Genomic DNA, 230,686 nt, shown 5'->3' on the forward strand with positions numbered 1-230,686 from the left:
CCTTCACTGGGTGCTTCGAAAACTGGGAGAAATTTGCGGTTTCCGCGTACAAGGCGAATTCATGGACGACCCAGCCGCCCAGCGCCTCCTACTCTACAATACATTTTCCCTGGATGGCGCGCCAGGAGTGCCAGCCACGGTGATGGATTACAGAAATCACATGCCGTCAGATCTTTCTGTCCGGATGTTGTTTCTTGCTTTAAAACTTCCTCCTTTTGGGGTGACCAGCTTTTTCGATGTGCAGCGCCGGGTGATCACCATGCATTACACTGAAAGCCGTCTGGCCATTCCGACCGCTATGGACGTCACAGAAAGGACAATCCCGCTAATCCTGCCAGGCAACATTTTAGACCGCCGTCTGGAATTGGACTGGGAGCTGGACACGGACGACGGATTAATGAAAACAGTACCGTCCGAATTTGAAAAGTATACCTCTGAGCTTTACAATGACGAAACCCTTTTCACGCTTAAAGGGAAGTTCTCAACCCTGAAAATGGATACAGCAACCGGTTTACCGATTACCGAACAAAACGGGATTACCAGCCTTACCGGACAGATGGAAAAGAAATTCAAGCCCCGTCTTTTGTACTGGCACGGCCTGATTGCGGGTGTCCCAACAGCCAAAAGCGAGTATGGCAGCACGCGTCTTTCTTTCCATGGATCCAACAATTTGCGAAACAAGTTCTGGAAGCGTTATGAAAATTTCAGGGGTAGCACTTTTCCAGCATCACCCAGTGTTCAGCTCAATTCTTCTGAGCTGGCCAGGTTAGATTTTCACCGGCAAGGCGCCAGCGAAATGGCGGTTCATATCCGCGGGGTGGACTACTTCGTACAGTCCATAAAGGCTAGTTTGCCCCTGTCCAATGTTTCAATACTGGAAGTATTTAAACGCTAAATACCGTCCTACTCTAAAACCCGCATAGCTAACAGATTTGATTTTCAAAACTGTAAATTAAATCTGTTAGTCATGAAAAAACATGTTTCTATCTGGCTGTTGGTCATGCTTACAAGCATGGCCAGCTTTGCCCAGAAAATCAATGTTGACGTCACACTCCCCGATAGTATCGCCGGGAAACAATGGGTGATCGATCAAATCCGGAAAGCGGTAGCAGGTGAGCAGCCGCCAGCGGTTAACCCTTGCAAAGCCGGTCCGGAATTAAAGGGCGTTTCCAACGTTTCAGCTACCGGTCTGAACGGCGAATTTCACGGTATCGACGTGGCCCGGATCAAGTGGGCTATCCTGGACGCGTCAGGAAAAGAGGTTCGTTACGGTGACGCAAAACCTGATGACAACAAACCACGGATCCTGTTTAACCCGTTGCCGCCTGGCAGCTACACCCTGACATTCCGCGGATCCTCTTGCAGCTCTGAAATTTTTACGTATCCCTTCACCATCCCGGGTGAAACCGGATCGGTTTTAAAAGACTGCGAAAAAAAACCGACCATTACCAGCATTGTGCCTGACCTTGAAGGCGCAACCGTCGTTTTTGATGCCAAAAATTTAACGGCCCTTACTTTAACATTGCTTTCTGATCCGTCTAATTCCATTAAATCGGCAAGCTATAATCCGCAAAGCAACACCCTTTATTTCAAATATGGTACCCAAAAACCTGGTGAATACCTGATCCGTCTTACGCCGGTCAGTTGTAAATGGGATCCGTTTGTCAAATCTTTTACGATCAAAGACAAGGGTACCGGTGTTATTGTCCCGCCCGTTGTGGTGGATCCACCGGCAACTGATCCGGGAAACTATAATTATAGTATTGTTACAAAAGGGCATGACGATCACTTAAAGCTGACCGTCACCAAATCGGGGAATGTCAATCTTTTGAATGACTTAGCCAGTCCGCCGCTTGCGGATGGGTATGAATATCGCTACATGATCAACGCGGATCTGATCAAACAATCCACGCCCCTGAAAGACTACGTTTTTGCTGGGCACAATCCCCTTCGAGTGATTAAATTCCAGACAAAGAAAGGCCTGGAAACATTGAATAAATGGTCTGATAAGCCAGAAGGAGGCGGATATTATGATCACCTGGCCGGACAATCCTTTTACCCAAACGTTACGGCCGGACTTCAAACCGGAGTGTTCCAGGGACCGCAGGAAAAGGCCGGTTTCTTAAACCATATTCCGCAAAATTACGACCCGAGTTTGCAGGCTCCCCAATGGGCGGACATCATGCCCGACCTGAAACTGAGTAAAGGGCGTGTTTTCTTTTTGAACCGCGGAGAATGGAGCATGGACCAGGTGATGAAAAAAGGAATCACCCACATAAGCCACCACCAGATCCCGCGGCCAGGCGGTGACGAATCCCTGGCCATGCAGTTGAAAGACCAGGGCATTACCTACAATGACGTGCCGACCATGGTTTCTATTTTTGAACTTGGTGACAATGGTGTTGACAAATGGGTAGACGGCTACAATACCCGCTACTGGCAAAAGGGAGTTCCTACCAAGGAATGGGCCATCCAACAGGCAAAACGCTATACTTGGATAGATAACCTTTGGATCGGTGAGACGATGGAAGGCAACGTCTTCATGCCGGCCGATAAACCTTTCTGGTTTGATTTCTATAAAACGATTGGCGAACTGCAATTTGCCAAGTTTGACAGCAAGGGTATAAAGTCCTACCGATGCCATAATTACTTTATGTTCTGGCCGTCTGCCTACCATTTAGGGCAAAGCGACCGGAAGGATCTTAAAGCACTTTTGCGCAAGACACCGGCAGAAATGCCGCGTACCAATTTCAGCCCTGGCGGGACGCTTTCGAGCACCAACCTGATTGTAGAAGCGGTTTATCTTAGCGCGCCCGACATCCAGAACGGATCTGTTTACGACGCCATTTTTAAGCTACATGTCTTTAAAGCATTAGGCTATGACGGCGGAATTTTTCCGGCCGGCGTTCACGAGTGGAAGCCGAACAATTATGTTGAATACCATTATCCGGACGGCAAATGGTACAACAACGAGAAAATCCCTATTGACCCGAATTCTCTGATTTCCTATGCCTTTTTAAGCCAGGTCTACGGAAAAGTATTTGTTGAGTGGGGCGGTGGTGCAAAGATTACGACAAGAGATTTTAGTCAGGAATGGGCGACAGGTGCCTGGTATCCCAACGGCTCAAATTCGCCGACAGACATACACGGTTTCCCGCACAAAACCGGAACCAACAATTATTATTTTGGCTACAATGCAAGTACCGACCTTTCACGTTTTGGCTTGCAGCTTTGGGCGGATAGTTGGGGCAAATGTGAAGATGGCGAAACCCAATATCTTGAATTCAGGATTGATGGTGGCGACTGGGTAAAACCTCAAAATGCCTACGCTGACGACATTGTAGACGCCTATTTTGAGCAGCGCGGTTTTGTGTATTCCATACGCAAAGACGGCAAAATAGCATGGTTTTATCTGAACACCTTTGCTGACAATCGCCTGCATACAATCGATGTCATTTTCCCGAACTGCAAAGCTGTCAGTCAGCAGGTAGCAGGCAATGGTATCCACGCCAAAATCCAGGATTTATGAAAAAGAACGTCGGCGCCGGCATCCTGATTCTGGCCTGCCTTGTTTTGGGGTACTTCATCACAAAAGGTTTGTCTCACCGTAAACTGAATGGCGACCAGGCCACCCTGATTCAGATAGAAATTGACCGCGAAATTATCAGGGATAGCATCTTTCAATACTCCGAACTGGAACAAAAACACCGCGATTCAGCCCAATTCTATCATGAGAAAGTCGGTATGTCTTTTCAAAAATATGCTGCCGCTATGGCTGATTCTGCTTTGTGGGACAGCCTACGCGCAAAGTACAGCCGAGATCTTACGGAAAAGATACGATCAGGCAATACTGGACAGCGCTATCCGCTACGAATACCTTAAACCACTGGCCTACAACCTCCAACTGGAAAACAAACATTTGATCCAGGAAAACCTTGCGCTCAGGATCCAAAACGATTTGAAAGACAAATACGCAGCACTGGCCGCGAGAGCTTTCAAAATTCAGATGGAAGCAATCAGGCAGAAAGGCAACCGCAAGTTTTGGACGGGCGCGGGCATGGGGGCGTTGGGCACTTTAATCATTCTTAAATTATGAAAACACTTAATTCGATGTTTGCAAACATCTCAGACAAGCACTTTTTAGCCGTATCGGCCGCCTTCGCAGGCATCAAAACAGTTTTCGACACCTACATTTTTTCAGACTGGCAGTTTGTCCTTTTTTTGATCGTCATCATTCTTGTCGATACAGTTTTGGGCACTTACAATGCGTGGAAAAAGAAAACTTTGGAATCCCGAGCCTATGCCAGGCTATTCGAAAAGATCCTGATTTACGGTGGGATCCTGATCACCTCACACGTTCTAATCAGCTTCACAATTTCCGGGACGGCAACCGGACTTTTTAATTGGGTAGATGACCTGATTTTCTGTACCATCATGGTCCGGGAAGCGATTTCGATCTGTGAAAATATCGGGGAAATTCGTCCGGACTTACTCAACAAAAAGCTCCTGGCCAGATTAAAAAAGTTTGACGAATCGGGCGAATTTAAAGACTTAATATAATGGAAATCATTGTAACAAGGCGCTGGCGTGGCGTGAATAGCACCCTTTCGTCTGTCGTTGTAGACGGCAAAGCGCATCATTTTATTTTAGAGGACCGCGACAGAGGCCTAAGATCTGATATGCATCCGGACCAAATTAAAAATGAAAAGATTTATGGCAGAACGGCCATCCCCACCGGCCGCTACCAGGTTGAGATCACCTATTCCAACAGATTTAAAAGGTTATTACCCATACTGGTAAACGTACCTGGCTTTGCAGGGATCCGGATACATCCAGGTAACAGGCATGTTGATACGGAAGGCTGTTTATTGCCTGGTAAAACGTACTGGAAAGAGGAGCAGGATTTTATGGTAGGTACCAGCCGCACAGCTTGCCAGTATCTGCAAACTAAAATTGCGGATGCGATTAAAAAAGGGGAAACGGTTTGGTGTGAGATTGTAAGGGCCTATTAAGACAAATATTTTATTTAACGAAACCCCTTTGAACCTTTGTTCGAAGGGGTTTTAATTTATACTTATATATTACATAGTGAGATTTCCTATTTATTAAAGGGCGGGCGAGAAGTGCAGACTTTTAGAGTGTAAAAATGATAGACTTTTGATTAAAATATTTAAAATCAGTTTGTTATGGTATCTCATTTTGAAATATAAGTGCAACTTTTTAAATTATCGGAAAATCAACCTCTAAACGACAAATTATGGATCCGTCATGGCCAGTTATTGCCGAGAAAGCATTAGATAAAATTCCGATAGATAAAGTTTATGAAGATTTATTGCAACCGAGTTTTCGAAAGGCCGGAGAAGCACTTGCAACAGTAATCGATTTTTCAAACACCATGCTATTTCCATTCTCTTGGATTAATGGTCGCAGGGCCCTATATCTCAAGGACAATCTTATTCGATACCAAAACAAATTAAATGCAGTACAAGACGCTGTTATTGAAGTTCCAGATATGGTAAGCATACCTATCATAGAAAAATTGGCCATTATTACACATAAGGAATTGTCGGAAGGATTTATAAACCTGCTTACAAAAGCATCTTTTGCAAAAACTTTGCCATTGGTGCACCCATCATTTTCTTATATATTAGAGAATCTATCTCCCGATGAGGCCAAAATTTTGTCTGAAATAAAGATATCATCCGCATATCCTGCCTTTTCTATAATGATGCCCTATACCAGAGATGGAAACTCTTTTACTGCCGTGAAGACATTAAGATGTGGACTTGAATTTTCAATAGAATTAGAAATTCCTGAAAACATTGATTTGTACATGGAAAACTTACTCAGGCTTAAAATATTTGAGTTTACAACGGACAAAACCATGGATGATGCAAATTTCGATGGATTACAACGTCAATATGATGTCGAAATTCCTAAGGCATATGAAGGCTGTATTTTAGAAGCGATAAGTTATGAGAGAGGAGTCATGTATCTTTCAGAATTTGGTGCCACCTTCGCACGAGCTTGTATGCGGGATATTGAATCTTAAATTTAGATAGCATTTGACTGACATCACTTATTCGTAATTCTATTAATATTTCACTAAAAACAACAAAGTGATTTTTAGTGAAATATTAATAGAATTAAACATCTTGTTTCTATATTCCATATACAGAATCCACCAAATCGTCATTTTCTGCTCTGCTTGCCGCACTGAAATAATCTTCTGTAACCGAAACAGAACTATGATCAAGCGCATCAGAAACGGCAAAAACATTTCCCGTTTTTCTCTTTGCAATATCTGCAAAGCTGTGCCTAGCAACATGCATACTAATATTACTGACACCTATTTTTTCAGCGATCGTTTTTAAATGGCCATTTATTAAAGCATTCGCAGAAGTTATAACACCAAGCCAACCATCTTCTGTAAATTGTTTTCTACTCTTTCCTTTTAGGAAAGGAAAAACATAGTCGGAAGGTCGCAATCCGTTGTATTGGTAATGAGCAACGATTTCCTTTGCCTTTGAAATCATTTTCTTTGACCTGTATTTTCCAGTTTTTCCGGCAATGTATTCTACCCTGTCTACTTTAATCTGCAACCATTGAAGTTGCAAGATATCGGCCGTTCTCATGCCTTGCAGGTAAAATGACAAGAGAAATATATTCCTACTATGCCATTCGTTGATCCCCGGCCTAATTTCGAGCTTTTCAATTAGCACAATTTGCGCCTCTGATAGCTTATGTCGTTTAGATTTTTCCTTTTTAGGCTTATAGACTTTCCAGGGAGAGCCATTTTCAGGAGTGAAGTAACCTGAATTTAAGGCCTCGTTATAGATGGCTTTGATATTCTTCATATTCGCATGAATCGTATTTACGCCATTTTTAAGCCTTCTCAGGTGTCGTTCGTAATTGATCAGGTATTCATAATTTATTTCCAAAAAGGTGAGGTCACGCGCGCCCTGGTATTCTCTCAATTTCTTTATCACGGATGTTTGAGCCTTTCGCGTCGAAGGTGAAACCATTTTTTTAATCCTTTCGTCAGCAAAATCCAGAAAGCTATCCCCTGTTATTTCCCTTTTCAATTTGGCCGTCAACGTATCAACCGTCACGGTTTTGTTCATGATTTCAGAATCAAGGTATGACCGCTCCAACTCCAATATTTTGGATCTGATTATTGAGTTGATCTGCCGGTATTTGGGATTGGATTTGCGAACTTCTCCTTTTTCAGGATTCCAATGTTCGGGGAGAATTGATACGCCAATTGTTATGCGTTTTGCTTTCCTATGCTGGGTAACTCGAATCTGGATGTTAGAAGTACCATCTTTTTTTTTATAGTTATCCAGCTCTGTGTGAAATGTTATGTTACTCATGTGTGTCCCTGAAACAATCCCTGAAACTTTTGCCGATACTGCACGATTTCGTACGACGGCAAGAAACAAAAAAAGCGCCTTAATATAAAATTAAGGCGCTTTTTTCAATTTCACAAAGGTGCCGGGGCACGCATTTGTGACCCATAGGGGAATCGAACCCCTGTTTCAACCGTGAAAGGGTCGTGTCCTAACCGCTAGACGAATGGGCCGACTGGTCTCCTACTTCGCTTAAATTAAAGCACTTTTCTTTCTTTTTCCGACTCCGTTTCCGTTATCGTGGTGCAAATATGCACGGTTGATTTTTCAATTCCAAATCTCAGATAAAAATAATTTTAAAATAATTTTTAGTTCCTTTATTATCAGTGATTTAAAATGAAAACTTTTTTTTCATTATTATTACCTGATGTTAAATTCACTTAACTTTTTAAATTTGGACAGGCAAAATTCCATTCTCCTATTCAGCACATTTATGATCCGATATATATACGGCCTGGTACTCACATTTGTCATTCTTAACGTCAATGCCCAAAACAAAACGCCCGAGCAATTTCTGGGTTATCCGCTGGGCAATAAATTTACTTTCCACCACCAGATTCTGGATTATTATAAAACAATTGCCGCCCAGAATCCGGATCGCGTAAAACTTATTCAGTACGGGAGCACCTATGAAGGCAGGCCGTTGATGGTCGCGATTGTGGCATCCCCTGAAAATCTTGCCCGTCTGGATGACATACGCAGCAATCATTTAAAAAGCATAAAGTTGGCTAGCGGCAATGCTTATGGAATAACGCCCGCGATCGCCTGGCTTGGTTATAACATTCACGGCAACGAGGCAGTTTCTTCGGAGACGGCTATGAAAGTGATTTATGAATTATTGAACAAAAACAATAGCGCAACACAGGACGTTTTAAAAAATACAATTGTCATGCTCGATCCTTGCAGCAACCCCGATGGCCGTGAGCGCTACGTTTCCTGGTATAATCGCGTTCAGAATGCTGTGCCCGACGTGACGCCTTTTGCCTTGGAACATGACGAACCCTGGCCGGGAGGACGTTTTAATCATTATCTATTCGATCTGAACAGGGACTGGGCGTGGCAAACGCAGAAAGAAACACAGGAACGTGTTGCTTTTTACAACCAATGGATGCCGCATTTACACGCAGATTTTCACGAAATGGGCTCTGCGCGAAGTTATTACTTCCCGCCGGCTGCAAAGCCTTATCACCAGGATATCACCAAATGGCAAAGAGAATTTAATGAAATTCTGGGTGCTAATTGCAGAAAATACTTTGACCAGAGAAACTGGACGTACTTCTCCAAAAAAGACTACGACCTTTTTTATCCAAGTTATGGCGATACCTGGCCAACTTATAACGGTGCAATCGGGATTACCTATGAGCAAGGCGGAGGCAGTCGCGCAGGTCTGGCACTTTCTCGTCCTGACCAAAACGATACCTTGACGCTAAAAAGCCGGATCGAACATCATTACATCACCAGCCTTGCTACGTTGGAAACCATTTCTTCACAGAAAGAAAAAATCGTCAGCGAGTTCATCAGCTTTTATGACAATGCGACACAAAAACCAATTGGCAGTTATAAAACATACCTGATCAAATCCCAGGGGAATGAGGAACGCGTGAGGGCGTTCAGTGCATGGCTGACCAAACAGGGTTTTGAATTTGGAATTGCAGGAAAAAATATGACGCTGAAAGGCACCGAACTGACAAACCAGTCCGAACAAAATATCAAAGCGGAAACAAATGATCTAATGATCAGTGCTTATCAGCCAAAATCGAATTTACTTAAAATACTTTTTGAAGCGCAACCGGTTCTGGAAGACTCGATTACTTATGATATCACCAGCTGGGGACTCTCCTATTTGTACGGTTTGAAAGCGTATGGTTTAAAGGAAAAACTGACGCTTTCTGCCTATCAGCCTGAAAAAATTGAAAACAATCTCTCTGCTGTAAAACCTTACGCCTATCTGGCACGATGGAACAGCGTGGCTGACGCTGTTTTTCTTTCTGAATTATTGAAAAATAAAATTCTGGTCCGTACTTCCAATGTTGCGTTTGAAGCAAACAAAAATTCCTTTGAAGCTGGCACTCTGATCATTACGCAAAAAGGAAATAATCTGTCCAATTTTGACAGTCTCGTTACGGCGCTTGCTACCAAAAATCACGTGAAATTATTTCCAACATCGACAGGTTCAGTAACCTCCGGCGTCGACTATGGCTCTGATGAAGTGGTTTCCATAACACCGCCGAAAATCGTGACGCTTTATGGCGAAGGAATTTCGACAACTTCCATGGGAGCCGTCTGGCATTTTTTCGAACAGCAGATTAAGTATCCGCTGACTTTGGTTTCTCCCGGAAAACTCGCACAACTCCCCTGGGATCAGGTTGATGTGCTGATTTTACCCGATGGAAATTATTCCGGAATTCTGAACGACAAATTGCTTACCAATTTGCAGGACTGGATTAAAAAAGGCGGAAGACTGATTGTTATGGAAAATGCAAACGAGGCGTTTTTGAACAAACCGGGTTTTGATATTTCCAGAAAAATTTCCGGCACGAAGAAGAATACAGATTTATTCAGAAAGTTCGGGAATAAGGAACGTGATGAAAGCAGTTATGCGTCGCCGGGAAGCATGTATCAGGTTACGATGGATACCTCCCACCCGCTCGCTTTTGGTTGCGGCAAGGAATATTTCAGTATAGTCAGAAATGCTTACGGTATAGATTATCTGACAGAAGGATGGAACGTCGGTTACCTTTCAGAAACCGGTTATAGGGCTGGGTTTGTCGGAAACAAGGCGACTGAAAAGCTAAAAAACACGCTGATTATGGGCGTCCAGCAAATGGGCCAGGGCGAGGTCACCTACCTGATGGACGACCCGCTTTTCCGCGGAATGTTGTACAATGGCAAAATACTTTTCAGCAATGCCGTTTTCCGATAATTTTACAGGAAATACCTAACTGCCATTTCATACCCTTTTAATCCCAAACCGCAGATCATTCCTTTGCAGCGGTCTGTCAGAAAACTGTGGTGACGGAATTTTTCCCGGGCATGAATGTTGGAAATATGCACCTCCACAGCCGGGGTAGTCACAGCGGATAATGCGTCGGCCAGGGCAACCGATGTATGAGAATATCCACCTGCATTCACAATAATTCCATCGAAAGAAAAACCTACTTCATGGATCTTGTCAATTAAATCGCCTTCGTGGTTGGACTGGTAATAATGCAGCTGCACTTTGGGGAAATCGTTTTTTAACGTCTTAAAATAGTCTTCAAAAGTCTGTTTTCCATAAACAGTTGGTTCCCGCGTACCCAAAAGATTAAGATTCGGACCGTTAAGAATTAATATTTTTTTCATACAACAGGATTCGGGCCTTACATTTACAGATTAAACAATTTGTGAACTAAAACATTCACTCACCAGGGAATTATTCACGACAATTATGTGGCAAAGCTACATCAAACATTTTAAAAATTACCTGCGGCTGGAAAGGTCATTTTCAGACAATTCAGTGCAGGCCTACATTCGCGACACAGAAAAACTTGCTGAATATCTTGAATTAGCGGCAATAAACCTATCGCCGGTTGATATCAAAGAAGAACATTTACTGGCGTTTTTGAAATATTTATCTGAACTGGGGCTGTCGGCGCATACCCAGGCCAGGATGCTTTCGGGTATCAAAGCGTTTTATAAATATCTGATACTGGAAAATGAAATCACAGAAGATCCGACAGAATTAATCGAAGCGCCACGCCTTCCGCGGAAACTCCCAGATGTACTTTCGTATGAAGAAATAGAGCTAATTTTACAATCTATCGACCATTCTACGCCGGAAGGCACCCGAAACCGAGCCATTATTGAGGTATTATACAGTTCCGGTTTGCGGGTTTCTGAGCTCGTTGGCTTGCAATTAACCTTATGTCATTTCGACATCGGCTTCATTCAAATTTTAGGAAAAGGAGACAAAGTCAGGCTGGTTCCGATCGGGAAAGAAGCGATCAAATATACACAGCTCTATATGGAACATGTACGTAGCGAAGTTGTAATAAAAAAAGAAAGTGAAGACATCGTTTTTCTAAATCGTCGCGGCGGACAGCTTTCCCGGGTTATGGTTTTTCTGATTATAAAAGATGCAGCAGAAAAAGCCGGAATCGCCAAAAACGTTAGTCCGCACACCTTCCGGCATTCATTCGCGACCCACCTCATTGAGGGAGGCGCTAGTTTGCGTGCTGTTCAGGAAATGCTCGGACATGAGTCGATTACTACCACTGAAATATATACGCACCTTGACCGTGACTATCTGAGACAAATAATCACAGAATTCCACCCAAGAAAATAATAAACTTTCGGTTACTTAACTTCCCTCAGCAACGAATCCAGGCCAAGTGTATCAGTCTCGGGCGCATTGATAGGCAAAGCCCGTTCCAATTGTTTTGGTTTATTCCAGGGTGCCGTTGTCCTGCTCGCCATATCGTAACTGATATAAACGAAGATCGAAACAAAAAGTATGAATACAATGATAAAAATCCGGCGGTTCCTGTTTGGTTTTTCTTCCATCACTAATTTAAATCCCGTAATTCTTTCGGTGTTTGATATAAAATAAATTTGCCGGTTTTGGCAGAAACCTCAGCCCATTCCTGGTTTTCAAATTCGACGATTACAAGGCTGCATTTTGACATAGAATCCAGATCTTTTCCTGACAGATATTCGCTGAAATAGGTAATATCCGGATTGTGACCAAAAAGCGCAACCACATTACTTGATTCTGGCAATGCGTTCACGGCTCCAAGATATCCCCGCGGCCCGCCGTCATACAAAACGTCAACTTTAACAATATCTGCTGCCTGAAAATGTAACTGATCGCCTATGATTACCGCAGTCTGATACGCGCGCGCAGCCGGGCTGGACACAAAATAATCAGGACTGATACCTTTTCCTGCTAACCATCTGCCCATCGCCGACGCATCCGTTTTACCTTTTCCCAACAACTCTCTTTCAAAATCCCGAACCATTAATTTCTGGTCTTCGGCTGCGGCATGGCGCACGAGTATCAATGTTTTTTTCATTGTAATATTTTCTCCAAAATTAAAAAATCTGATAAAGGGAATGTAGGGATAGCCAGTAAATAAATAGAAAAAATAGTTGACATAGAAATTTCACCACTCATTTAACTAAAATTACCTTCGAACATTATTTCATACCATATCTGGCACAATAAATACTTAATTTTGTTGGAATAATATCTGTGAACAAAAATAATTGCTATATATCGGTATGTTACAGTTTTTTAAATATGTCCTCGCTACGCTTGTTGGCATTTTTGCCTTCTTCGTTTTATCAATATTCATACTGGTCGGCATCGGATCGAAGCTTTCCTCGGAAGAGAAAGTAGTAGTTGAAGATAAATCGGTTCTCAAACTCGATCTCAATAAACCGATACAGGAGATTGGCGTTGAAAATCCATTGGCAGATATCGGCGGTCCATTTGCCGGAAATGAAAACGTAACCGGTTTGAAAGATATTATTGACGCTTTGAAAAGCGCTCAGAAGGATAGCAAAATAAAAGGAATTTATCTCAAAGCAGAAGGACCAGCAGCTGGCTGGGCTACGCTGGAAGAAATCAGAAACCAGCTTTTAGAATTCAAAAAATCTAAAAAGTTTGTTGTTGCTTACGGCGAATCCTACTCTGAAAAAGGATACTATCTGGCTTCTGTTGCGGATAAAATTTACCTGAATCCAGCTGGCGGAATGGAATGGAACGGCATGTCAGCTGAGTATAGTTTTTACAAAGGAACATTTGATAAACTGGAAATCAAGCCGGAAGTTTTCCGTGTAGGTTCGTTCAAAAGCGCTATTGAAATGTTCTCCCGGGAAAACATGAGCGATTCCAGCAAAAAACAGTCTGCCGAGTTGATTGGAGCGATTTATGGTAATTTTTTGAAAAACGTTTCAGCATCCCGCGGTGTGTCAGTTGACAGATTGAAAAATTTTGCGGATTCACTTACCATCGAAAATCCGGAAGCTGCTCTGAAAAATAAACTGGTTACAAATCTTGGATACTGGGATGAATTTGAAACAGTTATCAAAAAAGATCTGAGTATCGATGCCGATAAAAATATCTCTTATGTAGGGGTTGAGAAATATATAAAATCTGATGCGGCGCCGGAAGAAGGTGATTTTAATAACCGTGTGGCTGTTTTGGTTGCAGAAGGGGAAATTAATTCAGGCGAAGGAAGCAGCGAATCGATCGGTTCGGACGATTTTGTGAAAGAACTGAAAAAAATACGTGATAATGATAAGATCAAGGCGATTGTAATCCGTATCAATTCTCCCGGCGGAAGCGCACTGGCATCTGACGTGATGTGGAGAGAAATTCAACTTACGGCTAAGAAAAAACCTGTTATTGCTTCCATGTCGGACGTTGCTGCTTCGGGCGGATATTACATGGCGATGGGTTGTGATAAAATTATCGCACAGCCAAATACCATCACAGGTTCAATCGGAATTTTCGGACTGATCTTCAATGTAAAAGATTTTATGAATAATAAGCTGGGCGTAACTTTCGATGCAGTGAAAACGAGCGAACATGCAGATTGGCCGACCGCAACACGTGACATGACTGAATTTGAGAAATCGATGATTCAGAAAAGTGTTAATGAAGGTTACGAAAAATTCACAGCGAAAGCTGCTGCCGGCAGAAAAATGCCTGTGGAAAAACTGAGAAGTCTTGCGCAGGGCCGTGTCTGGTCAGGCGTTGAGGCGAAAGCAAACGGATTGGTTGACGAACTTGGAGGCGTTGATGATGCCATTAAAATAGCGGCAAAAGCTGCGAAATTAAAAGACGGCGATTACCGTGTTCGTTATTATCCTGAAAAGAAAAAGCCTTTCGAAGAATTACTTGCAAAAATGATGGATGATTCGGAGGAAAAAGTGATGGATAAAAATCTTGGCGATCTCTCTTCTTACGTTAAAATGTACAAAAAACTAATGAACATGGGCGGTACGCAAACAAGAATGCCTTTTGAATTGGTTATCAGATAGTATGGAAATATTTAAGTAAAAAATCCCTGATTGCTATTGCGGTCAGGGATTTTTTGTTGCAAATTGATTTCCAGCACTTGTCAGTTGAGGTTCTCTACTTATTGTATAGCAATACCCAGCAACTCATATAGTTCCTGACGTCCTTTGGAAGTAATAATCAACGCACGCGAAAAATCAACTTTCTTAAACCAATTTCTCTGAATTGCTTTATCAAAAAAAACTGCCCCTAGCTGTCCAGCCAGATGCGGTCTTCGTTCCGACCAGTCAAGACACTGACGGGTCAGCGGGCGACGATTATTTTTAAACTCGTTTTCTACAATTCCAATCTGGCTAAACAGCCTCCACCCCTTTTCTGTGATCAGATATTCCTTTTCAAACTTTATCAAGCAGCCTTTCGCCTCCATTGCTTCTACAATAGATACGCCTACATATCCAGCCAAATGGTCGTAGCAGCTTCTACAATAGCTAACTTTATTCGTTACAGTCTGCTTGCTTCGCTTTTTGGACATCGTATCACTTGCCAAATTAGCCAATGCCTCAATGACATATGCGACGTCTGGACTCGAGAATGAAAAATACCTGTGCCTTCCCTGGACTTCAACCTTGACGAGGTTCGCTTCAAGTAATTTTGACAAATGATTACTTGCCGAAGTTGCAGATACGCCAGCAGCTATTGCTAGCTCGCTTGGAGTATATGCCCTTCCATCAAGTAAATTCCACAACATTTTTGCTCTAACTGGCTCACATATCAAAGCAGAAATTCCCACAAATGTTTCTTCAACCTCCATAGTTCATTTTAAAATGAAATATAAAATTAAGCATTGTATTAAATTTGACCAATCATAAAAAACAAGAAATACACATGAATTCAATTGAAATAATTTTACTGAACTTCTCCGAAATTAGGAGGCGCAGCATTAAGTTATGGAACGGCATTCCTGATAAATACCTAGACTGGAAACCGGATCAACCAGCATTCACGGTAATTGAAATGATAAGACACGTTTTGGAAGGGGAACATCTTTATCATCGAATTATCGAACAACAAGGGGATTTAGGGGATTATCAATCACCCTGGAACGGACTAAAATACTCAAATCTAGAATACGAATTACAATTTTCAGAAAAATACAGGATGGAATTTCTGGCTATGATTAATGGATTAAATGAATCAGATTTAGAATATATACGTATTGAGAGGAAAGAAGTAGGACAAAGCAAAACACTTGGAGACTACCTCAACCGAATCGCTTATCACGAATCTGTTCACACGGGACAAATGTTAAGTTATCTTCGAACAATTGGAATTAAGCCACCTAAATTATGGGATTAAAAGAAAAATGGGATTATTTAAGAATTTAGTACAACTGATAAATTGGCACATTTCTCAACCGATGTAAGAGTTTCTAGAATCAAAAAAATGTTTTCCGGTGAACAAACGTAATATAAAACCTAAACAACTTTGCCGGTTTCCTGATCAATTTCTTTTCTCACGATCAGTACAGCATGTTGATTTGGAGCAATTTCCACGCCATCCAATTTGGCATAAACCTTCGTGAATTCAGCGCCAAAATAGAGTATGATTGAAGAGTAATAAACCCAGGTCAACAATATCACAATGGACGCCGAAGTCCCATACGTCGCACCAAGGTCCGCTTTTCCGATGTAAAATGTGATCACAAATTTACCAATCAGAAATAAAGTTGCTGTGAAACCGGCACCCACCAGACATTCCTTCCAGCGTAAATATCCATCAGGAAGTACTTTGAAAATGACGGTAAAAAGCGCTGTTATGATGGCCAGAACAATCGCCAGGTTGACGATATAAAAAAGGATCACAGAAGCTTCGGAGAAATATTGTGCAAGCTGTGCACTCAATAAATCCACCATTGCATTGACACCCAGAGAAACAAGTAACAGAAAACCCAGCGTCAGGATAATGGAAAAAGACAGCAATCTGTTTTTCAAATATTGAAGCCAGCCCTTTTTAGGCTTTGCTTTTATGGACCAGATATAATTTATCGAATCCTGAATTTCAGCAAAAACCCCGGTTGCACCAATAAGTAACGTTGCAATACCGATGCCTGCCGCAACGCCGGATTTATTAGAAACTTCTGCATTTTTTAGGATTTCCTGTAATTGTGTGGCGGCATTATCGCCCACCAAGCCGCGTATCTGTCCGAACAATTCACCCTGAATTGCATCCCTTCCAAAAAATAAACTAAAAATTGAAATGATTACCAGCAACATCGGCGCCAGTGAGAAAACCGTATAATAAGACAACGCTGCACTTAATTTCATCCCATTGTCATTCATGAATTCGCTAAAACTCTCTGACAATAAATGGAAGGCAAATTTGATTTGTTTCATCACATGTGTGTTAAAGGAGAATTTAATTTGGCTCTAAGAAACCAAAAAGATTCATGCCAGCCAACCCTGAAGGCAAAGAAGTCAACTTTTTGAGAGTTGACTTCCTTTAAATATAAGGCAGGATTCTCAAATTTATCAAAGTAACAATCCAGCCAAAGTAGCCGACATATAACTCGCCAAAGTTCCGCAAATCAAAGCTTTAAAACCCAGACGCGCCAAATCAGCCCGTCGTGTTGGAGCCAACTCCCCTATGCCACCTACCTGAATTGCGATCGAACTGAAATTGGCAAAACCACAAAGGGCAAAACTTGTGATTACAATGGTTTTCTGATCCAGAGTATCTTTCATTTTTACCAAATCAAGGTATGCAACGAATTCATTGATTACCATTTTGGTACCCATTAATGAGCCCGCAGCCTCAATATCTTTCCCTGGAACACCCATGGCCCAGGCGAAAACAGAAAATATTTTCCCCAAAACAAAGTTGAAACTCAGTTGAGGAAAGGCAAAAATACCTCCGATTAAGCCCAGTAAATAATCCAGCAGTGCAACGAGCGCAATAAACCCGATCAACATCGCGATAACATTGAACCCAACTTTCAACCCTTCGCCAGCTCCGGCAGCAATGGCATCCAATAAATTCGCGTGTGATTTTTGAATTTCAAGTTTTACAGCACCTTTGGTATTGGAAGTTTCCGTTTCCGGGAAAACAATTTTTGAGATAACAAGCGCGCCAGGAGCCGCCATCAAACTTGCCGCAATTAAGTATGGCGCAGGAACACCAAGCGAAATATATACCGCCATAACGCCCCCTGCAATACAGGCAAAACTTCCTGTCATCGAAGCAAGAAGTTCTGAGTTAGTCATATTTTTCAAATAAGGCTTAATCATAATCTGCGCCTCAACCTGGCCTACGAACGTACTCGCAACATTAGAAACAGCTTCCGCGCCGCTCACACCCATCAACCAATATACGCCTCTGGCCATAATGGAAACGACACGTTGCATAATACCTAAATGGTAAAGCATGTTCACCAGAACGGCCACGAAAATTATGGTTGGAATAACCTTAAAAAAGAAAACAAAATCATTCCCGGGCCCAAAGGCTTTTGCCATCAGTTCCGGACGAACAAGCGTACCGAACACAAAATCAGCACCCTTATCGGAAAAAGAAAGTAACTTTTGAACTTTTGCACCCAGCCATTGAAAAATAGCCTGCCCTGTGTCTGTCCGAAGAATGAATACTGCCAGCCCAAACTGAATTCCCAACCCGACTCCAACCGTACGATAATTAATTGCTTTACGATTGTTTGACATTGCGTAGGCAATACCCAAAATCAATACAATTCCAAACAGACCAGTAAATCTTTCCATGAAAATAATTTGTTACCATCAAACCAAGGTGCAAAATAACAAACAAATCTATTGGAAGTTACCGGAATCACAAAATAAGATATTGATCCATTGCCGGATCATTGTTAAACAATAAATTTTTCGCCTAATATCTAATAGTTAAAAGGGCGGTTGTTGATGAAGTGTAAAATTGATCAGGGTTATAGTTGTGAACTGGCTTGATTAATAATGGCTGTCTGACGTGCAGTCAATTTCCAGCCATTTGCACCTCTCAGCCACATATCGGTAAATCTGCTATTGGAAGTACCCTTCGTTTCCTGTGTAATTTCCCTGATTTCATGCCCCATGACCACAGCGACATTTTCATTGATGGATATTCTCTCAATAACCCGTTCTCCCTGGATTTCCTTAACCTGGGAATTACTTATTTTAGTTTTTAAATCAGCTAACGTCTGAATTTTGTTTTCACAAGTATTTACAACCAGATCAGGAGACCACAAGGCATATAACGTTGTCGTGTCAAGATTCTTTAAAGCCTCATTTTCCTTCATTTCCAGACTTCTGATTTGCTCTTCCAGATTTTCTACCGGAATTTTGTTATCCGTTTGGTTATCAGATACATTTTCAATAAAAACCCGCGAATCAGGATTGAGAATTCCTGATGGCGTTTTAGATCTTAACTTGAATGACGTTGCAATTAAGATTAAGAAAATAAAAATAATTATATTCCTTTTCATGGCTGTGTGCTGGTTAAGCTGCTGGTTCTTTATATTTTGCAAAAATCTTGTGCCAGTACCCCGGCATTTCGATTTAGGTTACAAATATTTAAATAAAATATTCTTTATAATAGAGTATAATTACCTGATTTATATATACGTACGAATATCTACGAAGTAACGATTAATTAAATAAAAAAAGAGAGCCGGTTTCCCGACTCTCCCCAATGATGAACCTTATACTTATTTAATACCCAAGAACGGGTGCCAGCCATTTCTCAATTTCTTCAAGCGGCATATCTTTTCTTCTCGCATAATCCTCGACCTGATCTTTGAATATTTTCCCGACTGGGAAATATCGGCTTTCCGGATGCGAAAAGTACCAGCCACTCACACTGCTCGCAGGGTACATTGCGTAACTTTCGGTCAGTGTAATCCCAAGTTGCTCTGCATTCAACAGATCAAATAATTTACGCTTTTCTGTATGATCCGGACAAGCAGGATAACCCGGTGCCGGACGAATTCCGCTATATGATTCTTTGATTAACTCTTCATTGGTAAAATTCTCGTCAGGTGTTTGTCCCCAGATTTCTTTGCGGACGCGCTCGTGCATCAGTTCAGTAAGTGCTTCAACCAGGCGGTCACCCAATGCCTTCACCATGATGCTGTTATAATCGTCATGATCCGCTTCAAATTTTTCGATTAATGGCTCAATCCCGATACCGGCAGTCACGGCAAAACCTCCAATATAGTCCAGATGCCCGCTTTCCAAAGGTGCTACAAAATCTGACAAACAATAATTAGCCAAACCTTTCGCTTTTTCACTTTGCTGACGCAGGTGATGCAAAACAGTCATGGTATCATTTACCAGTTCTCCACCATTAATTTGCGCCGCTGTTTGCTGGCTAATTTTGTACTCGATATGCTCATGTGAACCATGACGCTCACCTGAATTTTCTGTCACTACTTCTTCAAAGTGATGCAAAACAATATCATCTTCAATCGAATTAGCCGGCCAGAAACCTATAACTGCCTTTGCCTTTAAACTTTTATCACGGATGATCTGACCCAGAAGAACAGCGGCATCTTCATACAACCGCATCGCCTCTGCGCCGACCACCTTATCTTCAAATATTTTAGGGTATTTTCCATGCAGCTGCCAGGTCTGGAAAAAGGGCGTCCAGTCAATGTATTTGGCTATATCCGCCAGGTCATAGTCGTCATATACCCGTGTTCCTAAAAACTGAGGCTTCTTCGCCTTGAAGTTCGTCCAGTCTATTTTTGCTTTGTTCTCACGCGCTTTATTAATTTCAACGTGCGCCTTTTCACCGCTCCGCTTCGCATGGTCTTCCCGCAATTTTGCATACTCACCTTTGATGTCAGCCAAAACCTGCGCCTGGCTCAACTCACTCTGGATTAATTTCCCGGCAACAGGAACCGATCTCGATGCATCGAGCACGTGAATCACAGCACCTGAATAATTCGGATCGATTTTGACGGCTGTGTGAATACGAGACGTGGTAGCTCCGCCTATTAACAAAGGCATTTTAAAATGACGGCGCTCCATTTCTTTTGCAACACCAACCATTTCATCCAGTGAAGGCGTGATCAATCCTGAAAGACCGATGATATCAACATTATGCTCAATCGCAGCTGCAAGAATTTTATCCGTTGGCACCATTACGCCAAGATCTATGATCTCGTAATTGTTACAACCCAAAACGACACCCACGATATTTTTCCCAATATCATGAACGTCACCCTTCACCGTGGCAAGCAAAATCTTACCTGCAAACGAAGAACCTTCCTGTTTTTCTGCTTCTATATAAGGTTGTAAAAATGCCACTGCTTTTTTCATCACTCGTGCAGATTTTACCACCTGTGGAAGGAACATTTTGCCTTCCCCAAACAAATCGCCGACAATGCTCATCCCATCCATCAACGGTCCTTCGATAATTTCGAGCGGCCGGGCGAACATTGGCAGACATTCTTCAACATCCTCTTCAATGAAATCTGCGTTTCCTTTTACCAAAGCATGACTGATTCTTTCACGAACCGGCAGCGTGCGCCAGGTAAGGTCCGGGCCACTTGCTACTTTCCCTTTATCTTTTACAGTTTCAGCGAACGCCACCAGTTTTTCCGTCGCCTCTTCATTACGGTTCAGAAGTACGTCTTCCACCATAATCAAAAGATCCTTAGGAATTTCGTCATAAATGCCGATCTGTCCGGCGTTTACAATACCCATATCCATACCGGCTTTGATCGCATGGTACAAAAATGCGGTATGGATTGCTTCACGTACCAACTCATTTCCGCGGAAACTGAACGAAACATTTGAAACTCCCCCTGAAACTTTCGCCAGCGGCAGATTCGCTTTGATCCATTTTATTGATTCAATAAAATCTACAGCATAGTTATTATGCTCTTCCATACCCGTTGCGACGGTCAGGATGTTCGGATCAAAAATGATATCCTGAGCCGGGAAACCAACTTCGTCAACCAGAATTCGATAGGCGCGGCTACAAATTTCTTTTCTTCTTTCAAGATTATCAGCCTGACCGGTTTCGTCAAATGCCATTACGACAGCAGCAGCCCCATAACGCAAAACTGCTCTTGCAGATTCTTTAAATTTCTCTTCCCCTTCTTTCAGAGAAATCGAGTTTACAATGGCTTTTCCTTGTACACATTTCAACCCGGCTTCGATCACTTCCCATTTAGAGGAGTCAATCATCAAAGGCACACGCGAAATATCAGGTTCAGCGGCGATCAGGTTTACGAAAGTTTTCATAGCTTCCGCCCCATCAATCATCCCTTCGTCCATATTGATATCGATCACCTGCGCACCGTTTTCAACCTGGTCGCGGGCAACAGATAATGCTTCATCGAATTTCCCAGTACGGATCAGACGCGCAAACATTTTTGAGCCAGATACGTTGCAACGCTCACCAATATTGACAAAATTGGTAAGCTTTGTAATATCCATCGGCTCCAGACCTGAAAGTTTTAATATCTTTTCAGATTCAGGAATGACGCGTGGTTTATACTTTCCGGCAAGGTCAGCGATTACGCGGATGTGCCCCGGCGTTGTTCCGCAGCAGCCACCGATGATATTGATCAGACTGTCCCGTAAAAATCCATCAATGACTTCGCCCATTTGTTCCGGCGATTCATCATATTCTCCCATCTCGTTTGGCAAACCCGCGTTCGGGTGCGCAGAAGTGTAAAAAGGCGAATTATTTGCCAGAATCTGCACGTAAGGACGCATCAGATCTGCTCCCAAAGCACAGTTCAAACCAACTGACAACAGTGGCAAATGTGAAATAGAAGTTAAAAATGCTTCGGTTGTTTGACCAGAAAGGGTACGACCGGATGCGTCAGTGATCGTTCCGGATACCATAATCGGCAGGAATCCGTCTGCTCCGGTTTTCCAGCTTGACAAAACTTCTACCAAACCATTTTTCGCATCCGTAAAAAATTTATCTATGGCGAAAAGCGCTGCTTTCGCATTCAATGTATCAAAAACAGTTTCAACCAAAAGCAGATCACAACCTCCGTCCGTCAAGCCTTTTATTTGTTCATAATAAGCTTCGACAAGCTGGTCAAAAGTGATTGCGCGGTATCCGGGATTATTTACGTCAGGAGACAACGAAGCAGTACGGTTTGTCGGCCCCATTGAACCTGCGACAAAACGAGGCTTTTCAGGCTCGCGTTCTGTAAATTCATCGGCAACTTCACGTGCCAGTCTTGCAGATTCAAAGTTTAATTCATAAACCAACTCCTCCATACCGTAATCTGCCATGGCGATTGTGGTTCCGGAAAATGTATTTGTTTCAGCAATATCAGCACCCGCTTCGAAGTAGGCGGCGTGGATTTCTTTAATTACATCAGGACGGGTTAGCGAAAGGAGATCGTTATTGCCTTTTACATCATGAGGCCAATCCTTGAATCTTTCTCCGCTGTAATCATAATCTTCTAATTTATAGCGCTGTATCATCGTACCCATCGCTCCGTCCAGAACCAGAATACGTTCTTTTAATATCTCCCGAATGTCAAACTTTTGTGCTGTAATCATTATGTGTCTTTTCTGTTACGAAAATATATCCCGCCATTTTAAATTTACAATAATCCTATGCAGATTAAAACCGCACACTTATTGACAATACAAATTTACATTACCAGATGTTTTATTCAATAATTTGAAAAAAAATAGACGCTTAGTCTGGTTTTTGATCAATCTGTAAATTATTTATCTACTTTTGAACATTATAAGTTAATTGTAAAGATAATCTATCTATGTATAATCTGGACGACACAGACTGCAAAATACTGCACTACCTGCAACAGGATGCCACGTTGAAAACACGGGAATTGTCGGAAAAACTAAATCTGTCGTATACGCCCGTCTATGAACGTATCCGTAGATTGGAAAAAGAAGGGATAATAAAAAAATACGTTGCGCTGGTTGACAGGGAGAAAGTTGGAAAAAAACTGATGGTTTTCTGCAACATCGCCTTAAAAGAACATTCCCTGACGATGGGAGAAAAGTTTGTGAAGGCGGTCCTGGCAATGCCTGAGGTTATGGAGTGTTTTAACATATCCGGCGACTACGATTTTCTGCTAAAAATTGTGGTGAATGATATGTCGCAGTACCAGCATTTTCTCATGCAAAAACTTGGAGCGCTTGAAAATATTGGGAGTTCTCACAGTCTGTTTGTCATGGGCGAAATCAAAAATACCTCGGAGATAGAAATGCTGGATTCGAAAACCAAGTGAGCCCCCCATTTTGTTCAGTATCAAAAATAAATACGGAGCCGGAAAATCCTGCCCCGTATTCCAACTCACCCCTAACAAAAATTTTTAATTTCTTTTCCTGCCTTTTCCATTTGCCGGTTTTTCCAATTCCTTATTAAAGGTCCCGTCGGCGTTGAACAGGAGTATTTTGATTTTGCTATCAACCACTATGCCCACAAAATATTGCCCCTCTGCATTGGTGCCAGCTTTCTTAATTTCAGCACCCGCATAATTGGTTGTAACATAACTTGTTACCGCCGCAGGAAGATTAGCAACTTCCACCTCCGTCAGTTTAGCTTTTTTCGCATGACCTTTTAATTCAGCACTGAAACTTCCGTCGGCATTAAATATTAATCCTTTTGGCGTCCCGTCTGAAAGCAGGATCGAAACCACCATTTTACCACTTTCATCTTTGGCTGCAAATTTTAATGTTGAAGATGGGTACGTTGTCGAAATATAACTCGTGATCACTGCCGATAAATCGGCAAGTGCTACTTCTGTCAGCTTGCCTTTGCAAGTACGCGTAGTAACAGAATCTCCCTCCAAAGAAAAACGTGCGGCAGTAGTCGCAACAGTTTCCAAACTTACGTTATCAGTATCAGTCACGGGACTCACATCTGAACTTTCCTTTTCACAGGAAACAAAGCAAAAACCTACCAAGGCGACCAGCAATAAAAGCATCTTTTTCATAATACAATTCTTTTTAAAGTGTGTAGCGGGTAAAAAGCACCGTTGCTTTAAACGCCATTACGTACCTGTAAAGAAGGTTGTTGCAAATCGATAGATTTTATTTTCAAATTTTTTAAAAAAAGTTTATCCAAATGATCAGTTCAATAGCTCTTTGATTTATTATATTCCCATTACGATTAAAAATAACACCTGCGACCACTTATTCACCCTGACTATCAGCTTGATAAATAAAAAAATATCCAATTCACATCAATGAATTAAATCACAAAAGAATTAACTTTAAAAAAAGATTTCTGTGGGAATAAATTCTTTTGCAACAAATAAACAGACTTAGGCGTAAGTCTTAATACAAGATTCATATCCTAACAATTTGACACCCTAACTTTGCTATTTGGTAAGAAATCTTCCTTTAATGAAAACGATTTCGGAACAGTCGTTTCTGCATGCATAGCTGGTAACCACCAGGCTCAAAGGTATCTGTATAAGCATTTTTTTGGATATTCGAAGAGCATTTGCCTGCGTTATACCTCAACCACGGAAGAGGCAGAGGAAGTATTGAATGAAGGTTTCCTAAAAGTGTTTAACAACATGGAAAAATACGATTCGGCGCACCCTTTCAAGGCCTGGCTTCGTACGATCATGGTGAATACGGCGATCAGTTATTACCGTAAACATAAAAAACATCACGAGGATATGATCTCGCTCGAAGATGCACCTTGTCCGCATTTTGATGAAGATGTAGTGAGCCAGATAACAGCGGATGAAATTTTACAGCTAGTGCAGGGGATAAAGCCGATCTACAAAAATGTATTTCTTTTATACGTCGTGGACGGCTACAATCACCGTGAAATAGCGGATCTATTGCAAATAAATGAGGCTACTGTGCGCTCACATTATGTGCGGGCAAGAGCCCGGTTGCAGCATTTGATAAAACAGCATTACCCACATCTCTTTCCCAGTGATTGGGGCATAAAGTCATTCAAGAGCAATGAAAACTGACAAATTTGAAAAAACTATACGCCGAAAGCTAGAAAGCATTACGCCCGAATTTCATGAAGATGACTGGACGAAAATGCAGAACTACATGCATGCCCATACGCCTCCAACGTTCTGGCAGCAATATAGTTCGTGGCTCGGTTATGCCGCGGCGGCAGCTGTGACTTCCGTCATGGCCTTTTTGTATGTCAACCAGCTTTCGCAAAATAATGTTTTGCTGACTGACGTAAAAACATTGAAAAAACAGATCGAAGTAATTAAAAATACGCCGACGGTTATTCAGAAAACGGATACGGTGTATCTCGTTCAGCAGCAGGCGGCCGATCAAAAGGAAAATGGTCTGCCTTATCGCGATGCGCAGAGATTTGTTCCAATTCAGGAAACTGGTCAGGAATCACTTGCGGATGTCGAATCGTCAGAAAACAGCATGGGCGAAAATGTAACAACATTAGTTCCAAAACCTGATAACAATTCAACGGTCGTAGAAAATGGATCTGATCAGCCTTTGATAAGAAACCGTGATATTATTGCGAGCAACAACAAACCGGTCAATGATCGGTCTGCCGTAGAAGCCATTAAATCATCCGACATAAAATCTAGCGACGATATCAAAAAAGATTTTACTGATAAGAATAACGAACGTGGTTCTCTGGCTGTAAATAGTAAAAATAACGGTAGAACCAACCAGGATAATTCTGGCATTGGAAATATCGGTAACACAGGAGCTGGAAATGTAACTTCGGGAACTGGCAGCGGTTCTAAATATAATGGTACTGGTAATAACGTTGCATTGTTTAAAACGCTTGATGAAAAATTTGATGCTATTGATGTTCAATCACCAGTACAGGAAAATAATGTCCAGGCCCTGTCACGCAGGATGAATTATTCCCTGGCCCGACGAATTTCTCCAAGCCGTGTGAAAAGTGTCTTGCTCGCTTCAAATGAAAACAGCGCGAAACTGCCTGTCTCTGGAAAAAGTGCAGCTTCTACGAAAAAAGCAGAAAGAACAATTCCAAGGCTGAATCTTAAAGTGCCTTACCGCTTCGGTTTTGCCCAGCAATGGGAAGGAAAAAATCAAGTAAGAACAGCCGTTGCGGAAGTAATCGTTGCCAAACATTTTTCCATTTCCACGGGTTTCAGTTGGCTGAAAATTAGATCAAAAGATTTTCACTCAGAAAAGTCATATCGCGAAAACACAAAAAAGGATTTCAGAAACGATTACAAACCTCAGTTGATGCCTTTTGAAGAAATAGCGAACATTAATATCAAGCCTTCTGTCGCACAAATTCCGCTTACAGTTGCCTATCGGAACGACTTAAAAAAGGACTTTGCATTCTTTGTTGGTGCCGGAACAAACTTTACAGTTAGCCAGAAACAGGATATTACTTTCGATTGTTACAGAGATTTCAAAAATCCATGGAATCCGAAACCAATTGTGATCAGAGAAATTCGCCGTGATCAGGTGACAGAGAAAATGAACCTGAATCTGGTGAATTCGTTGAACTTTTCTGCCGGGATTGAGAAAAGCTGGCATCCCGTTGTATTGCAGGCTGAGGCTTATCTGTATACTTATTTCTCACCACTTTCTCCTCAGGCGTCAAAGAGTGGTCCGGGACTGAAAATTAAAGTTTTATACCAGATTGGGAAAAAGATGTAATCACCATTTAGTACGATTCTGAGCATAATAATTGAAAGATGTTCGTGAAAAGCTCTAATTTTGGTTTTTATTAAATCATTATGACACTTCGCTTTTGAAATTTGCTGCAATAGATATTGGATCCAACGGCGCCCGTATGCAAATCTCCTCGGTTTTGCATGACGAAGGGATAACCCGTCTAAAAAAAGTTGAGTATGTGCGTTTTCCTCTTCGTCTTGGACATGACGTTTTTACAGAGGGCAGGATTTCTCCGATGAGTGAAGACCGGATGATCAAACTCATGCTTTCTTATCAGCTGCTAATGGAACTTCATGAAGTTGAAGATTACATGGCCTGCGCCACTTCCGCAATGCGTGAAGCGGAAAACGGTTACGAAGTTCGCGCTCATATTGAACAAAGAACCGGAATTCATATACAAATTATCGATGGTCAGCGTGAGGCTGAACTTGTTAATAATGTGGTTGTAAAATCACTGAGTGACGGACAATATCTGCATATAGACGTAGGTGGCGGCAGCACGGAATTGAATCTTTATCAAGACCGTACGAAGATCGTCGCAAAATCCTTCAAACTTGGTTCCGTAAGGTTGTTGGAAGGCAAAGAATCCAAAACAGCATTTCAGAAAATGCAGGAATGGATACTGAAATATGTAGATCATTCTCAGCCGGTAGAAGCAGTTGGTACGGGAGGTAACATCAACAAATTGTTTGATCTTTCTTCAAAACTAACCGAAAGCTCAACAAGTCTGGATGAAATATTAAGGATGCGAGATTACATTTCGCAGTTCACGCTGGCTGAAAGGATTAATAAACTGCAATTGAATCCTGACCGTGCTGATGTAATCGTGCCGGCGGGAGATATTTATACTTCTGCTATGAAATGGGCAGGAGCCACGGTTATTCACGTACCCGATGTGGGTTTGAAAGACGGTATGCTGCAACTTCTTTATGACAGAGCATGCAGAAAAAAAAGAGCTTAAATTAAGCTCTTTTTTTTCAAAAATATTTTCATAAAAATTACCAGACTTGTTCAAGGTCCTTCGGAGTGTATTTGTGATTTCGGTCAACAAATACACTTTTTTTGCTTTCACGTTTCAGCGACAATGGATTCTTTTTGCCAATTTTCGACATAATCGCTACGGGTACAAGGACGATAAAAAACACAATCGATAACAATATCCTTCCGTTAATCGCACCCATTATCTCTGCCAGTTTATACCAGCCTTTCACAATCAGATCACCTGCAACAGGAATGGCAATACTGATTACACCAACCGCAGCTGCCGCAATCAATAAATAAGGGTAACGGGATTTAAAAATAAAGTATAATACGAGCAGACCGGTTACGATAACCAGCTGTGCTTTGGCTTTTTCTGACTCACTCATTTCTTTTAGATATAGGATATACAAACCCAGACTTCCAGGGTAAAGGCAACCGGAAGCCTGATTAGCAATTGTTACAAAAAACCGTCAGCAGGCAAGCGGCTGACGGTTTTTATTTAGAATAAAGTATAAATGAACGGTGCAACTGCTGAACCACCGCCGATCACGATCAATACACCGATTAATAACAATACGATAATGACAGGAGCAAGCCACCATTTCTTGCGTTCCTTCATAAAGGCGAATAAGTCTGTAAGAAAATCCATTTGTTGATATGTTTTAAATTCAAAGGTATCAATTTTTTTTCATCGCCTCAAAGAGCCGGTCAGCGATAAGTCCGTTAAGCACAGCACTTCCATGCCCGTCGTTCTTTCCAACAACGCGGTCTTTTTCAGGAATTTTAGCGATTCCGTCGTTTAAAGTAACAACAGTTACACCATGTGCGCGAAGGTAATCTTCAACAGGTTTGGTATAACCTGCGCTTTTATCCAGCTGAAACAAAAACGGAATGAACACGGCATACATTTTCGCCCCTGTGCTATCCTTGTAAGCAACCATTTTAGAAAGGTCGCGAAGGTGAGCATTCAGTATGGTTGTATCGGTATAGGCAGTTTGTACAAATTTTTCAAATGTGCTGAAACCTGTATGAGGAAGCTGCCAATAGATAAAATTCGGCAGGTAAAAACGTTTCACCAACGTTGCCATCGGACCTTTCAGATCTCCGTAAGGTGCCGCTCCTGAAAGCGAAAGGCCTTTTTCTCTCCCTACTTTTTCAATGTCATTTGGGAAATATTGAAGAACAATTACATCAGGTTTAACAGGGAATTCTTCCAGACGTTTTGCTTCGTCTCTTGTATCTGCTCCGGAAACTCCAAGATTATAAACCGAATATTGTGACTTACCAAGTTTCTCTTCAAGCTGATCAGAAAAACGTTCGGTCACACTTTTCAGACCATGACCTGCCGCAAATGAATCGCCTATTACAAGTACCTGCTTTTTGCCCACCTGCGCCGTCACTTCTTTATCATGATAACCAAGCTGATTCACTGGATTCCAGTATTTTTCCCACCAGATCTGCGAAGCTTTTGACAAAACACCTTCGTGACTTTGCGGAATATACATGAAAATAATTTCGAGGAATATCAGTGTGATAATCAACGGCGTCGCGATCGTAACAATATTTGCAATAACCCCTTTTGCCTTACTTTTTACAACACCGTAATAAAAAATCCGTAGTATTTCAATGACCAATAAAAGCCAGAAAAATGATTTTGTAACACGAAGATGCCAGTTATCGCTTTGTGGCGCGCCTGGGTAAGCAAAAGTGATATTAAAGCGATCCGGATAAAAAAGGAAGATAAACAACACTCCCAAAAAGAGGATCCTGATGATACTGGTAACAATTTTTGACGTCATGTGAATGCAGCGTGCGGTAATTTAAAAGATAAAATAATTGGTCTAATCTAAAACGAATTCTTCCTGCCAGTTATCCTTCTCCATCCATTCCGGCTGTTTCTTCTTGTCAAAAATATAATTGCCTACGACAAGATAATCCATTTCAGTTCTCATGAAACAACGATAAGCGTCGTTCGGCGTGTTGACGATAGGTTCCCCGCGAACGTTGAAACTCGTATTCACAACCACCGCATATCCAGTCAGATCCTTAAAGGAATTGATCAGTTCATAATACCTCGGATTGGTTTCCTTATGAACAGTCTGGATCCTTGCCGAATAGTCAATATGTGTTATTGAAGGCAAATCCGAACGTTCAAAATATAATTTTTCACGAAGGTCCATCGCGCTGTAATTCGCAGGAACAGGCTTTCTTCTGCTTTCCGCAACCGGATGAACCAGCAGCATGTAGGGAGAAGTACCATCGTAGTCGAAATAATCCGCACAATCCTCTGCCAAAACAGAAGGCGCAAAAGGGCGGAAAGATTCGCGGTATTTAATTTTCAAATTCAGTTTTTTCTGCATTTCGGCATTTCTCGGATCACCAAGAATACTTCTTCCGCCCAATGCGCGCGGACCGAATTCCATACGTCCCTGAACCCAACCTACAACATTACCTTCTGAAAGTAATTTTGCGGCGTCATCGGCCAGCTCTTTAAAGTTTTCGTAATAGGTAGAAACCGCTTTATATTTTTTCGCAGCAAGCTCCACTTCAAGATCAGAGAAAGTTGGACCAAGATAAGAACCGCGCATCGCATCTGCTTTCCAGGTAACCTTGCGTTCCTGACCAAAGAAAATGTGATAAGCAGCCTGCGCAGCACCCAAAGCTCCGCCTGCATCACCCGCAGCCGGCTGGATAAATATTTCTTTAAATATATTGGCCTTCTGTAATTTCCCGTTGGAAACACAGTTCAAAGCCACACCACCTGCCATACATAAATAATCTGCACCTGTAAGGCGTTTGGCTTCTTTGGCCATGCGGATCACAGCTTCCTCAGTAATATTCTGAATGGCCAATCCTAAATTACAGTGAACCGATTCAAGTGCATCCTCAGGTTTTCTGGTTTTAAAACCAAAAAGGGCTTCCCACTTATGCTCGTTCACCATTTTTAATCCGGTTGCATAATCAAAGAATTCCTGATCAAGCCATACCGAACCGTCTTCCTTTAGTTCAATTAATTCTTCAAGAATAATTTTCTCATATTTGGCAATATCAGGAGAAGTCGGATCGCCATAAGGTGCCAATCCCATCAGCTTATATTCACCCGAATTAACCCTGAAACCAAGGAAATAGGTAAATGCAGAATATAATAACCCCAGCGAGTGCGGGAACCTTAGTTCTTTCAGGTTGGTAATATCTTTCCCTTCTCCAAGACAGATGGAAGCAGTTGCCCACTCACCTACGCCATCGATCGTCAGAATAGCGGATTTTTCAAAAGGTGATGGATAATACGCACTTGCCGCGTGTGATAAATGATGTTCAGGAAAGAGCATCTTCACAGGCTTCTTTTTATCGTAACCCAGCTTTTCAAGCTCCTCATTGATAAGCCTTTTAAGAAACATTTTTTCTTTTATCCAAACAGGCATAGCCGTAAGGAACGACTTAATACCTTTTGGGGCAAAAGCGTAATATGTTTCTAATAATCTTTCGAATTTTAAAAGAGGCTTGTCGTAAAACACGATGGCGTCCAGATCGTTCAATGAAACTCCTCCGTATTCCATGCAAAAACTTACTGCATTTGAAGGGAAACCTGGATCGTGCTTTTTGCGCGTAAAACGTTCTTCCTGAGCTGCTGCAACTATTTCACCATTATCAATAAGCGCTGCGGCTGAATCATGGTAAAAAGCTGAAATTCCTAAAATTTTCATTTAGAATTAATTAATGAACTAAATTCCTTAGTGTGAACGTGATTGTCAATAAAATGCCAAATATAGGTAAATCTGCCTTATGCACATAAATTAATTCCTTTGTGTACGATGACAGCTATCTAACGGTCACAAGAAGTTGGCGATATTTTTTTAATCCTAAATCTGTTTAAATCTGGAACAGGCATATTAAGGCATGTTTCCGCCATGAAATAGACCAGTGAACTATACCTACGCCACTTGATATTTTTTGGATTAAAGGAAAAATTAAATTTTTGTTAAACGCTTTCTTTGCTTAGAACTTTGGTCGGCTTGTTGTTTTCGTCCAGGGCGACAAACGTGAACAAGCCGGAAACCGCCTTTTCTCTTCCTTGTTCGTACATCTGCTCCACAAAAATATCTACCCGTACTTTCATACTCGTATTTCCAATCTCAGCCACAGTCCCAACAAGCTCAATAATAGTCCCGGCCGGAATCGGGTGGGTAAAATCGATCCTGTCGGAAGAAACCGTTACACACCGCAAACGCGTAAAACGGGTCGCTGCGATAAAGGCAACCTCGTCCATCATCGACAAAGCTGTACCACCGAAAAGCGTGTCGTAATGATTTGTGTTATTTGGAAAAACAGTTTTAAAAACACGAGTTTCTGATAGCCTGATTCTTTCTTGTAAATCCATAATTTTTGAAAAAACAAATCTCCCGGAATCGAAGATAACCGGGAGATTCTATATAATATTGATATAGTTTTATTACTGCATTATTGTTACCGATTCGCGCAGCAAGTTAGCCGCAGTAATCATATTTCGCAAGGCAGCTTCCGTTTCCGGCCATTTTCTGGTCTTTAAACCGCAGTCCGGATTTACCCAGAGATTACGTGCAGGAATTACATTTAATGCCTTTTCAAGCAATACCGTAATTTCCTCAACAGTCGGTACCCGCGGCGAGTGAATATCATAAACGCCAGGTCCGATTTCATTTGGATAATTAAAGTCAGCAAAAGCATCCAGCAATTCCATTTGCGAGCGGGACGTTTCAATCGTGATCACATCGGCGTCCATCGCAGCAATCGAATCGATGATATCGTTAAATTCCGAGTAACACATATGCGTATGAATCTGCGTTTGATCCGCTACGCCAGCAGCACTTAAACGAAATGCATCCACCGCCCATTTTAAATAGGCTTTCCAATCGGATTTCCTCAGCGGCAAACCTTCACGGATCGCAGGTTCATCGATCTGAATTACTTTAATTCCTGCTTTTTCAAGATCAATGACTTCGTCACGGATCGCCAGTCCGATCTGAAAAGTGGTATCTTTTCTTGGCTGATCGTCGCGTACAAATGACCATTGTAAAATCGTTACCGGACCGGTCAACATTCCCTTGACCAGTTTTTCAGAATTCGCCTGAGCAAAAGCGGACCAGCGTATTGTCATCGGTGCCGGACGTTCTACATCGCCGAAAATAATCGGCGGTTTCACGCAGCGGCTACCATAACTCTGAACCCAACCATTTTCAGTAAATACTAATCCGGAAAGCCTTTCTCCGAAATATTCCACCATATCATTGCGCTCGAATTCTCCGTGCACGAGTACATCAATTCCTAATGCTTCCTGCCAGCGGATCGAGCTGATTACCTCTTCTTCAATCCTGCTCTCATATTCTTCAAAAGACAAAGTTCCTTTTTTCATTCGCGCACGTAATTGACGGACTTCATCTGTCTGCGGAAAAGAACCGATGGTTGTCGATGGAAAAAGCGGGAGTTCCAGTTTTTCCAGCTGAATGTTTTGACGCAAAGAAAATGGACTTAAACGTTCAAAATCAATTTCTTTAATCTCCGCAACCCGCTTTTTAACGTCACTTTTATGAATCAATGTTGAAGTACGGCGACTTTCAATTGCGATTTGATTTTTAACAAAAACTTCGCTGGATTTGTAATCGGTATCGGCCAGTTTAGCCAAAACAGAAACTTCATGTAATTTCTGTTTTGCAAAAGCCATCCAGTTTTTAATTTCCGGAGTCAGAACGGTTTCGTTATGTTCAAGTTCCAGATCATGCGGACTATGAAATAAGGAAGACGACGGTGCTACTAAAATCCGGTCAGCGCCTAAAAAATTTGTTGCCTGCTGAATAAGATCAAGCGACTTCTGGTAATCATTTTTCCAGATATTTCTTCCATCGACTATACCAATGGAAAGTAGTTTGCACGATTTAACAAATTCATGGTTTTGCAGAACTTGGTCCAAACTTGATGCACCACGTGTTACATCAATATGCAATGCAGCAACGGGAAGATTTACCGTGAGTGAAAGATTCTCATCCAATGCGCCGAAATAAGTTGCCAGTAAAATTTTTAAATTCGGAACAGCTTGTTGAATCTTTTCATAAGCAAATCTCAGAGCTTCCTGCTCTTTTTTTCCAAGATTCAAAACCAGGCAAGGCTCATCCAATTGAACCCATTCGGCACCACGCGAGGCAAGTTCCTGCAAAATTTCTATATAAACCGGAAGTAGTTTTTCCAACAAAGAAATCCTGTTAAAACCATCTTCCTTTTCTTTTCCCAATACTAAAAAAGTAACCGGGCCGACTAGTACCGGTTTTGTTAAAATTCCTTTTTGCTTCGCATCTTCAAATTCAAGAATGACCTTATCGGAATAGCGGTTAAATTCCTGATTTTTCACAAATTCAGGTACGATGTAATGATAGTTGGTATCGAACCATTTTGTCATTTCCATTGCCTTTATATCCAGTCCGTCGCGCTGAACGCCACGTGCCATGGCAAAATAAAGATCTAGTTCGCGGTTTGATTTTCCGTCAATCAGTTGCAGATAACGTTCCGGAATCGCTCCCACCATCAGGGAAGTATCCAAAACCTGATCATATAACGAAAAATCGTTTGAAGGGATCAGATCAATCCCGGCTTCTTTTTGAAGCTGCCAGTTTCGGTGACGGATTTCCCGTCCCGTTTTCTGCAATTCATCTTTGGTGATTTTTCCAGCCCAGAATTGTTCGCTGGCTTTTTTGAGTTCTCTTTGGCTTCCGACGCGTGGATAGCCCAAATTGTGTGACAACATAAAACATGTGTTAAAGAGTTAATAAAAACCCTTTGGAATGCCCTACCCGTCCTGTAAATCATAAGTGATGGTTCGGTTCAAAATTATTTCCGGTCGTTTTTCACTTACCTCACAACCGAAAACACGAACATTCTTCTTACTAAAACAGTACGTTTCGCAGTCAGATCGAATCAAAATTGTCAAATACAATATTGACCAAACATATCTCCGAAAATAAATTTTGAAGATAATAACCTGACAGCAATACATTTGTAAAATCAATGCGTGACAAAACCCCAGACGTGAGGGAGTGGCCATTGAGGGTGAAGGCAAGTCTCCTGGCTTGTACCATTTTTACCGCCCTTCTCATCATAAAATATGACAATGGGTCGCGAGGGTAAAAACTTTCCTGATCTGTTCAGGATGATACTTACAGTAGCACGACTGCCCGTGAATTTCACACGGTTCCTTTTTAATTTCTGCTTCATTGGCTGAGGGCACCAAAAGCGAAAACCATTACCCCGATTGACGGGCGTTCACAAAGAACCGTGCAAAGTTATAGAAAAAAGAAGCCTTAGAAATTTAGGCAAGGAATTTAAGTGAAGCGGTTACTTATTGAAAATGTGTGGTAGATAAAATATCTTTTTAGTTATATGAAATGACGTTTGGAAAGTGAATTTTTGACTATAATTTATGAACATCAATAACAGACAAACCTGGAATGTTCTCAAAATCCTTAGTATTTCGGGTAATTAAAACAAGATTGTGTACAAGGGCGGTCGCGGCAATTATAGCGTCTCCTAATTTAATCCTTTTGTAATTGCGACGAAGATTAATTGTCTCATCAATTACAAGATTGTCTAGAGGTAAAAGAGTGGACAGACTAACAAAGTCCCGCATCTTCGTCATTATTTCCGGAAAATTTCCATTGAATCCTAATACTTCAATTTTAACAACCGTGGGTATAAGAAACTCATTATCAATTATATTTAGCACATACAAAAAACCTTTTTCAGGAATAGTTTGCGCTACAAAATCTATCAACACATTACTATCCATCAAATATCTCTGTCCCATTCTCCTCTGGTTTTTTTTAGATAGTTATGCATCTCTTGCGCTTGTTCTTTTGTAATTATTCCAGCAAAATCAGATGGTTTCTTTTTAGGAGGATTTTCTCTATCAGGTTTAGTTTCCTTCGAGAGCTCCTTTAAATCTTCATGCCGGGCGGTCAGATTATTCCATTCCTGAATTGGAATAATAACGGCAGTTGTTTCGCCATGTTCGTTTGAGATATATTGTAAATCCATTTTTTAATTGCCGATGAAAATTTAGTCCTTAAACAAATGACTATATATGTTTGTCTCTAGTAAATACGCTATTATAATTGCACGTCACGGGAGGAATCATTCCTTGCGTTATGAATTCGGGCAGCTAATTCATCCCCGGTTTCATCCCCAACCCAACTTCCTACCAAATTTTTAAAGGCAGCTTTTTGTTTTTCCAATAGGTCTTGTTCATGCTCTTCCTTCACGGAAAGGCCAAGTCTGTCTGCCAAGCCCTTAATTAGCTCAAAATCCTTTTCATCTTTCGTTTTTATAATGATCGTACGTGTCATAGCTACTTGCTCTGGTATTTCGAAAATTTGAAATCTAGTGTACTAATTTAAACTGTTTTCACTGATAAAGCAACTTAATCAATTCTATATCATCGAGTCTGTATTATTTCCTGACCAAAACATTTATCCACAAAAAAATACTAAAAACTCCCCGTCCAACCCTAACTTTACCGTTCAAATCTGATTCATTCATTTTACATAATTATTACCGTCATAAAATGGAATACCGTATAGAAAAAGATACCATGGGCGAAGTGCAGGTACCTGCTCATGTATATTGGGGCGCGCAAACGCAACGCTCTATCCAGAATTTCCCGATTGCGCAGGATATCAATAAGATGCCGAAGGAAATTATCCGGGCATTTGCCTATTTGAAAAAAGCTGCGGCGATTACAAATTCCGAAGCTGGTGTTCTTCCAAAGGAAAAAAGTGATCTGATCGGAAAAGTTTGCGACGAAATTCTGACAGGCGGATTGGAAGATCAATTTCCTTTGGTTGTATGGCAAACAGGTTCTGGTACGCAATCCAACATGAATTGCAATGAAGTGATCGCTTACCGCGGACACGTTTTGCAAGGTGGTGACCTGGCTGACAAAACTAAATTTTTGCATCCAAACGATGATGTGAACAAATCACAATCGTCAAACGATACATTCCCGACTGCAATGCACATTGCGGCTTACAAAATTCTGATTGACGTCACGATCCCGGGTATTACCAAATTACGTGATACTTTGAAAGCAAAAGCAGAAGCTTTCAAGCATGTGGTAAAAATCGGCCGTACCCACTTTATGGATGCTACGCCGTTGACACTTGGACAGGAATTTGGTGGATATGCGTCTCAACTGGATCACGGCTTACGAGCGATCTATCATACACTTGCCCACCTTTCTGAGCTTGCTTTGGGTGGAACTGCGGTTGGAACTGGTATCAATACGCCGGAAGGTTATTCAGAAAATGTGGCAAAACATATTGCACTTTTGACTGGTCTACCTTTCATTACTGCTGAAAATAAGTTTGAAGCTTTGGCCGCCCACGATGCGATTGTTGAAGCGCACGGCGCTTTGAAAACGGTGGCGGTTAGTCTGATGAAAATCGGGAATGACATCCGAATGTTGTCTTCCGGGCCACGTTCGGGTATTGGAGAAATTCATATTCCGGACAATGAGCCGGGAAGTTCGATCATGCCTGGAAAAGTGAATCCAACGCAATGTGAAGCCATGACGATGGTGGCAGCACAGGTGATGGGAAATGATGTTGCGATCAGTATCGGAGGCTCAAACGGACATTTCGAACTGAATGTTTTCAAACCTTTGATGGCTTACAATTTCCTTCATTCGGCACGTTTGATCGGTGACGTTTGCGTTTCCTTTAATGATAATTGTGCCGTTGGAATTGAACCATTGCATGAAAACATCAAAAAACATGTGAATAATTCATTGATGCTGGTAACTTCTTTGAATACAAAAATAGGTTATTATAAAGCCGCTGAAATCGCACAGACAGCTCATAAAAATGGCACAACGTTGAAAGAAACGGCTGTTGCTTTGGGTTACGTTACGCCCGAGGAATTTGACGCCTGGGTTAAACCGGAAGAAATGGTTGGCGAGATCAAATAGTCCGAATTATCCTGAATAATATCGTGGCCCTGCGCATTTGCGTGGGGCTTTTTATTTACTTTGTGCTACAAATTCCTAAAATCCTTACTTATGTTGTCCCGCAATTCAAGATTTCTATTCCTCTGCATTTTTGTTTTCAAAATTTCGCTTGATGCTTATTCTCAAAAAATTGATCAAAATAAAACCGATTTAAAACTTTGGTATGAAAAACCTGCAACCGACTGGATGACACAGGCTTTGCCCATTGGAAACGGATATCTCGGCGTTATGTTTTTCGGTGATCCGGAAGAAGAGCGTTTACAATTTTCAGAAGGAAGTTTGTGGGCAGGCGGAAAAGGCGCGAATGAAGAATATAATTTTGGATTGAGAAAAGATGCTTACAAAACATTGCCAAAAGTAAGGGCATTGCTTGCGCAAGGAAAGCTGGCAGAAGCCGATAAACTGGCTAGTGCCGAAATGACCGGTATTGTGCATGAGAAAAAAGAAAATATTCCTTCCAGTGACTTTGGAGCCCAGCAAACCATGGGCGATTTATATGTAAGCGTTTCGCATACCGGCGCAGTCCAAAATTACCGCCGTCAACTGGATATTTCAACGGCAACAGGCAAGGTTACGTACGAGGTTGGTAAAGAAAAATTTGAGAGAACCTATTTCGGAAATTATCCTTCCCGGGTAATGGTTTACAATTTTAAATCGACTTCTGATGAGACTTACTCCATCCGTTTTTCAACGCCACATAAAAAGGAATACGAGAAATTTGAAAAGAATCAATACGTTTTTGGTGGTAGTCTGAAAGATAACAAACAGGAATTTGAAACTACTTACCGGATTGATACGGATGGAAAAGTAAGTTATAACAGCGGCATTGTCACTGTAAAAAACGCCAGAAAAATTACATTAATTCATACCGCATCGACAGACTATACCTATCAGTTTCCGACCTACAAAGGAAACGACTATAAGAGAATAAATCAGCAGGTAATGGCTTCGGTTGCCAGTAAAAATGAAACAGCACTCCAAGCTGAGCAGCAAAAAGACTATAAAAATCTTTTCGACCGGGTTTCTTTAAAACTTGGTGCTGATCATATCAGTTCTGTCCCGACAGACAAAAGACAAGTTGCATATTTTAAAGGGACACCTGATCCGGGTTTTGAAGTCTTGTATTTCCAATACGGACGTTACCTGATGATTTCATCCACGCGTCCCGGAACTATGCCCATGAGTTTGCAGGGAAAATGGAATGACAGTACAAATCCGCCCTGGGCCAATGATTATCATACCAATATAAACATCCAAATGTTATACTGGCCGGCGGAGGTTACCAACCTTTCAGAGTGTTATCTACCGCTTTCTGATTTCACCAAATCTATCGTCGAACCGGGCAAGCTGGCTTCGAAAGAATTTTTCGGGACCCGCGGCTGGACAGTTAATACGATGCTGAATGCTTATGGTTATACTTCTCCGGGATGGAGTTTTCCCTGGGGATTTTTCCCAGGCGGCGCGGGTTGGCTAAGTCAGCATTTGTGGGAACATTATGCTTTCACAAACGATACAGAATATTTAAAAAATACCGCATATCCAGTTATGAAGGAAGCTTCATTATTCTGGATTGATTATCTGACCAAAGGAAAAAGTGGATTTCTGGTTTCCTCACCCTCCTATTCGCCGGAACACGGCGGGATTTCCACCGGCGCCTCGATGGATCATCAGATCGCATGGGACGTACTTTCCAATACGATTCTTGCCAGCAAAGTTTTAAAAACCGATACTGATTTTGCTAATGAAGCACAAAAAGTGAAAGATCAGATCCAGCCACCGCAAATTGGCCGCTGGGGACAATTGCAGGAATGGAATGAAGATGTGGATGATTCTACAAATAAACATCGGCACGTTTCTCATCTTTTTGCCTTACATCCGGGACGCCAGATTTCTCCGACTGCCACACCAGAATTTGCCAAAGCGGCCAAAGTAACTTTGGATGCACGGGGTGATGAAGGAACGGGTTGGTCGCTGGCATGGAAAGTTAATTTCTGGGCCAGGTTGCAGGACGGAAACAGGGCTTATTCTCTATTTAAAAGAATCCTTCGTCCGGTTGGTGATAAAACAGAAAACATGGTAAATGGTGGCGGTTCCTATTCCAATTTGCTTTGCGCACATCCGCCATTTCAACTGGATGGAAACATGGGCTCAACAGCAGGAATTGCAGAAATGCTTTTGCAGTCGCAGGCTGGTGTGATTGAATTGTTGCCTGCCTTACCGGATTCATGGCCGACCGGCGAAATAAAAGGTTTGAAAGCGCGTGGGAATGTTACGGTCGATGAGTTATGGAAAGATGGGAAATTGGTATCAGCAACATTGGTTTCTGGAAATTCAGTAAAGCAAAAGGTGAAGTTAGGTTTGAAAACGTTAGAAGTTGATTTGGTTAAGGATCAAAAGAAAGTTGTTTTGGCGGGTTTGTTTCAATAGGCGTTTGTAGCGTTGGTTATGTTTTTTTTGGTTTAAATTTAAAGGTATGATTATGATAAAAAATCAATTTTTCACCTAGGTTATGTCACCCTTTCAGGGTTATGCCCTAAACGTCAAGCGGCTTTGCTATAATAATGTCATCCCTTCGGGATTGTGAATAACCGTAACCCCGACCTGAAGGATCAAATTATTATAGAATGAAATTGGAATATTGGGTCCCATACCACGCGATGGGCTGACATAAAACATTCAAAAATATATCCTTCTCTTTGGGATTTCGAGTAACCACAATACCGAAGGAATGTCGTTGGTGTAGAAAACGATTGGAACACAGGTTTCTTAACCCTGACGAGGTGACATAACACGAATCATAAATATAATGTCCCTTCGGGATTTCGACCGACCACAATCCCGAAGGGATGACATAATTATAGAATGAGATTAGAATATTGGTTTCCTAACCCCACGATGGGCTGACATAACACATTCCATAGTATATCCTTCTCTACGGGATTTTTTCATTCTGCAACAATCCCGAAGGGATGACATTATTGTAGAGAGAGATTGAAATACTGGTTCCCAAACCCCGACGGGGTGACATAACCTTATCGACCAATTGTTTTATATCATCATTGAACCGAATAATCAAATTCTGGTTAACAAAAATAAAACCCCATGAACATCCGGGAAGAACTTTTAAGACAACAAATCCACTTCAAAAAACACTCAATTGCAATCACAGAATTTGCGGCTTCTTCTGATAAAAACTTCAAAGATCTTATTGACTGCTTTTTATCAAAGGACATACGTATGGCTCAAAGGGCTGCCTGGAGCGTCAGTTGGGCAGCTGAGAAATATCCCGAAATGGTTCAGCCTTATATTGGTGTTTTAGTGGATCAGTTAAAACGGAAGGATGTTCACAATGCAGTAATCCGAAACAGCTTGCGTATTTTGGAAGATGTAATCATCCCGGAAAAATTTCATGGAGAAGTCATGGATGCCTGTTTTCAGTTTCTTCAAAATCGTGAGACAGCCATTGCGATCAAAGCTTTTGCGCTGACTGTACTTTTTAATCTTTCAAAAATTTATCCTGATATAAAAAATGAGCTTCGTATAATTATTGAGGAGAATATGGAATATGAAACAGCAGCTTATCGATCAAGAGGAAAGAAAATTCTTACACAGTTGTGAAATTTCCTGTCAATGACACAGTGTGCTGTTTGAGGCTTGTATTTCTTAGTGTAGCTTTAAAGGATAATATAGAAACCATTCGATGCTATTATAATAATTGGAATGATTATTTGAAAAGCACAGGTAAAAAACGCAAATTTTGGCTCTTAAAATAAAAACAATGAATATATACTGTCACGCAAAATTCGATCAGACACTTCGGAATCGGTTAACCGAAGTTCTTTCGCCAAAATATACGATTCATTTTCAATCTGATACACAGTCCAAAACAGAAGCGCAAAATTTGTTTTATGAAGCTGATTACGTGTTAGGAAATCCTCCTTTGGATTGGTTTTCAAAGCCTTTAAATAATTTAAAATTCTGGCAACTGGATTCTGCCGGTTTTGATCAATATGCCTCAGTAAGATTAAATGGCGAAACAAAAGTGGCCAATATGGGCGACTGGTTTGCACGTCCGTGTGCTGAGTCAATTGTTGGCGGTATCCTTGCACTTTATCGCGGCATTGATAAACTAACATTATTAAAAGAAAAATCAGAATGGGTTGGAGCGCCGTTAAGAGCTGAATTGCGTCTACTCTCCGGGCAGGAAGTTGTAATTCTGGGTGCTGGAACAATCGGCAGCACCGTAAAACTTCTTTTGCAGGGATTTGGCTGCACCATACACTTAATGGCCAGAACTTCTCCCGATGCTGATATTCATTCAAAGGAAGAATTAATGGACATTTTACCAAATACTGATCTTATCATCAATACACTCCCTGGATCAGCGGCTAAATTTGCAGATCAGGTAATGTTCGAGGCGATGAAAAAAGGCAGCGTTTATGCAAGTGTGGGCCGTGGAAGTACAACCGACGAGAAAGCACTTATTGAGGCACTTAATTCGAAACATCTGGATGGAGCCGTCTTGGATGTGACCGAAGTAGAACCAATTCCAGATGACAACCCGTTGTGGAATATGAAAAACGTTATTCTCAGTCAGCATACCGGTGGCGGACATGCGGATGAACATATAGGTAAAGTAGATTTATTTCTAAATAATTTGATGACCATTGAAGGCGGCGATCCTCCCATCAATGAAATAAATCTTGCGAAAGGATATTAATAAAGCATTGAAAAAGGCCAACATTTTAGATTAAAATCCACAACCTGAATTATAAATGACAAGTACGAAATTGAGCACGGCAGATCGGATTCGTGAGAAATATATAGCCCATTTTGGAGATAACACCAACTTTAATGATCTCAGACTTTTCCGCTCGCCGGGAAGAATAAATCTGATTGGAGAACATACCGACTATAACAATGGATTTGTTTTACCAGCGAGCGTAGACAAGGCTGTCTATTTTGCAATTTCTCCCCGTACAGACAATCAGGTTATATTGTATGCGGTGGATTTAAATGAAACATATACTTTCCAGGTTGATGATATTTCAAAACCCGATCAGAAATGGGCTTATTTTCAATTGGGCATTATTGAGCAGATTTATAAAAATGGATTGAACATTGGTGGATTTCAGGCCGCTTTTGGCGGTGATGTTCCTCAGGGAGCGGGTATGTCGTCTTCTGCTGCTTTGGAATGTTGCTTGCTGTTTGCTTTAAATGAGGTTTTCAACCTGGGACTTGATCGATTTTCTATTGTAAAAATGTCTCAGAAAGCCGAAAACGAATACGTTGGTGTGCAATGTGGCATTATGGATCAGTTCGCTTCCGCCTTTGGAAAAAAAGAAGCAGTGATCCGGCTTGATTGCCGCTCTCTGGAATATGAGTATTTTCCATTCCCAATGGATGAGTATATACTCGTGCTGTGTAATACGCTTGTTGAACATTCGCTTGCAAGTTCGGAATACAATACCCGGCGGTTGGAATGTGAAAAGGGTGTATCGATTCTTCAAAAGAATCACCCTGAGATTAAAAGTTTACGCGATGCTACACCTGCCCTGATTGAAACCTACAAAGATGAAATGGGTGATGTCGTTTACAGGCGTTGTAAATATATGACGGAGGAAATTGAGCGTGTTCAAGTTGCCTGTGACTTTCTGACGGCTGGTGACCTGATCAGTTTTGGAAAAAAAATGTACGAAACGCACCAGGGATTGCAGCATGAATATGAAGTAAGCTGCGATGAACTTGATTTTCTGGTAGATCAGACATTTGACGATCTTTCAGTAATTGGCGCAAGGATGATGGGCGGAGGTTTTGGCGGCTGCACAATCAACCTTATAAAAAAGGAGGGTGTGGAGGATTTTGAAGAGAAAATGAAAAAAGCTTATTACGATAAATTTCAAATAGAACTGCCCTGCTATCGCGTGCAGATAACGGATGGGACAGAGGAAATTGTACAAAATGCTTAAACCTTAATATTTCCGGAAATACCTTTATGAAAAAACGTTCATTAATATTCGCTGCACTGATTGGCATTGGCCTGATGAGTTGCTCAAAAACAAAAAACGAAAACGAAAGTAAAACAATGACCAGTACGATTTCGAAAGAAGTATTCGGAGACCTGCCGGATGGCACAAAAGCGGATCTTTACACCCTTAAAAATGCAAACGGAATGACGGTAAAAATCACCAATTATGGTGGTATTGTTACTGAATTAACAGCAGAAGACAAAAGTGGAAAATGGGAGGATGTAGTATTGGGTTTTGACTCTCTTGCTCCTTACATCGCCGAGAATCCATTTTTTGGAGCGCTCGTTGGCCGCTTTGGAAACCGCATCGCCAATGGAAAATTCACGCTTGACGGCAAAACTTATTCCTTACCCATTAACAACGGACCAAATTCTTTGCACGGTGGTATCAATGGCTTTAACAAAAAGCTCTGGAACGCGACTGAAATCAAAAAGGATTCTGTCGTGGGTCTCGAATTGACTTATGTTAGTAAGGATGGCGAAGAAGGTTATCCGGGAACTTTAAATGTTAAGGTGACTTATACGCTGTCAAACGAAAACGGTCTTCGTATTGATTATGAAGCGACTACCGATAAAAACACCGTTATTAATTTGACAAATCACTCGTATTTCAATTTGACTGGATTCAAACGTGATATTTTGAATCATGAAGTTTATATCAAATCGGATAGTATGGTTCCTGTAAATGCAACTTTGATTCCAACCGGAAAATTAAGAGCTGTAAAAGGAACTCCGTTTGATTTTAACGAGCCTACACTTGTCGGAAAAAGAATCAATGATGTTGCTGATGAACAGATCAAAAATGGCGGTGGTTATGATCATTGCTGGGTAATAAGCGGCGCGGATAAAAGCTTATCACTTTTTGCTACGGTTAAAGATCCTGAAAGTGGTCGTTTTATGGAAGTTTATACGACAGAACCTGCGGTTCAGTTTTACTCCGGAAATTTCCTGGATGGAACGCTGACTGGAAAGGGGGCCACATATGGCAAGCGTTTTGGACTTTGCCTGGAAACGGAACATTATCCGGATTCACCGAATCAGCCGCAATTTCCTTCCACAGAGCTAAAACCCGGAGAAACTTACAAGACTTCTACGGAGTATAAGTTTTCAGTGAAGTAGTTGTTGAAAATAATTGGGGAGCTGCCGGAGATAAAAATTTCCTGGCAGCTTTCTTGTTTTACACCTTTGAGATATGTGGCTATGGCTGAAGCCGAAAAGATTTTGGCTCGCTCCTACCCAAGGCTGAAGCCTTGGGTTAATTTCTTACGCCAAAATAATTCCGGCAATATCACTAACCCAAGGTTTCAACCTTGGGTGCCCAGGACTAAGCGTGAGCCAGGCTTTAGCCGTCGATATTTTCACCCAAACTTCAAAAAGTAATTTATTAACAAGATAATCGTGCTGAAGAATTATCTTTGCAGGAAAGTTTCTTTTGAATAAATATCATCAACATGCTTACCAGAACCGTAAAAATCAGCAATGTTACCAACCTGTCCGACGCCCGTTATTGCGCTGGTATGGGTGTTGAAATGCTGGGATTTTCTATAGACCAAGATTCCCCGAATTATATATCACCGAAAAAGTTTGAAGAAATTTGCTCATGGCTTGCCGGCGTTCAGCTCGTCGCCGAGTCGAGCCAGAGCGACCCTGAACAACTTTTAAAATCACTTGCCGAATATCCTGTTCATTACATACAGGTAGAAACTCCAGGCCTGCTTACTTATCTGCAAAGCGAATTAAGTTTGCCGCTGATACTGCGCGTAAGCGTCGACACCTATGACGCAAATGATATCTATTCCATTCTGAGCCGTTATGGAGACGAGGTCGCCTATTTCCTTCTCGAAAGTGATGCAAATTTGAAACTAACCGAAGACTGGCTGGATGTTTTAACAAAACTTGCCAAAGAATATCCTATCCTGATCGGTTTTGGACTGGATGACGAAGTTGCCGTAAATAAATTGACCGACACATTTCCGGAGATCGGCATAGCATTACGGGGAAGTGAAGAGATTCGCCCTGGTTACAAAGATTTTGGAAGTATGATGGATATTCTGGAAGCGTTGGAAGAAGAATAAATTTATCAACGCTTGACCTTGAAGTATTTGCTTTGTAGAATCCATTTCAGCTAAAATTCCTGCCAAATTCGCTATTATTAGTTAGTTAAAATAAGTTTAAAAATCGGAAATCATTCCAGATGACCTTTTAACACGTTTACTAACCGATAATAAACTTCCAGCTTGCAGTATCTTGTATCACCCACTACCTTTGATTACAACATAAACGTAAACAACGAAATGGAAAAGAAATTGCACCGCATACCCGATCAGGCCGTATTTGGAGGAGTTGCTTCCGGTATTGCCCAATATTTACAGATAGATGTCGTAATCGTTCGTGTTTTATTCGTCGTCATGTTATTCCTTCCAATACCGCCAAGTTTTGGCTGGACAGGAATTCTGTACATCATTTTATGGGCAGTACTGCCAACCGGATCGGCAGACGTCCATAATTTCGATACTGTCGCTTCCAAACCACACGATCCGGAAGCAGAGAAAAAACGTAACGATCAGACTATAAAAATCCTGGGTGGTGCGTTGGTATTGTTTGGTATTTTTATGCTGATTGATGACTTTCCACTCTGGTATGAGATCAAACCATACTTCTGGCCAATTGCACTAATCACGATTGGCGCATTTTTAATTCTTCGCCAGCGGGATAAGGAGCAGGAAGGAAATACAACAGTGTATCCAACAACGCCTCCGCCAACAGACCCGGTGGAACCATATACACCAACGCCGGATCCACAGCCTTATACACCTTTCGGAACGACGGAATCCACACCGCCAAATACTTTTCCGGAAGATCCGAATGGAAAAAAAGCCGATGATGACGATGAAATTATCAAAGTGAATTAACAAAAACAGCCATGAATTTTAAAAGTATTTTCTGGGGACTTCTGCTCATCATCGCAGGTTCCCTCTTCCTGATCGAGGAATTTACAGGTTTTGATTTCAGAGGCTTTTTCTGGCCTGTCATGCTGATCATCGCCGGTGCGTTACTTCTGCTCAAAAACTACATCAACTCCGATTCTTCCAACCACTCTAATATTTAATCGTTATGAAAAATTCAAAAGGCGTTTTCTGGGGTGGAATTCTTATTGTGATTGGTATTGTTGCACTTCTTCGCAAACTGGATTTATTTTATTTTAACTGGGATTCGATTCTGCCTTTCTGGCCAGTGCTGCTTATCCTCGCGGGATTACTGATTCTGGTTACCGACAGACATGCGCCGGCAAGAGCATTTGTTGGGATACTTATCGCATTTGCTGTTTTTGGCGGATTAGCGCACCGGACGGATCGCGCTTTCGATCGTCATAACGATAAATGGAATTTTAACTGGAATGATGGTGATAATGACGATCAGGATGAAGATCAGGATAATGAAGAGGAAGATGAGGATAAAGACGAAGATTATGAACGCGAACACAGCGAGAGACAGGACGATGGCAGGCTGAAAAATAATTCCTATGAATATGCGATGGAAGATTTTATCCAGAAAGCTAATTTCAACCTGGAAGGCGGAGCGGGTTCATTTACCCTTAAAGGAAGTACAGAAAAGCTTTTTCAGGCAGATACGCATTCATCCATTCTTGGTTTTCTATCAAATACGACGATCAATAAATTGGCCAATACAGCAACGGTCAACTTAAAAATGGAGGACGGTAATGTAAAACTGAATAAGGGCGAACTGAGTAATAAGGCGGAGATCGAGCTAAACGAAAAACCAATCTGGAACATTGATCTTGGATTAGGAGCCGGAAAAGGTGATTTTGATCTAAGTAATTATAAGGTTGAATCTTTGAAAGTTAGTACCGGCGTAGCAGATATGAATATCCGTCTGGGTGATAAACTCGAACGCGCTGATGTGAAAATTGAGGCCGGCGTGGCTTCAATTGATCTCGAAATACCAAAGTCAGCAGGGTGCGAAATTGTTCTCGAAGGGGCACTCAACTTAACCTCATTTGACGATCTGGAAAAAATCAATGACAATCTTTATCGTTCGCCGGGATTTGAAAAAGCTACCAGAAAAATTAATATTAATTTCGAAGGTGGCCTGTCAAAAGTGAAGATCAAAAGATACTAATAGCTTATTCTCCTCCTTTTCGGCGTTCGGGAAGGAGGTTTTTTTTATTTTTAAAGTATGCGTTTTATAAAATTGTTTTGCCTGCTGATCTTCTGTTTATTTATTTCACAACAGATAAGCGCACAAGGCAAAAAGAATGTTTCAGCTACCGAAAAGAAAATATTGGATCAGGGACTAGTTGATATACAAAGCGTTAATCCTGAAATTCTGGTAGAATTAAAGTATGCAACGCCTGATAATTTTATGAAAAAAAATGTCTACGGAGATCTGACACACGCATATCTTCAGCCTGAAATTGCCAGAAGACTTTCCAAAGCCAGCAACCTGCTTAAAAAAGAAAAACCTGGCTACAAACTTTTGGTTTATGACGCCGCCCGTCCTAATACTGCGCAGTATAAATTGTGGGATGCGCTTGACGATTTGAAGATTCCGGCTCGCCAGAAAACCCAGTATGTCGCTGATCCTAAAATTGGATCAAACCATAATTTTGGCTGCGCGATCGACTTGACGGTGGTGGATGAAAAAGGTAATCCATTAGATATGGGGACCAAATATGACTTCTTCGGTCCCCTCGCCTATCCCCGTTCCGAGCAGGAAATGCTTCGGCAGGGTAAACTCACTACGAAACAAATTGCTAACCGGAATATTTTGCGCACGGCCATGGTTCGATCTGGTTTTACCGTAAACACAACTGAATGGTGGCATTTTGACGGCATGTCAAAAAAGCTGGCAAGGGCAAAATATGGTATGATCAAATAGTTACGCTTTTTTTACTGAACTTCCGCCAGATACCTTTTTGTTAACATCCGGATTACCTTTATACCGCAAACTGCTGGCACCGCTTACGTCAACTTTCAGATAACGTGTTACTGAAAGTTTCCCTTGACTTGCTCCCGATAACTTAATATCCGACTCTTCCGACTGATAATCAAATCCATTAATTTCCGACGCTCCGGACAATTCTCCATCGATAAACTGACCGCTGCCAATAAGGTGCAAATGAGAAGCACCGGACAAATCCAGCTCAATTGTTTTTACAGACCCGGCAAAATCACATTTTGAAGCTCCGGAAAGTTCGAAATCAATTTCTCTTGCATTTTCAAAACCGGAAATGTTTGCCTGAACGGCTCCCGAAAAGTCAACGCCTGATAACGAGGGCATTGTGATGTCAATCGTCATTTTGCGACGACGATTTCTCCAGGGCTCTTTATACCGCACGATCAACTCCTTGTCCTCTACAAAAATTTCAAGATCATCCAGATCATTTAGTTCGCCCGTAGCAGAGATTAAGAAAAAATTACCGGCTTTGACATTTACCTGAAAAGCATTTCCCATTTCGAGATGATCGAAATTGTCCATGTCAAAAACGTGTGTGCCGATTCCTCGTGGCTCCAAATCTTCATCGATCGAATCGCAGGATTGCAGGCTGAATAATGTGAATGCGTAGACAAACAAAGGAAGAAATAATTTTTTCATGGCTAATATTATTTTGGCTAACATCGGGAACGTCCCGTCTTCCTTTTCAGGACAATTCAATTTTATTTTCCCCCTATCAACAATAAATTTTTTTTGCGTAGGGGGAAAGTCCATTCCGCTTGTCATAATAAAAATGAACTTGAACTGTGGCAGCAACCGCTCTTAGTAATCGGAATTTTATAATCGGCGGAGATTATATACTTTTGGCGGAAAACCAAAAACGAAAATCCGTGCAGGCCACCGATCCGGAAATTGTACAAGCGATAAGACGAGGAGACGAAGCTGCTTACGAGCGGACTTTTCGTTTTTATTATCAGCGGCTGTGCAACTACGCCAGTTCGTTGTTGAAGGATGAGGAGGATGCAGAAGAAATTGTCCAGACGGTATTTATTACAATTTGGGAAAAGAGAGAAGATCTGGAAATTACACTTTCTTTAAAATCATATCTTTACAGGGCCGTTCATAACCATTGTCTGAACCGCTTCAAACACGCTTCCGTGAAAGAAGCTTACCGTGAATATGCTGTAAATTATATACCGCAGTCTTATGAGTCTGTTACAGAAAGTATTCATGCGGACGAGCTTGCCGAAAGAATAGAGAAGGCAGTTCGCCTTCTGCCTGAACAATGTCAGAAAGCGTTTCGGATGAGCCGTTTTGAGGAACTGAAATACCAGGAAATAGCCGATCGACTTAACATTTCAATCAAAACGGTTGAGAATCAAATCGGTAAGGCGCTTAAAATTTTACGCAATGAACTGGCGGATTACCTGCCATCACTGCTAATACTTTTTTATTTTTTACACCAACAGTTTTTCCAGTCGTAACCATGAACAATTCTCATGAAAACATATCGGATGAGCTGTTAGCGAGATATCTGGCCGACACTGCCACTGCGGAAGAAATATCCGAAGTGCAAAACTGGCTTAATTTTTCGCTCGAAAATGAGCAGGAGTTAGCGGCTTTTGAAGTGCTTTGGGAAAAATCCGCGCTTCTGAAAAACAAGAGCTCAGAAGTAGACACGGATGCAGCCTGGGAAAAAGTGAGGCTAAAAATGAGCATTCAGAAGCCTGGCGAAAAAACTCCGTTATTTGCAAATGACAACGCAGAAAATGAAGTTGGCATTAAGAAATTACCCTTAGAAAAACGAAAACCGTATACCTTATGGATTGCAGCGGCTGTATCGTTGACCCTGATGGCATTTGGTTTCTATATTTTCAGGACGCAATTTAGTGAAGTTGAATTACTGGAAGTTGCCACCACGAACAATACGACCGAAGCCATACTGCCTGACGGAACGAAAGTTTTTCTGAATTATAATTCAAAAATAAGTTATCCTGAAAATTTCCATGGAGATCTTCGCACTGTTTCCTTAAATGGTGAAGGATTTTTTGATGTAAAACCTGACGCTGCACATCCCTTTGTGATTGACGCAAACGGAACGGACGTGCGGGTTTTAGGTACTTCATTTAACGTTAAGGCATATAAAAAAGAACTTGTCCGGGTTGATGTAAAAACCGGAAAAGTACGGGTGAGCAAAGCCGATCAAAAAATTGAGCTGGTAAAAGGAGAAAGTGCAGAAGTTGCGGACGATACGTTGAGAAGTTTGCGTGCTGACATAAATGTTATGGGATATCGCACGCATGTGTTTGATTTCAATGGAGCGAAACTGGGTGAAATTATTAATTCCCTGAACGAAGGTTATCACGCGGATATCCGGCTGGCCAATACGGATCTTTCGAAATGCCGCCTGACCATAGGTTTCCAGAAAGAACCTTTGGACACAACGCTTGCTGTAATCGCGGAAACGCTGGATTTAAAACTGAGAAAAGAAGGCAAAACCTATTGGCTCGACGGCAACAGTTGTCAATAATCAAAAATTTGCCCTTCCCAAGAATTAATCAACCCGATTCTCTTGAAAAAACTTTATCCGCTCTCCCTTTCGTTTCTATTTATTTTTCTCATTTCTGTACCTTCCTTCGCACAGGAATTGTTGGAAAGAAAAATCTCCATACGGGTTACCAATCAGCCTGTCGACGAAGTTTTGCAGCAAATCGAGAATCTTGCTGGGTTTAGTTTCTCTTACAGTCCGGATGTAATCGAGATCAAAGCCCGTGTTTCTCTTAATATTTCTAACAAAACTGTACGGGAAATATTAAATGAGCTGTTTAAGGGAAAAGTAGTTTTTAAACAACGGCACCGGTACATCATCCTTCAAAAAAACCAAAAAGTCGAAAATGATGTACCTTCGGAATTTAATCTGAATGGTTATATTATTGATAAAAACACAGGAGACAAATTGGCAAATGCCAGTATTTATGAACCCGTTACCCTTGCCTCAACAATCAGCAATCAGTTTGGTTATTACAAAATACGGCTGCCGACTGCGCCAACTTCCGTACGGCTTGAAATAAGAAAAGAGCAATATGTTGGTAAAACGATTATTATCGCTAATCGAAAAAACACCTATTTGCCGATAACGCTGAACCCCGATACACTCAAAGTTTTGTCGACAAGAAAACCAAATATTCCCAGCCGTACAGAATCGGCTTTCAATCCAAAAATAGAAATTCCTCAGATTGAGTATACCACCACGACGTATGTCTTGCCAGATACTATTATTGAAAAAGATACACTGCTGATTGTGAGCAAATTAAGAGGAACTTATCAGCGTGTAAGAAAAGATTTTAGTCTGGCCTTTGCCTCTGCAAAACAGGCAATCAATACGCGCAATATCACCGATACTTTGTACCGCCCGGTGCAAACGTCGATTCTGCCTTTCATGAGTACCAACCGTGAACTAAGCGGTAACGTTGTGAACGATTATTCTTTCAATGTGTTTGCCGGATATTCTTTGGGAACAAACATATTGGAAATTGGGGGATTCTTTAATGCTGATCGCGGGCATGTAAAAGGCGTGCAACTTGCGGGAATTGCTAATGTTGTGGGTCATAATGTCACTGGTTTTCAGTATGCTACGGCACTTAATGTCGTTATGGGCAATGTCAAAGGATTCCAGTATTCTACTTTACTAAATTTCACTGCCGGAAATTTTAAAGGCGTACAGCTTGCCGGTGTTGGAAATGTTTTATTGGGAGACCTGAATGGCTGGCAAATTTCAGGTGCCTATAACTTTGCTAAAACAGTAAAAAAAGGACATCAGTTAAGCGTCTTTAATTACGCAGATTCCTCCTCCACCGCGCCCATCGGCTTTTTAAGTTATGTCAGGAAAAACGGATATCGCCGCTATGAAATTTCGACTGATGAGTTTAATTATTTTAACACATCTTTTAAAACGGGTGTAAATGCATTTTACAATATTTTCACGGTAGGCTTTAATGGCATGGTTAATAACAAACCGCTTGGGAGCATTGGCTATGGATTTGGAACAGCAGCCAGACTTGGCCGTGGATGGATGTGGAATGCCGATATCACTCTAAACGTGGTTGCCATGAATAAGGATTTCAACAGCAATTCTGCGGCCGGATTATTCAAACTGAATACTTCCATTGAAAGGAATCTTGGTAACAGATTATCAATCGCTTTTGGCCCTTCAATGAACCTTCTGGCTGGGAATAATGAAGGAACAGCCAAAGACAACCGGACTTTTCTGTCAACAATCTGGCTTTGCGGGGAGCCGGATAAAACTCAGAAAGATTATGCCTGGGTAGGTTTTCAGGTAGCGATAAGACTTCGAGATAAGTTATAAATTTCGATTTCACGGAGAGCAGAAAAGCGGACGCCGGTTAAAAACGCAGAGATCGCAAAGATTATACTTAGCGATCTCTGCGTCTATCTTCCCTTCTTCGCGTGGAAAAACAAACTAAAAACCAATTCTCCCCCTGCTATTTCTTCCTATTCGTCCTCCGGCGTAGTCTCTCAATTCTTCCAGCTCCTTCTCAAATCCACCGGAGAGAATCGGGAAACGGCACCATGAACGTGGGTCAAGATTTAGGTCATCCAGATGGAAAGATGGCGCGTAACGCTCTCTTTTCCACTGATTACGGCTCCAAAGTTTGAAAAACCTTTCTGTCCAGCCAAGAATCTGCTCGTCTGAATAAACTTCTTTATAACGCACGATCATATTTTTGAAACATTCAACAGGCGATTTCTTATCACGGATCGCTACCTTTTCCAATGCATCGAGGAAATCATAAGGCATCAGATCAGCTTCGTCTGTCTGGTTTAATGCCAGTGGACGAAGTTCAGCGGTGGGCTGCAACGAGTTTACTTTTTTCAACCCTTCTATACGAATATGTTTTCCTTTAACCTCACACCCAATCGTTTCCAGCCAGCGAAGCCATTGACGCAGATAATGTTTGTCGATTCCCGCCAACGGGCTGATACTGCCGGAAGTATCACCATCCATAGTCGCATAACCAACCGCAACCTCCGAACGGTTAGAAGTTGCAAGAAGCAAATGATTGGAAAGATTTGTCAAAAGCCAGACACCCGGGGCACGAACCCTCGCCTGAATATTCTGTAGAGCAATATCATCCGTATCCCAGGATAATTTTCTGCCAATCTGATCTTCAATCAGGCCTTTGTAAGTTTCAACAAGACCGTTAATGTTGATGTTATAAAATGTAGAACCGATTGATAACGCCAGTGAACGAGCGGATTCCAGCGTATCCTCAGAGCTGTTATCGGTTCCCTGATAAATATTATGGATCAGGGCCAAAGCAATATCTTCCTCTGTTTCAGCCGATTGAATACCTTTAATAAAAGAAAGTTTTTCTTTAAAACGTGGCATACCAATACTCTCATCAGCCAACCGTATCATTAATCCGCAAAGTGCAGTGCAGGCACAGGAATCTGCTCCGCCCGACAAAGAAATGGTAAATCCATTGGAACGGCTTTTCCTCAAATAATCAAAAAGTCCAAGTGAAACAGCCCTGGCAAATTCCTCTTCTTTCAGCGCTCCGCCTTTTTCAAAAGCTTCCAGTTCTGCAATTTGCTGCGGCACAGGACTGATATCCGGAAAATCAAAACGAGCCGCGATCCGCCAGGTTTTGTCTTTGTTACCAGAAGAAATTTTATTTTGTAATTGATTCAAACGGGTATTATCTGTATCAATAACCGCGGTGATAATCAGATAATCTTCATAACTGAAACGATCGCTGGTCACCAGCATTTCGCCGTTGGAAGCAATCATCGCATCACCGTCATAAATGGCTCTCCCAGCCTCATTTCCTAATAAGTTGGTATAAATATAGCTGCATCCAAACGATCTTGAACCATCCAGAACCAGCCTTTCCCTGGTCAGGAATTTATGAAAAGCAAAGTGACTTGCACTTGGATTCAAAATGACATCCACTCCACGCTCATAATGTCTCCGGCCTGGGCGGTTAGAAACCCAGGCATCTTCGCAGATCTCAAAACCGATTCTTATACCTGATAAATCAAAAATAATATCCCCGATCGGATACAACATCTGATCGATTTCTATGCTCTCGACCAAACCAATGGGCCAGGGACGAAACCACCTGGCTTCGTAATGAATTCCGTTGTTTGCAAGATTTTGTTTACAGTAAAATCCAATAATCTGTTTGTTTGCGATCAGGCAGGCAGCGTTGTACAAACTGTTATTATGACGAACCGGCAAGCCAACGGCGACAACAATTCCGGCAGTGGCCTGAACAATTTCATGAAGACATTTCAGAGCCTGATCAACGAGATCATGCGCAAAAAAATAATCCTCACAGCCATATCCGGAAACACAGAGTTCCGGCAGACAAAGCACACTGACATCCTGCTTTTTTGACTCCTCAATCGCCAGCAAAATATGATTGGTATTAGAATCCCACGCCATAGGCGTTTGATTAACTACCCCAGAAGCTACTTTTATAAATGACATAATTTAAAAATCCGGTTTTTAGTAGACATAGATAGTCAACTCTTAATCACAAACTACCTGGCAACTTAACAAAAAAATGAGGAGAAGAATTGAATTTTATAATTTTTCATTTCAATGATATAGGTTTAAAATCATCCGACTTGGAAAGTCGCTTTCATCACGGATAAGTTTTTCGCTACTTTTGTCAAATTAATAGTAAAATCTAACCAGTCAATTTCTTTGCGTTTTCCCTCATTTGTCGCCAAACGTATCCGGAATAACGAAGCCGGCTCTTTTTCAGCAACGGTTTCACGTATTGGCGTAGCCAGTATTGCTATTGGCGTGGCGGTTGGAATCGTGTCATTTGCCGTGCTGATCGGATTTAAAGAAACGATCCAGAAAAAAGTTTTTCTCTTCGGGGCGCATATCAACATTACAGCATTTGCGCTGGGAAATACCTACGAAGAAGGTGCAATGAACGTCAAAAATCCTGTTGCCGACGAATTAAAGAACATGCCTGAAATAAGTCACTGGCAGGCTGTGGCTCATAAATCCGGAATTTTAAAGACACCTGATGAAATAAAAGGTGTTTTGCTGAAAGGCGTTGGCAAAGATTACGACTGGAATTTGTTTAAAAACACACTTGTTGAAGGCCGGTTAATAGGCAAGACGGATTCGTCTTCATTGAAATATGGTTACTCTTCCGAAATTCTGATCAGCCGCAAAATTGCATCGCAGCTAAAATTAAAGACTGGTGATGACGTAATTATGTACTCTTTGCAGGATCCGCCAAGGCCAAGAAAACTGACAATTTCCGGAATTTATGATACCCAAATGGAGGAGTTTGATGACCGTCTTATCATCGGAGATCTTGCTCTTGTACAGCGGCTCAATGGCTGGGGACCGGATTCGATCGGAACTTATGAAGTTTATCTGAAAGATTTTCAGCAGCTTGATAATGTTTCTTTACATTTGAAAAAATTATTACCTCCCGCTGTTTACCTTCAAAAAGTTACGGATGTCTTCCGTCAGCTATTCGACTGGCTGATTCTTCTGGACAGAAATACGGCTGTTTTCTTGACGCTGATTCTCTTCGTCGCATGCTTCAATATGATCTCCATTTTGTTGGTCATGATCATGGAGAGGACTCCGCTGATCGGCTTGTTGAAGACATTGGGAAGTCCAAATAAACAGATCCGAATGGTATTTTTCCGGGTTGGCCTGCACATGGTTCGCAAGGGTTTATTGATTGGAAATATTACAGGCCTGGCATTCTGCTGGATACAGCATGAGTTCAAAGTGATTCCATTAGATCCCGTCAACTACAATATGGATACGGTGCCGATCATGTTCGACTGGGCGACATTTTTGCTGATAAACATCATCACGGTCATTGTTTCTGCCTTGATCCTGATGATCCCAACCCTGATCATCACCCGAATCCAGCCGATAAAGGCACTGTTATTTAAGAAGTAATTTTTATAATAGTTGCACAGACCATTGATAGTAAAAAAACAGGTACACAGAGAATAATTAAACGCTGCGCAAGACCGCTGTGTAACCTACCAAATCACCAGATAACCTTATTCAAAAGCTCCCCAGCCCTCAATAACGTATCATTATTTTTTGCAAAGCAAAAACGCAAAACCCTGAAATCCGTTGGTTGGTCGTAGAAAGAAGAAATAGGAATTGACGCCACACCTGCTTCTATGGTAAGCCTTTCAGCCAATGCCAGATCATGTTCATCAGATAAATTTTCATACGAAACGTTCTGAAAAAAACTTCCTTCCGAAGGTTTTAGTTTTAATCCGGTATCCTTAATTGCGTTATTAAAAATATTCCTCTTTGTTTCGTAAAAAGACGAAAGACTGAGATAATGCTCAGGCTCTTTCAGAAATTCTGCGATGGCGAACTGGAATGGCGTGATCACACTGAAAACCATATACTGATGAATTTTCCGGAACTCAGCTGTAAACTCTTTCGGGGCCAGACAATAACCTACTTTCCAGCCCGTGGTGTGAAAAGTTTTACCAAAAGAACCGCAAAGAAACGTCCTGGCAGCCAATGACGGAATTGATACTGCTGAGATATGCTGCAATCCGTCGAAAATAATGTGTTCATAAACTTCATCACTGATCACAAAAAGATCGTGTTGCTCCGCCAGTAGATCCAGTTTTTCCAGGTCAGTTGAAGTCCATACTTTTCCGGTAGGATTATGCGGCGTATTGATAATAATCGCCTTCGTTTTTTCTGTAATTTTCGAACTTACAACTTCCCAATCAATGTATTCATACTGCGGATCCAGCGTCACAAAAACCGGAACTCCGCCATTCATTTCGATCGCAGGAACATAACTGTCATAAGCAGGCTCAAAAACGATAACCTCGTCACCCGGATTTACAACCGTTGAAATGGCTACATAAAGTGCTTCTGTGGCCCCGCTGGTGATGGTAATTTCATTAACCGGATGATATTCTGTGGAAGTTGCTTCGAATATTTTTCTAGAGATCGCCTCCCTTAATGACAATATACCCGCCATCGGCGCGTACTGATTTTTACCTTGTCTTATATATTTATCAACCAGCTTCTGCAAGTCTGGCGAACAGTCAAATTCCGGAAATCCCTGTGCCAGATTTATTGCTTTGTAATCCTCGGCAAGTTTAGACATGTGGGTAAAAATGGTGGTACCAACTTTGGGTAATTTCGACTGAATCGCAGATGTTGCGGAAGGCATATTATAGCGGAAAGGAGTGATAATTAAATATAAAAATGAACCGGCAGCATGGCTTGTTCAAATATAATTGAAACAGCCATACTGCCGGTGTGGCATGCTATAAATTTTGTTTAATTTCACTTTTTAACTTTCCAGTCAAAAATAGATTTCAGTAATTCTTTACGATCCGGCGTTCCATCGAAGTTCTCATCAACGAAAGTGTAAGCAATTTTCCGGTCGTTACCAATCACAAAAAGTGAGGGTGTAAAAACTTCCTCAGAGATTCCGGCGATACGGTCCCAGATCGGTGAAGTTTCTGAATACACGCCGTAAGAACGCGCGACATTGAAATCCTTGTCATGAATAATCGTGAAATCTAGTTCCAGTTTCTTAGTTATACGCTCGATCTGCTTTGAAGATTCATTTGTCAATACCAAAAGTTGCCCACCAAAAGCTTCGATTTTCGGCGCTAATTCCTGCAACGCAGCCAAATGTTTTGATGCGTAACTTCCCCAGCATGGACAGTAGAAACTCAAAACGAGGGGTTTGTAAGACAATAAGTCAATTAATGACCTGGAATCGCTGGCGACAGAAAAGCCTGATACAGAGGTTGTCTGCACGCCATCTTCTGAGCGCAGGTAAAACATAGGTGCCAAATTGCCAACAGATAGTTCTTCCGCAAGCTCATCTTGTTCCCGCTCTTTTAGCTGAATGGTTGAAATATTTCCTAATTCATCTTCGAATTCGTAATACATAATCTCCAGGGTTGTGTTGTTTATTCGAGTTTCCGGAACAAAGATATGATTAATCTATTTAATCTACAAATTTTATAGAGTAATAATTTTGCAGTAAAAAATCGTAGTGAAAATCCAGTTTGGTTTTATGAATTATGTTATCAAAAGTTTTTTGCTTCGAAATATTTCTTACTCGGTAACAGGAAACTCCTACGGAGTTAAAATTAATATCCAATCGTTTTTTCTATAAACAGGATGCTCCGATGGAGCTGGTTGGTCAGGTCAAACAATTCATAAGAATTTCAAAGAAGGTCGTGTTCCAGAAAATTGCTGTATCAAATAAAGTTCGTTAGAGCTCCCTGTTTATAGAAATCGAATGAGCCAATAAATAAGAGACTCCTTACCAGCGCCTTGGATATGTATTGCAAATTAATTAGCACCAACAGGAAACTCCTACGGAGATAAAATTAATATCCAATCGTTTTTTCTATAAACAGGATGCTCCGAAGGAGCCGGTTGGTCAGGTCAAACAATTCATAAGAATTTCAAAGAAGGTCGTGTTCCAGAAAAATTGCTATATCAAATAAAGCTCGATAGAGCTCCCTGTTTATAGAAATAGAATGAGCTAATAAATAAGAGCCTCCTTAGGAGCGCCTTGGATATGTATTGCAAATTAATTAGCGCCAACAGGAAACTCCTACGGAGTTAAAATTAATATCCAATTGTTTTTTCTATAAACAGGATACTCCGATGGAGCTGGTTGGTCAGGTCAAACAATTCATAAGAATTTCAAAGAAGGTCGTGTTCCAGAAAATTGCTATATCAAATAAAGTTCGTTAGAGCTCCCTGTTTATATAAATCGAATGAGCCAATAAATAAGAGACTCCTTACCAGCGCCTTGGATATGTATTGCAAATTAATTAGCACCAACAGGAAACTCCCACGGAGATAAAATTAATATCCAATCGTTTTTATACCAAATAAAGCTCGATAGAGCTCCCTGTTTATAGAAATCGAATGAGCCAATAAACATGAGGCTCCTTAGGAGCCGCCTATATTGGTCATTTTTACCTGACTATCATTCAGGTTTTTGAAATCAAGCGTGATATGTTGTATTGAAGAAGAATTTAGAAGTAAATCCGTGGTAATAAATTCAGGGTAAATACTTCCTGAATCCATTTTTTCAATATTTTCCCAATGAAATAATAATTCATTATCATCTTCCTGCACCACAAAATCGCGCTGGTTTTCCGTATCCGGAATTTCCATTTGGTAGTAAAAACCGATCTCGTGATGTTTAATTTCGTTGTATTCGAAGAAATTTTCAACAACCCAAAGCAGTTTTCCGACAATCACTTTCTGCCCTATTTCTTCCAGCATTTCTCTGAGAAGCGTCTCTTTCGAAAACTCGAACATATCGACCCGACCGCCAGGCAAGCTCCAGAAATTATCGGTCGGTGTCCGGTGAAGTAATAATTTTCCATTTTGGACAGCAACACCTGCAACACGGAAATTGAACAATGCGCCTTCGACCGGAAGACAAATAGAAGAAACGCTGTTCATAATTTAAATAATGCTGACATCAGGCATTGACAATTTTTTCAACAGTAGAATCTCTGATAATCAGAGAGGTTTGTAAAGATCTCGTTTCAAAAATCGTCGGTTTCTTAGGGTGTTCAATGAGACGGATCAATAATTCAGTCGCCTGGTGCCCCATATCAATAGCAGGCTGGACAACCGTCGTCAATGGCGGGTTGAATAATTCAGCAACGCTGGTATTTGTAAAACCAACTAACGCCATTTCCTCCGGAATTTTCATATTTTTCTGAATCAAAACAGACATGCAGCTGGTGGTCAGCCGGTCGCTTGCCGTAAAAATAGCATCCGGAGGCTCAGGTAAATTCAACAGTTCCTGAACAGCAGTTTCATTTTCCGCCAGCATCATACCACCGTGATGGCAATATTTCACATAAGATTCATCAAATAATATCCCATTATCTTCAAGCGCCTGGCGGTATCCGGCAAGTCTTTCTGTAGTGATGGACAGATACAACGGACTCGTTAAATGTGCAATTCTTCTTCGACCGGTTTTGATCAGATGTTCCGTCGCCTGGTAGCTTCCAAAAAAGTTATCAACGACAATTTTATGCGTATCTATATTTTTAGGAACACGGTCAATAAAAACAATTGGCATCCCTTTATCAAGCAGTTCTTCAAAATGCGTCAAATCCCTTGTTAGGCTTGACAAAGAAACCAAAAGCCCATCCACTTTTCGGGATACAAGGTAATTGGTATTTGCAACCTCCCTTTCATAAGACTCGTGACTTTGAAAAATCACCACATGATAGCCCATGTTATAGGCGATCGATTCAATTCCGTTGATGAGCTGGGAGAAAAAGTTATTGGCAATTTCGGGAATAATTACACCAATAGATTTGCTTTTACTATCTCGTAAACTTAAAGCAATCGGATTGGGCCGGTAATTCATCCTCTCGGCATATTCCAATACGAGCTTCTTTGTTTCATTGTTAATTTCGTAGCTGTTTCTCAACGCACGGGAAACCGTGGATGTCGACAAATTCAGTGCGCGGGCAATATCTTTTATTGTAATTGTTTCCAAAGAATATATTCGTTTATTACAACTTATTCCTAGATAAAAAATACTTATCTAAACACTCAGTGAATATACTAAATTACCTTTCAATTCTACAATTTTAACGGTTCAAGTTCGCTATGGAAGTTTCTGGTAACGTTCCCGATAACGATTGCACAAAAAAAGACAATCTAATATTTGATAATTCTAATTAATACATCTAAACTCGTTCATTCTTATCCATCTTTTGCAAAATCTGGCTAAATTCATACCATTCGCGAAAGAAATCAACAGAAATATTTAAATGAATAGTACAAATTTATTCAACCTTACCGGCAAAACTGCGTTGGTAACAGGTTGTAACCGCGGAATTGGCAAAGCAATGGCCGAAGCATTAGCCGAAGCAGGTGCTGACATCATCGGAATTTCTTCTTCCCTGCCGACAACCGAGAGCGAAATTGAAAAATCGATCACAACGATTGGCCGGAAATTTTACCCATATCAGGTTGATCTGGGTAATCGTGAGAGCCTTTATGCTTTTATTAAATTGGTCAAAGAAGAGCATAAGGTCATTGACATTTTGGTGAATAATGCAGGGATAATTCTGCGTCAGCCCGCGGCTGAACATTCAGATGCATATTGGGATCAGGTGTTGAACATCAATCTGGACGCGCCGTTTATACTTTCCCGTGAAATCGGAAAAGAAATGGTAACCAGAGGATATGGCAAAATTATTTTCACTGCTTCACTTTTAACCTTTCAGGGCGGCATCAATGTTCCGGGTTATACGGCATCAAAAAGTGCCATCGGCGGCTTGGTAAAAGCTTTGGCAAATGAGTGGGCTGGTAAAGGTGTGAATGTCAACGCCATTGCGCCGGGTTATATCAACACGGACAACACAGAAGCTTTGCGGAATGATCCTGTCCGCAGCAAATCAATTCTGGATCGCATTCCTGCCGGGCGCTGGGGTTTGCCGGAAGATTTTAAAGGACCGACATTATTCCTGGCTTCCGACGCCTCCAATTATGTCAACGGAACGACGCTTACAGTTGACGGCGGCTGGATGGGGAGATAGTGTTGAATGATGGAATGAGTGAATGATAGAATGAGTGAATGGGATTACTCCCAGTCTGTTACTGATATTAGAATTACAAAAAGTGCTGTATGGGCGAATGCTAATTGCTTACAGCCAAAAGCTACTAAACTATGGAAATCAGATTTGCAAGCAGTCGTAAAGAGGTTTCTCAGATGAATACTGAGACTTTGCGTGAGAATTTTTTAATTGAAAATATATTTGAATCCGGTAAAATCAACTGGGTTTATTCGCATTACGACCGCGTCATGATCGGCGGTGCCATTCCTGTTTCCACGCCTTTGGTATTAGATACTTTTGATTCTTTGAAAGCCAATTATTTCCTGGAAAGACGTGAGATTGGTATCATCAATATTGGCGGTGACGGTATAGTAAATGTTGACGGAGAAGAAATTGCGATCAGTAAACTGGGCTGCATTTATGTTGGTAAAGGGACACAGAAAGTGATTTTCACCAGCATCGACGCAGAAAATCCGGCTGCATTTTACCTGCTTTCTTCACCAGCACATCAAACCTGCCCGACACGTTTGTTTACAAAGGAAGATGCTACGCCGGTGACCATAGGAAGTATGGAAACTTCAAATCACCGGACGATCTATAAATACATTCACATGGATGGAATTCAAAGCTGCCAGCTTGTGATGGGCCTTACGGTTTTGAAAACGGGCAGTGTCTGGAATACGATGCCGTCGCACGTGCATGATCGCCGGATGGAGGCATATTGCTATTTTGACGTACCGCAAAATCAGCGAGTTCTGCATTTGATGGGTGAACCATCAGAAACGCGCCACTTATGGGTGGCCGACCGTCAGGCGATTATTTCTCCGCCATGGTCAATTCATTCCGGCTGCGGGACTTCCAATTACTCATTTATCTGGGGAATGGCAGGCGAAAATAAAGATTATACTGATATGGACGCCGTTGCGATCGGTGATTTAAGATAATCATTCATTCAATTTATTGGGAGTTTGGCAAAGCGGAATACTTTACCAAGCTCCTTTTTTTATTGATATAATACCAAATTTATTCTGTGAATAGATCTATATATCTATTCCCGAAATTGACCAAAAACAAACATTCTTACACCGTTTCAAACTTGTGGTAATAAAATTCTATCATTGGCAACGTTCCCGATAACGATTGCACAACAAAAGACAATTTATTATTTGATAATTATAATTATAAGCTCTAAACTCGTCTTATTCCTATAAGAGGCTTATCAGTAACATACCGTTTGAATTATTGAAAAAAGTCAATTCTATATCTGGATTTTCAGAAAATCAGCACGTTAATAAATTAGAATGAAAAAACTCTTATTCCTCTCTTTTCTGATCATCACAGGTTTTAAACCTGATCAGGATAAAATTCAGGTTTTCCTGATCGGCGACTCAACACTTGCGAATAAAGCACCCGGACAAGCACCGGAAACTGGTTGGGGAATGGTTTTTCAGGATTTTTTTACTGATAAAATTAAAGTTGAAAATCACGCGCAGAACGGGAGAAGTACAAAAAGTTTTATCAACGAAGGCCGCTGGGCTACTGTTACTAAAAATCTGAAAGCTGGTGACTGGGTTTTTATTCAGTTTGGACACAATGATTCAAAAGATAAGGATACTAGCCGGTACGCTGCTGCAAATACGGATTACAAAAAAAATCTGGTACGCTTCATCAACGAAACGAAGGCAAAAGGTGGAAATCCGGTTTTGATCACGCCGGTGATGCGCCGCCGTTTTGATGAAAAAGGTATATTTTTCGATACACACGGAGATTACCCGGCCGCGGTAAAAGCTGTTGCAAAAGAGCAAAAAGTTCCGATGATTGATCTGCATACATTAAGCCAGGAGGTCATTGTACAACATGGCGTGGAAGGTTCAAAAGCACTTTTTATGCATGTCGAAGCAGGGCATTACCCCAAATTCCCGAAGGGACTGGTCGACGATACGCATTTTACAGTTTATGGAGCACAAATCATGGCGGGCCTTGTTGCAAAATCGGTGCATAAGCTGGACCTGGATTTAAAAAAATATCTTAAACATTTTGGCGATACAGACAAGTTTGTCTATGACTTGCCGGTTGTTCAGCAGCCGTCTTTCCGAAAAGATACCTTTAATATTATTTCTTACGGTGCGAAGAATGATGTGCTGGTGTTAAATTCAGCTGCCATCAATAAAGCCATTGAAGCATGTGCTGAAAAAGGTGGCGGCACAGTGCTTATACCTGAGGGTTTCTGGCTTTCAGGGCCAATTACTTTGAAAAGCAATATTAATCTTCATTTGGCAAAAGGTGCGTTGTTGCAGTTCAGCGACAATTACAAAGATTATCCGCTTGTTAAAACAACCTGGGAAGGACTGGACGCGATCCGTTGTCAATCGCCTGTGAGCGCGACGGATGCGGTAAATATTGCAATCACCGGCGGCGGAATTATAGACGGAGCCGGACAAGCCTGGCGCTCTGTCAAGAAAGAAAAACTGACAGATTCTCAATGGCAAAAACTGGTTGCTTCAGGTGGCGTTTTGGATCAGGCGCAAAAAATCTGGTATCCAAGTGAAGGTTCAAAGTTAGGAAATACCACGCCTGGCGCAGGGAATATTGCCGCAGGTTATACCATGGAAACCGTCACGAAATTTCAGGAATATCTTCGTCCGAATATGATCCGTTTTACCAATTGTAAAAGAATTCTTCTTGAAGGCGTTACTTTCCAAAACTCCCCTGCCTGGAACCTGCATCCGATGCTTTGCGACCATATCACGTTAAAAAACCTGACGGTTAGAAATCCTTGGTACGCGCAGAACGGTGATGGTGTGGATCTTGAATCCTGCCGTTTTGCCATGATAGACAATTGTACTTTTGACGTCGGTGATGATGGAATCTGTATTAAATCCGGTCGCGATGAAGAAGGCCGCAAACGTGGCGTCCCAACTGAAAATGTAATTGTTCAGAATTCGACTGTCTTTCATGGTCACGGAGGTTTCGTGATTGGAAGTGAGATGTCGGGAGGTGTTAAAAACCTCTTCATTAATAATTGTAATTTCCTGGGAACTGATGTGGGCCTTCGTTTCAAAACAGCACGCGGACGCGGTGGCGTTGTAGAGAATATTTTTATTTCCAACATTAATATGACGAACATTCCTGGTGAAGCGATTCTTTTTGACATGTACTATATGTCAAAAGATCCGGTCCCGAAAGCAGGTGAGAAAAATGAATTACCTGTGATGAAAGCGGAACCTGTAAACGCAGGAACGCCACAATTTCAGAATTTCAATATCCGGAATATCGTATGCAAGGGCGCGGAAACAGCGATAATGGTTCGCGGGTTGCCGGAAATGAGTATCAAAAATATTACAATCGAAAATGCCATCCTGCAAAGTAATAAGGGTTTTGTCTGTATCGAAGGCGAGAATATCAACTTGAAAAATGTTTCCTTTTTCACGAAAGATAAAACCGTTATGCAAGTTCAAAACAGCACGAATGTAACGATGGACAAAATCACCTATGCCGATGGCAGAGACTTGCTTCTGAAAGTGACAGGCGACCGCTCAAAAGGAATACGTTTACTGAACACCGACGATAAAAAGGCAAAGAAGAATATTGAATTCAGCGGCAATGCTTCATCCAAAGCATTAACCAGAAACTAAAAATCCAAAAACAAAATCGTACAAAATAGCATGAGTGATATAAGAGCGAATGAATTTATTGTTGATTCAGAAATTTCATGGGAAGACCTCGGAGGTGGACTGAGGAGAAAAGTGCTATCATACGACGACAACCTGATGATGGTAAAAGTAGCATTCGAAAAAGGCGGGATTGGTGTTTTACACAGCCATTTTCATACTCAAATGAGTTATATCGCCAGCGGCGTTTTTGAAATTGTTATCGGCGACCAGACCCAGATTTTGAGAAAAGGCGACGGTTACTATATTCCACCAGATGTGATCCACGGTGCGACTTGTCTGGAAGAAGGAGTGCTGATTGATATTTTCACCCCCTTGCGTGAAGATTTTATTTAACTTAAAACAAACTCAAACAGCTCGTTTTAGAGGCATTTATCCGTATGAATTTCAATTTGATCAAACCAGTTTTAGTCGCGGTTTTTCTTTTCGCGATAACGCCATTGTTCGCACAAAATGAACAGGCAAAGGCTGCAAATGGAAAACAGTTTATTGTAGACTCCGAAATTCCCTGGCAGGATCTTGGCGGAGGTCTCAAAAGAAAGATCATGTCCTACGACCCTACCATGATGATGGTTAAAATTGATTTTCAGAAAGGCGGGATCGGCGCGCCGCACAAACATGTACCCACGCAAATGAGCTATGTCGAAAGCGGTGTTTTTGAGGTAACGATTGGGGATAAAAAACAGACGTTGAAAAAAGGCGACGGTTATTATATTCCGTCGAATGTCATGCACGGCGCGGTTTGCCTGGAGGCAGGTGTACTGATTGATATGTTCACGCCGATGCGCGAGGATTTTGTAAAATAATTTACCAAAAATAATGCTCACCAAGATTATTGAAACGCATGAGATATTTAGCTAACCGTACTATAAAACTTACCTTTTTTTCACTTTTCAGTCTGATGGCGACAGTCGGATCTGCCCAGCAAAAACCATGGTCGACACAAATGGCAGATTCTTTTATTTCCTGGAATAAAGACTCCATTCTCGTTGGAGAAGCCAAACGTTCTAATTGGAATTATGAGCAGGGACTGATGCTCAAAGCATTGGAAAGAGTGTTTTACCGTACGGGTGAAGGAAAATATTTTGAGTATATCAGAAAAGATGCAGACCGTTTTGTAAAGGCAGACGGCACGATTCTCACCTACGATTACAGTTCTTTCAACCTGGATAATATTCCTTCGGGACGACCATTACTGACACTTTATCAGCAATCTCTGCCTGATAAGGAAAAATATAAAAAGGCAGCAGATCTGTTGTGGAAACAACTTGCAGAGCAGCCGCGTATCAAAGAGGGAGGATATTGGCATAAAAAACGGTATCCTGAACAAATGTGGCTGGACGGCGTTTTCATGGCCGAACCATTCTCTGCTGAATACAGTCTGCTTTTTAATCATCCTGAACATTTTGACGATATCGCAAAACAATTCGAGCTCATCGAAAAGTACGCGACAGATGAAAAAACAGGCCTGATTTACCATGCCTATGACGATGCAAAAGCACAGAAATGGGCAGATAAAAAAACAGGCAGATCTCCACATTTTTGGGGACGGGCAATTGGCTGGTATGCTATGGCGCTGGTGGACGTGCTGGATTATTTCCCGAAAGATCACCCAAAGACACCTGAGCTGATCAAATATCTGCAAAGACTTGCCCCGGTTCTGGCGAAATATCAGGATAAAAATTCAGGAGTTTGGTACCAGATCATGGACCAGGGAACGCGTGAAGGAAATTATCTGGAAGCGTCCGCGTCATGCATGTTTGTGTATGCTTTGGCAAAAGGGTCGCGTTTAGGTTACATTCCTTCAAATTATTCGGCAGTTGCGAAAAAAGGTTATGAAGGAATTTTGAAAACGTTCATCGAAAAAGAGAAGGACGGAACGATCAGCCTCAACAAAACGGTCAGTGTCGGCGGACTTGGCGGGACGCCATACCGAGACGGAAGTTATGAATATTACCTCAGCGAGCCGATCCGGAAAAACGATTATAAAGGCGTAGGCCCGTTCATTATGGCTAGCGTCGAGATGGAAATTGCTTCTGAAAATACGGTTGGAAAAGGAAAAAAAGTAGCGCTGGATTGTTATTTCAACAAAGAAGTTCGGAAAAACGCAGCGGGGCAGCAAGAGCCGTTCCATTATACCTGGGAAGACCGCCAGCATTCTGGATTCTGGTTATGGGGTAATATGTATCGTGAACTCGGCGCACAAACAGTTTCTATTCCCTCAGCACCAACGGCTGAAAATCTAAAAGGAATTGATGTGTACATCATCGTAGATCCTGATACCAAAAAGGAATCACCTAATCCCAATTTTGTGCAATCAAAAGACATCGCAGAAATTGAAAAATGGGTTAAGGCCGGTGGAGTGCTTGTACTGATGGCAAATGATACCGCAAATTGCGAAATCCCTCATTTCAATGAACTTGCAAAAGTTTTCGGTATCCGGTTTACCAATAAAAACAGGAATATGGTACAAGGTCTGCAATTTGAACAAGGCCGTATCGATGTTCCTGCAAACGACAAAACTATTTTCAAAAACGCCAGTAAATTATACATCAAAGAACTATCCCCTATCGCTGTTACCGCTCCCGCTAAGTCGATATTGACTGATCATGGTGACATTATTATGGCGGTTTCGAAATATGGCAAGGGAACGGTTTATGCGCTGGGTGATCCCTGGATTTACAACGAATATCTGGATGGAAGACGAATTGATAACTCCTTCGAAAACTTCGCGGCTGCCAAAGATCTTTCCATTTGGTTATTGCAGCAGACGGCAAAAAAATAGATTCTGACTTTTAAATTTTTAGACTTAAAGCGTATGAATCACCTATATCGCGAGCATTTGCGCCGTCTGCGGAATAATCCGAACGTTACTGTACCACATGATGCTGTGTTTGAATTGCCTGAAAAAGTGATCCAGTTTGGTACCGGAGCATTCCTTCGCGGCCTTGCAGATTATTTTGTAGACAAGGCAAACCGGGAAGGGGTCTTTAACGGCCGCATCGTGGTGGTAAAATCGACGGATGAAGGTGACTTAAAAGCATTTGATCGTCAGGACAATTTATATACGCTCGCCATGAAAGGCGTGCATAACGGCCAGCTGGTTGAAGAAACCATTATTTCTTCGTCCATCAGCCGGGTATTATCTGCTAAAACACAATGGTCGCTGGTATTGGATTGTGCGAGAAATCCTGCCATTAAAGTTGTGTTTTCAAATACCACGGAGCTTGGCATTCAGCTTGTCCAGGATGATATTTATCAATGGCCGCCCGTTTCGTTTCCTGGAAAGCTGCTGGCGTTTTTATATGCCCGGTTCAGAGCTTTCGCAGGTGACCCACGTTTTGGGCTGGTGGTCGTTCCAACAGAATTAATTGCAGATAATGGGAAAAAGCTGGAATCTATCGTACTGGAACTGGCACATCGGAACGGGCTTGAACCTGGCTTCATCGATTGGCTTGAACAATGCAATTCGTTCTGTAATTCTCTCGTAGATCGTATTGTGCCCGGAAGGCCTGATATTGAAATTAAAAAGCAGATTGAAAGCGAGCTGGGGTATATTGATGATTTGATGATCATGTCGGAATATTACCGGCTCTGGGCTATTGAAGGTGATGAAAAGGTGAAAGAAGTTTTGTCATTTTCACAGGTCGATTCAGGGGTTATTATTGAGCCCGACATTCAGTTATACCGAGAGTTGAAACTTCGATTATTGAATGGCGCGCATACACTGGGATGCGGACTGGCCTTTTTAGCCGGCTTCCCAACAGTAAGAGAGTCGATGCAAAATCCATTTTTTGAAGCCTATTTATCAAATCTGATACAAAATGAAATTGCCGTTTCAATCCCATATCCGGTGAGTGAAGCGCGTGCCTTGCAATTTAGTCAGACGGTTTTGGATCGTTTCAGAAATCCTTATATCGAGCATAAATGGATCAATATCGCCCATAATTATTCCGCAAAAATAAATTCAAGGGTCATCCCCGTTCTCGTGCAATTTTATAAAGTATTTAATACTGCGCCCGAATACATAACTTTTGGGTTCGCTGTATATATCTATTTCATGAAGGCCGTCCGAAAAGACGGGGAAAATTATTATGGCTTTTCCAATAATACCAATTACCTCATACAGGACCAAAAAGCAGCCTACTTTTATCAAAAATGGCAAAATTATGATCTTCGTGAAATGGTTCGCCTGATCCTGAAAGACTCATTTATTTGGGGATCTGACCTTACAAAAATGGGGGTATCTGAGGATAATGTCGTCCAATATCTTGAATCGTTTGCGAGTTCCGGTGTTGCTCAAACGCTGAACAATTTTCTTGCAAAAGTCGAATACGTCAAAATTTAATTTCCTATTCCAGAACAATAATCTGTTGTTATTATGCTAACTACCGAAGCCCCAAAATTGGAAAGTCACATGACCAAATACCGCTGGCGCGTTGTGGCTCTGCTCTTTTTTGCGACCACAATCAATTATCTAGACAGACAAGTTCTGGGGTTATTAAAACCAGCTTTGGAGTCAGATTTTGCCTGGACAGAAAAAGATTTCAGTCATATTGTTATGGCATTTCAGGCGGCTTATGCGATTTCCCTGATCGGCTTTGGTGCTATAATTGATAAAATCGGAACAAAATTAGGGTATATCATTTCAGTTGTCGTTTGGAGTATCGCAGCTATTTTACACGCCGCAGCCACAGGAACTTTAAGTTTTGGTTTAATGCGCGCCTTGCTGGGACTAGGAGAAGCAGGAAATTTTCCGGTCGCAATTAAAGCAACGGCAGAATGGTTCCCGAAAAAAGAACGTGCGCTGGCAACCGGTATTTTTAACTCCGGCGCTAATATTGGCGCAGTCGTTGCTCCCATCATGGTGCCCTGGCTTTTAGGTGCATACGGATGGCAGGAAGCATTTTTGATCACGGGCGCACTAGGTTTTGTGTGGTTATTTTTCTGGTGGAGATATTATGAAGTACCAGCCAAACAAGAACGGATCAACCAGGCTGAATTTGATTATATCCACAGCGACAACGAGCCTGATACCAGCAAAGAAGCGCCGGTAAAATGGCTTGATCTTTTCAAAGTGCGCCAAACCTGGGCATTCGTTTTCGGGAAAATGCTGACAGATCCGATCTGGTGGTTTTTCCTGTACTGGCTCCCATCCTACTTCGCAGAAGCTTTCAAATTAGATCTTTCCAAACCAAGTCTTGAACTGGTTATTGTTTATACTGCGACTACGATCGGCAGTATCGGAGGCGGTTATCTTTCAGGTTATTTTATTAACAAAGGCTGGCCGATTTTCCGTGCACGAAAAACTTCCATGTTTATTTTCGCAGTATTGGTAACGCCAATTATGCTGGCGCAATATACCACCAACATCTGGCAGGCTGTTTGCTTAATAAGTTTGGCGGCGGCGGCTCACCAGGCATGGAGTGCGAATATCTTCACAACAGCATCGGATATGTTCCCTAAAAAAGCGGTCAGCTCTGTTGTAGGTATCGGTGGAATGGCAGGATCAGTAGGAGGAATACTTTTTCCACTTATGGTAGGTATTATTCTTGATAATTATAAAACAGCCGGCAATATCGGAGGCGGCTACAATGTAATTTTCATCATTTGCGGATTTGCTTATTTGCTCGCATGGACAGTTATGCACTTCTTTGCACCTAAAATGGAACAAGTGAAAATTTAAAGCGGCTTTCAGCATTCGGCTGTCGGCTATCGAATTCAAAAAAAATCCTTAATTGTTATGAAAAAAACATTTTTAGTTGCTGCGTTATTTATGTTTGTCAGCCTTTCTTCATTTGCGCAAACGGCTGATGAAAAAGCAGTCGGTGAAGCGGTTGAAAAATTGAAAAATGCTATCGTTTCCGCTGATGCGGCAGTTCTGGGAAAATTAACATCCCCATTATTATCCTACGGTCATTCGAGTGGTTTGCTGGAAGATCAAAAAGAATTTATCCGCGCCTTGACAAGCGGTGAATCGCATTTCACACGTATTGATATTGCAGATCAAAAGATCACAGTTTCCGGTGACGTTGCCATGGTTCGTCACACTTTGTCGGGCGATACACATAACAAAGGAAAAGATCCTGCTCCGGTGAAATTAGGCGTGTTCTATGTTTGGCAAAAAATAAAAGGAAGCTGGATATTAGTTGGTCGTCAGGCATTCAAAATGCCGATGTAATTTAAAACCGGATTATTGAAAAATCAGAAAGACAGTCAGACCGTACATCCGGAATGACTGTCTTTTTATTTTGCGTCATAGAACTTCAACGCCCCGTGGTAAAATCCGGATATCTTCTTCCCGTCAGAACCTTCAACACAGTCAAAAGAGATATCATAAATATCTCCTGCTTTTTTAACCGTAACCTTACCTGCGATGATTTCGTGGACTTCGCCGCCGGAAGTAATGTAGTCAGCATTTAGAACGACATAAGAAAAGCCGCCAAATGTTTTAGAGAGAAAAGTGGAGGAATTGTCAAAAGCATACGCACCATCGCCCAATACATTTGAAACGGGACTATAAATATCGAAGTAAACGACATGCCCTTTCCCTGAGGTTGAGTCGATCTCACCTTCGGCTCCATGAATGGTGATACCGGAGGAATATAGAAACAGCACCTGCTGGTTACCCTCTGATTTGGAATATTGACCATAATCAATCAACAGGCCATTCGCCAGCTCATACGTGGCACCATCGAAGGTAATTTCACTTTGAGGAACAATTTCTTCGTTATCATTTTTACAACCTGAAAAAATAAAAAGTGTGAATAAAGCGAAAAACAGAGATTTGGAAAAGTTGGACATAAGCATATTTTTAGAAGTGAAATTGTTATTCAAAACAGAAAACCTATGAATTTTCGAAATGGAGAATCAGCTTCTAAATCCTGCCCGGATATGCATTATACTCAACCTAATAAAAAAATAGCATTCCGGTTGTACACTGATTACTGACAACTGGAATGCTATTAACTATAAGTTGCTAAATGAAACGGGAATAAATCTAATGGGTGGGACGATCTGGAGCCGGAGCAGAAGCGTGATAATCTTCCTGGATAATCTCAGCATATTTGTCTAACAACTCCATCACTCTGTCCCTCGATTTTGACCGCACGACAAGCCCGATATGATATTCCTCATCCATTCTCCAAACGATTTCAGGATCATTAAAAACTGAATTATCCGGCCATTGCTGCCTGGTCAGCGAAATAATTATACCGGCATATTCCTTACGGCTCGGCGGTAATTTAAAAATTTCACCCTTGGCTTCCGCAGTCTCCATTTTCGCCCATTCTTTCCAAAGATTGATACCGGAAGAGGCCTCTACCAATTCAGAAAGGTGAGCACCGCCAACCCGCGACGATGTTTCCAAAAAGTAATACTTTCCGTCGTCTTTCGAGCGGATCACTTCTGTATGCGAAGCGCTGTGACGCAGGCCAAAGGCTTTCAAGACATCAATCGAAAGAGTTTCCAGCGCATGTGCTTCGGAGGAATCAAACGGGACCGTTACTGATCTGAAAATGCCACCACCATGTGCGACATCAAACGGAGGAGCAAGATATTTACTGTTCCAGGTAAAAATCACCCGGCCGTTCATCGACAAAGAATCTACGTGATAAACGTCCCCCGGTTTGAACTGCTCAACCAGATAGGCGTGTCGTTTATCCCCCAGCTCATGAATGGTCTCCCATAATTCTTCCCTGGTATGCAGCTTTTTTATACCCGTTGCCGACGCTTCTGAACGCGGTTTGATCATCCACGGGCCTGCGTGATCATCTATAAATTCATTAATTACTTCATCATTGAACAATCCACAAAACCCGGGCACCAGAATTCCTGATTCAGAAGCTTTGGTGCGCATGGCGAGTTTGTCACGAAAATATTTCCCGGTTGTCTGCCCCATACCCGGAATACGGAAATATTCCCTGATCAGTGCTGCTTTTTCAACATCAAAATCATCCAGCGCGACAACCCGATCGATCATCCGGCTGCGCATGATGTAGGCAAGGCCGGTCACAACCTCGTCCATGTTGTATGTTTTGTCTTCTCCTTCTTCTATGTAAAAAAACTCGTCTACGGATTCTCTTGCCCAAGGTTTCTGATCCAGCTTTTTGGCTGTTAGTAAATAGACAATATTGCCGGCATTTTTGCAGGCTCTCAGGAAATCATTTCCCTTGAAATAGGTTGAAATACATAAAAAAGTTAAAGGACGCGCCATAAAATGTAGTTTGAGTGATACTATGCTGATCGAATCCTGATTATCCGACAAGAAAATTTCAGAAAACTTCCTTTTCCAAATCTAACAAAAACAAGCTATTTATCAAGTAATGCCACAGTTAAATTTCTGTGATGTGGAAATTTAAATCTCGTGTACCTTTTAATTTAAAATTAAACATAGAATTTCATTAAACGAAAAAAAACTCGGCTACAAATCTGATAAATAATCTCTTAGCAATCGAATACCATATCCGGTTCCAGCCCGGCCTGGAGCAAATTCATTGTCTCCAAACGCCATTCCGGCAATATCCAGATGCGCCCATTCCGGATGTTCATCTGTAAACACTTCCAGGAATTTTGCAGCAACAATAGCACCGGCAAGCGGTTTGCCGTGAAAGTTTTTCAAGTCAGCGATATCCGAAGAAATCTCTTCTTTATATTCATCCCAAACCGGCAAACGCCATAAACGTTCACCCGTTTTTTCCCCTGCTTTTGTCAGATCCGCTGCAAGGTTATCACTTACAGAAAACAATCCGGCAGCCTCATAACCAAGTGTTTGAATAACACTTCCCGTTAAAGTCGCCAGGTCAATCACAACATCAGGTTTAAATTCTCTGACGGCATAACTCAATCCGTCAGCCAGGATCAGTCTGCCCTCTGCGTCTGTGTCGATGACTTCGATCGTTTTTCCTGCATAAGATTGGATGACATCACCCGGTTTCATGGATAAGCCGTCGATGGAATTTTCTGTTGAAGGTACTACCCCAATAATCCTGACCGGTAGTTTGAGCTGTGCGGCCAGTTCAACGGTTCCAAGCACTGCCGCTGCGCCGCCCATATCACTTTTCATCAGGTGCATACTCGCTGAAGGTTTGATCGAAATTCCGCCGGTATCAAACGTTACGCCTTTACCAACAAGCGCAATCGTTTTCTCATATTTTTCGGGAACGTATTCGGTCACGATCATAACAGGTGGCGCATCACTTCCTTTGCTGACAGCCAGCAATGCATACATGTGAAGTTCGTCGAGCTTGTTTTTACCCAGGATCGTGACTTTATAATTGTTCTTTTGGCCGGATTCCACCGCCCACTCAGCTAACTTTTCAGGAGATTTATAATTGGAAGGCGCGTTCATCAAATCCATAACACGCATCTGAACTGCCGCAGTTTTGGAAGCAGTATTGATTGCTTCCTCGCTTTCACCCGAAATTTTATCGATCAGGATAAACAACTTACCGTTCTCTCCGAAAAATGAACTGAACAACTTCGGCTCGGTCTTGTACAGCTGTAAATTATAACCGCCTAAAATGATGCCATTCACCGCATTTTCAATCCATTCCGAAGATTTGCCAATCGCGTCCAGTGTGATATTTTCAGGCCAGCGATCTTTGCGTTTAAAAAAAGCCGAACGGAAAGTTTTTAGTACAACAGGAAGTTTAGGTGTTTTTCCTAATCCCATCCAAATTTCGTTTTCCGTAGGCCACCAGATCTCACCTTTGTCCGCCTTAAATAATTCCTGATTTTCAGGTTCCGTACCTGCCTCAAACGTACGAAGTAGAAGTGTCTTTTCCGGTGCTTCTATGGTCTGGATGAAATGCATAATCTTTAATTACGAGTTGATATCATTCAAAGCTAAGCATTGTAAGCACTTATTTTTAAATTTTTACAAACAATATTCTTTGATTAAGCAGGTGAGTTCGGGAATGTCACACTACTTAAAATTATCATATTTGTCTACCATCTTAATACAATTTATAACCAGCAATTTCAGGCGACACATGAAGGTAAAATATCTATCTAAGCAATTCATATTCCAGGGCGTAATACTTTCCGGATTTATTTTGGGCCAGTCGCAGCACGTTTCTGCGCAGCGTAATGAGACAAAAGCGAACGATTCCAACACGCCTTTGCACTTGTTACAGCCTGACTATCCGGTGCCGTACGGTCTGGTAAAAAAGGAAAATATTGTCAAAGATCTGAACCGCATTTATACTTATCTGAACAATGTTACGCCTACTGCGTTTATAGATAGTAAAACCGGGAAACCAATAACAGATCTTACCAAAATTGATCAAAATACAGCATTGCAGAAAGGTGACTACCGGATTGTCAGTTATGAATGGGGCGTTACTTATTCATCCATGCTTCTGGCAAGTCAGGTTACAGGCGATCCGAAGTTTAAAGAATATGCAGATAAACGGCTCCAATTTATCGCTGAATCTGTTCCGTATTTCAAAAAGACTAACGCAGAACATGCCGACTGGGGAACAGCTGGCCCCTTGCGCGGACTTGTGGATCCGCACGCGCTGGACGATTGTGGAGCCATGTGCGCCGCGATGATCAAAGCAACCAGAGCTGGCACCGCAGGTAATTTCAGGCCGCTGATCGACAGCCACATCGACTATATTTTAAACAAAGAACATAAGTTAAAAGACGGATCACTGGCCAGAAACAGGCCTCAGCCAAATACGATCTGGCTCGACGATTTATTTATGGCTGTTCCCGCTTTGGCACAAATGGGAAAACTTACCGGTGAAAAAAAATACTACGATGAAGCTGTAAAACAGGTATTGCAGATTTCCGGGCGCATGTTCAATAAAGACAAGGGCGTATATATGCATGGCTGGGTAGAAGGCATGACCGAACATCCGGAATTCCACTGGGCACGCGCGAACGGCTGGGCTATTTTAACAAAAGTTGAGTTACTGGATGTACTGCCGGCCAATCATCCGGGAAGGACTAAAATTTTGGAATTATTAAAAGCGCATGTCCGCGGTTTGGCTTCTTATCAGTCCGGCTCAGGATTCTGGCATCAGATTTTAGATCGTAATGATTCTTACCTGGAAACTTCCGCGACCGCGATTTATGCTTATTCGATTGCAAAAGCGATTAATAATGGCTGGGTCGACGGATTGACTTACGCACCCATGACGCTGCTTGCCTGGAATGCAGTTTCAACAAAAATCAATAAGGAAGGGCAAGTTGAAGGGACTTGCGTTGGTACCGGAATGGGTTTTGATCCGGCGTTTTACTACCACAGACCGATCAGTCCGTTTGCTGCACATGGTTATGGGCCGGTTATCATGGCTGGATCTGAGGTTATTAATTTATTGGCAAACAAGTCTTTCGAAATCAATGACAGTTCCGTCCAGCTTCTCCAAAAAAAGTAAATACTGTTAATTATTTAAAAAATCACTAAAAAGGGCGCCAGGAAAATCCCTGACGCCCTTTTTTTGATATTAAAATAAAAATTTAAATTTTACCCAACCAATTTCATTAACCCTTAATCATTAACAAATAAAAATTAACCATTAAATCAATCCATCCCACCCTTGCGCGTAGGACTTCTCAGAGCTGGCCAGACGCCAGGTTCTCCTTTGGCATTTGCTGGAAGAACGCTTTTTTCGCGTGATGTTTTAACTGGATCTTCACTGGCCTGATAAGCCATGATCGCAGCTAAAATCGCGTTGTTTCGAACATCGTCAAAAACAATTTTATCGTACGTATCACGGTTGGTATGCCAGGTATAAGTTCCATAAGACCAGTTAAGCGAGCTTAAAGAAAATGCAGGAGCACCTGCCGCAACGAATGAAGCAAAGTCAGAACCGCCTGCTCCCGGCGCACCCGGAAATCTGGTTTCGATCTGATCCTTGATATTTGAAGGAACTTTTGACAACCAACGTCCCAGATATTCATAAGAATTCAAGAAGCCCTGCCCGGCAAGATTTACAACACGGCCGGTACCATTATCCTGATTAAAAACGGCCTGAATATTTTTTACAATTTCAGGATGATCCTCAACAAAGGCACGGGAGCCATTCAACCCCTGCTCCTCACTTCCCCAGTGACCGACCAGAATCGTTCTTTTTGGATTTGGATAAATTTTCTTCAAAATCCGCATCGCCTCCATCATCGTCAGCGTTCCCGTTCCATTGTCTGTCGCTCCTGTACCGCCATCCCATGAATCAAAATGTGCTGAAAGAATTACATATTCTTCTGGTTTTTCTGTTCCTTTTATTTCCGCAATCGTGTTAAAAGTTGGTACCACACCATTTTCTTTTGAATCAGCTCTTACGCTGATTTTCGGCGCATGTCCCGATTCTGCCAAACGGTATAAAAGACCATAATCTTCCAAAGCAATATCAACTGTTGGTACTTTTTTAGTTGTTGCACCAAAAATCTTATTCGCGCCAAATCCTTTTGACCAATAAGAAGCGACAACGCCAACTGCACCTGCTTTTTCCAGCGCGGCGGGAAGTGTACGCAAGGAATATCCTGTTTTTGAAATACGTTTAGCCCAGGCTTCGGTCTGGATATCACGCTCCTTTTTCATTTTTTCAAATGATTCTTTAGTTGCAAATTCCTGCCAGTTATAGTCCGGGCGACCGGTTGGCTGCAACATGCTGATCATAACAAATTTGCCTTTAACCGTTGGAAGCCATTTTGCAAAAGCCAGTGAATCCGCAAGGTCCGGAATAATGATAACATCAGCCGTGACCGTTTTGCCGCCCGTCGAGGGGCTCCATGCGAGCTGCATACCTTCCAGAGATTTTACACGCGGCGAGACCATATCAATATGCGACGCACCTCGTTCCCAACCGCGCCATTCGCCCCACTTTTCATTTTTTGCCGTGATATTCCAATCCTTATATTTTGCAACCGCCCATTCGTTTGCCTGTTGCATTTGAGGGGAGCCCACAAGACGCGGCCCAATCACATCCATTAATTCATGTCCAAGCTTTTCGAGCTGGGAATTTTCATTGGCTTCCTTTACGATGCCTTCAATAATCGGATCTTTTGTTTGTGCCTGGGTTAAAATTGAAGTTGCCAGAAGCAACCCAAGCGAGAGCCCGGATAGTTTTTTCATAGGTTGTCTAACTGTATTTTGGTTTCGGATTTCCTAATTTAGGAATATTGATTTAACCATTTGTCTAATCATGAAATATTACTGATTAGTCCTTGAATTACCTTATTAACACTGTTTCAAAGAGTTAATCTAGAATATCGCTCCTAAAAACGGAGGACACTTTGAGGGAAGATTATCTTCGTCCAACATATCTTTAAGATCGATCTCAATATTTCGGACAATGGCTCTTACCGGAACATCATTCAGCAAGCCTTCAAATGGATTTTCGCTGACATCCCCGGTGTATTCCATTAACATAAAAACCCAGGAGACGATCATATTGAATGGAATGAGCAGCCACATATACTTATCGCCGAGTTTCAAAAATTCCGTCAGCAAGCCGAAAGGCAAAAGCGTCATAAAAATAAAAATGAAGACAATTGAAGTCGTCGCATACTGCCGTGGGAAAGGCGTGTTTTTGATTCTTTCACTTTTTCCCTGTTCATCATATAACGAAGCAATCAGTCTTTGCAACTCGATATGCTGATAGGTATCGATCAGCTCTCTCTTTCTTAATTGACTGATATGTTGAGATTGCCTGTCGAGCAATTGCGTCGCCATATTTTTCTTTGTTTTCATCCAGGCAACTTCCTCTGACGACAGATAACGTACGATTTCTTTATCAAAAGTTTCAAGTTCCGTACCCAATGCTTTTCGTTGGCGCTCACTTGCTCTGTCTTTGTGTTCCCAGCTTGTTCGTTGCGCCATGGCATTTTTCAGTGCATATAACCAACCGATATGCCGGTAGATGATTATACGGATTTCTTCGTCAACGGCCGGGCCTTTATCATTACCAACAAAAGCCCGCAGCGCCGCACTTAACGAACGACTATTGTTGGTGATGGCGCCCCAGACCGTTCTCGCCTCCCAGCTTCTGTCGTAGGATTGGTTGTTTTTAAAACCAACAAAAAAAGCCGTTGCCGTACCAATTAGTGATACCGGCAGCCATGGAATTGCCACCCATTCCCAACCCAGATATTCATATGATAAGATGGCGACGGATCCCGTAAAAAGCGAAAGCAGAATCATCCGCCAGGAATAATAGTAAAGAACCAGAGGATGCAGGTAGCGATTGATGTACATAATAAAGAGTTTGAGTATTAAGTATTTATCTTGATTATAATGGAAATTTGCCAATCCATTTTATTTTGTTTCCAAAAATCATAATCGATTTCAGGAGGCTCCGAAGGAGCCAAGGTCGAAGCTAATTTACAAATACTATAAACAGGAAGCTCATAAAGAGCTGTTCGTTGTAATATTTGTAAGCCTGAAACTGTGTAAAAATTTTACAATTCCTTTTTGATTCTTTATTTCAAATACCGCCTCTTAAATTCCGACGGATTTTCACCTTCTATTTTCCTGAACAATTTGTTAAAATAAGACAAACTTTCAAAACCAACAGCGAAGCAGGTTTCAGAAATAGTCTTGTCCTGTAATAAGTAATTTTTCGCCTGGTTGATACGGTACTGATTCACAAAATCTGTGAATGTCATCTTCGTATTTTTCTTGAAAAACCTGCAAAAAGCGGCGGTTGTAAGATTGACTTGTTCCGCTATAAAATTGACATCAGGCCGCTGATCAAAATGCGTTTCTACATATTTATAAATTGAATCCATGCGTATTTGCTCCTTTTGCAGCGATTTGTTACCGGCTGGTAAACTATTTAAAACGGTTATATCGTCTGAGGAAGCAAGTAATTTTAAAATTTGAAGCAACGACATAAGCTGATCGAAATGGTCAAGTTTTGGCAATGCTTTCAATTTTTCTCCTGCTATTTGTTTTGTTAATCCGGAAAAAGAAAGCCCGTAATGTGATTTTTGAAACAGCGACTTTATTGATTTCAACTCCGGAATATCCAGGAAGTCTTTCCCGAGAAAATTTTCTTTCATTTGAATAATCACCTGCTCGCATTCCGTTCTAACGCCATAATCAAAGTTTAGATGTGGAATGTTAGGGCCAATAAAAACCAGATCGCTGCCCTCATAAACAGAAGTGTGGTCTCCCACATGTCGTGTCCCGCTCGTTCCTTCGACAAAAACAATTTCATACTCCGGGTGAAAATGCCAGAGAAAGGTATCATTCAATCCCGGCGTAAGCAGGACCTTGAAAGAACTTCCCTCGTCTGGTGCGATATCCTCACGGATTATTTTCATGTTTAGCGGTTAGCAATTAGCGCTGGCTTGAATTATCTGATAAAGTTATTGTATTCGATTTGGCAGTGTTATACTGCCTTTTGCTCATTCGTGAATTTAATTTACCAAAAATATCAATACAGAGCAAATATCAGATATTGGAGCGGTGGAAATGACAATCGAGTATATGGTAACTTTATCCTATTAAATCAAGATAAAATATCATATCAAATGGAACATCAAACTATGGCTCCAACGATGGCGCCTTCCAACGCACATAAAGATATTCCCGGAAATCCTTCCACTGCCAAGTCCAGCAGCGTGAAATTGAATGACAGAAGTAACGGCAAACCTTTGCGGCTGCTGAGCGAGGAAGACTGGCAATTCTGGATTACCAACGGATACATCGTTGTCAAAGATGCAGTCCCAAAAGATCAGGTGAAAAAACTGGCAGATTTTCTCTGGGAATTTGAAGAAAAAGACCCGAATAATTCTGAAACCTGGTATACGCCGCCACGCGCCGAAATGAAAATGAAAGAGCTTACCAATACCGGCATGGTGGAAGTGTATAATCATCAATACATGTGGGATAACCGTCAGTTCCCGAAAGTTCATGATGCGTTCACTGATATCTGGGGAACGGAAAAATTATGGGTCACCATCGACCGCGCCAATCTGAATTTGCCATTGCGACCCGGTTTTGATTATAAAGGTTTTATTCACTGGGATTATGATCCTGAAACAAAACCACAGAATGTGCAGGGCGTTTTGGCTTTGGCAGATCAGGACGACGAAAATATGGGTGGATTCCAGTGTATCCCTGAATTATTCAGAACGTATGATACCTGGAAATTAACCCAACCCGAAGATCGTAACCATTTCCAACCGGATATTACAGGTTTTGAACTCGTAAAGGTAAAAATGAATACAGGTGATCTGTTGATTTTCAATAGCTCTCAGCCACACGGTATCAGACCAAACAGAAGTGGAAACAAGGTCCGTTTAGCGCAATATATCGCTATGATGCCGGCTCAGGAGGATAACGAAGAACTGCGCCAGTGGAGAATAAATTCATGGAAAGAAAGACAAGCACCGGAAGGCTATGCTTTCCCGGGCGATCCAAGGAATTGGGAAAAAACAAAATATGAAACGGCTGAATTGTCGGATTTGGGGAGGAAATTGTTGGGGTTGGATAAGTGGTAATCCGAATTCAGTAATTAAAATTCCTCTGTCGATAGGACGGAGGAATTTTTTACATTGTTAAAACTTACTTTACCAGTCGCTTTATTACCGCTTTAATTATCTTCATTACAAACTACCTAACTTGATTAAAATCGTTTATCGAACTACTATATTTTCAAAATACGAATGAAAGTTAAATACGATAAAGAAACTGATATTCTTTATATCAGACTTAGCGATCTGGCAATCGCAGAATCTGACGAGGAAAAAAGGGCGTTATACTGGATTAAACTTCCATTCAACCCTCGAAAGTGGAATATGAATCTGTATGAGCCGTCATTTCTCATAGCCGTAATTTCAAATATTTATAATGTAAAAAGAACCGCCGCCTGCTAACTTTTAAGTGTCTCATTAACACAAATTTTCTTCTCCCCTGCGATCTTTTCGCCATACTCAGCGTTCTTTTTATATAGATCAATAAAAATATTAAAATGTCAGATATTAAGCTGGTGGCAACCGACATGGACGGTACGCTTCTCAATTCAAAACATGAGTTAAACGATTCATTTTTGCCTGTTTTCAGAAAGTTGAAAGAGCAGGGTATTATTTTTGTTGCAGCCAGCGGAAGGCAGTATTACAATCTTTTAAAAACGCTGGATGAGGTTAAGGACGAGGTAATTTTCGCTGCGGAAAACGGGAGTTACGTCGTTTACCAGGATGAAGAAATTCATGTTCAGGATATGGATCAGCAAATTGTGCGGGACCTGATTGTTAAAGCCAGAGAAATCGGCGGCACTTATGCGGTTATCTGTGGAAAGAAAAGGGCTTATGTCGAAAGTTCAGAACCTGAATTTCTTGACCACCTGAAATTATATTTCGAGCGTTATGAGATTGTTGAAGATCTGCTTAAAGTGGAAGACGACCAGTTTTTAAAGTTCACGCTTTGCGATCTGGCTGGTTCAGAAGCTAACAGTTATCCGCATTTCAAACACCTTCAGGAAACTTTGCAGGTGAAGGTATCGGGCCCGATCTGGCTGGACATTTCTCACAAGCAGGCAAATAAAGGAAAAGCAATGGAGGTATTGCAGGAAAAATTCGGGGTGACTTTTGAAGAAACCATGGTTTTTGGCGATTATTTCAATGATGTTGAAATGTTGCAAAAGGCATATCATTCTTATGCAATGGCTAACGCGCATGAAGATGTAAAAAGTATAGCAAGATTTATGGCAAAAAGTAATGATGACAATGGCGTCGTAGAAATTTTATCGACATTGGTTGAACAAACAATCACGACGGACAATTAATATAAATGAGACAAAAAAGGCCTGATCCATTCGGATCAGGCCATCTATTTTATTCCTCAAAGCTAATTTCTTATTTCGCGCTTACACGCCATATCGTTTTTCCTTCGTCGTCGTTTACCAACATTGAACCATCGTTCAACACCGTAACACCAACCGGACGTCCGAAGACTTTTTCTTCACTTTCAACAAAACCAGTTAAAAAATCTTCTGGTTTTCCTGATGGTTTGCCATTTTTAAACGGAACAAAAACTACTTTGTAACCAGATATTTTCGAGCGGTTCCATGATCCGTGTTGTCCAATAAAAGCGCCTTTTTGATATTTGGCAGGAAACTTGTCTTTGTCATAAAACGCCAAGCCCAAAGAAGCCGTGTGCGATCCAAGCGCGACATCAGGAACAATTGCCTTGGCAACCAGCTCTTTTCCTTCACCTTTCATACGTGGATCAGGATGGCCACCAAAGTAGGAATACGGCCAGCCATAAAATCCTCGTTCTTTCACGCTTGTTAAATAATCCGGCACCAGCTCATCACCCAATTCATCTCTTTCGTTTACCGCAGTATACAAAGTATTCGTACCCGGCGCCCAATCCATTCCAACCGGATTTCTCAGGCCGCTTGCAAATACCTTCTCTCCTGTTCCGTCAGGATTAATCTGCAGGATATTCGCACGTCTTACCTCCTCGTCCATACCGTGTTCTGCAACATTACTTGCAGATCCAACAGAAACATAAATCTTAGATCCGTCGGCATTCGGAAGCAGATTCCTTGTCCAGTGGTTGTTATATCCGCCGGCAGGAAGTTCGAGAATCTTCTCACCTTTGCCCGTAATTTTCGTATCACCCGCTTTGTACGGGTAACGCGTAATCCCATCAGTATTAGCTACATAAAAATAATTTTTTAGTACCAGCATTCCAAATGGCTGCTTCAATTTTTCAATGAATATTTCCCGCATCTCCGGAATTCCATCTTTATTTGCATCGCGTAGCAGTGTAATCCTGTCCGCACTTTTTTTGGTTGCAGATTCCGCTACGAAAACATCTCCGTTTGGAGCCTGATAAGTCCAGCGTGGATTGTCAAGCTTGTCCGCATATTTTGTAACGACAAAACCCTCTGGAGCTTTCGGCATCTCGCTATCCTTCCAGCCCTCAACATCGGGTCTTTTCTCTGTTGATTTAGTGGCGAATGGTGCCGGCAGGGTTACACTGTCAACAGCCGTTTGTTCTTCGGTCTGTACGGTATCTGCCCCACTTTCTGCCGTTTGTTTTTCTTCCTTGTTTCCACAACTAAATAAGGTTGCGCCGGCAAGCGTGCAAGCAATAATCAGGTTTATTTTTTTCATAGTCAGGTATATTATCATCAAAAAAAAGCATCAGTCACATTGACTGATGCTCTCGTCTTTAAATAATAATGCCAGATTAATTTCAGAGTAACTTTTTATTTAGTTAGCTGCAAATTCCCCCTTCAAAACCGGGCGGGCGTCTTTTGTATTTCCCAAAATAGCTAGACTTCTTAAAAACTCTGTTTCCAGATTACCCTTATCAAACCTGCACTTGACTATTTCATAATGCGCTGTTTCAATAAACCGCCACGTCATTTCGAAAGTATTTTCATCAGTCCATGCACCGCTTGCCGCGATCTTCGTTTTCGTCTCGCCAGGAATAATCGTCTGGGTAAGTTTTAATGGCAAAGTGCTGATATCCGTGACGCCATGTTTCCACTTGCCAATTCCACAGCTTACCAAATGCTCGCCTTTATCATCTTTCATTTTAAAATCACATCCACCTTCTTTGAACGTGAGCGAGATACTGCTGACCGACAATTTATTTTCAGCAATCGCATAATTTTTCCCACTTACCGCCCCAACAACTTCCGAGACATGTTTCCCCTGCGCCACAGGAAGAGCCAGCTTGGCTAGTTTTTGTTTCAACTGCACTTGTCCGGATTTATCAGTAGCGAGTGGCTTTGTTTTTAGTGCTGGTAAAATATGGTCCCAAACCTGATCAAGAATAGCCTGCATATCGGCTGTTTCACTGGTAATGGCCACGACCAGATCTTCCTTGGGCAGCACAATGCAATATTGACCATAGGCGCCGTCCCCTCTGAAGGCATCATGGCGACAACGCCAGAATTGATATCCATATCCTTGCAGCCAATCATTTTCCTCTTTTTCCCGCGACCCGCCTTTGGACTGCACCTGAAAACTCGTGGCATCTTCTATCCAGTTTTCAGCCATCAATCTTTTGCCATTCCACATGCCTTTCCGGATCAGCAGCTGGCCAAATTTGGCTATGTCTTCGGTTTTTATACGCAATCCCCACCCGCCGGTATTGATTCCGTTCGGATCAACTTCCCAATCTGCGCCTACAATATTTAATGGTTTAAAAAGTCGTGGCGTGAGATAAGTCAGCACATTTTCTCCTGTCAATTTTTGAATAATGGCAGAAAGCATATACGTTGCGCCGCTGTTATAGACAAAAAACGTCCCCGGTTCGTGCTCCACCGGGAACGCCAGAAAACTTTTTACCCAGTTGGTTTCAGAAGAATTTCGCAGCGCAGGCGTACTGTCCGTATCATGCCCGGTTGACATCGTCAGCAGATCTTTTACCCGCATCGCAGCCAGGTTAGGACTCACCGATGCAGGAAGATCCTTCGGAAAAAAGGACACGACTTTATCTTCCACCGTCAACTTACCTTCTGCGACGGCCATTCCGATTGCTGTAGATGTGAAACTTTTGCTCAGCGAATAAAGTGTATGTTTAAGATCAGGGGCATAAGGTCCCCACCAGCCTTCGGCGACGATATTTCCATGACGGACAACCATCAGGCTATGCAGGTTGAGATTTTTTGTTTCAACCGCATTTACAAATTCCAGAATACCTTTCGAACTCACGCCTTGTGCTTCCGGCAGACTTCTTGGCAAACCTGAATTCGCAGCAGACGAAGCCCAGGATGATGAAGGGAGCTGACTGATCAATCCAATTTGAAGGGCACTTACCCCTACTTTCCCTAAAAATTCTCGTCGATTTAGTGTCATTTTAAAAAGGAATAATAGCTGTCTGACTTTAAAATTACTGTATTTGAAATCGTTATTTTGTTATAAATTCTTCACTGACTTTTTGTTTGGAAAGCTGATTTTCCCGTTACTGAAAAAGGATAGCCGGCTTATTGGTATATTTGCAGAGAGCAAGTGAAAATTGTTCGACTTATCATTTTCCACAACAGTCCAGAAATTTATGTCTTTTCAAAAACTCGGCTTATCCGAACCCTTATTAAAAACCATAGCAGAACAGAATTATACTCAACCATATCCGATTCAGCAGGAAGCAATTCCGGCAATTTTGGAAGGGAAAGATATTTTGGGAATTGCTAAAACCGGTTCGGGAAAAACAGCCAGTTTTGTATTGCCGATTCTGGAAATGTTTCAAACGAAAAGTGCTCCTAAAAACAGATACATCACTGCCCTCGTTTTGGTACCAACCCGGGAACTTGCCGTTCAGATCGGTGTTGTTTTTCAAACTTTTGGAGAAAAACTCCCAAGAAAGGTAAAAACGCTGGCGGTGTATGGCGGTGTTTCCATCAATCCGCAGATGATATCGATGCAAGGCGTAGAAATCCTTATTGCTACGCCCGGGCGATTAATTGATTTATTATCACATAAAGCGCTTAATATTTCTGAAACCGAGATACTTGTTTTGGATGAAGCAGATAAAATGCTGAATCTAGGTTTTGCGGAGGAAATGAAGGATATTTTTTTCCTGCTTCCTAAAAAGCGTCAAAGCATATTATTTTCCGCAACACTGGGTGACGAAGTTGATAAAATAAATAAAAGCATTCTTAAAAATCCGCTGACCATAGAGATTGCCGAGGAAGAGCAAAACCTGGATCTGATCAAACAGAGCGGATATTTTGTTGATCCGGAAAGAAAAGGGCCATTACTTCGCTACCTGATCAAACAGGGAGAAATGAAGCAAGTACTGGTTTTTGTTTCTTCGACCCGAACGGCGGATAATCTGGTTGTAAAACTTGAAAAGAACGGAATTCAGGCAGCAGCTATGCATAGCAAAAAAAGCCAGGGAGCGAGGACAGAAGTTTTGAACAAATTCAAATCCGGGAAACTGACCGTCATGGTAGCGACCGATCTTGTTTCCAGAGGTATTGATATCCAATTTTTACCGCATGTGATCAATTTTGAATTGCCACGCTCACCCAAAGATTATATTCACCGTATCGGCCGGACAGGTCGCGCCGAAGCCACAGGTGAAGCCATTTCTCTGATCACACCGGAAGAAGCTCATCACTGGAAAATTATCCAGAAAAAGATGGGAAAACGCGTTGAAATGACAGAAACTTTTGATCTGGATTTGATGGGGTATTGACCTACTCACAATACACACACTTGATTCATACCTAATTCCGGCCCCACTTGCCGGACAAATAATTTCCGGGCCAAAAAAATTTCATCTAGCTACGAGAAATCCCTTCAACAGCTCTGATTACGAAATGGTGATATACAAGATAAAATAATAATATACAGGTGACAACAGGAAGGCCACTTGGCGCAGGTTATTAATTTTACATTCCATTAAGGAATAATATAGATTTAAAAATAAAAAACTGTTCAGCGTTTCCGTTACTATCCTGACCATTGCGCACTGCATATTATCTTTTCTGACACATGATAAAAGTTAAATTCCTAATCATTATTGCTTTGGTAGCCTCACTTGCTGCCATCAAACCAGATGCTAGACCAACATTATACCTTATCGGAGATTCAACGGTAAAAAACGGATCGGGAAAGGGCGAAGACAGTCTTTGGGGCTGGGGGACTGTTTTACCTCAGTTTTTTGATACAACTAAAATAACGATTGAAAATCATGCGATCGGAGGCAGAAGCAGCAGGACTTTTATAACAGAGGGTCGTTGGGACAAAGTGTTATCGAAATTGAAAAAAGGTGACTATGTCATCATGCAGTTTGGGCATAATGATAGCGGTGCAGTCAATGACACTTTACGCGCCAGAGGTAGTTTAAAAGGTGTTGGAACTGAGACAGAAGCAATTGATAATCTGATCACTAAAAAACACGAAATCGTTTATACTTACGGCTGGTATATGCGCAAATACATCAACGAAGCCAAAGCAAAGGGTGCGATTCCAATTGTTTGTTCACCAGTGCCACGTAATATTTTTAAAGATGGAAAAATAGAAATTCCGGAAACCGGCTATAATGTCTGGGCGGAGCAGGTTGCGCTTTCTAATGGTGCCTATTTTATTGATCTGTACAAAATTGTCGCACGTAACTACGATGCCATTGGGCAGGAAAGAGTGAAAAATGATTTTTTCACGCAGAAAGATCATACGCATACCACCAAGGCGGGTGCAGAAGTCAATGCAAAGTCGGTAACGGATGGCATTCGCCTTTTGAAAAAATCCGATCTTAAAAATTATCTGCTTCAATAAAACCTCCTCATTTTTTATCTAGAAATCATGCAAAGACGAGAAGTTTTAGGCATTATCCTGGCAGGAAGCGCATTGACGAAAGTGTGGGCTTTTAATAGCAATACGGATTCAGACAAAAAAGAACTACTTAGAGACCTGCGTCTTGCAAACGAGTATTTCGTAAAAAAATGGCCTGATACGGGAAAGTCAATTATCACCAATCGCGAACGGCCAAGTAATATCTGGACACGTGGTGTGTACTATGAAGGACTTATGGCGCTTCATAAAATTGATGATCAGAAAAGTTACTACGAGTATGCCGTATCCTGGGGCGAAAATCATAAGTGGGGCTTGCGTAATGGAATTCAGACCAGAAATGCGGATGACCAATGCTGTGGACAGACATACATTGATCTGTATTTAATTGATAAAAAAGAAGAGCGTATTAAAGATATCAAGGCATCAATTGACTTGATGGTTGAATCCGACAAAGTTAGCGACTGGACCTGGATTGATGCTTTACAAATGGCGATGCCGGTGTTTGCAAAATTGGGTGTGATCTATCAAGACAACCGCTATTTTGAAAAAATGCATGCGTTATACACACATTCAAAAACAAGGGAAGGCGGTTCGGGATTATATAATCCGGAGGAAAAACTATGGTGGCGTGATAAAGATTTTCTTCCGCCCTACAAAACACCAGCAGGAAAAAATTGCTACTGGTCGCGTGGGAATGGATGGATTGTGGCCGCCTTGGTCAGAGTTTTGGATATTATGCCAATGAACGCGCCGTATCGGGGTGAGTATGAAAAAATGCTGCTGGATATGTTATCTGCGCTGCTTCCATTGCAACGTGAAGACGGTTTCTGGAATGTCAGCCTTACTGACGAAACCGATTTTGGCGGAAAAGAATTGACTGGGACAGCTCTTTTTATTTATGGTATGGCCTGGGCAATCAATACCGGTCTGGTTAAAAACAAGACCTACCATACTTCCATTTTCAAAGCCTGGAAGGCAATGAAAAATGAGTGTCTGCATAAGGACGGTTTTTTAGGATTTGTTCAGGGAACAGGCAAAGAGCCGAAAGACGGACAGCCTGTGACCTATACAAGTAGACCGGATTTTGAAGATTATGGCCTGGGCTGTTTTCTTCTGGCAGGAACCGAGATTTATAAAATGAAGTAAAAAGGATTCGCCGGAGGGTTATAAAGATCCCCTGCGAATCATATAAAATGGATTTTTGACCTTAATTTGCTGTTTATTTAAAATCAAAGATGCAGCGGAACGGCCCATCGTTTCAAAATCCGTCGTAATGACCGTGATGTCCAAAAGCTCCTTCAAGGTGGTTTCATTAAAAGAAATAACCCCAATTTCTCTTCCCATCGTATAGGCCGACTGACGCGTTTTTTTTACAAGTTCTGCAAGATCATTTTCTTCAACAACAACGTATGCAGTACCAGGACGAATGATTTCATCGTTGATACTTTCCTTTACGTCAAATTGTTTATTGTAATTGATGCAATAATTTTTGAACCCTCTTATGATTTCTCTTGGGTAATTTCCGTCAAATGGAAAAATCAGAACGAGCCTTTTGTAGTTATCAAGCAGGTCATTCGCACTTTCCAGAGAACCAAAAATATCCTTATCAAAACTTTGGTGAATACTCAAAGTCGGCTGAATTAATTCAGGAATATCTCTGTCGAGCAAAACCAGTTGTGAAGAGGGAATACTACGAATCGTAGTCATATAATCCTCTTCCTCAGCCGGATTGAAGTGCGGCATAATGACATAGTGATTATAATTGCCCAAGTTTTTCTCTATAATTTCTTTAAACCGTTTGGCACTGTAATGATGGATTTCCAGATCTACAACAGCCTGATCGCCAAGCGCCTTGATGAAGGAATAATAAATGATCTTTTTATAAGAACTTAACTTATTGAAAACCAATAAAATCTTATCCTTTTTATCACCGCCCGACTGCACATAATAACCTTTTCCCTGTACCGAAGTGATATAACCCAGATTACGCAACTCCCGGTATGCCTTTTCAACAGTATCGCGAGCCAGCAAATAATCAACGCTCAGTTCACTTATAGAAGGTAATTGTGTTCCTTTTTTCAAAACCCCTCTGTCAATATCGGTTCTGATCGACTGCACGATTTGCTTGTACTTTGGCATTTTATCTTCCGGATCAAACTGCATCTTGAAAGCAGCATCAGTATCCTGAAAATACACATCCTTAAAGACAAAATTTTTAGTGCCAAGATTAGCTCGGGCAGTGGAATATCCGGTCATACTTCCAATAATTTAATTGAACATTTCTAATACAATCCGATTCTGTCATGGGTGCCCAAATGCAAATCGGTAATGTATAATAGCCAATAAATAATCTGGAAAGTCCAATTGGTCAGACTATTTTAATGCAATCGTTATCGGGAACGTTGCCAAAATATATAACATTGAAGATAATATTGTATAAAACATCGGCAATATCTGATAATACCGAGAATTATACGACAGGCAGATAGAATTGATCTTAGACTATTATCATTTATTAGTGACGGCGGGAAGCATTGAACGTAAACCTTACCCCTAAATTCAGGTTAATAATTTCCCGGGGGATATCACTTTCAAAGATGCTGATAGAAGGGGTATAACTCACAAAACCCTTGACTGTTTCCGATCCTGCACTAAACCGGAAAGATGGTTCCCAATAAACGACAAGGGAGCGATCAATGATCCGTTTCACACGTTCGAAATCATACGTAGCAAGTAATGTGGTACTTTTCAAATTATAATCTACCCCGGAAAATCTGGAACCGATGCCAAATTCCAAGTTTTTTCTGGGATGTGTGTAACTTAACGAGGGTTGAATAAAAAATTTGTTCATATTTAGCTGAACACGTTCTTCCCGATCATAGCGTACTTTATAATCACCTTTACCTCCGCCGCCAAATATTTCCAAAGCCCAGTTCTGATTTTCTTCCAGTTTTGTGAAATATCCGAGGCCGGCTTCTAGGTACCGGCTTGTTGTATATTCCCGTTCGCTGTAATTCGTGGATGATTCACGACTGCCAGTCAATGCACCATTCGCCATGATACCAACATGAGATGTGATAGCATAAGCCGCCTGTAAGTCAGCACCTTTCATAATCCATCCGCCGCCAAAACCTGCATCAACGCGCATATCATTCCGCTCCCTGAGATTCGGGATATTTACTTTATTAGGTGAATAATAATAAGGTGAACAGCCACAAAGTAAGGCCGCTGTGCAGAGGATTAATGTTGAAGATATTTTCATGGCTGTCTATATTTGGTCACGAATACACGTTATAGTAACCGAATATAAACAAAATTTCAGACTAAAATTATATTGATTAATGAGATCCTAATCAGTTTTTCTTAATCAAATGTTTTATATCATCTTTTGTGCCAAGCCAGAAGGCAATTTTCTGGCGATTCCAGGTATAGGTAACTGCAACGGAATCCCCCCAGCTGATGATAGCCGGATAAGAAAATTCGTCCGTCTTTTTCCCGGTTTCAATATCAATTTTATCTTTCCAGGTTTTTCCGTTATCAAACGATAAACCAATGGATAACGGCGACCGGGAGCCCCAGTTTTTTGCATCAGGATTGTAGGCGAGCGCGAGCGTGCCGTCGGGGAATTGAGTAAGATCTATCCCGCTGTTTGGATTTGGGAGTTTGGTATCATAAATCGGAGTCCAGGTTTTCCCAAAATCCTCAGAGTCACTTCTTCCGATTATTCCGCTTGTCGTTCTCACCAGCATATGCACTTTTCCGGGTTCAGTTTCCCATAAAGTTGGTTGAATTGCCCCTTTGCCTTTGATCTCGCTCGTGTCTATTTTGAAATAAGAAGATGCTTTCCAAGTCTTGCCCTTATCCTCACTCCTATCCACAAACACCTCCCAGCGTTTGATCTCATTGGATGCACCGGCAAGCCAGGTACCGTCAGAAAGTACGAGCAGTTTATTTTTCACAGGTCCTCGCCCGCCCTTGTCGCCTTTGACAAGCTCATAGGCATCTGACCAGGTTTCTCCGTTATCACTCGACTTTTTCACCCATGTTTCCCAAGATGGAATTTCTTTTCCCACTTTAAAATAAAGATAAATGGTACCATCTTCTGCAAGCTGTAATACAGGATTCCAGTGCGCGTCTTCCCTGATTTTTGCGACTTCTTTCGGCTCGCTCCAATTTCCAGGTCTGCCTTTTGAAAGCCAAATTCCTACGTCAGGATCTTTTTCTTCGGTACCTCCAAACCACGCAACCAGAAACTGACCATCCTTCAAACGGACTAGCGTCGAGGCGTGACATTGTGCAAAGGCACGTTTATCACCAAAAACAAAGTCCTTCGAGATTGCAGCATTTGTTGAATCCCCTGTTCCGGACGATTCAGATTGTTTGGAGTTACACGCAGCAAGCAGCGATAAAATGGAGAATGACGCAAAAACAAGGCGGCTATACAAGTTCATATTGTTGTTTCATAAAGCAAGATCTGGATATTACTAGTACGCCGGATAACGGAAAAAGGCTATTTATCTTAGCACCTTTTTTAACTCCTCGATCACCATGGAGGGGGATTCTTCCTGATACAAAATCCTGTATACAGCGGTCGTTATCGGCAAGTTCACGTGTAATGTTTTGTTTAATTCGAAGATACTTTTCGTCGCATAATATCCCTCGGCAATCATTTTCATTTCCAACTGCGCGGCTTTTACGCTATATCCGCGGCCGATCATATTACCAAATAATCGGTTTCTACTGAACTGAGAATAGGCAGTAACCAGCAAATCGCCAAGGTAAGCAGAAGTACTTAACTCACGTTCCCGAGGATCCAGACCGGTTACAAAATGACGAATTTCCTGCATGGCGTTGGAAACCATCACGGCCTGAAAATTATCGCCATTGCCCAAACCATGGGTAATACCACAAGCCAGAGCAATAATATTTTTCATAACCGCTGCATATTCCACACCATATAAATCGGCGAGCGGATGCGCGGTAACAAACCGGCAAGTCATTAATTTAGAGAAATCCTCCGCACAAACGGCATCGGTTGAAGCAATGGTCAGGTATGACTGTTTTTCCAGTGCAACTTCTTCGGCATGGCACGGACCGGCAATGACGGCTATATCTTTCAGCGGGACTTTGTATTTTTCAGAAACCCAATCCGTCACGAGAATATTTTCCTCAGGAATCATTCCCTTAATGGCAGAAACGACTCGTTTCCCCTTCAAATGAGATTCATTCAAATCCTGTAAAGATTCCTGAACAAAGGCGGCGGGAATAGCCAAGATTACGTAGTCAGCTCCTTTTACCGCTTCACGTGTTTTTTCAAATACTTTAACCTTTTTAGGTGAAAGATAAACATCGCTGAGATAACTCGGATTGTGGTGAAATTTTCGGATATGCTCAATATCCTTTCCATTCCTAAGCCACCAGCGGACCTGAATATGCTGCTGTTCACATAAAATCTTGATGATCGCGGTGGCCCAGCTGCCTCCGCCTATTACTGCTACTTTTGTATTACTCAAAAAACTCATGCTGTCACCGAATACAATGAATCAGAGTTAAAATCTGATATCCTGTTAAAGAAAATAACGCCAAAAGTAAGGTTTTCTTCCCACTCGTAGCCCATTCTACTGTACTGCCAGCTTCACTATCTTTCCTGCGCGGTAATTCGCGAAGTAAACTTCACCCTTTGAATCCTGACCAAAAGTTGATATCGACCCTCCGTATTTCATCAGTAGTGCATTGCTTTTTACCTGATTTCCATCCACCTCCAGCGCCCATATCCGGCCACTGACGTAATCTCCATAAATATACTTCCCAACCAAACCTTTGATCGTTTCACCTCTGTAAACATATCCGCCTGTGATCGATACGTCGCCATTTGAGCGGCCATAATCAAGAACTGGCTCAATAAGTCCTGTTGCGTCGCAGTTGGAAGAAGGGCTGTAACAATCTTTTCCTTCTTTAATTTTCCAACCGAAATTTCCACCTTTGGTAATCAGATTGATCTCTTCTTTTACATTCTGACCAACGTCAGCGACGAAGAATCGGTCAGAACCCGTATCGAAACTCATTTTCCAGGGATTTCTTAATCCATAAGCATAAATTTCTTCAAGGGACCCATTGGCATTTCCAGCAAAAGGGTTGTCGGCTGGAATCCCATAATTTCCTTTTGTTGTAGTGTTAACGTCAATTTTTAAAATCTTTCCCAGATAGGATTTCATATTCTGAGAATTGTTCTGCGGATCACCACTTCCTCCTCCATCACCGGAAGCAATGTATAAATAACCATCTTTTCCAAATTCCATAGAACCTCCGTTGTGGTTTGGAAATGGTTGATTATAAGTCAATAAGATAGTTTCGCTGGAAATATCTGTTGTGTTTGCCGTAGGCGTTGTTGCTTTATATCTTGCGATAACTGTTTGCAGTGGGTTCGCACGGGTATAGTTAACGTAGAAAAATCCGTTCGTCGCGAAATCCGGATGGAAGGCAAAACCTAACAAACCTAATTCGCCGCTGGAAGTAACCTTACTTCTGATATCCAGAAAGTTAGAACTCGCAGATGTTCCGGCTGCATTATCGAATACTTTAATAACGCCCTGTTGTTCCGCAACAAAAAATCTGTTTGATGCGTCAGGGGATTGCCTGATATCTACGGGTGATGTGAAAGTAAGCGAAGGAAAGGCTTCAACTGCCTGGATTGTTTCAACTGTGCCTGCCTCACCTTCATCGTTGTCCTCATCTGAGGATGAGCACGCCGATGTTAATCCAATCAGGATCAGGGAAAACAGAAATGGTATGTGTATATTTTTCATATCGCTGGTTTTTTATTAATGAACGTTGCGGTATTTGATTTGTTTTCCTGGCGAAGTATAAAATACTATGCCAACTGGATACATCAGTCGGGCAATAGAGAAGCCTTTGCTGTGCGTGTTTGTCTGGAGGCTTGAATTTTTCTTTTGAGGCGGGAGACAAAAATTTAGGCCTTTGTAAACAAAGGCACGCCGGTCATGGTTACGCGTTGCAAACGCTTAACCATGACCGCACCGATTACAAATCGGTGCGAGCGGCATACTAAAGCAGGTGCTGCCAGATTACATCGTACACATCAACCGCTTGTATTTCCTTATTTACTGCCTGGTCCGTAACTAGGATTGGAAAATATTCTCTCGGGACATTTACGCTTCCGTGAGAACCTTTTACCAAAGTCGCATCTAACGGAATAACATCCATCAAGTATCTAAACCCTAAAAGTTTTCTGCCGAGCTTGTAACCTGCACGAAGTTTGATAAATGGATTTTTGGGATCCATGAACATTTCGACAGGGTCATATCCAGGTTTCTTGAAAATCTCAACCAGATGTGCAAAATCCGGTGCTTTGGCATCGTCCAGCCAATAGTAATAAGTAAACCAGCTATCGGGTTTTGCAACCAGGACCAGATCGCCTGATCGATCGTGATTTAAGTGATATTCCTTTTGCTGCTCTTTATCTAAAACCAGATCAATTCCGGGTGTTGCCTTTAAAACTCTGACAACCTGCTCTTTAACTGAGGGATCATTCAGATATACATGAGCGATCTGATGATCGGAGGCGGCGAAGGCCTTGGATGCGCCAGCGTCCAGCAGTTCATACCAACGTTCAGTTCTTACAGAAATAAGGCCTTCTTTTCGAAGAATCCGGTTTATATCAATATGATTATTAACCGGATTGATACCATATTCCGAAAGCAAAATAACCTTCGCGTTTTTCGCTTCGTAAAAAGTAACCAAGTCTTCAACAACCTTATCAATTTCACCAAGTTCCTTACTGATTTTGGAAAAATCCGGGCCGAACTTTTGAAGACAATAATCCAGATGAGGAAGATAGATCAGTGTTAATGTCGGGTTATGTTTTTCGTCGACATACATGGAAGCGTCTGCAATCCAGCGTGTTGATTTTATATTAGCATTTGGCCCCCAAAAACTAAAAAGAGGAAACTGACCTAATTTTTCCTGTAATTCATCTCTGAGTTTCGGCGGATAAGCATAACAGTCGGGCGCTTTCACACCGTCGGCATGATATTGCGGGCGCGGTGTTACTGAGAAATCAGCGGTTGAATACATGTTATACCACCAAAACATTTTTGAACATGTAAAGGTTGGATCCACTTTTTTAGCTGCATCCCAGATTTTATCCGCCTGAACCAGTTTGTTAGATTGTTTCCAGAATTTTATTTCCGAGTCGTCCTTATCATACCAGCCATTGCCTACAATTCCATGATCTACAGGCCATTTTCCTGTAATATAGGTACTTTGCGAAGTAGTAGTAACAGCAGGAAGAACCGGTTTTATGGAAGTTAAATGGCGTTTTTCAATATATTTTTTTAAAAACGGAGTATGCTCACCAATTAAATTAGCACTTAATCCTACGATATCAATGACAACAGTTTTTTTCATTTTGGTCTTAATTTTGAAGCTAATTCAGTAGTGAATTATTCAAGATAATTATCCAATAAGAGGAGGCTCCTACGGAGCCGTGGATTACTGAATGATGGACTGTTCTATAAACAGGTGGCTCCAAAGGAGCCGAAAATTTCTAAACATCAAATCTTTTCCATAAACACATGGCCCAAAATAATTCATGAGATTTAATGGCCATCAATTAATTCTTTAAACACAACGCCTAAAATAATTCATGAGATTTATTGGCCATCAAGAAGGGCTAAAATAATGTATCAATTCATTGGCAACCAGTCCATACTTAACAAACGGAGGCCTTAAAAAGCAATCCTGAGATCTCCGCAGCCAATAAATTTTATAAATAGAAAGCCTAAAAGGAATCTTGAAATTTCTTGGTAACCAATCCATTCTAAAAATAAGAGCACCCAAAGGAGCCAGAAAATAGCTAAAAAATATAGAGGCCCTAAATAGTGATTCAGAAGTTTAAAATATTAACGACATTTCAACTCTCCACCATTAACAATTAACCCTTAACAATTACCCATTAAAAAAGCACTTCTTTCACCCATTCCATTTCCCGGACAATTGATTCACCAATCGGTTTTTGTATATCTTCCGGAAGCACACCCCAGGTATAGGTTTCTACTTCTAAACAGGGGGCAAATGGTTTCTCTTTATGAATTGCCAGCGTTTTAATAATCGCATTTTGCGTGGAATCGAGCGCGCCGTAGGATTCTATGAACAACGGAACATGGAAATGAACCCGCCATTCTTTCTGTTCGCTTTCCTTATAATCTGCTATTGCTTCGGGGAGATCAGGATAATATTTTTTCCCATTGTCATAAGTTTGCGCTACCACCTGATGCAAATAAACGGGCTCATCGAAGGCTTTGATCGCGTTGAATTTTGTTTGAGCATCTGAAGAAAAATCAACTTTTAACGCTGAACTTACCTGTATCCGCCCAACCTTTATTCCAACTTCGTCCAGTCTTGCCAAGATATCTTCAGGCTCTTCATAAGCCACTGCGGCGTGGCAGATATCGTAACAAAGACGGATATAATGTAAAATAGTCTCCTTGCTTTTTCCTTCCGAAAAACTGTATTTCTCTTTTAGGTAAGTAATGCCGATCGGTAAAAGATCATGCCTATACCAATTTACAAAATCCACCGTATTATCTAAAATCCCGTCAGGTTCAGGCTCTATATGCAGGTGTAATATTTTCCCTGATTCTTTTTCAATCATTATTAAATGATCAACAACTGTCAGGATATTTCTAGTGGCAATCTCAATGGTGTTTTTTTTCTCTTCTTCTGTTTTCCACCACAAGCGATAGGATAAAGGAGGCGTTGAAACGCCACCCTCAGTATTTTCCGGAATGATTTGTGAAAGAATTGTAAAAAGACGTTTGGTATATTCCACCCGGTCAGAAGTTGTCCAATCGGGCGTATGCACATCATCTTTGACGCGTGTCGCATGAAAACCGCCGTAGGGAAAGCCATTGATTACAGTAACGTAAACGTTCTGCGCTGTCAGCCATTTTTTAAATTCTGAAAGGCGGTCAGGTTTGCTCAGCTCGATTGATGCTTCATTTGCGATTCGCAATCCCAGCGCAAATGGTTTGCCGGGAGCTAGCTGCTGTCTTATGTATGGAATATTTTCTTGTAATGCCTTAAAATGATCGTCCCATTGTTCGCCGGGATGAATATTGCTGCAATAGGTTAGGTGTCCGTATGGGGTAATCATGATAGCAGGTTTAGGGAAAATTATTTTAACGCGAACGAAAGTTTTTGACAGGCAGATCAACCTTCTGCCATTACCTTTTTTTCAGCATGAAATTTTTCCAGAACATCAACAGATTCTGCAATGATATCGGCGTCCATTTCATGCACTTCCACACCCTTCCCTATTTTTTCCAGAAGCATAATCGTGAGCCTTCCGCCCAGGTGTTCACGGAATTCATGTAAGCCGTTACGCAGATTTATCTTATCATTTTCAGCAAGTTTGACATGATACAGATCAAAACCCAGCTTTACCAGCACATTGTAAATCCTGTCTAGATCGGCATCCGAAAGCATACCGATCTTGTTGGCATATACACAATCGAGGGCAATGCCAATCGCCACAGCTTCACCGTGACGCACTTCAAAATCGGTCAGATATTCAAGTTTGTGAGCTGCCCAGTGGCCAAAATCCAATGGACGGGAAGAACCAAATTCAAATGGATCGCCGCTTCCAATATGCTCGGTATGCATTTCTGCACAACGATGGATCAGATAAGACATCGTAGCTTCATCACGCTGGGCGAGCGAAACGACATGTTCTTCAATCCACTCAAAAAATGATTTGTCTTTAATCAAAGCCACTTTTATAGCTTCTGAAATGCCGGAACGCCAGTCACGATCGTCCAGTGTTTTTAAATACGTAAGATCATTGAAGACAGCTACGGGAGGGGCAAAGGTTCCCAGGAAATTTTTCTTGCCGTGAAAATTGATACTGTTCTTCACGCCAACACCTGAATCGTTTTGGGATAAAACAGTAGTCGGAATCCGGATCAGTTTAATTCCTCTGTGTGAAACCGCAGCCGCGTAACCAACAAGATCAAGCACCGCGCCTCCGCCGATACCCACTACGAAAGAGTGGCGGTCAATACCATATATATCAATAGCTTGCGCCAGCTTTTCGAATAAATCCGGGTCATTTTTTGATGCTTCACCACCAGGAACCACAATAACATCTTTGGCAAGCTGGATATGTTTCACCTGTGTTGCAAAATAATTTTTGATAGCATCCGACAATTCAGGGTGGTGCGAAAGAAACCCACCATCGATCACAACCAAAACTTTACGCTGAAATCCCTGTTCTTCATAAGTGCTAAAAAAGTCACTTAATTGATTATTAACGGTGTCAAAAAGATTATTGGTAAAAAAAATAGAATAATTGTATTCTACTTTAAAGCTCTGTTTTATGGTTTGCATTTTAAAAAACAATAATGAATGACCGAATGTCGGGTTGACTTATTTCAAGCCTTTTTCCCTGTATTCTATTTTATGTTACCGCGAAAACGCGGGCTAAAAGAATCGATAATGGCAACAAAACAAGAACCGCCAATGCAACAGGCCAAAGCCCAAAAGCCATACACCAGGATGCATTCATGACGATCAGAGAAAGCACACCAGCCTTCACAGCTTTCCCAATCAAAGGCCCGACAGGATTCTGGATCGCATTATATAACGGACGACCGATAAGCCAGGCATGAAGAATAACGAAAGGAAGTGCAAAAAGAATATTCCCTTGCGTTTGAGCAATATATAATTGTGCCAACAAAACGACAAGATATAGAAAGACAGCAATGTAAAGCGTTCTCCTCTTGCCGCCATGCACCTCATCCTGACTGATCAAGGTAATTGCCGCAATGTATGCAATAGGTAAAATGGCTATCAAACCCCACTGCTGAAACGATTCAGGCAAAACGCTCATCCCCAGAAGCAGGTTTCCACCGCGACACATGCCCATTGTCAAGGGCCCAAAAAAGACGTGATGTTTTGCAAAACGATTATATAAAACCGTCAAAGCCGCAACGACTACCGCAATCATTCCGCTTTGAAAACTAAATAAAGCAGCCGCCAAAACGCCTCCGAAAAGCAGGGTCATTCCGAGCATCGTCGCAGCCGGAAGCGATACTTTCCCGCTTGGGATCGGACGTTCAGGCCTTTCAATGGCGTCAAGTTTTGCGTCAAAAACATCGTTCATCACCACACCTCCGCCATACAGACCGAGCGTTGATATAACCAGTAAAACCGGATTAAAACTTGAAAAAGTAAATTGTGCTATCGCCATTCCAGCCAGAATATCAGCTACGGCGGTTACCAGATTGGCTGGTCGTGTTAATTGCAAATAAGGTTTTAAATCAGCCACTTTTATTGGATTACGAGGGAATCTTTGGAAACGTCAGGTTGCTGACCTCCGCGTAAAATTGAATTACCATGAAACTTTTCCGTTTTTTCAACTGACAGTCCGCTTTCAAAATCAGAAACATCGATCTGGCCGCTTTTTCCAAATGCATCGATCGCATTCTGGTAAGTTACCAAACGAATGGTTTCGTCTGATATTCCCCTCATTTTCATAAGTGCAGCTGTTTTTGGAAGCGCCAGCGGATCAGAAATCCCCCAGTCGGCGGCAGAATTTACCATAATACGCTCAGGTCCATACTGTTCAACTACTTTTACCATCCTTTCATTACCCATTTTTGTAAAAGGATAAATCGTAAAGGCAGCATAAAAACCCTGATCCAGCACACTTTTTACTGTTTCTTCATTATTATGGTCAATTGTTACCCAGGAAGGATCCAGTCCATGTTCCAGCGCAATTGCCATACTTCGCTCCGTTCCACGTTTTTTGTCGCGGTGCGGCGTATGGACCTGAACTGGTAGTTTTGCCTCTTTTGCCAGTTCAAGCTGCAAACGATAATATTTTTCTTCGGCTGCTGTCTGATCGTCGAAACCAATTTCTCCAATACCTACAACGCCTTCTTTGTAAATATACAAAGGCAGGATTTCCATCACCTGTTCAGCCAGTGCCTCATTATTTGCCTCACGGGAATTCAGTCCCATGGTGCAGTAATGTTTGATACCAAACTGGGAAGAACGGAAACGCTCCCATCCAACCAGGCTGCTGTAATAATCTTTAAAACTTGAAAGTCCTGTACGCGGCTGTCCGACCCAAAATGAAGGTTCGATCAAAGCGACGATACCCGCTTTTCGCATCGCCTGATAATCGTCAGTCGTACGCGAAACCATGTGGATATGCGGGTCAAAAAAACGCATCCCCTGGATCAGTTCATTATATTCGCTCCAAGCCATTTCTTTATGAGCAGGAGCATTTGCCAGTCCGTCGCCTTCCTCAAAATGTGACGGATTGGGCGCGCTACTATCTTTGCAATGTTGGCACATAAGTATTTAAATCTATAAATTCGAGATTGGACCAGGTCAGAGCACATTCGTCAATTGATTTTTCAAATTCCGGATACGTTGACAATAAAGCTTTCGCAGGGGCATATTCGGAATTAGCACAAGCCAATGCTGCCGCTTCCCGGTTTACCAGCTGATCTGAAGCAAATAAATACTTCATGTCAGATAAAAGTGTCTCGTCCATAAATTTACTTACCAGACGCCACACATTAGGTGCCACGGAACGACCGGCAGCCCACCGCTCATGGGCGAAATCAGAAAGAATCAGTGCAAGATTTTTATTTTCTCTTTCCTCCAATCCAGTGATATAGTGTATCGGTTTGTCATTAAAAATAGTTTTCATAACCAATTGGTTCCAGGCCAGTTCGCTGAAATAATTAGAGGGATAAGGATTGTGCAAAGCAATTGCATCAAAGACAAAACCCATATTGGAACGAACTGCATCGGTGGCGCGGAAAAGCCATTGCTCGGGATAAGACAAAACCGGCAACGCAGAATAAAGCGCAACCAGCTCATTCATTTCCGCCGTATCAAAAAGCGTATCTATATTTTTAATAAAAACGTCCTTATCAGTATCATCAAGTTGTGCCAAAAGCCAGACCCTCGCGGTGCGAACAAGGCTCCATCCGGTTATTGAGAATCCAGGAATTGCATCTTTCAACTTCACTTCCAGCTCCTTATCAACATTTACGATTTTTTTTGTTAAAAATCGGGGTGAGGCAACAAAGGCAGTCATCAGCTCAATGGCAGGTGCCTTACCCTTTTCTATCAGCCAACCGGATTCTGTCTCCGAAGTATTCTGGCTGATAACTTCCCAGAGCGTTGTCTTAATAATGTGAGACATATAAAATAAATTTCATTCAGGACATCACTGCCCTAAATTTTTAAGAAAATGGGTTACGGTTCAGTCGTTACTAAAACACTAAATTACGAACACTGGTTTACTGTTAACATTATTTATTTCCTGATTTGTGTCAGTTTAAGCACTGACGCGAGAAATAAAAGGAAAATATAATTTACAATTTGTATCCAAAAGTTACTAGAAATCGAACTCGATAATTTCCTTATCATCCAAAAGATATGCTGTCAGCTCTTCGTGGGTTTGAAGTGAGCCCTGCAAAAGCCAGCTCCCGGTTATATAATTACCCGACCGGTTTTGCTCCGCCCCAAGGATAGTCATCCCAAAACGTTTAAAAACAGCTTCATAATCTTTCAGCGTCTTTTTCTGGTAAACACACATCAACCGATAACTTTTGATCTGATTTTTGTTCCTGATCCACTTTTGAAAAGGTGTTAAAATTACCAAAGACATCCCCGCAACCAAAAAAGCATACAGCGCGATAACATAATAACCGGCACCGATCGCCATACCCAACGCAGCGGTTACCCAAACGATGGCTGCGGTCGTGATACCGACCACACGATTATTTTCCCGAAAAATAATTCCTGCACCGATAAAACCGATACCCGTTACAATATTCGCAGCAATCCGTCCTGCATCCCCACTAATCCTGATGGATATTAGTGTAAAAACGGTGGAGCCAACGGCAATTAAAATCATGGTCCTCAACCCGGCCGACTTACTTCTATATTCTCTTTCAGCACCAATAACGGCGCCTAGCAGAAATGAAAAAAGTAATTTGTAAAGGTCCTCGGTAAAAAAATCCATTTGATTTAAGTCATCCATTTATATGATCGAAAGCCGGAAGCTTTTTAGATCTTCCGGCTTTCGGGGTACCAAATATAACTATTCTTATGAATTCATTAATTCTTCAATTTCCGACGCCTCGATCGGAATATGAGCCATCAGGTCTACATTACCGTCCGCGGTGATGAGAATATTATTTTCCAATCGTATCCCCAGACCTTCTTCTTTAATGTAAATACCTGGTTCACAGGTAAATACCATTCCAGGTTCAAACCGACGGTATTTATTTCCTACATCATGAATATCAAGTCCCAGAAAGTGGGAATTGCCATGTGGAAAATATTTTTTATAAGCCGGCCATTCCGGATCTTGTTTTTCAATATCGTGTTTTGTGATCAATCCTAAACCAAGCAGCTCACTTTCCATGATTTTCCCAACTTCCACATGGTATTCATCCCAAAGTCCGCCTGTTACGAGCATGGCTTTTGACGCTTTGAAAACTCGTAAAACAGCATCATAAACATCACGCTGACGTTTTGTAAACCGACCATTCACAGGAATACTTCTCGACAGGTCGGAACCATAATTGGCATATTCGGCAGCGACGTCTAAAAGTATCACATCGCCGTCTTTGCAAGGTTTGTCATTTTGGACATAATGCAAAACACAGGCATTTGCACCGGATGCAATAATCGGCTGATAGGCAAAACCTTTTGAACGGTTCCTTATAAATTCGTGCAGCAATTCCGCCTCAATCTCAAATTCTTCTACGCCTGGTTTCACAAATTTCAAAAGTCTTTCAAAACCCAATTTTGTGATATCACAAGCCTTCTGCATCAAAGCGATTTCCTGCGGCTGTTTGATCGCACGCAAGTGATGCATTAAAGGCGCAAGCCGAACCAGCTGATGCAGCGGATATTTTTCTCTAAACTCATGTACAAAACGTCCGTCACGGGTTACTACCGGTGAGTCGTTGCGGGTGTGCTCGTTAGCGTTCAGGTATACATTTTCAGCTTCGTAAACGATGTTCCTGAAAACGGTTTCATATTGATGTGTCCAGAAAATCGTTTTAATCCCCGATACGTCACGGGCTTGCTCTTTGGTTAATTTTTCGCCTTCCCAAACCGCAATCAGTTCATTGGTTTCGCGGACAAACAAAACTTCCCTGAATTTTTCATCGGGATGTTCCGGAAAAACAAGCAGGATTGTCTCTTCCTGATCGACTCCCGTAAGATAAAAAAGATCCGTATTCTGACGAAAACCCATCGAACCATCCGCATTTGTTGGCATGATATCATTTGAATTCAAAATGGCCAGCGATTTTGGTTTCAGCAAACCGGACAGCCTGCGACGGTTTTCTATGAAAAGGTTTTTATCTATGGACGAATAACGCATAAACTCTATTTTTTTGTAACTGGTAATTTAATTTGTAAAATTACGTTTTACTTCTTAATTTAAATAGAAGAAAAGTAAAGTGACGCTGCTCTGGTCGGGATTAACACGTTTGACAAAATCCAGAAGGGATGGCATTATTTTAGAAAAGATAAATTATTGCAAGATTTAAACCTGAAAGGGTGGTATATCCAGATCTTTACTGAATGTGGCTTCAATATTCGGTTTGCATATATTGTCAAAGAACAACAACCTAACAACTTAAATAGTAGATGAAGAGATTATTTTTACTGGCGTTATTATGTATTCCCGGACTGCTTTCTGCACAGCCAAAATACTGGATCTATTTAAAAGACAAAGACTTATCTAACAAACCAGCAGTTTCTCAGACAACGCTCGAAAACCGTCAGAAATTTGGCAATCCCTTATCTGATGAGACTGACCTTCCTGTGCGTGACACCTATCAAAAAATATTGAAGGAAAATGCTGTCCATATTGCCAACCGTTCAAAATGGCTAAATGCAGTTTCGGCGGTTTTGACTTACGATCAGGCCGAAAAGGTTCGCCAACTGGGATTTGTAAAAGAAGTTATTCCGATGACTTCCGGTTTCTACATTGCACAAACGCAGCCCGTTGAAAAAGCGCAAATGGCTCAGGTAATGTCGCAGGTGCAGGCCACTGCTTTCCAAAAAGCAGGAATAAACGGAAAAGATGTTACGATTGGCGTGATCGATGCCGGTTTTTACGGCGCCGATTCCTCCCTTGCCTTGCAGCATATTTTTAAGAACAAAAGAATCTTGGGCATCCACGATTATGTTAAACCGGGAAGATCCGGGGAATTGCTTTTTAGTACCGCTGAGTCATTTTCCGATATGCACGGCACGGAGGTGTTAGCTGCCATTTCCGGAATTGACAATCAGGAACAGATGCAATACGGACTTGCGCTAAATGCTAAATTCTATCTGGCGCGTACCGATTATTCGCTGCGTGAGTGGCGCGGCGAGGAAGATAACTGGATTGCTGCGATAGAATGGATGGACAGCCTTGGCGTTCGGCTAATCAATACTTCTTTGGGTTATGCCAAAGGATTTTCTGATCCGAAAGAAAACTATAAACCATCCCAGATGGATGGAAAAACGAGCGCGATCACACGTGCCGCGCAGATCGCTTCTGACAAAAAAGGAATGATGATCGTGGTTTCAGCCGGAAACGAAGGCGAGGACAAAAGCTGGGAAATTATCTCAGCGCCTGCGGATGCGAGAGGCGTATTATCAATTGGCGCAACCAATGCAAAACTTTGGAACCGGATTGGTTACAGTAGCGTAGGCCCCGAATTTTTAGAATACGTAAAACCAAATGTTTCCTGTTACTCGCTATACGGAACTTCGCTTTCCGCACCCGTTATCACCGGTTTTGCAGCCTGTCTGATGCAGGCAAACCCGAAATTAACCAACAGGGAACTGATTGATCTTATCGAAAAATCAGCTCACTTATATCCTTATGGAAATAATTTCGTGGGTTATGGCGTACCACTGGCTTCCCGCGCGCTGGCGCTCGCAAAAGCCCCTTATTTGCCTAATCATTCAAAAATTGTTGCAGCAAAAGGACGGACTTGTGAAGTGGACGTGACTACAGACGAAAACCTTGTTGCTATTTACCGCAAGAAAAATAATAAGGACGTTATGTCGCAGCAGACAGCGAAAGTTCAAAATGGCAAAATTTCACTGAAACGCCAGAATGGTGAGCATTTCACGACGATTGACCTGAAAGATTACGCGGTGGAAGTGCAGTGGAATTAGCTGTTAGCTTTTAGGTGTTAGGCATTAGTCCGCTGAGACATTCGACAAAATTAAGAACTCGTTCGACTGTTCGAACGAGTTCTTTTATTTCTCAGGGTGAATCACGCAGTCGGGCTTCCTCAAAATCCAGCTCTCGCTCTCGGGCTTTTAAAATTTCGTCGGAATAAATTCTTTCTCTTCTCAACTTCTGAAGCTCTTCTCTTTTAATCGCTACAATTTCAACCAGCATTGTTCTGTATTTTGGCAAAAAATCTGCTGTTGCGCTTTTGTTCTCCTTTTCCACCAAACGATTATTGGCATTTTCAATCATACGTTCATACCGTTCTTTCAGACGGCTGAATGCCTCAATCATCTGAACGTCCTCCCCATAAGACGACTGCATATGGCTCAAACTGGCTGTCGCAAGGCGCAAACGCACCGCAATTTCCTGTTCTTCTTCGTTGCCCCGGTCATCCGAAATATTCAGCCATTTGATCAGATATGGAAGACTTAATCCCTGCAAAACCAACGTAACAAGAATAACAATAAATGTGATGAACAGAATTAAATTACGCTGAGGGAACGCCTCGTTACCATTGGCCAGCGTCAACGGGACAGCCAATCCGGAAGCTAGCGAAACTACCCCACGCATACCGCTCCACGCAACAATAAATACAGGCTGCCAGGACGGCCTGTCCTCTTTTTCACGGATGCTTGCACTTAACATCCTTGGCAGATAAGTACTTGGGAAAACCCATATAATTCGGATCAATATGGTTACGATACTGATGACCACAGCATAAAATACAGCTTCCCCAATTGAATTATTCCCCAGCCCGTCCATAATATCAGGAAGCTGCAACCCGATCATAATAAAAACAATACCATTCAACAAAAACACGACTGTTTCCCATACATATTGCGATTGCATCCGGGAGTTATATGAGAATATTTCATTCGATCTGTAACTAAGAAATAACCCGCCGCTAACAGTCGCAAGGACGCCCGAAAAGTGAAAATGTTCCGCGCTGATATACATCAGGTAAGGAGCAATTAATGTCAATGCGGTGTCGATACTGGATGTTGTCGGAAAAGATTTATGTACCAGATAAAGTATATAACCGATCGATACGCCAATGACAACGCCCATGATGGCAACTACAAAAAAATCCACACCTGCCTTCCAGAAAACAAACTGGCCAGTCATTACGGTGGCTAACGCTACACGAAAAACAATCAAAGACGATGCGTCATTGACAAGACTTTCCCCTTCCAGAATCGTAACTACACGTTTTGGAATTTTCAATCCCTGAAGAACAGAGGTTGCAGCCACGGCATCCGGAGGCGAAATAATTCCACCCAGAACAAAACCCATCGCCAGCGTAAAATCCGGGATCATGGCATTGGACAGATATGCTACGGCAGTCGCAGTAAATACAACCAGGCCGATCGCCAAAAGCCCGATTGGTCTTTTAAAATACCAAAAATCCTTCCAGGAGGTATTCCAGGCAGCAAAATATAGGAGCGGCGGTAAAAACAACAGAAAAACCCAGTCGGGTTCGAGCGATATATGGGGTATTCCCGGAATGAAACTGATTAATAAACCAGCAATTACCAGAAATATCGGGTAGGAAATCCGTAGTTTTTCACTCAACATGGTGAGCATTGAAACCCCGAACAAAAGTGAAATAACGATTAAAAGATTATCTTGTACCGTATCCTGAGCCATAAGCCAAAGGGACATTTTAACTAAATTTTTGGAATGAAATATAATAAGGAGTCTGTAATATTACGGAATTTAGATCGTTTTCAAGTGATTTTAAATCATGTAAAATTTTGACGTCAACCACAACTTAGAATGATTTTTCAAATTAATTAGCAAAACAATTGATAGATTTATTTAACTTTAAAACTTTGCATAGAATATAAAAAGCAGCGCGGCTGCTCAAAAATTTTATGTAATGAAATTATCAAACCTAATCCCTTATAGAATATGAATGCTTCTCGTAGAGATGTTTTAAAAATGGCTGGCGTTGCCTTAGCAGGTAGTGCTTTGCCTACAATTACAATCCTAAATCCAAACAAAGCTTTCGCTGGCGATATCAATGCAGATACGTTAAAAATAGGCTTGATCGGTTGTGGAGGACGCGGATCCGGAGCTGCTAACCAGGCTTTAAAAGCGGACCCAAATGTTGTTTTGCATGCAATGGGAGATATTTTTCCTGATAAATTGCAGTCTTCACTGGAAAACCTGACGAAAGTACATGGTGCAAAAGTGAAAGTGGACGATGGTCATAAATTTGTAGGATTTGACGCTTACAAAAAAGTTTTGGAATCGGGTGTTGATGTAGTAATTCTTGCTACGCCTCCACATTTCCGTCCTGAACATTTAACAGCTGCGATCACGGCCGGGAAACATGTTTTCTGTGAAAAACCCGTTGCTGTTGATGCGCCGGGCGTGCGTAAAGTTTTAGACGCAGCGAAATTGGCAAAACAGAAAAATCTGTCATTGATGTCCGGTTTCTGCTGGAGATACCATGAACCAAAACGCGCTAGTTTTGGAAAAATCCTTGATGGAGCCGTTGGTGATATTTCTGCAATTTATAATACTTATGATACCGGCACTTTGTGGTCTTTCCCGCGCGTACAGGGCTGGACGGATGCGCAGTATGTATTACGTAACTGGACTTATTACACCTGGCTTGCTGGTGACCATATCGTGGAACAGGCTGTGCATAGTATTGACATGATGTCTTGGGCGATGGGTGGAAAATTACCGGTTTCAGCAACAGGAACAGGTGGACGCCAGGTCAGAACGGAAGAACTTTTTGGTAATATCTTCGACCACTTCGCGGTGACTTATGAATATGAAAACGGCGTAAAGGGCTTCCATCATTCAAGACAGCAGGCAAATTGTGAAAACAGTTATCTTGTTGAAACGATCGGAACAAAAGGAAGAGCAATGGTAAACTGCGCACGTAACGTTCACGAAATTTACGGCCAGAATCCATGGAAATATGAAGGAAAACAGAATGACATGTACCAAACGGAACATGACGAATTATTTGCTTCAATCCGCAAAGGAACTCCCTTGAATGACGGCGAGTTTATGGCGCAAAGTACGCTTTTGGCCATCATGGGAAGAATGGCTGCATATACCGGAAAGCGCGTAACCTGGGAAGAAGCGATGAATTCTACGGAAAAACTGGGACCTCAGAGCTCAGCAGATTTCAGCTTTGATATGAAGCCTCCGATTGTTGAAGTTGCCAGACCTGGTATCACGTCATTCTCGTAATTTGACTATGCAGAGAAGAGAATTTCTTAAAAATACTGCATTTGCGACGGTTGCAACTACTGGTGCCGTTATGGGAATGGACTCTTTAACTGAGGCCATTGCCACACCGGCTGCAAACCTGGCCAAACCTATGATCAAGAAAAGCTTGAAGTGGGGAATGGTGAAAGAAAATTTGTCTGTTATGGACAAATTTAAAATGTTGAAAGATATAGGTTATGACGGCGTTGAACTGGATTCGCCGGATAGTCTTGATATGAAAGAAGTGCTCGCAGCAAGGGACAAGACAGGACTGGAACTTCCGGGAACTGTCAATTCTATGCATTGGAAACTTCCATTGTCAGACCCGGATCCAAAGAAACGGGAAGAATGTGTAAAATCCATCGAAAAAGCACTTTGGGATACGAAACAGTATGGTGGAACTACGGTTTTAGTAGTCCCGGGTGTTGTCAACGCGACCGTCACTTATGCCGAAGCTTATGAAAGGTCTCGTGCTGAACTCGCGAAACTGTTGCCGATTGCCGAAAAGACCGGTGTAAAAATCGCTCTGGAAAATGTCTGGAACCAGTTTTTGATCAGTCCTATCGAAGCGGCTAAATATGTTGACGATTTTAAAAATCCAATGATAGGTTGGTATTTTGATGTGGGCAATGTACTTCGTTATGGCTGGCCGGTATCGTGGATTGAAGTGCTGGACAAGCGGATCCTGAAATTAGACCTTAAAGAATTCAGTTTTAAAAAACAGAATGACCTTGGACTTTGGAAAGGATTTGACGTAGAATTTTTTGAAGGCGATTGTAATTGGCCGGAGGTAAATAAAGCACTGCAGAAAATCGGTTATTCAGGCTGGGCATCTGCCGAAGTTTCCGGCGGTGACCGTAAAAGATTACAAACCATTAAAGATTTTATGGATAAGATTTTCGCCGCATAATTTTTTATTAAGAATATTAAAACGAAACCCCCGGAATTAGTTTCCGGGGGTTTCGTTTTTCAATTTTACAGAAAAATTTTACTTATGATTGTCACTTAATGGATGGTTTTTGTAGATATATTTCGATCGATTTGGTGTTCATAAATAATTAGATTTGTAAATAATAAGCACACACTCTTTCATGAATATACTGATTATTGAGGACCATCCCTTAATAAGGCTGGGACTTAGACAACTGATTGCCGAGTCTGACCCAAAAGCAACTATTTCACAAGCGGATAACTTTCCGACAGGGCTTTCCTTATTGGATAGCGAAAAATTTGAGCTGTTAATTCTTGACATTGATGTTCCGGGTGGAGAAAATATCCGGATGATGGAAATTGTCAGGAAACGACAACCTGAAATATTAATTCTCATTCATTCCGGATACGATGAAGATGTTTACGCGCTACCGTATATGCAGGCAGGTGCCGATGGTTTTCTATCCAAATCGTCGTCTCACGAAGAGTTTCAATCCGCTTATAAAGCACTGATCAACCGCGGAAAATATGTGAGTTACCACATACAGCAAACCCTTCTTAACAATCTCGGTGATGCTACTTCGAAAAAACTGCAAAATCCTATAATGACTTTGTCACCTCGGGAAATGCTCGTGATGCAGCTTTTGACAGAAGGAAAGTGGACCAAAGAAATTGCCTTGATTTTAAAAGTGAAGGAGAATACCATCAGTACCTACAAACGTAGAATTTTTGACAAACTTGACGTCGCTGATGAGATTGAATTATCAAAAAAGGTCTCTCTTTTGAAAAATTTCTAGCAGTCGGCAATTAAGATTTTTAAGTTTTGACGTTGATATATCTCGATAGGCAGGCGCCATAGCTAATAGAGATATATCTACATAAACGTCTCGGAATCTCGACAAATGCTTCCAAAAATGTCCGTTAAATTTGATAGAAAATTTAATATTACAAACACTAACAGGACACACTTATGGATGAAACCCCACTAAAATCACCTCGGTGTGATTAAGCCGAATTAGATTTAATTTCTCAGCGCTCCATTTAACTCTCCTTCCCTGCTATACCAAAAATTCGAAAAGAAACTCAGATTTTGGGCCGGATATTTTGATTACTCAATGAATTTCGTAAACCGGGAAACTTTCCGGCATTACCGAAAAACTTCGCTTAAAAAAGGCTTTTATTTTTAACGTCATTGGGTTTGTCTCGTAAGATTTAAGCCCTGTGCTATAATGTATTTACCAGCAACTTTAAATCGAAAATCATGACAAGGATATTGCTTTTCATCAAAAACGACATTTTCCGTCTTGGCATCACTGCCTCAATTCAGGAAAATGTCAGCGACGCATCCATTGAACAAACCGATAATTGGGAAAACGCTCAGGCTGCGCTCAAAAAATCTTATTTCGACATTCTGATCATGGACATTCGTTTATCTAACTTGTCCAATCTGCATAGTTTTGACAGTATCAGACGTATACAGCCCAACATTAAAATCGTGGTGATGGGCGAAGAGAATGAGAAGGTCTGGGCAATTCCGTATTTGAAGAAAGGTGTTGATGGAATTTGCCTCAAAACAATGAGCAAATTTGAATTCCAATCTGCTCTCAACACGGTTATCAGAGGAAAAAAATACATTTTTGACGGCATTGCAGATTTTTTACTGGAAGGATTGATGGATCGAAATCTAATGACGTTGCTTTCAACAAGAGAATCTGAAATCCTTCAGTTTCTTTTAAAGGGATCTCGTACTGCTGAAATCGCAAAAGAGCTCAAACTGGCCCCATCAACCATCAGTACGATGAAATTTAAGATCTATCGGAAAATGCAGGTTAAAAATGTTGTCGATTTGGTTAACAAAGTAGAATCTTATCAATCCGGAGTGTAAGTCTATTTTGTTTCTTCGCTACCTTCCAAGTTCAACGGCTAATATGAAGTTGCCTCAAAAAGTTGAGACAACTTCATATTACAATAAAGACTTCTCGCTAGTGAATAAAAAACGTGACGATGCCGACCAGGATTAATATTATACCTGTGATACGTTTTTCATTATGTTCAATAAAATCTGTATCCACCAGATGTATCCCCTTAAAAGCCAACATAACCAAACTGACAATTCCGACGATACTTGTCATCGCATAAACCAGGGCCAGAAGTAATACATTTTTCACGCCAAATGCTCCGGCAGAAAGAAATAAACTTTCTACTTCCAGACAGGGCGATAAAAACATCATCATGACGAAAATAAAGATCCACCGCGATTTTGATTTTTTATAATTGTTTACGTCTTCCTGAGCTCCATGATGATGGTGTGGGAGGTTGACGGAAAAATAAATTAATCCAAAAATAATCAGAAGTACCGGGGCAATGATATCAACAAAACCGCTGTACTGGCTGGCAATTCTGGTTCCGATTATTCCCAGGATTATGCCAAGAGCCACCGTCCCCGCAACGTGCGCCATTGCGATAATAAATCCAACACTCAACAAATCAGTCTTTTCCCATTTTTCAGCTTTCGCCACAGCCACCAGAGGCAGCCAGTGGTTAGGAATCAACGCGTGCACCAATCCCAACAATATCGTAGCAGTGATTATACTATACATTTTTTTCTATCTCAAATAAGTACTCTTGTAATTTTCTTAATGTTCATGCCCGCCTCCGCCTTCACTTTTTAGTAAATGGCTTTGAATATAATATGAGCCATCCAGAACAATTTTAGCATTTTTATCTAACGTTTGAAGCGGCGTCACCTGAATATATCCTAATTGTGAGGTACCCGATTTCACTTCGATGCGCTGAAAATGATACAACTTTTTCGTGTCTTTCGACTCTTCATTTTCAGCATTTTCGTTACTCACGTTGTGAATTTCTTCCAAAACAAATATAAATTCTCTGCCGTCTGCTCTCACAACAGCATCGACAGGTAAAGCGTTTACTTCATTTTTCCCAATGTCGATCAGCGCGTTCACATACATCCCCGGAATCAGGATTTGTTTGTCATTCAGAATGTCTGCATGGACGGCAACCGATTTTGTTTCATTTTCAAAAGCTTTTCCAACGCTGAAAATTTTTCCCTGAATCTCGGAATTATCCTGATTGGTTAATACAAACCGAACAGTCTGGTTAGGTTTCACTTTTTGCAGATCCTTTTCATAAACCAACAGGTCGACGTGCATTTTACTGTTATCTACAATACTGAACAGCGGATTGCCAGGCTGAACGTTGCTACCGATTTTTATATTCACTTCCGTGATATAACCGGAAATTGGGGCTGTAACGGCCACTGTTGATGAAATATTTCCAACGCCACCGCTTGCCAGATGCAGCATATTCAACTGTTTTTTCAGAGAATTGTATCTCACTTTTTCAGTCTCATAATCCGCTTTCGTTTTTTGAAAAGCTTTTTTGGCATTCACGTTTTCTTCCGACAATGTTTTTTGTCGCTCAAACTCAGCTGCTAAATATTCAAGATTACTTTCTGAGGTCAGATAAGCTTCCTGAAGTTTTGGAAATTCCGGACTTTCAAGCGTCGCAATCGTTTCGCCAATCCTAACGTGCTGCCCTTCAATCACTTTAATCGATTTGATTATTCCAGGCATAAAAACGGAAACGTCTGCCTGATTCTGTGGCGGAAGTTTGGTATAACCATTCGCATTAATCACCTCACTCAGATTTTTCTTTTCAAAAGTTCCAAGAACAATAGCTGATGCATTGTACTGCGCTTCGTTCAGCTCCACTTCCTTATTTTCCGGCTCCTGATGCGTGTCCTTATTTTCGGCATGCGCCTGTGGATCGTTATGGTCTTTGCCTTCATCAGAAGTTTTTTTGCAGGAATAAATACTGATTAAAAATAGCAGCATTAGCGATCCATATATCTTTGATCTTATTTTCATTTCTTCCCATTAAAGGTTTAATAAGTACTGTAACCCGACGTAAATCTGATTGAAATCAGCAATTGCCCGCAGATAATTCATTTCAATATCCAAAGCCGTTTGGTTTGCCTGAAGATATTCAACATAGGAGATTTCTCCACTTTGATATCCCTTTTCCGCATTGACTGAAATTGTTCGTGCGTTCGGAAATGCTGATGTTTTGTAATAATCAATCAAAGACTGATAGGTATATAGCTGGGTCAATTGCTGCTGATATTGACTTTGCAGCTGAGTGTGCATATAGTCAACATTTTTCTGCTGCAACTGAATATTCGTTTCCGCAGCCTGAATTCTGGATTTATGACTTTTAGCAAAAACAGGAATAGAAATCCCTGCCTTGAATCCCTGAAAACGAGGCATTCCATTATAGCTGATATTCTGCCCGCTAATATCCTGATTTCCCGTCAGCGACTGAATAAAATATCCGGCGGTAAAATCAGGCAGCAGCATCGCTTTTTCCAGATTTTTGCTTGATATCGCAATTTTAACTTGTTGCGCAGCATACAAAAAAGCAGGATTTTGCCTCATTGAGGTGTTATCCAGCAGCTGGTTTATTGACTGAGAAATGAAAGTGGTATCACTTACAGAAAAGTCTGAATTCAAATTTAGCAGTACCCGGATTTTAGATTTTTCAACGTTGATCAAACTTGCGTTTTGCTTGATCCGCTGTTGAATTTCCTGTTCTCTGGTTATGGCTGTTGTTTTCTCTAAAAGATTTGTCTCACCTGTCTGGAATCTCAAAGAAGCTGCTTTAACAAATTGTGTAAGGAGTTGGCCTTGCTTTTCAAGTGATTGATTTAATTTATTGAGATAAATAACCGTATTCCAGTTTTGACGGATCATATAAATAATCTCTCGTTTGGTCTGTTCCAATTTCAGCTGGCTTCCTTTCAGATTATTCTGTAAAACATCCTTCCTGGCTCCATATACGAACGGACTGAATGTTTGCGAAATGTCATAATTCTGATCAAAAGCCTTGGTATTATACTGGCCAAACATTCCCTCAACATTGGTTTTAGGAATATCGAAAGCAGTTCCGGTTAGCTGAGACTGCATTTTTATTTCCAGCTCACCAGCCGATAATTGCTGATTGTTTTTAATTGCCAAATCAATTGCTTCCTGTAAATTCAATTTAGTATCAGGTTGCGCGTTAGCAAAAAACGTAATCAGTAAAAAAATGGCAGTCGCGATACCTGGCTTGTTCAATTTTGCGCTTTTTTCAAAATACCAATATAAAATCGGCAGGACGATAAGCGTCAGAAGCGTTGCACTGACAAGGCCGCCGATCACAACCGTTGCAAGTGGTTTTTGAACTTCCGCGCCTGCACTTGTGCTCAAAGCCATGGGTAAAAAACCAAGCGATGCCACTGCCGCAGTCATAATTACCGGGCGAAGACGAACACGGGTACCGAGCAAGATTCGGCCCATTAAATCAGTTTCACCTTCGGTTTTTAATTGATTGAAATAACCGATAAGAACAATTCCATTCAGAACTGCGACACCAAATAAGGCAATGAAGCCAACGCCAGCCGAAATACTGAATGGCATATCCCGTATCCAAAGCGCAAAAACACCCCCAATTGCTGAAAACGGAATCGCCGAAAAAATAAGCAGCGATTGTTTGACTGACCGGAATGTAAAATATAACAGAACAAAAATCAGCAGCAGAGCCACTGGCACAGCAACGGCCAATCTTTGATTTGACTTGACAAGATTTTCAAACTGGCCTCCATACGTCACGTAATAACCAGGCGGAAGTTTCAGTTTTGCGTCCAGCTTCTTTTCAATATCATCAATGACCGTTTTTACATCTCTGTTCCTTACATTAAAGCCAACCACAATCCTGCGCTTTCCATCTTCCCGACTGATCTGCATCGGACCGGGTTCATAGTTGATATCCGCAACCTGTTCCAGCGGAATCTGACTTCCGGATGGCAAGGAAACAAAAAGTGTTTTAAGATTGGAAATATCCTGGCGACGGTCGAGCGCGAGGCGAACAACCATATCAAAACGTTTTTCACCTTCGTACACAACACCTGCCTTTTCACCAGCAAAACCTGTTCTGATCACTTTATTCAGGTCACCAACGTTTAACCCATATAACGCCAGCTTGTCTTTGTTATACCGGACTGTGATCTGCGGTAATCCTGAAACACGTTCGGCCTTGGCAGCCGTAACTCCGTCGATTCCTTGAATTAATTGCAGGACATCGTCACCCGCGCTGACAAGCCTGTCGATATCTTCACCAAAAATCTTGATCGCTACATCACTCCGAACGCCGGTCATCAATTCATTAAAACGCATCTGGATTGGCTGGGAAAATTCTGTTGTAGCTCCGGGAATAGTTTCCAGCGCTTCCTCCATTTTCTCCATCAATTCTTCCTTGGTTTTGGCGGAAGTCCATTCACTTTTTTCTTTTAGAATGATAATCATATCGCTCGCTTCCATTGGCATCGGATCTGTCGGAATCTCCGCGCTGCCGATTTTTGTTACGATCATTTTAACCTCCGGAAACTTGGCTTTAAGAATTTGCTCCGCTTTCGTAGTTGCCTCAATTTCCTGTGAAAGTGAGCTTCCCGAAGCGATAATTAAATGCGTTGCGATATCACCTTCGTCCAGGGTTGGAATAAATTCGCCGCCTAAAGAATTGAAAATAAACACAGCGACAATCAATAAAACGACAGCGATTGAAACTATAATTCCTTTCATTTTCAAGGAGCGTATCAAAACCGGCTGATATAAATTTTGCAACGCATTCATGATTTTATCGCTGATATTGATTTTGTGACCGGTCTGTTTTTTTAAAACCAGCGCGCTCATCATCGGAATATAGGTAAGTGATAAAATGAAAGCACCCAGAATGGCAAAAGAAACTGTTTGTGCCATGGGGCCGAACATTTTTCCTTCAATACCAACCAGCGCAAGGATAGGCAGATAAACAATCAGTATTATAATTTCTCCGAAAGCGGCACTGCTTCGGATTTTTGAAGATGCTTCGTATACTTCTTCATTCATCTGTGCAGTCGTGAGTTTGCCTCGGGTACTTGTCTGCAAACGGTGAATAATCGATTCAACAATGATCACAGCGCCGTCGACAATTAACCCGAAATCGATTGCTCCCAGTGACATCAGGTTACCTGAGACACCAAATAAATGCATCATACTCACAGCGAATAATAAGGACAATAGAATGACGGACGCGACGACCAATCCGGCACGAAGATTTCCGATAAGCAAAATCAGCACAAAAATTACGATCAGTGCACCTTCCAGTAGGTTGCGTTCAACGGTTCCAATTGCCCGGTTTACCAATTTCGTACGATCAACAAAAGCCTCTATGGATACACCCCTGGGCAAAGATTTTTTAATTTGCTCCATTTTGGCTTTCACCCTTGAAACAACTTCGGCACTATTTTCACCTTTCAGCATCATCACCATTCCGCTGACCTCCTCCCCTTTTCCATCTTTGGTCACGGCACCGTAGCGAATACTACTGCCAATCTGAACAGTCGCGACGTCGCGGATCAGAATGGGAATTTCATTTTTTGTTTTGACAACAATCTTGTTAATCGCATCGATACCGTTGACCATACCAATTCCACGAATGAAATAGGCATAAGGTTTTTTGTCAATGTAAGCACCGCCCGTATTTTCATTGTTAAGTTCCAAAGCATCCAGAATCTCGGCAATGGTGGTATTCATCGCTTTCAGCTTGTCAGGTTCGATCGCGATTTCATACTGTTTGAGGCTACCACCAAGCGTATTTACTTCTGCAATGCCCGGCGTACCGATCAACTGCGGACGAATAATCCAGTCCTGAATTGTTCTTAAATCCGTGGCGGAAAACTCTTTTTCGTAACCTTTTTGAGGAAAAACAACATACTGGTAGATTTCGCCAAGCCCGGTACTGATGGGTGCCAGCTCAGGATTTCCCAGACCTTTTGGAATCGCATTTTCAGCTTCTTTCAGTCTTTCTGAAATTTGGGCGCGTGCCCAATAAATATCTGCATTTTCTTCAAAAACGACGGTAACAACGCTTAAACCAAACCGGCTTATGGAGCGTAATTCAACGATTTTCGGAATCGATTTTACTGCCAGTTCAATGGGATAAGTAATAAATTGCTCGACTTCCTGCGTCGCCAATGTGGGCGATGTGGTAATAATCTGCACCTGATTATTGGTAATATCAGGCAGCGCATCAATAGGCAGCTGGCTGAGCGAATAACTGCCAACGCCTATCAGTGCCAACATAAACAAGCCAATGATGAACTTGTTATGTATACTGAAATGAATAATTTTATCTAACATGGAAATTTAATTGCCAAATAACAAATAGGGCAAAGTTTAGATAATGAGCCACAAATGGCTTAATACCTCAAAACTTCAACCAAAAAATAAGATGTTATTAAGCAATTTTTGGCGGCTGCCAAATCGAGAAAGAGATTTCTGAAAGATCCAAAGTTTTGTAACCCGGAAACTTTAAGGAAGCAAAAATTATTTTAGGCGTATCAATCGCGGTGGCCGTATATTGAAAAACGGTCGACGCCGAGCAGCAGTTGCATGTGCAAAAAGGTGTGCAGGCTTCGGTGGTATGCGTGTGATCCTTGTGCTCCGAAGTTGTGGAAATTTCAGGCTCCGTTCCATCATTACATTCCCGAACGTCGCCACACGGAAAGCATGACAATGTCAGTATGTAAAAACATAATATGAGCTTGAATATTTTCATTGGGGGCAAAGATAAAGAATGAAGCCAGAAATTGGTTCTTGCATAGCACAAATTATCTTTTTGGTTTCAATCAATAACCATAGTCGTCACAGACCTTGCCGGCAGCATAATCGTGTCCGTTATTCTTTGTTCAGGATAAGGTTTTAAATTGTCGTTTTCAGCGGCACTGGTGATATATCTTTTGATTTTATTCACTTTTCCTGAGTTTTTCAAATCAAGCTTCACGGGCTTTTCAGCACCCGTATAATTTATTGCGACTACAACTACTTTACCTTTATCATCCGTATAAGCAGAAAACATTACATCCTGAGCAGCTTGTAAATCTGTCAGTTTATCGCTTCGTTCGGTATGGATACGTTGCATTCCGGGACGGATAAAACGGCTGAAATTCCCGAAAGACCACAAACCTTTTGTTTGAAAATATTCACCATCGGTATGTTTTTCATTTGGTTTTAAAGCAACCAAAAAATAACGTGTGTCGAAATCCGGACTGCCAGGTTCATAGGAATTCCATAATTGCCACGCCGAAGCATTACCAACTACCAGATCATTGTGAATCACTTTGGCTAAAAATAATGCACAATCTATTGCCGAACGTTTCCCTTTCGTACCTTCCCGAAAACCATCTGCCAGCATTGAGTACTCCGTTTGCCAGAATTTGATTTTATATTTCTGTGCCGTATCAGCAACACTTTTCCGAATCTGCACCAGACTGCTATCACCATTTTCTGTAAAATAACTGTGTCCTCCGATGAAGTCAGACATATTTTTTAACTTCCTGACTTCAAGTTTACTGTCTGCCCCAAAAAAGTTTTGAATCTGACGATTTGCCATTCCTGAGCCTCCATAAAGATAATTGAGCATACCAGCCTCAACCAGCATAATCTTTGATGTCAGTTTCTGGGAAGTCAACGCACTGTCCAGCGCAGTGGTGACCTTATAAATTTCCTCATTTCTCCAGGGAGTTCCTTCCTGGCTTGCCTGACCAGGTTTATTAGACCAGTCCCACTGCGGCTCATTCACGGGACTTATATAATTTAAATGTAAATTTTCGGCATCGAAATGTTTGATCACATCTGCAAGGAATCCGGCATACGCGCCGTATTTATCTGCTTTCAGATTTGATTTATAATCTTTCTCCGTTTTAAAACCGTAACCGTTCTGCGTGAAATGAACAGGCGGAGTATTTGAGAATGCAATCAGATTTTCAACGCCATACGATTTGGCTTTTTTGACAAACCAGACATAACCGGCCTGTTTGTTCCAGTCGTATGTTCCATCCGGATTTTGAAAACTTTCAACCCGTTTTCGGAAGTCTTTGATACCACTGCTGTCGCCTTGTTCAGCAGTTCCGCCACCAATATTAAAACGCCAGGCCGACAAACCAATCCCTTTCGGATTTCCATTTTTGTCAAAAGATTTACTAAAAAGCCATTCTGCGATTTGTTCCTTTTTATGTTCCGGCCAATATTTCCCAATGCCCTCTGAAAACCAGCATCCAGCCGCTCCAAAATTTTCAATTATCTGTGCTTTATTTTGACTATCGATGATGAAAACAACTGGTTTTTCCTGCTTCTGCTGGGCAACAGATTTTTGAAATATTCCGAAAGAACAAAAAATGAGCGCAATAGCTTTTATAGAAATCTGCATAAACGTTAAGTCAAAATCAAATTATTCAACAATATGCCCAACGAACTGGGCGGTGTTGTCCAGGATCTTTCCGCCTCGGCGAAAACCTAATCCACATGGTTCTCCCGCAAAAAAAACACCAGCCTGATATGAAAACCCTTCCGCATCCGTAGGGAATTCTACATATTCCTGATATATCTTTTTCTGTTCTTCATACTCTCCATCTACTTTTTCCAGTACTTCGCCGCCCTTTTCCAAAATAGAAACATTGGCGCCTTCTCTTCCAAACAATACTTTACTTACCGACTTTTTATGCGTGATCGGATGGCGTTCTGTTTGAAGCAGTAGCGGATGGTATGGATACAAATCCCACAAAACTTTCAGGATATATTTTGATTGAAAAAGTAAAGTATAAGCCGGATTTAAAACCACAGCTTTCCGATTCTTTACGATATCCGTCAAAGTCGCCGCAAGCTCCGGTTCTTCGCCACCGATATATTCCCATGGAACCAGTTTAAACCAAAAATCAAATCGCGTAAACTCGCCGTTACCGGATGGATCTTGTTTAAAAACCCCTTCATGAGAAAATTCTACTTCATCAACATAAGCAAAATCTGCATCGAAACCTGCTTCCTTCGCTGCTTCCGAAAGTATGTTCACATTGGTATCATCTTCCGGAAAACCACGCATCGTCGAAAACAGAATTGAAGCAGTCAGATCGTTATTGACGAGCTTGATATACTGGAATTGTTTTACAAGTGTTTCGTAAAGTGTATTAAATTGCTGCGAATCGTCTTCGTTATTTGTTTTCAAGTGTGCCCACTGCACCACAGCAGTTTCCGGCAGACATGTAGCAGTATCCGCATTGAATTCAATCAATTTAACAGGCTGACCATCGAACCCGCCCGCCAGATCGAAACGTCCGTAAAGGTGAACATTCTTGTCCTCCTCCCAGGATAATTTTACAAGTTCAATCAGGTTTTCAGAAATCCCCATTTCCGAAAACAACTGATTATCAATCGCATACTGACCCGCTTCAACAAACATATCATACAGGGTCGCAGCCGCTTCGTAAAAAGCCGTGGCAGTTTCGTCATCTACGACAACAATATCTTTGACCAGATAAGGCGTGGTATCCGTTCCCAACATCCAGTTCCAGCCAAGTTTTTGCAGACCGCTTTCCGGGGTTTGCGGCAGGGATTTTAATTTTATCATAAGTATTTAAAAATTGAGATTAATCAGAAATTCAGCAGATTTCTGAAATCAACCTCCACTTCTACCCGATGACCTACCGAAAAACCCGCTTCTTCCGCCTGCGGGCCGGGATGATACTGTCCGTGTCGTACGGGAGGAATTTACATCCTGAACTGCACTTTGCGACTTACTGAAGGTGCTCGGACTGCTGTAAACATTTCCTCTGTTAGGATTCTGATCGCGGTAATTATTGATATACCCGAAACCTGAATTCCGGCCAAGCATATAACCCATTCCACCATACAAAAGCATACTCGAAAGTCCGCTGTGATGACCAACATACGACTGATTGTTCTGGATATCCTTGTCGATCAGTGCTTTGGCGGCCGTTGTGCTTAATGAATCCGTGTGCCCGTCCAGATACGTAACAATTGCCAGAGACTTATCGGCGGCAACACTTTCTTCATCTGTAATTTTAAACTCACCAGGTTTGACTTCCTTAATATGCGACCGGATTCCTTTGGAATAAGTTGTTTCCTCATAGCTGTAATCCGACTCGTCCTCATTCGAAGAACATCCGGTCATCATCGAAGTTCCGGACAATATCGCCAGGGTCAATGCGCTGCTTAATGTAATATCTTTGGCTCGTTTTATAAATGAACCCTTCCGTTGTTGTGTCATAATGTATCTCAATTGTTCCTATTAAAGAATATACCAAATGTAACAGTTTGCCTTGCAGTACTAAAACCAATTTTGTCAAACGGTTGTGAAGGTTTATTTTTAAATCGTTTAAAGCTGAATATAATGGATAAGTGGTTAGTCCTGATTCTTTATAACAAAAAAATACAGCAAAAGCACCAAAGTACCATGCTGTATTTCGCTTTTACTTTAATATTAAATTCAGGCCTTCTTCGATATTTTCTGCAAAGCGTCCACTAACTTATCTAAATCGCTGATTTTGGTATAAACGTGGGGCGTAACCCGCACACAATGCACACCTTCATAACTTATTGGTGTGGTATGGATTTTAAATTCAATAAACAATCTACTCTCAAGTTCCCCCGGCTTTACCCCCTCGACACTGACGCCTGCGATCGCACAGGAATACTCGGGTTTCAGCGAAGTATGGATTTTCACTCCCGGAATTTGCTGCGCTTTTTCTGCCCAGTATTTTTTTAGAAAATGAATCCGTTCCTGCTTACGTTTTGTACCAATTCCTTCCTGAAAATTAATTGCTTCACCGATCGCCTGTTCAATACAGAAACTTCGCGTTCCCAGGGTTTCAAACTTACGAATGTCAGCACTGGTAGGCTCATGATTACAAACCAGCGGCCAGATTTTCGCAATTTTATCTTTCTTGATCCACATCATACCACTTCCAACCGGAGCGCTCAGAAACTTATGTAGACTTGTGCCAAAATAATCACATTCAAGATCAGATATTTTAAAATCAAGTAATCCAAAAGAATGCGCGCCGTCCACAATAACTTCAACGCCTTTCTTATGGGCCATCTGGCTGATTTTTTTAACCGGCATAATTTGCCCAACCCAATTGACAACATGCGTTACATGGATAATTTTCGTCTGAGGTGTTATCGCATCCGCATAAGCCTTAACGATCTGGTCGTCGTTTTCTATGGGAAAATCAAAAGACAACTGCTTATAAACAATCCCATCCCGAAGTTGACGCTGTCGCCAGGCGTTCATCATATTCGGATAGTCAAATTTCATTCCGATCACCTCATCGCCTTTCTGCAATGGAAGTCCAAAAATGACTGTATTTAAAGCTTCGGTAGCATTTCGATTAATGGCTATTTCCTCAGGATCGCAGCCGCCCAAAGTTGCAAGACGTTTCCGCAAAGGCTCGCGCCCTTTATCCATAATCCGCCACATATAGTAAGACGGTCCCTGTGCTGCCTGACGGTTATATTTTTCCAATGCTTCCTGAACAACGAGCGGAGAAGGAGAAACGCCGCCATTATTTAAAATAATGACATCGCTTTTGCTGGCAGTATATGCCTCCTGGATTGTCGCCCAATAATCGTCATTGGTTTCACTGGCAGGATCCCAGAATTTTTCAGCATTCTGAAAATCAGCTGCATGCAGTTCGTTAAAAAGACTGTTGATGCCAAATGCGCCCATACCAAGGGCGGCACTTTTTTTCATGAAAGACCGGCGGTTGTTCATAATTTCAGAGATTAGGAAGTAGTAAAAATGGAGTGAAAATGAATATTATTAAATCGTATTCATGCTAATTCTTTGTTTAGCCATCTTTTCCCCAATCTCTGCGCCCGGCTATTGTTTTACTATGGAATTCATCAACCAGTCGTACGTATCGCCTGGCTCTGGCAAAGCATCCTGGTTCAATTTCAAAAACATTAAATGCAGATGAGTCGGCGAACGCTTTTTGAATGCATTATATCCACTGCGACCCATCTCGGAAATTTTGTCTCCTGCATTCACCCATTGGCCCGGTTCAACTAATACCACATTATTGTGGGCATAATAAAACAGCCCGTCGAGACAAGGATCATAAATCCATATCCAGTTCCCGCCTCTTAAATCACTGTCATATTTCCAATCCTTTTCCGCCGCCACGACAATACCCGAGGTAAAAGCCAGCACCTCAATGGGTTTCCAGGTTCTGTCGTCAATGGCATCCTGATTTCTATCATAAACAAAAAGATCCTGCGCCGGGTGACTACCTCTGACGTCCATGTCGAAAAGATCGAAACCCTCGGCTCTGTAACCCATCCCACGTCCTCCGATCGAGTTCCTGGGCGTATAACCTTTTATCGGGAAAACGAAATAAGTTGAATCTGCCATCCGGCAAGTATCACCACTGTGAAAAGTTGCCCTTATATTTCTCATATTCTCTTGCCAGGCCCTTGCCGCCGAATCAGGGGTGATCACACAATCCCGGATATCCTCCTGAATTTGCCGGAATGTACCGGAATAATTCAGCATACTATTTTCCGGAATGGTCTGCGTATTCCATCCTGCCATCCCCACAATCAGCAATAAGCCAATTACTCTTTTCATTGTACCCACAAACAATTTTCTACTGCTAAACGACATTTTATTACTAACAAGCCCTGGCATCTTCATAAATATAATAAATTGCGGCAAATGTATTTCAATAGCATTAAAAATGTGCTATAAATTCCTTTAAAGTAAAACAACTAAACATAAATAAGATGCAATATCGCCGTTTTGGACGTAGTGGCTGGCAGATCAGCGAGATAGGTTACGGCATGTGGGGACTGGCCGGCTGGACAGGTTCTGACCGAAAAGAAATTGAGGATTCCCTTGACCTTGCCGTAGCATCCGGATGTAATTTTTTTGACACCGCATGGGCTTATGCCGATGGTGTCAGTGAAACCATTCTGGGAGATCTCATTCGCCGGAATCCGGATAAGAAGTTATATGCCGCGACGAAAATCCCGCCAAAAAATCGTCAATGGCCTTCCAAACCAACGTCGTCACTGAAAGAAGTTTTCCCTGCTGATTATATTATTGAATACGCAGAGAAAAGTTTGAAAAACCTGGGTGTTGAACAGATTGATCTGCTTCAATTCCATGTTTGGGAAGATGCCTGGGCGCATGAAGACGAGTGGAAAGAAGCGATTCAGAAGTTGACAAAAGACGGGAAAGTAGAGCGCTGGGGATTAAGTATCAATCGTTGGGAGCCGAACAATGCATTGAAAACATTGGAAACCGGCTTGATTGACGCAGTTCAGGTGATCTACAATATTTTCGATCAGGCTCCGGAAGACCAGTTATTTCCTTTGTGTCAGAAAATGGATATAGGCGTAATTTCCCGCGTGCCTTTGGACGAAGGAACATTATCAGGAAATCTTACCAAAGAAACCACTTTCCCGGCAGACGACTGGCGCTCGACTTATTTCGTTCCTGAAAACCTCAACGCAAGTGTTGACCATGCAGAAGCACTTCGCCCGTTTGTTCCTGAAAACATGACCATGCCAGAACTGGCTTTGCGTTTTATTCTGGAAAATCCGGATGTCCATACCACCATTCCCGGTATGCGCAAACTTGCTCACGTAAAATCCAACATTGCTACAAGCGACGGTGTGAGACTTGCCGATTCTCTAAGAGAAACGCTAAAACAACACCGCTGGGATCGCGAACCGACGGAATGGTCGCAGTAGGTTTTTTAGAATGATATGATTTGTTTAAATCCCTTGCAGCTTTGTGGTTGTGAGGGATTTTCATGGTATTCCTACAAAGAAGGAGTTTTCGACGATTATTATTTTTGAGCTGACACCTTCATTTTGTCAATATGGTGTCTATCAACAATTTTATATTTCTAATCACTGCACGTGGATCATCACGATGCACAAAATGGCCACTCTGAGAGAGATAAATTAAAGAGCCTCCTTTATTTGATGTGTAAATAAACTTCCTCCATCTTTCCATATTCACACGGGTTCTTTCCATAAAAAATGCTTCCTGATCGAAATCTTTGCTTCTTCTATCCAGGGGCACTTCAAACTTACCGCCCATAAAAAAGCACATAGGTACTTGTGGTATAGGAAGTGAATTTATCTCCAAAAAATCAGTACGTCTCAGCTCACCAAGTATCTGACTTTCACTCCAACTGCCGTAATACAGAGAATCAATTTTTGAAGTGCTGTAAAGCCGATTATATAACATTTCTTCAATCCTCTTTTCCGAAACTCCGATCTTTTGAAAGATCTGATTCCAATTTCTTTTTGTTTCTGTGAAATCAGCAGGATCAATAAATACTAGTCCAGCAATATCGTCGGGATAAAATCCTGAATATGCTCTGATGTACAACCCACCCATTGAATGACCAATAAGTATATAAGGAGGTTGAATGTTTAATGTCGTAAGAATACTTTTCAAGTTTTCGGAGACCTTTCTTATTGTTGGCAACTTAAAATCCTTACCTGACTTTTCAACGTTGGCTCTGTCATAAGCTAAAACAGGAGCGTCTTTTGATAATTCATCGATCACGGTATCCCAGGTGCCAAGCCCAACTCCCATACCATTCTCAAAGATTAGTACAGGAACATCAGCTTTCCTATTCTCAAAACCTTTTATGTAAACATTAAAATTTGTGCCATTTACTTTGACAAGTTTTTCTTGTGAAAATGTTTTTATGGAAAGGAACGAGCATAAAAAGAAAACTAACGGCTTCATTTGATTTTCAATAGCTTAGGTTATTAAAGATTATACTGCGTCACCTAAATATACATTTGGCGCAACACCTTTCTTGTCTTTGCGTCTCCAAATACTTTTTGGCAATATTGAAAATTAAAACGCATGAAACGTCTTTCTATACCCTAAGTTATCAAGAGACATTCTTTTAATAAGTACAAAAAAACCCAATTATATTCCAAACCCATTCCAACCAATATAGGACTTTTCTCATCTATACAATTAGCAGCAGATCGTACATTTTTTTGTTTTGACTTTTTATAAAATGCTTCAAAAAATTGCACCAGAAGCCATTTTTTGAATATATTCATATAACTATTCAAAGACAAACGAAATTTATTCTGCTGATATTCATCAATTTGTACAATTATTGATTGTATATTTGTCCCATCAACTAAAAAAACACTACATAATATGGCAATCACAAAACAGTATTTGAAAAGCAAGCCCGTTGTAAAAGTGACGTTTACCTTGCCTGCTGAAGCCGTTGAAAAAACAGAAAAAGTTTCACTTGTCGGTGAATTTAACGGATGGAACCCGGAAGAAGCAGTTGCTTTGAAAAAACAAAAAGACGGTTCATTTAAAGGAAGTCTTGACCTGATTCCTGGTAAAGAATATCAATTCCGTTACCTTTTGGATAACGAGAAATGGGAAAATGACTGGGAAGCTGATAAGTATGTATCTGCTGGTGTAGATGCAGAAGAAAATTCAGTAGTTGTTCTTTAATGGCGGTTAGCTGTTAGTAAAAAAATGGCCAGTGGAGTTTTCTACTGGCCATTTTTTGTTTTTTCAGCTAAAAGCTAATTTCCTAACTGCTAACAGATTCCTAGAAATTATCGCTGTCTACGTATGCTTTGATCAGAGCATCTTCACCTTCTTTTCCTTTTTGGGAATTTCCGTGTTCCATGCCCATAATGAAACTTTTGTTTTCCTTTTTGCTACGATCGTGGATGTATTTGAATACATTTTTATAATTGATCTCACCAGTCGTCGGCTCATTTCTTCCCGGCTCGTCTCCTATCTGGAAATAATCGATTTCACTCCAAGTTGCGTCAATATTATAAATAATGCGTCCTTCATTTTTCTGCATGTGGTAAATGTCGTACAGAATTTTGCAGGATTTGCTGTTCACGCCGCGACAAATTTCATAAGTCTGATCGGAAGTGCGCAGGAATAAATTAGGCGTGTCACTTAAAGGCTCTAAAACCATCACAAGCCCGTGTGGTTCCAATATTTCTGCACCTCTGCGAAGTGCATCGATCACGTGACCTGTCTGGACGCCGATTGGCAATTTACGTTCAAAATCACCCGGCACAACGGTCATCCATTTCGCATTAACCCGCTTCGCAGTTTCCACGGCTTTTTTACATCCATTCAGGAAAATGTCGATATATTCTTTTTTTCCGGCTGCCAGCGTATTAGCTCCGTTACCTCCTTTATCTACAACGAAAACACCCATTTCCATACCCAGGCGGGTCATTTCTTTGGCGATTTTCTCTTGCTCTTCCACAGGACGGCCCATCATTCCATTATCTTCCAATGCCATAAAGCCCTGGTCGGCCATAAATTTCAGCTGATCAATCACATCTTTTCCGGCACTGTTCTGAAACATTCCGAAATGGGAAGCGTATTGAAGTTTGAATTTATTCTTTGCCATAGATGAAGTTGAAGAAGCACAGGCCTCTCCTGCCACAAGTGCGGCGCCAGCTAATCCAAGTGACGATTTAACAAAGTTTCTGCGGAGCATGATTTAATTTTAGTGTTATGGTTTCAGGGAATAAAGAAAACTGTGTCTGTTTTATACCGATTGAAATTTCAATTATAAGAAGGTTGCACGCAAAGAAGTAAAGAAAAAGGCAAAGAACGCAAAGTTTAATTCTCTGCGACCTTTGCCCTTTCTTATTTGCTTTGCGTGAAATTTTCAATCCCTTCTCCGTCTTTTTTTCTCTTTCTTACCTTTTCCTTTCGGAAGAACTTCATCTGCAACGGTCACTGTTTCGACAGGTTTAGGGAAATATGGGGCTAAATCGGCTTTGACATTTTCCCGGAAAGCATTTTTCACTCCTTGCAAAGCAGCTTCTTTAATAGCTCCGTCAATCTGGTTTTGCTTTAATAATTTCACTACTGCATCTTCACCCGGCCAGCTTCCACCCAGATATTTCGCCGCATCCGCGCGCACTGATTCTTTCTCATTTACATCTAAAACCGTGTTCCGCAAGATATAAACTGATTCAGAACTTCCAGCCGTTTGTAATGAAGCAAGTAAAGCCGATTTTTTAGTATCGTTCAAACTATTCAGCTTTTCTGATATAAACGAAACGCCGGCAATATCCAGCAATAAGGCACCAGCATCACGTCCAAGTACATCACCCGACTTGTTGATCGCCATCTGGAAAAGTCTGTTATTCTCTGACTCTGGCGCATATCGGGTTACTAACTCAATGTAGTCTTCCGTTCCGTAGGTTTCGTCGAGCAGTTTGTTCAGCGCCGATAGTCCCTGCTGTGAATTGGCTACAAACGATTTATCCAAATGCAGCAGAGCCAGTTTGCTCACCTCAATCCGATCCGAAGATCTTACATCCATCACATGCATCAAGGCCTGTGTTTTTTCATAACCGGCATGAAAAAAATCGAAAGCGCGGAAATAACGTAACCTGCTTTTAAAGGAGACACTTGTATCAGCTGCGAGATCAGTCAGGTATGGGATTGCCTGCCTGGTTCTGGCAAGCCAGATAATGTCCTTTCCTGCATCCGTAGCACCGGGATTTTTGCCTGCTTTGGCAAGCCAGGCCGGAAAAATGCGCTCCCACTGACCTATCGCGCCAATGCTCAAAGCCTCAACCGACCATCTGTCATTACCGGGATATTGCTGAGCCAATTGTAGCCAAACATCCAATGCTTCATAGGTATGGTTATGATTAATGGCCAGAGCGCACTCGCGACGAACCTGAGGATTTGGATCTGATGTTAATCTTTTGATATACTCTGTCGGATCACTGTTACGCTGACGAACTGCTCTCAAAGTTGTGATACGCAAATTTGGATTCAGTTCACGAAAACCTACGTCCAGACTTCTGTGGTTAAACCCTTCGATGCGGTTTAGTACCCAAAGAGCCCTAGCTCTTAATTTGGGATTTGCGTTGTATTGTCTGAACAAATTTTCGAGCTCCGGCTCCGCTGCCCAGCCCAGTTTTACGCAGGCATTCCAGGCAAGGTAACGCTGGGATAAATTCGGACTTTGTAATGCCTTTACAGCCTCAACCGGATTGGTAAGATCATAAACGGGAATTTTATAGGGCGTTTCAGGAGGTGCAATACGGAAAATTCTTCCGCGGCTTCTATCTTTCATTTTATGAGAACCCGCAACCGGGTCATACCAGTCAGAAACGATCAGCGATCCGTCAGGCGCAACACAAACGTCTGTTGGACGAAACCATTTGTCTCTTTTTCCTTCAACAACAGGATTAATTCCAACAGATTTAAAACCAGCTCCGTCAGGCACAACAGAATAAGAAGTCACCGAATTCTGTCCGGCATCGGCAACAATAACCTGATCCCAGAACTTTCTCGGCAGTAATTCCCCTTCATAAACCACCATACCCATAGGAAGTCCGGATCCGGTTTCCAATAGATTCGGGACAACGCCTGGATCATTCTGATGCCAGTGGCGACGCGGAATTTCATCTTCCAGGTTTGTATGGTTAATCCGCCAGCTCGCTCCGTTCATCTCGTCGATATAACCGAAATTCCCGTTTTCCATAACATAACTCACACGGTCAGCTCCGTTGCCCGGCTCTTCCTGATCCGACTGCCACATCGTGCCGTAACTATCGACAGCAACCTCGAAACCATTATGGAAATTTTCTGCCAGAATTTCAACGTTTCTAAATTCCTGATCCACTCTGAAAACTACGCCCTGACGGTATTGACGAAAATCTATCGGTCGTTCATATTTATCCAGCAAAGGCCTATCCTGACCATCAACAAGCTGTTTCCCGGCATTTCCATAATTAAAATAAAACTTTCCATCGGGCCCGAACACAAAGGAGTGAACACCCGCATCTTGCTGCGTTCCGCCAATGCCTTTGAAAAGAATTTCCTTTTTGTCAGCTTTGTCGTCGCCATCCGTATCCGTGAAAAGCCAGACGTAAGGACTTTGCGAAACGATTGCTTTATTTCCCATCACCCAGATTCCAAGCGGAGAGTTCAGCTCAGAGCCCTGATAAAAAACTTTGGTAACATCCGCTTTCCCATCGCCTGTGGTATCCTCCAATATCACGATTCTGTCACCGATACTAAGCTCCGATTTTCCGTTAACAGCTGGCCGGTAATTATAAGATTCATTGACCCAGACCCGGCCACGATGGTCAACGTCAATATTGATTGGATTAGTAATTAATGGCTCAGAAGCAAAAAGTGTTGTTTCCAGACCGTCATCGGTATGCAGCCCGGCCACGGCATTTCTGGAAAATCTTTTTTCAGATTCAGAAAGCTTGGCATACACACTGTCGGGATGCAATACAATCAGGGAATCAACTACTTGGCAGGTACCACTCAGAACAAAAAAACAAAGATTGGCGGCTACCAGAAATGCGGACTTAAAATAATTTATTCGTTTCAAAACAGAATTCAATGGAGCAAATACTACTGGACAACCTCAAAATTACCAGTTCTTTTTTAGATAAACGAAACAAAAACTGAGAATTAGATTACAGGTGACAATAAAAAAAACAGCCTGCCAAAACAAAAGTGTTTTAACAGGCTGTAATTGGATATAAGACCGGGAGCTGGCTCCGGGAAATAAATAAATTATTTTTTCTTTAAGCTGCTCATATATTCAACAAGATTAACAAGTTCGTCTGTGGTCATGGCATCCTGAAGACCTGCCGGCATCATGGAGTCAGCCATTTGTTTTATAGATTTTACCTTAGTCATTTTAAATTCCTGTGTAGTACCACCGGGAAGTTTCATGATCAGGTCAGTTTCTGTTTTACTCGAAATGATTCCTGAAACAGAGGAACCATCTTTCAGAGTCACTTCAAAACCTTCATAACCAAATCCGATTCCGGCACTTGGTTCAAAAATAGCTGCATATAAAGCTTCTTTTGGAAGTTTGGTACCAATCTCAGAAAGCTTGGGGCCAAAATCGATTCCTTGTCCGTTCACCTGGTGGCATACCGTGCAATACATGGCGAAAATCTCCTTTCCCTTTGCTGTATTTCCATTCATACCAACCAATGTTTTCAAATCAGGGTGTTTTTTTACTTCGACACCTGGACCGTCAAGGTATTTCGCTGCTTCTGTTTTTACGGATTTCCTCCATGCTCCGCTCAGACCCTGCACCGCCGTCGTTTTCAAGTCCCCGGTTATTTTTCCTTCTTTTAATAAAACCAAAACAAGATCCTCGCCACTCATCGTACCGCCCAAAGAACGGGTCGCCTCTGTGCGCAAATCAGCTGGTTGTTTGGCGTCCAGGGCAACCGATTTTAAGATATCCAGCGATTGTTTACTACCAACACCCTTAATCGACGCTAATGCCGATGATGCTTTTTCAATATCCTTTCCCTTGATAACAGTCCAAAGCAAAGGCGAGCCGTTTTGCTTCAAAAGCTGCTGCCCTGCAGTTCTGCCAAGGTTAGTCTTCGCCTGGCTTGTGGCTAGTTTTAATAAACGGTTATTTTCAGAAGGCAGCTCATAACGCGAAACCAAATCCATATAGGTGGTTGTGCCATAAGTTGCATCCAATAGTTTTTTCAAAGCAGCCATCGCTTCCGGCGACTGTTTTACAAAAGCAGGATCAAGGTGCCGCAGGGCAAGTTCATTGATCTCATTCTGATTTTGTGCGGTTCCCTTCATTATTTTCAGAAGCGCTGTCGACTTTTCTTTTGCTCCCGGATTGAAATCAAAAGCCCTGAAATACCGGAGACGACTTTTTAGATCCACGCCGGGGTCCCCAGCAAGCGAAGCCAACAAATTAACAGATTCTTTACTTCTTGAACGCCAGACAATATCTTTTCCGGCATCCGTTGCAATCGGGTTCGCTCCGGCTTTATTTACCCACGCTTTAAAAAATGAATCCCATTGACCTGCCGCCCCGATACCAAGAGCTTCCAGATACCAGCGATCCTTTCCGTCATATTGCTGCGCAAGCTGTGCCCAGATTTCGGGAGCTTCGGGTGAAATTATTCCATGAAGTGCCAAAGCACATTCACGACGAACCTGCACATCAGAATCGTTTGCAAGTAACTTTACATATTTTACGAGATCCGCTGGCCTTTTTTCACGAACCACGCGCAATGCCGTGATTCGAATGTCAGGATTTGCGTCGCGAAATGCAGATTCAAGATCTTCCGTCCCTTTTTTATCAATTGTTGCGATAGCCCATAACGCGCGTGCACGCATTCTTGGATTTTCTTTGTTTTCAAATAACTTCTTCAATTCCGGAAGCGCCTTGGATTCCATTTTCATCAACGCTTCCCAGGCCTGATAACGTACTGAAAGATTCGGATTTTGCAAAGCCTTCACAGCTCCTGCCGAGGTCGAATAATCTTCTTTCTGGATTCGGTATGGCGTATTTTCAGGAGCCAGACGATATAATCTTCCTTTATTCTGGTCGCCCGCCTGATGCCCGCCAACGCCTGGATCATACCAGTCAGCAACGATCAGAGAACCATCCGGTGCGACACAAACATCGGAAGGACGAAACCACTGATCGCGTTTTCCTTCCAGTACATTTACGATCCTGGCAGAATATCCAGCACCAGACTTTTGAACCGGATAAGAACGCACCACATTAGGACCCGCATCACAATGGATCATCTGGTCCCAGTACACTTTTGGCAATAAACGCCCTTCGTACACGACCATACCCGTTGGAGATCCTGCACCTGTTTGTAAAAGATTAGGAACCACGCCGGGATCGTTCAAATGCCAGTGACGGAATGGGATAGAATCCTCAATATTCGTACGGTTTGCACGCCAGCCTGCTCCTGTCATTTCATCCGTATATCCGTAATTTCCATAAGGCATAACGTAATTAATCCGTACGCCCTTATTTCCGTCGTCGTCATTATCCGATTGCCACATAGTACCGTAGCTATCTACGGCAACTTCATAATTATTCCTGAAATTATTCCCCAACACTTCGATATTATTAAAATCAAGGTCGCAGCGGAAAACCATTCCCTGCTTATTTGTTTTAAAATCAATAGCCTTTCCATCCTGACCAACCACCGGATTTCCTTTTCCATCCAGCAAGTGTCCGCCTTCATTACCAAAATTGAAATACAATTTCCCGTCCGGTCCAAACACAAAAGCGTGCATACCATGATCGTGCTGATCACCTCCCACGCCTTCAAAAATAACCTCCTTTTTATCAGCCTTTCCATCGCCGTCCGCATCTGTAAATAACCAAACATACGGACTTTGGGATACAATAACTTTATTCCCCATCACCCATATCCCAAGCGGAGAATTCAGCTCCGGCCCCTGGTAAAAAACGGTTGATTTATCAGACTTCCCATCTCCGTTGGTATCTTCCAGAATTAAAATCCTGTCGCCTTCATTTTTCGTCGGGTTGCCATTTATTGCCGGCCGGTAGTTGTAAGCCTCACAAACCCACACCCGACCAAGATGGTCGACATCGATATTGGTTGGGTTGGTAAGAGTCGGTTCTGAGGCGAATAGTGTCGCCTCTAAGCCATCCGCGACTTTTAAACCAGCGACAGCATATTTTGGTGAACGTTTCTGTTCGGTGCTCAGATTTTCATAGAGGCTGTCTAGACCGGAACTTTTAATCGTACTCGGATTGGTTCGCATATACGACGCCGCCAGAACGCCGAGCGCAAGCATACCCGTGGCAGAAATAATCAGCGGATTTTTAAAATTCATTGGTGATATAATTTTAATCAGTTGTTTGCTTTGCTTAAATGAAAATCAGCCAAAACTGTATTTTGTGACATTATTTTAGTAAAGATTACTAAATTTAGATAATAAGAAACTAGCCACATATCATTTACTATTATGAACAAGATTTTTTTTAGTGCGGCTGTTGCCTGTATCGCCATTCACGCAAATGCACAGACTGTAATTCCAGCCGCCGATATCCAAATCAAAACGGCTTCACTTGCAGCACCAATGGATAAACAGGCCGGTGCAAAAGTTTACGGATATACTTCTGATGGTACTTTCAAAATATTAAGAAACGGAACCAACGACTTTGTCTGCATCGCCGACGACCCGAAAAAAGAAGGAATAAATGTCTCCTGCTACCACGCAGATTTAGAGCCTTTCATGGAAAGAGGACGTGTATTGACCAAAGAAGGAAAAAATCAAAAAGAGATATTTGATATTCGTGAAAAGGAAGTGAAAGGCGGACAACTCGCTATGCCGAAACAGCCTTCTACCTTATTTGCTCTTTCTGGTTCCGCAGAGAATTATGACAGCAAAACAGGAGATGTTAAAGATGGTTATTTAAGATATGTTGTTTATATCCCATTTGCGACCGCAGAAACTACCGGATTGCCCTTGAAGCCGGATGTTCCCGGAATGCCATGGATTATGGACCCAGGAACGCATAAAGCTCATATTATGATCAATCCTGCAAAAAAATAGAATATATAAAATTTACTGTCAGGAAATTTTTTCAACTGAAAAAGCCAAAGGTTTGTCTGCAAAAAGCGCCTTTGTCTTTTTCCATATTATTCCGAAAAAGGCTGTTTTTCGATAGGTGTTCAAATATTCTTCGCTTTCCCAATGGCTGCATGTGACAAAAATATCCGGATTGTCTGTATCACGCCAAAGTTCCAGATGCAGACAGCCTGGCATTTGTCTGATATCATTTCGGCATTTTTCAAAAATGCTTTCGAATTCATTTATCTTTTCCGGCAAAAAAGTCATTCGTACAATCCGTATAATCACCATAATGTAATTAATGTTTTCAACTCAGAATAATCCAAAATAGAATGACGAGGCTGTTTACGAATTATTTAAAACAAATCATTTCATTTTTATTTTGTGGAGAACTGATTCTGAAAGACTTATTAATTTATAAAACACTTAAACATTAAAAATATAAGTTATTATTTTCAATGTTTAAGTGTAAGTGTTTCTCCGAAATAAAGAATATTTATGTTATAGAAAAAACAGAATTCTATTTTTACTAAAAATAAACGATAGTACTATTTCGAATTTGTTGTTAAACAAAATAGGACGCATCTGCAAACAGGATTAAACAAATCGAGGGTAAAGATGCGGCGCGCTCGTCTTTTCGTTGAAATATCCATCACTTATGAAAAAAACAACTTTAATAACGGCCGTAGGCCTCACCATTTTATCACAACTTTCCATGGCTCAAAATGAAGTAATATCGTTATGGCCGGAAGGAAAAGTGCCGAACAATAAAACAAATACAATCGAAGAAAAATCCGTCACCACCGACGGGATTTTACGAATAAGCGGCGTTACAATTCCTACAATTGCAGCCTATATAGCTCCAAAAGAAAAAGCAACAGGTGCCGCAGTCATGATCTGTCCTGGTGGCGGATATGGAATTCTTGCTGCCTCGCATGAAGGAAGTGATCTGGCAAAATGGTTTAATGACCGAGGAATTTCTGCCTTCGTTTTGAAATATCGGCTGCCTGACGCGAAAGCAATGGACCATCAACATGAAGCGCCACTTCAGGATGCGATGCAGGCCATGAAAATGATCAGACAAGGTTCGAAAAAATGGAATATTAATGTAGACAAAATCGGAGTGATGGGATTTTCAGCTGGCGGACATTTGGCTGCTACGCTTGCTACGCATTACAATCTGGGAGAAAGGGCATCCGAAGAATCGAAACCTAATTTTTCGATATTGATGTATCCGGTTATTTCTCTGTTGCCAGAACTTGCACACGGAGGTTCGCGGGATAATCTTTTGGGACCTGATAAATCGGAAGAACTTATTAAATATTATTCCAATGAATTGCAGGTAACCGACAAAACACCACCTGCCTTTTTGGTACATTCGATGGACGATTCTGCTGTTCCTGTTGAAAATAGTATAACTTATTATCTGGCATTGAAAAAAGTTAAAGTGCCGGCGGAAATGCACTTATATCCAAAAGGTGGTCATGGTTATGGTATGCGCACGGAAGGAAAAGGATCTCTCGTCAACTGGCCGGACGCTTTGGCGGGATGGCTTAAAGCAAACAGTTATATGAAATAATTAAAAACCGGTACAGATTTTGAAAGAATCTGTACCGGCAATAATTTAATTGAATGCAATAAGCCGTCGCCCACTAACCTCAGCTATCTCAGTTGTGGACATACTTATATTTTTCACAATTCGCTCGTCCCCATTAACAATTTCAATTCTGTAATCTCCATCATTTACGTCTGAGAAATCAAATTTCTGCCCCACTTTTTTCAATCCTTTCGCGATGTATTCCTGATGTAAGATCTTCCCATTCGCATCAATTAATCTGATATTAAGCGAAACCCCTTTCTCTTTTTCAAGAAGAAGATTCATTACCAAAGAGTTTTTTACCCGGTACATACCGACTCGAAAGGATTCGTAATAGTGTCCTTTTTCTGAAAGTTCTAATTGTTCGGCTGAGACAAGATTCGTCAATAAAAGGCCGCAGAGCGTAGCAGCAAAGATTTTCCGGAAGTTTTTCATGGCTTTGAAGATTTATATTGGCTATTTTTTTCACCAATGATGTCTTCACCTCAGGGCATGTTGCAATGAAATTATGAGCGGTTCAAAAAGCGGGTTGAGTGGTTTAGCAATTTTTATTACCCTCCAATCGAAATCATTCTCCGATTTTGTTCATAATCTTCTTTTGCATTCTTTTCAGAAAAATCGATATGCCCGCCGTGTGCAAAATGTTTTTTATTAAAATGGGAATAAATCAGCGATCTGACATCCTCTCCACGTCTGAGTGGCGTAAGCAGATCTGCTTCTGTTGTATCAAAAAGGCAATTTTTTAATTTGCCATCTGCAGTCAGACGGATACGGTTGCAGCCGGAACAAAAGGGGTGAGTGACTGTACCAATAATTCCAAAAGTTCCTTTTCCGCCATTTACCTGGAAATTATGCGCAGTATCGTGCAACTCACCTTCCAGTTTTTCAAAAGTAAATTGGGTACTAATATCCGTAAGTAGATCCTTATAAGATACTATTTTGGACATATCCCATTTATTTCCATTGAAAGGCATAAATTCTATAAAACGGACATGCAGGTTAGGTTCGTCTAACGTAAGCCTGACAAAGTCATTTACTTCTTCATCATTTACTCCGCGCATCACGACCATATTGATCTTAACAACAAAACCCTCAGAAATTAATAATCTGATACTATCCAGTGTTCTGCCAAAGTGATCCCGTTTGGTAATATTTTTAAACGATTGCTCATTCAGAGTATCCAGACTAACGTTCAAGGAATGAACCCCTGCAATTTTAAGATCATCAATAAACTGATCTACAAAAACCGCATTGGTGGTTAAAGTAAGGGATGTGGGTAACAAGCCCAGATTCCGGATAATTTGACTAACATCTTTCCGGATCAACGGTTCACCGCCTGTCAATCTTATTTTTTCAACACCCATATCCACGAAAATACCGGCAAGCGTTTGGATTTCATCTGCTTGCATCAGCCATTTGGAAGGCATGAACTGCATATCTTCCTGCGGCATACAGTAAGTACAACGGAGGTTACACTTGTCTGTCAGCGAGATGCGCAGATAAGTATGTTTTCGACCAAATGTATCCGTAATGGGTTGGGACATTCTATATTTCGTTATTTATTCGTGCTTTTTTCCTTCCATAACACCGAAAACATGCAGGACGTGCGGAAAAAGCGCATCGATATATTCTATCACGCCACCAGTACTTCCTGGCATTGTCAAAACCAAAGTGTCACCAATCAGCCCCGCTACCGAACGCGACAACATGGAGGTTGGTATTCTTTCCTGTCCATATTGCCTGGCTGTTTCTGCTATTCCGGGAATTTCACGGTCAATTAATTCACTGACAGCTTCGGGAGTAACGTCACGGGGCGACAGTCCGGTTCCACCTGTTATCACAATCAGCTGATATGACAAATCGCAAAGACTTTTAATTTTTTCCTGAATAGTAGGTTTATCATCCGGAATGATGCTATAATCATTGACTTTGATGGCCATGGACTCAAATCTTTCGATTATCTTTTTACCCGATTTATCCTCGCCTATTCCTTTGGAAATACTGTCGGAACAAACAATTACCGCGGTCTTCAAATTTTCAGGAATAACTTTTCTGTCACTTTTTCCACCTTTCTTTTCCAACAAACGGATATTCCTGATCTCAACACCTTTATCTATCGGTTTGAGCATATCATAAAGTGTCAGTGCTACGACAGACGCACCGTGCATTGCCTCCACCTCAACGCCGGTTTTATATATCGTTTTAACCGTCAGCTCGATAACAATTGTTAATTCCTCAATCCGGTAAGCTACGGCGGTGTATTCAATCGGTATCGGGTGACAATCGGGCAAGAGATCAGGCGTTTTTTTCACCGCCAAAAATCCGGCGGCCTTCGCCATTTCGAAAACATCTCCTTTCGGAACTGTCCTATTTTGAATGGCAAGTATGGTTTCAGGCTTACTTACCTGAACAATGGCCTGAGCTGTGGCAATTCTTAGCGTATTTGTCTTATGTGTTATGTCAACCATTCGTGTAAAAGCAACGAGAAAATGATAATTTAACTAGTGTGGAAATAGATTAAAACCTCAATAATTTTCCTTCCAGACATAAGAGCCGGACGGGCCAACCAGCTCCTTACCAAAAATTGGAACCTTGGTCTTTATTTCATCCACAATATATTCTGACGCTTCAAAAGCCGCGCGACGGTGCGCAGATGATACGAAGACAAAAAGGCTGATTTCTCCTGTGGGGACTATTCCGAGACTATGATAAATATGCAAACATGTCAGATCGAATTTTGAAAAGGCGTCTTCTCTTATCGCATGAAAAGCTTGTTCAGCCATCTCTTCATAAGCCGAATATTCAATCCCGGTTACCATACCGTCTTCTTTTTCATCAGCACGAATCTGCCCCAGAAATATTGCATGCGCACCAATATTCACCTTGGATTGGTGCTTCGCAATTGCATCAGCAACAAACTGCGGACTAACCGGCCCTTGCATGAATACCTTTTTAGGTTTATGAATCTTCTCCATTATGTCTATTAAACTTTTAGCTTTAATTTACCACCTAAGTAATCGAAGAACATTTAAGTTTATATGTAAAAATGTTTTTGAAAAAGTGTTTTTGTAACAGAGCTTTTTCACTAACCTCAACGTATTTAATAACCTCTATATAAAACGTTTATGTAAAACTTTTACAAAAAAACTTAGGTTTTCTTAGGTTTCTTAAATGGTTGCAAAAATCACCCGCCGGCGAATGGTGGTAACAAAGCAACCTCCGATTGTATTGAAATAAATGTTTGATCGTCGCCGATCTGCTGGTTAACAGCAACTTTGAATTTTTTATCACGCATCTGGGGATATTTCTCCAAGATCAGCTTTTTCAAATCTCCTACTGTCAAACCATCCTTGATTGTCCAGATTTCGTTTGCTTGTCCGGTGATTTCAGCCAGCATACCGAAATATAAAATATTTATGCCCATTGTATTTTGTAATAATCAAAACGGTAATAAATGAACCTCCACCAAATCTCCCGCCTGTACTGTTTGCTGCGAAACGGGCAAATAAATGAGCGCATTCGCAACGGAAAAAGACCTTAATGCAAATGACTCCTGTCCTTCCAGTGACGTCACCTTTCCACCTGAAACAAAAGCCTTCAAAAATTCGTCCCGTTCGCCTTTAAAAGAATACGCATGAGAAATCGGCAACTGATATGCAGGCAAAAAACATTCCATTCTTCCCGACATCAATCTTAAGGCAGGTAATACATATTCATAATAACAAACCAATGAGGACGCAGGATTCCCAGGCAGCGCATAAAAGTTTGTATTTTCGTTTTTAGTAAAAAGTAAAGGTTTACCAGGTTTCTGTCTGATCTTGTAAAAAATTGTCTCAGCACCGATCGTTTCCAAGGCTTTACCAACGTAATCATAATCCCCTACCGATACACCTCCCGTTGCGATTACTACATCGTTTCTTTTCGATAATACCTGCAAACTCTGAATTGTTGCCTGCAAATCATCTTCCGAATAGTATACTTCAACTTCATTAATCCCTTCCTGTTTCAGGGCGGCAACCAACATGGATGAATTTGATTCAAAAACCTGACCGTGGGATAACGTTTCCCCGATTTTCACTAATTCATCGCCTGTTACCAGAATCCCGATTTTAGGTTTACGGTAAACTGAAACCTCCTGAATATTCAACCCGTTCAGGAAACCAACCGTACCTGCTGTGATAAAATTACCTGCCGGAAGCGCAACATCTCCTGCTCTGATCTGCTGTCCTACATTTCTGAGATTTTTATTTTCATGAACCGGATATTCATTTATAGTAACATTTCCATTTTCGACCGAAGTATTTTCCTGCATGATCACGGCCGTTGCACCGTCCGGAACCGGCGCGCCTGTAAAGATTCTGATTGCAGTGCCCGGTTTCAAAAATAGTTTCTCTGCCTTTCCCGCTTTGGATTCGCCGGCAATCGGGAGTGTGGTGTTCCTGTCGATGATGTCTGTGTGCAAAATCGCATACCCATCCATCGAAGATTGCCTGAATGATGGCAAAGAAAACCCCGCGAAAATATCCTTGGCCAGAACATATCCCAGGGCGTCTGAAACACTTCTTGTTTCGATATTCAGCGCAACAGTATTAGCTGTTACACTTCTTTTTGCTTCCTCAACTGTGACCATTTTTCAAGTTTCATGTCAAACAATGCAAGTTACTTATTTAAACATACATGAATGTTCGTTTTTGGAATAGATTTATCGGGATCAAATATTTGACAATTCCTGCCGTTTTAACTCCCGAAATGAATCAAAAGTTAAGGGTAAATTCAGATAATTAACTGAAAAATAATTTTAATTTAAAATTGGCACAGCGATTTACGCTTTGTTAATTACAATTTTAAGAAGAAAAAATTCTGTTTGTGTCTGGCAGTGATTTCCAACGAATATTTTAGAAAATGGGCGTTTAACAAACAAAAAAGGATTGTCACCAGCAAATACAACAAAATTTTATCATCTTCAATTAGTGCTAAATCAAAATTATACAAACTACTGCAAATCAAGTTTTTACCTAAAAATGAAACATTATTAATTCAATAGCGTTATCTTTGCTCCCCGGGAAACCGACTAAATTATGTTGAACGAAACAAAAAATGGATGATTAGAATTATCTTTATTGCCTTCTCAATTGCATCAATGGGGATGTTTTCTCTTAGCAACTTGAAGGTAGAAAAGAAGGAAGTGAAGTCTGAACTAACAATCAATTCAAACCTTCTTGCCATTAATTTTTGTGGCGAAAAGGTGCCTCTTTCGGAAATGCGCATAGCCGAGCGGTACCAGAAAATGATCAGAAACTACGATACCTATGCTTTTCGTAAACTGATGACAAGCGCAGAAAAAAGGATGAAGGTTATTGAACCGATTCTTAAAAAGTACGGAGTGCCATCCGACTTTAAATACATTCCAATCATTGAGAGTGCCATGAATAACCAGGCCACTTCTCACAGAGGAGCAGGCGGATACTGGCAATTAATGCCCGCAACAGCCAAATCACTTGGCTTAACTGTAAACGGAACGGTTGACGACCGTAGACATCTGGTTAAATCCACGCATGCAGCAGGTAAGTATCTGAAAGATCTTCACCGCCAGCTTGGTTCCTGGACACTTGTAGCAGCTGCCTACAATGCGGGACCACAGCACATCCAGAACCGAATGAACTCACAAAATAAAGACGACTATTTTAAGCTTCGGTTAAACTCAGAAACTACTAAATATATTTATAAGATTATTGCCGTCAAAGAATGGTTTTCCAACCCGGAACGAAGCCGGGAATGGGGAAGTGGCGATGTTTTGGAGAAAATGGCACAAATCCGTGAAGAGAAAAAACTTTCGGAATTGAACGGTGATTCGAAACAATTAGCAAGAGCCGCAACTGATTCATAATTCTTTTGGTTATAGTAACGATACAATGCAAGGAAACAGCCGCAATATGCTTTTCTTTGCATTTGTTATGTAAAACAAGCTGTTTAATCAGCAAATCACTCAATAAATTTTTATCCAAATACCGAATTGTAATATGATAAAGGCAGAAATGATCACCGATAAAGGAACTATGCTCATCGAATTTTATGAGAAAGAGACACCTATTGCTGTGAAAAACTTTGTAGATCTTTCTAAAAAAGGATTTTATGACGGACTTACTTTCCATCGCGTAATTAATGATTTCATGATTCAGGGTGGAGATCCTAAGGGAAATGGAAGTGGTGGCCCTGGATACACAATTAAGTGCGAAGTGAAAAGCGAAAAACAATATCACGATCGTGGTGTTTTGTCAATGGCACATGCGGGACGTGATACTGGTGGATCTCAATTCTTCATTTGCCACAGCCGTAATAATACTGCTCATCTTGACGGAAACCATACTTGTTTTGGTAAAGTGATCGAAGGTGTTGACACAGTTGATTTGATTCGTCAGGGAGACAAAATCCAGAAAATCAATATTATTGAAGAAGAAGTTGCTTGATAGTAAAACTTAGTCAAAACAAAGGCGGTCCGGAAAATTTCCGGACCGCCTTTGTTTTGAAACAACTTATACTTTCTACCAAAAGTGGTAATATAAAAACGCGATAATGGCGATCACGATAGATGCCCAGATTATAAAACTGCGATGCGGGATAAACATCGAAGAATCGATCTGCAAACCCTTTTTCTCATCCGGCAGTACCAGACCAAGGATAAACATGACTACAACACAAATTAGGAACACCAAACCCATACGATCAAGGAAAGGAACCTGCGTCCAGTCCATAAACGGAAGATAATTGTTGTGCATTCCCAGAGCGATTACAAATCCACCAACGATCGCAAATAACGCGCCTGCGGAGTTTGTACGTTTCCAGAAAAAGCCCATGATAAAGGAAGCAAAAATCCCCGGTGACAATAAACCTGTCATTTCCTGAATAAACTGAAATCCTCCCTTTTTATCAATTCCCATATAAGGCGATACTACGATGGCAAGAATCATGGCGATAACAACAACCCAGCGACCGATCCAAACCAACTTTTTCTCGTCAGCGTCTTTACCGATATAATTCCTGAAAATATCAAGCGTAAAAATCGTAGAAATACTGTTTGCTTTTCCAGCAAGCGAAGCAACCACCGCCGCTGTCAGGGCTGCGAAAGATAGTCCTTTCAAGCCTGTTGGTAATAAATTTAAAAGAACAGGATATGCCTTGTCTGGATTGATCATTCCATCTTCTCCCAACATTTCTGCCTGAAATAATCCTTTACTGTATAAGGCGTAAGCCGCGATACCCGGTAAAACCACAATAACCGGCATTAATAATTTAAGACCAGCAGCAAACAAAATACCATTACGTGCAGTTTTCAAATCAGCGCCCAAAGCACGTTGCGTGATGTATTGATTACATCCCCAATAGTTCAAATTCACGATCCACATACCGCCCAACAACACGGTTAGCCCTGGAAGTTGCATGTAAAATGGACTGCTTTTTGGAAAAATCATGTGGAAGTGATCGTCATGGTTTTCTCGCATCATTTTCATTCCGCTCATCAGACCATCAATTCCGGTTTGCTCTGAAACAAGATTAATTGCAAGATATGTAGTAGCCAGACCACCGATGACAAGAAAGAATACCTGGATAACGTCCGTAAAACCAATAACCTTCATACCTCCGATCGTAATAATTATCGCGAAAACAGCCAGCGCAATCATACAAAAAGTAAAATCCAGCCCAGAGATCCCCGAAACAGCCAGTGCGCCCAGGTAAAGAATTGAAGTAAGGTTAACGAGAATATAAAGTGCCAGCCAGAAAATAGCCATAATTAAGCTCACCGTTGGATTGTAACGCTGGCTTAAAAATTGTGGCATCGTGTAAATTTTATTTTTCAGATAAATCGGCATGAAGAAAACAGCAACGATAATCAGTGTTGCAGCAGCCATCCATTCATAGGTTGAAATACCCAAACCCATAGAAAAACCATTCCCGGACATCCCGATAAATTGCTCTGCCGAAATGTTGGACGCGATTAGAGAAGCACCAATTGCCCACCAGGTAAGCGATCCTTCTGCAAGAAAAAAGTCTTGCGTAGATTCCGTTGGGGATTTTTTTCGCTGGTAAATCCAGTATCCGTAGCCCGAAACCACGATAAAGTAAAAGAAGAATACTATGTAATCCAGGGTTTGTAACTGTTGCATTTCAAATAGAAAAAATTAGATGAATGGATAAGCGATTTTCTGTTCAGACCGAAAGGTACACTATTTTCAGAAAATAGTGCAAGTAAGAACTCCCCGTGAGCATCTAACTTACAACCTTTATTTTTACAACGCTGCTAAAACAGCTAAACAAGGAGAATAATACCCGATTTTACTCATCATTTTTATGCAATTCCTGAATTCTGAGCGGATTTTGAGGAAGCTTAATTTTACTTTTTGATCTGGATTTTTTTTCAATCTGGAAATAACTTTCTATAAAATCTTCTCCGTTCCTGATTCTGGAAAGCAGTTGCTGTAAACCATCTGGTCCTGCAAACGAAAGCCAAAAGGATACTTCTAACCCGGACGTCATATACGCAAGCATCACATGTTTTGAATTCCCTGCAAAAAATCCTTTCACAGATTCGATGTCTTTCAGTTCGAGAATATTCTGCCCGCCGCCTGTCTGGTAAAGCCACTCATCCATATATTCAAGGTAGCGGCCAATCGAATCAGGATTATTTACAAAGCGCTGATCGAGCATCAAAGCAGTACCTTCATTAAACCATTGCGGAACTTCCATCGTTGTTTTCCACCAACCCAGACGTTTTAATAATTCGACATGACTCATTTCATGGCTAATTACATCAACATTTAATCCTTGTATGTTCAACACAACATATGACTGGCCCCAGGGAGTCCCTAAACTGCAACCGGCCCCTTCGGTACTTTGACAGTATTTTTCATATTCCTTCTGATTTCCACAGAGAATTAATTTGGGTGTTGCTTGTTTTCCAAGCCAAAATGAATCGATCCGGCTTTCCGCTTTTTTGATCACTTTTAAGATATGCGCGCGTTGCCTTATGCCGAGATCGGGACTTGCATACGTATTTTCCCTGATTTTTTCGAAGTCGGAAAAACCAATAGTTTCACAATGAAAGATTTGGGGATAAAGAAAAAAATAGCCCGGAATTACCAGAAATAACCCTACCAGAAGAAATTTGCCAAGTGAGGCAAGACGGGAAAATGGTAATGAGTTGGTTTCCAAATGGGCAATCTTTTTTATAAGTGATTTTAAACACAGCGTCCCTACTATAACGAAACGCTGCGTTTAAAATTCATATTAGTGTTTGAAATGACGAACACCTGTCGTAACCATCGACAAGCCGTTAGCATTACAGAAAGCCACCGAGTCTTTGTCGCGAATAGAACCTCCCGGCTGCACAACAGCTGTAATGCCAGCCTGTGAAGCAATCTCAACACAGTCTGGGAATGGGAAGAAAGCGTCAGAAGCCATCACGGCACCCTGCAAATCAAAACCGAAATGTTTTGCTTTTTCAATAGCCTGGCGTAATGCATCAATACGAGAAGTCTGGCCGGTTCCGCTTGCAAAAAGCTGATTTTCTTTTGCAAGAACGATCGTGTTCGATTTGGTATGTTTACAAACCTTCAAAGCAAACTCCAATGCTTTCAATTCATCAGCCGTTGGCGCTTTTTCAGTAACCGTTGTCATTTGTTCTGCTGTTTCAGTCGCAAGATCCTTATCCTGGACCAATACACCATTTAATATTGTCTTAAACATAATTCCCGGAAGCTCCACGGATTTACGTTTCAATAAATTTCTGTTTTTCTTCGATTTCAACAATTCCAAAGCACCTTCTTCAAAATCCGGCGCGATAAGAATTTCCATGAAAAGTTTGTTCAATTCCTCCGCCGTAGCCAAATCTACCTTGACGTTTGTAATCACCACCCCGCCAAAAGCAGAATCAGGATCACATGCAAGGGCGTTGAGATATGCCTCTTTCGCCGTGCTTGCAGTGGCTACACCACAGGCGTTGGTATGTTTGATAATTGCAAAAGTTGGATCAGAACCTTCAAATTCATCAATCAAACCGATGCAGGCATCTACGTCAACCAGGTTGTTATATGACAAATCTTTTCCGTGAAGTTTGTCAAACATTTGTTCAAGATCGCCGTGAAAAGTTGCACTTTGATGCGGATTTTCGCCATAACGAAGTGTTTGCGCAGGAAGATTTGCAAAGGCAAAAAGAGCGCTGTCTGCCGAAGCATTTTTGCCGAGAAAATAGTTATTAATCGCACCATCATAATGGGAAGAAACACCAAATGCTTCTCCTGCATACCAGCGGCGGTCTTCAAGATCGGTTGCCGCTGATTTTTCAGTCAACAATGTTACAACGCCCTCATACTGTGCGCGAGACGAAACGATCAGCGTATCTTTAAAATTTTTCGCAGTAGCACGAATCAGAGAAATTCCGCCAATATCGATTTTTTCAATAATATCTTCCTCACTTGCCCCGGAAGCAACAGTTTCCTCAAAAGGATATAAGTCAACAACAACCATGTCCAATGCCGGAATATTATACTGAGCTGCCTGCGCAACATCGCCAGCATCATCGCGACGGTAAAGAATTCCTCCCATAATGGCAGGGTGCAAGGTTTTAACTCGTCCACCAAAAATCGAAGGATACCCCGTAAGTTCTTCGGCTGCGGTAACCGGAATATCCAGGTTTTCTATAAAGGTTTGTGTTCCTCCGGTTGAATATAGTTTTACACCATTTTCATGCAAAAGACGAACCAGTGGTTCAAGACCGTCTTTATAATATACCGAGATCAGAGCAGATTGTATTTTTTTTGACATTGGTCAGAATTTGACAGTAAACATTACAGAATTATGAGATTTTCAGGATTATAGAAGCTTTTAAATCGCATCTTTTTTTCCCGGCATCCATTTTATGAAAATAAACCGCAAAGATAGGTGTTAATGATTAATTATTAAGGGTTAATTATTAATGGTCGATGACTAAATTAATCAGTGAGTAAGCTAGGAAAAGCATTTGCTATTTACACCAAAAGAAATTATTTGATTATTCAACATCTATGCAGTTATTACCGTTAATAATTAATCCTCAACAATTAAAAATGAATCTTGACCTGACAGGAAAAACCGCGATTGTTTGTGGAAGTACACAAGGCATTGGCCTTGCTTCTGCTGTTGAATTGGCACTTATGGGGGCAAACGTTACCCTGATGGCCAGAAACGAAGAATCTTTAAGACAAGCTGTTGAATCTCTCGATACTTCGCTAAATCAATTGCATCGTTACATTGTCGCTGATTTTTCGGATAATGAAAATGTGAAAGAAGCCATCGATAATTATTTGAGGTTATGCCCCGAGGTGCATATTCTTGTCAATAATACAGGGGGACCGGCGGGCGGCCCGATCATTGAAGCAGATGCAGACCAGTTTATCAGAACCTTTCAAATGCACCTGGTCAATTATCAGATTCTTACGCAGGCAGTAGTTCCCGGCATGAAAAAGGCAGGATTTGGAAGAATTGTAAATATTATCAGCACCTCCGTCAAACAACCCATTGTTGGACTGGGAGTCTCAAACACGATTCGCGGCGCAGTTGCCAGCTGGTCGAAAACAATGTCTCTGGAATTAGGGTCATTTGGGATTACTTCCAATAATGTTTTACCAGGTTTTACAAAAACCGCTCGTTTGGATGCTGTTCTTGAAATGCGCAGTCAGTCTCAGGGAAAATCAGTTCAGGAAGTATCTGATCAAATGGAAGCGACAATTCCGATAAGAAGATTTAGCGAAGCTAAAGAAGTCGCTGCTGCCGTTGCCTTTTTATGCAGCCCCGCTGCGGGAAGTATCAGCGGAGTCAATCTGCCGGTGGACGGTGGAAAAACAGAAAGTATGTAGAAAACATTATTGGTTAAAAGGGTTTGAAGCTTAATTTCCTGCCCTTTTAACCAGCGCTCTTAATCGATATTAGTCCCTATCGCAAATCTTTTGATTGACTTCTCATCGCCGTATTGAATAAATCCGATTAAACTTCCATCCTCGTACAAACTCCAACTGTTATAAGAAATAACGTTTGGCGAAACTGCCCCGACACTATAACTGGTCAGAAAACCAGGTTTCCCATAGGCATCGGTTTGATCAGCATTTTCGGAAACTACCAGTTCAATAGTATCTGTGAATTTTGTGGTGGAATCGTCAATCGTTACTGTTGCAGTCAGGTATTGATTACTTTTCCGTTTAATATTGATTCTGGCAAAACGTGAATCACCCAAATCCGCTGATGTTGATTCTTTTTTATCCAGATCAATAATCAGATATGAAATATCAAACTCCCCAACAAGTTTTGAAGCATAATCGGGAAATGGATCTCGGTTTTTGCAGGATTGAGATATTAGTAAAATTAAGATCAGCGATAGAAAAAGAAGTTTTTTCATGATAAATTTTCATAGCTATTTGTAACCTTAAAATTACAAATTGAAAGTATTAGTGCAAAGACATAACGTCAAATTTATATGGATGATTACCATGTGTCAACGCCAGCCAAAACCGAACGTCCAAAAAGACCTGGGCATCATGTTGCCGAAAATGCTTCTGTATATACCTGACCTTTCGGAGCAGTCCCGAACACTTCAACACCCACCCGAACCAGAGTGTAGCGGTTTTGAGAAAATCCATTCAGACAGATCAGGAACACTATTGGAGCAAGTTTATATATACTTTATGAATGGAAAAACTGATATTTTTCTATTGCGATCGACTCAGATTAAGTAGATACAATGTGTTTTCAATTAAAGCATGACTTCTCTTCTTTATTTCTTTCTGCTAATCACAACCAGTTTATCGTCATTTCTCGCAGCAACAATGACGCTCTGGCCTTTCAGCTTGATTTCCCGAAGTTTTCGCACTTGTCCTTTTACTTGTAATCCATTCAATGATTTAGCTGTAAAATCACAATTTCCTTTATTGATTAGTACAGTACCAAAATCTGCGTCATATCGTCCCATCTGGATATTAATATTGTAAAAATTACCCATAATCAGTATGTCAGGCAATTTATCTCCGTTGGCATCAATGATCTGAGCGTCATAGTAAGGCGCCCATTGTGCTCTGGATTCTAGTGGTTTCGCAGAGAAATTCCCATTACCGTCATTTACAAAAATGGCATTTTCAAAATAGTTGGCCTCTAAAACGTTGGCCTCTTTCAGCTTGTCTTTCCCAAGAACATCCTCCATTGACGCTTTTGCAAATTGCGTTGCATAAATGTATTTCTTACGAATAAAAGGCATTTGTTTCTCTATTTCCAGCTTTGTCGGAAACAGTGCTTCCTGCGCATTCAGGTAATACGTCAGTATCGGTTCTTTTCTCCCATTGTTATCAAAATCGTTGATATACATTCTGACTGGCTGCTCCCTACTGGCTTTCAAACGGCTGTTTAACCCAAGATTACCGGCAAGAATATCCATATCTCCGTCACCGTCAAAGTCATAAGGCATCACAAAGTTCCACCAGCCTTTGCGGTCGGTGATCATTTTTTTTACAAAAGTTTTGCCGTTATTTTCCATGATGCAAATCCCGTCCCATTCCAGAGCAAGCAATAAATCCTGATCGCCATCTTTATCGACATCTGAAATTTTTGCATTTTTCACATATCCAAGGGACGACAATTCTTTTGCATACTGATCTGTAACGTCAGAAAACTTACCTGTTCCATCATTTTTCAATAAGTAAGATTTCGGAATCTCGCCATAATTCAGAGGCACAGCTCTTGCGCCAATAAATAAATCCGGGATCCCGTCGCCTGTAAAATCAAACGGAACAACGCAGGACGCCGTCACAAAAATATTCGTAAAAGCATCCGTTTTGACTGTCAGATTTCCTTTTCCATCATTTAAATAAACTCTCGGCAATTGATATTCAGAATTATTAGCATACTCATTTCCACCCGTTGCGACGACCAGATCCAAATGCCCATCCTTGTTGATATCCACCCATTGCGCATCCACTTCCTCATAGGTACTGTCACGAAGCAAAGCTGGCTGCATCGATTCTTTGAACAAACCACTTGCCGACTGAATAAATAAATGGTTCTTAAACTTCTTGGACGATCCTACAAAAATATCATCCAGTCCATCATGATTTATGTCGGCTATCGCCAAAGCCGGACCATCAGCGGATACTTCAAAAGGTATGAGCGCATTACGGTCAAATTCGATAAAATTATTCTCTTCATGCCGAATCTCCAATCCCAATTTAGATGCAATATCCTCATAACTATAATCCTTACTGCTTCTGGAAACTTTGAATTCTTCGTAATCAAATACCGGAAGATCTTTACGGTAGGTTAGTTGCAGGGAATCTTTAAGGGCCATTTTCCCCAAAACCTGATACTTGTTATCCGGCCAAATCACCAGCATCGAGTCTACTTCGTTCTTTTTTCCTAAGCCAATGTTAAGAGGAACTTCCATGCTGGACTGAAAGCCGCGAACAGGAAATTTTTCATAACTCTCCACCTTATCCTTCTTAAATACAAGGCATTTTGCTCCGATCGCATTCAAATTTCCCTGCGCGCCTTTTAAATACAATCTGGTAAACTTGTTCCTCAACGGTTTTTTATCCGTTAGGTTTTCGTAGACAAATACCTTTTCATTGATATTATTGGTGATTATATCCAGATCGCCGTCATTGTCAAGATCTGCGTAAACTGCGCCGTTTGAATATGACTCTTTATCATTTTTCACCAAGCCTTCAATATCCTTGAAAGCCAGATTATCCTGATTGGAAAAAAATTTGTTAAGTAATTTTATTTCAGGCAGTTTATCCGCTAGCCTTGGATCATTATCATCTATCTTTTTATTCTTGATACCTTCCTGAACTACATTATCTGATACAAATTTGATATAATCCGTATCATTCATCCGTTTGGGTATTCCATTGGAAATAAAAAGATCCTTCAATCCATCGTTATCAAAATCAGTGAACAGCGGCGACCATGACCAGTCCGTAGCATAAATTCCGGAATAAAGCCCGATTTCGCTGAACGTGCCATTCCCATTATTGAACTGTAAATTATTACGGGCAAATTGGTAATTATAACCCTGCCGGATTTTGTACTTGAAAATACTGTACATATCCTCCCCTTCCGACTTTTTCAAAATCTCATAATTCGAGGGAAGCATGTCGAGCGACACGATTTCAGGTAAGGCATCGCCATTTAAATCCCCAATATCAACGCCCATCGAAAACTGGCTCGTGTGCATGATTGAAGTTTCCATCTCATCTTTAAAGCTTCCGTTTTTCTGATTAATATAGAGATAATCATTTTCATGAAAATCGTTACCGACATACATATCCGGATAGCCATCAAAATTGATGTCACCAATTCCCAGCCCGAGCCCGTAGCCCAAAACAGAACTGTTTATACCGGCCTGTTTTGAAACTTCTACAAATTTTCCGTTTTCATTTTTGAAAAGTTTGTCTCCGGTAAGTGGGTGATAAGTCCCGTCAAAAAGTGCTCGACGACCAAATGTTCCGTTTTGATGAACCGAATGGTTCAATTGGAACATATCCAGATCACCGTCCAGATCATAGTCAAAAAACGCCGCCTGTGTTCCGAAAACGACAAGATCCAAGCCATATTCTTTTGACTTTTCTTCGTAAACCGGAATTCCTTCCTTCGTTATTTCCTTACAAATGAACAGCAGATTATGTCCTTTAACACCTTCAAAATCCCCAACCTGGCTGATATAAATATCCAGCATTCCATCCTGGTTTACATCCACAATGGACACGCCATTAGACCATCCCTTACCGCCTTTGAAATTTGCCTTTTCCGTGATGTCTTCAAATTTCATCCCGGAGCGGTTCAGGAAAATTTTGTTAGATTCCTGATTGGCAGTGAAGCATAAATCAATTAGTCCGTCATTATTCAAATCTCCTGCACCCACACCTCCACCATTGTAGAAATACATATAGTTGAAGATATTAAAGTCTTTTGAAGATTTTAGTGTATTGGAAAAATCGATCCCGGTTTTTTCAGAGGTTAATAATTCAAATGAAAAATCCTGAGTATCTTTCTTTTCCGAACAGGAAAATATAATTACCAAAAGACCAACTACCCAAAATTTAAAAAGCACTTTTTTCATAAAACTCCGAGGTTATCCATTGTTAACCCGAAACAAAACAGGTTTTGAATTATTGATAAGGTTAATTAAATAAGGTTTTCCCCCAATCGTGATCGATGTGATTTGTTTCAGCTCACCGTCGATAGCATAACCGCTTTGCTTACTAAGCATTACATCAAATTTCATATTTCCCTTATTGATCAGAATATTGCCACGGCACGCGTCCAGCGCACCTAGTTGCGGAATAAAATGTGAAAAGTTACCTCCAACGATCAAATCCAGCTTACCATCTTTATTTACATCCTGACTTTCAATCGCATTCAGACAAGAAAACTGCATCTTATCCGGTAAAGGAGTGAGTGTAAAATGACCTTTGCCATCATTTACGGCGATTGCAGATTTTAAATAATTGACAGATCTTTCGTACGTCGAACGCATAAGATCAGATGGAAATAATTCCTGAATCGAGTTATTGGCGTACTCGGAATGTTTGATATTTTGTTTTTTCAAAAACGGAAATTGTGTTGTCAAATCACGTTTAAGTAAAACCGGCATATCGCGTTCATTAACCGTTTTGGTCATTACCTTATCAATATTTCCATTTTTGTTAAAGTCATTAATCCAGATTTTGATCGGAGATTTTTCAGATGCTTTAAGACTAAAATTCTCTCCGATATTCCCCATCACCAGATCCATATCGCCGTCGTTGTCAATATCAGCAACTTTGAGGCTTCCCCAGAAACCACTGTATTGTTCCAGCCCTGAGCTTAATTTCTGAAATTTTCCATTTTTGAATTCAAAAATAGCAGGCGCCATCCAGTCTCCAACAACGATCAATTCCTTTTGCTTATCGCCGTTCACATCAGACCAAAAGGCATCACGCACCATACCTATTTTGGCAAGATCCGGCGCGATTGATTTCCCTACTTCTTTAAAAATTCCCTTTCCGTCATTCTGATATAAATAACTCGTCGGCGTGACTCCATATTCACGGGGCACACTTCTGCTTCCAACAAATATGTCTAGATCGCCGTCATTGTCGTAATCATTAGTCACAATTACGGCCGTATTCATTCCGTTTGGCGGAAGTGCTCTCGTGTTAATTGAGAAGTTGCCTTTTCCATCGTTCAGATATAATCTCGTTGGCAATTCCTGTGTACGCGGTGCCGATTCATTTCCTCCGCTTCCAACAATTAAATCCAGATCACCGTCCTGGTCACAATCAAAAAAAGATGCGGCAGTATCTTCAAAACCCGCGAGGTCATTAAAAACTTTCTGATTTGATTTTTTGAACGTAGCACCTGACTGGAAATAGAGCTGCCCACCCTGCCCCTTTGCACCGCAAATATAAATATCCTCTTTCCCATCTCCGTTCACATCCCCGATCGCAGCCTTCGGGCCCTCCTGAGAGAGCATCATCGGAATATTCCGCTCATTAAAAAAATCGTCATATCGGTCTTCAACATGTGCATCAAAAACGACCGGAGCTTCCGCAACCAAAGAATTAACCTTGCTGGCGCCTGGCGTAAAAATTTTGCTTCCAGCATCTTTGATTGAAAAATGATGAATCGTGTCCGGTGCAGGATTTAGTTTTACAGTAACCCTTCTGTCCGGCCAGATAATTCTGATCGAATCTATTTTTCTAATTTGACCCAGACCAATGGTAATTGGATATTCAGTACTGGATTGAAATCCGCGTGCGGGATTTAGCTGTTTACTGATAATTTCTTTGCCTGCAAATACCTCTGCTTTGGCACCTATGGCAAAAGTATTTTTGCCCTCACCAGCCAGGTTAATTCTGACGAAATGATTTTTATTTTTTTTAGCCTCTGATTTATTTTTATAAACGAAACAAGGTTGGTTCACATTATTTACAATAAGATCCAAATCGCCATCATTGTCCAGATCGGCATAGGCAGCTCCGTTGGAGAATGATTTCTGATCGAGCCCAAATTCTTCACCCTTTTCAGGAAATTTATAATCTCCTTCGTTGTGAAAAAAATTGTTTGAGATTGGCGAAGATGGCATTTTGTCAATAATCTTCTGCATACTTTCCTTTTCGCCAGACATTACCATTTTTTGCACAACCTCATTGGCAAAAAAATCGATAAAATCCTGATCCAGAATATCATGGTAAATTCCATTGCAGACATAAATATCGGTTTTTGAATCATTATCAGCATCAAACATCAGAGCACCCCAACTCCAGTCACTGGCAGCTACGCCGGAATAGTTTGAAATTTCACTGAATGTCCCGTCCTGGTTATTGAATTGCAGACTATTCTGCATGTATTGATTATAAAATCCCTTTTCCTTTTTCAGATTAAATAGATAGTGGTTTTCAAAAGAAGTGGTTGTTTTCAGGCGATATTCGTCGCGGGGAAGCATATCTGTTACAAATAATTCCGGATAACCGTCATTATTAATGTCACCCATGTCAGCGCCCATAGAGGCCAGACTGGTATGTTTTACGCGCTTTTCCAGTTCCTCTGAAAAGGTACCATTTTTATTATTGATGTAGAGATAATCCTTTTCGTAAAAATCGTTGCAGATATAAAGATCCGGATATTGATCTCCGTTAAGATCTCCAACCGTAACACCTAAACCAAAACCGATCAGGCTTCCGTAAATACCCGCTTCCTCACTTACATCGACAAACTTCCCGTTATCGTTTCTCAGCAACTTATCCCCACCGCCTTTCTTTAGAAAATCTTTTACAGGCCAGTCTTTAGCTCTTAATTCACGGTTATTAGCATAATTGAGCGTATTAACCGGAATGAAACTATTATTGAGAATAAAAGCATCCAGGTCTCCATCCAGGTCGTAGTCAAAAAATGCGGCATGGGTTGTATATCCATCCTCATTTAACCCGTATTTTGCAGCAGATTCTGTAAAAGTCAGGTCTCCGTTGTTTATGTATAAAGCATTTTCCTGACTTACCCCTTTTTGATATCCTGCATTACATACATAAATATCCAGCAGACCGTCACTGTTAATATCAACCATAACGACCCCAGTACTCCACTTCATCGCTTCTGAGACGCCTGCTTTTGCAGTAATATCTTCAAACTTGAAATTTCCTTTGTTGAGGTACAATTTATTGTCACCCATGTTAGCAGTGAAATAAATATCCGGTAATCCGTCATTATTAATATCACCAACGGCAACTCCACCTCCATTGTAGAAATTGCGGTAAGTAAAAATGTTAAAATCGTCTCTGTTGGTTACCTTATTCTCAAAATCAATACCAGAGTCCGAAGCGTCTATGAGTTCAAATAAGCCGTCTTTTTTTTGACTTTTATTACATGAGAAAAATATAAATATAATAATCAGAATAGCTCCAAAATTTATGAGTTTGGAAAAGTAGTTCATAGTTAATTTGGCGACTTTATAGCACTAAATAATTCTTCCTCGGTTATGCTCAGCAGATTAAATACAGGCTTTTTATAGATGATTGTACCATCGAAATTCTTAAATTCAGTTGGCTGCTCAAAATCACTATATTTCCCTACCTTCCCCTGAACTTTTATAACGATTTTATCTTTCGAAAATTCCTCTAATGTCATCGTTCCTTCCGATAATATCATACCCTCTCCAATCATTTTTTCTCTGTTGGTAAGTTTCCCCATTTTAACGCCCGCATTTACCTGATCATTTGAAAACACATCCTTTTTTGATGGAATTGAAAGATACCAATCGTCTCCTCCAAAACTAATAATACTTCTACCGTCAAATTGGTCAATTAATGTAATGCTAAGAAGTTTGTCTGACGTGCTGACCTCTCCTCGAAATATACTTTCCTGAGGATAGAATTCCTTTCCGTCAATCTTGTAGATCGCTTTTGCCTGGTTTTCTCCCAGTTGCTCGTACATCTTGTCGTCATCGGAGGAAGTACAGGAACTAATAAATATGGCTATGAAAAAAAATAAACAAAAAGTAAGTTTCCAATAATTCATAAATGTATAGGTCAGTTAAAAACAAAAATGCTCGAAATCATCGAGCATTTTTGCAAAAAGAAAAAATGTTTTTTTAATATCCCGGATTCTGGACAAGATTTGCATTTGAAACCAATGCAGCAGAAGGTATAGGATAAAGCGTCGTAAAAGCATCAGTCACAGAAGCACCTTGACCGGTAGTAAATTTACCGAATCGAACTTCAGTAGTTCTTTTGCCACCTTCCCAGTATAATTCTCTACCGATTTCGTCAAACAGATTTTGTTCTGTCAACGAGCCTAGCGCTGTTGCGCCACGCGTAGTTCTTAATGTGTTAATCTGAGTGAGCGCAGCAGCAGCAGCACCTCCTCTGAATTGTGCTTCTGCCTTCATAAGGTAAGCTTCTGCATAACGCATCAATATGTATTTCCCGGAATTAGCAGGGTGATATTTGATCACACGAATACCTTTCTCTGGTGAAGCGCCAGCCAAAGGCACGTCTCTTGTGAAGGATAGTGGCTTTTGGTTACGAACATCAATCACAGGGGCACCTTTATCATCATACTGCAGACCAATCAAAAACCCTAAACCTATACCCGAATACTCGGTCCCGTCTTTTTTAGCAGGTGAACCAATTCTTTTGTCCTGAGTTTCAAAGGTATCATAAAAATCGGCCAGGGTAGAAAAACCGTTCCAACCCGACGGATTTTGACCATAATGCAGTGTCATCATCCAACGGTTCTGAGCAGTTCCTTCCATGACAAGCAATATAGGCTCTGTTTTGGCAGCCGACGAGAATGTTGAAAAATAATCTTTTTCCAGTGCATATCCATCAGCCGTGATAGCATCAACATGTGCTACTACCTTATCCATATCTGCTTTATCAAAGGTATAAGGACCACCTGCAGTGGTGCCTTTATATATTGATTTATTCAGATACAATTTAGCCAAAAGAAAATTAGCAGCCGCTTTCGTAGCCGTACCATTGGTTGCAGAAGGTCCGGATTTAACCAGATTAGGTAAAGCCTCTTCGAGATCTTTCACGATGAAATCGAAAGCTTCCGAACGTGTCAACACGCGTGGAAGATCATCGACACCCTGTGTTACCTCACGTACTGGCACAACACCCCAATAATCCATAACCCAGTACATATTGTAAGCTCTTAAAAACTGAGCTTCTGCTTTTTGTACAGGCGTCGGATTTGAAGCAATAATTTCTGTCGCCTTATATGCCCGTTGATTTAAAGCATTCCATGCGCTCAGAATATATGAGTGCGAAGCATCCCAGGTATGCGCATCAAGCGTACGCCAAACACCGTTGTCACCCCAGTCAACGCCGCGTGTTGGAGGAATCATTTCCGCAGTGGTATGCTCACCCAATGCATAAATACCTGCCTGATCAGAATAAGTCGATAGATCCTTGTAAGCAGAAGCCAAAGCTTCCGGAACATTAACAGGTGCAAATCCCCCCTCAACTACCTCATTTACCACAGAATCCTTTTCCTCATTGATTAGGTCGGTACACGAAGTTAAGGTCGCAATACTGGCACTTAGTACCAGCAGTTTATATATATGACTTGTTTTCATTATCGTAGGTTATTAAAATTAGAATGAGAAATTTGCGCCAATAGTCCAGGTTCTTGAACGTGGATACGCCGTGTAATCTATTCCAAACGATGGAATATCATTCAATGATTTGTTAGTACTAACTTCCGGATCTTGTCCGCTGTATTTGGTTATTGTAAATAAGTTTTGTCCTGATACAAACACTCGGGCATTTGATAATACTTTGCTGCTCTTCAAAGGAATACGGTATCCAAGAGAAAAGTTCTGCATTCTGATGAAATTACCTTTTTCCAGGAACCGAGTCGATACGTCCGGAGCATTAAGTCCTCCTTCACCATTTCCAATTACGTCTTTCGTAACATTACGACCGTTAGCAAAAGAACCTTGTGTAAAGAATGCATTCGCTGTATTCGAATACAAATAGTTTCCAAAAACACCGTTGAAGAAAATACTCATATCAAAATTACCGTATTTCAAGTTGTTCGTCAAACCGGCATTAACCTTTGGAAGCGGGCTTTTCCCTCCAAGGAATTGCTGAAAATCTCCATTTGGATAGATCGAGTTCCCGTTGTCATCAAAACCACCAAACTCACGAAGGAAATAGGCGAACAAAGGCTGCCCTTCTGCAAGACGCTGTGCAAATGCACCCGAAAGTCCCTGGCCATTAATTTCTCCTGTATCGTACGTTCCAACAAGATTTTTTACAAGGTTTTTGTTATAGGACGCATTTACCAAAACTTCCCAGGAAAATTTAGTCCCTTCCACAACGATACCGTTCAAAGCCAATTCAATACCTCTGTTTTGGATATCAGTGTCAAGGTTGGTATACACAAATGGGTTAGGCGCGGGCTGTGCTGCTACAACTTTGAACAACAGATCTTTTGTGCTTTTGTTATATGCATCAATACTTCCTGAAAGTCTTCCCTTCAATATAGAAAAGTCAATCCCAAGGTTGAATGCAGCGGTAGATTCCCATTTCAAGTCAGGGTTATTGAAGGCAACAGCGTTCAAACCACCACCTGTAATACCATCACCATTTTGGTTAATTACGTAATCACTATAACGATCTCTTCTATCATAAACATTGTGAGGAATCGCCTGATTTCCAGTTACACCATAACCTACTCTTAAAGAAAGATCCGTAAATACTGTTTTAGAAATAAACTTTTCTTCAACAAGTTTCCACTTGAACGCTCCTGACGGGAAATATCCATATTTGTTGTTTCCACCAAATTTAGACGAACCATCCACACGTAAAGTACCGGTGAAAAGATATTTATTACCAAAGCCAAGATTTACACGACCAAAGTATGACTGAAGCTCATCCTTAACATAGCTTGAATTCTGAACTACCGAACCAACACTGCTCAAAGCAGTTCCATCCTTGATTTCAACCGTTCCGGCAATCCCTAGGTTGTTGATCATCAAATCCAGGTTTGTTGTTCTAAAATTAGCCGCTGAAACATTCTTGCTGCTATTTTCGAAACTTTGGTAAGAGTATCCCAATAAAGCATTAAGGGTTACCTTTCCGAATTCCTTATCATAGGTAAAGTAATTTTCCCATAGCTGGTTATTTGCTTCAACATCTCTGATATAAACACGGCCAATCTCTGTGATACCGGTTACTAACAAATCACTACCATAAGCTTGCTTTCTTGAAGACATCGATTTATCAAAACCAAGTACTGTTTTGAACTTCAATCCTTCAAGTAGCTCCATTTCAGCATTGATGTTACCCAGTGCACGAAGCGTACTGTTCTTATCTCTGGACAGTTTGACAAACGCCATTGGGTTTGGTTCAGTTGTCGTAACCTGATTAAAACCTCCTCCTGCATTATATACAGATCTAGTCGGATTTGCTTTTAGAATACTACCCAATAAATCTCCTTCAAAACCGATATTTTCTGAGATTGGAACACCTGTATCCAATGTATTTGCAAAATTCAGGTTGCTACCAATTGTCAGTTTATTATTGATAAACTTCTTCGTTCCGCTAAATCCAACACTATATCTCTTCACGTTAGATGTCTGTACGATACCATCCTGACTTAAATAACCCAGAGAGAAGCGGTAATTGCCGGTATTATCTCCACCACCATAAGAAAGGTTGTGCTGATGCGTCATTGCAGTTCTGAACAACTCTTTTTGCCAGTCTGTTTCAGATCCCTGATCTTGTCCACCTGCCGCTACATATTCCTGTGCATTCAGAAGATCATATCTTTTCGTGATGTTACTGATACCTAATGAATATCCATAATCAAGTGCTCCTTTGCCTTTACCTCTTTTTGTAGTAATCAAAACAACCCCGTTAGCACCACGTGATCCGTAGATTGCTGTTGCGGATGCATCTTTCAGGATATCAATACTTGCGATATCGTCAGGATTAAGAAAGTTAAGCGGGTTTTTAGCAGGCTGACGACCAACACCCTGGTTGTCACCGCCACTTGAAGTATTATCACCACTTAAAGGAACACCATCAATTACAAATAATGGGTTATTACCTCCAAGAACTGAGGAAGTACCACGAATACGAACGTTGATACCACCACCCGGCTCACCGCTGGATTGTGTAATCTGCACACCTGCAACGCGTCCTTGCATTAATTGTTCAGGAGACGTCACAATACCTTTTTGGAAATCTTTTGATCCCAACGCCGATACAGCCCCGGTCGCATCTTTTTTCTTAACCGTTCCGTAACCAACCACAACCACTTCTTCCAAAGCTCTCACATCCTCAGAAAGAGTAACGTTAAGAGTAGATTTATTCCCAACAGGAACATCTTGTGACTCAAAACCTATTGAACTGAATGTAAGTGTTGCGTTAGGCGCAACATTGATTTGAAAGTTACCGTCAACATCTGTGTTGGTTCCTGTCGTGCTTCCTTTAATCGTGATAGCAACACCTGGAAGCCCCGATCCTTTTGAATCAGAAACCTTTCCGGAAACTGCATTTTGGGCGTAACCCGTTAAAGTAAATAATGCAAACGCAAGCGTTAGTAAAACTGATCCCAGTCTGTGGCTGTTGAGGGACTTATTGCCCCAAGGGGATCTCGCTGCCTTAAATTGACCAGACACTAGTCGATCAGAATTGGAGAATTTCATCATAGATTGGTTAATTAATTTTTGTCATGCTTTCTCACTTCGTCTTCTTCATCAATTTTTCAAAATAACTCAAAACAGGACTCTCAAACCTTTTAGGAATAATTTAAAGATCAAATTGAAATATTAGACAAATACTTACCGAAATTAATATATTAAGTTGAAATATCACAACTACAAGTGACAAAGAATTATTTAATTAATATTATTTTTTATTCAATTTGTGACTTTAATTCAAATAGGAGCACTTTTTGAGTGTATTACGACATTAAATTTTAAGTAAAATATTGTAATATTTTTTCTATGATTATTAATAGTAAACTATAAGTTACAAATTTAGATACGATGCATTACCAGCGCATCTCATTGAACCTTTCTATAAAAATTTCATGATTTGATCGTCGGTTGTGCGTAACTTTGGAGCAGTTTCCTTTCTGTACTTTTTTTGTTTATGACACCGCAGTCCTCCGTTTCGAATACAGATTTACAACAACTGGCCAGTCAGCTTACAGGTGATTTCTACGATGACAATACCATGCGTACTTTATACGCTACGGATGCATCGGCTTACCGTGAAATGCCGCTGGCAGTTGCGATACCCAAAACATTAGATGATATTAAAAAACTGCTTGCTTTTGCGAACAGTAAAAAGATTTCTCTGGTACCACGTACCGCCGGAACTTCGCTTGCGGGACAGGTGGTTGGCAGCGGGATCATTGTTGATACTTCGAAACATTTTACAAAAATCCTGGAAGTCAATCCGGAGGAAGGTTATGTACGCGTGGAACCTGGCGTCATTCGTGACGAACTGAATATGGCACTGAAACCTTATGGGCTTTATTTTGGTCCGGAAACATCTACTGCCAACCGTGCCATGATTGGTGGAATGGTAGGAAATAATTCCTGTGGTTCAAACTCGGTTGTTTATGGAAGTACAAGAGAGCATTTACTGGAAGTAAAAGCGATTTTAGCTGATGGAAGTGAGGTGACTTTTGGACCGGAAACGCTGGAACTATTCAAAAGTAAGGTGCCTGCTTCTGCCAATTCACTCGCAGATAAAATTTATTCAAAAACTTTCGAAATCCTTTCAAATCCTGCGAACCAGCAGGAGATTAGAAAAGAATTTCCAAAGCGTAGTGTAGAAAGGCGGAACACGGGTTATGCGCTGGATATGCTTTTGGAAACCGAGCCTTTCACACCAGCGGACGAAAATCAGGAAGTCGTACCTTTTAATATGTGCAAGCTGATCGCCGGCTCAGAAGGGACGCTTTGCTTTTTGACAGAAATCAAGCTGAATATTATTCCGCTTCCTCCGACTACGCAGGGCTTGTTGTGTGCGCATTTTACCTCCATTGACGAAGCTTTAAGGGCGACAATCTTAGCGTTGAAATACAAACCGCAGGCTGTCGAATTAATTGATAATTACGTTCTGGAATGTGCTGCTACTAATAAAGAACAAAAGGCCAACGCATTTTTTGTTCAGAATACGGCTTCGGGTGAATATCCGGCCATTCTGGTTGTGGACCTTTCGAGAGAAACGAAGGAAGAAGTTGAGGCATTGGCCCAGGCATTGGAAACCGACTTCATTCAGGCAGGAATGGGTTACCATTTTCCGTTGCTTTTTGGAGATGATACCAAGAAAATATGGACGCTTAGAAAAGCCGGACTTGGATTATTAAGCAATCTTCCTGGTGATGAAAAGGCAGTTGCAGTCATTGAAGATACGGCGGTCGACGTTTACGATCAGCCACAATATATTATTGAATTTAATGATATCCTGAAAAAACACGGAATGTCTGCCGTGCATTATGCACACGCCGGTTCAGGAGAATTGCACCTTCGCCCGATCATTAATTTAAAAACGAAAGAAGGACACCAACAATTCAGAACCATTGCCGAAGAAATTGCCACGCTTGTAAAGAAGTTCCAGGGATCGCTTTCCGGAGAACATGGCGACGGGCGTTTGCGCGGAGAATTTATTCCACAAATGGTCGGACAGCATAATTATGAGTTGTTCAAAGAATTGAAACATACCTGGGATCCTAACAACATCTTAAACCCAGGCAAAATTGTGGATACGCCTCCGATGGATACATTCCTTCGTTATGAAGCAGATCACGTCACGCCAGAATTTAAAACCTATTTCCGATATCAGGATCAAACCGTATTGCAGCATGCGGAACAATGTAACGGATCAGGTGACTGCCGTAAAACAGAAATGAGCGGCGGTACGATGTGTCCGAGTTTTATGGCAACACGAAATGAAAAGGATACAACGCGCGCCCGGGCGAATATCCTGCGAGAAATGCTGACCAACTCGCCAAAAGAAAATCGTTTTGATAATAAAGAAATAAAGGAAGTTTACGATTTGTGTCTTGCCTGCAAAGGCTGTAAGGGCGAATGTCCTTCCAATGTAGATGTGGCTAAACTTAAAATGGAATTTTTGCAGCACTATCACGACGAGCACGGTGTTCCGGTTCGCTCCTGGTTGGTTGGAAATTTTTCGAAACTAAACAGCCTGGCCAGTTATGTTCCCTGGGCCTATAACATGGTTTTCAAAAATGCGCCGCTCCGTAAAATCGCTAATAGTATTGTAGGCTTTCACCCGGAACGGACGATGCCACTTTTACATGATACGACTTTAATTTCATGGTATAAAAAACGCAAGGATCCGGGCTTCACTTCTGAGAAAAAAGTATATCTTTTTTGTGATGAATTTACCAATTACAATGACGTTGAGATTGGTAAAAAAGCAATTCAGGTTCTGGAGAAATTAGGATATGAAGTAATTATTCCAAAACATGGTCCATCGGGACGTCCGCAGTTATCAAAAGGATTATTGAAAGACGCGAAGAAAATAGCGGAAGAAAATATCAGGCTTTTGAAGGATGTCATTTCCTATGATACACCTTTAATCGGTTTGGAACCTTCCGCAATCCTGACTTTCCGCGATGAGTATCCGGATCTGGTTGGTGAAGATCTGATAGAAGATGCGAAAAAACTGGCGATGAATGCGTTGCAGTTTGATGAATTCATTTCACGCGAAATTGAATTAAAACACATTTCAAAGAATTCGTTCAGCAAAGAAAAACGGCTGATCAAACTTCACGGACATTGCCAGCAAAAAGCAATTTCCAGTATGGTGCCTACGAAGAGAATGTTATCATTACCGGAAAATTATACCGTACAATTAATTCCTTCGGGATGCTGTGGTATGGCTGGTTCTTTTGGTTATGAGAAAGAACATTATGATATCTCGATGCAAATCGGTGAGCTGGTACTTTTCCCGACAGTTCGGAAACAGGCTGACGATGTGATTATTGCTGCGCCGGGCACAAGCTGCCGGCACCAGATCCATGATGGAACCGGCCGCAAAGCACTCCATCCGGCAGAAATATTATTTGAAGCTTTGGTATAAATTACTGTTCAACATAATCCAGTTCCTTACCATAGGTTTCTTCCATTTTCCACAAGGAAAGTAAGGCCAGCAAAAAGCAAACGGCTCCTACCGCAGCGCCGGCCTGAAGAACACCCCAATCCGGTTTAAGGAACTGGAATATGGGCAATGTGATCAAAACCGTTGCGCGGACGTTATTCGCAACTGAGGTAGTTACCGTTGCACGAAGGTTGGTACCAAATTGTTCGGCAGTGGTTGTCAGGAACATGGCGATGTAACCGATCGAAAAACCGAGCCAGGCATAACATAAATAAAGTGTTTCTGCTGATTTAATTCCTCCGTAAAGCAAAATAACCGCACCGGCCAAAGTCATCATCATCATAACCAGAATGGCCTTTTTTCGCGATTGAAGCCACTGACTTAAAAACCCGCTGAAAAAATCTCCGGTAACGATTCCAATGTAAGTGTATAAAACGCAGGTTCCGGCAGGAATATCTCCGGGAATTCCAATTGCCTTTGCAAATTCATTTCCGAAAGTTGCGTAAATTCCAATCACCAGATATGTTGGCAAAGCAATTCCCATACAGCGCAAATAACGGATCAGCCGCTCTCGTTTTGTGAAAATCGTCCACCATTGTACTGATTTTGAAATACTATTTTTGATGCCTTTTTCAAAAAGAAAAGATTCCAATACGTTGACGCGAAGTGCTAAAAGTAGTAAACCCATGCCGCCACCGATAAAATAAGCCACGCGCCAGTCTGTCAGTTTCACAGCGAAAAAAGCGGCAATTGCGCCTGCAAGACCGACACTGGCTACTACGGACGCACCATAACCACGATGTTCTTTCGGTAAAATTTCAGCGATTAAGGTAATGCCTGCGCCCAGCTCACCAGCCAAACCTAAACCGGCAATAAATCTCAAGATCGAATATACCTCGACGTTGTTTGTGAAACCGCAAATAATGTTGGCAAGGGAATAAGTGAGAATAGAGCCAAAAAGCACGGAACGCCGTCCCATTTTATCACCCCAGATCCCCCAGAAAAAACCTCCGATTAATAACCCCGCCTGTTGCCAGTTATAGATTTTGGCCCCGATCAGTGAGATTTCTGCTTCGGAAAGTCCGAGATCTTTCAAGCTTGGAACCCGGACGATATTAAATAAAAGCAAATCATAAACATCCACAAAATAACCCAGCGAGGCTACGATAACCGGGAGTGAAAGTACAGAACGAAGCGCAGAGGTATTATTTGAGGTAGAAATTGCATTCATATTTTAATATAGCATAACGAGATAACAGGAGTGAATCACTAAAAATAAGGACAAAATATTTAATCATCAATCGGTTTTCTCCGCATTGACTTTACCTGTGACTTTTTCTGTTTCCCTGCAAGTCTATCGAGTTTCGAAGCCAACGTTGGACGGGTCGGTCTCCGTTTTTTGGGAACGAAAAAAGCCTGCTGGATCAATTTATTAAATTTATCTACAACCTTATCTTTATTAGCAAGTTGCGATCGTTCTGTTTGATGATAAATTACCATCACATTTTCATTTGTCAGCTTTGCACTTAACTTATTGATCAGGACTTGCTTCTCTTCCTCAGATAATAAATTCGAGTTTGCAATATCAAAGCGAAGCTCTACTTTCGTTTCTACTTTGTTAACATTTTGCCCGCCGCTTCCTCCACTTCTGGCTGTCTGGAAAACGAGTTCGGGATGTAATTTTTCAGGATTAATCATGACCTGTTTATAAATATTGTTAATGTCTGTTAAGGTATATACGAACTTGATAACATTTTACGCTTTCAGGATGTAAAAAATCAGATGACTGACGAACATCTATTTTATATAACAATTTATTTATCAATCATTTACATAAAATTATTTACCAAACTAAAAGTTAAAAATACGCTTTTCAATTCAAATCAACCTGTATTATCACTTTTAGCACAAAAAAGCAGCATTAAACCCATTTCATAATTTCGTGTCAAACCACCGATTTTAATTTAGACAACTATTAATTCATACGGCCATGTATCACATGCATAAATTTCGGATTCTTGCCTTATCATTATTACTTCTTGGAGGTATTTCGATTCAGGAAAAGGTAAAAGCTCAGCCGGGAGTTTCTATATCGTTTCAAACATTTTACAGCGAGTTATCTCCTTATGGCCGCTGGATCAATACACCGCAATACGGCTCCGTGTGGACTCCTTATGTGGATCCAGGTTTTCAGCCTTACTCAACCAATGGATATTGGGAAGTGACCGAATATGGCAATACCTGGGTTTCCGATTACGACTGGGGTTGGGCACCTTTTCATTACGGTCGCTGGTCATTCGACGACTATAATGGCTGGTTCTGGATTCCCGGTTATGAATGGGGGCCTGCCTGGGTCAACTGGCGTTCAGGTGGCGGATATTATGGATGGGCACCGCTGGGGCCTGGCGTTAATGTAAATATTTCCGTTAACATTCCTTCCTTCTGGTGGGTTTTCGTTCCGCAGCGATATATCGCAACGCGCGGATGGTATAATTACTGCGCGCCGAGAGGACGGTATAACCAGATCTATGGCCAGACTACGATCATCAATAATTATTACCGCAATGATAACCGCACTTATGTTTATGGTCCGAGACGCAACGAAATCGAACGGGTGACAGGACGCTCTGTTGTTATTCGTGACATTGACCGTAACCGCCGAGGCACTGTAATCGTAGATCGCTCAAATGGGAGAAATAGCAATTATTATGGAAACGACCGTGGGAGAACTTACAGTGAACCGGGAAATAACAGCAGATACGGTTACGATAATAACAGTCGCAGAGGAACAATTTCTGGAAACAATCCTGGTAATAGAAACAGAGATAATGATGATCGTTCAAATAACCGAACCTATGATAATGGAAGTGTGAACAGAGGTCCGGAAATTAGAAACGACCGTGGAAACCGGTCATCCGTCCCGGAACCCTCTTCAGAACGTTCCGCTCCTGACAGAGGATATTCATCTCCAAGCCAGGCGCCTCGGGATATGAACCGTTCAAGAGGTCAGGAACAACCTGTTTATAATAATAATGACAATCGCTCGAATCGCACTTATGAACAGCCTCGTGCTACGCCAAATGTAGAGCAGAGACGTTCTCGCCAAAGTGAGCCGTCAAACAATTCCGGTCGTTCCAGAGATTATGGAAATAGTGAAAGATCAACAAACAGTGCCCCTGCCGTTCGCTCCAATTCATCTGAAAGAAATTCCGGTGAGTCTTCGAGAGGCGGGAACGGAGGCGGACGATCTTACGAAAGTTCAGGTGACAGAGGTGGCCGTTCGCCAAGATAATAGTACCGTATAAATCAGAAGCTCCTCAACGAAACTTCAAGTTTTCTGAGGAGCTTTTTCATTTATTACACTTTCCTTATTATAGCATTTCCTGTTTGTTACGTTTTTACTTAAACAGTCAAATTTTAAGGAAATGTGGTAATTTTAGCACACTTTTAACCCATGACGCTTTAATGGAAATCCAGTTTGACATTGATTTTAAGGAGAGTGCGCCAAAATACATGCAAATTATCAAATCGCTGTTATTGGCCATTGGTAAGGGAAAGCTGAAAAGAGGAGATAAAATACCGTCAATCAACCAGTTAAGCGAAGAATATTTATTATCCCGTGATACCGTAGAGAAAGCTTACAAGCATCTTATCAAGGATGGGGTTTTGATATCTGTGCGTGGAAAAGGATATTTCATCAACCGTGTTGACATAGAAACCACTTCCAGAATTCTTCTGGTTTTTAACAAAATCAGCAACTATAAAAAACAGATCTATAATTCTTTCGTAGAAAATGTCGGTCGCAATGTTATTGTAGACCTTCATATCCATCACTCTAACATCAACATTTTCAGCAATTTAATTAAGAACAGCATCGGCGAATATGATTTTTATGTGATCATGCCGCATTTTTATGAAAATGAAGAAGAAGCTATCAAAATTTTAAACCTGATTCCGGCTGAAAAATTGATCTTACTTGATAAGGATATTCTGGAAAATAGTCCGTCAAAACATTCGGCAGTTTATCAGAATTTCGAAAAAGATATTTTACATGCTTTGAATGAGGCCATAGATCTGTTACAGGTTTACAAAAAGTTAATCCTTATTTTTCCAACACTGATTCCTTACCCAAAAGAAATCATCAAAGGATTCAGACTTTTCTGCATTCAACATCAGTTCGAACATGAGATCATGTATGAAACAGATGAAAATATTACCGTTTTAAAAGATGCCGCTTACGTGATTATAGAAGAAACGGATCTGGTAAATCTGATCAAGAAATGTAACGAACAGAAACTTGTCATTGGAAAGGATGTCGGTGTAATTTCTTACAACGAGACCCCGCTGAAAGAAATTTTGCTGGACGGAATCACAACGATCTCAACGGATCATGAACAAATGGGGAAGTCAGCTGCCCGCCTTGTGATGCAGAATAAAACGGAAAGTATTAAAAACCCATTCACACTGATCAGAAGAAAATCATTGTAAAAGGGAAAGCCATTCAGATTTCTCCAAATGGCTTTCTCTTTTATAAACCAATACTATAAACCGGTAGCAACAGTCACTGTGCCACGTTCGCTGATCAGATTTTCCCTGATTTTAAGATCACGGAAAAGGCCGATCGGATCCAGAGAACCGCCGCTGTGCAGCATTGCCTCTCTTACCAATGGACGAACATCTGTTCTGAACGCATTCTGCAATAATTGTTGCGCTAAAACAACGTCGTTATTCTGACGTGCGATTTCCAGCTTTTTGCTATCCAGGATAAGCGCCTGCGCATAAGAAAGCAAAATTGCTTCTACGGACTGCATCAAATCTTCCAAAGGATCTTTAACATTGTGACTTGCGTCAATCATCCAGGCAAATCCGTCGCTGCCTTTTCCGGCGCGTTTCATCCCTTCAACCAGCTCAACAAATATCAGGAACAACATATAAGGTCTGATACTGCCAACTGTTAAATCGTCATCGCCATACTTGGAATCATTGAAATGGAAACCCGCCAGACGCCCTTCCATCATCAGCGTAGCAACTATTTGTTCAATGTTTGCATTGGGTAAATGGTGACCTAAATCCACCAAAACATCAGCTTTCGGCCCTAATTTCTGGCAGAAAAGCAGAGAACTTCCCCAATCCTGAATAACGGTCGAATAAAAATTGGGTTCATACGCTTTATACTCCACAAAAACTTTCCAGTCCTCTGGAAGAGCAGCATATATTTCCTGCAAAGATTCCAGCGTATTCTGGAAAGATCTGACAAAATTTGATTGTCCGGGAAAACAGGATCCATCCGACAACCAGATCGACAAGGCCTTGGAACCTAAATCCTTTCCGTACTTGATAACCTCTATATTATGCTCAACCGCCTGTTTCCGAACTTTCGGATCTACGTGCGACAGCGAACCATATTTGTAAGATAATTCCTGATTTTTCTGATCCTGAAAAGTGTTGGAATTGACCGCGTCAAATTTTAGATCCAGCGACGTAGCCAGATCAATCATAGCATTGGCGTCGCTTGGTATATCCCACGGAATATGCAGCGAAATCGAGCCACTTGAACGGTTCAAAGCATGTAAAATACCAACATCTTCAATTTTTTCAACCAGAGAACCCGGCTCTCCCGATCCTGAAAAGCGGCCAAAGCGTGTTCCACCCGTTCCCAAAGCCCAGCTTGGAATAGCAACCTGAAATGCCTGCAATGTTTTAACGATCGCGTTGGCATCGATGCCCTGCTCCCCTAACTGTTCTTTTGCGAATATAAATTGATTGTTATGTTTCCCTAGCAAACGTTCATTATGCTGGTCAATGCGATATTGTTCTATTTTCATCTTTTTAGTATTAAAGATTGAAGGATCGGGCGGTATGCAAGGAAATTATCAGATTAATTTGAACCGCCAGTAAATTTTTATAAAAAAGAAGCTGTGCCAAAAGCAATTTTACTTTCGGCACAGCTTTCATTTCAAGTACTAGCGAACAAATGCTGCCGGTACTCCACCATCAATGTTCAGGACATTTCCGGTGCTTTTCCCTAACAATCCACCTACGAATACAAAAACGCCGTTTGCAATATCTTCTGTGTGAATTTCGGCATTCAAGACAGTACGTTTTGCGTAATATGCCGGTAATTCTTCGATTTTGATTCCATAAGCTTTTGCACGGCCAGCCGCCCAGCCGCTTTCCCAGATTTTACTTCCGGAAATTACAGCATCCGGATTAACCACATTCACACGGATTTTATCCGGGCCTAATTCTGCTGCCAGAAGCCGGGTCATGTGTTGCTGTGCTGCCTTCGCCGTTCCGTAGGCAACGTTATTTGGACCAGAAACCAGACCATTTTTGCTTGCAATGTTAATAATATCTCCACCTAATCCTTGCTGACGCATAATCGCAACGGATTCCTGGGAAACGAGGAACTGACCTTTTACCAATACATCCTGCAAAATATCCCAATCCTTAATGGTCGTTTCGGCAAGAGGTTTAGAAATGGAAAGTCCGGCACAGTTTACAACAATATCAACACCACCGAATTTTAGTTTTGTTGTATGCAATCCTTGTTGGATCTGGTCAATTTCCAGCACATTTGCATTTGCAGTTGCTGAAAAATCTTTCCCAAACTTGGTGTCAAATTCATTTTTGGTTTCAGCCAATGCTTTGTCGTCAATATCTGAAATCACAACACAAGCACCTTCTTCGAGGAATTTCTGCGCAATTGCTTTACCAATTCCACCAGATCCGCCTGTAACAAAAGCCACTTTCCGTGAAAGTGATTTTTCTTTTGGCATACGCTGTAATTTGGCTTCTTCCAACAACCAGTATTCGATATCAAAAGCTTCTTGTTCAGGTAACGAAACGTAAGATGAAACCGCCTCAGCGCCTTTCATTACGTTGATTGCATTGGTATAAAATTCTGCGGCAACGCGGGCAGTTTGTTTATCTTTTGCGAAAGAGAACATTCCAACGCCTGGATATAGAATAATTACCGGATTTGGGTCGCGAACAGCCGGGCTGTTATCATGTTTGCAGCGATCGTAATAGGCCTGATAATCCACACGGTATGCCTCAAACTGCGGACGAATAACATCCAGAATCGCCTGCGTATCTCCAGATAAAGCTTCCAAAGAAAGATCCAATACCAACGGACGGATTTTTGTGCGAAGGAAATGGTCAGGACAGCTTGTCCCCAAAGGAGCCAGTTTGTCAAGATCATTGCTGTTGATAAATTCAAGCACACGGGAATCATCCGTAAAATGCCCAACCATAGTCTGACGGTCAGAAGCGAGGCCGCGAAGGTAAGGTGCCAATTGGCCAGCTACCTCCAAGCGACGAGCTGCGTCCAGACTTTCCTGTTTTGCACCGCCAAACACTGGACGTTTTTTACCATAATTGGCTTCAAGATATTCCGAAGCTTTTTCAATGACGTCAAGCGTGTTGATGTAAGATTCGTAAGCAGTATCACCCCAGGTAAACAGACCATGTCCACCCAAAACGATTCCACGAATACCGGGATTATCAGCAAGTGTTTTTTCCAGTTTCAGCCCAAGGTCAAAACCCGGACGCTGCCACGGTACCCACGCCAGTTCACCGTTAAATAATTCCTGTGTAATTGCCTCGCCTTCTTTCGAAGCCGCAATTGCAATTAAAGCATCAGGGTGTAAATGGTCAATATGTTTGAAAGGAAGCAAACCGTGCAAAGGCGTGTCGATTGACGGTGCTTTCGATTTAAGATCATAAATACAATGATTGAAAAGCTCAACCATTTCGTCTTCAAAATCAAGACCACGATAAATATTTTTCAGAGCATGCAGGCGGTTTTGATAAAGACCGGCCAATCCGCTTCTCTTCAAAGTTCCGATATCTCCGCCAGAACCTTTGATCCACATCACCTCAACAGAATTTCCTGTTAACGGATCTTTTTCAATGGTTTTGCAGCTGGTGTTTCCGCCGGCATAGTTGGTAAGACGAAGGTCCGCCCCAAGTAAATTGGACCGATACAAAAGTAATTCCACCTGATCATCACCCATGGAAGCTGCTTTTTGTTCATCCCAAAGATAACTCACATACTTATACTGCTCTGCTTTTAAAATGCTCATATTGTTTTGTTTTTATAATCCCTTTTTGGTTAAAATCACTTAAAAGTAACAGGTGGGCAATTCAGATGATTTGACATTTTATTACGATACAAGATTAGAAAACTTCGCTTTCGGTACCGTCCTGTGGTATCCTGCATACTAAAAAAATATAAGATAAATAAGTTATTTTTTAATTAAAACGGCCTGAGCAGAGAAATCTACCCAGGCCGTTCAGCGAGAAAGTATTATTACCTGCTAATTTTGAATGACTATTTTCCTCGTTTCTTCCCCTACTTTGATTAAATAAAGTCCGTTCGATAGTTTGTCAGTCCGAACTGGTTGCGCAGGATTTACCTTTTGTTCCAGCACAACCCTGCCCTCTGAATTCCTGATTTCAACGGTCTCCTCCCTATCCAATCCTGAAACAAAAAACTCATTTTTAGCAGGATTCGGATAAACGCTCAGTTTTGTTTTATCCTGTTTCACGGTAATGATGCGGGAATATTCCGATTTCCCGTCCCAGTCCAGTTGTTTCAGCCGGTAATAGGTTTTGAAATACGGTTTTTGATCCAAAAAGGTATAGGTTTTATCTCCCAGATTATCCCCCAGCCCATCGACAAACCCAATATTTTCAAATGTTTTCGCATCAACACTTCGTTCGATCTGGAAGCCTTTGTTATTGGTTTCTGAGGTGGTTTTCCAGGTGAGGAGGTTTTCAGTGTTTTTATGTGTCCCGTTGAATGAAACTAATTTTACGGGGAAAGGCTCAGGTAACTCATCAACATAGAACTCCTCACTTACAAGTGTAAGATTTGGAACCATACTATTTGTTACCTCCGCTCTATATTTACCTGGTCCAATCCAAGGAAACATATCTCGGTATGGTCCAACCGGAGCTTGTAACTGGTTATCCTTATAAAAATTGACGGTACTAAATTCTCCTCCGTAATCAGCAACGTATACAACGCCATTACTAACGTATAATATAATTTTTGCTTGGTTTTCGTATTTGTCCAATATGCTTATATTCTCTTCCATACCGTTGAATGTAAAAGAGTTGCCTGAGATATTAACAAATGCAGAAATCGGAATCCCTGACAAATTGGGGATAGTACCAGTCAAAGGAGACCACTTATTCGGCTTGTCCCAATCCTGGACATAACTTAAATCCAAATACGTGAGGTTCGTCAGATTTCCAAATGAGGATGGAATAGAGCCGCTGAAATTGTTATCTGATAGGTCCAGATGCTTTAATTTAGTCAAGTTTCCTAACACTGACGGAATGTTACCACTTAAGTTGTGCTTCTCTAGATTCAGGTATTCTAAATTAACCAAATTCCCCAATTCATTTGGTATCGGGCCACTAAGCGGGTTGCCATAAGGTGATGGGAATGTCTGGCTAATATTCAAATATTTTAATTTCACCAGATTTCCTATACTTGCAGGTATAGATCCAGAAAATGAGTTATAACTGAGTTCAAGATATTCCAGATTAGTAAGGTTACCAATTTCGTTAGGAATAGACCCATACACTACACCTAAATTAGGCACAAGGTCAGGACCAGTACTTGTCAACACAAGCGACCTTAAAGCTGTCAAATCACCTATTTCGGGAGGAATTATTCCCTGTAAAAATACACCTGCCAAAAATAAACCCGTCACGCGCCCGTTTTCACAGTCTATCCCATTCCATCCGCAGGGATTATCACCAGGAGCACCGGGAAACTGCCAAGGCCGGTTAGGGTAATTTTCCTGCCAAGCCCATGACGTCATGTTCTCAGAAATAGCTTTTAAAGCCAGCCGATCATCCTCCAACGTTTGTGCAAAACTTCCTGTAATGGAAAACAGGAGGGCAAAAATTAAGTAATAGTGTTTCATAGTGGTAAATGTAAGTGTGAATAAAAAAAACAGGAGGCAACAAGAATCCAGACGAATGATTCACCATCATTCTTGTCAGTATATTATGAAGAAGTTGTTCAGAGACGTCGAAAAGAAAAATCGACAGCGACATATGCCACTGCCGATTTAATCACTCAAATTTCAAACAAAATATCAGGAAATCAAATAAACCGATCAATAATTTAATTTTCGGTTACTTCTGGTAACGTTAAACCACACTACTTCCAGGTCAATCCCATATTGTAAAACAAAAAAGCATAAATATCCGCCTGGGTTTCTAATGCCTTTTTGGTATTACTGGCTCCGTGTCCGGAATTTGTGTCAATGCGGATTAAAAGCGGATTTGTAGAAGACTGGCCTGCTTTTGCTTGCAGTTCAGCCGCATACTTGAATGAATGTGCCGGAACAACCCGGTCGTCGTGATCGGCTGTTGTGATCATTGTTGCCGGATAATTGACCCCCGATTTGATATTATGTAATGGAGAATATCCATACAGCATTTTAAATTCTTCCGGATTGTCGCTGCTGCCATAATCGGCAATCCAGTTCCAGCCAATCGTAAATTTATGAAAACGAAGCATATCCATTACACCAACGGCCGGAAAAGCAACTTTAAATAGTGCTGGCCGCTGGTTCATCACAGCCCCGACAAGCAGACCGCCGTTCGACCCACCCTGTATGGCTAAACGTTCAGGAGAAGTATATTTTTCCTTGATCAGAAATTCTGCCGCCGCAATAAAATCATCAAATACATTCTGCTTTTTTAACTTCATTCCCTGCTCGTGCCATTTTTCGCCATACTCACTTCCACCCCGCAAATTTGCCTGAACATATACCCCACCCTGATTCAAAAACGGAATACGCGTTGGGCTAAAGGATGGCGTCAGGCTAATATTAAACCCACCGTATCCATACAAAATCGTTGGATTCGAGCCATCCAGTTTCAGCCCTTTTTTATAGGTGATAAATGCAGGAATCTTTGTCCCGTCCTTGCTTGGATAAAAAACTTGTTTGGTTTCATAGTCTTCCGGTTTGAAGGAAACTTCCGGTTCACGAAACACAGTGCTTTTATGGGAAGCAATGTCATATCTGAAAATGGTCGGCGGGTAGTTGAACGAGGTGTAGGTATAAAACACAAAGGTATCTTCCTTCTCTCCGCCAAAACCGCCAACAGTTCCAAGTCCCGGCAATTGTACTTCGTTTTCCAGTTTCCCTTTCAAATCATACACATATACCCTCGAAGTAACATCTTTTGAATAAGAAGCAAAAACTTTCCCTCCTGCCGTTCCTGCGCCTTGCAACGGTTCCGGTTTTTCCGGCAAGAATATTTTCCAGCTTTTCGATTCACTTTCATAAAACATCACTTTCCCGTTCGGAGCATTTTCGTTGGTTTCCACCAAAAAACCGCCTTCGACATTTTCAATGATATTATAGCTGAAATCGGTAATTTCTTCCTTGATCGGCGTAAATTTCGTTTCGCCTTTTTTCATCACCCATAAGCCATTTCCATCTTTCCCTTTTCCCCGGTCGCTCACATAAAGTGTGGCAAATTGTTCGTCCTCGGTCGTACTGACCGTATGGAACCTTTGTCCATTGGCAGGATCTTCGAATATCAACTTATCCGCAGACTGTCCTGTCCCGATTTTATGAAAAAATACCTGGTGATTCTCATTTTTTGCAGCTAAAGCACTGCCTTCAGGTTTTGGATAACTGCTATAATAAAAGCCGTCTCCTTGCCAGGCAGCGCCCGAAACTTTCACCCATTCCACTTTGTCCGTTAACATTTTCAGGGTTTTCATATCCATCACCTGATATTCCTGCCAATCAGACCCGCCTTTTGAAAAACCCAGAACCGCATGATTTCCATCTTTTGAAAGTTCGAAAACCGTCAACCGGGTCGTTCCGTCAGCCGAAAGCTTGTTAGGATCAAGTACCGTTTCGGGTGTTCCGTTCAAGCCCTTTTGACGGTATAAAACAGCCTGATTTTGCAATCCGTCGTTTTTGTAAAAATAAAAATAATCTCCCTTTTTTGAAGGTGCTGAATATTTAGGATAGTTATAGGCTTTTTCCAGGTCAGAAAAAATCTTTCCCTTAAATGAGATTTTATTCAGGTATCCAAATGTCACTTCATTCTGAGCTTTTACCCAGGCTGCGGTTTCCGCTGAACGGTCATCTTCCAGCCAGTGATACGGATCAGAAACCTTTGTTCCATGATATTCATCAACATGTTCAACCTGATTTGTTTTCGGATAAGTAATTTTTTGAGCAGATCCATCCGTCCCGATCAGCGTGGCAGTAAGTGCAGTCATTCCTAAAATTTTATAATTCATATACTACGTTTTAATATGATCCAAAGAAGCCGGATAACTAATATTTTACCAAAAAATAAGATTTTATCCGTTTTATTTAAAGTTTTATATGAGGTTAGAGTAAAAAAACACAATTTTATTATTTAATCGCATGAAAGTTACTTTCTGCTCTAATATTGTCATTTAAAACCAGTGTCCGGATATTTAAATTTTATTATATCTGATACAAACACTTTACCGGTCAACTTTTATTCCTAAAAAAATGACGCGGAACTTTGTATCATATTTAACGTTTTTGCTGCTGTTGCTGAACATTGCTCCTGTGACCAAACCATGTTTTGCATCCAACCCAATTTCCGCGCCCATTGCAAAAGCAGGAATTCTTGATCTAAGAAATACTGACCTGCAAAGTTTTAAAGTTCCAATCGATGGTGAGTGGAAACTTTATTGGAAGCTTTTGAAAAAACCGGGGACTTCCGAAACTTATCATGAAATTACAAAATTCCCTCAGTTGTGGAGTAACACACTTTGGAAAGGCAAATTTTTACCTTCCCAGGGATTTGCCACCTATGAATTAAAAATTCTACTGCCGAAAGAAAGAGAGCAGCTTGCTTTTTATATCCGGGACATGTATAGTGCCTACACTTTTTATGTCAACGGAAAAATTATAGCTTCTAACGGCGTTCCAGGCACGGACGAGGCGAGCACGGTACCCTACTGGTCAACGCAGGTAAAACCTTTTCAGCCGACTGATACACTTTATTTAACCTTACAAATTGCAAATTTCCATCATTCAAAAGGCGGAAATACCAAGTCGATTGAGATTGGTTCTTTTAGTAAATTACAGGCCGAGAACAATCTGGACTACGCTTTCGATTTCCTGCTGACGGGTTGCATGGTCATGGGCGGGCTCTATTTTCTTGGTCTTTACCTTCTAGGACGACATGATAAAGCGACGCTATATTTTTCATTATTCTGTTTCTTTTACAGTTATCGGATTGTAGGCACTGGTGATTATGCGATTCATTCCATTTTCCCGACATTAGGCTGGCATCTGGCCATTCATTGCGAATATATTTCGCTATTTATGGCTGTCGCGATGTTTGCGCTTTATACCCGGAATCTCTATTGGGAAGACACCCCTCATAAAATTATTTTCGTGATGACAGGCGTCTGTTTCGCCCTTGTTTTGATTACGATGATTTCTCCTCCGCTGCTATTTTCAAAGTTGATTAATCCGTTTATCGGGCTATTAATTTTTTATATAAGTTTCGCCACTTTGATTTATATCAGAGCGTATAAGAATAACCGTATCGGAGCTAAATATGCGCTACTGAGTACAGGAGTCATATTTGTCATTATTATTGCCCTGATTCTGGATTACTACGACATTACATACCCCGAAAAGATTTTCCTATTTGTGGGATATCTCGGATTTTTCTTCTGTCAGTCATTGATACTTTCCTTTCGATTCGCATACACCTTGAAAAAGGCGAAGACGGATGCGGAAATGGGATTAAAAGTGAAAAGTGAATTTTTGAGTACAATGAGCCATGAGATTAAAACTCCTCTCAATGCGGTTGTCGGGATGACACATCTGATGATGAAAGAAACGCCGAGACCGGATCAGAAACAGCATCTTGATGTACTTCTTTTTTCAGCGAACAATTTGCTCACCATTGTCAACGACATACTGGATCTAAACACGATAGAAGAAGGCAAAATTCAATTTACCAACACGCCGGTTGATATTTCAGAAGTTTTAAAAAGCATAGTTTCAGGATATAAAATGTCGGCTAATGATACAGGTATCGACCTGATCTTACAGCTGGATGATAAACTTCCTGCCAAGATTTCGGCTGACTCCAAACGAGTATCACAAGTCGTAAGTAACCTTGTCCAGAACGCTATAAAGTTTACAAGGAATGGTTGGGTAAAACTGGAAGTTGAAGTAATTACGAGTACGGAACAGGATATTACGCTAAAAATATCTGTTCAGGACACTGGCATTGGTATCGCCAAAGAGAAGCAAAAACTAATATTTGAGGAATTCACGCAAATTGAATCGTCTTCGACAAGAGGTTTTGGCGGAACCGGCCTTGGGCTGGCCATCAGCAAGAGATTGTTAGCACTGCAAGGTTCAGCACTGCACCTGGAAAGTGAGGAGGGCAAAGGATCCAAATTCTATTTTATTCAAACTTTCACTGTATTGGAAGAGATTCCGAAACATAAAGATGCCTCATCAGAAAATATTAACGACAAACCTTTGAAAGGAATTTGCGTTTTGATCGTTGAAGATAACCGCATGAACGTAGTGGTTGTTCAAAACTTTCTGAAAAGATGGGGAGCAGCGTATGAAGTTGCTGTAAACGGGCAGGAAGCGTTAGATAATTTTGATGTAACCCGCCACCATATCGTGCTGATGGATCTTCACATGCCTGTTCTGGACGGTTATCAAGCTATCAGGCAATTGCGTGAACGTGGTGAAACGGTACCCATTATTGCCTTAACGGCAAGCCTGGCTCCGGATGTGAAACAAGATATGTTTAGTATCGGGATGACCGATATCGTATCAAAACCCTTCAACCCGGATCAATTATTAAGCAAAATTCTGGACCAGACTGTCAGGTTATAAAAAAAAGGGTGAAGAATATCCTCCACCCCGATTTTGCTATTTTAGAATCTCCACAACAAGTCCGCTCTCTGCACCTTGCTGGTGATATACTTTTTGAGTAGCCTTAATAAAATCCCCTTCTTCCGCTTTATAAATGTTGTCTACATATTTCTGCGGATTCCTGTCAAATAATGGAAAAACTGTACTCTGAACCTGGATCATCACACGGTGACCTTTCTTAAAAGTATGCAGGACGTCCTGTAACCGGAATGAAATATCGGTCTGTTTATCGGCAACAAGCGGCTCAGGTTTTTCCAGACTATTACGGAAACGGGCGCGAACAATTTCGCTCCTCACCATCTGCTGATATCCTGCCATCACAACATTCGGGTTGGGCTGGAACTGGCTATTCTTTTCATCATCCGGATATACATCAATCAATTTGACAAAAAAGTCAGCATCGGTTCCGCTCGTACTGATTTTCAGCTGCGCCATTATTTCGCCGCCCAGGGTCATATCTTCTGCCAGCACATCTGTTTTAAACACCAAAACATCAGGACGCGTTGAGGCAAAACGCTGATCTTCCGACATATATTCGAATGGCGTAAATCCAGACATCTGCTTGTAATTTTCAGTATAAGGCACCGGTTTCATCGGATCGCTGACATATTCCGAGTATGACTTTGCGCTTGCAGGAGCATCAAAACTCAATTTTCCATCTGCCTGAAAATATAGTTTTTTCTTTTCAGTGCTGGCAACCGGCCACTTGTCATAAGTTTTCCACTCCTTTTTTCCCGTATCAAAAAGATAAGCTTCCGGCAATCCTGTTTTCCCATCACCAGGACCTTTTAAGAAATGGTCGAAAAATTTTCCTTCGATGGTATTCTGGTAGAAAGTTGCGATACTATCCCCAAAATAAATATCGTTGTGAAAGGTATGCCCGGTTTCTCTGCTCCATCTGCCATGCCCGAATGGACCGACAACAAGCGTATTATAAATCCCGGGATTATTTTTTTCAATTGTCTTATAGGTATTCAGCGGACCATATAAATCTTCTGCATCAAACCAGCCACCAACCGTCATGAACGCATGTTTCAAGCCTTTTAAATGCGGTAAAATATCTCGTTTCTTCCAGAATTCATCTTTGTTGGGATGATTTACAGTTTCCTGCCAGAAAAAGTTTTTCGAATAATATTTATCAAAGTTTTTCAGCGGGCCAACATTCATATTGAATGTGTAACCGTCCGGAGCAGGTTTAATGAAATCATTAGAGAACCATGAAGCATCCGTTGGCGCATCCGGCGCGATTCCAAAAACGGGAAAAGTGAGATAGTAACCTTGGGTAAAAACGCCATTATGATGAAAGTCATCATGAAAAAAATCTGCGATCGGCGCCTGCGGGGAAGACGCTTTTAATGCAGGGTGATTGCTGAGCGCACTGGCAGTTGTGTAGAAACCGGGATAGGAAATCCCCCATTGCCCTACCCTTCCGTTGTTATTTGGAATATTTTTTAAAAGCCATTCAATGGTATCATAAGTATCTGAGGCTTCATCAACTTCTGTTTTATTTTTCTTGGAGTCGATATGCGGCGTCATATTGGTCCAGACACCCTCACTTTTATACCTTCCTCTGACGTCCTGATAAACGAAAATATATTTTTCCCGCATAAGTAAAGTGCTAGGCCCCAATCGCGCAGGATATTTTTCCTCGCCATAAGGTGCGACACTATAACATGTCCTTTGCATCAGAAACGGATACTTTTTTGATGTTGAAGCATCCTTCGGAGCATATACAATGGTGTGTAATTTTACACCATCCCGCATCAGAATATCAAATTCCTTTTTTGAATAATTATCCTTGACGAAAGTATCCTGGGTTGAAGTCTGCTGCGCCAACACATTCAGATACACAAACAAAAAAGCGAAAAGCAATAGATTTTTCAGCATAAGATTTAGACTTATTTTCTTTTGTAATAATTGAGATTCACGCTCGTCGCCTGACCGATTTCTCCAAGCGTATAAAAACCTTGCGCCTCACGATCAAAACATATTGACTCTCCCTGAGGCTCCGGAGCGAGAAACATTTGCTTCCGCGGTGATTTCATCAGTGTCTGACCCACTGTTTCACCAGTGCTTCTTATCCAATAAAATGCACTGGTATAATTCCTGATCAATATTTCGCCTCCACTTACTGAAACATTACCTCCTGTTGCAAAAACTACCGAAGGAATTATTCCCACTTTTTCCGCTGTAATGGTTGCCGAAGTTGATTGAGGATACGCCAGACGATACAACCCTGCATTATCCATTTCCTTCGAGATAATAAAAATATCCTTCGTTACAGGATCCAATAGAAGGCTTTCCGCATCACGCGGTCCATCCGGGTAATTATATGTTATTTTTTCTAAACTGCTCTGATTAAACGAATCGTTGATACCACCGATTTCCGGAATTCTGTAAATAATATTGGTTGAAGTCATCGGAAGATTGTTGTTGCCGATTTCGCCAATGTACAGATACTTAATTCCATCCGCAGGCCCGGGACCACTGGCAAGATCTTCCCAGTCATGGTTTGTCGAGCCTGGTATATTGAACTCTTTAATCGTTTTGCCGTCAGTACTAACGAGGTAAAGCGAGTTCGGTTTACCAGAATCCTGTAAAGTCCACAAATAGCCGTTTATGGAGAAACTATTGGCTAACCCAGATGCTTCATTGATGATTCCCGGTTGTATGGGAAATTGTTGAGGAACTGTTTCAAAGTCAATCGAATCACCAGTTTCCGGATTCACTTCGGGATCACCGCAAGAAGTCCAGAAGACCGCCATCGTTGCGAATAATAAAAACTTTTGCGGTAAGAACCTGAATTTATATAATTTCATAAATAACGTTTCATGTTACATTTAGTAAAAATACGTACTTTTGCGGCATTTATTATCAGGCAGTTTCTTTATATCAGTATTAAAATAATTATATGTTACGTACACATACCTGTGGTGAGTTAAGCTTAGAGCATGTAAATCAAGATGTTGTGTTGTGTGGTTGGGTTCAGCGGATCCGTGACAAAGGAGGAATGGTATGGCTGGATTTACGTGACCGTTATGGTTTAACACAGCTTCTTTTTGAAGAAGGTAAAACACCACCGGAGGTATTGGAAACTGCACGTTCGCTGGGACGTGAATTTGTGATCTCCACAAAAGGTGAGGTAATTGAACGCCTTTCTAAAAATGATAAAATTGCGACGGGTTCAATCGAAATCCGTGTTTCAGAATTAACGATCCTTAATCCTGCAAAACTTCCTCCTTTTTTAATTGAGGACGAAACGGATGGCGGCGATGATATCCGTATGAAATACCGGTATCTGGATTTGCGTAGAAATACAGTTCGTAAAAATCTTGAACTTCGTCACCAGGTTGCCCGTCATACGCGTGCCTATCTTGATGATTTAAGTTTTATCGAAGTTGAAACGCCCGTTTTGATCAAATCAACACCGGAAGGAGCACGTGATTTTGTGGTACCAAGCCGCATGAATCCAGGTGAATTTTATGCTTTGCCGCAATCACCGCAAACCTTTAAACAACTTTTGATGGTAGCGGGATTTGACCGTTACTACCAGATCGTAAAGTGTTTCCGTGATGAAGATTTACGTGCAGATCGTCAGCCTGAGTTCACCCAGATTGATTGCGAAATGTCATTTGTAACACAAGAAGACATTTTGAATACTTTTGAAGGTCTGATCCGTAATCTTTTCAGCAAGGTTAAAGGGCTGGACTTGCCGGAAGTTCCACGTATGACTTATGCAGATGCCATGCGTTTATATGGTTCCGACAAGCCTGATATCCGTTTCGACATGAAGTTTGTGGAATTGAAAGGCAAGGATCAGGATCTTACTTCTGGCAAAGGTTTCAGTGTGTTTGATGATGCCGAACTCGTTGTTGGTGTTTGTGCTCCGGGCTGTGCCGTTTACACCCGTAAACAAATGGACGAATTGACGGACTGGGTTAAACGTCCGCAAATTGGTGCCAAAGGATTGATCTATGTTCGTTATAATGAAGACGGCAGCGTAAAATCGTCCGTTGATAAGTTCTATTCAGAAGAAGACCTAAGAAAGTGGGTTTCGGCATTTGATGCAAAACCTGGCGATTTAATTCTTGTAATTTCCGGACAAGCCGATAAAGCCCGCAAACAACTGAATGAAGTGCGTCTGGAAATGGGTTCGCGCCTTGGTTTCCGTGATCCAAACGTATTCCGCGCTTTATGGGTTCTTGACTTCCCATTGCTGGAATACGGCGAAGAAGATAACCGCTGGTTTGCGATGCACCATCCATTCACAAGTCCAAAACCGGAAGATATTGCTCTTTTAGCGACGGATCTGGGGCAGGTACGTGCTAACGCTTATGATATGGTTATCAACGGCGTAGAAGTTGGTGGTGGTTCTGTCCGGATTTTTGAACGTGATTTGCAGCAGCAAATGTTCGAAATACTTGGTTTCAGTCCGGAAGAGGCGCAGGAACAATTCGGCTTCCTGATGAACGCCTTTGAATTCGGAGCTCCTCCTCACGCGGGAATTGCCTTCGGATTTGACCGTCTGTGCTCAATTTTTGGAGGCGTAGATTCGATCAGAGATTTTATTGCGTTCCCGAAAAATAATTCAGGACGTGACGTAATGATTGATTCTCCGTCTAGTATAGCAGATAAGCAATTGAAGGAATTGTCAATCTCAGTTCATACTGTTCAGTAAAATACTGAAAATGAAATATAATATTCAGATAAACGACTTTCAATTATAATATCTTTATGTACTTTTGAAGCGATTCAACGATCTATTCAAAAGTACATAAGGATATTTTTTGAGTCAAAGAAACCATTTACGCACATTACATGCATTGCTCAATACTTCGCAAACTATTCCTTCCGGGAATATTACTTTTTCTTTTACAGTCCCAAGCAACGGTCTTTGCTCAAACCGTTGATCCCAACTCAATTTCTAACGAACAAGCTGTAGAATTTTATAAAAAAGCCAAAGCCAGCGGTTTGTCTGATATGGACATTGAGCAGGCTGCTTTGCAGAAAGGTTATACGTTAGATCAGATCAGTGCGATGCGTAACCGTTTGCAGCAGGCACAAACATCGGCACCAACACAGGCGAACAGGAGTACAACTGATGAAAGCAGACGAAAAATTGCAGATTCGACGCTTGTCAAAGTTAAACCGGTGTCTAAACTTCCCAAAGAAGATTCAGTAAGGCAAATCTTCGGAGCTTCATTTTTCGAAAATTCAGCAATGAGTTTTGAGCCAAATCTTAGAATTGCTACACCAAGAAATTATATATTGGGACCGGATGATGAGCTTAATGTGGACATTTACGGTAATTCTGTTGATAACTTCAAGCTTAGAGTAAGTCCCGAAGGAACTGTAAAAATGCTTAATCTTGCACCAGTACAAGTAAGCGGAATCACCATTGAGCAGGCATCAGAGCGTATCATTAATCGGCTTCGTACGGCATATTCTTCTTTGAATCGTCCAGGTGGTGGCACTTATTCAACAATTACGCTAGGAAACGTAAGAAGTATTCAAGTAATGATCACTGGTGAAGTTACACGCCCTGGCTCATACACATTGACATCTTTGTCTACCGCATTTAACGCTCTTTATCAATCGGGAGGCCCTAATAGAAATGGTTCGTATCGGAACATAGAAATTATAAGAAATGGCAAAGTTATTCGCACCATTGACCTTTATGGATTTTTAGTGGATGCTAATTTGAAAGATAATATTGCATTACAGGATCAGGACATTATCCTGATTCGTCCATACGATAAAAGAATTGAACTATCCGGCGAAGTGAAACACCCGGCGATGTTCGAGGTAAAACAAGGAGAAACGTTCAAAGATGTAATTCGATTTGCTGGTGGATTTACCCCAAATGCCTATGCGGCTTCCATTCAGTTTCGTAGAAATACGGGCAAAGAGTTAAAAGTTGGATCAGTACAAGGAGAAGAAATTAATACGCTGGTTCCGGAGAACGGAGATAATTACAGAGTGGGTAGAATTCTGAACCGGATTGAAAATCGGGTTGTAATAGATGGCGGCGTATACCGTAATGGGGAATATCCTATCGATGAACAGACTAACACAGTCAAAAAACTTATTAAAAAAGCCGATGGTTTGCGGGAGGATGTCTTTTTAAACCGGGCGATCATTGAAAGAAAAAGTGAAACACTTCGTCCGGAAATTATTTCGTTTGACTTAGGCAAATTAATGTCAGGAGAAATCGAGGATATCGCCCTGAGAAGAGAAGATCATATTTTTATAAAAACGATTGATGAGCTCAAAGAAGCCTACTTAGTAACAATTGCCGGCGCAGTAATCAATCCTGGGACAATTGATTTCCATGAAGGAATTACGGTAGCCGATGCGATCTTCAAATCCGGAGGTTATATTGAAGGGGGTATACCTTATCGTATAGAAGTATCAAGAAGAATAAAGAACGATACAGTTTCTATTCCAAACTCTCAAAACGTTCGTATTTTCTCTTTGGATGTCGATGAAAATCTTAAATTAAATCCAGAAGATGAAAAATTCAAGCTGGCTCCATTTGACGTTGTGTACATACGTAAATCCCCAAGATATGAGCCGCAAAAGGCGGTAACCATAGTAGGAGAAATAATGTATCCTGGGACGTACACTATTCTAACCAATTTCGAAAGAATTACTGATCTGATTCCAAAAGCAGGAGGTATGAAGGCAGAAGCTTATATCCGTGGCGCCCGGTTTTACAGGAACAGAGAACTCGTTGCTGTTGATTTAAATGCGATTTTGGATAACCCTTCACTTCCTTCGAATCTTTTACTTCAAAACGGTGATTCTTTACGTATTCCTACGAAGTCTGAGACAGTTCGGATCATGGGAGGCGTACAAAACCCTTCAGTTGTTAATTTCGATCCGGGGTTCTCATTTAAGGATTATATTTCACAAGCTGGCGGGTTTAGCGAAAATGCGTGGAAAAGCAGGGTTTATGTTTCCTATCCTAATGGAAGAACATTTAGAAGTAAGAAGGTTTTGTTTTTCACTTCTAGGCCGAAAATTGAGCCAGGATCAATTATCACTGTTCCACTAGAGGAAAAGAGAGAGGGTAGACAAACTTCACCTGGAGAAAGAATTGCCATTTTATCATTGCTAACGACAGTGACAATCACACTTATCACTGCGCTTAGAAATAACAACTAGTAATATTATACAAAGAGTAATGGCAGAACATCTGAATCCCCTTGAAAAATCGTCAACAATACCTGAAATAGGTATGTCAGATATAGTTCAATTTGTTAATAAATATGCTTACAAAACAATTTTCGCAGGCTTCATATTTGGTGTCATTGGCTATGCTTTAAGTTTTCTCTTACCTGTTGTTTATAGTTCGTATTCTACTTTACTGCCGGAGTCAGGAACATCTTCCAATGGAATGGGATCGCTATCAGGCCTAGCGCGCCTTAGCGGACTGACAAAAAATGAAAGCGGTGGTGCTCTGCAACCAGAATTATATCCTGCGATTTTACAAACATTTCCATTTTCCTTATACATGTTACAGCAGCCTGTAATCGACGAAAATAGCAAAGCATATAAATCAGTACAGGATTACTTACATCGTAATGACACAGATGACTCTTCTTCAAAAGAAATTCCAAGTACCGTTAATAAAAAGATCAGTAAGGAAATAATTTTGTTATCTAAGAATCAAGAAAAAAATGCAAAGCAAATTCAAGATATAATAACATCAATATATGATCTTAAAACCGAAATTATAACTATTAGCGCTGAAACCGAAGATCCCGTAGTTTCTGCCCAATTAGTTCAGGCAGCAAGTCAATATCTAATTCAATATGTAAGTGACTATCGGACTGAAAAGACAACAAGAGAAGTTCAATTTTTAGGACAAAGAGTGGCAGAAGCAAAAAAGAGACTGCAAAATGCTGAATTTGCTTTGCAAAGTTATCGGGATAGTAATCGGGGTGCTTTTCTAAATGTAGCACGTATTGAAGAGCAAAGATTGCAATCAGAATATGTTTTAGCACAATCCTTGTATTCCGATATAGTTCGAAGATGGGAAGAAGCAAAAATAAAAGTCAAAGAGCAACAGCCAGTCATCAAAATACTCGAACCGGCAAAAGTAGCTAACACCAGAATTAAACCTAAAAGATTAATCGTCGCATTAGTCTTCGCCTTTATTGGTGGACTTTTTTATTTTAGTTATTCCTTCTTTTCTAAAAATAGCTAAAAAAATGGAAATATTTAAACGGGTTTAGTAATTCTATTTTTTTCGTTGATTATTCGACACACACTAAAACAACAATCACTACAATATGATTAAGAATGGCATTTTTAACGTAATTGGCCAAATCCTCAAATTGGGCTCAAGTGTGTTAGTTATGCCTTTGCTGGTGAGGTTTCTTGGAATTAATCTTTTTGGGTTGCTTAGTTGGACAACGGCAATCCTTACTGCTGTACAATTGGCAGAGGGAGGTTTGGGAGCGGGATTACTATACTTCTTATCAGAGACCTTGTACCCTGAAATAGATAAAAAATTGATAAAGCAAAGGAATGAAGTCCTAACTTCCGGTATAATTCTTTTGCTGATTTCCGCCTTATTAGTTTTGCTAGTGATTTATACCTTAACCCCCATTTTGGCTGCAACACTTAATGAAATAAGCTTAATACAGCGTAGAGAGGTGGAACAGTCATTGTTCATTGGAGCATTTCTTATCGGGATTCGTATTATTCAAAGTTTTTTTTGGGCTATTTTACAGTCTAGGCAATTATATAAGATATATAATATAGTAAGTACTCTACAAATCATTATTACTAATTCTATATGGGCATTACTTGCCTACAACGGAGATAGATATTTGCCGAATTATATTATTTCCAGTATAGTTATTTCGGTGTCCTTTACTGGCTATTTAACTTTTTTAATAGTAAAAATAACCCCACACTTTAAACCAATAATTTGTAGGACTACAACTCGAAAAATGTTTCACTACAACCTTGGCGTATGGGGAAGTAATGTAGGTTCTATTTTATTCTCGCAAGGAGACAAATTAATTGTCGCTAATACATTAGGGCTAGAAGTTCTTAGTATTTATACAATATTCACCAATATTGTCAATCAGCTAAATTCCTTCGCTGCCCAGGCTGTACACCCAATACTTCCTCTGATCAGTTCCATTTCAATATCGGCATACACCAAATTCGACAATATATCCCAGTCTATAAAGAAGTTTTTTTTAATAAATGTATACATATCATTGGCTGGTTCAGGTATTTTAATTATTTGGGCTGAAACTATTTTAACCTTTTTTCTTGGAAATAACTTTACTAAAACCTCAATAATCCCATTCCAGACACTGGCTTTTATCTATGGAATATATACCTTATCCGTTACCGGTTATTATATCGTTCTAAGTATTGGACAAAGCATAAAGGTTATGAGAATATCTATAGTATGTAGCGTATTAACACTTATCAGCATGTATATCTCTGCTCAGCTAATTGGATTGTTAGGAGTAATATTAAGTAACTTTTTCTTTCTTCCAATATTAATACTATTATTTCAGGGAATGAATGTCATGGACATTCGACTAGTAGATTGGGGAAAATTTATCCTATTGCCTATTACACTAGTAATTTTTGTCAGCACTGCGGCATTTATTCATCCCTATACACTCACTACAAAAATTATAGCATCAGTAATTTTTGTAGGCTTAATTTTAGCTTCGTTTATTAAGCAATATTCAAAATTAACAAGCATGAATAATGAATCTCTTTTTACAATCATAAAAACACTCTCCAGGCTATGAACATTTTTTTAGATAAACTTCAAAGGTTTATAAATCTGATATTTAAATTAGAGATACGAAAATTCCCTAATCAATTCCAACGTTCTCAAAGGACTTATTTATCCAACAATAAAATAAACAAAATTTTTGATGTTGGAGCAAATCAAGGACAATTTGCACAAGGAATATTCGATTTAGGTTATACTGGAAAAATAATTTCTTTTGAACCTATAAATGCAACTTTCAAACAATTAGTGAACAATTCAAGAAAAAATCCTAATTGGAATCCTAAAAATTTTGCTTTAGGAGATTTTGACGGATTTTCAGAAATAAATGTATCGCCACTTTCAGCTAGTAGCTCGATCCTACCCTTTGTCCAAGAAATGGTGGACGTAGTTCCAGATTTAAACTATGTAAGAAAAGAAAAAATCGAAATCAAAAAACTGGATTCTATTTTTGATGAATATGTAGAAAGTAACGATCGTGTTTTTCTTAAAATTGATACACAAGGATTTGAAAAAACAATACTCGACGGTGCAATACAATCACTTGAAAAATTAACGATGATTCAGTTGGAAATGTCGCTTGTTGAAATATATCAGGGTGAATATACAATGCAGCAAATGATTTCCTTCTTACGGAATTATGGCTTCGAGTTATGGGCATTGGAACCTGGCTTTTACCATCCGAAAACGAGAAAACTGCTTCAAATCGATGCGATCTTCATGAGAAATTAGTTTTCAGAATAAAATTAGGAGTAACCATTTTTTAGTATGGAAAAAAGGCCTTTTGTCTCGATTATAACATCAACCTTTAATGCAGATAAATTCCTTGCTGAGTGTATACAAAGTATTTTAAATCAGACTTATAATAATTTTGAATTCATTATCATTGATGGAGGTTCAACAGATGATACCGTCAATATCATAAAAAAAAACGAATCTCATATTACCTATTGGATAAGTGAGAAGGATAGTGGGATTTATCAAGCCTGGAATAAAGGAATTAAACAAGCCAAAGGAGAATGGATTTTGTTTTTAGGAGCTGATGATCAATTATTGCCAAATGCTCTTGAATCCTATATAAGCTTCATTAATGAAAATTCTGATGTTAAATACGATTATATTTCTTCTCGGGTAAAAAGGGTAAGACTCGATGGCTCAATAGAAGGAGTCGTGGGCCTTCCCTGGAAATGGGGACAGTTTAAATACAGAATGACAACTGCACATCCAGGTTCCTTCCATTCAAGACATTTATTCTCTAAATTTGGTAATTACAGTGAGGAGTATAAAATTGTGTCAGATTATGAAATGTTACTGCGTCCTGGTAAAACGCTTAAAGCTGGATTTTTAGATCAAATCACAGTCCTCATGTCGACGGGAACGCCTTTATTGAAGACAAACGCAACTTCGGAAGTTTTAAGAATGTTAAGAAGAATGAACCATTTAAACAAGACAGATTATTACTTTCATCATATGAAAGTAATAGTAAAGTTTTTCATTAGAGAACAGACTAATAGATTCACCAAACTCCGTAAATAATTATTGGCTGAGCATTACAAATACTAAACACACACATAAGTTCATTAAACTATATTCCAGATACACCTCAATGGATAATAGTTGTAAAACGTTGATTAATGGATAAATTGATAAAAGCGACTTTCGTCATTTGCATATTTCTTGCTCTACAATCCATTCGTCTGGGGTTTCTGGATTTCTATTATTATTATCTGCTGATTTTTATAACATTACCGTACCTAGTGTACACCTACAGGACAATGGACAAGTGGCTACTAATTGTTCTTTTATATCTTAGTAGCATCAGTACTCTAAATATTTTGCTAGGGAATAACGACTTTTTATCTTTTTCTAAAAGCCTTGTAGGTATAACTTTGGCTTATTGGTTTTATAGTCTCGTAATAAAACATGCCAACTACAGGATCGATAAATTAATGCGCATTTACTATTATTTCGCCTACTGGGCAGCAATAATTGGACTTGTGCAATTTGTTTCATTTTTAATAGGTTTTAGGTATGGCTACGATTTGAGTTGGTTAGGACTGCGCGTTATGACAGCATCTGATCTTGGGACAGGTAGGTTTTATCCTATTCATTCAATAGCTGGGGAACCAGCAGCCTTTGGCTTCATGATGGCACCTGCCGTTTATATTGCTGTTGCCCGCGTTTCAGGCTCAGAAATTGGCTTTGGTACAAGACATGTTGCAATAGTGATACTCCTTGCGCTGGTTCTTACTCAATCATCTGCATCTTATTTTGCACTTTTAGTTTCAATAGTTTTAGTAAGCTTAAATAAAATAAATGTTAAAAGAATTTTCATCTCTGCCTTCGGCTTAATTCTATCCATATTTATTTTATACTCAATTTCGCCAAAATTTCATGACAGGTTAGACTCCTCAATACAGTTGATGACAGGTTCAGTAGTTCTCGACGCAGCGAATACTTCAAATTCCAATGGGTCATCGCTTATCCTGTTTAATCATTTAATAATTGCTATTAGAAATGCGTCCGACCACCCATTCGGAACTGGTCTCGGATCTCATCATCTTGCATTTGAGAGATACAATACCTTAAGACTATGGATAACCGGATATGGTAAAGACGCAGTCGCTCTCAATATTCACGACGCCTCTTCTCTATTTAATAGAATAATATCCGAAATGGGCTATGTAGGACTTTTTTTTACTACTTGGTTTATAATAAAAAACTTTCTGAAATCCGATACTGAAAACAAGCTAATGGTGATTGTTAACCACGCTTCTCTACTATCAATCCTTTCTGCTTTGTTGAGAAGCGGGCACTATTTCGTACTTGGTCTTCCGTTTTTTATTTTATGCTATTACTACTCAAAAATACTTTCAAATCAAAATGAAAAATTTGATAGTATAAAGTCACAAGAAAACTTTGAAATAGTAACGTCTAAATAATTCCGAGTATCTCTGTACCACACTTATATACCACGCTTTTTACATAAATTAAAGAAAACTATTCATGCCACCTTTTGTTTCAATTTGTATTCCGAGTTATAACAGACCAGCTGAACTTCTAATGCTTTTACAAAGCATTAATAAAGAATGTAAAAATGATTTGGAAATTGTTATAAGCGAAGATAAAAGTCCCAAACGACTTCAAATTGTTGATACAGTCGAAAGCTTCAAACGAGATTCTCCGTTTAAAATAAATCTCTACCTGAATGAAAATAATATAGGTTATGATGCTAATATCAGACAGTTAGTTGACATTGCGAACGGCGAATTCATAATATTCATGGGTGATGATGACAAGTTCGACACCGAAAATCTACCAAGATTTATACAATTTCTTAAAGAGCATAAAGAATTGGGTTATGTCTTAAAAACACACACATTTATTCATAAAAATGGCCAGAGAGAACTTTTCAAATATTATCCTGAAAATAAATTTTTTGAAAAGGGCGAAGAAAGTTATCAGTCACTGTTCAGAAAGAGCGTTTTTATATCCGGGTTTTGCCTCAAACGAGAATTTGCGCTTCCTTTTCAGACCACCAGATTTGACGGTGGCTTATTATATCAACTATATTTACTGGCGGAAATTACACTTCATCATCCTTCCGCATTTTGTGACGTTCCGTTTATAATTCAGGATGAAAGTTTACGTGGAGTCCCCATGTTTGGTTCCTCAGAAACGGAAAAGGATCTGTATACACCGGGTACAGTTACTGTTGAAAATTCGTTGAATTTCATGAAAGGCTATTTTGATATTACTGGCTTCATGGATAAAAAATATTCTATAAAGTCTACTGAATTTATGAAAATGAATTTTTCAAAATACAGTTATCCAGTAATCAGCATTCAGCGAGACAAAGGCAGAAAAGTTTTTTCGGATTACTGCAAAAGACTGGAAGAAAATATTCAGATTAATCAATCTGTTTATTACTACATCTACTATTATTTTTTGTTACTGTTCGGTAGAAAATTTTGCGATCAAGGAATTGTCTCCCTGAAAAAGATGCTGGGGAGTACGCCGAATCTCTAGACTTTTCATATCTGGATAAACTGTTAAACCTTCCCATTTCAGGTATACAAATTCGTAATCAAGACTTAAGAACTCTGGAAATTGTTCAAAATTTCCAACCAAAATAATGAAGGTACTATATATACTCGAAGATGGTCGATTCGGAGGAATGGCCAAAATGGTCGTTGATCTGGCTTTTCATGTAAGAGGACCTAATATAAAGTCGAAGGTAATCATTGGTTCTGACCACTCGGATCATTTAATTTCCTATGTGAAATCACGTAATATCGAGTATGAAAAAATCCCTCTCCACATTTTATCAAAAAACAAAAAATCGATTTTTGAATTTGTGTTTTATATGTTTTCAGATGTCGCCAGACTGATTAACATAATTAAAAAAAATAACCCTGATATTATATACTGTAACGGTTCACAACATATAAAGGGAGTTGTAGCAGCGCGTCTTCTCGGTAAAAAAGTAATTTGGCATATGCATGACACCTATCAACATGAGATAGTAACACGCCTTTTTCAAAGTATCAGAGCTATGTTTGATGTTAAAACCTTTGCATCCTCTTGTGAACGAACAATACAGTATTATGATTTGCCTGTCGCAAATACATTGTTGTCATTACCACCTGTTGATACGGAAGAGTTTACTCCTTCAATTTCGCAGAACCTTAAAAAGCGAAAGGATGAAATAAATATTGTCACAGTTGCTAATGTCAATCCCGACAAAGGGTTTGAAACTTTGCTTTATACAGCGGCAAAGGTTAATAAATGTCGAGATGATGTTAAATTTAAAATCGTCGGGTTAATTCCGGAAACTCAGTTCAATCTTTATGCACAATTAATTGATCTTTCGAATAGTCTTGAAACTAAAAATGTTGAGTTCTTAGGTCAAAGAGATGATATTATTGCGCTTCTGGAAGAGGCAGATTTATACCTCTGCTGCTCCAACAATGAATCCGGACCAATATCTGTATTCGAAGCAATGGCAATGCAAGTACCCGTTGTGAGCACAGATGTTGGAGACTTAAAAAAAATCTTTGCTATTCATAATTGTGGCAGAATCCAACCTGTTAAAGATTCTGATGCCTTAGCCCAAGAAATTCTAACAATTTTAAATAACCCGGTGGATATGGAAAATTTCAGCAAAAATGGGCGACGAACTGCCATGCAACACCTCGATATTAAAATTTTGGCAGATCGACATGTACAGTTTTATCAAAAATTAATCAATCATAATAATTAGAAATTAAATACCTTTTGGGACAGGCCATTTGATACTCACTATAACACAACTATCATGATTAAAATATCCATTATTACAGTTGTCTATAATGGAGAAACGACAATAGAAAGTACAATTCATTCTATAATTTCTCAAAAAAACATAGATCTTGAGTACATAATAATTGATGGAAAGTCTACGGATAAAACCCCAGATATAATTAAAAAATATAAGAAGTACATAAATCATCTGGTAACAGAGCCTGACGAGGGAATTTATGATGCAATGAACAAAGGATTAAAAATTGCATCTGGAGAAGTTATTGGATTCCTTAATTCTGATGATTTTTATAACACAGAAGACACACTAGCCAAAGTGGTATCCATATTTGAATCCGATACAACAACTGATTTAGTATATGGCGATCTTGTTTATGTAGATCCTCAAAATACGAACAAAGTTGTCAGACTTTGGCAAAGCAGTAAATATTATGATAAATTTTTCAATGATGGACTTGTGCCGCCGCATCCTTCCTTTTTTGTTAGGAAAAGAGCCTATGAAGAGGTTGGCAACTTCAATATCAAGTTTAAATTCGCCGCTGACTTTGAAATAATGTTTCGCCTTTTAAAAATTTACAATCTCAAATCAGTATATCTTCCAAATATTTTGGTACGTATGCGTTTGGGGGGAGCTACAAATCGATCAGTCTTAAATGTAATTAAAGGAAATATTGAAATCGCAAAAGTTTGGAAAACTCATAACAAAAGGATTCCTGTTACATTCTGGTTTAAGAGGGTCCGACAAAAATTAATTCAATTTTAATAGTAATAAATTTTAGCCGAGAATAAGTAACTAAAAGGTGTTGATCTTTTAGACATTACAACAACGTTATAGTTGAAAAGGAATTTACACATCAAGAGCTTCTATTTTATAGAAAGAGTATCAGTTCATTAAGCTAGATTATAAGTCATTATTGATGTTCAATAAATTAATCAATTATTTTAGTTCACTTAACCAAATCACTATGAATTCTTTTACGGTATTTTTGAAAAGAACGGCATCATTTATAAAATCCATGCTACCCACACCGCCTAAACACAATATAGAAGAGATTCTAGCTTCGACTGCGGGAAAAGATATAACTGATAGATTTATTGATCTTTACTATACTGCTCGAGGTGGAGATGGCATAAATTGGAAAGGTCATGAATTGCTTAAAAACCCATGTGACTTATGGGTTTATATTGAACTTATTCAAAAAATAAAGCCCAAATACATTATTGAAACCGGGACACATTTCGGAGCATCTGCATTATATTTCTCAGATATGGTTAAAATGCTGGGAATCGATACAACAATTATAACGATAGACATTAATCCCAAGCTCAACTTCGACACGAAAGCAGCAAAAATAATTCCACTACGAGGAATATCTACCAGCATTTCAATAGTAAATGAAGTAAGTAATATTATCAAGCCTGAGGACACTGTACTTGTGATGCTGGACTCGGATCACAGTAAAGAAAACGTATTAAATGAGATAAATGCGTACTGGAAATTTGTATCCTTAAATAGTTACCTGATTGTGGAAGATACTATTGTAAATGGTCATCCGACCAACCTTGCTCATGGACCAGGACCTTTTGAAGCGGCACAAGAGTTTTTATTGTCAAATAATAATTTTGAAGTGGACCTTGACTGTCAGAAATTTCTGCTAACATATAATAATAGAGGCTTTCTAAAAAGAATTAAATAACTATGTAAGTTACCACTAAAATATTCTCCGGTTTATGATTATTACATAAAAAGTAAATCAGAATTTAAGAACATTATAAATGTCTACCTAATTTGTTCATTAGTCCTACATCAATAGAGTCCCTTTAAATGAAGAAAATTCTTATAAGTCTATTGTTTGCAATCAACTGCTTGAACAGTTACGGACAAAAGCCCGACACACTTTCGCCAGAACAAAAGATAAGAATGGAAATCGATCTCATAAATGGTAGACAGACATACTTATTATCCATGCAGAATGCAGATGGCAAAACATTAGAGGAGTTTACAAACATGGCTGCCGATAGGACGCCATGTTTGTCAATTAAAGAGCTCCGACAAGGAAAAGCTGGTATAGCGAAAATGATACAGATTAACCAAGGAGGACAATCTGGAATCTTCATTTATGACTCTACAGACACAAGTAGCCCTGACGACAGTGCTATGGTAATTACCACTAACAGAAAAAGATATAAGCGTGTTTTTGAAGGATTTGTACGCCCGGAATGGTTTGGCGTTACGAACAATACGAGTTTCATAGACGAGACTGTCAATATGATGAGGGCTGTACGATTTCTAAAAAATAAAGGTGGTGGTATTTTAAAATTATCAGCAAAAATATATACCTGTAATTTGATTTGGAACGGCAGTGATAATATTTCTATTCAGGGTCTCAATGCAGCAAACTCAGTTATCTTCTCCGCTAAATCCAATCAATTTGCAATAAGAATCGAATCTGGATATCCTGCAAACGGATGCTTCTTCCGAGATCTATCAATCTCAGGTATTAATAATGATCGCCATGGTCTCTACATTAATTGCGGAACATCTTATCAATTTGACAATTGTTTTTTTGAGAGCGCAGGGATTGGCTTGTTATCAAATGGAACAATTGATAACAGTTTCATTCGGTGTACTTTTAGGAAGAATTATATTGGTTGTGTTGTTGGGACTTACGTCTCCGGCTATACAGCTATCAAAAACGTATTCGAGGCATCGGGTGTAAAAACTAAAATTTTGAACATTACAACTGCCTTTACCGATACTCAACCGAGTGAACAAACATTCATTTCATGCCAATTTTTTGCGAACGAATGTCATGTAGTAGTCGACTATCCGAAAGGTAAATTCGCAAAAAATGCCAATATTAAATTTTACGGTGGAGCAATGCAAGCAGCACGAGTAGGTATATACATAACCCAACCCGTCGGTTTTGGAGAATATCCAATAGTTGTAAACGGAGTTTGGATTGAAAACTCACTAATGGGGCAAACTCCTGTTAATTTCAACGGAAACATTATGCCAGTATGTGACTTCTATGTAAATGGGGGTATGGTATCCCTGGAAAACACTGGATTTACTGAAATATACGTGGCAGATAATACGATCGTTAATTTAAAAAATTGTACCATTTTTAGCAATAAAATACACGCTTCTGGTACGGGTTCTATCATAGGAGAGAATATAACTGCTGACGGTATCTTTTTACCTCATTATATTAAGACAGGAATTAATCAAGTGGGCAACAGAGCACTAGGATTTTACACAAAACATAAAACACACCTAACATCGGCCCATAACACTAATAAAAAATATAGCGAAACACATGGTAAGAATAGTGTTACCGGAGGCGGATGGAAATCATTGGTAACAAAGATAAATGGAGGCATCTTTGATGGAACCTGCTGGAATATTACTTGCGCAAATAATGATGGCCTAATGACCCCTCCATTATCAGTAGTCAAAGGCAAAATATATCTATCATTAACTACGATAAAGACCGAAGGTCCATCCTTTACTATGTCACTGAATCAAACGGATGGAACTGGCAATTTTATAAATATCACAGGCATAGTAGTTGATAATAGTTGGAGAACAATTGCTACTATTGGTAGAGCGCTAAACACTGGAAAAGACCGTGCTATGCTCAATAATATTTCGGGATCTACCAAAGCATTTCAGATCAGTGGCTGGCAAATCCTGGAATTCAATACAATTGCTGAATTGTACAGCTTTTTAGAATCGTCTGATTTTGCATTTTAAGTTCAATTTAGTACGTTAGCTTGCAACAAATCATTAATATATTTCAAACAATAAACAACACTTTAAATCAGTCAATTAAGTTCACTGAATCTAATCTTAACTACTGGATAAAAATAAGCTTGTTTTTATTAGAATCTGACAAACCATATTTTTTTATTTACAAGATTTTTATATAAACTTGTATTCAAAACACACAACTATTTAAATAACACACTCTATCTTCACACACATGAGGAAAATCTATACAGCAAACCACACTTGCATACATCGTTTACGTAGTAAAAGTGCCACTACCAACGAGGTGTTGATCATTACCAGCTATGACTATTTTCTTCAAAAATATGATTTGGCTCTCCTTCTAAAAAACTATCAGGAAATTATTCTTATTCCACAATCAACCGATGATGATTTTTTACTAAATCACGAAGTGAGTCCACTTCTCGATAAATTTGAAAAAATTCACTTGGTGACTAACCCTCAATATGATAGTAAATACCATGTTATTTATGAGTTAGTCGTACGAAAAAATAAGTCGATCAGAATCAGCACGGTCTATGATTTTTGCGAAACCTTCTTGAAAAAAGTTTATATTCCTGCCAATGTTTCTGAAACCAATCCTAACATCAGCTCACTATTAAACTTTGGGAGGAGAGTTCGTTATCCAAAAAAAATAATCGATGTTGCAATATCTGCGGCATTGTTTATGTTGAGTCTTCCTCTATGGATTTTAAGCTTTATCCGTATTAAATTAGAATCTCCCGGCCCGGTATTCTATCTTCAGAAAAGAGTAGGAATGAATAACAAGGATTTTGCTTGTATCAAGTTTAGATCAATGCGTATGGATGCGGAAAAAAATGGCGCCAGCTTTTCTAGAAAAAAAGATTCAAGAATTTTTTCGTATGGTTCCTTCATGCGTGCTAGCAGAATAGATGAGCTTCCTCAAATCATCAACATATTCCGAAGAGATATCTCTTTAATAGGCCCCAGACCGGAAAGACCTGTATTTACGGAGACATTTGATGAGACTATTCCGTATTACAATATAAGACATAATGTAAAACCCGGAATTACTGGATATGCGCAGGTGATGTACCCGTACGGTGCAGGAGTGTTTGATGCGCGGCATAAGCTGATGTACGATCTTTACTATATAAAGAATTGGAGTATACAGCTCGAATTAAAAATCATTTTACTAACGATTTGGGTAATACTTGGCAGAAAGGGTCTTTAAACGACCCCACTTGCCTGTTTTTTCCAGAAAATACCATCAACATTGTAATGGGGAAATTACAGGCTCTTGTTTATTCAATCTTTATATTCTTATCATCCAATAGTCTAATTCACGCCCAGGATTCAACTGTAACCTATTCTGCTATGTTACAGGGATCACTATCCAGTGAAAATTCTCCCTTTTGGATACAATCAAATCAATATGGAGCCATTCCTAAAGATGGCTCCTTTATTTCAGGACAGTGGGGCATTTTCAAGATATATAACCCAGGCAACCCAAGACTTTTACAATTTTCAGCTGGGGCCCAGGCCATAACAAATACTGGAAAATCCAATTCAATATTCTTCACGGATTTATATGCTGCTGCCAAGTTTGGAGTTGTTGAATTGAGTGTTGGACCACGTAGGGAATTTTCAGGTCTGTCTGATAGCACACTTACATCAGGATCAGTAGCAGTAAGCTCCAATACACGTCCTTATCCCAAAATCCGAATTTCTACACCCAATTTTGTAAACATAATTCCTCTGAATGATATTATAGCGTTTAAGTTCTATTATTCAGATGGTCTACTAGGTTCAAGCAAAATCAATTACGGAAATGTTCCCGAGATTCCTGAAACCTATATGCATCAGAAATCTCTCTACCTTCGCTTGGGAGGTTTGAGCCATAAGTTCAGTTTGTATGCAGGTTTTAACCATCAGGCGATGTGGGGCGGAGAGGACAAGATTTTCACCGGAGGACTTGAAAAACGGGAAGCATATAAATACGTCATAATTGGTAAACCCTGGAGCAGCAGCAGGGTCGGGAATCATTTTGGGACTATTGATCTAGGCGGGGAATGGAGAGGAAAAATTTGGAATGTCTTTGTATATCGTCAAAGTATATATGAGGATGGTTCACTTTCAGAATTAACAAACATATCAGATGGATTAAATGGAATAAGGTTTAAGCGTAAAAAAATTGATAAGAGTGACTTATCTTTAAAATTCAATACCCTATTGCTTGAATTTTTATATACAAAGGAACAGGGAGGAAGCGTTTTCGACTATGAGAAGGGCATTTTCGGAAATGACAATTATTTCAATCACTATGTTTACGATCAAGGTTGGTCTTACCGGGGAAGATCATTGGGAACATCCTTAATTGTTAATAAAAATATGATGGGCAAGAATCTTACGCCTGGAAATAAAGGTTTTACAATTAATAACAGAATCATTGCATTTCATTTAGGATTACTGGCCAGTTGGAATAAAATTGATTTTGCATTTAAGGGCACCTATTCTAGAAATTTCGGGACTTACGGATCGCCTTTTAGTCCTTACCTAAATCAATCTTCCATAATAATAAGTGCCGAACGGCCTATACCAATTTGGAATAAAAGTCTTTTAAGCCTAAGTTTAGCGGCAGATGCTGGAAAGCTATATGACAATACTTCTGCCATTACGATTGGATGGCGTAAGGTTGGTTTTATCAAATAATTAAAAAAGGTAAAGTTTCCTGCGGAGCATTTTATACTTTTGAATGCCAACTTACACTCGCCTGATGCGTATCTGTTTATTACTAGCTTTTGCTTTATTTAATTCGGTCTGTCATGGGCAGGATTCCACGTTAATATACAAGGCTTCTCTTTCTCTAGCCGGATCCACGGGCCAAACCCCATTTTGGATGCACGCGAATCAAAATGGATCAATTCCCTTAAATGGGACTTTCGTAAGTGGGCAATGGGGGGCATATAAAATTTATAATCCAAACAATCCCAGAATTTTCCAATGGTCTGCTGGAGCCGAATTAGTCACCAACTACGGGAAGTCAGGATTAGGAAAAACCGGAGATTATTTTTTTTCCGATTTATATATTGCAGGCAAAATTGGGCCAATAGAGTTTCTTGCCGGCCAGAAAAAATCGACCACCGGTTTATTAGATACACTTCTTTCCTCAGGATCACTGGCACTATCCGGTAATGCCAGACCTATACCAGGCTTTAAAATATCAATCCCGGTTTTCCTTCCTTTGGGTTTTACTGATGAATTAATTTCCATTAAAGCTTCCTATGCTGATGGCAGATTAGGAGGCAGTCAAATTGCTTATGGAAGTACCAGCTATATACCACATACTTATTTACATGAAAAATCAATCTATTTCCGTATTGGACGCCCTAATAATCAACTTAAAATATACACAGGTATTAATCATCAGGTAATTTGGGGAGGAGAAAATGAGACTTCACCCGTGAATCACCTAAATACTTCCGACGCCTACTGGTATGCCATTACAGGTAAATCGCTGGACTATAGGAAAGTAGGCACACATTTTGGAACGATTGACCTTGCTTTAGAATTGAAAGGCAGCAATTGGAATTACTTTCTGTACAGACAGAATATCTATGACACCGGTTCCTTATTTAAAGCAAACAATTTTGTTGACGGCCTGAACGGGATTAGTGTTAAACGTACTAAATCAATTAAAAATGATGGTACTATTTTTGCCCTCAATTCATTTTTGCTCGAAGTAATTGGAACCAAAAATCAAACCAATAATTCACCCTTATCCGGGCTTACAATTTTTGAAAAGGGCGATTATTATAATTCCTACATTTATAGCAGAGGTTTCTCATATAATGGCGCGTCGATTGGGACACCATTAATTCCAAGTCAAAGTTTAACAGATGGTAGCCTGCCTCGTGACAAAACGACATTTACCAATAACAACAGAAGCTGGATTCTTCATTCAGGCGCCACAGCAAGCTGGTTGAATACTCGGTTTATTTTTAAAGGTACCTATTCCAGAAATTTCGGAACATATATCAATCCATTTGACACTGTAAAACAGCAAATTTCAATTCAATTAAGTGCCGAGAAAAAAATGAAATTTCTAAAAAACGGGAGCCTCATTGCCGGTTTTTATTCCGATATTGGCAAACTTTATCCAAATTCATCAAGCTTACTAATTGGTTATCGTAAAAGTGGTTTGTTTTGATAATATAAGGTATTGTTTTAAAGCGTTAGGAAATAAAGTTTTTATATTCAACCCTCCCGGTAATCTTAATTATGACACACTATATAAAAATCTTTGAAATTAGCTTATGAAATCAATATCGATAATTTTTATTCACATTCTAATTTTTACCATTTGTTCCAGAAGCCATTCTCAATCAGTTTCTGCTATAAATAAATTCACAGATTCCACTTCTTCTTTCGTTGAACTTATCGGATTTGGTAGTACCACGTCACGCACACCTTTTTGGATTCAAGCCAATCAGTTTGGTATTGTACCACTTACAAGTCCTGCAGGAAGTTTGCATGGCGGCTTTGATTATTTCCGTAGCCTTTCAAACGACGAAACCAACAAATGGAGAATCGGATTTGGTGTTGAGGCGGTAGGCAATATTACTAAGCAAGAAAACAAATTTCTCCTTCCACAAGCTTACGGTGCAATTCGATTTAAAAATTGGGAATTCTCTGTCGGACGAAAAAAACAATGGGTTGGACTGGCCGATTCCACTCTAGGAACCGGATCTTATGCCTGGTCCGGAAACGCGATGCCAATTCCAAAAATTCAACTTAGCACACTAGGGTTTATTAATGTCCCATTTACAAAGGAATGGGTTTCTTTTAATGGGTTTTATTCCGATGGCCTTTTTGAAAATGACCGTCCGGTAACCAGCCACCTTAAGCTTCATCAGAAAGGCCTATATTTCCGTCTGGGAAAAGTAAAATCAGGTATTAAATTGTATGGAGGATTTAATCATCAGGTACAATGGGGTGGCAAAACACCTTACTATGTAAAAGATGGGCAGATGCCAACAGGGTTTAAAAATTACATCAATGTAGTGACGGGCAAAGCTCATACTGATACACCTACCGCGCAGGATTCAACTGGTAGAGTTGGTAATCATTTAGGCTCAGTGGATTTAGCGTTGGAAATAGAGACTTACAGTTCTACAATAATGATTTATCGTCAGAGTGTATATGAAGATGGTTCTCTCATCTGGCTTAGGAATATCAATGATGGACTTAACGGCCTAAAAATTAGTTTCAAAAATTCCTACGGAGCTAGATTCGAGGTGAAACAATTAGTGTTAGAATTTCTAAATACTAAGAATCAAGGTGGATCAATAAATGATATTAATGGAATAAGGCAAAAATTAGGTAAAGATAATTACTTCAACAATGCCCAGGTCCGGGACGGCTGGTCTTATTACGACAGAACTATCGGTACACCATTTATCACGCCAACATCGGATACAAGAGCGAAGTGGCCAAATTATGCAGATAGTTTTACCAGTAATAATCGCGTTAGCGTCCTTCACCTGGGACTAAGAGGGACCTTGATGCAGAAAATAACCTGGACCACGAAGTTATCCTATTCTAGTAATTCAGGAACTTATGATGAGCCTTTCAATGGCTCCCCGACCCAATTTTCTGGCCTATTAACAATGCAGGGTAAGATTAACGTTTTTGGAGGAACCATCTTAAAGGGATCGGTTGCTGCGGACTTAGGTAAGTTATATGATAATACCTACGGATTTACGCTTGGTCTAAGAAAAGAAGGATTATTGAGTAAGTAAAAGCCCTTGTAAAACAAATGACCAACAAATAATATTTTGATGGTCATTTGTTTTTTACAAATTACCCCGAATCGCCACCGCCAAATCAGCCAATTCTTCCTGCGTTATTTTAATTTTCTTACTAAAATCTGCATCTTTCATTGAGTTTAATGGAAGAAGGTGAATATGAGCATGTGGCACTTCCAGACCAATCACACTAACACCTATTCTTACACAAGGTACAGTCTTCTCCAATGCCGGCACGATAGTCTTTGCAAACAAGAAAAGTCGCGAGTATACGTCATCATCCAGATCAAAAATATAATCAACTTCCTGTTTTGGAATGACCAACGTATGTCCCTTAGCGATAGGGAAAGCATCCAAAAATGCCAGAAACTCGTCATTTTCCGCGATCTTGTGAGAAGGTATTTCACCACTGACTATCTTTGAAAATATGGAAGCCATAATTTATTTGTTTTCAATTTTATAAATAATTGACACTCAGAACGCGTTAAACTTTAATACGATTTTAAGTAGTTCCAAGTCCAAAAGTACTTAATATTGTGTTCCAAAACTTTTAAAAATATTGAATATGAATTTGACAAAATGGCAGGGATTTGGCAAAACAGCCTTGATCGCCTTATTCTCATTAGCCTTTATCGGAAATGAATCACAAGCTCAGACGAAAGGAAAATGGGTAAAATTATTTGATGGTAAAACAACAGCGGGATGGCATAGCTGGCAAGAATCTTCGGTTTTACCTCAATGGAAAGTCGAAGATGGTGCTATTGTTCTGGCCGACAAGGGAGGAAAAGACCTGGTTACGGATAAAGAATATGGAGATTTTGAACTGGAACTTGAATGGAAGATCAGCGAAGGCGGTAACAGCGGTATAATTTATCACGTAATTGAGGATAAAAAATATTGCTGCCCGTACTCTACTGGTCCCGAAATCCAGATTCTGGACGATGTGAAACACCCGGACGCGAAAGCGGGAAAAGATGGCAATCACAAATCAGCTTCGTTATATGACATGCTTCCTCCGAGCGACTTTACGGCTACAAAACCTGCTGGTGAATGGAACAAGGCGAAAATTGTTATCAAAAATGGTCGTGGAGAAAGCTGGTTAAATGGCAAAAAACTTGTTGAGTTTTCTACAATGGGTCCTGAATGGGACAAATTGGTGGCAAACAGCAAATTTAAAACCTGGGACGGTTTCGGTGTTTCTCAAAAAGGAAAAATTGCTTTGCAAGATCACGGAAATAAAGTTTCATTCAAAAATATCAGGATCAAAGAACTTTAGTCCAGGGTCATCGATCCGGCCCAATATTCACGGCTGTAAATTCGTCTGACAGGCCAGTTTTTCAGTCGTAACAGAAGGGGTAGATAAGCGTGTGGTTCTTTTGACGATTTACTTCGGTGATACAAATCATCGTCCGTCAGGATCAGGCCTTTATATACCCCTTCTTCTTTTATAGTCAGATCTGAAAAGGGCAGTTCTTTTTGGAACTCAGGTTTTAATCTTGCCAACCGATCTTTCAATAACCAGTTTGATCTGAATTTATCTGTTTTTAACGGTTTGGGTATATAATTACCTTCAGAAACTTCCTGGGCATATTGAAGATAAGCTTTCAAAAGTTTTGGACCAGGATTTGCGGCATTGTCAGTTTGTAATTGCGACGGCCATAAACTGGTAACAAAATATATCTTCTCCCTTGCCCGCGTAACAGCAACATTAAGCCTGTTCTCCCCTCCTGATACGTTCAAGCTTCCGAAATTAGCCGAGACTTTTCCTTTTTCATCAGGAGCATAACCCATTGAAAATATGATAATATCCCGCTCATCTCCCTGAACATTTTCAATATTTTTCACAAAAAGACCCTCTGCAGTAACATTAGCAACTTCCAGGGTTTCCTGAATAAGTTGCTGTTGATAAAAATTAAACGTTACGACACCGATCGTCTTACTACCTTTTCCAAGTTCTGAAATCAGCTCAACTACTTTTTCAGCTTCAATCAAGTTCGTGTTTTGTTTCCAGACGCCTTCTGTTTTAATATAACTTATGCCAGGCTCCTGACTATTAATCAGGTTAAAATCCGGGAGTAAACGTAAGGAATCTTTATAAAAATGATGGTTTGAGAAGTCAATCAAATCCAGGGACAGACTTCGGTAATGACCTGAGAGCTGATATTGGTCAAGACTTTGTGCAGCCAAATCAAGCAAAGATGCGACTTCGAGCGCGACAGTCATCTCATCTTCTTCTCCCTTTTCCTCATACCGCACCTTATACAGATCGCTTGGTGACAATTGCTTGCTATCACCAGCAACAACAACTTGTTTTCCACGATAAGCCGCCGGCAGTCCATATTCAGCATAACACTGAGAAGCTTCATCAAATATCACCAAATCAAACAAACCGGCTTCCATCGGGAAAATCGCAGATACCGCTTCAGGTGAGGCCATCCAGCAAGGAATCAAAGAGAACACGTCATCCGAATAGTTTTCAAGCAATTTCCTGATTGGCCAGATCTTACGTTTTTTTGTAACCTGATGATTCAGTTCCCGATAAGTAACCCGGTTGCCCAGTCTGTTTTTTTCAACATTTTTATATGTCGTTTCCCGCAACTTCATTGTTGTGATATCGCGGCTCAAATCTTCTTTCTGGCCAATACTACCCTGTAAGTGCTCTTCCCATTGCTCCATTTTTAACGAAGTTACAGCGCGTAGTTCAGGATATTTATTTTCAATATGTTCGATCCATGCAAGCGTGATACTATTTTCGAAAAGGTTGAGAATATCATCGGTATTGTTATAACTTAATTTTTCACCTTTAGAAAGAACCTTTCTCGACGCGATTTGTTCCGGATCATCCATTTCCACCCAAATTTTGTCCATTTCTGCCAATGAATCGAAATCTTTGCTTAAAGATGACAGAAGTTGTGCACTATAATGATCGGGCTCTTCGAAAAGTTTTTCAATCTGTTCTGGCAGAAGATACGGAAGTATCATCGATTCCAGGGTATCCCAGGATTTTAACCAGGTCAAAAGTTTTTCGATATGTTGCTGAAATTCAAAAGTTGCGGTAGACTTTGACGCAAGATATTTGATAACCTCAGTCCAGGGCTTTTTTGCGGCCCTTTGTACTGCATCTGCGGCGCTTTCAGCGGTTTGAAAAAACTGAAAATGCTGTGTCTGGAAAGATGTATTAAATTCCAGGTATTTTTCATCAAAATTAAGCAATGGATTCTTCAACCAGATTTCCAGTTCCATACGGTTTCTGACCCGCAGATCCAGCGCCTCCAAATCCTGTGAAGATATGGTCAGATTATTTTTTTGAGCGATTTCACTGACAATTGCTTTTTCGTTGCCAAACAAACTCCACCACACAGACGATACCGAAGATTGTTTTGCTTCGATCGCTTTCCTCAATTGTCCCCGAAAAATAGATAATTCCTGTTGCCCTAGTGTGGTTTCAATTCCATCTTCCGCAAAACCTTCCAATGCGTCGGCAGTTTGCCGTATGAAGGCCAGTCGCTCCGTACTATTGTTATCAGAAAATAAATAATTATTAAAAAGCAGGTAGGTTGTCTGATGTTGAACAAGTTCCGTGATGTCTGACAGCCTTTCCAGAATTTCACTTCGATATTGTATGTAATCGGTTGAGAACGGACGGCCTGTTATACTTTCAAACTGCCGGCTTTGTTTAAGAAAAGCACTTGGCCAATCAGAAAGCATGCGTTCCATAGTCCTCAGATCCCCTAATCCAAACTTTGCAAAACTTCTCCGGTTATACCAGTCGTGCTGTTTGTTGAAACGTAAACTGTAATTCGAATATATTTTGAAACGCCGCTTAAAATCATCCCACTGATCAAGCCTGAAATGTCGATAATCATCTTTCAAATCCACATATTCCGATTTGGGATCGCTGGTCAGATATAATTCTTTGACAGAAATACCTGATTCTTTTTCATCAAAAAGTGCCTCCCGGAAATTATCGAGCTCATTGACCGTTCTGTCGATCTGCCTGCTTTCCTGGGTAAATTGTCGCTCTAAAAAAACAGCATCCAGACTATAATTCTGTTGACGATAAGATTCTACCTGTTCAATCTGTGTTGCAAATTGCCGGTATAATTCAGCTCTGTCATTTTTAAAATCATGAATTAATCCAACAAAAGGGTCCATACCAACCGTTTTTAAACGCTGGTAGACCACATCCAGTGCAGCTCTTTTTTGGCAAACCAATAAAACCCGTTTTCCCTGTGAGGCAAAGTCAGCCATTAAATTGCAGATCAACTGAGACTTTCCGCTTCCTGGAGGCCCCTGAACTACAACAGATTGACCGGCCTTAACTGACCGGATTATCGCTTCCTGTGATTCATCAATTGCAAAAGGTGTGAGAATCTGTTCTTCCTTTATTAAAGGTTGAGAATCCTTTATAATCATTTCTGACTCTTCCGGTTTACGATTTTCATCAGCCTCGTTTTCTAAAAGCAACATTCGAAAACTGTCATCTTCGGACATCTCCAAAAGAGCATTGTAGTCAGGAACCAGATAAGACCCCGCCTGAGGAAAAATTCCTAATACTGCCTCAGGAAAGAGTTTCAATTCTCCATTTTTTTCCAGCAATTGCAAATCGGAGCTCTTCTGGATATCAAAAGGTTGAAGTTTCGCTTCGAAAAGCTGCTGGTTGAAGTTTATTTTAAAAGGCGTTTCTTTGAGCCACGCATACAATTGCGTCCGGAATTCAAGCATATCCCTGGAAAAATCTTCAAAAGACTTTTCGAGAATTTCATCTGAAATATCTGCCTCATTAAAATGCGCGTACGCCAGCGCAAAACTTCTGTTCAGGGTAATACCTATATCATCTCTTTCAAATAAACACCATTGTTCGCGGTCGATACGAAGGGTTACCGGAAAAAATAAAAGCGGCGCATGAATTAGCGTTCCGTCAGAAAGTTTTCCCCGGACGAAAGGATAACCCACATACAGATCTCTGGAACCGCGTTCTTCTTCAATAAAATGTTCAGTCCGGGCTATTTTCCTCAGCCTTTTACTGACTTCATTTACTTTTTCAAAACGCGGATCCTGTATATCGCAAAGAGTAATCCGAGCCTTTTTTTGTATGATGTTCTGAGTTAATTCGAATGAAGATTTCCCCAGAAGGAAATCGGTTTCGTTTAAATCCAAAAACTGTTCAGCAGGCAATGTTGTTAACAATAACGACTTATTGCGCGTACTGAGGTTGGTAAGACGTTTTAAATAAGCTTTAAGGATTCGATTCATATCGTCCTAAACGAACCTTTCCGTTTAACTATTGGATACAATTTCTTTCTTCTTTTCAGGGAAAATAACTGAAGCAAGGATACTCACTGCAAGGATGCCTAAAATAATATAGAGCGAGTAAACAGTTTCAAAACCCATTTCTTCAAGAGGTTTGTGAGCAAGCATTTTGCCTCCAATAAATACCAGCAGGACACCCAGTCCATATTTCAGGAAACGGAATAACCCCATAATGTTACTCAGGAAGAAGAACATGGAACGCAGTCCCATGATGGCAAAAATGTTTGAAAAGAATACAACGTAAGGATCTTTTGTCACAGAAAATACAGCCGGAACCGAGTCAACTGCAAAAATCAAATCGGTAAACTCAACAATCAGGACAACGACGAAAAGCGGTGTTACTAACCATTTTCCATTTTTCTTAACAAAGAAATGCTCGTATACATAACGAGGAAAAACAGGCAGATACTTAGCCGCGAACTTTACAACCGGATGTTTTGCAGGATCGATTTTCTCGTCTTCGTTACCTTGAAAAAATATTTTCCCTCCTTGATATACAAGCAAAATACCAAAAAGATAAATAATCCATTCAAAACGCTGGATAAGCGCTGAACCCACGAATATAAACACGAAGCGCATCAGAATTGCCCCCAATACCCCCCAGAAAAGCACCTTTTTATAGTATTTAGCCCTTACTCCGAAAGAAGCGAATATTAAAATAATGACAAATATATTGTCAACTGAAAGTGCGTATTCAAGCAAATATCCCGTGATAAATTCAAGAGACATATTTCTCCGGTATATTTCCAGACTGCCTTCAAAGTCGCCGGGGATCAGCGTGAGGTGAGGTGCATATTTTGATCTTATGGTTTCCAGCTGCTCATAATTCTGTACGCCGTGCACAAGATCTCCATGCGTATTGATAATCAGATAGAAGACCAGTGCCAATGCGATCCAAGCTACCGTCCAGGCAGCTGCTTCACCAAATTTAACAATGTGATCTTTTCGGTTGAAGACTCCCAGATCCAAAAGGAGCATAATGCTTATCACAACAAGAAAACCTCCAAAAAACAGAACTTCGCTAGAAAACATGAAAATTGATTTTTAATTGAATTCGATATAGCAGGAATACGGACGTCAATCCAAATTACCTGGGCGGGAAACATTGGTCATTATTTTCCAGACTATACAAAGGTAATCAAAAATTGAAGTGCAGGATTGAATTTGGACAAACGGTTCGTAGTATAATTTAAGTATTGGATTAACCTGAAAAACGGAAATCAAAATCAGAGCTTTCTATTCCCAATATTTTCAATCATCACGAATGTTGATTGAAAATATTTGGCGTACTTCCATTTCAATAGTTATACCGAAAAATGCTATAAAAGTAATTTTTCACCCATTCAAACGCTTAATGAAAGTGACGACTGAAAATAATTTGAATTTATTTTTTGAGGTAACTATTATGATTTACAATTTATTAATAAAAACATCATTATTTTTTGAAAAATATTTTCTCTCAACACTTGCGTCGAATACCCCCGATGACTACCTTTGCACCACGTTAATCAAATAACGACACCAGAAAACGCAGAAGTAGCTCAGCTGGTAGAGCGCAACCTTGCCAAGGTTGAGGTCGCGAGTTCGAACCTCGTCTTCTGCTCAGAGATATCAAGCACCGGAAACGGTGCTTTTTCTCATAAAAACCGACAAACTTGTTTGAAGGTGGGTTAATGCCAGGGTGGTGGAACTGGTAGACACGCAGGACTTAAAATCCTGTGAGCTGTAAGGCTCGTACGGGTTCGATTCCCGTCCCCGGTACATCACTTAGAAAAGACTTCCCAAAAGGAAGTCTTTTTTTTTGCCCCTCTTTATCCTATATTTGATATTTTTCAAATTCCAACGAAGCGGACTATCTCACGATTGGATAGCTTTCGAACGCTGCGTCATCGTTTTGTGAACTGAAAGTTATGAAAGTATCTACCTCTGAACCTTTTAAAATAATATATTCTGTTCTGGATCATGAATATCTGGGCTATATCTTTGAGTCCTTTGTAGTACAGCTAAATGCCCAGGGTGATTTTTCATTCCAGATACAAAATATTTCTTCCAAGAATATAGAAGAGTTCAGTTCAGGGCTTGACAAAACAGATTTTGAGCTGGTAAGTCTGATCGACGACATTCAGCAAGACACAATTTTAAAAAAATTCAATCCTAAAAGACTTTCTCCGGTTGATTTTTTCCTGAAAATATATGACGCGCAAAAAGGTGATAAAGTCATTCAGGAAGCGATAAATGCGTACCTCGAAAACAGCAAGGCCAGAATCCTCGCCAAACTTGCGGGGAAAGATCTTTTCATCATGGGAAGTGACGGAAATCCTCTTTGGAAGCCGATTAAGTGGGAAGACGAGAAGGCTACGATTCGCTTTCATTTTATGCGGAATGAAGATAATACGCATTATTTTCCAGCGATCAGACATCAGGGACAGAAGCTTGATTTTCAATATAAAAATGCAATAATACTTTGCGAAGAACCTGCCTGGCTTGTTGTTGACGGCCACTTATATCATTTTGAAGGCAATGTTGACGGCAAAAAAATCAAGCCTTTTTTAGCTAAAAAGTTTATCGCTATACCGCGTAAAGTTGAGGAAACCTATTACGAACGTTTTGTCGCTCCGCTTATTGCATCATACGACGTTGTATCACGAGGATTCGATATCCGAAATATTTCAACGCCCCCAAAACCAGTTTTGACGATAACGGATGTTGCTATAAAAAGTAAGTCTGCCCCTGCCCTTCTGTTCGCGGAAGCTGATAGTGAAGATATTCCGGTTACGGAATATGAAGACGGGGAAGTGTCGTTTGGAATGGCCTTTCAATATGGAAATTATACTTTCCCCTTCGATAGTTTCGCAACTCATTCCAGCGTATTTATGGATAAACGTGGTGAGGATTATACTTTTTATAAGGTGAAACGAGATAGTGTGACTGAACGTCATAACTTAAATCAACTGAAAGATTGGGGATTGGCTATTAAAACAGGGCAGCTTTTACTTCCGAAGTCAGAAGCGTTTGGATGGCTGCAAAGTCATGCAAAAACGCTGGCAGAAAATGGATTTTCACTCCGCCAAAATAACGCAGATACCAAAAGATATTTTCTGGGTTATTCTTCTTTGGACGTTTCGATCGAAGAAGGGCGTGACTGGTTTGACATCAACGCACGCGTCCAGTTCGGTGAATATGAAATTCCTTTTATTCAGCTACGAAATTATATTCTCAATCAGAAAAAAGAGTTCACGCTTCCCAATGGAGAGATCGCGGTGATACCTGAGTGGTGGTTTACTAAATATTCCGAACTCTTTGCCTTTTCAGAACATGATCACGACAGTAACAAAATTCGCTTGCGGATGCATCATCTGGCGCTTGTTCAGGAATTGAATGAAGAAAATCTGGCAACGGCAGTTATCAGTCGAAAATTGGAAAGACTGAGAGATTTTAACCAAATTGACCCAACAGACGCTCCCAAAGATTTTAAGGGAATACTTCGTCCTTACCAAAAAGCGGGTTATGATTGGCTGCAATTTCTAAATCAATATCGTTTTGGCGGCTGTCTGGCAGATGATATGGGCCTTGGTAAAACGGTACAGACACTGGCGCTGTTACAATCACAGAAAGAGGCTGGCATTAACGAACCGTCCTTGCTGATTATGCCAACCTCCCTGCTTTACAATTGGGCGTTGGAAGCAAAACGTTTTACGCCAAAACTGAAAGTGATGTTCCACACAGGAACTTACCGCGAGAAAAATACGGGACAATTTGAAGGCTTTGATCTAATTCTTACTTCGTATGGAATTGTCAGGCTGGATATAGACTTTATACAGTCGTTTAGGTTCAATTATGTGATTCTGGACGAATCGCAGGCAATTAAAAATCCTGGGTCAATTATTACCAAAGCGGTACGGAAATTAAATTCAGCCCACAGACTCATTCTTACCGGAACGCCGATTGAAAACAGCACGCTTGATTTGTGGTCACAAATGTCATTCGTAAACCCCGGACTTTTGGGCAGTCAGACCTTTTTCAGGGACGAATTTCAAATTCCGATTGAAAAGAAAAATGATGAGGAGAAATCTAAACGGTTATATAATCTGATAAAACCATTCATTTTACGAAGGCATAAATCACAGGTTGCAACGGATCTCCCGGAGAAAGTAGAGAGTATTCAATATTGTGAAATGTCGGAGGCGCAGGAAAAAGCTTATGAAGAAGCAAAAGCCTATTACCGTAATTTAATTTTACGAAGTATAGATTCTGATGGAATCAATAGATCTCAACTCGTTGTTCTACAAGGCCTGACAAAACTGCGCCAATTAGCAAATCACCCTAAAATGGTAGATCCGGGATATGCTGACGGATCTGGAAAATTTGAGGATGTCCTGCATAAAATGGAAACAGCCATCAGTGAAAACCACAAGATTCTGATTTTTAGTCAATACATTAAACACCTGGATTTATTCCGGGCATATCTTGATAAAGGCAACATTACTTACGCTTATCTGGACGGATCGACCAAAGATCGCCAGACTGAAGTTGAAAATTTTCAGAATAATGAGCATATCAAAATATTCCTGATTTCTCTGAAAGCAGGAGGACTTGGCCTGAACCTGACCGCGGCAGATTATGTATTCATTCTGGATCCATGGTGGAATCCTGCGATTGAGGCCCAGGCCGTAGACAGAGCACATAGAATTGGTCAGGACAGGACGGTATTTACTTATAAATTTATCACAAAAAATACGGTTGAAGAGAAAATACTGGCTTTACAACGAACGAAGAAACAGTTGGCTGATGATCTGATCTCCAATGAGGACGGTTTTATAAAATCATTGTCAAGAGAAGATGTGATGTCGCTTCTTGAATAATTTGTTAACGAAATAATTAAAAAGGGTCTGAAACATAGTGTTTCAGACCCTTTTTAATTATTAATGTATTTATTTTTCCTAGTTCAAAAGCGCAGTAGTTTCACGCGTGATCAAAGCCTCGCGATCTGGCCCTGTTGAAATAAAAGTAATTGGCAATTGAAGTTCTGCTTCAAGGAATTTCACATAAGCCAGTAATTGCTCAGGAATCGCGTCGAAATCGCGAATACCATCAAGAGACTGCTGCCATCCTGCAAAATCTTTGTAAACCGGTTCTGCGGTATTATCACAAAGGTCATAAGGAAGCTCGTCTGTTAATGTTCCGTCCGGCAGACGATAATGTGTACAAACACGAATATTATCAAAAACGGTAAGTACGTCAACTTTCATCATGATCAGCTGCGTAACACCATTGATCATGATCGCATATTTCAAAGCCGGTAAATCCAACCATCCACAACGGCGCGGACGCCCTGTTGTCGCTCCGAATTCACGTCCTTCCTGTCTCATTTTCTCACCCGTTTCTTCAAGTAATTCTGTTGGGAAAGGGCCGCTTCCTACACGTGTGCAATAAGCTTTGAATATACCAAATACTTCACCAACAGCACTTGGAGAAATACCAAGACCGGTACAGGCACCAGCAGCCATTGTTGTAGAGCTTGTAACAAAAGGATATGAACCGAAGTCGATATCAAGCAAAGAACCTTGCGCTCCTTCTGCCAAAACTGTTTTACCTTCTGCAATCGCATCGTTGATAACGTATTCACTATCAACCATTTTGAATTGCTTCATAAATTCAACAGCACCAAAGAAATTTTCTTCTGACTGAGGAAGTATCGAAGCATAATCAAAGGAATAGAAATCAAGGATAACCTTATGTGCATCAACAAGTTTCTTATACTTATCAGCAAAATTCGGCGATAAAACATCCCCAACACGCAGACCCAGACGGGCTACTTTATCCTGATAAGCTGGTCCGATTCCACGAAGCGTAGAACCAATTTTCGAGTCACCTTTTGAGCGTTCGTAAGCAGCATCAAGTAAAGCATGGGTTGGCAAAATCAACGATGCTTTTTTAGAGATAAATAAATTTCCAGCGAGATCAAGATTGTACTTGGCAAGATTTTCAATCTCTCTTTTAAAAACGATGGCGTCTAAAACCACACCGTTTCCGATAATGTTCTGGATTTCGCTACGGAAAATACCGGATGGAATCTGGTGCAAAACATGCTTAATACCATCAAATTCCAAAGTATGTCCTGCATTAGGACCGCCCTGGAATCTTGCTACTACCTGATAGCGTGGCGCTAATACGTCCACGATTTTACCCTTACCCTCATCTCCCCACTGGAGACCAAGCAATACGTCAACTTTCATCCAATAAATGGTTATTAAAAACTAATATTTGCTAAAAATGACAAGGCGTAACAAACCACTACATGTCTGTTACGCCTCATCGAAACTTACTCTCTTATTTCATGCCCTTCTGATACTTCCTCCGAAATTTCATTCCGGTTCTGGCAATTTTCTTTTGTGCAATTGCCGTAAAATATCAGGGAATGATGCATCACACTGAAGTTAAGCATTTCGCCCACCATGTTCTGGATAGACTGGATCCGGGGATCGCAAAACTCCATTACTTTATGACAATCCGTACAAATTAAGTGATCATGCTGCTTGTTCCCGTACGATTTTTCAAACTGTGCAAGGTTTTTTCCAAACTGATGTTTGGTCACCAAATCACAATCTACAAGTACGTCTAAGGTATTATACACCGTGGCACGACTTACACGATAACGTTTGTTTTTCATGCTGATGTAGAGTTCATCCACATCGAAGTGATCTTCACGAGTATAGATTTCTTCCAATATCGCAAACCTTTCAGGGGTTTTGCGAAGTCCTTTATTTTCGAGGTAAGCCGTCAGAATTTTCTTGGCGGCTTCAAAATTTGGTTTGCTGGCTTGTGGCATATCTTTTGAAAATCTTGCGCAAATTACGTGCTTTTTTTCTTAAATCACAGTGGTAATTATGCTGCGGTAGTCATTTGAAGCTTCATGTTGTGACTCGTACTGTCCAGGTCGTATCGGTCAGTGAGACTATAAACCAATTAATTAACAAGTCACACACGTAATGGTTCCTTATTTACCGGCTTCCTGTCAGATTCGTGTCAAATCTCTGGACCTGATAAACACCCTCTACTTGTTCCAGCTTACTGATCAACACATCCAGATGGCGCGTATCCTGGACATATAAGCGAATGTCACCGTTAAACACCCCATCTTTCGTATCAATTGTAAGCCCTCTCATATTGATATGTAATTCGTTGGAAATGATCCTTGTAACGTCATTAATCAATCCAACCCGATCCGTTCCGGAAAGATAAAGTCCGGCAAGGAAAGCTTCATCTTTATTCGATTCCCACTTGGCTTTGATAATACGGTTACCATGTTTTGACATCAATTCAGCAGCATTCGGGCAAGTCGTTCTGTGAATTTTTATTCCTTCATTGATTGTCACAAAACCAAAAACGCCATCCCCCGCAATTGGATTACAGCAAGGCGCCAATTTGTAATCAATCTTATCCATGTCGTCACCAATCAACAACGTATCGCTGTCGACGCGGTCGCCATGCAGGTTTTTCAGAAGTTTGGTATAAGCCTTGCCATCCGCACCTTCTGCTGGTGGGATAACTGCGGTAATCACTGCCTTTCTTTCCTTCGCCTCCTTGTCGCGCTTGAATCTTTTTAATTCATCAAGATGAACATATCCTTTTCCGATCTTATAGAAAAAGTCAGTTGCCGTTTTACATTCAAAGAACGCACGCAATTGATTAACAACCTCTGCCGTAAGTTCTATACCAAGCACTTTCAGTTTTTTCTCCACCATTTGACGGCCATCCGTCTCATAGTGGCGATTATCTTCTTTAAGAAAATCCTTGATCCGCGCCCGGGCCTTCGACGTCCTGACAATCCTAAGCCAGTCTTCGTTCGGCTTTTGTTTGTTAGAAGTAATAATCTCAATCTGGTCACCATTGCTCAGCACATAACTGATCGGAACCAAAACGCCTCCCACTTTCGCAGCCATGCAATGCACGCCGACTTCGGAGTGAATGTCAAACGCAAAATCCAGCGCTGTTGCGCCGCTCTGTAATACTTTCAATTCGCCTTTTGGTGTGAAAACAAAAACTTCCTCGTTGAAAAGATTGGTTCTGAATTCATCCAAAAACTCAATGGCGGCAGTTTTATCACCAGAACCAGTTTCCAGCGTCTCACGAACCTGGCTGATCCATTGTTCAATGTTGCCACGAACTTTAGTATCATTCCCTTTGTATTTCCAATGCGCCGCATATCCCTTTTCCGCAATTTCGTCCATGCGGGAAGTCCGGATCTGCACCTCAACCCACTGCCCGCTTTTACTCATAACGGTCGAGTGGAGGGATTGATATCCGTTCGCACGCGGCGTACTTAAAAAGTCTTTAAGTCGGTCGGGGTTTGGCTTATAATGATCCGTGACGATCGAATATGCCTGCCAGCAAAGTGCTTTTTCGCGATCACCCTCTTGCGGAGATTCCAAAACGATACGAATCGCAAACAGATCGTATATTTCTTCGAAAGGTTTATTTTGCTTGCGCATTTTATTCCAGATCGAATAAATCGATTTCGGACGGCCTTTAATGATATAATTCAGACCTGCCTGTTCCAGATCCTGGGCGATTGGTTCAGTAAATTTGGAAATGAAACGATCACGAGAACTTTTGGTTTCCCTAAGTTTTCTGGAGATCGCGCGATATTCCTGCGGCTCAGTGTATTTTAAATACAATTCTTCCAGCTCAGATTTGATACTATACAAACCAAGTCTGTGTGCAAGCGGCGCATAGATAAAGATCGTTTCCGAGGCAATTTTAAGCTGCTTGTCGCGTGGCATACTGTCAAGCGTACGCATGTTATGCAGACGATCGGCCAGTTTAACCAGAATTACACGAACGTCATCCGAAAGTGTCAGCAACATTTTCCGGAAATTCTCAGCCTGCTGAGAAGTTCCATATTCAAATCTTCCGGAAATTTTTGTCAGTCCGTCAATAATCTTGGCGACTTTCTTTCCAAACAACCGGTCAATATCCTCGATACGCATATCCGTATCTTCCACCACATCATGTAATAAAGCAGAAACGATACCGGTGGTACCTAATCCAATTTCCTCCACAACAATCTGCGCTACGGCCAGAGGATGATAAATATAAGGTTCGCCCGATCTGCGGCGCATGTCCTTGTGCGCTTCAACAGACGTATAAAAGGCTTTCTTGATTAATTTTGCATCATTGTCCTTCAAAAACGGCTTGGCTGTTCGTAACAACCTGCGATATTTTTTTAGGATATCCTTACGCTCCTGCTCCAGATCTATGCTCAGGGTTTCAACGAGTTGCTCCAATGCTTAATAGTAATTAGTACGCTTCACCAAAATAACAAATTTTAGCGAGATTATTCAACAAAAAAATATTTCAAAAAATATTTTTCAAATTGTTTGCATGTTTAAAACAAACTTTGCTACCTTTGCACTCCCAACCAACGACAAGGGTTGAAGATTAAAAGAAAATAAGAGCGGGCGTGGCGGAACTGGTAGACGTGCTAGACTTAGGATCTAGTGCCGCAAGGCGTGGGGGTTCGATTCCCTCCGCCCGTACAACTAACAAGGGATTGACGGGGCGTCATGTTTCCTATCTGAAATAAGAAGATGAACTGCTCCGTAGTAAACCCGTCAAATGCCCTCAGGACACTGTTTTGAGGGCATTTTTGTTTGCGTTTTATCTAAAAAAGCACATTTACTAATAGCAATAAGCATGGAAGTTTTATTAGAGAAGAATTCGCCAACATTGGCCTCTCTTAAAGTTACGCTAACCAAAGATGACTATCAGCCAAAAGTTGATAAGTCTATCAAGGATTACTCGAAACGTGTGAATTTAAAAGGCTTTCGTCCTGGCAAAGTACCATCCCATGTAATTCAGCGCATGTATGGAAAAAGCATATTAGTGGACGAAGTAAATAGTCTTTTGAGCAATGCAGTAAGCACCTATATCCGCGAAAATAAATTACAGGTTGTTGGAGATCCAATTCCTAACCGCGAAAAAGCAGAAGAGGCTAACTGGGACAAGCCAGGTGATTTTGAATTCAGCTACGATCTTGGTGTTGCAACTGATTTCGAAGTGAATCTTTCAGAAATTCCTGCTGTAAAACGTTATACGATTGAAACTGACGAAAACGAGTTGACAAAAACTGTTGACAATCTTCGTGAAAGATTTGCTGACAGCATCCACCCGGAAGTAAGTGAACTGGGTGACATGATTTTTGGTGAACTGAAACAAGAATCTACTGAATTTACAACACGTACTGCGATACCTACAAAACAGGTTGCAGAAGAAAATCAGGCTAAATTTATTGGTTTGAAAAAAGACGATGTTGTAACATTTGATATCCAGAATACATTCGCTGACCAGGCTGCGATTGCGCATGTGACAGGAAAGAAAAAAGAAGATATCGGTGAGCTTTCAGGTGATTATACTTTGATCGTTGAAGATATCACGCGTTCTGCACCAGCTGAGGTTAATCAGGAATTTTTTGATAAAGTACTTGGACCAGGTGTTGCAGACAGCGAAGAGTCTTTCAATGAAAAAGTTACAGAAGTAATTAAAGGAAACTACGAGCGCGAAACAGAAGCATTGCTTCGTCGTGATCTTGAAACTGCTCTGCTTGATTCAATCCAGATCGAACTTCCAGGAGAATTTTTGAAAGATTGGTTGGAGCGTACAAACGAAGGAAAATTCACTCGTGAGCAAATTGAAGAACAATTTGAAGATTTCCAAAAGTCTTTAAAATTGAGCCTTATCAAAAATAAGATCGCGGATTCTCAGGGTGTTAAAGTTGAATATCCGGAAATTCTTGAATTTACAAAACAAATGGTTCGCGGTCAGTTCGGTATGTACGGAGACGACGACAGCATGGCTGATACCATTGACCGTGTTGCGGCTGGTTACCTTGCAGACAAAGAACGCGATAACTATTCGCAAATATTTAATCAGGTTTTTGATAACAAAATCATCGATATCGTTCGCGGCCAGGTTGCTACGGATGAAAAAACAATTGATGTCGCTGAATTCGAAAAACTTGCAAAAGGTGAAGTTGCTTAATTTTTAAGTATTTCATTTTGATATAATAAACGAGGTCAACTTTTTCGGAAGTTGACCTCGTTTATTATATGACTATCATTTGCGTTGGTAAAGCTGCCGTGGAAAGTTAGCGCTTAAAAGTAAAAGAACAATCGCTGCACCTGGCGCCCAGAAGATCCGGAACAAATGTGAAAGGTAATTTATTCTCACTAACTCAGGGCAATTATTAAAATGATATTTTGATTTGTGAGATGACAAAATGATACACTTTTTGAGTCATTTTGGGCAGTCAAATCACGGCCAGTACTAGTCGCATTAAACGGACTTTTTAAGAGACAATCAAAACTCTTCCAACCTTTTACACTTTGGAAGAGTCTTATGAGAAATTCTTTACACAATGCGAAAATTCATAATCTTACTTTTGTTTATTGTAGTTCTAAATGCATGTAAGTCTGATGAAGTTCGTCCAGGAGAAGTAGAAGCTGTTCTGACTGGATATCTGGACGATACATATAATCCATGTGCAGGTTGGATGTTCGATTTTGGGTCTAATCAGCGCCCTGCTCTTGCGGTGCCCGAAAACTTTAAAAATCAAAAAGGAATAAAAGTTTGGGTTAAATTTGAACCTGATACTACTCGAGCCAAAATACACGCTTGCAACTTTATAAAGATCGAATCCATCCGGAAACGCCGCTGACCTGATAGCAAGTTAAAAAAGTAGGTTATTTTATAAAGCAATCCTTTCGTAACAATGCTTTACCTGTTGCAGCTGCTGATCTGGAACGCACTTTGAAAAGTGCGTTCTCCTTGTATTATTCCAGGAACTTTCACAAAACTTCACTTCCCCCCTTGTTCCCGTAATAATCACTTAACATAAAATGAGTTATGAAACTTTTTGAGATGGACTCAATTAAATTTCTCCCTACTGGACTTTCTCCCGCCATTGTCGTTTATCCTTTAATGCCTTCTTAATTGCTTCCGGCGTTGGCTAATCAAATTTTATATGCTTTTCCATTTAAAATGCTCGCTAGCTTCGTAAAGACACAAATTTATTCTTTAAATAAACTGGTTGTCAATTATATAGAAAATAGATTTTATTCTTAAAAGCATTAAACATCAAAACCCAATCGGCTCCCGATGCTGCTGCACCTGTCTTCCAATTTCCAAAGTTACCAACGAACCAAACCGCTGCTTCCATTGATCCAGTTCATTTTGCAACTTGGCATTTGCAGTCATTAACCTTTCATTTTCCTGACGCAGCCATTCTGTTTCCGAATGTGTTTTTGTTTCAAAACCTAAAAGAGCTGGTAGTGAAATATCAAGCAATTTTGCAATATTTTCAAGCCGGGAAAATGAGATTTCGGTCCTTCCTCGCTCCATATCTCCATAGGCCGTGGTCGAAAGTCCAAGCATATCGGCCATATTTTCCTGAGACAAATCCTTTTGCAGACGCAGCTGCCGAATTCTTTCTGATGGGGTTATTGTATCATTCATAGTCTGTAATTGCAGAATAAATTTTAATACTGATTTTCTGAAAGACTAAATTTTACTCGTATTATTGGCTTTTCCGTCATAACAAATGCAAGTTAAAAAGCATTCAAAGAAATGCTTCTCGCAATTTTCGATAAATTATAACCGAAACAGACAAGGATTATACAATGAAATAATCAATTTTGTGAAGAACAAAGAAACAAATCAGCATATTCGTATTTCGAAACTAAGCAGTGCGGCTTTTTGTTCTTTGAAAGATGTACTCTATCCATTACATATTATTTTTAAATTAAAGTTTATTCATGAATCACGGAAATGAATTTAGAAAATATGCCGTTCACCATCTTGGAATGAGTGGCCTTACAGTTGATGGTTACATGAACCACTCTGTTGAAAACATGACCCGTTCGGTTATTGAAGAGCGTCCGATGAACTTTCGTGAAGTGGATGTTTTTTCAAGATTAATGGCGGATCGTATCATTTTTATGGGAACCGGTGTTGATGATAACATTGCCAATATAGTTGTTGCACAGCTTTTATTCCTGGAATCTGCTGATCCTAAGAAAGATATCCTGATGTATATCAATAGCCCGGGCGGATCGGTTTACGCAGGTTTAGGAATCTATGATACGATGCAATACGTTCGCCCTGACGTTGCAACGGTTTGTACGAGTCTTGCTGCCTCTATGGGTGCAGTATTACTTGCAGGTGGTGCGGCAGGAAAACGTTCTGCCCTTCCTCATGCACGTGTGATGATTCACCAGCCATCTGGCGGAGCTCAGGGAACTTCGGTTGATATCGAAATCACAACACGTGAAATCGTGAAACTTCGTCACGAGCTTTATGAGATTCTTGCAAACCATACTGGCCAGACTGCTGAACAAATCGGTATTGATTCTGACCGTGATAAATGGTTGCGCGCTTTTGAAGCCAAAGAATACGGACTTATCGACGAAGTTTTGACTCGCGATAAATAAGTTTTTCGACTTGATTGTTAAAAAAATCGCCCGAAGATCACTCTTTCGGGCGATTTCTATTTTCCGGTAGGTGTTGAATTTGGTAACACGCTCAAAAAGGCGGAACTTTGAGCTTGAATTTTCTATAATCTTTGCTGAAGATAGGGATATCCTATTTTCAATCTAACTACAACTTTGTGGAATAGAAACTTTTTTTGATGATAAAAGATGTGCGATTACGCCTTCGGAAATTTTGTATTCATTAGAATCCGGGTCTTTTGAAACAATGACCAATCATTTTTTGTTGTAATCAAATATCCATTAATATTCTTCACGGTACAGTTGTTTTGACAAGTATCTGATTAATAGTTGTAAAATTAATAACTGTATATATTCACCAATGGCACAAGTAAGTTGTTCGTTTTGCGGACGCAAAAAAAATGAGGTTGAACTTTTACTCTCTGGTATTGATGCCCACATCTGCAACCATTGTATTGCACAGGGATATCAGGTTATTACCGAAGAGTTAAATGCAAAAGACGATAAGAAAGATAAGAAAACGAAGTTACCAAAGCTTAAATCGATCCCTCCAACGGAGATCAAACGTTTTCTTGAACAATATGTGATAGGTCAGGATGAGGCCAAGCGTTCATTAGCTGTGGCAGTTTATAATCACTACAAACGCCTTAATCAAACCGTAACGGATGATGATGTTGTGATCGAAAAGTCAAACATTATCATGGTTGGAGAAACAGGAACAGGTAAAACCTATCTTGCCAAATCGATCGCTCGTATTCTTCAGGTTCCTTTTTGTATTGCGGATGCAACCGTAGTAACAGAAGCGGGTTACGTTGGAGAGGACGTTGAAACAATTCTGACCCGCCTTTTGCAGGCAGCGGATTATAACGTTGAAGCTGCCGAACGCGGGATTGTTTACATCGATGAAATGGATAAAATTGCCAGGAAATCTGACAATCCGTCTATCACACGTGACGTAAGCGGTGAAGGTGTTCAACAGGCGCTTTTGAAATTGCTTGAAGGTTCATCTGTCAATGTACCCCCGCAAGGAGGACGTAAACATCCTGATCAAAAGATGATTACGATTAATACCGAAAATATTCTTTTCATTTGTGGAGGAGCATTTGATGGTATCGAACGCCATATTGCGAAACGTATCAATACCCGCCCGATCGGATTTTCCGGTGACAACCGTATCATCGAAATTTTTGATAAAGGTAATTTAATGCGTTATGTGACTGCTCAGGATTTGAAATCTTTCGGATTAATTCCTGAATTGATTGGCCGTCTTCCAGTTCTGACGCACTTGAATCCCCTGGATCGCGAAACACTTCGCCGTATTCTGACTGAACCAAAAAATGCTTTGGTAAAACAATACAGCAAGCTTTTTGCAATGGAAGGTATCACGCTTCACTTCACCGAAGAGGTTCTTGACTTCATTGTCGACCAGGCCATGCTTTGTAAACTTGGTGCGCGTGGTCTACGTGCCATTTGCGAATCCATCATGACTGATGCCATGTTTGACCTGCCATCTCAAAAAGAGATCAAAGAATTTACAATGACCTTGGATTACGCTCAGGAAAAATTCAGTAAATCATCGATGTCTTTGCTTCGTTCCGTAGCTTAAACATTTCTGTCAAAATAATAGACGCCCTGCAACGCTTTATGCGAGATGCAGGGCGTTTTTATTTTATATTCTATATCAATAGTTCTATTTTGCATAAAAAATTAAAAACGATTATGGAAAATTGGCTGTCAAATAAGAATATCGTCATTATAGGAGGAACAACTGGGTTGGGATTTTCGGCTGCCAAAGCTTTTGTAAAACATGGTGGAAATGTAGTCGTAGTAGGTAGAAATCCGGAAAACTGCCTCGTTGCAGAACTACAATTAGGAAGTCAGGCCCGGGCAAAACAAGGAGATGCAACGCAGCCCAACACTGCTTTGGAAGCAATTCAATTATGCATCCGGGAATTCGGAAGTTTCGATGGCTTATACCACGTGGCTGGCGGAAGTGGTAAAAAATACGGAGACGGACCTTTGCATCAGCTCACTTTGAGTGGCTGGAACAATACGCTCGATCTTAATTTAACTTCCCTGATGTTGTCCAATCAGGCAGCTGTCCAGGCATTTCTTGGTATGGGCAAAGGTGGAACAATCCTGAATATGAGTTCTGCCCTTGACTTCACTCCCTTTCCGGGACACTTTTCAGCGCACGCTTATGCCACTGCGAAATCAGCGGTACTTGGGTTTTCAAAATCGATTGCTGCCACTTATGCCCCAAATAATATCCGTATCAATGTTTTGGCACCTTCTATCATCGAAAGTCCTGAAAATAAAGACCAGCAGATTGAAGAGTTTATCAGTGCAAAACAAACGCTGAACGGTGGAAGATTTGGCTTACCGTCCGATCTTGACGGAGCGGCAGTGTATTTCATGTCCGATATGTCAAAATTTACTACCGGACAAATTTTAACAGTTGATGGCGGATGGAATCTTACCGAGTGAAACAAGGCAGACATTTCAATTTTATCGGAGATAATTTAAAATGAAAACCCCGTCGGTCACTTTTATATTTATATTGACGTACTTTCGTCAAGTAGACACGATTCTTCGTAACTGGTTTCAATTTTATATTAAATAATTTCAAAAAATATGGCTACCGGACCCATCGTAACGCTGACTATTAACCCGGCTCTGGATAAAAGTGCAAATGTAGACCGCATCGTACCCGAAAATAAACTTCGCTGCGATACGCCAAATTTCGAAGCAGGCGGTGGCGGGATCAATGTTGCAAAAGCTATTCACAGACTGGGCGGAAATCCTATTGCCATTTTTACGATTGGCGGCCCGACCGGCCAACGTTTGCACAAACTTGTGAAAAGTGAGGGCGTTGAAACATTGGTTATTGAGACAAAACAATGGACACGCGAAAACTTTCACGTACTGGAAACAAGTACCGGATTCCAGTATCGGTTTGGCGTTCCGGGTTCTGAATTAATGCCGACAGAAGTTCGTTCGATTTTGGAGACAATAGAAGAATTTGATCCAAAACCTTCTTACATCATCGCGAGCGGCAGCTTACCACCCGGCGCTCCCGATGACTTTTATGGCCAGATTGCAAAAATCGCACATAAGCAAGGCGCCCGATTTATTGCGGATGCCTCTGGTGAAGCACTTAAATCCGCGATGGAAGCAGGTGTTTATTTGTTAAAACCAAATATAACTGAGCTGAGCCAACTTGTTGGTGTTGAAAAATTGGAAATGGATGATGTGGATGATGCTGCCCGTTCATTAATAATCCGTAATCAATGTGAAGTCGTTGTGGTTTCTATGGGCGCAATGGGCGCGATGCTTGTAACGGAAGATCAGGTGGAGCACATTCCGGCTCCACCGGTGAAGAAAAAAAGTGCAGTTGGTGCCGGTGACAGTATGGTTGCAGGAATTGTCTGGACACTTTCACAAGGAAAATCTTTGCGGGAAGCCGTTCGTATGGGCGTTGCCTGCGGTTCCGCTGCCACCATGAGTGCAGGAAGCGAATTGTTCAAAGTGCAGGATGTAAATAAATTGATGGACTGGCTAAATCGTTATGGAAAACGATATTCCGGAAATTCATAAAACAATTATTACGCACAAATATTTCAAAATATACTTACAAAAAAGAGCACATCGTCCAAAATCGGTATGCTCTTTTTTGTAAAAAATAGGGAGAAAATTTATTCTCCTGCCTTTTCCATGAAAACCTCAATCCATGGATCAGAAACACACCCGCCGCCAATTTGCCAAGTTTGCTGTTGCAACGACAGCTGCACTGACCTTTAAACCTTTTTATATACTTCATGCCAAACCCAAAGCGGATGGAGAAATTATCGGTCATGGTTCACATAAATATCGTGTGCAACAAGGTTGGGGAAATCTTGATTCATCGAAGTTTCCGATTGATAACTGCCACGAAATGGTTCAGGACAGTAAGGGACGCCTCATCATGATTGGCGATGAGGTTAAAAATAATATTCTGATCTATGACCGCTCTGGAAAATTACTGGATAGCTGGGGCCATGAATTTCCAGGCGGACATGGGCTTACGTTATGGAATGCGAACGGAGCTGAGTATTTATTTATCTGCGATACAAACGGAAAGGTCTTCAAAACGGATTTAAAGGGAAATGTTTTAATGACGATTGAGCACCCTTCAAAAGTCGGGGCATACAAAGAATCTGATCCTTTCAAACCAACGGAAACAGCCATCGGTCCGGACGGCACGATCTATGTTGCTGACGGATATGGTTCGCAATGGATTTTACGATACACCCCGAAAGGCGAATACATTGACAAATTTGGCGGCTCGGGAGATCTGGACAGCCAATTTTCTACTGCGCATGGTATTACAGTAGATTATCGAGACAAGGCTAATCCGACCTTGCTGGTAACTTCTCGTGCTCATAACTCCTTCAAGCGTTTTACGCTGGACGGGAAATATTTATCCACTATTTTTTTACCTGGCGCTTTTGTCTGCCGGCCAGTTATCAAAGGCGATAATCTGTACGCCGGCGTTTGCTGGTCGCGACTGCGTTACTACAACCAGACACCAAATTCAGGATTTGTTACCATTTTAGATAAATCAGATAAAGTTGTTTCAAACCCGGGCGGTATTAAACCTGAATATATTGGTGGAAAATTACAAATGTTGGTTCAGGAAAAACCAATTTTTATGCACTGCCACGATGTTTGTATCGACCAGGATGAAAATATTTATGTATGCCAATGGAATGCTAAGAAGACTTATCCTGTAAAACTGGAAAGGGTGTAAATTTCAAATTTTCATCTTATCAATTTGACCATCAACGCATTGACCGTCATTGTCACAATCGCCAGTATACCGTAAGCCAATCCCAGAGGCATTTTAGGGACGATCCACCATACGCCCAATAGAAATATCACGAAACCATATCCTGCAAGCAGTAGCCCGTATAAGATCCGTGCAACTGCTTGCGGACCTTGCTGTGCATGTGTAAAAACAGCTAACGTGGAGGTCATAATTGGAAAAGGCGTAAGAATTCCGCTCCAGGTTGGGCCAAGTTTATCCGATAGTTGTGTTAATAAAACGACAAACAATGTGGCGACAAACATGCGTAACGGAATGTCATATACCGGATGTTTTCTATACGTTGCTTTTCCTTTTGGTTTTGGGAAAATATATAATACGCCTGAAAGAACCAGTACATTCAGCCCTATTGCAAAAGGCAGCGATGGAGTTCTACCTAAT

At 40.8% G+C, this 230,686-nt stretch carries 179 protein-coding genes, 4 tRNA genes, 1 pseudogene and 1 riboswitch (1 of these 185 cut by a window edge); of the genes and pseudogenes, 89 read left to right on the forward strand and 95 right to left on the reverse strand.

Annotated features, from left to right (window positions below; translation table 11 throughout):
• Both AC1XUO_RS23425 and AC1XUO_RS23430 read left to right on the forward strand, forming a co-directional pair.
• Positions 1 to 895, forward strand: a pseudogene (locus AC1XUO_RS23425) (hypothetical protein); the annotation flags it as partial.
• 72 nt (positions 896 to 967) lie between these two features.
• Positions 968 to 3,529: a hypothetical protein gene (locus AC1XUO_RS23430; RefSeq protein WP_483332268.1), complete on the forward strand. Its 2,562-nt coding sequence runs from the start codon at positions 968 to 970 to the stop codon at positions 3,527 to 3,529.
• Here AC1XUO_RS23430 and AC1XUO_RS23435 read toward each other — a convergent pair.
• On the reverse strand, positions 3,481 to 3,702 hold the full coding sequence (locus tag AC1XUO_RS23435; protein ID WP_483332269.1) for a hypothetical protein: 222 nt from the start codon (positions 3,700 to 3,702) through the stop codon (positions 3,481 to 3,483). The genes AC1XUO_RS23430 and AC1XUO_RS23435 overlap by 49 nt on opposite strands.
• Positions 3,703 to 3,730: 28 nt before the next feature.
• Here AC1XUO_RS23435 and AC1XUO_RS23440 point away from each other — a divergent pair, with 28 nt between their 5' ends.
• From AC1XUO_RS23440 to AC1XUO_RS23455, 4 genes are all read left to right on the forward strand, one after another.
• On the forward strand, positions 3,731 to 4,096 hold the full coding sequence (locus AC1XUO_RS23440) for a hypothetical protein (RefSeq protein ID WP_483332270.1): 366 nt from the start codon (positions 3,731 to 3,733) through the stop codon (positions 4,094 to 4,096).
• The gene (locus AC1XUO_RS23445; RefSeq protein ID WP_483332271.1) at positions 4,093 to 4,560 is read left to right on the forward strand and encodes a phage holin family protein; all 468 of its coding nucleotides are present in this window, start codon (positions 4,093 to 4,095) and stop codon (positions 4,558 to 4,560) included. Before AC1XUO_RS23440 ends, AC1XUO_RS23445 begins: the two co-directional genes overlap by 4 nt.
• A complete protein-coding gene (locus AC1XUO_RS23450; protein WP_483332272.1) occupies positions 4,560 to 5,012 on the forward strand; it encodes a DUF5675 family protein in 453 nt (150 codons plus the stop codon). Before AC1XUO_RS23445 ends, AC1XUO_RS23450 begins: the two co-directional genes overlap by 1 nt.
• Before the next feature lie 245 nt (positions 5,013 to 5,257).
• Complete coding sequence (locus tag AC1XUO_RS23455; protein WP_483332273.1) at positions 5,258 to 6,052, forward strand: Abi-alpha family protein; 795 nt, start codon at positions 5,258 to 5,260, stop codon at positions 6,050 to 6,052.
• A gap of 109 nt (positions 6,053 to 6,161) precedes the next feature.
• Here AC1XUO_RS23455 and AC1XUO_RS23460 read toward each other — a convergent pair whose 3' ends face one another.
• Together AC1XUO_RS23460 and AC1XUO_RS23465 are read right to left on the reverse strand one after the other, a co-directional pair.
• Positions 6,162 to 7,373: a phage integrase SAM-like domain-containing protein gene (locus AC1XUO_RS23460; RefSeq protein ID WP_483332274.1), complete on the reverse strand. Its 1,212-nt coding sequence runs from the start codon at positions 7,371 to 7,373 to the stop codon at positions 6,162 to 6,164.
• Positions 7,374 to 7,510: 137 nt separating this feature from the next.
• Positions 7,511 to 7,582: transfer RNA gene (locus AC1XUO_RS23465), tRNA-Glu, on the reverse strand.
• A 260-nt stretch (positions 7,583 to 7,842) separates the two neighbouring features.
• Between AC1XUO_RS23465 and AC1XUO_RS23470 the strand changes: the two genes are divergently transcribed.
• Positions 7,843 to 10,332: a M14 family metallopeptidase gene (locus tag AC1XUO_RS23470; protein WP_483332275.1), complete on the forward strand. Its 2,490-nt coding sequence runs from the start codon at positions 7,843 to 7,845 to the stop codon at positions 10,330 to 10,332.
• Between the two features lie 2 nt (positions 10,333 to 10,334).
• On the opposite strand, the gene aroQ is transcribed toward AC1XUO_RS23470, so the two are convergent.
• Complete coding sequence (gene aroQ / locus AC1XUO_RS23475; protein ID WP_483332276.1) at positions 10,335 to 10,751, reverse strand: type II 3-dehydroquinate dehydratase; 417 nt, start codon at positions 10,749 to 10,751, stop codon at positions 10,335 to 10,337.
• A gap of 85 nt (positions 10,752 to 10,836) precedes the next feature.
• Between aroQ and xerD the strand changes: the two genes are divergently transcribed.
• Positions 10,837 to 11,733 carry a site-specific tyrosine recombinase XerD gene (gene xerD, locus AC1XUO_RS23480; protein ID WP_483332277.1) on the forward strand — a complete coding sequence of 299 codons (897 nt, stop codon included), beginning with the start codon at positions 10,837 to 10,839 and terminating at the stop codon, positions 11,731 to 11,733.
• Positions 11,734 to 11,744: 11 nt separating this feature from the next.
• On the opposite strand, the gene AC1XUO_RS23485 is transcribed toward xerD, so the two are convergent.
• Both AC1XUO_RS23485 and AC1XUO_RS23490 read right to left on the reverse strand, forming a co-directional pair.
• Positions 11,745 to 11,951 carry a hypothetical protein gene (locus AC1XUO_RS23485; RefSeq protein ID WP_483332278.1) on the reverse strand — a complete coding sequence of 69 codons (207 nt, stop codon included), beginning with the start codon at positions 11,949 to 11,951 and terminating at the stop codon, positions 11,745 to 11,747.
• A gap of 2 nt (positions 11,952 to 11,953) precedes the next feature.
• Positions 11,954 to 12,460: a SixA phosphatase family protein gene (locus tag AC1XUO_RS23490; RefSeq protein ID WP_483332279.1), complete on the reverse strand. Its 507-nt coding sequence runs from the start codon at positions 12,458 to 12,460 to the stop codon at positions 11,954 to 11,956.
• A gap of 208 nt (positions 12,461 to 12,668) precedes the next feature.
• Here AC1XUO_RS23490 and sppA point away from each other — a divergent pair, with 208 nt between their 5' ends.
• The gene (gene sppA, locus AC1XUO_RS23495) at positions 12,669 to 14,435 is read left to right on the forward strand and encodes a signal peptide peptidase SppA (RefSeq protein ID WP_483332280.1); all 1,767 of its coding nucleotides are present in this window, start codon (positions 12,669 to 12,671) and stop codon (positions 14,433 to 14,435) included.
• A 98-nt stretch (positions 14,436 to 14,533) separates the two neighbouring features.
• On the opposite strand, the gene AC1XUO_RS23500 is transcribed toward sppA, so the two are convergent.
• Positions 14,534 to 15,223 (reverse strand): ArsR/SmtB family transcription factor, encoded by a 690-nt coding sequence (locus tag AC1XUO_RS23500; RefSeq protein ID WP_483332281.1) that lies wholly within the window; start codon positions 15,221 to 15,223, stop codon positions 14,534 to 14,536.
• A 74-nt stretch (positions 15,224 to 15,297) separates the two neighbouring features.
• On the opposite strand from AC1XUO_RS23500, the gene AC1XUO_RS23505 reads away from it, so the two are divergent.
• Positions 15,298 to 15,768, forward strand: a complete 471-nt coding sequence (locus tag AC1XUO_RS23505; protein ID WP_483332282.1) for a DinB family protein — start codon at positions 15,298 to 15,300, stop codon at positions 15,766 to 15,768.
• A 119-nt stretch (positions 15,769 to 15,887) separates the two neighbouring features.
• Here the strand turns inward: AC1XUO_RS23505 and AC1XUO_RS23510 are convergent, their stop codons facing one another.
• The 4 genes from AC1XUO_RS23510 to metH all read right to left on the reverse strand — a co-directional run bounded on the left by AC1XUO_RS23510 (position 15,888) and on the right by metH (position 22,946).
• Positions 15,888 to 16,805, reverse strand: a complete 918-nt coding sequence (locus AC1XUO_RS23510; RefSeq protein ID WP_483332283.1) for a YihY/virulence factor BrkB family protein — start codon at positions 16,803 to 16,805, stop codon at positions 15,888 to 15,890.
• Between the two features lie 135 nt (positions 16,806 to 16,940).
• Entirely contained in the window at positions 16,941 to 18,179 is a 1,239-nt protein-coding gene (locus AC1XUO_RS23515) for a NupC/NupG family nucleoside CNT transporter (protein ID WP_483332284.1), read from the reverse strand.
• Positions 18,180 to 18,358: 179 nt separating this feature from the next.
• Entirely contained in the window at positions 18,359 to 18,895 is a 537-nt protein-coding gene (locus AC1XUO_RS23520; protein ID WP_483332285.1) for a nuclear transport factor 2 family protein, read from the reverse strand.
• A gap of 226 nt (positions 18,896 to 19,121) precedes the next feature.
• Positions 19,122 to 22,946 carry a methionine synthase gene (metH, locus tag AC1XUO_RS23525; RefSeq protein ID WP_483332286.1) on the reverse strand — a complete coding sequence of 1,275 codons (3,825 nt, stop codon included), beginning with the start codon at positions 22,944 to 22,946 and terminating at the stop codon, positions 19,122 to 19,124.
• A 221-nt stretch (positions 22,947 to 23,167) separates the two neighbouring features.
• Here metH and AC1XUO_RS23530 point away from each other — a divergent pair, with 221 nt between their 5' ends.
• Positions 23,168 to 23,647, forward strand: a complete 480-nt coding sequence (locus AC1XUO_RS23530; RefSeq protein WP_090333434.1) for an Lrp/AsnC family transcriptional regulator — start codon at positions 23,168 to 23,170, stop codon at positions 23,645 to 23,647.
• Between the two features lie 84 nt (positions 23,648 to 23,731).
• Here the strand turns inward: AC1XUO_RS23530 and AC1XUO_RS23535 are convergent, their stop codons facing one another.
• Complete coding sequence (locus AC1XUO_RS23535; protein ID WP_483332287.1) at positions 23,732 to 24,355, reverse strand: PepSY-like domain-containing protein; 624 nt, start codon at positions 24,353 to 24,355, stop codon at positions 23,732 to 23,734.
• A 384-nt stretch (positions 24,356 to 24,739) separates the two neighbouring features.
• On the opposite strand from AC1XUO_RS23535, the gene AC1XUO_RS23540 reads away from it, so the two are divergent.
• The 3 genes from AC1XUO_RS23540 to AC1XUO_RS23550 all read left to right on the forward strand — a co-directional run bounded on the left by AC1XUO_RS23540 (position 24,740) and on the right by AC1XUO_RS23550 (position 27,987).
• Complete coding sequence (locus AC1XUO_RS23540; protein ID WP_483332288.1) at positions 24,740 to 25,354, forward strand: RNA polymerase sigma factor; 615 nt, start codon at positions 24,740 to 24,742, stop codon at positions 25,352 to 25,354.
• Positions 25,344 to 27,008, forward strand: a complete 1,665-nt coding sequence (locus AC1XUO_RS23545; RefSeq protein WP_483332289.1) for a hypothetical protein — start codon at positions 25,344 to 25,346, stop codon at positions 27,006 to 27,008. The genes AC1XUO_RS23540 and AC1XUO_RS23545 overlap by 11 nt, the downstream gene beginning before the upstream one ends.
• A gap of 94 nt (positions 27,009 to 27,102) precedes the next feature.
• Positions 27,103 to 27,987 (forward strand): Ppx/GppA phosphatase family protein, encoded by an 885-nt coding sequence (locus AC1XUO_RS23550; protein WP_483332290.1) that lies wholly within the window; start codon positions 27,103 to 27,105, stop codon positions 27,985 to 27,987.
• A 37-nt stretch (positions 27,988 to 28,024) separates the two neighbouring features.
• Here AC1XUO_RS23550 and AC1XUO_RS23555 read toward each other — a convergent pair whose 3' ends face one another.
• The 9 genes from AC1XUO_RS23555 to AC1XUO_RS23595 form a co-directional block, all read right to left on the reverse strand.
• Positions 28,025 to 28,393 carry an SxtJ family membrane protein gene (locus AC1XUO_RS23555; RefSeq protein ID WP_483332291.1) on the reverse strand — a complete coding sequence of 123 codons (369 nt, stop codon included), beginning with the start codon at positions 28,391 to 28,393 and terminating at the stop codon, positions 28,025 to 28,027.
• Positions 28,394 to 28,506: 113 nt separating this feature from the next.
• A complete protein-coding gene (locus tag AC1XUO_RS23560) occupies positions 28,507 to 28,656 on the reverse strand; it encodes a DUF5989 family protein (RefSeq protein ID WP_015812275.1) in 150 nt (49 codons plus the stop codon).
• A gap of 28 nt (positions 28,657 to 28,684) precedes the next feature.
• Positions 28,685 to 29,806, reverse strand: a complete 1,122-nt coding sequence (locus AC1XUO_RS23565) for an SGNH/GDSL hydrolase family protein (protein WP_483332292.1) — start codon at positions 29,804 to 29,806, stop codon at positions 28,685 to 28,687.
• 42 nt (positions 29,807 to 29,848) lie between these two features.
• Positions 29,849 to 31,711 (reverse strand): carbamoyltransferase family protein, encoded by a 1,863-nt coding sequence (locus tag AC1XUO_RS23570; RefSeq protein WP_483332293.1) that lies wholly within the window; start codon positions 31,709 to 31,711, stop codon positions 29,849 to 29,851.
• Positions 31,712 to 31,986: 275 nt separating this feature from the next.
• Positions 31,987 to 32,385: an acyl-CoA thioesterase gene (locus AC1XUO_RS23575; RefSeq protein ID WP_483332294.1), complete on the reverse strand. Its 399-nt coding sequence runs from the start codon at positions 32,383 to 32,385 to the stop codon at positions 31,987 to 31,989.
• A 72-nt stretch (positions 32,386 to 32,457) separates the two neighbouring features.
• A complete protein-coding gene (metE, locus tag AC1XUO_RS23580) occupies positions 32,458 to 34,779 on the reverse strand; it encodes a 5-methyltetrahydropteroyltriglutamate--homocysteine S-methyltransferase (RefSeq protein WP_483332295.1) in 2,322 nt (773 codons plus the stop codon).
• Between the two features lie 300 nt (positions 34,780 to 35,079).
• A riboswitch (cobalamin riboswitch) is annotated at positions 35,080 to 35,280 on the reverse strand.
• A gap of 162 nt (positions 35,281 to 35,442) precedes the next feature.
• Positions 35,443 to 35,835 carry a type II toxin-antitoxin system VapC family toxin gene (locus AC1XUO_RS23585; protein WP_483332296.1) on the reverse strand — a complete coding sequence of 131 codons (393 nt, stop codon included), beginning with the start codon at positions 35,833 to 35,835 and terminating at the stop codon, positions 35,443 to 35,445.
• On the reverse strand, positions 35,817 to 36,065 hold the full coding sequence (locus tag AC1XUO_RS23590; protein ID WP_483332297.1) for a hypothetical protein: 249 nt from the start codon (positions 36,063 to 36,065) through the stop codon (positions 35,817 to 35,819). The genes AC1XUO_RS23585 and AC1XUO_RS23590 overlap by 19 nt, the downstream gene beginning before the upstream one ends.
• A gap of 71 nt (positions 36,066 to 36,136) precedes the next feature.
• On the reverse strand, positions 36,137 to 36,373 hold the full coding sequence (locus AC1XUO_RS23595; RefSeq protein WP_483332298.1) for a hypothetical protein: 237 nt from the start codon (positions 36,371 to 36,373) through the stop codon (positions 36,137 to 36,139).
• A gap of 218 nt (positions 36,374 to 36,591) precedes the next feature.
• Between AC1XUO_RS23595 and fumC the strand changes: the two genes are divergently transcribed.
• The 11 genes from fumC (at position 36,592) to AC1XUO_RS23650 (ending at position 48,958) form a co-directional block, all read left to right on the forward strand.
• Entirely contained in the window at positions 36,592 to 37,992 is a 1,401-nt protein-coding gene (gene fumC / locus AC1XUO_RS23600; protein WP_483332299.1) for a class II fumarate hydratase, read from the forward strand.
• Between the two features lie 90 nt (positions 37,993 to 38,082).
• Positions 38,083 to 40,458: a glycoside hydrolase family 95 protein gene (locus AC1XUO_RS23605; protein WP_483332300.1), complete on the forward strand. Its 2,376-nt coding sequence runs from the start codon at positions 38,083 to 38,085 to the stop codon at positions 40,456 to 40,458.
• Between the two features lie 675 nt (positions 40,459 to 41,133).
• Positions 41,134 to 41,649, forward strand: a complete 516-nt coding sequence (locus AC1XUO_RS23610; protein ID WP_483332301.1) for a hypothetical protein — start codon at positions 41,134 to 41,136, stop codon at positions 41,647 to 41,649.
• A gap of 160 nt (positions 41,650 to 41,809) precedes the next feature.
• The gene (locus tag AC1XUO_RS23615) at positions 41,810 to 42,751 is read left to right on the forward strand and encodes a D-2-hydroxyacid dehydrogenase (protein WP_483332302.1); all 942 of its coding nucleotides are present in this window, start codon (positions 41,810 to 41,812) and stop codon (positions 42,749 to 42,751) included.
• Between the two features lie 55 nt (positions 42,752 to 42,806).
• Complete coding sequence (galK, locus tag AC1XUO_RS23620; RefSeq protein WP_483332303.1) at positions 42,807 to 44,000, forward strand: galactokinase; 1,194 nt, start codon at positions 42,807 to 42,809, stop codon at positions 43,998 to 44,000.
• A 26-nt stretch (positions 44,001 to 44,026) separates the two neighbouring features.
• Positions 44,027 to 45,178, forward strand: a complete 1,152-nt coding sequence (locus AC1XUO_RS23625) for an aldose epimerase family protein (RefSeq protein WP_483332304.1) — start codon at positions 44,027 to 44,029, stop codon at positions 45,176 to 45,178.
• A gap of 332 nt (positions 45,179 to 45,510) precedes the next feature.
• Positions 45,511 to 46,134 carry a hypothetical protein gene (locus AC1XUO_RS23630; protein ID WP_483332305.1) on the forward strand — a complete coding sequence of 208 codons (624 nt, stop codon included), beginning with the start codon at positions 45,511 to 45,513 and terminating at the stop codon, positions 46,132 to 46,134.
• A gap of 219 nt (positions 46,135 to 46,353) precedes the next feature.
• On the forward strand, positions 46,354 to 46,971 hold the full coding sequence (locus tag AC1XUO_RS23635; RefSeq protein WP_235150892.1) for a PspC domain-containing protein: 618 nt from the start codon (positions 46,354 to 46,356) through the stop codon (positions 46,969 to 46,971).
• 11 nt (positions 46,972 to 46,982) lie between these two features.
• Positions 46,983 to 47,168: a LiaI-LiaF-like domain-containing protein gene (locus AC1XUO_RS23640; protein WP_483332306.1), complete on the forward strand. Its 186-nt coding sequence runs from the start codon at positions 46,983 to 46,985 to the stop codon at positions 47,166 to 47,168.
• Between the two features lie 5 nt (positions 47,169 to 47,173).
• A complete protein-coding gene (locus AC1XUO_RS23645) occupies positions 47,174 to 48,199 on the forward strand; it encodes a LiaF transmembrane domain-containing protein (RefSeq protein ID WP_483332307.1) in 1,026 nt (341 codons plus the stop codon).
• 57 nt (positions 48,200 to 48,256) lie between these two features.
• On the forward strand, positions 48,257 to 48,958 hold the full coding sequence (locus tag AC1XUO_RS23650) for a M15 family metallopeptidase (protein ID WP_483332308.1): 702 nt from the start codon (positions 48,257 to 48,259) through the stop codon (positions 48,956 to 48,958).
• Here AC1XUO_RS23650 and AC1XUO_RS23655 read toward each other — a convergent pair whose 3' ends face one another.
• Positions 48,959 to 49,675, reverse strand: coding sequence for a head GIN domain-containing protein (locus AC1XUO_RS23655; protein WP_483332309.1), 717 nt, complete (start codon positions 49,673 to 49,675; stop codon positions 48,959 to 48,961).
• Between the two features lie 146 nt (positions 49,676 to 49,821).
• On the opposite strand from AC1XUO_RS23655, the gene AC1XUO_RS23660 reads away from it, so the two are divergent.
• Genes AC1XUO_RS23660 through AC1XUO_RS23670 form a run of 3 tightly spaced genes read left to right on the forward strand, consistent with a single transcriptional unit; the run spans position 49,822 to position 53,381 of the window.
• Positions 49,822 to 50,499 (forward strand): RNA polymerase sigma-70 factor, encoded by a 678-nt coding sequence (locus tag AC1XUO_RS23660; protein ID WP_483332310.1) that lies wholly within the window; start codon positions 49,822 to 49,824, stop codon positions 50,497 to 50,499.
• A gap of 2 nt (positions 50,500 to 50,501) precedes the next feature.
• Positions 50,502 to 51,545 (forward strand): FecR family protein, encoded by a 1,044-nt coding sequence (locus AC1XUO_RS23665; protein WP_483332311.1) that lies wholly within the window; start codon positions 50,502 to 50,504, stop codon positions 51,543 to 51,545.
• 42 nt (positions 51,546 to 51,587) lie between these two features.
• A complete protein-coding gene (locus AC1XUO_RS23670; protein WP_483332312.1) occupies positions 51,588 to 53,381 on the forward strand; it encodes an STN and carboxypeptidase regulatory-like domain-containing protein in 1,794 nt (597 codons plus the stop codon).
• 114 nt (positions 53,382 to 53,495) lie between these two features.
• Here the strand turns inward: AC1XUO_RS23670 and nadE are convergent, their stop codons facing one another.
• Positions 53,496 to 55,529, reverse strand: coding sequence for an NAD(+) synthase (nadE, locus tag AC1XUO_RS23675; protein ID WP_483332313.1), 2,034 nt, complete (start codon positions 55,527 to 55,529; stop codon positions 53,496 to 53,498).
• 219 nt (positions 55,530 to 55,748) lie between these two features.
• Between nadE and AC1XUO_RS23680 the strand changes: the two genes are divergently transcribed.
• Positions 55,749 to 56,984 carry an ABC transporter permease gene (locus AC1XUO_RS23680; RefSeq protein WP_483332314.1) on the forward strand — a complete coding sequence of 412 codons (1,236 nt, stop codon included), beginning with the start codon at positions 55,749 to 55,751 and terminating at the stop codon, positions 56,982 to 56,984.
• A 94-nt stretch (positions 56,985 to 57,078) separates the two neighbouring features.
• Here the strand turns inward: AC1XUO_RS23680 and AC1XUO_RS23685 are convergent, their stop codons facing one another.
• The 4 genes from AC1XUO_RS23685 to AC1XUO_RS23700 form a co-directional block, all read right to left on the reverse strand.
• The gene (locus AC1XUO_RS23685; protein ID WP_483332315.1) at positions 57,079 to 58,242 is read right to left on the reverse strand and encodes a methionine aminotransferase; all 1,164 of its coding nucleotides are present in this window, start codon (positions 58,240 to 58,242) and stop codon (positions 57,079 to 57,081) included.
• A gap of 116 nt (positions 58,243 to 58,358) precedes the next feature.
• Positions 58,359 to 58,976 (reverse strand): peroxiredoxin family protein, encoded by a 618-nt coding sequence (locus AC1XUO_RS23690; RefSeq protein ID WP_483332316.1) that lies wholly within the window; start codon positions 58,974 to 58,976, stop codon positions 58,359 to 58,361.
• Between the two features lie 1,020 nt (positions 58,977 to 59,996).
• Complete coding sequence (locus tag AC1XUO_RS23695; protein ID WP_483332317.1) at positions 59,997 to 60,518, reverse strand: NUDIX hydrolase; 522 nt, start codon at positions 60,516 to 60,518, stop codon at positions 59,997 to 59,999.
• A 19-nt stretch (positions 60,519 to 60,537) separates the two neighbouring features.
• Positions 60,538 to 61,575 carry a LacI family DNA-binding transcriptional regulator gene (locus AC1XUO_RS23700; protein WP_483332318.1) on the reverse strand — a complete coding sequence of 346 codons (1,038 nt, stop codon included), beginning with the start codon at positions 61,573 to 61,575 and terminating at the stop codon, positions 60,538 to 60,540.
• Positions 61,576 to 61,852: 277 nt separating this feature from the next.
• Between AC1XUO_RS23700 and AC1XUO_RS23705 the strand changes: the two genes are divergently transcribed.
• From AC1XUO_RS23705 to AC1XUO_RS23745, 9 genes are all read left to right on the forward strand, one after another.
• Positions 61,853 to 62,623 (forward strand): SDR family oxidoreductase, encoded by a 771-nt coding sequence (locus AC1XUO_RS23705; RefSeq protein WP_483332319.1) that lies wholly within the window; start codon positions 61,853 to 61,855, stop codon positions 62,621 to 62,623.
• Positions 62,624 to 62,754: 131 nt separating this feature from the next.
• Positions 62,755 to 63,585, forward strand: coding sequence for a 5-dehydro-4-deoxy-D-glucuronate isomerase (gene kduI / locus AC1XUO_RS23710; RefSeq protein ID WP_483332320.1), 831 nt, complete (start codon positions 62,755 to 62,757; stop codon positions 63,583 to 63,585).
• Positions 63,586 to 63,942: 357 nt separating this feature from the next.
• Positions 63,943 to 66,276: a glycosyl hydrolase family 28 protein gene (locus AC1XUO_RS23715; protein ID WP_483332321.1), complete on the forward strand. Its 2,334-nt coding sequence runs from the start codon at positions 63,943 to 63,945 to the stop codon at positions 66,274 to 66,276.
• Between the two features lie 30 nt (positions 66,277 to 66,306).
• Positions 66,307 to 66,648: a cupin domain-containing protein gene (locus tag AC1XUO_RS23720; RefSeq protein ID WP_483332322.1), complete on the forward strand. Its 342-nt coding sequence runs from the start codon at positions 66,307 to 66,309 to the stop codon at positions 66,646 to 66,648.
• Positions 66,649 to 66,692: 44 nt separating this feature from the next.
• On the forward strand, positions 66,693 to 67,118 hold the full coding sequence (locus AC1XUO_RS23725) for a cupin domain-containing protein (protein WP_483332323.1): 426 nt from the start codon (positions 66,693 to 66,695) through the stop codon (positions 67,116 to 67,118).
• A 38-nt stretch (positions 67,119 to 67,156) separates the two neighbouring features.
• Entirely contained in the window at positions 67,157 to 69,097 is a 1,941-nt protein-coding gene (locus tag AC1XUO_RS23730) for a glycoside hydrolase family 88 protein (protein ID WP_483332324.1), read from the forward strand.
• 33 nt (positions 69,098 to 69,130) lie between these two features.
• Positions 69,131 to 70,660 (forward strand): tagaturonate reductase, encoded by a 1,530-nt coding sequence (locus AC1XUO_RS23735; RefSeq protein WP_483332325.1) that lies wholly within the window; start codon positions 69,131 to 69,133, stop codon positions 70,658 to 70,660.
• A 33-nt stretch (positions 70,661 to 70,693) separates the two neighbouring features.
• Positions 70,694 to 71,998 carry an MFS transporter gene (locus AC1XUO_RS23740; RefSeq protein ID WP_483332326.1) on the forward strand — a complete coding sequence of 435 codons (1,305 nt, stop codon included), beginning with the start codon at positions 70,694 to 70,696 and terminating at the stop codon, positions 71,996 to 71,998.
• A 57-nt stretch (positions 71,999 to 72,055) separates the two neighbouring features.
• The gene (locus AC1XUO_RS23745; protein WP_483332327.1) at positions 72,056 to 72,493 is read left to right on the forward strand and encodes a nuclear transport factor 2 family protein; all 438 of its coding nucleotides are present in this window, start codon (positions 72,056 to 72,058) and stop codon (positions 72,491 to 72,493) included.
• A 65-nt stretch (positions 72,494 to 72,558) separates the two neighbouring features.
• Here the strand turns inward: AC1XUO_RS23745 and AC1XUO_RS23750 are convergent, their stop codons facing one another.
• The 3 genes from AC1XUO_RS23750 to AC1XUO_RS23760 form a co-directional block, all read right to left on the reverse strand.
• On the reverse strand, positions 72,559 to 73,116 hold the full coding sequence (locus AC1XUO_RS23750) for a hypothetical protein (protein WP_483332328.1): 558 nt from the start codon (positions 73,114 to 73,116) through the stop codon (positions 72,559 to 72,561).
• 196 nt (positions 73,117 to 73,312) lie between these two features.
• A complete protein-coding gene (locus tag AC1XUO_RS23755) occupies positions 73,313 to 74,527 on the reverse strand; it encodes an ATP-grasp domain-containing protein (RefSeq protein ID WP_483332329.1) in 1,215 nt (404 codons plus the stop codon).
• 207 nt (positions 74,528 to 74,734) lie between these two features.
• Positions 74,735 to 76,126, reverse strand: a complete 1,392-nt coding sequence (locus AC1XUO_RS23760; protein ID WP_483332330.1) for a leucyl aminopeptidase family protein — start codon at positions 76,124 to 76,126, stop codon at positions 74,735 to 74,737.
• A gap of 130 nt (positions 76,127 to 76,256) precedes the next feature.
• Between AC1XUO_RS23760 and AC1XUO_RS23765 the strand changes: the two genes are divergently transcribed.
• Complete coding sequence (locus AC1XUO_RS23765) at positions 76,257 to 77,696, forward strand: glycoside hydrolase family 88/105 protein (protein ID WP_483332331.1); 1,440 nt, start codon at positions 76,257 to 76,259, stop codon at positions 77,694 to 77,696.
• Positions 77,697 to 77,842: 146 nt separating this feature from the next.
• On the opposite strand, the gene AC1XUO_RS23770 is transcribed toward AC1XUO_RS23765, so the two are convergent.
• From AC1XUO_RS23770 to AC1XUO_RS23780, 3 genes are all read right to left on the reverse strand, one after another.
• Complete coding sequence (locus AC1XUO_RS23770) at positions 77,843 to 79,393, reverse strand: M20/M25/M40 family metallo-hydrolase (protein WP_483332332.1); 1,551 nt, start codon at positions 79,391 to 79,393, stop codon at positions 77,843 to 77,845.
• Between the two features lie 129 nt (positions 79,394 to 79,522).
• Positions 79,523 to 80,515: a bestrophin family protein gene (locus AC1XUO_RS23775; RefSeq protein WP_483332333.1), complete on the reverse strand. Its 993-nt coding sequence runs from the start codon at positions 80,513 to 80,515 to the stop codon at positions 79,523 to 79,525.
• 224 nt (positions 80,516 to 80,739) lie between these two features.
• Positions 80,740 to 81,585: an AraC family transcriptional regulator gene (locus AC1XUO_RS23780; RefSeq protein WP_483332334.1), complete on the reverse strand. Its 846-nt coding sequence runs from the start codon at positions 81,583 to 81,585 to the stop codon at positions 80,740 to 80,742.
• Positions 81,586 to 81,795: 210 nt separating this feature from the next.
• On the opposite strand from AC1XUO_RS23780, the gene AC1XUO_RS23785 reads away from it, so the two are divergent.
• The 3 genes from AC1XUO_RS23785 to AC1XUO_RS23795 all read left to right on the forward strand — a co-directional run bounded on the left by AC1XUO_RS23785 (position 81,796) and on the right by AC1XUO_RS23795 (position 84,050).
• The gene (locus tag AC1XUO_RS23785) at positions 81,796 to 82,767 is read left to right on the forward strand and encodes a phytanoyl-CoA dioxygenase family protein (protein WP_483332335.1); all 972 of its coding nucleotides are present in this window, start codon (positions 81,796 to 81,798) and stop codon (positions 82,765 to 82,767) included.
• Between the two features lie 165 nt (positions 82,768 to 82,932).
• Entirely contained in the window at positions 82,933 to 83,142 is a 210-nt protein-coding gene (locus AC1XUO_RS23790) for a DUF2283 domain-containing protein (RefSeq protein WP_483332336.1), read from the forward strand.
• Positions 83,143 to 83,237: 95 nt separating this feature from the next.
• Positions 83,238 to 84,050 (forward strand): HAD family hydrolase, encoded by an 813-nt coding sequence (locus AC1XUO_RS23795; RefSeq protein ID WP_483332337.1) that lies wholly within the window; start codon positions 83,238 to 83,240, stop codon positions 84,048 to 84,050.
• A 70-nt stretch (positions 84,051 to 84,120) separates the two neighbouring features.
• Here AC1XUO_RS23795 and AC1XUO_RS23800 read toward each other — a convergent pair whose 3' ends face one another.
• Complete coding sequence (locus AC1XUO_RS23800) at positions 84,121 to 85,389, reverse strand: PQQ-dependent sugar dehydrogenase (protein ID WP_483332338.1); 1,269 nt, start codon at positions 85,387 to 85,389, stop codon at positions 84,121 to 84,123.
• A gap of 99 nt (positions 85,390 to 85,488) precedes the next feature.
• Positions 85,489 to 87,084 (reverse strand): serine hydrolase domain-containing protein, encoded by a 1,596-nt coding sequence (locus AC1XUO_RS23805; RefSeq protein ID WP_483332339.1) that lies wholly within the window; start codon positions 87,082 to 87,084, stop codon positions 85,489 to 85,491.
• Between the two features lie 199 nt (positions 87,085 to 87,283).
• On the opposite strand from AC1XUO_RS23805, the gene AC1XUO_RS23810 reads away from it, so the two are divergent.
• The 3 genes from AC1XUO_RS23810 to AC1XUO_RS23820 all read left to right on the forward strand — a co-directional run bounded on the left by AC1XUO_RS23810 (position 87,284) and on the right by AC1XUO_RS23820 (position 90,672).
• The gene (locus AC1XUO_RS23810; protein WP_483332340.1) at positions 87,284 to 88,426 is read left to right on the forward strand and encodes a DEAD/DEAH box helicase; all 1,143 of its coding nucleotides are present in this window, start codon (positions 87,284 to 87,286) and stop codon (positions 88,424 to 88,426) included.
• 299 nt (positions 88,427 to 88,725) lie between these two features.
• The gene (locus AC1XUO_RS23815; RefSeq protein WP_483332341.1) at positions 88,726 to 89,508 is read left to right on the forward strand and encodes a rhamnogalacturonan acetylesterase; all 783 of its coding nucleotides are present in this window, start codon (positions 88,726 to 88,728) and stop codon (positions 89,506 to 89,508) included.
• Between the two features lie 27 nt (positions 89,509 to 89,535).
• Positions 89,536 to 90,672 (forward strand): glycoside hydrolase family 88/105 protein, encoded by a 1,137-nt coding sequence (locus AC1XUO_RS23820; protein WP_483332342.1) that lies wholly within the window; start codon positions 89,536 to 89,538, stop codon positions 90,670 to 90,672.
• Positions 90,673 to 90,690: 18 nt separating this feature from the next.
• On the opposite strand, the gene AC1XUO_RS23825 is transcribed toward AC1XUO_RS23820, so the two are convergent.
• The 13 genes from AC1XUO_RS23825 to AC1XUO_RS23885 form a co-directional block, all read right to left on the reverse strand.
• On the reverse strand, positions 90,691 to 91,782 hold the full coding sequence (locus AC1XUO_RS23825) for a GntR family transcriptional regulator (protein ID WP_483332343.1): 1,092 nt from the start codon (positions 91,780 to 91,782) through the stop codon (positions 90,691 to 90,693).
• A 259-nt stretch (positions 91,783 to 92,041) separates the two neighbouring features.
• Positions 92,042 to 92,788 carry a hypothetical protein gene (locus AC1XUO_RS23830; protein ID WP_483332344.1) on the reverse strand — a complete coding sequence of 249 codons (747 nt, stop codon included), beginning with the start codon at positions 92,786 to 92,788 and terminating at the stop codon, positions 92,042 to 92,044.
• A gap of 91 nt (positions 92,789 to 92,879) precedes the next feature.
• Positions 92,880 to 93,977 carry a sialidase family protein gene (locus AC1XUO_RS23835; protein ID WP_483332345.1) on the reverse strand — a complete coding sequence of 366 codons (1,098 nt, stop codon included), beginning with the start codon at positions 93,975 to 93,977 and terminating at the stop codon, positions 92,880 to 92,882.
• A gap of 63 nt (positions 93,978 to 94,040) precedes the next feature.
• Positions 94,041 to 95,048 (reverse strand): NAD(P)H-dependent glycerol-3-phosphate dehydrogenase, encoded by a 1,008-nt coding sequence (locus tag AC1XUO_RS23840; RefSeq protein ID WP_483332346.1) that lies wholly within the window; start codon positions 95,046 to 95,048, stop codon positions 94,041 to 94,043.
• 96 nt (positions 95,049 to 95,144) lie between these two features.
• On the reverse strand, positions 95,145 to 96,332 hold the full coding sequence (locus AC1XUO_RS23845; RefSeq protein WP_483332347.1) for a PQQ-dependent sugar dehydrogenase: 1,188 nt from the start codon (positions 96,330 to 96,332) through the stop codon (positions 95,145 to 95,147).
• Positions 96,333 to 96,591: 259 nt separating this feature from the next.
• The gene (locus tag AC1XUO_RS23850) at positions 96,592 to 97,953 is read right to left on the reverse strand and encodes an alkaline phosphatase family protein (protein WP_483332348.1); all 1,362 of its coding nucleotides are present in this window, start codon (positions 97,951 to 97,953) and stop codon (positions 96,592 to 96,594) included.
• A 547-nt stretch (positions 97,954 to 98,500) separates the two neighbouring features.
• The gene (gene eboE / locus AC1XUO_RS23855) at positions 98,501 to 99,700 is read right to left on the reverse strand and encodes a metabolite traffic protein EboE (protein WP_483332349.1); all 1,200 of its coding nucleotides are present in this window, start codon (positions 99,698 to 99,700) and stop codon (positions 98,501 to 98,503) included.
• Positions 99,701 to 99,756: 56 nt separating this feature from the next.
• Positions 99,757 to 100,932 (reverse strand): 3-dehydroquinate synthase, encoded by a 1,176-nt coding sequence (locus AC1XUO_RS23860; protein WP_483332350.1) that lies wholly within the window; start codon positions 100,930 to 100,932, stop codon positions 99,757 to 99,759.
• Between the two features lie 70 nt (positions 100,933 to 101,002).
• Entirely contained in the window at positions 101,003 to 101,872 is an 870-nt protein-coding gene (gene eboC / locus AC1XUO_RS23865; RefSeq protein WP_483332351.1) for a UbiA-like protein EboC, read from the reverse strand.
• A 2-nt stretch (positions 101,873 to 101,874) separates the two neighbouring features.
• Entirely contained in the window at positions 101,875 to 102,906 is a 1,032-nt protein-coding gene (locus tag AC1XUO_RS23870) for a TatD family hydrolase (RefSeq protein ID WP_483332352.1), read from the reverse strand.
• The gene (locus AC1XUO_RS23875) at positions 102,884 to 103,768 is read right to left on the reverse strand and encodes an EboA domain-containing protein (protein WP_483332353.1); all 885 of its coding nucleotides are present in this window, start codon (positions 103,766 to 103,768) and stop codon (positions 102,884 to 102,886) included. The genes AC1XUO_RS23870 and AC1XUO_RS23875 overlap by 23 nt, the downstream gene beginning before the upstream one ends.
• A gap of 195 nt (positions 103,769 to 103,963) precedes the next feature.
• The gene (locus AC1XUO_RS23880) at positions 103,964 to 104,593 is read right to left on the reverse strand and encodes an MgtC/SapB family protein (protein WP_483332354.1); all 630 of its coding nucleotides are present in this window, start codon (positions 104,591 to 104,593) and stop codon (positions 103,964 to 103,966) included.
• An 84-nt stretch (positions 104,594 to 104,677) separates the two neighbouring features.
• Entirely contained in the window at positions 104,678 to 105,967 is a 1,290-nt protein-coding gene (locus AC1XUO_RS23885) for an aminopeptidase P family protein (protein ID WP_483332355.1), read from the reverse strand.
• 269 nt (positions 105,968 to 106,236) lie between these two features.
• On the opposite strand from AC1XUO_RS23885, the gene AC1XUO_RS23890 reads away from it, so the two are divergent.
• Entirely contained in the window at positions 106,237 to 107,763 is a 1,527-nt protein-coding gene (locus AC1XUO_RS23890; protein WP_483332356.1) for a S8 family serine peptidase, read from the forward strand.
• Positions 107,764 to 107,854: 91 nt separating this feature from the next.
• Here AC1XUO_RS23890 and AC1XUO_RS23895 read toward each other — a convergent pair whose 3' ends face one another.
• On the reverse strand, positions 107,855 to 109,486 hold the full coding sequence (locus AC1XUO_RS23895) for a Na+/H+ antiporter (RefSeq protein WP_483332357.1): 1,632 nt from the start codon (positions 109,484 to 109,486) through the stop codon (positions 107,855 to 107,857).
• 279 nt (positions 109,487 to 109,765) lie between these two features.
• On the opposite strand from AC1XUO_RS23895, the gene AC1XUO_RS23900 reads away from it, so the two are divergent.
• The 4 genes from AC1XUO_RS23900 to AC1XUO_RS23915 all read left to right on the forward strand — a co-directional run bounded on the left by AC1XUO_RS23900 (position 109,766) and on the right by AC1XUO_RS23915 (position 113,870).
• Complete coding sequence (locus AC1XUO_RS23900) at positions 109,766 to 111,037, forward strand: Gfo/Idh/MocA family protein (RefSeq protein WP_483332442.1); 1,272 nt, start codon at positions 109,766 to 109,768, stop codon at positions 111,035 to 111,037.
• A 7-nt stretch (positions 111,038 to 111,044) separates the two neighbouring features.
• The gene (locus AC1XUO_RS23905) at positions 111,045 to 111,965 is read left to right on the forward strand and encodes a sugar phosphate isomerase/epimerase family protein (RefSeq protein ID WP_483332358.1); all 921 of its coding nucleotides are present in this window, start codon (positions 111,045 to 111,047) and stop codon (positions 111,963 to 111,965) included.
• A 181-nt stretch (positions 111,966 to 112,146) separates the two neighbouring features.
• Positions 112,147 to 112,782 carry a response regulator gene (locus AC1XUO_RS23910; protein ID WP_483332359.1) on the forward strand — a complete coding sequence of 212 codons (636 nt, stop codon included), beginning with the start codon at positions 112,147 to 112,149 and terminating at the stop codon, positions 112,780 to 112,782.
• A 464-nt stretch (positions 112,783 to 113,246) separates the two neighbouring features.
• Positions 113,247 to 113,870 (forward strand): LuxR C-terminal-related transcriptional regulator, encoded by a 624-nt coding sequence (locus tag AC1XUO_RS23915; protein WP_483332360.1) that lies wholly within the window; start codon positions 113,247 to 113,249, stop codon positions 113,868 to 113,870.
• Between the two features lie 97 nt (positions 113,871 to 113,967).
• Here AC1XUO_RS23915 and AC1XUO_RS23920 read toward each other — a convergent pair whose 3' ends face one another.
• From AC1XUO_RS23920 to AC1XUO_RS23960, 9 genes are all read right to left on the reverse strand, one after another.
• Complete coding sequence (locus AC1XUO_RS23920; protein WP_483332361.1) at positions 113,968 to 114,585, reverse strand: hypothetical protein; 618 nt, start codon at positions 114,583 to 114,585, stop codon at positions 113,968 to 113,970.
• 36 nt (positions 114,586 to 114,621) lie between these two features.
• Complete coding sequence (locus tag AC1XUO_RS23925; RefSeq protein WP_483332362.1) at positions 114,622 to 115,875, reverse strand: efflux RND transporter periplasmic adaptor subunit; 1,254 nt, start codon at positions 115,873 to 115,875, stop codon at positions 114,622 to 114,624.
• 9 nt (positions 115,876 to 115,884) lie between these two features.
• Positions 115,885 to 120,222, reverse strand: coding sequence for a CusA/CzcA family heavy metal efflux RND transporter (locus tag AC1XUO_RS23930; protein ID WP_483332363.1), 4,338 nt, complete (start codon positions 120,220 to 120,222; stop codon positions 115,885 to 115,887).
• 97 nt (positions 120,223 to 120,319) lie between these two features.
• Positions 120,320 to 120,640 (reverse strand): DUF6660 family protein, encoded by a 321-nt coding sequence (locus tag AC1XUO_RS23935; RefSeq protein ID WP_483332364.1) that lies wholly within the window; start codon positions 120,638 to 120,640, stop codon positions 120,320 to 120,322.
• Between the two features lie 66 nt (positions 120,641 to 120,706).
• Positions 120,707 to 122,290: a glycoside hydrolase gene (locus AC1XUO_RS23940; protein WP_483332365.1), complete on the reverse strand. Its 1,584-nt coding sequence runs from the start codon at positions 122,288 to 122,290 to the stop codon at positions 120,707 to 120,709.
• A gap of 21 nt (positions 122,291 to 122,311) precedes the next feature.
• Complete coding sequence (locus tag AC1XUO_RS23945; RefSeq protein ID WP_483332366.1) at positions 122,312 to 123,484, reverse strand: glutathionylspermidine synthase family protein; 1,173 nt, start codon at positions 123,482 to 123,484, stop codon at positions 122,312 to 122,314.
• Between the two features lie 48 nt (positions 123,485 to 123,532).
• Positions 123,533 to 124,144, reverse strand: a complete 612-nt coding sequence (locus tag AC1XUO_RS23950; protein WP_483332367.1) for a Cj0371 family chemotaxis-regulating polar lipoprotein — start codon at positions 124,142 to 124,144, stop codon at positions 123,533 to 123,535.
• 219 nt (positions 124,145 to 124,363) lie between these two features.
• Positions 124,364 to 125,629 carry an aminotransferase class V-fold PLP-dependent enzyme gene (locus tag AC1XUO_RS23955; protein WP_483332368.1) on the reverse strand — a complete coding sequence of 422 codons (1,266 nt, stop codon included), beginning with the start codon at positions 125,627 to 125,629 and terminating at the stop codon, positions 124,364 to 124,366.
• 129 nt (positions 125,630 to 125,758) lie between these two features.
• Positions 125,759 to 126,505 carry a M23 family metallopeptidase gene (locus AC1XUO_RS23960; RefSeq protein ID WP_483332369.1) on the reverse strand — a complete coding sequence of 249 codons (747 nt, stop codon included), beginning with the start codon at positions 126,503 to 126,505 and terminating at the stop codon, positions 125,759 to 125,761.
• Positions 126,506 to 126,660: 155 nt separating this feature from the next.
• On the opposite strand from AC1XUO_RS23960, the gene AC1XUO_RS23965 reads away from it, so the two are divergent.
• On the forward strand, positions 126,661 to 127,632 hold the full coding sequence (locus AC1XUO_RS23965) for an aldo/keto reductase (protein WP_483332370.1): 972 nt from the start codon (positions 126,661 to 126,663) through the stop codon (positions 127,630 to 127,632).
• Positions 127,633 to 127,750: 118 nt separating this feature from the next.
• Here AC1XUO_RS23965 and AC1XUO_RS23970 read toward each other — a convergent pair whose 3' ends face one another.
• Positions 127,751 to 128,647, reverse strand: a complete 897-nt coding sequence (locus AC1XUO_RS23970) for an alpha/beta fold hydrolase (protein WP_483332371.1) — start codon at positions 128,645 to 128,647, stop codon at positions 127,751 to 127,753.
• 432 nt (positions 128,648 to 129,079) lie between these two features.
• Between AC1XUO_RS23970 and AC1XUO_RS23975 the strand changes: the two genes are divergently transcribed.
• Entirely contained in the window at positions 129,080 to 129,391 is a 312-nt protein-coding gene (locus tag AC1XUO_RS23975; protein ID WP_235150711.1) for an isoamylase early set domain-containing protein, read from the forward strand.
• A gap of 100 nt (positions 129,392 to 129,491) precedes the next feature.
• Here the strand turns inward: AC1XUO_RS23975 and AC1XUO_RS23980 are convergent, their stop codons facing one another.
• The 3 genes from AC1XUO_RS23980 to AC1XUO_RS23990 form a co-directional block, all read right to left on the reverse strand.
• Positions 129,492 to 130,412 (reverse strand): hydroxypyruvate isomerase family protein, encoded by a 921-nt coding sequence (locus tag AC1XUO_RS23980; protein WP_483332372.1) that lies wholly within the window; start codon positions 130,410 to 130,412, stop codon positions 129,492 to 129,494.
• 174 nt (positions 130,413 to 130,586) lie between these two features.
• Positions 130,587 to 133,286: a PVC-type heme-binding CxxCH protein gene (locus tag AC1XUO_RS23985; RefSeq protein WP_483332373.1), complete on the reverse strand. Its 2,700-nt coding sequence runs from the start codon at positions 133,284 to 133,286 to the stop codon at positions 130,587 to 130,589.
• 188 nt (positions 133,287 to 133,474) lie between these two features.
• Complete coding sequence (locus tag AC1XUO_RS23990; RefSeq protein ID WP_483332374.1) at positions 133,475 to 136,555, reverse strand: PVC-type heme-binding CxxCH protein; 3,081 nt, start codon at positions 136,553 to 136,555, stop codon at positions 133,475 to 133,477.
• A gap of 132 nt (positions 136,556 to 136,687) precedes the next feature.
• Here AC1XUO_RS23990 and AC1XUO_RS23995 point away from each other — a divergent pair, with 132 nt between their 5' ends.
• Positions 136,688 to 137,278, forward strand: coding sequence for a hypothetical protein (locus tag AC1XUO_RS23995; protein WP_483332375.1), 591 nt, complete (start codon positions 136,688 to 136,690; stop codon positions 137,276 to 137,278).
• A gap of 18 nt (positions 137,279 to 137,296) precedes the next feature.
• Here AC1XUO_RS23995 and AC1XUO_RS24000 read toward each other — a convergent pair whose 3' ends face one another.
• The gene (locus tag AC1XUO_RS24000; RefSeq protein ID WP_483332376.1) at positions 137,297 to 137,587 is read right to left on the reverse strand and encodes a putative quinol monooxygenase; all 291 of its coding nucleotides are present in this window, start codon (positions 137,585 to 137,587) and stop codon (positions 137,297 to 137,299) included.
• A gap of 367 nt (positions 137,588 to 137,954) precedes the next feature.
• On the opposite strand from AC1XUO_RS24000, the gene AC1XUO_RS24005 reads away from it, so the two are divergent.
• Entirely contained in the window at positions 137,955 to 138,875 is a 921-nt protein-coding gene (locus AC1XUO_RS24005) for an alpha/beta hydrolase (RefSeq protein ID WP_483332377.1), read from the forward strand.
• A gap of 45 nt (positions 138,876 to 138,920) precedes the next feature.
• On the opposite strand, the gene AC1XUO_RS24010 is transcribed toward AC1XUO_RS24005, so the two are convergent.
• From AC1XUO_RS24010 to AC1XUO_RS24035, 6 genes are all read right to left on the reverse strand, one after another.
• Positions 138,921 to 139,328, reverse strand: coding sequence for a hypothetical protein (locus AC1XUO_RS24010; protein WP_483332378.1), 408 nt, complete (start codon positions 139,326 to 139,328; stop codon positions 138,921 to 138,923).
• A gap of 116 nt (positions 139,329 to 139,444) precedes the next feature.
• The gene (gene moaA, locus AC1XUO_RS24015; protein WP_483332379.1) at positions 139,445 to 140,437 is read right to left on the reverse strand and encodes a GTP 3',8-cyclase MoaA; all 993 of its coding nucleotides are present in this window, start codon (positions 140,435 to 140,437) and stop codon (positions 139,445 to 139,447) included.
• Positions 140,438 to 140,452: 15 nt separating this feature from the next.
• The gene (gene moaCB / locus AC1XUO_RS24020; protein WP_483332380.1) at positions 140,453 to 141,361 is read right to left on the reverse strand and encodes a bifunctional molybdenum cofactor biosynthesis protein MoaC/MoaB; all 909 of its coding nucleotides are present in this window, start codon (positions 141,359 to 141,361) and stop codon (positions 140,453 to 140,455) included.
• Between the two features lie 57 nt (positions 141,362 to 141,418).
• Positions 141,419 to 141,868 carry a molybdenum cofactor biosynthesis protein MoaE gene (locus tag AC1XUO_RS24025; RefSeq protein ID WP_483332381.1) on the reverse strand — a complete coding sequence of 150 codons (450 nt, stop codon included), beginning with the start codon at positions 141,866 to 141,868 and terminating at the stop codon, positions 141,419 to 141,421.
• A 209-nt stretch (positions 141,869 to 142,077) separates the two neighbouring features.
• Positions 142,078 to 142,317, reverse strand: coding sequence for a MoaD/ThiS family protein (locus tag AC1XUO_RS24030; RefSeq protein WP_483332382.1), 240 nt, complete (start codon positions 142,315 to 142,317; stop codon positions 142,078 to 142,080).
• A 15-nt stretch (positions 142,318 to 142,332) separates the two neighbouring features.
• Positions 142,333 to 143,523 (reverse strand): molybdopterin molybdotransferase MoeA, encoded by a 1,191-nt coding sequence (locus AC1XUO_RS24035; RefSeq protein WP_483332383.1) that lies wholly within the window; start codon positions 143,521 to 143,523, stop codon positions 142,333 to 142,335.
• Positions 143,524 to 143,994: 471 nt separating this feature from the next.
• Between AC1XUO_RS24035 and AC1XUO_RS24040 the strand changes: the two genes are divergently transcribed.
• Positions 143,995 to 144,780: a lytic transglycosylase domain-containing protein gene (locus tag AC1XUO_RS24040; RefSeq protein ID WP_483332384.1), complete on the forward strand. Its 786-nt coding sequence runs from the start codon at positions 143,995 to 143,997 to the stop codon at positions 144,778 to 144,780.
• Positions 144,781 to 144,913: 133 nt separating this feature from the next.
• Entirely contained in the window at positions 144,914 to 145,360 is a 447-nt protein-coding gene (locus AC1XUO_RS24045; RefSeq protein WP_235150666.1) for a peptidylprolyl isomerase, read from the forward strand.
• A 75-nt stretch (positions 145,361 to 145,435) separates the two neighbouring features.
• On the opposite strand, the gene AC1XUO_RS24050 is transcribed toward AC1XUO_RS24045, so the two are convergent.
• From AC1XUO_RS24050 to purH, 3 genes are all read right to left on the reverse strand, one after another.
• The gene (locus tag AC1XUO_RS24050; RefSeq protein WP_483332385.1) at positions 145,436 to 147,055 is read right to left on the reverse strand and encodes a sodium:solute symporter family transporter; all 1,620 of its coding nucleotides are present in this window, start codon (positions 147,053 to 147,055) and stop codon (positions 145,436 to 145,438) included.
• A gap of 169 nt (positions 147,056 to 147,224) precedes the next feature.
• Complete coding sequence (locus AC1XUO_RS24055; protein WP_483332386.1) at positions 147,225 to 148,100, reverse strand: hypothetical protein; 876 nt, start codon at positions 148,098 to 148,100, stop codon at positions 147,225 to 147,227.
• Between the two features lie 75 nt (positions 148,101 to 148,175).
• A complete protein-coding gene (gene purH, locus AC1XUO_RS24060) occupies positions 148,176 to 149,711 on the reverse strand; it encodes a bifunctional phosphoribosylaminoimidazolecarboxamide formyltransferase/IMP cyclohydrolase (RefSeq protein WP_483332387.1) in 1,536 nt (511 codons plus the stop codon).
• A gap of 281 nt (positions 149,712 to 149,992) precedes the next feature.
• Between purH and AC1XUO_RS24065 the strand changes: the two genes are divergently transcribed.
• Entirely contained in the window at positions 149,993 to 150,781 is a 789-nt protein-coding gene (locus AC1XUO_RS24065; RefSeq protein WP_483332388.1) for an SDR family oxidoreductase, read from the forward strand.
• A 59-nt stretch (positions 150,782 to 150,840) separates the two neighbouring features.
• On the opposite strand, the gene AC1XUO_RS24070 is transcribed toward AC1XUO_RS24065, so the two are convergent.
• From AC1XUO_RS24070 to AC1XUO_RS24100, 7 genes are all read right to left on the reverse strand, one after another.
• Entirely contained in the window at positions 150,841 to 151,317 is a 477-nt protein-coding gene (locus AC1XUO_RS24070) for a hypothetical protein (RefSeq protein ID WP_483332389.1), read from the reverse strand.
• Between the two features lie 137 nt (positions 151,318 to 151,454).
• Positions 151,455 to 151,577 (reverse strand): hypothetical protein, encoded by a 123-nt coding sequence (locus tag AC1XUO_RS24075; RefSeq protein WP_483332390.1) that lies wholly within the window; start codon positions 151,575 to 151,577, stop codon positions 151,455 to 151,457.
• 115 nt (positions 151,578 to 151,692) lie between these two features.
• The gene (locus AC1XUO_RS24080) at positions 151,693 to 155,025 is read right to left on the reverse strand and encodes a VCBS repeat-containing protein (protein WP_483332391.1); all 3,333 of its coding nucleotides are present in this window, start codon (positions 155,023 to 155,025) and stop codon (positions 151,693 to 151,695) included.
• 12 nt (positions 155,026 to 155,037) lie between these two features.
• The gene (locus AC1XUO_RS24085) at positions 155,038 to 158,376 is read right to left on the reverse strand and encodes a VCBS repeat-containing protein (RefSeq protein ID WP_483332392.1); all 3,339 of its coding nucleotides are present in this window, start codon (positions 158,374 to 158,376) and stop codon (positions 155,038 to 155,040) included.
• Between the two features lie 2 nt (positions 158,377 to 158,378).
• Entirely contained in the window at positions 158,379 to 158,876 is a 498-nt protein-coding gene (locus AC1XUO_RS24090) for a hypothetical protein (RefSeq protein WP_483332393.1), read from the reverse strand.
• Positions 158,877 to 159,033: 157 nt separating this feature from the next.
• Positions 159,034 to 160,524, reverse strand: coding sequence for a RagB/SusD family nutrient uptake outer membrane protein (locus tag AC1XUO_RS24095; RefSeq protein ID WP_483332394.1), 1,491 nt, complete (start codon positions 160,522 to 160,524; stop codon positions 159,034 to 159,036).
• Between the two features lie 18 nt (positions 160,525 to 160,542).
• Positions 160,543 to 163,608, reverse strand: a complete 3,066-nt coding sequence (locus AC1XUO_RS24100; protein WP_483332395.1) for a SusC/RagA family TonB-linked outer membrane protein — start codon at positions 163,606 to 163,608, stop codon at positions 160,543 to 160,545.
• A gap of 445 nt (positions 163,609 to 164,053) precedes the next feature.
• On the opposite strand from AC1XUO_RS24100, the gene AC1XUO_RS24105 reads away from it, so the two are divergent.
• Complete coding sequence (locus AC1XUO_RS24105) at positions 164,054 to 167,020, forward strand: FAD-binding and (Fe-S)-binding domain-containing protein (RefSeq protein WP_483332396.1); 2,967 nt, start codon at positions 164,054 to 164,056, stop codon at positions 167,018 to 167,020.
• A gap of 1 nt (position 167,021) precedes the next feature.
• Here AC1XUO_RS24105 and AC1XUO_RS24110 read toward each other — a convergent pair whose 3' ends face one another.
• Positions 167,022 to 168,269 (reverse strand): MFS transporter, encoded by a 1,248-nt coding sequence (locus AC1XUO_RS24110; RefSeq protein ID WP_483332397.1) that lies wholly within the window; start codon positions 168,267 to 168,269, stop codon positions 167,022 to 167,024.
• A 59-nt stretch (positions 168,270 to 168,328) separates the two neighbouring features.
• Positions 168,329 to 168,736, reverse strand: a complete 408-nt coding sequence (gene arfB / locus AC1XUO_RS24115; RefSeq protein ID WP_483332398.1) for an alternative ribosome rescue aminoacyl-tRNA hydrolase ArfB — start codon at positions 168,734 to 168,736, stop codon at positions 168,329 to 168,331.
• 292 nt (positions 168,737 to 169,028) lie between these two features.
• Between arfB and AC1XUO_RS24120 the strand changes: the two genes are divergently transcribed.
• Positions 169,029 to 170,330 carry a DUF6600 domain-containing protein gene (locus AC1XUO_RS24120; protein ID WP_483332399.1) on the forward strand — a complete coding sequence of 434 codons (1,302 nt, stop codon included), beginning with the start codon at positions 169,029 to 169,031 and terminating at the stop codon, positions 170,328 to 170,330.
• Positions 170,331 to 170,503: 173 nt separating this feature from the next.
• Entirely contained in the window at positions 170,504 to 171,526 is a 1,023-nt protein-coding gene (locus tag AC1XUO_RS24125) for a GntR family transcriptional regulator (protein ID WP_483332400.1), read from the forward strand.
• Positions 171,527 to 171,579: 53 nt separating this feature from the next.
• On the opposite strand, the gene AC1XUO_RS24130 is transcribed toward AC1XUO_RS24125, so the two are convergent.
• The 4 genes from AC1XUO_RS24130 to AC1XUO_RS24145 form a co-directional block, all read right to left on the reverse strand.
• Complete coding sequence (locus tag AC1XUO_RS24130; RefSeq protein ID WP_483332401.1) at positions 171,580 to 172,863, reverse strand: sugar isomerase; 1,284 nt, start codon at positions 172,861 to 172,863, stop codon at positions 171,580 to 171,582.
• 138 nt (positions 172,864 to 173,001) lie between these two features.
• The gene (locus tag AC1XUO_RS24135) at positions 173,002 to 175,125 is read right to left on the reverse strand and encodes a bifunctional aldolase/short-chain dehydrogenase (RefSeq protein WP_483332402.1); all 2,124 of its coding nucleotides are present in this window, start codon (positions 175,123 to 175,125) and stop codon (positions 173,002 to 173,004) included.
• Positions 175,126 to 175,359: 234 nt separating this feature from the next.
• Entirely contained in the window at positions 175,360 to 176,982 is a 1,623-nt protein-coding gene (locus AC1XUO_RS24140; protein WP_483332403.1) for a T9SS type A sorting domain-containing protein, read from the reverse strand.
• A gap of 239 nt (positions 176,983 to 177,221) precedes the next feature.
• A complete protein-coding gene (locus AC1XUO_RS24145) occupies positions 177,222 to 179,333 on the reverse strand; it encodes a prolyl oligopeptidase family serine peptidase (RefSeq protein WP_483332404.1) in 2,112 nt (703 codons plus the stop codon).
• Between the two features lie 241 nt (positions 179,334 to 179,574).
• Here AC1XUO_RS24145 and AC1XUO_RS24150 point away from each other — a divergent pair, with 241 nt between their 5' ends.
• Complete coding sequence (locus tag AC1XUO_RS24150) at positions 179,575 to 181,947, forward strand: ATP-binding protein (RefSeq protein WP_483332405.1); 2,373 nt, start codon at positions 179,575 to 179,577, stop codon at positions 181,945 to 181,947.
• A 36-nt stretch (positions 181,948 to 181,983) separates the two neighbouring features.
• On the opposite strand, the gene AC1XUO_RS24155 is transcribed toward AC1XUO_RS24150, so the two are convergent.
• Positions 181,984 to 183,873 carry a CocE/NonD family hydrolase gene (locus AC1XUO_RS24155; protein ID WP_483332406.1) on the reverse strand — a complete coding sequence of 630 codons (1,890 nt, stop codon included), beginning with the start codon at positions 183,871 to 183,873 and terminating at the stop codon, positions 181,984 to 181,986.
• Between the two features lie 11 nt (positions 183,874 to 183,884).
• Positions 183,885 to 184,805 carry a PE-PGRS family protein gene (locus AC1XUO_RS24160; RefSeq protein WP_483332407.1) on the reverse strand — a complete coding sequence of 307 codons (921 nt, stop codon included), beginning with the start codon at positions 184,803 to 184,805 and terminating at the stop codon, positions 183,885 to 183,887.
• Between the two features lie 92 nt (positions 184,806 to 184,897).
• On the opposite strand from AC1XUO_RS24160, the gene aspS reads away from it, so the two are divergent.
• From aspS to AC1XUO_RS24240, 16 genes are all read left to right on the forward strand, one after another.
• A complete protein-coding gene (aspS, locus tag AC1XUO_RS24165) occupies positions 184,898 to 186,664 on the forward strand; it encodes an aspartate--tRNA ligase (RefSeq protein WP_483332408.1) in 1,767 nt (588 codons plus the stop codon).
• Positions 186,665 to 186,804: 140 nt separating this feature from the next.
• Complete coding sequence (locus AC1XUO_RS24170) at positions 186,805 to 189,153, forward strand: SLBB domain-containing protein (protein ID WP_483332409.1); 2,349 nt, start codon at positions 186,805 to 186,807, stop codon at positions 189,151 to 189,153.
• A gap of 19 nt (positions 189,154 to 189,172) precedes the next feature.
• Positions 189,173 to 190,198, forward strand: coding sequence for a GumC domain-containing protein (locus AC1XUO_RS24175; protein WP_483332410.1), 1,026 nt, complete (start codon positions 189,173 to 189,175; stop codon positions 190,196 to 190,198).
• Between the two features lie 85 nt (positions 190,199 to 190,283).
• Positions 190,284 to 191,777 carry an oligosaccharide flippase family protein gene (locus AC1XUO_RS24180; RefSeq protein WP_483332411.1) on the forward strand — a complete coding sequence of 498 codons (1,494 nt, stop codon included), beginning with the start codon at positions 190,284 to 190,286 and terminating at the stop codon, positions 191,775 to 191,777.
• Positions 191,774 to 192,493: an FkbM family methyltransferase gene (locus AC1XUO_RS24185; RefSeq protein ID WP_483332412.1), complete on the forward strand. Its 720-nt coding sequence runs from the start codon at positions 191,774 to 191,776 to the stop codon at positions 192,491 to 192,493. The genes AC1XUO_RS24180 and AC1XUO_RS24185 overlap by 4 nt, the downstream gene beginning before the upstream one ends.
• Before the next feature lie 36 nt (positions 192,494 to 192,529).
• Complete coding sequence (locus tag AC1XUO_RS24190) at positions 192,530 to 193,297, forward strand: glycosyltransferase family 2 protein (RefSeq protein WP_483332413.1); 768 nt, start codon at positions 192,530 to 192,532, stop codon at positions 193,295 to 193,297.
• Between the two features lie 239 nt (positions 193,298 to 193,536).
• Positions 193,537 to 194,703 (forward strand): hypothetical protein, encoded by a 1,167-nt coding sequence (locus tag AC1XUO_RS24195; RefSeq protein ID WP_483332414.1) that lies wholly within the window; start codon positions 193,537 to 193,539, stop codon positions 194,701 to 194,703.
• Positions 194,704 to 194,767: 64 nt separating this feature from the next.
• Positions 194,768 to 195,790: a glycosyltransferase family 2 protein gene (locus AC1XUO_RS24200; protein ID WP_483332415.1), complete on the forward strand. Its 1,023-nt coding sequence runs from the start codon at positions 194,768 to 194,770 to the stop codon at positions 195,788 to 195,790.
• Between the two features lie 106 nt (positions 195,791 to 195,896).
• On the forward strand, positions 195,897 to 197,024 hold the full coding sequence (locus tag AC1XUO_RS24205; RefSeq protein WP_483332416.1) for a glycosyltransferase: 1,128 nt from the start codon (positions 195,897 to 195,899) through the stop codon (positions 197,022 to 197,024).
• A gap of 54 nt (positions 197,025 to 197,078) precedes the next feature.
• The gene (locus AC1XUO_RS24210; RefSeq protein ID WP_483332417.1) at positions 197,079 to 197,825 is read left to right on the forward strand and encodes a glycosyltransferase family 2 protein; all 747 of its coding nucleotides are present in this window, start codon (positions 197,079 to 197,081) and stop codon (positions 197,823 to 197,825) included.
• Between the two features lie 202 nt (positions 197,826 to 198,027).
• Positions 198,028 to 198,759: a CmcI family methyltransferase gene (locus tag AC1XUO_RS24215; protein WP_483332418.1), complete on the forward strand. Its 732-nt coding sequence runs from the start codon at positions 198,028 to 198,030 to the stop codon at positions 198,757 to 198,759.
• Positions 198,760 to 198,887: 128 nt separating this feature from the next.
• Positions 198,888 to 200,819: a hypothetical protein gene (locus AC1XUO_RS24220; protein WP_483332419.1), complete on the forward strand. Its 1,932-nt coding sequence runs from the start codon at positions 198,888 to 198,890 to the stop codon at positions 200,817 to 200,819.
• 229 nt (positions 200,820 to 201,048) lie between these two features.
• Positions 201,049 to 202,050 carry a sugar transferase gene (locus AC1XUO_RS24225; RefSeq protein ID WP_483332420.1) on the forward strand — a complete coding sequence of 334 codons (1,002 nt, stop codon included), beginning with the start codon at positions 201,049 to 201,051 and terminating at the stop codon, positions 202,048 to 202,050.
• Positions 202,051 to 202,193: 143 nt separating this feature from the next.
• Positions 202,194 to 203,528: a capsule assembly Wzi family protein gene (locus tag AC1XUO_RS24230; RefSeq protein ID WP_483332421.1), complete on the forward strand. Its 1,335-nt coding sequence runs from the start codon at positions 202,194 to 202,196 to the stop codon at positions 203,526 to 203,528.
• Positions 203,529 to 203,715: 187 nt separating this feature from the next.
• Complete coding sequence (locus tag AC1XUO_RS24235) at positions 203,716 to 205,026, forward strand: capsule assembly Wzi family protein (RefSeq protein WP_483332422.1); 1,311 nt, start codon at positions 203,716 to 203,718, stop codon at positions 205,024 to 205,026.
• A gap of 106 nt (positions 205,027 to 205,132) precedes the next feature.
• Positions 205,133 to 206,617, forward strand: coding sequence for a capsule assembly Wzi family protein (locus AC1XUO_RS24240; protein ID WP_483332423.1), 1,485 nt, complete (start codon positions 205,133 to 205,135; stop codon positions 206,615 to 206,617).
• 54 nt (positions 206,618 to 206,671) lie between these two features.
• Here AC1XUO_RS24240 and AC1XUO_RS24245 read toward each other — a convergent pair whose 3' ends face one another.
• Positions 206,672 to 207,061, reverse strand: coding sequence for an HIT family protein (locus AC1XUO_RS24245; protein WP_483332424.1), 390 nt, complete (start codon positions 207,059 to 207,061; stop codon positions 206,672 to 206,674).
• Positions 207,062 to 207,188: 127 nt separating this feature from the next.
• Between AC1XUO_RS24245 and AC1XUO_RS24250 the strand changes: the two genes are divergently transcribed.
• Entirely contained in the window at positions 207,189 to 207,899 is a 711-nt protein-coding gene (locus AC1XUO_RS24250) for a 3-keto-disaccharide hydrolase (RefSeq protein WP_483332425.1), read from the forward strand.
• On the opposite strand, the gene AC1XUO_RS24255 is transcribed toward AC1XUO_RS24250, so the two are convergent.
• A complete protein-coding gene (locus AC1XUO_RS24255; protein WP_483332426.1) occupies positions 207,896 to 211,879 on the reverse strand; it encodes a DEAD/DEAH box helicase in 3,984 nt (1,327 codons plus the stop codon). The genes AC1XUO_RS24250 and AC1XUO_RS24255 overlap by 4 nt on opposite strands.
• A 24-nt stretch (positions 211,880 to 211,903) precedes the next feature.
• Positions 211,904 to 212,968, reverse strand: a complete 1,065-nt coding sequence (locus AC1XUO_RS24260) for a TerC/Alx family metal homeostasis membrane protein (protein WP_483332427.1) — start codon at positions 212,966 to 212,968, stop codon at positions 211,904 to 211,906.
• A gap of 498 nt (positions 212,969 to 213,466) precedes the next feature.
• On the opposite strand from AC1XUO_RS24260, the gene AC1XUO_RS24265 reads away from it, so the two are divergent.
• From AC1XUO_RS24265 to AC1XUO_RS24275, 3 genes are all read left to right on the forward strand, one after another.
• Positions 213,467 to 213,539 (forward strand) — tRNA-Gly (locus AC1XUO_RS24265).
• 72 nt (positions 213,540 to 213,611) lie between these two features.
• Positions 213,612 to 213,697, forward strand: a tRNA-Leu gene (locus AC1XUO_RS24270).
• A 149-nt stretch (positions 213,698 to 213,846) separates the two neighbouring features.
• The gene (locus AC1XUO_RS24275; protein ID WP_483332428.1) at positions 213,847 to 216,798 is read left to right on the forward strand and encodes a DEAD/DEAH box helicase; all 2,952 of its coding nucleotides are present in this window, start codon (positions 213,847 to 213,849) and stop codon (positions 216,796 to 216,798) included.
• Between the two features lie 78 nt (positions 216,799 to 216,876).
• On the opposite strand, the gene AC1XUO_RS24280 is transcribed toward AC1XUO_RS24275, so the two are convergent.
• The 3 genes from AC1XUO_RS24280 to AC1XUO_RS24290 form a co-directional block, all read right to left on the reverse strand.
• Entirely contained in the window at positions 216,877 to 218,172 is a 1,296-nt protein-coding gene (locus tag AC1XUO_RS24280) for an adenylosuccinate synthase (protein ID WP_483332429.1), read from the reverse strand.
• 86 nt (positions 218,173 to 218,258) lie between these two features.
• On the reverse strand, positions 218,259 to 218,765 hold the full coding sequence (locus tag AC1XUO_RS24285) for a Fur family transcriptional regulator (RefSeq protein ID WP_235150579.1): 507 nt from the start codon (positions 218,763 to 218,765) through the stop codon (positions 218,259 to 218,261).
• A 172-nt stretch (positions 218,766 to 218,937) separates the two neighbouring features.
• Entirely contained in the window at positions 218,938 to 221,223 is a 2,286-nt protein-coding gene (locus tag AC1XUO_RS24290; RefSeq protein WP_483332430.1) for a RelA/SpoT family protein, read from the reverse strand.
• 170 nt (positions 221,224 to 221,393) lie between these two features.
• Between AC1XUO_RS24290 and AC1XUO_RS24295 the strand changes: the two genes are divergently transcribed.
• The 3 genes from AC1XUO_RS24295 (at position 221,394) to AC1XUO_RS24305 (ending at position 223,652) form a co-directional block, all read left to right on the forward strand.
• Positions 221,394 to 221,475: transfer RNA gene (locus tag AC1XUO_RS24295), tRNA-Leu, on the forward strand.
• Positions 221,476 to 221,632: 157 nt separating this feature from the next.
• A complete protein-coding gene (tig, locus tag AC1XUO_RS24300) occupies positions 221,633 to 222,976 on the forward strand; it encodes a trigger factor (protein WP_483332431.1) in 1,344 nt (447 codons plus the stop codon).
• Positions 222,977 to 223,352: 376 nt separating this feature from the next.
• Positions 223,353 to 223,652 carry a hypothetical protein gene (locus AC1XUO_RS24305; RefSeq protein ID WP_483332432.1) on the forward strand — a complete coding sequence of 100 codons (300 nt, stop codon included), beginning with the start codon at positions 223,353 to 223,355 and terminating at the stop codon, positions 223,650 to 223,652.
• A gap of 419 nt (positions 223,653 to 224,071) precedes the next feature.
• Here AC1XUO_RS24305 and AC1XUO_RS24310 read toward each other — a convergent pair whose 3' ends face one another.
• Positions 224,072 to 224,449: a helix-turn-helix domain-containing protein gene (locus AC1XUO_RS24310; RefSeq protein WP_483332433.1), complete on the reverse strand. Its 378-nt coding sequence runs from the start codon at positions 224,447 to 224,449 to the stop codon at positions 224,072 to 224,074.
• A 299-nt stretch (positions 224,450 to 224,748) separates the two neighbouring features.
• On the opposite strand from AC1XUO_RS24310, the gene AC1XUO_RS24315 reads away from it, so the two are divergent.
• From AC1XUO_RS24315 to AC1XUO_RS24335, 5 genes are all read left to right on the forward strand, one after another.
• Entirely contained in the window at positions 224,749 to 225,423 is a 675-nt protein-coding gene (locus AC1XUO_RS24315; protein ID WP_483332434.1) for a ClpP family protease, read from the forward strand.
• Positions 225,424 to 225,802: 379 nt separating this feature from the next.
• On the forward strand, positions 225,803 to 227,047 hold the full coding sequence (gene clpX, locus AC1XUO_RS24320) for an ATP-dependent Clp protease ATP-binding subunit ClpX (protein ID WP_235150573.1): 1,245 nt from the start codon (positions 225,803 to 225,805) through the stop codon (positions 227,045 to 227,047).
• Positions 227,048 to 227,160: 113 nt separating this feature from the next.
• Positions 227,161 to 227,928 carry an SDR family NAD(P)-dependent oxidoreductase gene (locus AC1XUO_RS24325; RefSeq protein WP_483332435.1) on the forward strand — a complete coding sequence of 256 codons (768 nt, stop codon included), beginning with the start codon at positions 227,161 to 227,163 and terminating at the stop codon, positions 227,926 to 227,928.
• Positions 227,929 to 228,075: 147 nt separating this feature from the next.
• A complete protein-coding gene (locus AC1XUO_RS24330) occupies positions 228,076 to 229,038 on the forward strand; it encodes a 1-phosphofructokinase family hexose kinase (protein WP_483332436.1) in 963 nt (320 codons plus the stop codon).
• Positions 229,039 to 229,171: 133 nt separating this feature from the next.
• Entirely contained in the window at positions 229,172 to 230,230 is a 1,059-nt protein-coding gene (locus AC1XUO_RS24335; RefSeq protein WP_483332437.1) for an NHL repeat-containing protein, read from the forward strand.
• Between the two features lie 11 nt (positions 230,231 to 230,241).
• Here the strand turns inward: AC1XUO_RS24335 and AC1XUO_RS24340 are convergent, their stop codons facing one another.
• Positions 230,242 to 230,686: the 3' portion of a hypothetical protein gene (locus AC1XUO_RS24340; RefSeq protein WP_483332438.1), read on the reverse strand. It continues 281 nt past the right edge of the window; the window shows 445 of its 726 coding nt (coding positions 282-726); its start codon lies off the right edge, out of view; it ends in the stop codon at positions 230,242 to 230,244.

It is taken from the genome of Dyadobacter sp. HNCC25DJ186, from assembly GCF_056895235.1.

Bases quoted from the DNA above. Each gene is read 5' to 3' on its own strand.
- AC1XUO_RS23430 (WP_483332268.1), top strand. From the start codon at position 968: ATGAAAAAACATGTTTCTATCTGGCTGTTGGTCATGCTTACAAGCATG.
- AC1XUO_RS23440 (WP_483332270.1), top strand. From the start codon at position 3,731: ATGAGAAAGTCGGTATGTCTTTTCAAAAATATGCTGCCGCTATGGCTG.
- AC1XUO_RS23445 (WP_483332271.1), top strand. From the start codon at position 4,093: ATGAAAACACTTAATTCGATGTTTGCAAACATCTCAGACAAGCACTTT.
- AC1XUO_RS23450 (WP_483332272.1), top strand. From the start codon at position 4,560: ATGGAAATCATTGTAACAAGGCGCTGGCGTGGCGTGAATAGCACCCTT.
- AC1XUO_RS23455 (WP_483332273.1), top strand. From the start codon at position 5,258: ATGGATCCGTCATGGCCAGTTATTGCCGAGAAAGCATTAGATAAAATT.
- AC1XUO_RS23460 (WP_483332274.1), bottom strand. From the start codon at position 7,373: ATGAGTAACATAACATTTCACACAGAGCTGGATAACTATAAAAAAAAA.
- AC1XUO_RS23470 (WP_483332275.1), top strand. From the start codon at position 7,843: ATGATCCGATATATATACGGCCTGGTACTCACATTTGTCATTCTTAAC.
- aroQ (WP_483332276.1), bottom strand. From the start codon at position 10,751: ATGAAAAAAATATTAATTCTTAACGGTCCGAATCTTAATCTTTTGGGT.
- xerD (WP_483332277.1), top strand. From the start codon at position 10,837: ATGTGGCAAAGCTACATCAAACATTTTAAAAATTACCTGCGGCTGGAA.
- AC1XUO_RS23485 (WP_483332278.1), bottom strand. From the start codon at position 11,951: ATGGAAGAAAAACCAAACAGGAACCGCCGGATTTTTATCATTGTATTC.
- AC1XUO_RS23490 (WP_483332279.1), bottom strand. From the start codon at position 12,460: ATGAAAAAAACATTGATACTCGTGCGCCATGCCGCAGCCGAAGACCAG.
- sppA (WP_483332280.1), top strand. From the start codon at position 12,669: ATGTTACAGTTTTTTAAATATGTCCTCGCTACGCTTGTTGGCATTTTT.
- AC1XUO_RS23500 (WP_483332281.1), bottom strand. From the start codon at position 15,223: ATGGAGGTTGAAGAAACATTTGTGGGAATTTCTGCTTTGATATGTGAG.
- AC1XUO_RS23505 (WP_483332282.1), top strand. From the start codon at position 15,298: ATGAATTCAATTGAAATAATTTTACTGAACTTCTCCGAAATTAGGAGG.
- AC1XUO_RS23510 (WP_483332283.1), bottom strand. From the start codon at position 16,805: ATGAAACAAATCAAATTTGCCTTCCATTTATTGTCAGAGAGTTTTAGC.
- AC1XUO_RS23515 (WP_483332284.1), bottom strand. From the start codon at position 18,179: ATGGAAAGATTTACTGGTCTGTTTGGAATTGTATTGATTTTGGGTATT.
- AC1XUO_RS23520 (WP_483332285.1), bottom strand. From the start codon at position 18,895: ATGAAAAGGAATATAATTATTTTTATTTTCTTAATCTTAATTGCAACG.
- metH (WP_483332286.1), bottom strand. From the start codon at position 22,946: ATGATTACAGCACAAAAGTTTGACATTCGGGAGATATTAAAAGAACGT.
- AC1XUO_RS23530 (WP_090333434.1), top strand. From the start codon at position 23,168: ATGTATAATCTGGACGACACAGACTGCAAAATACTGCACTACCTGCAA.
- AC1XUO_RS23535 (WP_483332287.1), bottom strand. From the start codon at position 24,355: ATGAAAAAGATGCTTTTATTGCTGGTCGCCTTGGTAGGTTTTTGCTTT.
- AC1XUO_RS23545 (WP_483332289.1), top strand. From the start codon at position 25,344: ATGAAAACTGACAAATTTGAAAAAACTATACGCCGAAAGCTAGAAAGC.
- AC1XUO_RS23555 (WP_483332291.1), bottom strand. From the start codon at position 28,393: ATGAGTGAGTCAGAAAAAGCCAAAGCACAGCTGGTTATCGTAACCGGT.
- AC1XUO_RS23560 (WP_015812275.1), bottom strand. From the start codon at position 28,656: ATGGATTTTCTTACAGACTTATTCGCCTTTATGAAGGAACGCAAGAAA.
- AC1XUO_RS23565 (WP_483332292.1), bottom strand. From the start codon at position 29,806: ATGACGTCAAAAATTGTTACCAGTATCATCAGGATCCTCTTTTTGGGA.
- AC1XUO_RS23570 (WP_483332293.1), bottom strand. From the start codon at position 31,711: ATGAAAATTTTAGGAATTTCAGCTTTTTACCATGATTCAGCCGCAGCG.
- AC1XUO_RS23575 (WP_483332294.1), bottom strand. From the start codon at position 32,385: ATGGATTTACAAGAAAGAATCAGGCTATCAGAAACTCGTGTTTTTAAA.
- metE (WP_483332295.1), bottom strand. From the start codon at position 34,779: ATGTTGTCACACAATTTGGGCTATCCACGCGTCGGAAGCCAAAGAGAA.
- AC1XUO_RS23585 (WP_483332296.1), bottom strand. From the start codon at position 35,835: ATGGGACAGAGATATTTGATGGATAGTAATGTGTTGATAGATTTTGTA.
- AC1XUO_RS23590 (WP_483332297.1), bottom strand. From the start codon at position 36,065: ATGGATTTACAATATATCTCAAACGAACATGGCGAAACAACTGCCGTT.
- AC1XUO_RS23595 (WP_483332298.1), bottom strand. From the start codon at position 36,373: ATGACACGTACGATCATTATAAAAACGAAAGATGAAAAGGATTTTGAG.
- fumC (WP_483332299.1), top strand. From the start codon at position 36,592: ATGGAATACCGTATAGAAAAAGATACCATGGGCGAAGTGCAGGTACCT.
- AC1XUO_RS23605 (WP_483332300.1), top strand. From the start codon at position 38,083: ATGTTGTCCCGCAATTCAAGATTTCTATTCCTCTGCATTTTTGTTTTC.
- AC1XUO_RS23610 (WP_483332301.1), top strand. From the start codon at position 41,134: ATGAACATCCGGGAAGAACTTTTAAGACAACAAATCCACTTCAAAAAA.
- AC1XUO_RS23615 (WP_483332302.1), top strand. From the start codon at position 41,810: ATGAATATATACTGTCACGCAAAATTCGATCAGACACTTCGGAATCGG.
- galK (WP_483332303.1), top strand. From the start codon at position 42,807: ATGACAAGTACGAAATTGAGCACGGCAGATCGGATTCGTGAGAAATAT.
- AC1XUO_RS23625 (WP_483332304.1), top strand. From the start codon at position 44,027: ATGAAAAAACGTTCATTAATATTCGCTGCACTGATTGGCATTGGCCTG.
- AC1XUO_RS23630 (WP_483332305.1), top strand. From the start codon at position 45,511: ATGCTTACCAGAACCGTAAAAATCAGCAATGTTACCAACCTGTCCGAC.
- AC1XUO_RS23635 (WP_235150892.1), top strand. From the start codon at position 46,354: ATGGAAAAGAAATTGCACCGCATACCCGATCAGGCCGTATTTGGAGGA.
- AC1XUO_RS23640 (WP_483332306.1), top strand. From the start codon at position 46,983: ATGAATTTTAAAAGTATTTTCTGGGGACTTCTGCTCATCATCGCAGGT.
- AC1XUO_RS23645 (WP_483332307.1), top strand. From the start codon at position 47,174: ATGAAAAATTCAAAAGGCGTTTTCTGGGGTGGAATTCTTATTGTGATT.
- AC1XUO_RS23650 (WP_483332308.1), top strand. From the start codon at position 48,257: ATGCGTTTTATAAAATTGTTTTGCCTGCTGATCTTCTGTTTATTTATT.
- AC1XUO_RS23655 (WP_483332309.1), bottom strand. From the start codon at position 49,675: ATGAAAAAATTATTTCTTCCTTTGTTTGTCTACGCATTCACATTATTC.
- AC1XUO_RS23665 (WP_483332311.1), top strand. From the start codon at position 50,502: ATGAACAATTCTCATGAAAACATATCGGATGAGCTGTTAGCGAGATAT.
- nadE (WP_483332313.1), bottom strand. From the start codon at position 55,529: ATGTCATTTATAAAAGTAGCTTCTGGGGTAGTTAATCAAACGCCTATG.
- AC1XUO_RS23685 (WP_483332315.1), bottom strand. From the start codon at position 58,242: ATGCCTTCCGCAACATCTGCGATTCAGTCGAAATTACCCAAAGTTGGT.
- AC1XUO_RS23690 (WP_483332316.1), bottom strand. From the start codon at position 58,976: ATGTATTACGAATTCGAAGATGAATTAGGAAATATTTCAACCATTCAG.
- AC1XUO_RS23695 (WP_483332317.1), bottom strand. From the start codon at position 60,518: ATGAACAGCGTTTCTTCTATTTGTCTTCCGGTCGAAGGCGCATTGTTC.
- AC1XUO_RS23705 (WP_483332319.1), top strand. From the start codon at position 61,853: ATGAATAGTACAAATTTATTCAACCTTACCGGCAAAACTGCGTTGGTA.
- kduI (WP_483332320.1), top strand. From the start codon at position 62,755: ATGGAAATCAGATTTGCAAGCAGTCGTAAAGAGGTTTCTCAGATGAAT.
- AC1XUO_RS23715 (WP_483332321.1), top strand. From the start codon at position 63,943: ATGAAAAAACTCTTATTCCTCTCTTTTCTGATCATCACAGGTTTTAAA.
- AC1XUO_RS23720 (WP_483332322.1), top strand. From the start codon at position 66,307: ATGAGTGATATAAGAGCGAATGAATTTATTGTTGATTCAGAAATTTCA.
- AC1XUO_RS23725 (WP_483332323.1), top strand. From the start codon at position 66,693: ATGAATTTCAATTTGATCAAACCAGTTTTAGTCGCGGTTTTTCTTTTC.
- AC1XUO_RS23730 (WP_483332324.1), top strand. From the start codon at position 67,157: ATGAGATATTTAGCTAACCGTACTATAAAACTTACCTTTTTTTCACTT.
- AC1XUO_RS23735 (WP_483332325.1), top strand. From the start codon at position 69,131: ATGAATCACCTATATCGCGAGCATTTGCGCCGTCTGCGGAATAATCCG.
- AC1XUO_RS23740 (WP_483332326.1), top strand. From the start codon at position 70,694: ATGCTAACTACCGAAGCCCCAAAATTGGAAAGTCACATGACCAAATAC.
- AC1XUO_RS23745 (WP_483332327.1), top strand. From the start codon at position 72,056: ATGAAAAAAACATTTTTAGTTGCTGCGTTATTTATGTTTGTCAGCCTT.
- AC1XUO_RS23750 (WP_483332328.1), bottom strand. From the start codon at position 73,116: ATGTCCAACTTTTCCAAATCTCTGTTTTTCGCTTTATTCACACTTTTT.
- AC1XUO_RS23755 (WP_483332329.1), bottom strand. From the start codon at position 74,527: ATGGCGCGTCCTTTAACTTTTTTATGTATTTCAACCTATTTCAAGGGA.
- AC1XUO_RS23760 (WP_483332330.1), bottom strand. From the start codon at position 76,126: ATGCATTTCATCCAGACCATAGAAGCACCGGAAAAGACACTTCTACTT.
- AC1XUO_RS23770 (WP_483332332.1), bottom strand. From the start codon at position 79,393: ATGAAAAAACTATCCGGGCTCTCGCTTGGGTTGCTTCTGGCAACTTCA.
- AC1XUO_RS23775 (WP_483332333.1), bottom strand. From the start codon at position 80,515: ATGTACATCAATCGCTACCTGCATCCTCTGGTTCTTTACTATTATTCC.
- AC1XUO_RS23780 (WP_483332334.1), bottom strand. From the start codon at position 81,585: ATGAAAATAATCCGTGAGGATATCGCACCAGACGAGGGAAGTTCTTTC.
- AC1XUO_RS23785 (WP_483332335.1), top strand. From the start codon at position 81,796: ATGGAACATCAAACTATGGCTCCAACGATGGCGCCTTCCAACGCACAT.
- AC1XUO_RS23790 (WP_483332336.1), top strand. From the start codon at position 82,933: ATGAAAGTTAAATACGATAAAGAAACTGATATTCTTTATATCAGACTT.
- AC1XUO_RS23795 (WP_483332337.1), top strand. From the start codon at position 83,238: ATGTCAGATATTAAGCTGGTGGCAACCGACATGGACGGTACGCTTCTC.
- AC1XUO_RS23800 (WP_483332338.1), bottom strand. From the start codon at position 85,389: ATGAAAAAAATAAACCTGATTATTGCTTGCACGCTTGCCGGCGCAACC.
- AC1XUO_RS23805 (WP_483332339.1), bottom strand. From the start codon at position 87,084: ATGACACTAAATCGACGAGAATTTTTAGGGAAAGTAGGGGTAAGTGCC.
- AC1XUO_RS23810 (WP_483332340.1), top strand. From the start codon at position 87,284: ATGTCTTTTCAAAAACTCGGCTTATCCGAACCCTTATTAAAAACCATA.
- AC1XUO_RS23815 (WP_483332341.1), top strand. From the start codon at position 88,726: ATGATAAAAGTTAAATTCCTAATCATTATTGCTTTGGTAGCCTCACTT.
- AC1XUO_RS23820 (WP_483332342.1), top strand. From the start codon at position 89,536: ATGCAAAGACGAGAAGTTTTAGGCATTATCCTGGCAGGAAGCGCATTG.
- AC1XUO_RS23825 (WP_483332343.1), bottom strand. From the start codon at position 91,782: ATGACCGGATATTCCACTGCCCGAGCTAATCTTGGCACTAAAAATTTT.
- AC1XUO_RS23830 (WP_483332344.1), bottom strand. From the start codon at position 92,788: ATGAAAATATCTTCAACATTAATCCTCTGCACAGCGGCCTTACTTTGT.
- AC1XUO_RS23835 (WP_483332345.1), bottom strand. From the start codon at position 93,977: ATGAACTTGTATAGCCGCCTTGTTTTTGCGTCATTCTCCATTTTATCG.
- AC1XUO_RS23840 (WP_483332346.1), bottom strand. From the start codon at position 95,048: ATGAGTTTTTTGAGTAATACAAAAGTAGCAGTAATAGGCGGAGGCAGC.
- AC1XUO_RS23845 (WP_483332347.1), bottom strand. From the start codon at position 96,332: ATGAAAAATATACACATACCATTTCTGTTTTCCCTGATCCTGATTGGA.
- AC1XUO_RS23850 (WP_483332348.1), bottom strand. From the start codon at position 97,953: ATGAAAAAAACTGTTGTCATTGATATCGTAGGATTAAGTGCTAATTTA.
- eboE (WP_483332349.1), bottom strand. From the start codon at position 99,700: ATGATTACCCCATACGGACACCTAACCTATTGCAGCAATATTCATCCC.
- AC1XUO_RS23860 (WP_483332350.1), bottom strand. From the start codon at position 100,932: ATGCAAACCATAAAACAGAGCTTTAAAGTAGAATACAATTATTCTATT.
- AC1XUO_RS23870 (WP_483332352.1), bottom strand. From the start codon at position 102,906: ATGTGCCAACATTGCAAAGATAGTAGCGCGCCCAATCCGTCACATTTT.
- AC1XUO_RS23875 (WP_483332353.1), bottom strand. From the start codon at position 103,768: ATGTCTCACATTATTAAGACAACGCTCTGGGAAGTTATCAGCCAGAAT.
- AC1XUO_RS23880 (WP_483332354.1), bottom strand. From the start codon at position 104,593: ATGGATTTTTTTACCGAGGACCTTTACAAATTACTTTTTTCATTTCTG.
- AC1XUO_RS23885 (WP_483332355.1), bottom strand. From the start codon at position 105,967: ATGCGTTATTCGTCCATAGATAAAAACCTTTTCATAGAAAACCGTCGC.
- AC1XUO_RS23890 (WP_483332356.1), top strand. From the start codon at position 106,237: ATGAAGAGATTATTTTTACTGGCGTTATTATGTATTCCCGGACTGCTT.
- AC1XUO_RS23895 (WP_483332357.1), bottom strand. From the start codon at position 109,486: ATGTCCCTTTGGCTTATGGCTCAGGATACGGTACAAGATAATCTTTTA.
- AC1XUO_RS23900 (WP_483332442.1), top strand. From the start codon at position 109,766: ATGGCTGGCGTTGCCTTAGCAGGTAGTGCTTTGCCTACAATTACAATC.
- AC1XUO_RS23905 (WP_483332358.1), top strand. From the start codon at position 111,045: ATGCAGAGAAGAGAATTTCTTAAAAATACTGCATTTGCGACGGTTGCA.
- AC1XUO_RS23910 (WP_483332359.1), top strand. From the start codon at position 112,147: ATGAATATACTGATTATTGAGGACCATCCCTTAATAAGGCTGGGACTT.
- AC1XUO_RS23915 (WP_483332360.1), top strand. From the start codon at position 113,247: ATGACAAGGATATTGCTTTTCATCAAAAACGACATTTTCCGTCTTGGC.
- AC1XUO_RS23920 (WP_483332361.1), bottom strand. From the start codon at position 114,585: ATGTATAGTATAATCACTGCTACGATATTGTTGGGATTGGTGCACGCG.
- AC1XUO_RS23925 (WP_483332362.1), bottom strand. From the start codon at position 115,875: ATGAAAATAAGATCAAAGATATATGGATCGCTAATGCTGCTATTTTTA.
- AC1XUO_RS23930 (WP_483332363.1), bottom strand. From the start codon at position 120,222: ATGTTAGATAAAATTATTCATTTCAGTATACATAACAAGTTCATCATT.
- AC1XUO_RS23935 (WP_483332364.1), bottom strand. From the start codon at position 120,640: ATGAAAATATTCAAGCTCATATTATGTTTTTACATACTGACATTGTCA.
- AC1XUO_RS23940 (WP_483332365.1), bottom strand. From the start codon at position 122,290: ATGCAGATTTCTATAAAAGCTATTGCGCTCATTTTTTGTTCTTTCGGA.
- AC1XUO_RS23945 (WP_483332366.1), bottom strand. From the start codon at position 123,484: ATGATAAAATTAAAATCCCTGCCGCAAACCCCGGAAAGCGGTCTGCAA.
- AC1XUO_RS23950 (WP_483332367.1), bottom strand. From the start codon at position 124,144: ATGACACAACAACGGAAGGGTTCATTTATAAAACGAGCCAAAGATATT.
- AC1XUO_RS23955 (WP_483332368.1), bottom strand. From the start codon at position 125,629: ATGAAAAAAAGTGCCGCCCTTGGTATGGGCGCATTTGGCATCAACAGT.
- AC1XUO_RS23960 (WP_483332369.1), bottom strand. From the start codon at position 126,505: ATGAAAAGAGTAATTGGCTTATTGCTGATTGTGGGGATGGCAGGATGG.
- AC1XUO_RS23965 (WP_483332370.1), top strand. From the start codon at position 126,661: ATGCAATATCGCCGTTTTGGACGTAGTGGCTGGCAGATCAGCGAGATA.
- AC1XUO_RS23970 (WP_483332371.1), bottom strand. From the start codon at position 128,647: ATGAAGCCGTTAGTTTTCTTTTTATGCTCGTTCCTTTCCATAAAAACA.
- AC1XUO_RS23975 (WP_235150711.1), top strand. From the start codon at position 129,080: ATGGCAATCACAAAACAGTATTTGAAAAGCAAGCCCGTTGTAAAAGTG.
- AC1XUO_RS23980 (WP_483332372.1), bottom strand. From the start codon at position 130,412: ATGCTCCGCAGAAACTTTGTTAAATCGTCACTTGGATTAGCTGGCGCC.
- AC1XUO_RS23990 (WP_483332374.1), bottom strand. From the start codon at position 136,555: ATGAATTTTAAAAATCCGCTGATTATTTCTGCCACGGGTATGCTTGCG.
- AC1XUO_RS23995 (WP_483332375.1), top strand. From the start codon at position 136,688: ATGAACAAGATTTTTTTTAGTGCGGCTGTTGCCTGTATCGCCATTCAC.
- AC1XUO_RS24000 (WP_483332376.1), bottom strand. From the start codon at position 137,587: ATGGTGATTATACGGATTGTACGAATGACTTTTTTGCCGGAAAAGATA.
- AC1XUO_RS24005 (WP_483332377.1), top strand. From the start codon at position 137,955: ATGAAAAAAACAACTTTAATAACGGCCGTAGGCCTCACCATTTTATCA.
- AC1XUO_RS24010 (WP_483332378.1), bottom strand. From the start codon at position 139,328: ATGAAAAACTTCCGGAAAATCTTTGCTGCTACGCTCTGCGGCCTTTTA.
- moaA (WP_483332379.1), bottom strand. From the start codon at position 140,437: ATGTCCCAACCCATTACGGATACATTTGGTCGAAAACATACTTATCTG.
- moaCB (WP_483332380.1), bottom strand. From the start codon at position 141,361: ATGGTTGACATAACACATAAGACAAATACGCTAAGAATTGCCACAGCT.
- AC1XUO_RS24025 (WP_483332381.1), bottom strand. From the start codon at position 141,868: ATGGAGAAGATTCATAAACCTAAAAAGGTATTCATGCAAGGGCCGGTT.
- AC1XUO_RS24030 (WP_483332382.1), bottom strand. From the start codon at position 142,317: ATGGGCATAAATATTTTATATTTCGGTATGCTGGCTGAAATCACCGGA.
- AC1XUO_RS24035 (WP_483332383.1), bottom strand. From the start codon at position 143,523: ATGGTCACAGTTGAGGAAGCAAAAAGAAGTGTAACAGCTAATACTGTT.
- AC1XUO_RS24040 (WP_483332384.1), top strand. From the start codon at position 143,995: ATGATTAGAATTATCTTTATTGCCTTCTCAATTGCATCAATGGGGATG.
- AC1XUO_RS24045 (WP_235150666.1), top strand. From the start codon at position 144,914: ATGATAAAGGCAGAAATGATCACCGATAAAGGAACTATGCTCATCGAA.
- AC1XUO_RS24050 (WP_483332385.1), bottom strand. From the start codon at position 147,055: ATGCAACAGTTACAAACCCTGGATTACATAGTATTCTTCTTTTACTTT.
- purH (WP_483332387.1), bottom strand. From the start codon at position 149,711: ATGTCAAAAAAAATACAATCTGCTCTGATCTCGGTATATTATAAAGAC.
- AC1XUO_RS24065 (WP_483332388.1), top strand. From the start codon at position 149,993: ATGAATCTTGACCTGACAGGAAAAACCGCGATTGTTTGTGGAAGTACA.
- AC1XUO_RS24070 (WP_483332389.1), bottom strand. From the start codon at position 151,317: ATGAAAAAACTTCTTTTTCTATCGCTGATCTTAATTTTACTAATATCT.
- AC1XUO_RS24080 (WP_483332391.1), bottom strand. From the start codon at position 155,025: ATGAAAAAAGTGCTTTTTAAATTTTGGGTAGTTGGTCTTTTGGTAATT.
- AC1XUO_RS24085 (WP_483332392.1), bottom strand. From the start codon at position 158,376: ATGAACTACTTTTCCAAACTCATAAATTTTGGAGCTATTCTGATTATT.
- AC1XUO_RS24090 (WP_483332393.1), bottom strand. From the start codon at position 158,876: ATGTACGAGCAACTGGGAGAAAACCAGGCAAAAGCGATCTACAAGATT.
- AC1XUO_RS24095 (WP_483332394.1), bottom strand. From the start codon at position 160,524: ATGAAAACAAGTCATATATATAAACTGCTGGTACTAAGTGCCAGTATT.
- AC1XUO_RS24100 (WP_483332395.1), bottom strand. From the start codon at position 163,608: ATGATGAAATTCTCCAATTCTGATCGACTAGTGTCTGGTCAATTTAAG.
- AC1XUO_RS24105 (WP_483332396.1), top strand. From the start codon at position 164,054: ATGACACCGCAGTCCTCCGTTTCGAATACAGATTTACAACAACTGGCC.
- AC1XUO_RS24110 (WP_483332397.1), bottom strand. From the start codon at position 168,269: ATGAATGCAATTTCTACCTCAAATAATACCTCTGCGCTTCGTTCTGTA.
- arfB (WP_483332398.1), bottom strand. From the start codon at position 168,736: ATGATTAATCCTGAAAAATTACATCCCGAACTCGTTTTCCAGACAGCC.
- AC1XUO_RS24120 (WP_483332399.1), top strand. From the start codon at position 169,029: ATGTATCACATGCATAAATTTCGGATTCTTGCCTTATCATTATTACTT.
- AC1XUO_RS24125 (WP_483332400.1), top strand. From the start codon at position 170,504: ATGGAAATCCAGTTTGACATTGATTTTAAGGAGAGTGCGCCAAAATAC.
- AC1XUO_RS24130 (WP_483332401.1), bottom strand. From the start codon at position 172,863: ATGAAAATAGAACAATATCGCATTGACCAGCATAATGAACGTTTGCTA.
- AC1XUO_RS24135 (WP_483332402.1), bottom strand. From the start codon at position 175,125: ATGAGCATTTTAAAAGCAGAGCAGTATAAGTATGTGAGTTATCTTTGG.
- AC1XUO_RS24140 (WP_483332403.1), bottom strand. From the start codon at position 176,982: ATGAAACACTATTACTTAATTTTTGCCCTCCTGTTTTCCATTACAGGA.
- AC1XUO_RS24145 (WP_483332404.1), bottom strand. From the start codon at position 179,333: ATGAATTATAAAATTTTAGGAATGACTGCACTTACTGCCACGCTGATC.
- AC1XUO_RS24150 (WP_483332405.1), top strand. From the start codon at position 179,575: ATGACGCGGAACTTTGTATCATATTTAACGTTTTTGCTGCTGTTGCTG.
- AC1XUO_RS24155 (WP_483332406.1), bottom strand. From the start codon at position 183,873: ATGCTGAAAAATCTATTGCTTTTCGCTTTTTTGTTTGTGTATCTGAAT.
- AC1XUO_RS24160 (WP_483332407.1), bottom strand. From the start codon at position 184,805: ATGAAATTATATAAATTCAGGTTCTTACCGCAAAAGTTTTTATTATTC.
- aspS (WP_483332408.1), top strand. From the start codon at position 184,898: ATGTTACGTACACATACCTGTGGTGAGTTAAGCTTAGAGCATGTAAAT.
- AC1XUO_RS24170 (WP_483332409.1), top strand. From the start codon at position 186,805: ATGCATTGCTCAATACTTCGCAAACTATTCCTTCCGGGAATATTACTT.
- AC1XUO_RS24175 (WP_483332410.1), top strand. From the start codon at position 189,173: ATGGCAGAACATCTGAATCCCCTTGAAAAATCGTCAACAATACCTGAA.
- AC1XUO_RS24180 (WP_483332411.1), top strand. From the start codon at position 190,284: ATGATTAAGAATGGCATTTTTAACGTAATTGGCCAAATCCTCAAATTG.
- AC1XUO_RS24185 (WP_483332412.1), top strand. From the start codon at position 191,774: ATGAACATTTTTTTAGATAAACTTCAAAGGTTTATAAATCTGATATTT.
- AC1XUO_RS24190 (WP_483332413.1), top strand. From the start codon at position 192,530: ATGGAAAAAAGGCCTTTTGTCTCGATTATAACATCAACCTTTAATGCA.
- AC1XUO_RS24195 (WP_483332414.1), top strand. From the start codon at position 193,537: ATGGACAAGTGGCTACTAATTGTTCTTTTATATCTTAGTAGCATCAGT.
- AC1XUO_RS24200 (WP_483332415.1), top strand. From the start codon at position 194,768: ATGCCACCTTTTGTTTCAATTTGTATTCCGAGTTATAACAGACCAGCT.
- AC1XUO_RS24205 (WP_483332416.1), top strand. From the start codon at position 195,897: ATGAAGGTACTATATATACTCGAAGATGGTCGATTCGGAGGAATGGCC.
- AC1XUO_RS24210 (WP_483332417.1), top strand. From the start codon at position 197,079: ATGATTAAAATATCCATTATTACAGTTGTCTATAATGGAGAAACGACA.
- AC1XUO_RS24215 (WP_483332418.1), top strand. From the start codon at position 198,028: ATGAATTCTTTTACGGTATTTTTGAAAAGAACGGCATCATTTATAAAA.
- AC1XUO_RS24220 (WP_483332419.1), top strand. From the start codon at position 198,888: ATGAAGAAAATTCTTATAAGTCTATTGTTTGCAATCAACTGCTTGAAC.
- AC1XUO_RS24225 (WP_483332420.1), top strand. From the start codon at position 201,049: ATGAGGAAAATCTATACAGCAAACCACACTTGCATACATCGTTTACGT.
- AC1XUO_RS24230 (WP_483332421.1), top strand. From the start codon at position 202,194: ATGTTACAGGGATCACTATCCAGTGAAAATTCTCCCTTTTGGATACAA.
- AC1XUO_RS24235 (WP_483332422.1), top strand. From the start codon at position 203,716: ATGCACGCGAATCAAAATGGATCAATTCCCTTAAATGGGACTTTCGTA.
- AC1XUO_RS24240 (WP_483332423.1), top strand. From the start codon at position 205,133: ATGAAATCAATATCGATAATTTTTATTCACATTCTAATTTTTACCATT.
- AC1XUO_RS24245 (WP_483332424.1), bottom strand. From the start codon at position 207,061: ATGGCTTCCATATTTTCAAAGATAGTCAGTGGTGAAATACCTTCTCAC.
- AC1XUO_RS24250 (WP_483332425.1), top strand. From the start codon at position 207,189: ATGAATTTGACAAAATGGCAGGGATTTGGCAAAACAGCCTTGATCGCC.
- AC1XUO_RS24255 (WP_483332426.1), bottom strand. From the start codon at position 211,879: ATGAATCGAATCCTTAAAGCTTATTTAAAACGTCTTACCAACCTCAGT.
- AC1XUO_RS24260 (WP_483332427.1), bottom strand. From the start codon at position 212,968: ATGTTTTCTAGCGAAGTTCTGTTTTTTGGAGGTTTTCTTGTTGTGATA.
- AC1XUO_RS24275 (WP_483332428.1), top strand. From the start codon at position 213,847: ATGAAAGTATCTACCTCTGAACCTTTTAAAATAATATATTCTGTTCTG.
- AC1XUO_RS24280 (WP_483332429.1), bottom strand. From the start codon at position 218,172: ATGAAAGTTGACGTATTGCTTGGTCTCCAGTGGGGAGATGAGGGTAAG.
- AC1XUO_RS24285 (WP_235150579.1), bottom strand. From the start codon at position 218,765: ATGCCACAAGCCAGCAAACCAAATTTTGAAGCCGCCAAGAAAATTCTG.
- tig (WP_483332431.1), top strand. From the start codon at position 221,633: ATGGAAGTTTTATTAGAGAAGAATTCGCCAACATTGGCCTCTCTTAAA.
- AC1XUO_RS24305 (WP_483332432.1), top strand. From the start codon at position 223,353: ATGCGAAAATTCATAATCTTACTTTTGTTTATTGTAGTTCTAAATGCA.
- AC1XUO_RS24310 (WP_483332433.1), bottom strand. From the start codon at position 224,449: ATGAATGATACAATAACCCCATCAGAAAGAATTCGGCAGCTGCGTCTG.
- AC1XUO_RS24315 (WP_483332434.1), top strand. From the start codon at position 224,749: ATGAATCACGGAAATGAATTTAGAAAATATGCCGTTCACCATCTTGGA.
- clpX (WP_235150573.1), top strand. From the start codon at position 225,803: ATGGCACAAGTAAGTTGTTCGTTTTGCGGACGCAAAAAAAATGAGGTT.
- AC1XUO_RS24325 (WP_483332435.1), top strand. From the start codon at position 227,161: ATGGAAAATTGGCTGTCAAATAAGAATATCGTCATTATAGGAGGAACA.
- AC1XUO_RS24330 (WP_483332436.1), top strand. From the start codon at position 228,076: ATGGCTACCGGACCCATCGTAACGCTGACTATTAACCCGGCTCTGGAT.
- AC1XUO_RS24335 (WP_483332437.1), top strand. From the start codon at position 229,172: ATGGATCAGAAACACACCCGCCGCCAATTTGCCAAGTTTGCTGTTGCA.